Raw genomic sequence first — 230,686 nt, 5'->3', positions numbered from 1 at the left:
CGCAGCCGATGTCCAATAGCCGCAGCCCGGCAAAGGGCCTGTCCTCCTTCAGATCACGGTCGAACTCACCGGCGATCTGGCGGGTTATGTAGTCCAGACGGCAGGGGTTGAGCATGTGCAGCGGCTTGAATTTTCCGTGAGGATCCCACCATTCGGCGGCCATCGCTTCGAATTTTGCGATCTCGGACGGGTCCACCGTGTTCGGATGCGCTTGCATTCCTGTCTCCGTATGCTCTTTTACGCCTAAGGACTATATAGGCCCATAATGGACAAGTACCCGGACCAAAAGCGCGCAGTGCAATATCTCTATCCGCCGGTCGATCCCTTCGATCAGCGGATGCTCGACGTGGGCCAGGGGCACCGCATCTATGTGGAACAATGCGGCAATCCCAACGGGATACCCGTCGTGGTGCTGCATGGCGGCCCGGGCGGCGGCTGCAGCCCGGCAATGCGGCGGTACTTCGATCCGCTGGTCTACCGGGTGATTCTCTTCGATCAGCGCGGCTGTGGCCGGTCGCGGCCGCATGCCTCGGTCGAGTACAACACCACCTGGCATCTGGTCACCGATATCGAGCGCATTCGCAAGGCGCTGGATATCGAGCAATGGATCGCGTTCGGCGGCAGTTGGGGCGCCACGCTGGCGCTGGTCTATGCCCAGACCCACCCCGATCGCGTCAGCCGTCTGGTGCTGCGCGGCGTGTTCCTGATGACGCAGGCCGAGCTTGATTGGTTCTATGGCGGCGGGGCCGGAAAGTTCTGGCCCGAGTCGTGGTCGAAATTCGTCTCGCTCCTGCCCGAGGCCGAGCGGGGCGACGCCATCACCGCCTATCACAAGCGGCTGTTCTCGGGCGATGTGGCCAGCGAAACACTTTATGGCCGTGCCTGGTCGGCGTGGGAGAACGCGCTGGCGTCGATCCACAACAGCGGCTCGACCGGAGAGACCCCGGGCGATTATGCCCGCGCCTTTGCCCGGCTTGAGAATCACTATTTCCTCAATGGCGGATTCCTTGAATATGACGGGCAGATTCTGGATCAGGTGGACCGGATCGCGCATATCCCCGGCCATGTGGTACAGGGCCGGTATGACATGATCTGTCCGCCAAGCTCGGCCTGGGCGCTGTGCGAACGCTGGCCGAATGCCGAGCTGAAAATGGTGCGCCATGCGGGCCATGCCCTGTCCGAGCCCGGCATCAGCGCCGAGCTTGTGCGCATCATGGACCGGATCGCGGAGACGGTGATATGAGCCGCCTCGACCGCCGCGCACTCTTTACGTCCGGTGCCGCCGCCGCGCTGCTGGCGGCGACCGGCGTGTCGCTTGAGGCCTCGCCCAAGCCCGGCGGCGTGCTGCGTCTGGCCGTGCCCCGCGATGACAGTCTGGAACAGGTGGCCCGCGGCGCGGTGTTCGAAACCCTGACCGAGATTGCCCCCGACGGCACCCTGCGCGGCGAGTTGGCGAGCGACTGGCAAACCAATGCCGAGGCTCGGGTCTGGACCTTCGATCTGCGAGAGGGCGTAACCTTTCATGACGGCACACCGCTGAGGATCAACGACGTCAGCGCCGTGCTTTCTGAGCTAGGCCGGACCGAAGCTTTGACCGAAAACCGCCTGCTGCTGGAACTGGCGCAGGCCAATCCCGGCCTTCCCTTCCTGCTGGCCGACAGCCGGTTCGTGATCACCCGCGAGGGCGAGGGCGTGACCCCGCTGCGCGCCGCGAACGGCACTGGATGCTATCGGGTCGAGCGGGCGCAGGACGACCGGCACTTTCTTGGCCGCAAGGTGGCCGGGCATTATAGGAACGGTCAGGCGGGCTGGGTCGATGCAATCGAGATCATCGTGATTCCGGATGCCGCCGTGCGGGCCGAGGCGCTGCGCGACGGCTTTGTCGATGTGGCCGCGCTGCCCCTGCCAGACGGGCTGCGCGCGCGGGACGGATATCGCTATCATCCTTCGCAAACCGATATGGCATTGGCCGTGGCCGCACCGGTGGGCATGCCCCGCCAGATCGGGACACGCGGCGCGCTGGATGACGGGCGCATTGCCGAGCGCTGGTGGATGACCTGAGCGCTCAGCCGCTGACGGGATTTCAACCCTCCTGCACCAGATAGGCGATCAGGTTGGCGATATCGCCCTCTTTCTTCAGCCCGCGAAAGGCCATGCGGTTCTTGGGCACAACACCCTTGGGATCGGCCAGAAACTGCGCCAACGCGTCGGCGCTCCAGGTCAGATCGGCCTCCTGAAACGCGCCGGAATACTTGAACCCTTCGACCGAGGCCGAGGCCGTGCCGACAATTCCGTGCAGGCTGGGACCGGCCCCGTTCTTACCCTCTTCCAGACTGTGGCAGGCGCTGCATTTGCGGAACACCTTCTTGCCCTTGACCGGATCACCCACTGCCGTCACCTGAGTGATTTCTTCCGCGACCGGAACGGCCTGTGCCGTCTCACCATCTGTCTCAAACACCAGCCGCGCGGTGACCGGCACGGTGCGGGTGATGCCCGAGAGTTTGGCGAGCGTCTGCAGAATGTCGACGCCTTCGGTCAGCCCCGCCTCTTCGACGCCCAGAAACAGCATATCGTTGGTGCTGACCATCACCTTGCGCTCGGATAGGCGGGCCACGAACATCTCGGTTTCGACTCCAATCTCTCGGCCCAACAGGCTCAGCGTCCCCTCGACATCGGTCAGCGTGGTATCGCCCACCGGCAACTCCTCAAGCGCGGCCATGTCCACCTGCGCGGTCAGTTCCGCAAGCTCGGTCCCTTTGAACACATGCTTGATCATTCGCTCGTTGCGAATGTCGATGAAGGTTTCCACCGACGGCAACGAGATCGCCACCCGAACCGTGCCGGCGGAATCCACCGTGCCGGTCAGCGATTCAAAGCTATGCACTTCGCCCACCGTGTCCTTCTTGATCGAGCCAAAGGCCAGTTTCGAACTGCCGGCATCCAGCGACCAATCGGCCGCCGCAGTCATCTGACCGGCTGAAATCAGCGCGGCTGCGCAGGTTCCACGAAACAGTGAGTTGAGCATCGGGTGTCCTTCCTACTATCAATGTTCAGGTCGCGCGGCGCTACACCCGCGCTGAAAAGGGAACACACGAGGAGACCGGGTTATTCGCTGGTTCACCAAAACGTCAGCCGAGGATGAGATCCGCGAGGGCATAGGCACCCTCTACCCGCGGCTGTGGCGGTTTTGCCTGATGCAGACCGGGCGGCGCGACCGCGCCGACGATCTGGCACAGATGACCTGCCTGCGCGCGTTGGAGAAACATGCAGGCTATCAACCCGGAACCCATCTGGACCGCTGGCTGATCCGAATGGCGCACCGGCTGTGGCTGAACGAGCTGCGGGCGACCTCGGTACGAACCGGCGGCGGGCTGGTGGCGCTCGAGGATACCGAGCTGCCCGATCCGCGCGTTAACACGGAAACGAATATTTTCGCCCGTCAGGTGTTTTCAAGGATAGGAGAGCTGCCCGAAAGCCAGCGGGTCACGGTCTTGCTCGTCTATGTCGAGGGGTTCGCCTACAAGGAGGCGGCAGAGATTCTGAATATCCCCATCGGCACGGTGATGAGCAGACTGGCCGCCGCACGCAAGCGGATCGCAGGAGAGCTGGCCCAAACGGAGACGGGAACATGAACCGGGCACAGGCGACATTCTCGGACGAAGAGCTGACGGCCTATATGGATGGTGAGGCCGACGCTCCCCTGCGCGACCGGATCGAACTGGCATTGGCCGACGATCCGGCGCTGGCCGAGCGGCTGCAGGGGCTCGAGTTGCCGCTGGATGCCATGCGCGAGGCGCTGTCGGCGGACATGCTGGGCGCGCCTGCCATGCCCGCCGGGCTGCTGCCCGCCCCGCAGCCCCGCCGCGCACCGCTGGCTTTGGTCGCAAGTGTGGCGCTGGCCTTTGGCCTTGGCGCGCTGTCCACCTATCTGCTGCAACCCAAGGCCCAGCCCCCGGGCTGGAAAGCGGTCGTGGCCTCGTATCAGTCGCTCTATGTCACCGATACCGTCGCAGATGCCGCGCAACCGCCCGAGATGACGGCGCAGGTTCTGGCCGGGTTCGGCGCGGACCACGGCGTTGATCTGACCCCGGCGCAATCGGTACCGGGGCTGGAGTTCAAGCGAGCACAGATTCTGGGGTTCCGGGGCAAGCCGCTGCTACAGATGGCCTATCTGGGCGAGAAAGGCGTGCCGGTCGCCTTCTGCATCACCCGCAGCAAGGGCGAGGATCGCGGCCCCCAGAACGAAACGCTGGCCGGGCTGGCCGCAACCTCATGGGTCAGCAACGGGGTCGGTTATCTGGTGATCGGCGGACAGGATCAGGGTGTGACCGAGACGTTGGCCAAGGAATTGATTCAGCAGCTCGGGTAAACCTCGACATTTGGACGGCCCAATAGAGCCGCCTGGCAGCGCGGAACTCATCGGGATCGCAACCGAATCAAGACCCCTTGCAGACTCATCCATCAGCGCGTATATGCCTTTTCAACAGCGGCGCGTCGGGTCCTTGGGTCCGGGGCACCACCGGATAAGTTCAACGGGCCGCGCGCCCGTTTTTTTGTGCCCAAAGCTGGGTATAGGACAATATGACGAACGACCTGATAGCAAAGGCCGCCATCGACCGGCGGCTGGCCGAGATCATCACCCCCGTGATCGAAGACATGGGGTATGAGCTTGTGCGCATCCGCCTGATGAGCGGTAAGCAGACCACGCTGCAGATCATGGCCGACAAGCCCGAGGGCGGGATCGAAGTTGATGACTGTGCCGAGATTTCAAACGCCGTCAGCGCCACGCTGGATGTCGAGGACCCGATCCTCGACGCCTATACGCTCGAGGTCTCCAGCCCCGGCATCGACCGGCCCCTGACCCGGCTCAAGGACTTTGACATGTTCGAGGGCTACGAGGCCAAGCTGGAAACCGACGAACTGATCGACGGCCGCCGCCGCTTCAAGGGGGAACTGGCCGGGGTCGAGGGGGATGAGGTTCTGATCAACATCCCCGAAGGCACGATCGGGCTCAAGTTCGAGTGGCTGAGCGACGCAAAGCTGGTCCTGACCGATGACCTGATCAAGGAAATGCTACGCCAGCGCAAAGCCGCCGGTGATCTGAACGAAGACCAATTCGACGAGATTGAGACTGAAGGGTCCGAAGAGGAGACGAAGTAATGGCAATCACCTCTGCAAACCAGCTGGAGCTGTTGCAAACCGCCGAGGCCGTGGCCCGCGAAAAGATGATCGACCCCGCGCTGGTGGTCGAGGCGATGGAAGAATCCCTCGCCCGCGCGGCCAAGAGCCGTTACGGCGCCGAGATGGATATCCGCGTGTCCATCGACCGCAAGACCGGCAAGGCGACCTTTACCCGCGTCCGCACCGTGGTCGAGGATGAAGAGCTTGAAAACTATCAGGCCGAGTTCACCGTCGAACAGGCCAAGCAGTACATGGAAAACCCCGCTGTCGGTGACGTCTTCGTGGAAGAAGTGCCGCCGGTCGAGATGGGCCGCATCGCCGCCCAGTCGGCCAAGCAGGTGATCCTGCAAAAGGTCCGCGAGGCCGAGCGTGACCGCCAGTTCGAAGAATTCAAGGACCGCGCGGGCACCATCATCAACGGTGTCGTCAAGCGCGAGGAATATGGCAACGTCATCGTCGATGTGGGCGCGGGCGAAGCCATCCTGCGTCGCAACGAAAAGATCGGCCGCGAAAGCTATCGCCCGAACGACCGCGTGCGCTGCTACATCAAGGACGTGCGCCGCGAAGTGCGCGGGCCGCAGATTTTCCTCAGCCGCACCGCGCCGGAATTCATGGCCGAACTGTTCAAGATGGAAGTGCCGGAAATCTATGACGGCATCATCGAAGTCAAGGCCGTCGCCCGTGACCCTGGCTCGCGCGCCAAGATCGCCGTGATCTCGTATGACGGTTCGATCGACCCGGTCGGTGCCTGCGTCGGTATGCGCGGCAGCCGCGTGCAGGCCGTTGTGAACGAGCTTCAGGGCGAAAAGATCGACATCATCCCGTGGAACGAAGATCAGCCGACCTTCCTGGTGAACGCGCTGCAGCCTGCAGAGGTGTCCAAGGTGGTTTTGGATGAGGAAGCGGGCAAGATCGAGGTTGTGGTGCCTGAAGAGCAACTGAGCCTTGCCATCGGCCGTCGTGGTCAGAACGTGCGTCTGGCCAGCCAGCTGACCGGTCTGGACATCGACATCATGACCGAGGAAGAGGAATCGGCCCGCCGCCAGAAGGAATTCGAAGCACGCACCAAGCTGTTCATGGACAGCCTGGACCTGGACGAGTTCTTTGCCCAGCTGCTGGTGTCCGAAGGCTTCACCAACCTCGAAGAGGTGGCCTATGTCGAGCTTGACGAACTGCTGGTGATCGACGGCGTCGACGAAGGCACCGCCAACGAGTTGCAGGCCCGTGCCCGCGACCATCTTGAGGCACAGGCCAAGGCCGCGCTGGATGCCGCCCGAGCCCTGGGCGCCGAGGACAGCCTTATTGAATTCGAGGGCCTGACACCCCAGATGGTAGAGGCACTGGCAAAGGACGACGTCAAGACGCTCGAAGACTTTGCCACCTGCGCCGACTGGGAACTGGCCGGGGGCTGGACCACGGTGGACGGTCAGCGCGTCAAGGATGACGGCATTCTCGAACCGTTCGACGTGTCGGTGGAAGAGGCACAGAACCTGGTGATGACCGCACGGGTCATTCTGGGCTGGGTCGATCCCGCCGATCTGGAAGCCGCCGCCGAAGAGGCCGAAGGCGAGATCTCGGACGAGGAGGCCGGGGCCTGATCTCAGGCCCCGCGAGGTGTACATGGGTCGCGGCGGCGTCCATAAGGATCGTTCGGAAGGGCCCGAGCGGAAATGCATCGCCACGGGCGAGGTTCAGCCTAAATATGGCTTGATCCGCTTTGTGGCGGGCCCCGATGGCCGGGTTTGGCCGGACGTTGCGGGCAAGCTGCCGGGCCGGGGGGTCTATGTGGCCGCGGATCGCGCCGCGCTGGACAAGGCGGTCGGCAAAAAGCTGTTCGCACGCGGCTTCAAGGCTCAGGTCACGGCGCCAGAGGGGCTTGCGGACGAGGTCGAGCGGCAACTGTCGCGCCGGGTGGTCGAACTGATCAGCCTGGCGCGCAAGTCGGGCGACGCGGTCGCGGGCTATGAAAAGGTCAAGACCTGGCTCGACAGGGAAGAGGCACAGGTTCTGCTGCAGGCGGTGGACGGATCGGGCCGTGGAAAATCGAAACTGAGCACGCCGCACTTTGGCAAATATATCGGCTGGCTCACGGCGGATGAATTGGGCATGGCGTTTGGACGCCAAACAGTGATACATGCGGCGCTTGCCTCTGGTGGACTCGCCAAACGTGTTGTAGAGGAAGCGCAGCGCTTGCGCGGTGTGCGCAAATCGGATGACGGCGGCAGCGGCCGCGCGGAAGGGTAAGAAGCTTTATGAGCGATAGTGACGGCAAAAAGACATTGGGTCTGCGTGGGGGCGCTCGTCCCGGAAACGTGAAACAGAGTTTCAGCCACGGACGGACCAAGAATGTCGTGGTGGAAACCAAGCGCAAACGCGTGGTGGTTCCCAAGCCGGGAGCGGCCAAACCGGGCAGCGGCAGTCCTGCGCCCGGCGGTGATCCCTCGCGTCGTCCCGCCGGCATCTCGGATGCCGAGATGGCCCGCCGCCTGAAGGCGTTGCAGGCTGCCAAGGCGCGCGAGGCCGAAGAGGCCGCCAAGCGCGAGGCCGAGGAAAAGGCCCGCGAAGAGGAACGCACCCGCCGCCGCGCCGAGGCCGAAGCCAAGGAACGCGAACAGCGCGAAGCCGAAGAACGTGCCAAGGCCAAGGCCGAAGCCGAGGAAGCCTCACGTCGCGAAGCGGAAGAGGCGGCAAAACGCGCCGCTGCGGCCCCGGCTCCGGCCGAACCCAAGCCTGCCGCGCGCAGCCCGGCCAGCAAACCGGCGCCCGCAGCAACTCCGCGCAAGCAGGATCGTGAGCGCGAACAGCGCGGCCGTGGCAAGGGTCGTGAGGACAACCGCCGGTCCGGCAAGCTGACACTGGGTCAGGCCACCGGTGGCGAAGGCAACCGCCAGCGCTCGATGGCAGCGATGAAGCGCAAGCAGGAACGCGCGCGCCAGAAGGCGATGGGCGGCACTGTCGAGCGCGAAAAGGTGATCCGCGACGTGCAACTGCCCGAGGCAATCATGGTCTCGGAACTGGCCAACCGCATGGCCGAGCGTGTCGCCGATGTGGTCAAGTCGCTGATGCAGATGGGCATGATGGTCACACAGAACCAGACCATTGATGCCGACACCGCCGAACTGATTATTCAGGAATTCGGCCACAAGGTCACCCGTGTCTCCGATTCGGACGTCGAGGATGTCATCAAGGAAGTCGAAGACGACGAAAAGGACCTGCAGCCGCGCCCGCCGGTCATCACCATCATGGGCCATGTCGATCACGGCAAAACCTCGCTGCTGGACGCGATCCGGGATGCGCGGGTTGTCGCTGGCGAGGCCGGTGGCATCACCCAGCATATCGGCGCCTATCAGGTTCAGACCGACGATGGCGTTACGCTGAGCTTCCTCGACACCCCGGGCCACGCCGCCTTTACCTCGATGCGCTCGCGCGGTGCTCAGGTGACGGATATCGTGGTGCTTGTGGTGGCAGCCGACGATGCGGTGATGCCGCAGACCGTCGAGGCCATCAACCACGCCAAGGCGGCCCAGGTGCCAATGATCGTGGCGATCAACAAGATCGACAAGCCGGATGCCAACCCGGACAAGGTGCGCACGGATCTGCTGCAGCACGAAGTGATCGTCGAGAAGATGTCCGGTGAAGTGCAGGATGTCGAAGTGTCCGCCATCACCGGCCAGGGCCTAGGTGACCTGCTGGAAGCCATTGCATTGCAAGCCGAAATCCTGGAGCTGAAGGCCAACCCCGACCGCGCCGCCCAAGGCGCCGTGATCGAGGCGCAGCTCGATGTGGGCCGCGGCCCCGTGGCCACCGTTCTGGTTCAGAACGGGACCCTGCGCCAGGGCGATATCTTTGTCGTGGGTGAGCAGTACGGTAAGGTCCGTGCACTGATCAACGACAAAGGCGAGCGCGTCGACGAAGCCGGTCCGTCGGTTCCGGTCGAGGTACTGGGCCTCAACGGCACGCCCGAGGCCGGTGACGTTCTGAACGTGACCGAGACCGAGGCGCAGGCGCGCGAAATCGCCGCCTACCGCGAACAGGCCGCCAAGGACAAGCGCGCGGCAGCCGGTGCCGCAACCACGCTGGAACAGCTGATGCAGAAGGCCAAGGAAGACGAAAACGTCTCCGAGCTGCCGATTCTGGTCAAAGCGGATGTGCAGGGCTCGGCCGAAGCCATCGTTCAGGCGATGGAGAAGATCGGCAACGAAGAGGTGCGCGTGCGCGTGCTGCATTCGGGCGTTGGCGCGATCACCGAGACCGATATCGGCCTGGCCGAAGCGTCCGGCGCACCGGTCATGGGTTTCAACGTCCGGGCCAATGCCTCGGCGCGTAACACCGCCAACCAGAAAGGCGTGGAAATCCGCTACTACTCGGTGATCTACGATCTGGTCGATGACGTAAAAGCCGCCGCATCCGGCCTGCTGAGCGCCGAAATCCGCGAGAACTTCATCGGCTATGCCGAGATCCGCGAGGTCTTCAAGGTTACCGGCGTCGGCAAGGTTGCCGGCTGTCTGGTCACCGAAGGTGTTGCCCGCCGCTCGGCCGGTGTGCGCCTGCTGCGCGATAACGTGGTGATCCACGAAGGCACGCTGAAGACGCTCAAGCGCTTCAAGGACGAAGTGACCGAGGTTCAGTCGGGTCAGGAATGCGGTATGGCCTTCGAGAACTACGACGACATCCGCCAAGGCGACGTGATCGAGATCTTCGAGCGCGAGGAAGTGACCCGGACGCTCGACTGACCGTCAGCGAACCGGACATAAAAATGAAGAAGGGGATGGCCACGCCATCCCCTTCGTTTTTCCAATGACAAGTTGTCCCGGATGATCAGGCTGCGGCTTGTACCGGACGCCCCATGTAAATCTTGTCGCCGACGCGAACCGCGATACGGCCATCCGATAGTTTCCGGACAAATGTGCCCTGAACCGAGATGCAACTGCCCAAAGTGATTGTACGAAGCACGTCAAATCCTCCCCGACCAGAATAAGACATGCATCCATCATACATCGAATGGTTAACAAAACATAACTCAAACGCGCGCAAATAGAGAAAAACTGGACGATTCTATGACAGATGAGTCCCAAAGGGCACTCTGCCCTTGGAGTGCCGCACTCTCCTTTACGGCCGGATCAGAGCCAATCGCGCAGGATCGGGATCAGCGGGATATCCGCTGGCGGCATCGGATAGTCGCGCAAATCTGCGGCGCGCGCCCATTTCAGCGCCTGCCCTTCACGCGATTGCGGGATGCCCTCCCACTTGCGGCAGGCGAACAGAGGCATCAGCAAATGGAAATCGTCATAGCTGTGGCTGGCAAAGGTCAGCGGCGCAAGGCACGAGGCCCAGGTGTTGATGCCCAGCTCTTCCTCTAGCTCGCGGATCAGCGCCACCTCGGGGGTTTCGCCCACCTCGACCTTGCCGCCCGGAAACTCCCAAAGCCCGGCCATGGATTTGCCTTCCGGGCGCTGCGCCAGCAGCACCCGGCCATCCACGTCGATCAGGGCAACGGCAGAGACAAGGATGGTCTTCACGAGCGATAGTCCGCGTTGATCTCGATATACCCATGGGTCAGGTCGCAGGTCCAAACGGTGGACTGGCCATCCCCCAGCCCCAGATCGACAGCAATCACCAGCTCCTGCCCTTTCATGTATGCGGCGGCCTTTTCCTCGCGGTAGTCGGGGCTGACCCACCCCTTTTCGGCCACCAGAATGTCACCGAAAGAAATGCTCAGCAGGTCGCGATCCGCCGCAGCCCCGGATTTTCCAATCGCCATGACAACACGGCCCCAGTTCGGGTCTTCGCCCGCGATTGCGGTTTTCACCAGCGGCGAGTTCGCGATGGCCAGCCCGTGCACCTTCGCATCCGCATCCGATGCCGCGCCGGTCACCCGGATTTCGACGAATTTCGTCGCCCCTTCGCCGTCGCGCACCACCTGCTTGGCCAGATCCAGCATCACCGCCTCCAACGCCTCGGCAAAAGCCACATTGCCGGTGGCATCCACGCCTGAGGCGCCGGTGGCGCACAAGAGCAGGCTGTCCGAGGTCGAGGTGTCGCTATCCACCGTGATGCAATTGAAGGTCCGGTCGGTCATCGCGCCCAGCATCTGTTGCAACGCGCCCTGCTCGACCTTCGCATCGGTGAAGATATAGACCAGCATCGTCGCCATATCCGGCGCGATCATGCCCGAACCCTTGGCGATCCCCGAAACAGAGACTGTTTTGTCGTCGATCTCGACCTGAGCGCTGGCGCCTTTTGGGAAAGTGTCTGTGGTCATGATGGCCTGCGCCGCCGCCTCGATCGCGTCCGGCGCCAGCGCGCCGTTTAGCGCCTCAAGCTGTGCCACGATGCGCTCATGCGGCAGCGGCTCGCCGATCACGCCGGTGGACGATGTAAAGACGCGGGCGACCGGTACACCGGTTGCGTCCGACACCGCCTGCGTCACTTCGGCCACCGAGGTTTGACCGTAGTGGCCGGTAAACGCATTGGCATTGCCCGAATTCACCAGGATCGCCGCCGGTCCATCGCTGGCACCGCCGATCTTGTCCTGACAGTCCAGCACCGGCGCGGCACGCGTGGCCGAGCGGGTAAAGACACCAGCCACCGATGTGCCCAGATCCATTACCGCCAGCATCACGTCCGTGCGACCCTGATAGCGCACGCCCGCCGCCACGGTGGCAAAGCGCACCCCGCCGATCACCGGCAGGTCGGGAAAACCGGCAGGCGCCAGCGGCGAAACCTTGGTGATCGTCGCCATAGGGCCTTACTCCTGAACCAACTCGATCTGCCGCAACGCATCGGGGCCACCGTCCAGCGCGGGACGCTCAATCTCGGCCGCCTTGGTCAGCTCCGCCACGCGGGCCTCGATGGCGTCCTGCTGGATTTTCGAGGTCAGCTCCCCCCGCACCTCTTCCAGCTCCGGCGCTTCGGCCTTGCGCTGATCGTTCAGGATAATCACATGCCAGCCGAACTGGGTTTGAACCGGGTCGGAAACCTGGCCTTTTTCCAGACCAACGACTGCCTGTTCGAACTCGGGCACCATGGCGCCGGTGCCGAACCAACCCAACTCACCACCATTTGGGCCGGATGGGCCGGTGGATTTCTCCTTGGCGGTTTCGGCGAAGTCGGCCCCGCCATCCAGCGCCTCTTTGATCACCTTCGCCTCATCCTCGGTTTCGACCAAAATATGCGACGCGTTGTATTCGTCACCGCCGAAGCCATCGGCGTATTTCTCGTCATAAGCCGCCTGCACCGCCTCATCGGTGGTGGCGGCCTGCAGAATGCCTTCGATGGTTTCCGCCGCCAGCAACGACCGTTCCTCGTTCTCGAGCGCCAGCGTGATCTGCCTGGGCACCTCGCCCTGTTGCACCTGTCTCAGCAGGCTCTGCTGCACCAGCTGGTCGAGGATCGCGTCATAAAGCACCTGGTCCGGCAGCCCCTGATATTGCTGCGGTAACGAGGCCAGCGCGATGATCATGTGGCCCAAAGTGATCTCTTCACCATTGACGCGGGCCACAACGGTATCGGCATCGGTTTCAGTTTCGGCAGCCACCGGCAGGGCCATCGCGACGACAAGCGCCAGTGATGGCAGAAAAGTGAGGCCTTTGGGCATTGAATCATCCTATTCTCAGGCCGCGGCAGGGCGCGGCGTTGACACTCTTTGGCCCGCCGCTTACATCGCTTGAAGCCTTGGACAGGACCGCCTTTCACCCCCCGTATCTATGGGTTGCGCGCAGGGCGGGCAAGCCTGTCGCAACCACGATAAGAACAGATCCGCTGGAGTGAACATGCTGGGACTCGGAACGCTCGCCAAAAAGGTGTTCGGAACGCCGAACGACCGCAAGATCAAGGCGACCCGCCCGCTGATCGATCAGATCAACGCGCTGGAAGAAGAGTTCGAGAAACTCTCGGATGACGGCCTCAAGGAAAAGACGGCCGAACTGCGCCAGCGCGCGCAAAATGGTGAAGGCCTGGACGACCTGCTGCCCGAAGCCTTTGCCAACGTGCGTGAAGGCGCCAAACGCGCCCTTGGTCTGCGTGCCTTCGACGTGCAGTTGATGGGCGGTATTTTCCTGCATCAGGGCAATATCTCGGAAATGAAGACGGGTGAGGGCAAGACACTGGTCGCCACCCTCCCCGCCTATCTGAACGCGCTGACCGGCAAGGGCGTGCATGTGGTGACGGTGAACGAATACCTCGCCAAGCGCGACTCGGAGTGGATGGGCAAGGTATTTGAGACGGTGGGCATGACCACCGGCGTAATCTGGTCCGGCCAGCCCGAAGATCAGAAAATGGCCGCCTATCAAAGCGACATCACCTACGCCACCAACAACGAGCTGGGGTTCGACTATCTGCGCGACAACATGAAGTCGGATCTGACGCAAGTGCATCAGAAACACCACAATTTCGCAATCGTGGATGAAGTGGATTCGATCCTGATCGATGAGGCGCGAACACCCCTGATCATCTCGGGCCCCGCACAGGACCGGTCCGAGCTGTATGTTACCATCGACAAGCTGATCCCACTGCTGCAGGACGATCACTTCACGCTGGACGAAAAGACCCGCAACGTGACCTTCACCGACGAAGGCAACGAGTTTTTAGAAGAGCAGCTTATTGCCCGCGAGCTGCTGCCCGAGGGTCAGTCGCTATACGATCCGGAAAGCACCACCATCGTGCACCACGTCAACCAGGGCCTGCGCGCGCACAAGATGTTCCAGCGCGACAAGGACTACATCGTCCGCGACGGCGAGGTGGTGCTGATCGACGAATTCACCGGTCGGATGATGCCGGGCCGCCGCCTGTCGGACGGTCTTCATCAGGCCATCGAAGCCAAGGAAGGCGCTCAGATTCAGCCGGAAAACGTGACGCTCGCCTCCGTGACCTTCCAGAACTATTTCCGTCTCTACGACAAGCTCAGCGGCATGACCGGCACCGCGCTGACCGAGGCCGAGGAATTCGGTGAGATTTATGGGCTGGGCGTCGTCGAAGTGCCCACCAACCGTCCCATCACGCGCGAAGACAAGGACGATCAGGTCTATCGCACGGTTGGCGAGAAACACATCGCGATGATCGGCCAGATCAAGAAGGCCAATGAAAAGGGCCAGCCGGTTCTTGTCGGGACCACCTCGATCGAGAAATCGGAGATCCTCAGCCAGCTTCTCGACAAGGAAGGCGTCAAGCACAACGTGCTGAACGCCCGCCAGCACGAGAAAGAGGCGCAGATCGTCGCCGATGCCGGCCGTTTTGGCGCGGTGACCATCGCCACCAACATGGCCGGGCGTGGCACCGACATTCAGTTGGGCGGCAATGTCGAGATGAAGGTGCTGGAAGCCATCGCCGCCAACCCCGAGGCCGACCCCGCCGAACTGCGCGCCGCGGAAGAGGCACGCCATGCCGAGGAAAAGCAGAAGGTGCTCGACGCGGGCGGCCTGTTCGTCATGGCCTCGGAACGGCATGAAAGCCGCCGCATCGACAACCAGTTGCGCGGCCGCTCGGGCCGTCAGGGTGACCCCGGCCGCACCGTGTTCTACCTCAGCCTTGAAGACGACCTGATGCGCATCTTCGGCTCGGAACGCCTGGACAAGGTTCTTAAGACCTTGGGCATGAAAGAGGGCGAGGCGATCATTCACCCCTGGGTGAACAAATCGCTGGAACGCGCTCAGGCCAAGGTCGAGGGGCGCAACTTCGACATCCGCAAGAACATCCTCAAGTTCGACGACGTGATGAACGATCAGCGCAAGGTGATCTTCAGCCAGCGGCGCGAGATCATGTCGGCGGACGACCTGTCCGAGATTGTCTCGGACATGCGCGAGCAAGTGATCGACGATCTGATCGACCAGTATATGCCGCCGAAAACCTATGCGGACCAGTGGGATACCGATGGCCTGCATGACGCGGTGATCGAACAGCTTGGCGTGGACGCTCCAGTCAAGGACTGGGCAGATGAAGAGGGCGTCGATGACGATGAAATTCGCGAGCGTCTGATCAAGGCCGCGGATGACATGATGGCGAAAAAGGCCGTCGATTTCGGCCCTGAGAACATGCGCAACATCGAAAAGCAGGTGCTGCTGCAGACCATCGACAGCAAATGGCGCGAACATCTGCTGACGCTGGAACACCTGCGTTCGGTCGTGGGGTTCCGTGGGTATGCCCAGCGCGATCCGCTCAACGAATACAAGAACGAAAGCTTCCAGCTCTTCGAAGGGATGCTGGACGGGCTGCGCGAAACCGTGACCAAGCAACTGTCGCGCGTGCGTCCTCTGACTGAGAAAGAGCAAAAGGAAATGCTGGCCCAGATGGCCGCCCAGCAGGCGCAAATGCAGAAAGCCGCCGACCGTGCCGAGGCCATCGCCGAGGCCGAAGCCTCGGGCGATGCACGCCCGGGATTCGTCGAGGATGACCCCACCACATGGGGCAATCCCGGGCGCAATGACCCATGTCCCTGCGGCTCGGGCAAGAAATTCAAGCATTGCCACGGACGGTTGGCCTAGGCCATCCGCCCCGAACTTGACAAAATGACTCCCAAGGGCGGCCACATATTGGCCGTCTTTTTTAACGAACTTGACCTGTGCTCCTTGAGAAGGAGGGGGGTGTCATGAGTCTTGCACGCAGAATATTGATGGTTGGCGGTACCGTAAGCTGCGCTCTGGGAACAGGGTATCTGATGCAGTACGGCCTGAGCGATACGCCATCGCTAGACCAGACCACCGCGTCCGGCCAGCAGGCCGACGATGAGGTCATGCGCGAGCTTGAGGGAATCGTCCTTACCTCGGCGACACCGCAGGAGGCCGAGCAGACGCTGAAGGCCGATCTGCTGGCACAACCAGAACCCGAACCGGTCGCCCCGGAACCCGCCCGCGTCGAGGACTGCGCGATCAAGGCGACGGCGGAACCCGTGCCGATGGCCAGCGTTGCCCTGTCTGTTGCCGCACCCTGCAACGTGAATGAACGCCTGACCGTGCACCACAGCGGGCTGATGTTCACCGACATCACCGACGCGTTTGGCAGGCTGGACATTACCGTCCCGGCCCTTTCGGAAACCGCCGTGTTCATTTTGGCCTTCGAGAACAATAAAGGCACCGTGGCGAGGACCGAAGTTGCGGACCTGGACGCTTACGACCGGGTTGCTCTTCAATGGAAAGGCCCGGCGGGCTTTCAGATGCACGCGCTCGAATTCGGCGCCGCTTATGGTCAGGAGGGGCATGTTTGGGCCGGCACCGAAGCCCACGGTTTGGGTCAGGTGGCCCGGCTCGGCACCCCGGCGGCTCCCACCTCGCAGCTTGTCGAAATCTACACCTTCCCATCCGGGCAGGCGGCCCAATCCGGCACCATCGCCCTGACGATCGAGGCCGAGGTGACCGCCGACAATTGCGGCCGCGACATCAACGCCCAATCCTTCGACCTGCGCGACGGCGGGAGGCTGCGGTCGCGCGATCTGGTGCTGTCAATGCCGGATTGCGGGGCCACAGGTGATTTTCTGGTGTTGAATAATCTGGTCGAAGACCTGAAAATCGCCGCCAAGTAATCCGCAGGCAACCTCAGGTTTCATATGACTTGGCTTCGTGCGGCGGCTCTCGCCGCACTTTCCGTTCTTGCCCCCGCCACAGGGGCCCATGCGCAGGACATCACCCTGTCGTCGCGCGATGGCAAGGTCGAGATCTCGGGCACGCTCCTGGGGTTCGATGGCGAGTTCTATCGTGTCGACACCAAATTCGGAGAGCTGACCGTGGACGGCTCGGGCGTGACCTGCGACGGCCCGGCCTGCCCCAGTCTGACCGATTTCGTGGCCGAGATCACTCTGTCGGGCTCTTCCACCATGGCTGAGGTTCTGCTGCCCGCTTTGGTCGAAGGGTTCGCCCTGCGCAACGGCCTGCAAACCCACCGCGAAACACTGGACCAGGCGCATTTCGTCTACTCCCTGCATCAGACCCGCCGCGACGCACCAATGGCCCGGTTCACGTTTCACGTCACCAACACCGACGAAGGCTTTGCGGATCTTCTGGCCAACGAGGCCGATATCGTGATGGCCCTGCGCGAGATTCGTCCCGGCGAGCGTGAGCGCGCGCAAGAGGTGGGCATGGGCGATCTGACCGAGGCCAACCGCGCCCGGGTGCTGGCGCTCGATGCAATGGTGCCGGTGGTTGCCCCTGACAATCCGGTACAGCGGATCTCGACCGCCGATCTTGCCCGCGTTTTTGCTGGTGAGATTACCAACTGGTCCGATCTGGGTGGCCCCGATGCCCCGATTGCGCTGCACCTGCCCACCGCAGGTTCGGGGCTGGCTCAGGGGGTCGAGGACCGGTTGCTTGGCCCTGCAAGGGTGCCACTGGCCGAAGCAATTTCCAGACATACCCGCAGCAGCCAGTTGGCCCGTGCCGTCGCAGCCGATCCCTTTGCCATCGGCATCGCCAGCTTTGCCGAAACCGGTACCGCGCGGGCGCTGACCCTGACCGGGCCCTGCGGCTTCTCCCTCGCCGCCACCCGCTGGACCATCAAGACCGAGGATTACCCGCTCACCTCGCCGATGTTCCTGTACCTGCCCGCACGCCGCCTGCCCAAGATCGCGCGCGAGTTTCTCGCCTACACCAATAGCTCCGCCGCCCAGATCGTGATCCGCCGCGCCGGGTTCGTGGATCAGTCGGCCGAGCTGATCCGGATGGGCGCGCAAGGCGACCGCCTGGCCAACGCGATCACAACCGCCGGAGAGGAAACCCCGGTGGAAGAGCTGCAGCGCATGATCGCCACACTCAGCCCGATGGCCCGCCTGACCACCTCGTTCCGCTTCGAAACCGGCTCCTCCCGCCCCGACGCTCAATCCCGGTCGAACATCCTGAGCCTGGCGCATGCGCTGGAAACCGGTGCCTATGACGCCCGCAAGCTGGTCTTTGTCGGCTTCAGCGACGGCGAAGGCCCCGCACAAGGCAACACCCGGATCGCCCGTAAACGCGCCGAAGCTGTTCGCGACGCCGTCCTGAACGCCGTCGAGACCGCCCACCCCAAAAGCGTCGAGATCGGCATTGAAGCGTTCGGCGAAGCCCTCCCCATGGCCTGCGACGACAGCGACTGGGGCCGCAAGGTCAACCGCCGCGTCGAGGTCTGGATGCCATAAAGCACCTTGCGAAATACCTGACTCACCTAACGCTGCCTGAAATCATAGATTTCAACGCGTTACGTGATGCTTGGTGTTTCAAGTTTTTCGCAAAGTGCTGAAGCGCACGCCCAACTCTTCTTCTGTTCAAAAATATCCCGGGGGAGTCCCGGCTTGCCGGGACGGGGGCAGAGCCCCCTCTTTGTACATGCCCATCAGAGATACCCCTCCGACCGAAAACTCAATTCGGTGGACTTCCCGATGATCAGGTGATCATGCAGGGTCAGCCCCAGCGCAACGCAGGCATCGCGAATCCGGTTCGTCATGTCGATATCCGACTGCGACGGCGTCGGATCGCCCGAGGGGTGATTGTGCACCAGAATCAGCGCCGAGGCATTCAGCTCCAGCGCCCGTTTCGCCACCTCGCGCGGGTAGACCGGCACATGGTCGACCGTGCCCTTGGCCTGCTCCTCATCCGCGATCAGCACGTTCTTGCGGTCCAGATAGAACACCCGGAACTGCTCGGTCTCGCGATGCGCCATGGTGGTGTGACAGTAATCCAGCAATGCTTCCCAACTGGAAATCACCTGCCGCTGCATCACACGTGCCCGTGCCATCCGATGCGCGCAGGCCTCAAGGATCTTCAGATCGGTGATGACACTCTCACCCACGCCCTTGATGTCCTGCAACCGCTCCACCGGCGCGGTCAAAACCCGGTTGAAGTCGCCGAACGCCTCCAGCAACTGCCGCGCCAACGGTTTCACGTCCTGGCGCGGGATCGAGCGGAACAGGACCAGTTCCAGCAGCTCATAATCCGGCATCGCTCCGGCGCCGCCAGACATGAACCGCTCGCGCAAGCGCTTGCGGTGATCCCTGATGTAGGACGGCAACCGTCCCGACGGCAGCGGCGTCACCGGTGCTTCGTCGGTATCGAACAGCATTGGGGCTTCGGCAAAGGCATCCTGGCTCATACCGCAAAGCCTCGCCCCGAATCGGTTTCCGGACGGTTAATGCCCCTCGCCCGCCATCCGGGTCGTGGCCTTGCGCACGGCGATATGTAGCAGGACCGAGAACACCCCCAGCGTCAGCATCGCCGCAAACATCAGATCGGTCTTGGCTCGCCCATTGGCCAGCAGCATCAGATAGCCTAGCCCTTTGGAGGCCCCGACCCACTCGCCAATCACCGCGCCAATGGGCGCATAGACCGCCGCCAGCCGCAGGCCCGAGGCCAGCGAGGGCAGCGCTGCGGGCACCCGGATATGCCACAGCACCGCGCGCGGGCTGGCCTGCATCGTGCGGGCCAGATCCAGATAGCCGGGTGGCGTCCGCATCAGCCCGTCAAAGAACGAAGAGGTCACCGGAAAATAGATGATCAGCACTGCCATCGCGACCTTAGACCACAGCCCATAGCCCAGCCACAGTGTCAGGATCGGCGCCAGCGCAAAGACCGGTAAAGCCTGCGTGAACACCAGCATCGGCTGCACCAGCACCCGTGCCATGCGCGAGGTTGCCAGCTGGATCGCCGTCGCAATTCCCAGCGCCGCACCGCAGCCAAGCCCGATCAGCACCTCGATCGCGGTAATTAGAGTATGTTCTGCAATCACCGCGCGGTTCTGCCACCATGTCTCGGCCACCAGCAGCGGCCCGGGCAGGATGAAGCGCGGCAGGCCGGTCAAGCTGACGATCACCTGCCAGACACCGATGGCAAATACCGTGGCCGCTAGGGCGGGGACGTACCTCATGCAGCCTCCTCGCGCAGCAGGCGCAACAAAGCCCCCTGCGCGGCCAGCGTTTCCAGATCGTCCACCTTGCGCGGCGTTTCCGCAGCCGGTGGGGCACATGGGGTCAACCCGGCCTCCGACATCACCACGATGGAATGCCCCAGCCGCGCGGCCTCGCCCGGATCGTGGGTGACCAGCAACACCGTGCGCCCGCGCAGCAGTTCCACCGCCAGATCCTGCATATCCGCCCGGGTGCGCGCATCGAGCGCCGAGAACGGCTCATCCAGCAGGATGACCGGCTTGTCCTCCATCAGCGTTCGTGCCAGCGCCACGCGCTGCCGTTGGCCGCCGGACAGTTCCGCCGGTTTCTTGCCGGCATGATCGGTCAGCCGCACCCGCCCCAGCAGTCGCTCCAGCCGCGCCGTATCCGGCTTCTCTCCCCTCAGCCGCGCACCCAGAATGATGTTCTGCGTCACCGTCGCCCAGGGCAGCAGCAGGTCGTCCTGCGCCATATAGCCCACGCGCGGCACCACTTCGCCTCCATCCGACGCGCGGATGATGCCGTCGAAGTCCGCCCCCGTCCGCAACCCGGCAATCAGCCGCAACACGGTAGATTTCCCAACGCCCGAGCCGCCGAGAAGGCAGGTCCACTGCCCCGCCGCCAAAGACAGCGAGAGCGGCGCAAAAAGCTGCGCGCCGTCAATCGTGGCCTGCCCCTCGACCGTTATCCCGGGCGCTGGCGTCACGGAGTCAGGCCCATCTGCCAGAACCCGACTTCGAGCCGTGTTGCCATCTCGAAGGTCTTGCAAAGGCGCGACCAGACCGGCAATTGGTCGTAACCCTCGCCCAACCGCCGGACCAGAGCGCCGTCCAGCAGCGCCCCGACATCGCGGCAGGTCTGCTGGTATTCAGCCCCCGCATAAGTGTCGATCCAGTCGCGATAGGCGTCCGACGAGGCCTCATCCGCCAGACGCGCCCCGATCTCGCCATAGCCCATGACGCAAGGCGCAAGTGCGGCCAGCAGGCTGAGGAAATCGCCGGAATAGCCCGCTTCTAGCACAAAGCGGGTATAGGCCAGGTTCTCGGGCCGCTCTGGGGTGGCGAACAGCTCGGCCTCGGAAATGCCCGCCTCGGCGCAGATGCCGATATGCAGCTTCATCTCTTCGCTGATCAGCCCGTTCACGGTTGCCGAGGCGGCCAGCATTTCCTCATGCGTCTCACCCTTGACCACCGCCAGCGCCCAGGCACGCGAGAAGTGGACGAGGAACACATAGTCCTGACGCAGGTAATGCAGGAACGCCTCGCGCGGCAGGGTGCCATCCTTCAGCCTTTCGACAAAGGCGTGGCGGGTGTAGTCCCGCCACGTCTCGCCCGCGCCCTCGCGCATCAGGCCGAAGGCGCGGCCATAGTCCGGCGCTCCGCTCATTTCGCGGTCACGTCGATGGTGATGGCATCGACCGGGTTCACGCTGTCGATCATGCCGCTGTCCTTGAGGAACTGCTCGAACCGGGCATACCGGCCCGCATCGAAACCGGCCGGACGCAGGGCGAAGCGCGGCAAAGTATCGACCCAAGCGCGGGCGTTCAGCTCATCCTGCAATTCGGTCGAGGTGGCCGAGAACACCTCCCAGCTTGCTTCGGGGTTGTTCACGATGAACTGCGTGGCCTTTTCGGTCGCGGCGAGGAAACGCGCCACCTTGTCGGCATCCATGGTCTCGGGATTGGCGACATAGATCAGTTCGTCATAAGGCGGCACGCCCTCTTCCTCGATGTAGAAACAGGTGCCGGGCACGCCTTCGATGTCCATCTGGTTCAGCTCGAAATTCCGATAGGCGCCGATCACCGCATCCACCTGACCGGACATCAGCGAAGGCGACAGCGAGAAGTTCACGTTGATCATCTCGATCTCATCCAGCTTGACGCCGTGATGACCCAGAACAGTGCCTAACACGGCCTCTTCCACGCCCGCGACCGAGAAACCGATCTTCTTGCCCTTGAGATCTGCAGGCGACTTGATCGGCCCGTCCTTGAGCACCAACAGGCAGTTGAGCGGGGTGGCGACTAGCGTGCCGACACGTTTCAGCGGCAAGCCGTCGTGGATCTGCAGGTGCAGCTGCGGCTGGTAGGACACGGCCAGATCGGCCTGACCCGCAGCCACCAGACGCGGCGGGGCCGAGGGGTCGGCGGGCGGCACGATCTCAACCTCAAGCCCCTGTTCGGCGAAGTATCCGTTTTCCTGCGCCACGATGATCGGGCCGTGGTCGGGGTTGATGAACCAGTCCAGCAGGACGGTCATCTTGTCGGCGGCCATCGCCGGGGTCGAGGCCAGCATGGCCAGAGCGGTAAGGAGTTTCTTCATGGTTTTGCGTTTCCTTTTCATGAAGTTGCAGCCGCGACGAGGACGATCTCGCCCGGCCAATCCGGTTGAATGCGTTCCGCCGCGCGCCAGGCCCGCAGGCCGGTGGCGCAGCACAGAGCGAGGCGTTTGGTCGGTTTCGGCAAGTGCGCCGCCACCGTGTCAGGGGTGATGCGGTGAGCGGCGGGGTGGATCGGGTCGGGGGCCTCTGTGTCGTCCCGCAATTCCACGATCACGTCGTCGCCGGTGAGTTGCGTCGGGGCCACGAAACGAAATGCCATCTCAGGCTCGGGCGCGGTGTCGAAGCGAAACGTGGTGCTACGGAAAGTGCGGGCCTCGACCTGCACGATCTGGCCCAGCGGCGATGGCTCCAGGCCCAGCAGCAGCGCCAGAGCCATCTGCGCCTGCATCGCGCCAATCATACCAACGACCGGACCCAGAACACCGGCCGTTGCGCAACTCGCGCCGCTGTCCGGCGCCTCAGGAAAAACAGCGCGCAACGACGGGGCGCCACCGCAGAAGCCACCGACATATCCGCCGAGGCCTAGGACCGAGGCACTGATCAGCGGTTTGCCCTGCGCCAGACAGGTGTCGCTGAGCGTATAGCTCGCCGCGTAGCTGTCGGCGCAATCAAGCACCAGATCGGCGTTTTGTACGATTTGTACAGCGTTCTCGGGCGTGAGTTTCCGTCTTGTACATGTCACGACGATGCTGGAATTGATCTCGCGACAGCGTTCGGCAGCGATTTCCGCCTTGGGTTTTCCGCAGTCCTTGTCGGTGAACAGCGTCTGCCGGTGCAGGTTCGACAGATCGACGGTATCACCATCCATCACCGTCAGATGCCCCACACCGGCGCCAGCCAGCAGAGGCAGCGCCGGCGCCGCCAGACCGCCTGCGCCGACGACCAGCACACGGGCAGCAGACAGGCGCGCCTGCCCCTCGACGCCGACCTCCGGCAGGATCATCTGGCGGGCATAGCGGCTCATCGCGTGACCTCGATCCATTTCTGCACGCGCGTCTCGGGGTCGTCGTTCAGGGTGATGTCCGTGACGACCGAGACGATGTCTGCGCCCGCCTCGAACACGCCCGGTGCGCGCTCGACGCTCATGCCACCGATGCCGACCAGAGGAATGTCACCAACGCGGGCCTTCCATTCGGTCACACGCGGTAGACCCTGTTGATGCCACTTCATCTTTTTCAGGATCGTCGGATAGACCGGCCCGAGCGCCACATAATCGGGGTCCATGGACAAGACCCGCTCAAGCTCATCATCGTCATGGGTGGAGACCCCAAGTTTCAGACCCGCCTTGCGGATCGCCTTCAGATCGGCGTCATCCAGATCCTCCTGCCCCAGATGCACCCAATCACACCCGACCTCGATGGCGGCCTGCCAGTAGTCGTTGACCACCAACACCGCCCCGTGCGCGCGGCAAAGATCGCGTGAGACTGCGATCTGTTCGCGCACCACATCCTCGGGCTGATCCTTCACCCGCAACTGCACCAGCTTCACGCCCAGCGGCAGCATCCGGCGCAGCCAGTCGGAATGGTCGAAGATGGGATAGAACCGGTCCAGCGTCATGACAGGAACGCCTTTCCGATCACCGGGGTCGAGGGTTCGGCCATATCCCGTGCCTCGATCGGGTCGGCCTCATGCGCCAGCCGGCCGGCGTCGATTGCCAGCGCCATGGCCCGCGCCATCGCCGCCGGATCACCCGCGCGCGCCACGGCAGTGTTCAACAGCACCGCGTCATAGCCCAGCTCCATCGCGTGCGCCGCGTGGCTGGGCAGGCCGATCCCGGCATCCACCACCAGCGGCACATCCGGAAACTCGGCCCGCATCGCACGCAGGGCGTATTCATTGTTCAGCCCGCGACCCGAGCCAATCGGCGCACCCCAGGGCATCAGCACCTCACACCCGGCCCCGAGCAGCCGCTCACCCACGATCAGATCGTCGGTGGTGTAGGGAAAGACCTGAAACCCGTCCTCGGTCAGGATGCGCGCGGCCTCGACCAGTTGGAACACATCCGGTTGCAGGCTGTCGGTGTGGCCGATCAGTTCGAGCTTGATCCACGGCGTGCCGAACACCTCGCGCGCCATTTGGGCGGTGGTCACCGCCTCTTTCACCGTGTGACACCCGGCGGTGTTGGGCAGGATCAAAACGCCCAGATCGCGGATCATGGCCCAAAAAGTCTGCCCCGCGCCCCCGGCGCCCTCTCGGCGCAGGGAAACGGTGGCAACCCCGGCGCCGCTTTCGCGAAACGCCTGTTCCAGAATGGCCGGGCTCGGGTATTGCGCGGTGCCCAGCATCAGCGGGTTGGGCAGTTCGGTGCCGTAAAACGTCTTCATCCTCAGCCCCCCTGCATCGGTGCGACGACCTCGATCCGGTCGCCCTGCGCGAGACGGTGGCCGATGCGCAACGACGACGGCACGAACTGCTCGTTCACCGCCGTCGCGACCCGGCCACTGAATCCGCATTCTTCCAGCAACTCCGAGAGCGTTTCGGACTGCACCTCGCGGGCCTCGCCGTTAAGCACGATCTTCATCGACCATCTCCGAATGTTTGTTCTCAAGCGCCAGATCGGCCACACCCTGCGCCAGTGCAGGCGCCAGCAGGTAGCCGTGGCGATAGAGCCCGTTGGCATAGATTGTCCGCCCCAGCCGCCGGATGCGGGGCAGGTTGTCGGGAAAGGCGGGGCGCAGATCGACACCGATCTCCAGCACCTCGGCCTCGCCGAAGGCCGGATTCAGCGCATAGGCGGCGCTGAGCAGTTCCAGCATGGAGCGCGCGGTGATGCGGCTGCTGTCCTCGCTTTCGATCATCGTCGCGCCCAGCATGTAGACGCCGTCGCCGCGCGGCACGATGTAGAGCGGCATACGCGGATGCAGCAGGCGGACGGGGCGGGTCAGGGTCACGTCGGGGCAGCGGATCACCAGCATCTCACCCTTTACGCCGCGCAGGTCATAGAGCAGGTCGCGCGCGTGCAGGCCCCGGCAGTCGATGGCGTTTTCCAACCCGGTGGGCGCGAGTTTGCGGTGGAACTCCACCCCGTTATCTCGCAGCCCGCGATGAAGGTCTTGCAGCGCCTTGCGTGGATCAAGATGCGCCTCATCCGCAAAGAACAGCCCTTTGCCAAACCCATGCAGATCAGGCTCTAATTCGGCGATTTCGCCATTTTTTGCCTCCCGAAACCGCTCGGTGCGGCGGGCAAAACGGCGCAGGTCGGGCAGGTCGCGGGCATTGGCCACAACCAGCGTGCCACGCCGTGTGATCTCGGTCTTTTCCGCCCACCAGCCGATGGCCTGCTGTCCAAGCCGCAACACCGGTTCCTCGGCGTTTTCGTATTCGCACCACGGCGCCAGCATGCCCCCGGCCCACCAGGAACAGCCATGCGGGCCGGGCGGGCCGCCGGGATCAAAGACCTGAACCTTTGCCCTACGCGCCACCAGCTCGGTTGCAACCGCAAGCCCGGCCACCCCGGCCCCTATGACCGAGTAGACGGTCACGCGGGCCAGACCATGTGGAAGTGATGCACCGGCCCATGGCCGTGGCCAACACCCAGCGCATCCGCCTGCGCAATCGCGCCCTGCAGATAGAGATGCGCCGCCTCCACCGCGCCGGTCAGCGGCAGGCCCTTGGCGAGCCCGGCGGCAATCGACGAAGACAGGGTACAGCCAGTGCCATGCGTGTTCTTCGTCAGGCGGCGCGGGGCCGAATATTCGCCCGCAACCGCGCCATCAGCGATCAGCAGATCATGACAGATATCGCCACTGGCATGGCCGCCTTTCATCAACACGGCCTGCGCACCAAGCGCACACAGAGCATGGCCCTGCTCCACCATCTCTTCGCGCGTCTCGGCCACAAGACGATCCAGCAAGCAGGCGGCTTCGGGCAGGTTCGGGGTCAACACGGTGGCGCGGGGCAACAAAACCTCGCGCAGGGTCTGAACCGCGTCGCGGGCCAGCAGGGCATCGCCGGATTTGGCGATCATCACCGGATCCAGAACCACCGGGCCGGTGAACCCGGCGATGCCTTCGGCCACGGTTTGGATGATCTCGGGCGTGGCCAGCATGCCGATCTTGATCGCGCCGACATCGAGATCGGAGAGAACCGCGTCGATCTGCGCCGCGATCACGTCCAGAGGGATGCCATGTACCGCCGTCACCGCCTGGGTGTTCTGCGCCGTTACCGCGGTGATCACGCTGGCGCCGTAGACACCCAGCGCCGACATCGCCTTGAGGTCGGCCTGAATTCCGGCGCCGCCGCCGCTGTCGGATCCTGCGATGGTCAGGGCAATAGGTGCCATGCCGTTGCTCCATGTCTTTCGGGGCAACGGGGCTTTGAAAACGTCTGTTTGACCTAAGACCGTTCCCTCCGCCGGTATTGCCCGGATCAGGTTCGATGGGTTGACGCATCCGCGCCTCTCAGCCCCGACAAGGGCACCCCAACGGTTGCCGCGACAATCTCAGGTGGCGGGCCGGGAATCAAGACCCAGACAGGAGGGGTATGAGGTCAATCTGGACTTAAGAATAAGAAAATCCCGCCCAACAGGACTTAAGTACAACTGTTTTGTGGCACCAGTCTAAATACATCCGTTATTTTGCCGTGCGCCTCAATATGATGTGGATCAGGAGTTATCCACATCAAATCATTGACTCAACGACAGCTTCGGGGAATCATGGGTTGTCTTGAAGGTGCGCCGTCGGGGAATCGCGAAACTGCCCGACAGCGCTTTCCTTCAGGCAAATGCAACTGAGGTCGCTTTCGTCTGTTTGGACTCTGACACTAGAATCGAGTTGTCGGAAACTGTCAAGAGCGGCCTCGCTAGTCCGGTTAATCCGGGAAAGGAGGCCAAAATGGCCAAAAGAGCACCGTGGCATTCGATCAAGTCGAACGTTTATCACGACGACACCGAATGCAATACTGGCAACAACATTGAGCGTGAAAACTTGCGTTCCGGTACAGGTGGAAAACCCAAGTGCCGAGAATGCAAGAGCATCAATGGCCGGTAACTTAAGAAATGAGTAGGCGATTTTAGTCGCCTACTCAGCCCTTCATCCCGTCCCAAAAGGATTTGACGGATGAGAAAAAGCTCTTGGTCTCGGGGTTGTTGTCCTCACCCAGATCCTCGAACTCGCGCAGCAGTTCCTTTTGGCGGCTGGTCAGGTTGACGGGGGTCTCGACGGCCAGTTCGATGAACATGTCGCCGGAACCGCCGCCGCGCAGGGCGGGCATGCCCTTGCCGCGCAGACGCATCTGGCGACCGGACTGGCTGCCTGCCGGGATCTGTACGCGGCCACGGCCGCCATCGATGGTCGGCACTTCGATCGACCCGCCCAGCGCCGCCTTGGCCATGCTGACCGGGACGCGGCAATAGAGGTTCACGCTGTCGCGTTCAAACAGCTCATGCGGCGCCACCTCGACAAAGATGTAGAGATCGCCCGGAGGGCCACCACGCATCCCGGCCTCACCCTCGCCCGCTAGGCGGATGCGGGTGCCGGTTTCCACACCGGCGGGGATGTTGACGCTGAGCGCCCGGTCCTTTTCGACACGGCCGGCGCCTTTGCACGAAGTACAGGGGTTCTTGATGATCTGGCCAAGGCCCGAACAGGTCGGGCAGGTCCGCTCGACGGTAAAGAACCCTTGCTGCGCCCGCACCTTGCCCATGCCGGAACAGGTCGGGCAGGTGGTGGGCTCGACCCCGCCTTCGGCGCCGGTGCCTTCGCAGGACGAGCACGACACGGCGGTCGGCACGTTGATCGTTTTCTGCATGCCGGAATAGGCTTCTTCCAGCGTCACCCGCAGGTTATAGCGCAGGTCCGAGCCGCGCGCGGCCCGACGTCCGCCACCCTGACGGCCACCCATGAAATCGCCGAACAAATCGTCGAATACGTCCGAGAACGCGCTCGAAAAATCGCCCGAGCCAAACCCGCCGCCGGGGCGCTGCCCGCCGCCACCCATGCCGTTTTCAAACGCGGCATGGCCAAAGCGGTCATACGCGGCCTTTTTTTCGGCGTCCTTCAGAACGTCGTAGGCCTCGTTCGCCTCTTTGAACTGCGCTTCGGCATCTGGGTTGTCTTTGTTGCGGTCGGGGTGAAGTTCCTTGGCTTTCTTGCGAAAACCCTTCTTGATTTCGTCCGCAGAGGCCCCCTTGGACACGCCGAGCACATCATAGTAGTCGCGTTTTGACATCAGTTTTTCCTTCTGCCTCAACGTAATCGGGCCGGCCCGGCAACCGGACCGGCCCGAATTGGCCCGGTTACCCGTTAGTTACGCTTGTCGTCGTCCAGGTCTTCGAACTCGGCGTCGACGATGTCATCCTCGCCCGGACCGGCATCTGCCGCCGTCGGCTCATCGTCGCCTTCTTCGGCCTGCGCCTTGTAGATGGCTTCGCCCAGCTTCATGGCCGCTTCGGTCACGTTCTGGATGCCCGACTTGATCTTGTCGGCATTCTCGGATTCCAGCTCGTCCTTGAGCGCGGCAATCGCCAGCTCGATGGCTTCGATGGTGGTCGGGTCGACCTTGTCAGAATGCTCTTCCATCGACTTTTCGGTCGAATGGATGAGGCTTTCGGCCTGGTTCTTGGCCTCGACCAGCTCTTTGCGCTGCTTGTCGGCCTCGGCGTTTTCCTCGGCGTCCTTGACCATCTTTTCGATGTCCTCATCGCTGAGGCCACCCGATGCCTGGATGGTGATCTTCTGCTCTTTGCCGGTGCCCTTGTCCTTGGCCGAAACCGAGACAATGCCGTTGGCGTCGATGTCGAAGGTCACCTCGATCTGAGGCATACCGCGCGGTGCGGGCGGAATATCTTCGAGGTTGAACTGACCCAGGATCTTGTTGTCCGAAGCCATTTCCCGCTCACCCTGGAACACGCGGATGGTCACGGCATTCTGGTTGTCTTCGGCGGTCGAGAAGACCTGAGACTTCTTGGTCGGAATGGTCGTGTTGCGGTCGATCAGGCGGGTAAACACGCCACCCAGGGTTTCGATACCCAGCGACAGCGGGGTCACGTCCAGCAGAACCACGTCCTTGACGTCGCCCTGCAGAACACCGGCCTGAATGGCGGCGCCCATGGCAACCACTTCGTCCGGGTTCACACCCTTGTGCGGCTCTTTCCCGAAGAACTTGGTGACCTCTTCGATCACTTTCGGCATCCGGGTCATACCACCGACCAGAACAACCTCGTCCACATCAGCAGCCGACAGGCCGGCGTCTTTCAGAGCAGCGGCGCAAGGCTTCATCGACTTCTTGATCAGGTCCGAGACCAGCGATTCCAGCTTGGCACGGGTCAGCTTCATGACCATATGCAGCGGCTGACCGTTCGAACCCATCGAGATGAACGGCTGGTTGATTTCGGTCTGCGAGGTCGAGGACAGTTCGATCTTGGCTTTTTCAGCGGCTTCTTTCAGGCGCTGCAGGGCCATTTTGTCTTGCGACAGGTCGACACCGTGTTCCTTTTTGAACTCATCCGCCAGGTAGTTGACGATGCGCATGTCAAAGTCTTCACCACCCAGGAAGGTGTCACCATTGGTCGACTTGACCTCGAACAGGCCGTCGTCGATTTCCAGAATGGTCACGTCGAAGGTACCGCCACCAAGGTCATAAACCGCGATGGTTTGAGTTTCTTCCTTGTCCAGACCATAGGCCAGAGCAGCAGCAGTCGGTTCGTTGATGATCCGCAGCACTTCCAGACCGGCGATTTTACCAGCGTCTTTGGTGGCCTGACGCTGAGCGTCGTTGAAATAGGCCGGAACGGTGATGACGGCCTGCGTGACTTCCTCACCCAGATAGCTCTCGGCGGTTTCCTTCATCTTGCCCAGAGTGAAGGCCGAGATCTGGCTTGGGGAGTACTTTTCACCGCGGGCTTCGACCCACGCGTCGCCATTGCCGCCATTGACGATGGCATACGGCACCATTTTCTTGTCTTTTTCGACTTCCGCGTCGTCAACCCGGCGCCCGATCAGGCGCTTGACGCCAAAGATAGTGTTGTCGGGGTTGGTGACCGCCTGACGCTTGGCAGGCTGACCGACCAGACGCTCATCTTCGGTGAAGGCGACGATCGAGGGCGTGGTCCGCGCCCCTTCTGCGTTTTCGATGACCTTCGGCTGCGAGCCGTCCATGATGGCCACGCACGAGTTGGTTGTGCCGAGGTCAATCCCGATTACTTTTCCCATGTGTTCGATCCCTTTCTCTTCAAGGCGATGTCCCGAGGCCTGAACCCGTTTCGGCATCCCGGCCCCGATCAGTGGTGCGCGACAGCACTACACCATCGCGCGTCCCGGCGTATATAGGGGTCTGAAAGGGGGCCTGCAAGCATCGTGAATTGCGGGTTTTCGGGAATCTGCGACCTTTTTGACAAGGGTTTGGCAAGGAATCGGAAATGAAACGATGACTCGGCTGGTTGTGCGGGGTGTCGAGATCCGCAAAGGCTATCTGGACGGCGCGGCGCAGGCCGGGCTGATCGAGGCATTGCGCCCGATTCTGAAGGCCGCGCCCCTGTTTTCGCCCACCACCGCCAGCGGCAAGACCATGTCGGTGCGCATGACCTCGGCCGGGGCGTTCGGCTGGGTGTCGGACCGCAAGGGCTATCGCTATGAGCCGCAGCATCCCAAGGGCGTGGTCTGGCCGGGCATTCCAGAGCAAATCCTGTCGATCTGGTCGGATGTCACCGGGCTGGAGCGGGCGCCGGATTGCTGCCTGATCAATTATTACGGCGAGGACACGCGCATGGGGATGCATCAGGACCGGGACGAGGCCGATTTCTCGTGGCCGGTCCTGTCGGTGTCGCTGGGCGATGACGCGCTGTTCCGCCTCGGCAGCACCACGCGCGGCGGCAAGACGGAATCGGTCTGGCTCAATTCGGGCGATGTGCTGATGATGGGAGGACCAGCGCGGCTGATCTATCACGGTGTGGACCGGATCCGGTTCAAATCGTCGAAGCTGCTGCCCAAGGGGGGCCGCATCAACCTGACATTGCGCGTCGTGACCTGAGCCCGGTCAGCGGCGGGCAAACCAGCTGTTCGATACCTGACGGCGGGTATAGAACTCGCCCATCAGCCCGATCATCAGCAATATGATCCCGACCCACAGCGCATATTCCCAACTGCTGTTGCGCGGGAAATAGTTGCGGAACACAAAGCCCCGGCACTGGTCGATGGCGTGAAACAACGGGTTCCAGTCGAACATGGCCAGCATGGTCGGCGGCAGGGTGTTTGCAAGGAACATCTTGCCCGACGCAATCATGTTCGCGCGCTGGTAAAGCGTGCTCATGATCCCGACCGTATTGGGCGCCCAGGGTTTTATTGCCAGAAAGACCATGCCGACCGCGCAGCCAGTGAACCACGCCAGCAGCAGCATGCTGAATGCGCCAACAGGATCGGCAATCTCAATCGGTGTGAATGCGGTGTGATAGAAAAACAGGATCAGCAGCATCGTCAGAACCTGGGTGTACAACGCCCCAAGTGCGGCTGCGATGATCGCGATCACGGTGTTCATCGGCGCGTGTTTCATCATCGGGCTGGTGGGCCCCTCGGCACCGGCAACCGCGCCAACGGACCGGATGTGGCACATGAACAGGAAGATGCCGGACATGATGTAGAGCAGGAAGTCGCCGCGCACCGCCGCGCTCCGCAGCCCCATGATCAGGAACAAAAGGTAGAATATCCCGACAAAGATCAGGGCCTGCAGCACATTCTGACCAAGCGCCAGAAAGGCGTTGTTATGCCGTGACCGCACACTACGCACGATGGAGTGAAAGATAAGCTCTCCCATCGTGACGGCACCGCTCGCCAATGATCTATGCTGTCTATAGCGAAACACGTCGTGGTCTATCCTGCATCAGGGCCCGAAAACTGGCACGGAATTCTTGCCGTTCCGTTTCCGGCAAAGCATAAGTTCGCCAAAGGCACAGATCAACAAAGCACAGGATCGGAGCAATTTTTTGACCTATGACGAGCTTATTCCCGTTATCCGGCGTCTGGCGCTTGAGGCTGGTGACCGGATCATGGAGATCTACAATTCCGACGATTTCGAGGTAAAGTCCAAATCCGACGCCAGCCCGGTGACCGAAGCGGATGAGGCCGCCGATGCGCTGATCTCGGCGGGTCTGCGCGCGGCGTTTCCCGACGTTCTGCTGATCACCGAGGAACAGGCAGCCTCGCACGCGCAATCCGGCGACACCTTTCTGATCGTCGACCCGCTGGATGGTACCAAGGAATTCATCAACCGCCGCGGCGATTTCACCGTCAATATCGCGCTGGTGGAAAACGGCACGCCGACGCGTGGCGTGGTCTATGCGCCTGCCAAGGGCCGCATGTTCTATACCCGGGCCGATGGCCGCTCGGTCGAGGAATCCGGGGCGCTCGACAAGGAGGCGCCGGGCGACCTGACCCCGATCTCGGTCTCGCAGCCCGACAATGGCGCGCTGCTGGTGGTGGCCTCGAAATCGCACCGCGATCAGGCAACCGACGACTATATTGGCAAATACCAGGTGCAGGACAGCAAGAGCGCCGGATCGTCCCTGAAATTCTGCCTTGTCGCAACCGGTGAGGCCGACCTCTACCCCCGCGTGGGCCGCACCATGGAGTGGGACACCGCCGCGGGCCACGCCGTTCTGGCAGGTGCAGGCGGCGATGTCGTGCGCTTCGACAATCACCAGCCACTGACTTATGGCAAGGACGGCTACGCCAACCCGTTCTTCATCGCCTACGCCCCCGGCGTTGATCTCAAGGAGGCCTGATGTCCGTTCTGATCGCCATCCCCGCCCGCTATGCCTCGACCCGTTATCCCGGTAAGCCGCTGGTACCGCTGACCGGTGCAAGTGGCCAGTCTCAGACCCTGATCGAACGCTCGTGGCGCGCCGCCATGGCGGTTTCGGGCGTGGACCGGGTGGTGGTGGCAACCGACGATGACCGCATCCGCGACGTGGCCGAGGGCTTCGGCGCCGAGGTGGTGATGACCTCGGACACCTGCACCAACGGCACCGAGCGCTGCGCCGAAGCACATGAAGCTCTGGGCGGCGGGTACGAGATCGTGGTGAACCTGCAAGGGGACGCACCGCTGACCCCGCATTGGTTCGTCGAAGATCTGATCACCGGTCTGCGCGCCGCACCGGACGCGGGCGTCGCCACACCGGTGCTGCGCTGCGACGGCGCCGCCCTGAACGGGTTTCTGAACGACCGCAAACACGGGCGGGTGGGCGGCACCACCGCCGTGTTCGCCGCCGATCACAGCGCGCTTTATTTCTCGAAAGAGGTGATCCCCTTCACCTCGGACACCTATGCCGATGCCGACCCGACCCCGGTGTTCCACCATGTCGGCGTCTATGCCACCCGCGCCGACTCGCTGGCCGCCTATCCCACATGGCCCACCGGTCCGCTGGAAACGCTCGAAGGGCTGGAACAGCTGCGCTTCATGGAAAACGGCCGCAAGGTCCTGTGTGTCGAGGTCGAGGCAAGGGGCCGCCAGTTCTGGGAACTGAACAACCCCCACGACGTGCCCAAGATCGAGACGATGATGGCCGCGATGGGGCTCGACTAAGACGAATTTCCCCATTTCCCACAGATCGCGGGACGCGTAGACAGGGCGCAAATCCACATGAAAGCGCGGAGCGTTTGATGACGAACATTCTCGTGACCGGTGGCGCCGGTTATATCGGGTCGCATGCCTGCAAGGCGCTGGCCGCCGCCGGGTATACGCCGGTGACCTATGATAACCTGATCACCGGCTGGCAGGACGCGGTCAAGTTCGGCCCGTTCGAACAGGGCGATCTGCTGGACCGCGCCCGGCTGGACGAGGTGTTCGCCAAATACCGGCCCGCCGCCGTCATGCATTTCGCCGCCCTCAGTCAGGTGGGCGAGGCGATGTCGGAGCCGGGCAAATACTGGACCAACAACGTCACCGGATCATTGTCTTTGATCGAAGCGGCGGTGGCGGCAGGGTGTCTGAACTTCGTCTTCTCCTCGACCTGCGCCACCTATGGCGAGCATGACAACGTGGTGCTGGACGAGACCACACCGCAACAGCCGCTGAACGCCTATGGCGCCTCGAAACGCGCGATCGAGGATATCCTGCGCGATTTCGAGGCCGCGCATGGGCTGAACCACGTGATCTTTCGCTATTTCAATGTGGCGGGCGCCGACCCCGAGGGTGAAGTGGGCGAGTTCCACCGCCCCGAGACCCATCTGGTGCCGCTGATGCTGGACGCCATCGACGGCAAGCGGGACGCGCTAACCGTATTCGGCACCGATTACGACACGCCCGACGGCACCTGCATCCGCGACTATGTGCATGTCTGCGATCTGGTGGATGCCCATGTTCTGGGTCTGAACTGGCTGGAGCAAGACAAGGGCAGTCAGGTTTTCAACCTCGGCACCGGGTCCGGTTTCTCGGTCATGCAGGTGATCGAGCATTCGAAATCGGTCACCAACCGCGAGGTGCCTTATAATATCGGCCCACGCCGCGCCGGGGATTGCACCAAGCTGGTCTCGGGCTCGACCCGCGCCGGGCGCGAACTGGGCTGGAGCCCGAAACGCTCGACGCTCGAGATCATGGTCGCCGACGCCTGGCGTTGGCATCAGAACGGGAATTACGACAGGTAGGCCGGAATGATTGCCCCCTCGACCGCACAGGCGCACCAAATCGGCTGGATCGACGCCTATCGGTTGCGGTGGAAGCGGCGGCGCCTGCTCTGGCGGTCCTTCCGCAGCCGTCACCACCTGACCGCGCTGGCGGACCGCACCGCGCAGATCGAACCCGGCGACATTCTGGCCGTTACCACCCTGCGCAACGAGGCCACACGCCTGCCGTGGTATCTCAGCCACTACCGCCGCCTGGGCATCAACCGTTTCCTGATCGTGGACAACGGCAGCGATGACGGATCGGTCGAGATGCTGCGCGATCAGCCCGACGTGTCGCTCTGGCAAACCCACCACAGCTATCGCGACGCCCGGTTCGGACTGGACTGGATGACCTGGCTGCAGATGCGGTATGGCCACGGCCACTGGACGCTGATGGTCGACGCGGATGAGCTTCTGATCTACGCCCACTACCACGCCCGCGATCTCCATGAACTGACGGGCTGGCTGGGCAGCCGCGGACAAACCGCGTTTGGCGCGCATATGCTGGATCTGTACCCCAAGGGCCGATTGAGTTCGGTGGATTATGATCCAGAAACAGACCCTACTCAGGCGATTTTCTGGTTCGACAAGGGCCCTTATCGCGTGCGGCGGCAACAGCCGATGGGAAACCTTTGGGTGCAGGGCGGTGTGCGCGAACGCATGTTTTTCGCCGACGACCCTGACCGCTCACCCACGCTGAACAAGATCCCTCTGGTTCGGTGGTCGCGCCGTTACGCCTATGTGAATTCCTGCCACTCGGCCCTGCCCGGCCACCTGAACCACGAATATGATGGCCCCCTCGGGCAGGCACCATCTGGTGTCTTGCTGCACACGAAATTCCTGCCCGAGGTTGTCGGAAAATCGGCAATCGAGAAGAAACGGGCACAGCATTTCCACGATCCGGACAAGTTTGCCGCCTATTATGACGGGATATCAGCCGATCCCGATCTGTGGGTGCCGACGTCGACGCGCTATTCAAACTGGCAAGACCTGGAGCGGCTGGGGTTGATGTGTTCCGCAGGCTGGTAGGGTTCCGAGTTGAAGGTTGTGATCAAAATGTGTGTGTCTGAATCATGTTACAGTTAACGCGTTGTATACTCATTGATTTCAATAAGGAAATAATGACATAAAGCGTTACTCGTCCGGCGCCACTCTGACTTGACCTCGGTCCCGGACGTGCTCGCGTAATTTGAGGTTGGATCGCCACGTGAGCCTGTGGGACTCTTATCGTATGAGGTTGCGGCGCAAGCGCCGCATCATAAGATGTTTGCGCCGGTCCAAGGATCTGGTTTCCGTCCGCAACAACACTGCCGCTATCAAGCCCAACGACGTCCTGCTTGTCAGCACGGTGCGCAACGAAAAGATCCGGCTGCCCTACTTCCTGCGCTACTACCGCGACCTGGGCATCGACCATTTTCTGTTCATCGACAATGACAGCGATGACGGAACCCTGGAGTTCCTCGGCTCGCACCCGGACGTCTCGGTCTGGTATTCGAACAAAAGCTACAAGCGGGCCACATACGGCGTCGATTGGACGAATTACCTGTTGCGGACATATGCGCATGGCCACTGGACGCTGACCATCGACCCAGATGAGTTCCTGGTTTATCCGTTTTGCGACTCCAGACCCGTTCAGGCCCTGACCGACTGGCTGGACAATATCGGCGTGCGCAGCTTCAGCTCGATGCTGGTCGACGTTTATCCCAAGGGCCGGATCGACGAGACCCCGTATCGCGAAGGGCAGAACCCGCTGGAAATCGCCAACTGGTTCGATTCAGGCAACTATACGATCAGCAAGAACCACGCCTACGGGAACCTCTGGATCCAAGGTGGCCCCCGTTGCCGGATGTTCTTTTCGGACAACCCGAAAAAGGCGCCGGCGCTCAACAAGATCCCGTTGGTCCGGTGGGATCGCCGCTATGCCTATGTCAGCTCGACCCACGCGCTGCTGCCGCGCGGGCTGAACCAGGTCTATGACGAAACCGGCGGCGAAAAGGCCAGCGGCGTGTTGCTGCACACCAAGCTCATCGACACGTTCAGCGCCAAGGCCGAGGAGGAGCTGGCGCGCAATCAGCACTATGCCGCGTCCTCCGAGTACAAGGCTTATGCGCAGAAACTGCGTGAACAGCCGGTATTCTGGAGCAAATGGTCCGAAAAATACATCAACTGGCGTCAGCTTGAGATATTGGGGCTGATGTCCAAGGGGAACTGGGCATGAGCGCGGTGGGGGTTGTCATGCTGGTCCATACGGCGCTCGAACGGGCCGAACAGGTGGCGCGTCACTGGACCGCTTCGGGATGCCCGGTGGTCATCCACGTGGACAGGAACGTCCCCAAGATTATCAATGACGCATTTGTCCGGTCCTGCGCCAGCGATCCGCTCATTACCTTTTCGCAGCGCCATCGCTGTGAATGGGGCGGCTGGGGGATCGTGGCGGCGTCGCAATCCGCCTCGGAACAGTTGCTCGAAAACTATCCGGACGTGCGTCACGTCTATCTCGCCTCGGGCTCGTGCCTGCCGCTCAGACCCGTGCGTGAGCTGATCGACTATCTCGATGCCCGCCCTCATACCGACTTCATCGAGAGCGCGGCAACGGCAGACGTGCCCTGGACCGTTGGCGGGCTGGACCACGAGCGCTTTACCTTGCGGTTTCCGTTTTCGTGGAAACGGCAGCGAAAGCTGTTCGACGCTTATGTCCGCCTGCAACGGCGCCTGCGCGTCCGGCGCCGCATCCCCGAGGGGCTGGTTCCGCATATGGGCAGCCAATGGTGGTGCCTGACCCGGCAGACCTTGTCGGCAATCCTGCAGGACCCGCGGCGCAAGACCTATGACCGCTATTTCCGGCGGGTGTGGATCCCCGACGAAAGCTATTATCAGACCCTCGCAAGGCTCTATTCCGCGAATATCGAAAGCCGATCCCTGACCCTGTCCAAGTTCGACTATCAGGGCAAACCCCATGTTTTCTACGACGATCACCTGCAGCTGCTGCGCCGGTCCGACTGTTTTGTTGCACGCAAGATCTGGCCGCGCGCCGACCGGCTGTATCAGGCCTTTATGACCGACGAGGCGCACGCAATGAAACGGGCCGAGCCCAATCCCGGCAAGATCGACCGCGTTTTCGGCAAGGCGGTCGAACGCCGGACACGCGGCCGGCCCGGTCTGTGCATGCAGAGCCGGTTCCCGCGCAAGGGGCACGAAAACGGCCTGACGGCGCAGCCTTACTCGGTTTTTCAGGGGTTTTCCGACCTTTTCGAAGACTTTGAACGCTGGCTGAACAAGACAACCGGCGCCCGGGTGCATGGCCATCTTTTCGGCCCCGACCGGGTCGCCTTCGCGGGTGGCGACACGATGATCAACGGCGTTCTGACCGACAGCGCCGGATTGCGCGACTATGACCCGGCGGCCTTCCTCACCAATCTGATCTGGAACACAAGGGGCGAGCGGCAGTGTTTCCAGTTCGGCCCCGCCGACAACCAAAAGATCAACGATATGCTGGCCCGCGATTCCAATGCCCGCATCTCGATCATCACCGGCGCCTGGGCCGTTCCGCTGTTCCGGTCGAACCGGAGCTTTGGTGACCTCCGCAAAGAGGCCGCGCATCTGCAAAGGATCGAAAGCAAGCAGATTGATTTTCTGCGGACGGAAAAAACCAAGGCCCGGCTACAGATCTGGTCGATGGCCGAGTTCGTCGAATCCCCGATGGAACCCATTCAGGCCCTGATTGACGAGATCGGCCCGGCCAGCGCACGGCATTTGTCGGAGGCGCCGACCATGGTCGATCTGACTGGATTCGGGCAATTCCTGCAAAATCTCAAGAACCAGGGCATGCACCCTTACCTCATGGGTGATTTTCCGGTTGAAAAACAGCCGCCAGCGCAGTCCAAACCTGCCCGCAAACCTTATCTTGTGCGATAAGACCGTATGACGGCCAAATTCGACTATTTCATCATCTTTGCCGAGATGCGGACGGGGTCCAATTTTCTCGAATCCAACCTGAATGCGGTGGACGGCCTCTCCTGCTTTGGTGAGGCGTTCAATCCACATTTCATCGGGTATCCCAACCGGGACGAGATTCTGGGCCTCACCAAAGATCAGCGGGATGCTGACCCGACCTGCCTGATCGACGCGATCCGCAGCATTCCGGATGAACTGGGCGGTTTTCGGTTCTTCCACGACCACGACCCCCGGGTTCTTGAGATTGCTTTGGCCGACCCGCGCTGCGCCAAGATCATTCTGACGCGCAACCCTCTGGACAGCTATGTGTCCTGGAAAATCGCGCAGCAGACCGGCCAGTGGAAACTGACCAACGTGAAGCGCAGGAAAGAGGCCAAGGCCCAGTTCGACGGCGATGAGTTTCTGAGCCATGTCGATACGTTGCAGCGCTTTCAGATCTTTCTGCTGAACGCATTGCAGCGCAGCGGCCAGACCGCGTTTTATGTGTCCTACGAAGACCTTCAGAGCGTCGACATCATGAACGGGCTGGCAAAATGGCTGGGCAGCGACGCGCAGTTGAAATCGCTGGATCAGAGCCTGAAACGGCAAAATCCAAGCCCGACATCCGCCAAGGTTGCCAATGTCGAGGATATGAGCCAGGCGCTCAACGCGCTCGATCCGTTCAACCTGACACGCACCCCGAATTTCGAACCGCGCCGCGGGCCAGCGGTGCCCAGCTATGTGGCCGGAGCGAACACACCGCTGATGTACCTGCCGATCCGGGGCGGACCTGAGGACGAGATCGCGCAATGGTTGGCCGATCTCGACGGCGTTTCCACCGACGCCCTGACAACGGGCATGAACCAGAAACAGACGCGCCAGTGGATGCGCAAACATCCCGGGCATCGCCGTTTCACAGTGCTGCGGCACCCGCTGGCGCGTGCACATACCACGTTTTGCCGCCGCATCCTGAACACCGGGCCGGGATCGCTTCTTAAAATCCGCAACACGCTGCGCCGCCAGTTCAAGGTGAACATACCGCCCGAGGCGCCGGACAAACGATACTCCCTGTCTCGGCACCGCGAGGCGTTCACCGCTTTTCTGGAGTTTCTGCGTCTGAACCTTGCCGGTCAGACGCCGATCCGGGTGGACAGCAGCTGGTCCACGCAGGCGCAGCTCCTGTCAGGCTTTGCCGATTTCGCCCTGCCGGATCTGGTGTTCCGTGAAGACGAAGCAGCCGATGCGCTGCCCGACCTCGCCCGCAAACTGGGTCATCCCGACCCGCACCAACTGAACCTGAGCCCCGCGGACAGCCCTTTTGCGCTGAGCGACATCCATGACGCACATATCGAAGAGCTGGCCCACGACATCTACCAGCGCGACTTTCTCATGTTCGGGTTCGGCCCGTGGCGGCCGCTCTGATCATCGCGATCAGGGTCGGAGGGTGATAACGGTACCTTCCTTCACCATCGAGTAGATCTCTTCGATCTCGCTGTTCTTGACGGCGATGCAGCCCGCAGTCCAATCCGGCGTCTTCTTGGCCCGTTTCCGTTCCTTGCGCCGGTTCGGCTCGCCATGGATGAAGATATCGCCGCCGGGATCGACCCCGGCCGCCCTTGCCGCCGCGATGTCCTGCGCGTTGGGATAGGAAATTCCCACCGACAGATGGTACCGGCTGTTGGGGTTGCGGCGATCGATCAGATAGGTGCCCTCGGGCGTTCTGCCATCGCCATATTTGGTCTTGGTGCCATCCGGCGCAAAGCCCAGGTCCACCTTGTATTCCTTGAGGATCTGGTTGTGGTGCAACAGGTACATCTTGCGCGCACTCTTGTTGACGACAACCGAGGTCACCTCGGGGCCCCTATACCTCAGAAATCTTGGATCACTTGTACCGCATGCGGAAACACTCAGCGTTGCCAGCGCTCCGATGCCGAATGCTCGACGGTCCATACTCTTCACTGCCTCTTTTTCTATTATTTTTCATTATGCCAGAAAATCGTAATTCCAAAATCACTTTTTCATGTCCGAAAGCCGTCTTTCGATCAATTCCAGCCGTTCCAGGACCTCATCCCGATAGGCATCGGTCCTGACCTCGTCCTCGGCATGGTGCGCATCCTGCATCGAATTCACGATCAGACCCACCAGCAGGTTCACCACTGCGAATGTCGTGATCATGATGAAAGGCACGAAGAAAACCCAGGCGTAGGGGTAGACATCCATCACCGGGCGCACGATCCCCATCGACCAGCTTTCCAGCGTCATGATCTGGAACAGCGTATAGGCCGATCGGCCCAGATCACCGAACCAGTCGGGGAACGAGGCCGAGAACAGCTTGGTGGCGATCACCGCACCGATATAGAAGATGATCGCCATCAACAGGAACACGCTGGCCATGCCCGGCAGCGCCTCGATGAACCCTTCGACCACCCGGCGCAGGCGCGGGGCGACCGAAATGACCCGCAGCACCCGCAAGATCCTGAGCGCCCGCAGGACCGACAGGCCTTGGGCGCCCGGCACCAAAGCGATGCCGACGATGGTAAAGTCGAACAGGTTCCAGCCGCTCAGGAAAAACCGCTGCCGCTGCGCCACCAGTTTCATCGCGATCTCGATGATGAAGATGGTCAGGCAGGCGGTGTCGAGCAGCTCGATCATGTGCCCATGCCGCGCCATCACGCTGGGGGCGGTTTCCAGCCCCAGAAGCACCGCGTTGAAAATGATGACGCCGGTGATGAACCGGCCAAATCCCGGGCGCTCGATGAACGCGTTCAGACGCTGCGTGAAACTCATTTGTCTGCTCCTGCCTGCCTAGGCTTTGGTATGGTTCATGGTGAATGAGGCCGCAAGCTCCACATGCGCCGACCAACGGAACTGATCGACCACCTGCACCCAGTTCAATCGATACCCGGCCTCGGTCAGAGCTTTGGCGTCGCGGGCAAACGTGACCGGATTGCACGAGACATAGGCGATGGCCGGGCGCCGCGCCTGCGCCAGTTCGGCCACCTGCGCCTCGGCCCCGGCGCGGGGCGGGTCCAGCACCAAGGCGTCGAACTTGGCCAGTTCGTCCGGCATCAGCGGACGGCGAAACAGGTCGCGCGCTTCGGTGGTGAGTTGCTTCAAGCCCCGCGTTTTACGCCATCCCCGGTCCAGTGCTTCGGTCATCGCGGCCTCGCCTTCGACCGCGTGCATCTCGGCCCCCTGCGCCAACGGCAGCGAGAAGGTGCCGCAGCCCGCAAACAGGTCCGCGACCCGCTTTGCGCCGCCCACAACCTCTTGAACCGCCCGCAACAGGGCCCGTTCTCCGTCCTTCGTGGCCTGCAAAAACGCCCCCGGCGGCGGTACCACTTCTGCGGTGCCAAAGCGTTGAACGGGCGGTTCGCGCATGGCGATCACCTCATCCTCCCACGCCAGCCGCGCCAGCCCGTGTTTCTCGGTCGCCTGTGCCAGCGCCAGCTCCAGCGGGCCGTCCAGTGGCTTGCCACCCTTCACCGACACGTCCAACCCGGCCTCGGACAAAGTCAGCGTCACCGCCAGCACGCCCTTGCGGCTGCCGCCCAGCACGGCCAGCGCCTCGGCCACCGGGATCGCAGCGATCAGTGCCGGGTCCAGCAGGTGACAATCCGGGATCTCGGTGATCACATCCGACGCGCGGCCATGAAACCCGGCCAGCGTGCCCTTCTTGGTCCGCCTCACCGCGATGGTCGCCCGGCGGCGCGACCGTTCGGGCGAGGTGTGGATCGGACGCATCGGCGCCTCCAGCCCCTGCGCCGCCAGCGCATTGCGGACGATCCCCACCTTCCAATCCGCGACAAAATCATCCGAGGCATGCTGCAACTGGCAGCCGCCGCAGGATTTGTAGTGGCGGCAGGGCGGTTTCACCCGGTGGCCCGAGGGCGTTTCGATCCGGACATCGGTCAGCTGGCTGCCATCCAGCGTCCCGCTCACCACCTCGGCGGGCAGGGTGCGGGGGGCGTAGACCGGACCATCGGCGATGCCGTCGCCCTGATGGCCCAGCCGGGTTATGGTGAAACTCTGGCTCATGGCTGGCCTGATAGCCGGGCTTTGGCGCCGGCAAAACCCCTTATTCGGCGGCCTCGGTCTGAATGAACCCACCGGACTGCCGGTGCCAGAACTGGGCATACAGTCCGCCCTGCGCCAGCAGCACCTCATGCGTGCCGCTTTCGGCGATCCGGCCCTGATCCAGCACCACGATCCGGTCCATCTCGGACAGCGTGGACAGCCGGTGTGCAATCGCCAGCACCGTCTTGCCCTCCATCACCCGGTGCAGCGCGGCCTGAATCGAGGCCTCGACCTCGGAATCCAGCGCCGAGGTCGCCTCGTCCAGCACCAGGATCGGCGCGTCCTTGAGAATGGCGCGGGCCAGCGCGATCCGCTGCCGCTGCCCGCCCGACAGCTTGACCCCGCGCTCACCCAGATGCGCGTCATAGCCCTGACGGCCCTGGCCATCTGCGAGCCCGAGGATGAACTCATGCGCCTCGGCCTTCTCGGCGGCAGAAAGCATCTCTCCCTCAGAGGCATCGGCCCGGCCATAGAGGATGTTCTCACGCGCCGAGCGGTTGAACATTGCGGTTTCCTGCGTGACCATGCCGATCCGGCGCCGCAAACTGTCCTGCGTCACGCCCGAGATATCCTGCCCGTCGATCCGGATCGCACCGTTCTCGCCGTCATAAAGCCGCAACAGCAGCGACACGAGCGTCGATTTCCCTGCGCCCGATGCCCCCACGATGCCCAGTTTTTCGCCCGGTCTTACCGTCAGTGAAATCCCCTGCACGCCGCCCACGTCGCGGCCATAGGCAAAACCCACATCGTTAAACACGATCTCGCCGCCGGTGACCTTCAGCTCCCTTGCACCGTCGGAATCCTCAAGCCGGTTGCGCACGGCCAGCGTTTTCATCCCGTTCTCGACCTCGCCGACATTGGCATAAAGCCCCATCAGCGTGAAGCTGACCCAGCCGGTCATCTGCGAGATGCGGATCGACACCGCCCCCGCCGCCACGATGTCGCCGGCAGTCGCGCTGCCCGCCTGCCACAACAGCAGCGTTGCGCCCATCAGCAGCACCGGCAGAACCCCGGCCAGCGTCAGCAGGATCACCCGGAAACTGGCCGACAGCCAGCCGAACTCCAGCGAGCGCTCGCGCAGCTCAACCATGGCATCCCGGGCGGCGCTGTCCTCATGCGCGGCGTGCGCGAACAGCTTGACCGTCTTGATGTTGGTGATCGTGTCCACCACCTGCCCCGACACCATCGCCCGCGCCCCGGCCCGCGCCGCCGAGCGCTCGCGGATGCGTGGCAGGTACCAGCGGATCAGCGCGAAATACCCCACCAGCCACAGCGCAAAGGGCAGCATCGCCAGCGGGTGAATCGACCCTAACAAGGCCAAAGACCCCACTAGAGAGGCCAGCGCAAAGACGATGGCGCTGATGGTTTCCGACACCACCGAGGTCAGCGCGTTCGAGGTCTGCATCTGCTTCTGCGCGATCCGACCCGCGAAATCGTCGTCGAAATAGGTCACCGACTGGCCCAGCGTCCAGCGGTTCAGCTTGGCCAGCACCAGCGGCGGAATGTTGGGCATGACGATGTAGTTGTTCGACACCGAGGACAGGCCGAACAGGATGGGCCGCAGCACCACGAAGAACGCCACCGCCCCGGCAATCATCGCGAGGTTCTGAACCGAGAAGAACGCCTCGGGCCCGCTGGCCGTGGCCATGTCGATCACCTGACCGAGGATCCAGGCCGTGCCCGCCTCCATCGCGCCCGCGAACCCCGAAAACGCAGCCGCCACGAACAGCATCGGCCACGCCCCGGACAGGCACCAGCGGATGAACGCCCCCAGCGTTTGCGGTGGGGGCGTGTCCTGGGCCCGGAACGGGTCGATCAGGTCGGCAAGTTTCATTCAGCAGCCTCCGGGTTCAGGAAACCGCCGGACTGCCGCGCCCAGAACTGGGCATAAAGCCCGCCATGGGCCAGCAATTCGGCATGCGCCCCCTGCTCGACGATGCGGCCCTGATCCATGACCAGAATACGGTCCATCTGGGCAATGGTGCTGAGCCGGTGCGCGATGGCGATCACTGTCTTGCCCTGCATCATGCCGTAAAGCGTGTCCTGAATGGCGGCCTCGACCTCGGAATCTAGGGCGGATGTCGCCTCATCCAAGAGCAGGATCGGCGCGTCCTTCAGGATCACCCGCGCCAGCGTCACCCGCTGCCGCTGACCACCCGAGAGCTTCACACCGCGCTCGCCCACATGGGCGTCATAGCCACGACGGCCCTGCGGGTCTTCGAGATCCAGAATGAACTCATGCGCCTCGGCCTGTTTGGCGGCGGCGATCATCTGCGCCTCGGTGGCATCCGGACGACCATACAGGATGTTGTCGCGGACCGAGCGGTGCAGCAGCGCGCTGTCCTGCTGGACCATGCCGATATTGCTGCGCAGGCTGTCCTGCGTCACCGCGCGAATGTCTTGCCCGTCGATCAGGATTGCACCGCGTTCGGCGTCGTAGAACCGCAAAAGCAGCTTGACCAGGGTCGATTTGCCCGCACCCGAGCGCCCGATCAGACCGATCTTTTCGCCCGGGTTTATGGTCAGGCTGATGCGGTCCAGACCGCCCGCCTCGCGCCCGTAATGGTGCGACAGTTCGCGCAGCTCGATCCGGCCGTCGGTCAGTCGCAGCGGCTTTGCGGTTTTTCCATCCACCAGATCAATGGGCTGGGCAATGGTCTCCATCCCCTCGGCCACCACGCCGAGCTGGCGGAAAAAGGTGGTCAGTGCCCACATGATCCAGCCGGTCATCGCGTTCAGCCGCAGCGTCAGCGCCGTCGCCGCCGCCACCGCGCCGACCGAGGCCTGCCCCTGCATCCAGAGCGCGATGGCCCAGCCGACCACGCCCACGATCAGCACGCCGTTCAGCGTGACCAGAGCGGCATCCATGATGGTGAAGATCCGCATCTCGACCTGAAAGGTGCGCCGCGTTGCCTCGATGGCTTCCTTGGCATAGGCCAGCTCATGATCGTTATGCGCGAACATCTTGACCGAGTGGATGTTGGTGTAGCTGTCCACCACCCGCCCCGTCACGGTCGAGCGCGCATCCGATGCCGCCTGCGACGCCGGGCCCACCCGCTGGATCGTCCAGCGCACCAGAACCGCATAGAGCGCAAACCAGATCAGCAGCGGCACCAACAACCGCACATCCGCCGCCATCAGCAACACCGCCGCGCCGATCAGATAGGCCAGCGAGAAGGAAATCGCGTCGAAGACCTGAAAGATCACTTCGCCCGCCGCCGGCGGGGTCTGCATGATCCGGTTAGCAATCCGCCCGGCAAAATCGTTCTCGAACCAGCCCACCGACTGCCGCAGCACGTGCTTATGCGCCCGCCAGCGGATCAACGTGCCAAAGTTCGGCAGAATCGCGTTGTTCAGCAACAGCACGTCCACGATATGCAACATGGGCCGCAGCAGCAGGACAAAGACCGCCAGCAAGATCAACTCGGTCCCGTGATTCGACCAGACCTCGGACGGAGTACCGCCCAGCAGGTCAACCACCCGGCCCATGTAGTAGATCAGCCCGATCTCGACCGCCGCCACGATCACCGAAATCAGCGCAGCCCAGAAAAAGACGCGCATGAAGGGCCGGGAATACTCCAGCATGAACGGCCAAAGCCGTGTCGGCGGGGCGTCGACCTCAGGATAGATGACAAAGGGGTCTACAAGATTTTCGAAGTAACGAAACATGACGGATGCTCCAATTGAGCGGGTCGTTTTTTGGAAATGCGAAGAAGGCGGCGTCGGGACACCACCCGGAACGGGTCGATGATCCCAGCCTCAGCTGAACCAGATCCCGTAGTACATTCGCATCCCTCCGTACATGTTGCGTGCGCAAGGTAGCCAAAAACGGAGGGATTTGTCACCCCGGAATTTTTCAGCCCGGTTTCAGGCGCCGGATTTCAGCAAATCATCGCGCGTCAGGGTAAAGTCCGAGGCGATCCATTTCGTCTCTAACTCGGCCAGTTTGGCCCCCAGAGCCGGGCCGGTGTAGTCGGGGATCAGGTCCTGGGCCGCGATGGGGAATTCCACCTCGGCCCCATGCGCAAGCTGTTCGGAGAGGTCCGGCTGCCATGGCTGTTCAAAGAATGCACCGCGAAGAAGCAGGGCATCCAACCCGTCCTCGACCCCGTGCCGATAGCCGAGTTCGGCGGCCCCGGAGGACCCGGTCGCATCCTCGCGCATGCGCGTCAGCCGTTGCATCTGGGCCCGGCTCAGACGCAGGGTGGCAGCAGCCTCGGGATCGGTCATCGCAGCCAGGCGGCGGATCGGGTCGATCTCTGCCCCGGCCTCCGCCTCGATCGCGATCAGCGGCGCCAGCGCCCGGTCATCGGCCCCCGGCAGCAGTTGCGCCAGCACCCCGGCCGAGCGCATCGCCGCCACCGACGGCGCCGGATCCGGCGCGCCGAGGAGTTTCAGCAACTCGGCCCCCACCCGCTCGCGCGAGAGTTTTGACAGCCCGTCGAGATTTTCGGCAATGGCGGCCAAAGCGTCGGCGTCAAACCCGGCCTCTTCGTCGCCATACCACGCGTGAAACCGGAAATACCGCAGCGAACGCAGGTAATCTTCACGAATACGGTCCTGCGCTTCGCCGATGAACCGAACCCGGCGCGCCTCAAGATCCGGCAACCCGTTCAGCGGGTCCAGCACCGTACCATCGGGGCGGGCGTAAAGCGCGTTCATGGAGAAATCCCGCCGTGCCGCATCCTCTTCGAGGGTATCGGCAAAGGCCACGACGGCGCGGCGGCCATCGGTTTCCACATCGCGGCGAAAGGTGGTGACCTCATGCGGGATGCCGTCCTGCACCAGCGTGACGGTGCCGTGCTCGATGCCCGTGGGCACCGCCTTGATGCCCGCCGCCTCGGCCAGTGCCATCACTCGTTCGGGTCGGGCGTCGGTGGTGATGTCGATATCAGCGACACTGGCCCCCAGCAGCGCGTTGCGCACGCAACCACCCACGAACAGGGCCTGTGCCCCATCCGCCGTCAGCGCCGCGCAGATCTGTTGCGTTGCGGGATGGGTCACCCATCCGTCGGTAATTCGCCTCATCCCGCCATCCGTGCCGCCAGCCCCCGCAGCATTCGCGCGGTGGCTCCCCATATGTAATAGGGCCCGAACGGCACGGTGAAATAGTACCGCCGCTGCCCTCGCCAACGCCTTGACTCTACAATGTAGTTGTCGGGATTCAACACATGGCTCAGCGGAACCGAGAACACTTCTTCGACTTCGCCGGGTTCGGGCACCGGATCAAAAGCTTGGTCCAGAATGGCAACGACCGGCGTGACGGTGAACGAGGTCACCGTCTCATGCGCGGGCAGATGGCCCAGGATACGCGGCAGGTCCGGTGGAAGGCCGATCTCTTCCTGTGCCTCGCGCAGGGCGGTGGCGGTCACATCCGCATCGCCCTGATCCTGCTTGCCGCCCGGAAAGGCGATCTGGCCCGGATGATGTTTCAGCGCCGACGACCGTTTGGTGAGGATCAATCGCGGCGCGTCATCCGCCAGCGAGATCGGCACCAGCACCCCGGCGGGGCGCAGCTTGCGCCCCTCGGGCAGCACCGCGTCCGGGTTGAGGTCGAAATCGCTCGACCCGTTCCCCGGACGGCCCAGCGCCGCCGTCAGATCTGCTACCGGATCACGCACCGCCCGTCTGCTCGGCGTCGAAACCGACCGACTTGGGGTCCAGCACGTAATGGGCGCCGCAGAACTGGCAATCGGCGGTCACGGTGCCTTCGGGCGTGGTCATCTTCTCGATGTCACCCGCCGAGTAGATCGACAGGCTCTGCCGCACCCGGTCCTCGGAACAGGTACAGCCGAACTGCACCATCTGCGCGTCATAGACACGCGGCTGTTCCTCGTGAAACAGGCGCACCAGCAAGTCGGTGGGCTGCACCGACGGGCCGATCAGTTCCAGATCCTCGACCGTATCCAGCAGGATGTTGACGCGGTTCCAGTTCTCGCCCTCTTCGCCATCGACCAGATCGGCTGCGCTGAGGATCTCTCCGCCGCCGTCGCCCGAAGCAACGAACGGCGAGGCCTTGGGCATGTGCTGCAACATGATCCCGCCAGCGCGCCAATGCTCGTCCACGCCGGGCTCGGTGGACTTGCCAAAGCTCAAGGCGAACCGGGTCGGCAACTGCTCGGACTGGGCAAAATAGGCCTCGGCGCAGGCGCGCAGCGAACCGCCGTCCAGCGGCGTGATACCCTGATAGGGCTGGGTGTCCTTGCCCTGGTCGATCAGGATCGCGAAATACCCTTCGCCCACCTGATCGAACGGCGCACCATCGGTCAGACGCTCGTGGTCAAAGCTGGCGTAGGCGCGGATCTGCGCGGGCTGCCCCTCTTCCCGCGGCGCGTAGTAATCCGTCGCGATCATCCGCACCGCGCCCTTGGACTGTACCTGCAGCGACAGCTTCCAGCGCAAGGAGATGGTCTGACCGATCAGCGCCGTCAACAGAGCCATTTCGGCCACCAGCGCCTCGACCTGCGCCGGATAGTCGTGCTGTTTCAGGATGCCGTCCAGCACACCGTCCAGGCGGGCCACCCGGCCACGCATGTCGGTTGCGTCAAGCTGAAAGGGCAGGACGGTATCGTCCCACGCGATTTTCGTTCCAAGAGACATGGGGTTTCCTTACACGCCACAGGTTGGCATACCGCCACCATATAAGTCGAAGAGCTCGGGTTGAAAGGGGCCATACATGATCAGGCGTTTCGGTGAAAGCCCCGAACCGGGCCGGGCTTACACGCGGCGTCCCGGGGCCTATGTCCTGCTGCCGCGCGGGGGCTCACTGCTGCTGACCTGGTACGATGACGGGCTGAACCCCGAGCTGCAATTGCCCGGCGGTGGCATCGACCCGGGCGAATCGCCGATCACCGCTTTGCACCGCGAAGTGTATGAGGAAACCGGCTGGCGGATTGCGAATCCCCGGCGTGTTGGTACGTTCCGCCGCTTTGCCTATATGCCTGAATATGACCTCTGGGCCGAAAAGATCTGCCTGATCTACCGCGCCCACCCGGTCCGGCCCCTGGGTCCGCCGAGCGAATCGTTTCACGAGGCGCTGTGGATGGACACCGCCGTGGCGGTCGAGGCCCTGGGCAACCCCGGCGACCGGCATTTCACCCGGCTGCACGCCATGGGCCTGTAGTGCAACGTCTCAGGCCCCGTTATATTCAAAGAAGGTGGCCGATACGTCATCCTCAAGCCCGTGCTCCGGCGACATGATCTGCGTCAGGCGCCAGAACAGATCGTCCAGAAACTCCTGCCCGCCACGGCCCGCATCACAGCCGCGCACCAGATCCAGCAACCCCTCGGGCTCCAGCATCTCGCCATTGGCCAGACGGCATTCGGTGAACCCGTCGGAATAGAGCAGCAATCGATCGCCCGGCTCCAGATAGGTATCGACCCGCTGATAGGGGATATCCGGCAGCAGACCGATCGGCACCCCGCCTTCCCCCAGAAACTCGGCCCGCCCGTCACGACGCAGAACCAGCGGGTGCGGATGCCCCGCCTGCACCATCTTCAAATGGCCGTTGCGCAGATCGACGATGGCATAGACCATTGTAAAATATTCCTCGATCCCGGTATCGGCGATCAGGCGGGAATTGAGGGTCGCCGCCACCTCCTCGGGCGGCAGCAGCGCGTAGAAACGGTTGAACCGTTTTTCCATGGCGACGTTCTGATCGAAATAGGTGCTGGACAGATACCCCCCCAGCCGCGCCGTCATCATCGCCGAGGTGATGCCATGGCCCGAGACGTCGATACTGTAGAACCCAAGCCGGTTCACCCCGGGTGAGAACATGCCCACCAGGTCGCCGCCGATATGGCCGCAGGGTTTCAGAAGCAAACTGACCCGGGACGCGCCAAAGTCGCGCGTGAGTTCCGGCACCAGCGAATCCTGAATCTTGCGCGCCTGCATCAGGTCCTTGTCGATGGCGTCATGCGCCACCTTCAACTCGTCCAGCGCCTGTTCGATCAGCCGGTTCTTGTCCGACAGCTCGCGCTGCATGCCCAGAATACGTGCGCCCGCCGAGATACGCGCCCGCAGTTCATCGGCGCTGACCGGCTTGATCAGGAAATCGTCCGCCCCCGCGTCCAGCCCCTGTGCGACCTCGTTCTTTTCGCTCTTGGAGGTCAGCAGGATGAAATAGGCATAGTGGCCCGTCTCACCGGCCCGGAACGCTTTGCAGAACTCCAACCCGCTCATCCCCGGCATCACCCAGTCGCTGAGCACCAGATCGGGCGGGTTTTCGGCGCAGATCTCCATCGCGGCCTGCCCGCTATCGGCCTCGATCACATCGAATCCCCATTTCCGGAGCGAGCCCACCAGAATCCGGCGTTGCAGGCGGCTGTCATCCACGACCAGCGCCTTTCGGATGGCGCCAAATCCCTGCTCCGGCTCGGCCTCCACGCTGTTACCCTGCAACACCTTGTACTTCCCTGTTGTCCGCTCATGACTGGGCGCGGACGACGCTAGGCGTCTGCCCTTAACATCCTGTGAAATCTAAAACTCAAACCATCTTTCCGCGCCGCTTAACCCTGCGTTTACCTCCAAACCCCTACCAAAGAGTGAACGGGCGGAGTGTGTGTGAGGTGTTTCATGATCGACTGGCCAAGGGTCACACAATTGCATGACGAGGTGGGCGCCGAGGATTTCGGCGAGGTGGTCGAGATCTTTCTGGAAGAGGTCGATGAGGTGATCGCACGTGTGCGCGCCGACACCGGCCGCGCGGATCTGGAACGCAACCTGCATTTCCTCAAGGGCAGCGCGCTGAGCCTTGGGTTTCAGGAGTTTTCGAAACTGTGCCAGGACGGCGAGCGCGCGTCCGCTGCCGGCCAGGCGGAGACCGTCGATCTGGACGAAATCATCGGCAATTTCCACGCCTCCCGGTCCGAGTTTCAGGCCGGGCTGACGCAGCACATCTGAGGTTCAGATCACGAACTGTGCCAGCGTCTCATCCTCGGTGATGTCGGTATAGGTGAACCCGGCATCGTCCAGATGCGCAAAGAGCCGCACGAAATTCTCGGGCTTGCTGGTTTCGATCCCGATCAGAACCGAGCCGAAATTCCGCGCCGATTTCTTCATGTATTCGAACCGGGCAATATCGTCGTCAGGCCCCAGAATCCCCAGGAATTCCTTTAGCGCCCCGGGCCGCTGCGGCAGCCGCAGGATCAGGTATTTCTTGACCCCGGAATAGCGCTGCGCGCGTTCCTTGACCTCGGGCAGGCGTTCGAAATCGAAATTGCCGCCCGAGGTGACACACACCACCGTCTTGCCCCGGATGAAACTTTGCACATCCGCCACCGCCTCGACCGCCAGCGCGCCTGCGGGTTCCAGAACGATGCCCTCGACATTCAGCATCTCGATTATCGTGGCGCAGATCCGGTCTTCAGACAGGGTCAGCACATCCGACAGATGCCGGGTCTTGAGCAGCTCGAACGGCTTGTCCCCGATCCGACCCACCGCCGCGCCATCGACAAAGGTGTCCACATGGTCCAGCGCCACCGGATGCCCCGCCGCCAGCGCCGCGCGCAGACACGCGCCACCCGCCGGTTCCACGAACAGACAATGGGTGCGATCCCCGAACCACGTCGCCACGCCCGACGACATGCCACCGCCGCCCACCGGCAGCACCACATGATCCGGCACCCGGCCCAACTGCGCCTCGATCTCGACCGCCAGCGAGGCCTGGCCTTCGATCACATCGGCATCGTCAAACGGCGACAGAAAATGACCGCCCTGCGCGGTGCACCAGCTTTGCGCCGCCGCCAGCGTGTCGTCGAAATAGTCGCCGGTCAGGTGAATCTCGACCTGCTCGCCACCGAACATCCGGGTCTTCTGGATCTTCTGCTGCGGCGTGGTCACCGGCATGAAGATCACGCCCCTGACGCCTAGGTGCTTGCACATGAACGCCACGCCCTGCGCGTGATTGCCCGCGCTGGCGCAGACGAACAGATCCTGCTCCGGCTGCTTGCGCATGGCGTTGAACGCGCCCCGGATCTTGTAGGAGCGCACGGGGCTCAGATCCTCGCGCTTGAGCCAGATATCGGCGCCATACCGCGCGGACAGATGCGCGTTGCGCTGCAACGGCGTCACGGGAAAAACGGTGCGCATCGCCTCTTCGGCGGCGCGGGCGCGGGTCTCGAAATCGCTCATGCCGGTGTCAGTGCCGTATCACGGCCCAAGTGGCAAGGAATACATATGTCTACCGCGCCAGATCGCGTTTCTCGATGAAGACGCCGTACATAGTGGTCAGAATGCTGACATTGATCAGCGGCAGGATCAGCATCACCAGCAGAATAACCACAATCAACCCTACAATCGGGATGAACATCAGCAAACCGGCCAGAAACTGCATCAGGAACTGAAACATCAGGGACAGGATCACGAGCAACAGGATTTGACCGTTAACGCCAGCGGTCGCCTGCCAGGCCTCGGGCAGCGTCACAGGCTTTCCGATTGCCGCACCGGGAAGCATCGGCGACAGGCGATAAAACCCGATCCACAGAAACGCCACCATCACGATCCAAAACACAAATCCGATGACAACGGACGCCTGCATTACTCCGCCAGAGATAAGCGACGCGGGCAACATGACGATGATGGCCAGAATACCCAGAAGAAGAACGCGCCCGAAATAGGCGAGGATGCGATCAAACCGGAACGGCGGCAGCACGCCCGAGGGATATTCTTCCAGCAACACGAAACGGTGCCAGGACACCACGATCCAGAAGACGACGATCATCGCAACAGCCAGCACACATACAAGGAACATGGCCAGCGAACCGGACGTTACGCCCGCGGGAAACCCGGTTGTTCCACTGTCAAAATCTTCGAAAGGAATGTCGAAGAGATAGAACAGGCCAAAAACCAGCACACCGCCGAGCAGCGCCGGAACCACCGATATCTGCAGTGCCTGTTTGAGGTTCCTCAGGACCATCCTCACGGAATGCACGAAAATTTCTAATCCCAGCATCGAAACCGCCTCTCAACCAATCCTTGTGTCGTTTCAACCGTTTCAGCCCATTTCCCCCACCGCGTCAATCCGTGCAACTTGCCCCCACGTTCAAAACCCGTTAGGGGCCAACCGTCATTCGCATAATGGGGAAGTCAGATGTCCGCGCCCAAGAAAGTTGTTCTGGCCTATTCCGGTGGCCTCGATACCTCGATCATCCTGAAATGGCTGCAGACCGAGTATAGCTGCGAGGTCGTGACCTTCACCGCCGATCTGGGCCAGGGGGAAGAGCTGGAGCCCGCCCGCCAGAAGGCCGAACTGCTGGGGATCAAACCCGAGAACATCTATATCGAGGATATCCGCGAAGAATTCGTCCGCGACTTCGTCTTCCCGATGTTCCGCGCCAATGCCCAGTATGAGGGTCTGTACCTGCTGGGCACCTCGATCGCGCGTCCGCTGATCTCGAAACGCCTGATCGAAATCGCCGAGGAAACCGGCGCCGATGCCGTGGCCCACGGCGCCACCGGCAAGGGCAACGATCAGGTGCGGTTCGAACTGGCCGCCTATGCGCTGAACCCCGATATCAAGGTGATCGCCCCCTGGCGCGAATGGGATCTGACCAGCCGCACCCGCCTGCTGGAGTTTGCCGAACAGAACCAGATCCCGGTTGCCAAGGACAAGCGCGGTGAGGCGCCGTTCTCAGTCGATGCAAACCTGCTGCACACCTCGTCCGAGGGCAAGGTGCTGGAAGACCCGGCAGAGATGGCGCCCGACTACGTCTATCAGCGCACCGTTCACCCAGAAGACGCGCCGAACGAGCCCGAATTCATCGAAATCGGCTTTGAAAAAGGCGACGCGGTCAGCATCAATGGCGAGGCGATGAGCCCGGCCACCATCCTGACCAAGCTGAATGAATATGGCGGCAAACACGGCATCGGCCGTCTGGATCTGGTCGAGGGCCGTTTCGTGGGCATGAAATCGCGTGGCATCTATGAAACGCCGGGCGGCACCGTTCTGCTCGAGGCACATCGTGGCATCGAATCCATCACCATGGACCGGGGTGCAATGCACCTGAAAGACCAGCTGATGCCGCAATATGCCGAGCTGATCTATAACGGCTTTTGGTATTCGCCCGAACGCGAGATGCTGCAGGCGGCCATCGACAAGAGCCAGGACCACGTCACCGGCACCGTCCGCATCAAGCTCTACAAGGGTCTGGCCACCTGCGTGGGCCGCTGGTCGGATCACTCGCTCTACTCCGAAGAGCACGTGACCTTCGAAGAGGACGCCGGCGCCTACGACCAGAAAGACGCGGCAGGCTTCATCAAACTGAACGCCCTGCGCCTGCGCCTGCTGGCGATGCGCGACAAGCGCACCAATGGATGAGCGGACTCGACCCCGTTCTCTTCATCAAAGCTCAGGACCGGGTCTGGCCCTCGGTCCTGAAAGAGCTTGAGCAGGGCCAGAAGACGAGCCACTGGATGTGGTTCGTGTTTCCCCAGCTTTCTGCCCTTGGCCGCTCTCCCACGGCCCAGCGCTATGGCATCGCCGACCTGGATCAGGCCGCCGACTATCTGGCCAACCCGGTTCTGCGGGATCGGCTGATCGAGGTGTCCCGCCTGATGCTGTCTCATTCCGGCACATCGGCAAGCGCGATCCTCGGCCCGGTCGATGCGATGAAGCTGCGGTCCTCCATGACGCTGTTTTCGCTGACCAAAAACGCTCCACTGGAGTTCAAACAGGTTCTCGACGCGTTCTACGAGGGGCCTTGCCCGCTGACCCTTCAGTTTACATCCACGTAAAACCGGCGTCAGATCCCGTTAGGTCAGGCTTGCCCGCGCGTGATGCGCCCTCCTAAATGGCCGGAAACTGGACAGGAGACACCGATGCCCCTTCAGGACATCGCGGACGGTATTCAGACCGGCCTTGCAGGCAAAAACTTCGACGGCTCGCTGAAATTCGACTGCGGCACGGACGGCGTCATCGTGCTGGCCGACAACGCCGCATCGACCCGGGATCAGGACACCGATTGCACGATCCGCATCTCGACCGACAACCTGACCAAACTGCTGACCGGCAAGCTCAACCCGATGACCGGGGTGATGATGGGCAAGCTCAAGATCTCGGGCGACATGGGCGTTGCGATGAAGCTTGGGCAACTGCTCAAATAACCCCTTCTTCTGTTTGAAAATATCCCGGTGGGGTGAACAGGCTTCCCGGAAACTGTCCAGTGGACAGTTTCGCCTGTGAACGGGCGGAGCCCCGGGCGCGCAACGCAGGACGGGAGCAGAGCCCCCAACCCGGTCAGAGCTTTACTGCCCGCATCTTCTCATAAAACGGCAGCGCCGCCTGCAGCACCGGCTGCAAATGCTCCGGCACCTCCGGCAAGGGCCCCTCTGGACCCGCAAACCCGGTCGAGTTCCACACCGCGCCGTACCAATGCGCGGCCCAGACGCCATCGCTCTTGTGTCCGCCCTTGGGCCAGCTCAGCATATGCGGCGACCAGGGCACGCCGATCGTGTCGCACAGCTTTTCCAGCATCCCGCCCGGGTCCTCACGGATATCGTGGCTGTCGATCACCACCGGATCGCCGCCCCAGCCCTGCACCTCATCGAACAGCTCGGCCTGCTGCCAGAAGCCGATATCGTCCAGCGTCGGGTTTTCCCGCTTGGCGGCATAGCTTGCGATCACCCGCGCCGGGTGGCGGATCAGGAACACATTGCGCACCTCGCGCATCCAGTCGCGCGGCACGCCCGCAATCATGTGCTGAGTCATGTGCTTCTGATACCAGAACGGGCGCGCCACCGGGTTGGGGCCCGCCAGCTTTGCCGCCACCTCGGCCGGGTCCTGCGGCTGCGAGGCCAGAATTTCTTCGCGCAGCGGATGATCCAACCCGGTCAGCGCCAGATAGGCGGCATAGAACGGCTCATCGACAACGGCGCAATCGGTGCGGGCGCCAAAAGCGTACATCATCGCCGTCGACAGGTTGCGCGGCCCCGACCACATGGCGATCTTCATTTGGAAATCTCCTGCTGGATCAATGCTTTATATAAATCCCGAATACGCTCGGTCACCGGGCCCATCTGCCCGGCTCCGATCACCCGCCCGTCAATCTCGCTCACCGGCGTCTGCGCCCCGAACGTACCGGTCAGAAACGCCTCATCCGCGCCATAGGTATCGACCAGCGAATAGTTCCGCTCATAAACCGGAATGCCATCGGCCCGGCACAGATCGATGACCTTGGCCCTCGTGATCCCGTTCATGCAGTAATCACCGGTCGAGGTCCAAACCTCGCCCTTGCGCACGATGAAGAAGTTGCAGGCATTGGTGGTGTTCACGAACCCGTTCACATCCAGCATCAGCGCCTCATCCGCCCCCGCCTTTTCCGCAGCGATACAGGCCAGGATGCAGTTCAGCTTGGAATGCGAGTTCAGCTTGGGGTCCTGCGTCATCGGTAGCCCGCGCAGATGCGGCACCGTGGCCAGCCGGATCGGGCGTGGCAGTTTCGGCCGTGAATGCTCCATGATGATCACCATCGTGGGGCCGGATCGGCTGAGCGACGGGTGCTGGAACGGGCGCATCTTGACCCCGCGCGTCACCATCAGCCGCGCATGGGCATCGGTGGTCATGCCGTTGGCCTCCTGCGTCGCCCGCAGCGCGTCGATCACCCCCTGCCGGTCCAGCCCGATATCCAGATCGATGGCCTTGGCCGCCTCGAACAGCCGGTCGATATGTTCGTCCAGAAACGCCCAGTGGCCGTCATAGAGGCGCAACCCCTCCCACACGCCATCGCCCAGCATGAAGCCGCTGTCATAGACGCTGACCGTGGCTTGCGCCTTGGGCACGATGCGACCATCGACATAAATCAGGATGTCCTCGTTGCGGACGTCATCCTCGGCCTGATGGGTGCTCATCTTGTCGGTCATCTGCTCCTCCTCTTGGCGCGCACGCTAATCCCGGTTTGAGACGTATCCAAGGGGTAAACTCCTCTCACCAGCGCGTGACATTTTGCGTCACCATCTTGCCCGGCGCGCGACCCGAGGGCAGCTTGTCCGCAAAGGAGGATCGCCATGACCCTGACCGATACGCTCAAACCCATCGCCCTTGCCGCCGCCATGAGCCTGACCACCCTGATGCAGGCCGGGTCTGCCCAGGCTGGCAGCCCGGAAACCCTGACCGTCGCGGGAGGCTGTTTCTGGTGCGTGGAATCCGATTTCGAAGGCGTGCCGGGCGTGCTCGGCGCGGTGTCAGGCTATACCGGCGGCAAGGTGGACAACCCGACCTACAAGCAGGTCTCGCGCGGCGGCACCGGCCATTACGAGGCGGTGCAGATCACATTCGATCCCGACAAGGTCTCGCGCCAGCGGCTGTTGAACCTGTTCTTCCGTTCGGTCGATCCGACGGATGCAGGCGGCCAGTTCTGCGACCGGGGTGAGAGCTATCGGACCGCCATTTTCGTCTCTAACAAGGGCGAAAAGGCGATTGCCGAGCAGGCCAAGGCCAAAGCGCAGGGCGATCTGGGCCAGAAAATCGTCACGCCGATCCTGAGCGCGGGCAAGTTCTATCCCGCCGAGGCCTATCACCAGGATTATTACAAGGGGGACAAGCTGATCCTGACCCGCTTCGGCCCCAAGCGTCAGGCCAGCGCCTACAAGGCCTATCGCAAGGCCTGTGGCCGCGACCAACGCGTGAAACAGCTCTGGGGTGACGCCGCGCCCTTTGCGGGGAGTTAAAACCGGGCGTCCTGCACGTCTTTCAGATCGGGAATCACATCCGCCGTGCCGTGCCGCGTGACCATGATGGCCGCGGCACGTATCGCTTGCGAAATCGCCTGCGCAATCGGCATCCCCCGGTCGATCCCCGCCAGCACATAGCCAGTGAACGTGTCACCCGCGCCAGTGGTATCGACCGCCTCGACTTTGAACGCCGGAAACTCCTGCGTCTCGCCTGATGCCGTGTCGAAATACCGCGCGCCCCGCGACCCCAGCGTGACGATCACCTGCGGCACCGGAAGCTGGTCAGGTGAAAGGCCGCTGGCCTGCTGCAACTGCTCGGCCTCAACCTCGTTGAGGATCAGGAAATCCAGATGCGGCAGCACCGCCTGCACCGCCTCCGCCTCAAAAGGTGCAGCGGCATAACAGACCTTCAGCCCCAGATCGCGGCCCATCTTCGCGGCCTCGACCTGCGCATTGGTTTCGTTCTGCATCACCAGCAGATCGCCCGCCTGCGCCGAGGACAGCGCCTGCCCCAACTGATCCGCCCCAATGGAGTGGTTGGCGCCGGGAAACAGCACGATCTGGTTCTCTCCGCCGGCATCGACGGCAATGATCGCATGGCCGGTTGGCACCTCCGCCTCTGAAATATGGCGGGTATCGACGCCGTATTCGGTCAGCCGCTCCACCGCCCAGCGCCCCTCGGGACCCACCGCACCGATATGACAGACATGGGATCCCGCGCGCGCCGCCGCCACCGACATGTTGGCGCCCTTACCACCCAGAAACTGCTCCAGCTTGGAGGCGGCCAGCGTCTCCCCCGGCCCGGGCAGGTGCGGCACCGCATAGACCATATCCGCATTGATCGAGCCGAGGTTCCAGATCGCCATGGCTCACCCGATATCGCAGGAGGCCAGAATGGCCATGTTCAGGATGTCATTCGCGGTCGACACCGTCGAACAGATCTGGATCGGCTTGTCCACGCCCGACAAGATCGGCCCGATCACCGTGGCGCCGCCCATCTCCTGCATCAGCTTGGTCGAGATACTGGCCGAGTGCCGCGCCGGCACGATCAGGATATTCGCCGGGCCAGTCAGACGGCAGAACGGATAGGCCTCTTGCTGGTCCACGTTCAGAGCCACATCCACGGTCATCTCGCCTTCGTATTCGAAATTGACCCCGCGCCGGTCCAACACTTCGGGCGCCACATGCATCTTTTCGGCGCGTTCCGAGACCGGATAGCCGAAGGTCGAGAAGCTGACGAAGGCCACGCGCGGCTCGATCCCCATGTGCTGCGCCACGGCAGCGGCACGTTCGGCGATATTGGCCAGATCGTTCTCGTCGGGCCATTCATGCACCAGCGTGTCGCCGATCAGCACGATCCGTCCCTTGTGCAGCAGCGCGGTCACCCCGGCGGCACCATGGGTGGCATCGGCGTCGAACACGTGGTTGATCCGGTCCAGCACATGCGCCGATTTCCGTGTCGCGCCCGTCACCAGACCATCCGCATGCCCATGCGCCAGCATCAGCGCCGAGAACACATGCCGGTCGCGCGCCGCCAGACGGTGCACATCCTTGCCGTCGAACCCCTTGCGCTGCAGGCGGCTGTACAGGAAATCCTTGTAGGTCTGCAGATGCTGGGTATTGGCGGCATTCACCACCTCGATCTCGCGCACCGCATCGGCCAGACCGGCGGTCTCAAGCTTTTCCCGAACGTCATCCGGACGCCCCACCACCAGCGCCTTGCCAAAGCCCGAGCGCTGATACATCACCGCCGCGCGCAGCACGCGGGGATCGTCGCCCTCGGCAAAGATCATCCGGCTTTGCGCCGCCCGCGCACGGGCGTTCAGGCCACGCAGAATGGACGCGGTCGGGTCCATGCGCGATTTCAGGCTCAGCTCATAGGCATCCATGTCGATGATCGGACGCCGCGCCGCGCCGGTATCCATCCCGGCCCGCGCCACCGCGGGCGGAATGCGGTGGATCAGGCGCGGATCGAACGGGGTCGGAATGATGTAGTCGCGGCCAAAGGTCAGGGTCTTGCCATAGGCCATCGCCACCTCGTCCGGCACATCCTCACGCGCCAGACGCGCCAGCGCATGGGCACAGGCGATCTTCATCTCGTCATTGATGGCCCGGGCATGAATGTCGAGCGCACCCCGGAACAGGTAGGGAAATCCAAGGACGTTGTTGACCTGATTGGGATAATCGCTGCGCCCGGTGGCCACGATCGCATCCACCCGCACCTCATGCGCCTCTTCCGGCGTGATCTCGGGATCGGGGTTGGCCATCGCAAAAATCACCGGATTGTCGGCCATCGAGGCAACCATATCCTGCGTCACCGCACCCTTGACCGACACGCCCAGGAACACATCGGCCCCTTTCATCGCTTCATCCAGCGTGCGCAGCTCGGTCGTGATCGCGTGGGCGGATTTCCACTGGTTCATGCCCTCGGTGCGGCCCTGATAGATCACGCCCTTGGTGTCGCAGACAACGCAGTTCTCATGCCGCGCGCCCATCGCCTTGAGCAGCTCGATACAGGCGATCCCCGCCGCACCTGCCCCGTTCAGAACGATCTTCACATCCTCGATCTTCTTGCCCGAGATATGCAGCGCGTTGATCAGACCCGCCGCACAGATCACCGCCGTGCCATGCTGATCGTCGTGGAAGACCGGAATATCCATCTCTTCCTTCAGCCGCTGCTCGATGATGAAACACTCGGGCGCTTTGATGTCTTCCAAGTTGATGCCACCAAAGGTCGGCCCCATCAGACGCACCGCGCGACAAAACTCATCCGGATCTTCAGTATCCAGCTCGATATCGATCGAGTTCACGTCGGCGAACCGCTTGAACAGGACCGACTTGCCCTCCATCACCGGCTTCGAGCCCAGCGCGCCCAGATTACCCAGACCCAGAACCGCCGTCCCGTTCGAGATCACGGCGACAAGGTTGCCCTTGTTGGTATAGTCATAGGCCGTCTCGGGACTGGCCGCGATGGCTTCGCACGGAACTGCCACGCCGGGGCTATAGGCCAGCGACAGATCGCGCTGGGTGGTCATGGGGACGGTGGCCTGCACCTCCCACTTGCCGGGGCTGGGTTCCAGGTGAAAGGCCAGCGCCTCTTCGTCGGTGATTTTCGCTTTGGGCATGGGATATGTCGTTTCTTTGCAGGTGCGGGGCTTTCGCCTCTTACCGCAGGCAACCGCAGGTCTCAACGGCAATGCGTTTTCACCTTTCGCCGCAGTCGGCGGATTTGTAAGGTCGCGACCGGAACCCGCCCGGAGACGCCTACCTTGTCCACAGTCACGCCGATGATGGCGCAATATCTCGACATCAAAGACGCCCATGCCGACGCCCTGCTGTTCTATCGCATGGGCGATTTCTACGAGATGTTCTTTGAGGATGCGGTGAACGCGGCCGAGGCGCTGGACATCGCGCTGACCAAGCGCGGCAAGCACAACGGCAACGATATTCCGATGTGCGGTGTCCCGGTTCACGCCGCCGAGGGCTATCTGCTGACGCTGATCCGCAAGGGGTTTCGCGTGGCCGTGTGCGAGCAGATGGAAAGCCCGGCGGAGGCCAAGAAAAGAGGCTCTAAATCGGTCGTAAAACGCGATGTGGTGCGTCTGGTCACCCCCGGCACGCTGACTGAAGACGCGCTTTTGGAGGCGCGGCGTCACAACTTTCTGGCGGCCTATGCCGAGGTCCGGGATGAGGCCGCCCTTGCCTGGGCCGACATCTCGACCGGCGCGTTTCACGTGATGCCCGTGACCCCCGTCCGCCTTGGCCCGGAACTGGCGCGGCTCGCCCCGTCCGAGCTGATCGTGGCCGACGGCACCGAAGCGAAACTGTCTGAACTCTCCACCGACCTCGGCATCCCGATCACACCGGTTGGGCGCGCCAGTTTCGACAGCACGGCGGGTGAAAAACGCATCTGCACCCTGTTCGGCGTCGGTGCGCTGGACGCATTCGGCAGTTTCGACCGGGCCGAAGTGGCCGCCATGGGGGCGCTGATCGACTATCTGGAGATCACCCAAAAGGGCAAACTGCCGCTGCTGCAAACCCCGCAAAAAGAGTCCGAGGACCGCGCCGTCCAGATCGACGCCGCCACCCGCCGCAATCTGGAACTGACCCGGTCGCTGTCGGGCGGACGCGCGGGCTCGCTGCTGTCGGTAGTGGACCGGACCGTCACCCCCGGCGGCGCGCGGCTGCTGGAACAGCGCCTGTCCAGCCCCTCCCGCAGCCTCGACACCATCCACGCCCGCCACGACGCGGTGGAATATTGCCTGGAACAAAGCCTGATCGCCCCCGACCTGCGTGAGGCGCTGCGCAAGACCCCCGATCTGGACCGGGCCCTATCGCGCCTGTCGCTGGACCGCGGCGGCCCCCGCGATCTGGCCGCGATCCGCAACGGTCTGGCGCAAGCCGCCGCCATCGCCGGGATCTGCGAGGCCGAGGAACTGCCGCCGCTTCTAGCCGAAGCGATGCGCAATCTCTTGGGCTTTGATGACCTGCTCTCCTTGCTCGATGACGCACTGATTGCCGACCCGCCGCTGCTCGCCCGCGACGGCGGCTTCATCGCGCCCGGCTATGACGCCGAACTGGACGAGGCCCGCACGTTGCGCGACGAGGGTCGCTCGGTCATCGCCGGATTCCAGCAGAAATACTCCGCGCACACCGGCATCGCCTCGCTGAAGATCAAGCACAACAACGTGCTGGGCTATTTCATCGAAACCACCGCCACCCACGCGGCCAAGATGCTGAACCCGCCGTTCAGCGAAACCTACATCCACCGCCAGACCACCGCCAATCAGGTGCGCTTCACCACGGTGGAGCTCAGCGAGATCGAAACCCGCATCCTGAACGCCGGAAATCTGGCGCTTGAGATCGAAAAGCGGCTCTATTCCGGGCTTTCCGGCGCCGTTCTGGATCAGGCCGCCCGTCTGAACGCTGCCGCGCGCGGCCTCGCCGAACTGGACCTCACCACCGCGCTCGCCGATCTGGCACGCGGTGAGGCCTGGTGCCGCCCCACCGTCGATCAGACCCGCACATTCGCCATCGAAGGCGGCCGCCACCCGGTGGTCGAACACGCGCTGCGGCAGCAAAGCGGCGGTACCTTCATCGCCAACGACTGCGACCTGGCTGCCGAGGAGGGCGCCGCGATCTGGCTGCTCACCGGCCCCAACATGGCCGGTAAATCGACCTTCCTGCGCCAGAACGCCCTGATCGCACTCTTGGCGCAAATGGGCAGCTATGTTCCGGCGGAGCGCGCCCATATCGGTCTGGTCAGCCAGCTTTTCAGCCGCGTCGGCGCCTCGGACGATCTGGCGCGCGGGCGCTCGACCTTCATGGTGGAGATGGTCGAAACCGCTGCCATCCTCAATCAGGCCGACGACCGCGCGCTGGTCATCCTCGATGAGATCGGACGCGGTACCGCCACCTATGACGGCCTCTCCATCGCCTGGGCCACGCTGGAACACCTGCACGCCTCGAACAAATGCCGCGCCCTGTTCGCCACCCACTACCACGAGCTCACCGCCCTGGCGGGCAACCTCGAAGGCGTCGACAACGCCACCGTCGCGGTCAAGGAGTGGGAAGGCGAAGTGATCTTCCTGCACGAGGTCCGCAAAGGCGCCGCCGACCGTTCCTACGGCGTGCAGGTCGCCCAACTCGCGGGCCTGCCGCCTTCGGTGGTCGAACGCGCCCGCGTCGTGCTGGACCAGCTTGAGAAAAGCGAACGCGAAGGCGGCAAGCAAAAGACACTGATTGACGATCTGCCGCTCTTCTCCGCTGCACCTCCCCCGCCACCCCCTGCCAAAGCCTCTCCCGTGGACGACATGCTCAAGGAAATCCTGCCCGACGAGCTGACCCCCCGCGAAGCGCTCGACCTGATCTACAAACTGAAAGAGGCGGCCAACACCTGACCGCGCCTTCATCTTTTCCCAAATACTCTCGCCGAAGGCACGCGCCGCAAGGCGCGTATCAGCTCGCCGGCGTCGACGACACGCCCACCTGCGCCGGACGCAGCAGACGGTCGTGCAGCATGAACCCCTCGGCGGATACCTGAATGATGTCGCCCGCCTTGGTGCCTGGCACCGGAGCCTCGAACATCGCCTCATGCATCTGCGGATCGAACCGGTCGCCCACCTGTGGCGACACGATCTGGATACCGTGCTTCTGGAACACGTCCCGCAGCGCCCGCATGGTCAGCTCGACGCCTTCGATCAGGGCCGCCGCGACCTCTTTCTGCTCATCGGTCGCCGCCTCAAGCGCGCGTTTCATGTTGTCATAGACCGGCAGCATGTCGCGGGCCAGGCGCGAGCCGCCATATTGCTCGGCGTCCCGGCGCGCCTTCTCGCCGCGCTTGCGGGCGTTCTCGGCATCGGCCAGCGCGCGCATGAACTTGTCCTTCAGCTCATCCCGCTCGGCCCGCAGCGCGTCCAGTTCCAGCGCCTCTTCACTGATCTCGGCCAGTTCCTCGGCCAGCTCTTCCGCCTCGGCGGTGGCGATATCGTCCAGAAAATCTTCGTTCTTTGGCTCTGCCATGTCTCTACCTCTAACTCCGGTCGGAAATCAGCTTTCCGACCAGCTGCGCCGTGTAATCCACGATCGGCACGATCCGTCCGTAATTCAGGCGCGTCGGGCCGATCACTCCCACCGCGCCAATGATCTTTCGATCAGCGTTCATATATGGAGACACCACCAGAGAGGAACCCGAAAGTGAGAAAAGTTTGTTCTCGGACCCGATAAAAATGCGCACACCCTCGCCATCTTCGGTCAGTTCCAGGAATTCCGCGATGTCGCGCTTGCGTTCAAGGTCGTCAAACAGGGTCCGGATGCGCTCCAACTCCTCTTCCTGATCCGCCCCTTCCAGCAGATTCGCCCGGCCCCGCACGATCAGACGCGCCGAATCCTGCCCCTCGCCGTCCCAGATCGCCAGCCCGCTTTCCACCATCTCGCGGGCCAGCACGTCGATCTCCTGCCGCCTGGCGGCAATCTCGGCCTGGATGATCCGGCGCACTTCGCCCAGCGTGCGCCCTTCGATCAGCGCGTTCAGGAAATTCGCCGCCTCGCGCATCGAGCTTGGCGTCTGCCCCGGCGGCGGGGTGAACAGGCGGTTCTCCACATGCCCGTCCGAGAACACCAGCACCACCAATGCCCGGTCATGGCCCAGCGAGACGAACTCGATATGCTTGATCTCGGCCTCGTGCTTGGGCGTCAGCACCAGCGAGGCGCCATGCGTCACCCGGCTCAGCGCCGCGCCCACCTTGTCGAGCATTCCGCCCACATCGCCCGCATTGGCCCCCAGGGTCGCGTCCAGCTTATGCCGGTCATCCGCGTCCAGATCGCCAACCTCCAGCAACCCGTCCACGAACATCCGCAACCCGGCCTGCGACGGGATACGGCCCGCACTGACATGGGGGCTGTCCAGCAGGCCCAGAAACTCCAGATCCTGCATCACGTTGCGCACCGTGGCGGCGCTGACCTTTTCGGACAAGGTGCGGGTCAGAGTGCGGCTGCCCACCGGCTCACCACTGTCCAGATAGCTTTCCACGATAAGCCGGAACACCTCGCGCGAGCGATGATTCATTTCGTCCAGAATTTTACTCGCATCACTCATCGGTGTTCCCCGGCTGGCTCGTCATTAAATCCCAGATGCGCGAAAGGTCAATCGGGGTTGCATCGCCACGCCTGCGGACGGTATCCCCAACCCAGCAAACAAAGGATTTTTCATGCGACCCTCAGGACGTGATCTAAACGAAATGCGCCCGGTTTCAATCGAGACCGGCTTTACCAAACATGCCGAAGGTTCCTGCCTGATCAAGATGGGCGACACCCATGTGCTGTGCACCGCCACCATTGAGGACCGGGTGCCGCCCTTCATCAAAGGCTCGGGCCTGGGCTGGGTCACCGCCGAATACGGCATGCTGCCCCGCGCGACCAACACCCGGATGCGGCGCGAAGCGGCGAGCGGCAAGCAAGGCGGGCGCACCGTTGAGATTCAGCGCCTGATCGGCCGCGCCCTGCGTGCTGGCGTCGACCGCGTTGCCTTGGGCGAGCGTCAGATCACCGTGGACTGTGACGTGATCCAGGCCGATGGCGGCACCCGCTGCGCCGCGATCACCGGCGGCTGGGTCGCGCTGCGGCTGGCCGTCAACAAGCTGATGAAAACCGGCGACGTGATTTCCGACCCGCTGGTCGATCCGGTCGCCGCCGTCTCCTGCGGCATCTATGCCGGCCAGCCGGTGCTGGATCTCGACTACCCCGAGGACAGCGAGGCCGGTGTGGACGGCAATTTCATCATGACCGGCTCGAAGAAACTGATCGAGGTGCAGATGAGCGCCGAGGGCTCGGTGTTCAGCCGTGACCAGATGAACCAGCTACTGGATCTGGCCGAAAAAGGCGTTGGCGAACTGGTCGCCGCGCAGCAGGCCGCCACCGCATGACGCGCAAGTTCGACGGCGATACGCTGCTGGTGGCGACCCACAACAAGGGAAAGTTGGAGGAGATGGAGCATCTCCTCACCCCCTTTGGCGTCAAGGTCGTCGGCGCGGGTGAGATGGATCTGCCGGAACCGGAGGAAACCGAAGACACTTTCGTCGGCAACGCCAGGATCAAGGCCCATGCCGCGGCCCAAACCACCGGCCTGCCCGCGCTGTCGGACGATTCCGGCATCACCATCGACGCGCTGGACGGCGCGCCGGGTGTCTACACCGCCGATTGGGCAGAAACCGGCAATGGTCGGGATTTCCTGATGGCGATGACCCGCGCACATGATGAGCTGGAAGCAAAGAACGCCCCCCATCCCCGCACCGCCCAGTTCCGCAGCACGCTGGTGCTGGCCTGGCCCGACGGCCATGACGAGGTGTTCGAGGGCATCGCCCCTGGCCATCTGGTCTGGCCCATCCGTGGCGAAGGCGGTTTCGGCTATGACCCGATGTTTGTCCCCGACGGGTACGACATTACCTTTGCCGAGATGGACCGGTGGGAAAAAAACAAGATCAGCCATCGCGGACGCGCGGTGGCGCAATTCGTAAAGGGCTGTTTTGGCGGATGACTGGCGCAACGGGGGCTTTGGCCTGTACGTGCATTGGCCGTTTTGCGAGGCCAAATGCCCCTATTGCGACTTCAACAGCCATGTTTCCCGCAATATTAATCAAAAACAATGGGTTAAGGCGTATCTGAGCGAGCTTGAACGCTCCGCCGCCGAAACCCCGGGCCGGGTGCTGAACACCATCTTCTTCGGCGGCGGCACCCCGTCGCTGATGGAGCCCGACACCGTTGCCGCCGTGATCGACGCCACCCTAACCCTCTGGCGGCCCGCCAACGACATGGAAATCACGCTCGAGGCCAATCCCGGCTCGGTCGAGGCGGGCCGGTTCGCCGCCTATCGCGACGCCGGGGTCAATCGCGTCTCGATGGGGATACAAGCGCTCAATGACGAGGATCTGCGCCGTCTGGGCCGTATCCACACCGTCGCCGAGGCCCGCGCCGCCTTCGACATCGCCCGCAGTTGTTTTGACCGGGTCAGTTTCGACCTGATCTATGCCCGCCAGCACCAGACGCTCGACGCCTGGCGCGGGGAACTGACCGAAGCGCTGGCGATGGCCATCGACCACCTGTCGCTCTACCAACTCACCATTGAGGACGGCACCGCCTTCGGCGACCGCTACGCCCGGGGCAAGCTGCGCGGGCTGCCCGAGGATGACAATGCCGCCGACATGTATCTGGCCACGCAAGAGATCTGCGAAGCCCATGGCATGCCCGCCTACGAGGTGTCGAACCACGCGCGGCAAGACGCCGAATCCCGCCACAACCTGATCTACTGGCGCTATGGCGACTATGTGGGCATCGGCCCGGGCGCCCATGGCCGCGTGACCATCGACGGCCGGAAATACGCCACCGAGTCCCACCTCGCGCCGGGCACATGGCTGCAAGCGGCGGCCAACGGATCGGGCGAGTCCTTCCGCACCGAGGTATCTTCGCATGAACAGGCCAGCGAATACCTCATGATGTGTATCCGCATCGCTGAAGGACTAGATATAGCGCGCTTTGAGCAGCTTGCTGGCCACCCCTTGCACTCGGACAAACTCCGCTATCTAACTGATCTGGGCATGATCGAAGCCGATCAGGGCAGATTGAAAGCAACCACCGATGGCCGCGCCGTTCTGAACGCCGTCATCCGCGAATTGTTGACGGGCTGAGGGATGCAGTACATCTGGGCAGGACTGGGATTGCTCTGCATCGCGCTGGCTATGGTCGGCGTCGTGCTGCCGCTGCTGCCCACCGTGCCCTTCCTGCTTCTGGCCGCGTTCTTCTTCGCCCGCTCTTCCGAGCGCCTGCACACCTGGCTGCTAAGCCACCGTACCTTCGGCCCGCTGATCGACGACTGGCACAGCTCAGGCGCCATCCGTCCGGTCGCAAAAAAGGCGGCAACCCTGTCGATTGCCGCCGTCTTCGCGTTGTCCGTCATCTTCGCCGCGCCAACCCATGTCCTGATCATTCAGGCCATCGTGCTGGGCTGCGTCCTGATCTTTATCTGGACCCGCCCTAACGGCTGAGCTTGGCGCACAGATCGTCAAGCTGATCGAGGTTTTCGTAAGTCAGCACCACCTGCCCGGATTCAGTGCCCGGCTTGTGGTTGATCGCCACCTTCATCGCCAGAATCGCCGACAGGTCCTTTTCCAGCGCCCGGGTGTCGGCATCCTTGCCCGCACCATTGTTGCTGGAACGCGGCGCGGCCTGAATGTTGGCACCCTGCTGCTGCTTTTTAACCAGAGCCTCGGTCGCGCGCACCGACAACCCGTCGCGCACCACGATCCGCGCCAGCTCTGACGGGTTCTCCGCCGTAATCAGCGCTCGCGCATGACCCGCCGAGAGTTTCCCTTCGACCACATAAGCCTGCACATCCGTCGGCAGCGATAGCAACCGCAGTAGGTTGGCAATATGACTGCGGCTCTTGCCCAGCGCCTCGGCCAGCTTCTCCTGCGTATGCCCGAACCGCTCCATCAGCTGGCGATATCCCGCAGCCTCTTCCACCGCGTTCAGATCGGCGCGCTGGATGTTCTCGATGATCGCAACTTCCAGCACCTCGGTGTCATCGAAATCGCGCACCAGCACCGGAATCTCATGCAGCTGCGCCATCTGCGCCGCGCGCCAGCGGCGCTCACCGGCCACGATCTCATACTGATCTGCACCGTTCGCCCGCACGATCAGCGGCTGAATGATCCCCTTCTCCTTGATCGAAGCCGCCAGCTCATCCAGCTGATCCGGCGAGAACGTGCGGCGCGGCTGGTTGGGATTTGCCTTCAGCTTTTCGATGGGAATCATCATGTCCGGGCGGCGCGGACCGGGGACGACAACCCCATCCGACTCCTGCGTGACATCCGCCATCAGCGCGGACAAACCCCGGCCCAACCCTCTCGGCTTGCTTTTCCTGACGCTCACCATGCCCTCCTTTTCGCCGCTCAGGCGGCGACGTTTTTGTGCTTTTGCAACAGCTCGCGGGCCAGATGACGGTAGGCCATGGCCCCGAGGGACCCGGAATCGTACTGCAACACCGGAAGCGCATAAGACGGCGCCTCACTGACCCGCACATTTCTTGGTATCTTCGTTTTAAACACCATCTCGCCCAGATTGTCACGCGCGTCCTTCTCAACCTGACGGGACAAGTTGTTGCGGTTGTCATACATGGTCAACACAACACCTTCGATTCTCAGCTCGGGATTCGCGGTCTGCCGCACCTCGCGCACGCTGAGCATCAGCTGCGACAAACCCTCGAGCGCAAAGAACTCGCTCTGCAGCGGAATAAGCACCGAATGGGCCGCAACCATGGCATTTACGGTGAGCAGATTCAGCGATGGCGGGCAGTCGATCAGCACATAATCCAGGCGAAATTTATCTATCGCGGTCTGGCGCAGCGCATCATGCAGCAGAAAGCTGCGCTTTTCGTTCGAGATCAGCTCGATATCCGCGGAACTCAGATCGACCGTGGCCGGAACCATGAGCAAACCGTCGATTTCCGTGTCCTGAACGACCGCTTCCAGCGGCGCGTCGTCCAAAATCAGGTCATAGGTCGTCCAATCCCGATCATCGACGCCCAACCCGGTCGAGGCATTCCCCTGCGGATCGAGATCGACCACCAGAACCCGGCATCCCCCCTCGGCCAGACCGGCGGCCAGGTTGATCGCTGTCGTGGTCTTTCCTACCCCACCTTTCTGATTGGCAACCGCAATAATCCGGGGGCCGGCAGGGCGGGACAGATCAACCACGTGACACTCCTTCGATCTTCAGGATTACGGCCTGGGGTTCCGTTTCACTAGTAATCGGAGTCGCGTCAAACCGCCATTCCTTGCGCGCCTCCTCGACCTCTTTTTTCCAACTGACGCCTTTTGGAAACAGCGCCGTGCCGGTCGGGGCCAAGTGCCTGTCGCAATAGGATAAAAGCATCGGCAGATCGGCCAACGCACGGGCAGACAGAATATCCGCCGCCAACGGTTCAATCGCTTCGATCCGGCGGCTGATCACGGTGCAATTTACCTCGCACTCACGGGTGGCGCTGCGCAGAAAGGCCGATTTCCTCTGATCGCTCTCGACAAGGGTGAATTTGGTGCCCGGCCAGCATTCCCGCGCAAGAATGGCGCAGATCAAACCGGGAAACCCGCCGCCACTGCCCAGATCGGCCCAATGCGGCCGAGCCTCGACGCAGCGAAACACCTGCACCGAATCCTGAATATGCCGGCGCCACAGGTCGCTCAGGCTGTTCCGGGACACCAGATTGATGCGCGGATTCCACCGCGTCAGCAGATCGGCAAAGACTTTCAGGCGGTCGAATGTTTCACGTGAAACATCCAGGTCTGCCATGATCGCGTCCTGATCGGCGCTCATGCCTTGCGGGCCTTCAGATCACGACGGAGATGCGCAAGGATCAAGGTCAGCGCGGCAGGCGTCACGCCCTCCACCCGTCCGGCCTGAGCAATATTCCCCGGCCGCGCTTGGGAGAGCTTCTGTTTCAGCTCGTTCGACAGCCCATCCAACGCCGCATAATCGAAATCCCTTGGGATTTCATGCGCTTCATCCCGCTTCATCGCCTCCACATCCCGCTCCTGCCGGGCGATGTAGTTGGCATACAGCGCGTCGCGCTCGATCTGCTTGCGGATTTCCGGCGCGGTATCGGCCAGATCGTCCACCAATGGCAGAAGATCCTCGAACCCCACCCTCGGGAAAGCCAAAATCGCCATCCCGTCCCGGCGATTTCCGTCCTGATTGACGTCGATCCCAACGGCACGGATTTCCTTCGGCGTGTAGGTTTTTGCGGTCAGCTTCGATTTCACCGCATCCATCTGATCCATCTTGGTCAGGAACGCGGATGTGCGGTCCTCGCTGACACAACCCAGTTCCAAGGCAATCGGAGTCAGCCGCTGATCAGCATTGTCCGCCCGCAGGGACAGCCGGAATTCCGCGCGCGAGGTGAACATCCGATAGGGCTCCGCCACACCACGGGTAGTAAGATCGTCGATCATAACCCCAATATAGCTGTTCGCCCGGGTGAAATGCAGTGGCTCCTCACCCCTGACCTCCAGCGCCGCGTTCAAACCCGCAACCAACCCTTGCGCCGCCGCCTCTTCATATCCGGTCGTCCCGTTGATCTGCCCGGCCAGATACAACCCCGGCGCTTCGGGCAGCGACAGGCGTGGCGTCAGCACCCGGGGATCGACGTAATCATATTCGATGGCATAGCCCGGCTGCAGGATGTCAACCTTTTCCAACCCCTTGATCGAGCGCACATAGTCCACCTGCACCTCTTCCGGTAGCGAGGTCGAAATGCCGTTTGGATAGATCGTGTGATCGTTCACCCCCTCGGGCTCCAGAAACACCTGGTGCGAGTCCTTCTCGGCAAAGCGCACGATCTTGTCCTCGATCGACGGGCAATATCTTGGTCCAACCCCCTCGATATGCCCCCCATACATGGCCGAGCGCGACAGGTTTTTCTCAATGATCTCATGCGTTCGCGCATTCGTATGCGTGATGCCACAAGCGATCTGAGGGGCGGTTACAGCGTTGGACATAAAGGAAAACAGCACGGGTTGCTCGTCCCCGTCCTGGCGCTCCAGAACCGACCAGTCGATTGTGCGCCCATCCAGACGCGGTGGCGTGCCGGTTTTCAGGCGCGCCATGGGCAGATCAAAGCTGTCCAATCGTTCGGCCAGTTTGATCGACGGGCGGTCGCCCATGCGACCTCCGGGCCGTGAGACATCGCCTATGTGGATGATTCCGCGCAGGAATGTGCCCGAGGTCAGGATCACGGTTTTGGCCGGAATTTCCGATCCATCACCCAGAATGACCCCGCACACCCGATCACCGTTCATACGGAAATCGGTCACCTCGCCGGTGATGACGGTCAGATTCTCGCGGTTTTTCGTCTCGGCCAACATCGCTGCACGGTACAATGCACGATCCGCCTGAGCCCTCGGTCCCTGAACAGCAGGCCCTTTGCGGCGGTTCAACAGGCGAAACTGGATGCCCGCCCGATCCGCGACGCGGCCCATTACACCGTCCATGGCGTCGATCTCGCGCACCAGATGCCCCTTGCCCAACCCGCCAATCGCCGGATTGCAGGACATCACCCCGATATCCCCTTGCGACAAGGTGATCAACGCCGTCTTCACACCCATGCGGGCAGCGGCGTGGGCAGCCTCGGTTCCGGCATGACCAGCCCCGATGACGGCGACATCAAACTCCGAATGTTTCACGTGAAACACTCCTTACTTTCCGAGGCAGAAGCTGGCAAAGATCTCGTCCAGCAAGTTCTCGACATCAATTCTGCCCACCAAGGATTCCAGCGCCCGGATCGCGGTCCGCAGCTCTTCGGCTGCGATATCATACAGGTCGGGGCCCGAGTCCAGAACTCTCATTCCCTCACCCAAAGCCTCCAGCGCCTTTTTCATCGCCATCCGATGCCGTTCACGCGTGGCAATACCAGCACTGGTAGTTCTTTGCGACAACACCCCCGATATCTGGGAGATCAGACGATCAATCCCCTGCCCTGTCCGACCCGACACTCCATTTTTGGACTCGCCGCGAAGATCGGCTTTCGGCAGGACATGGATATCGTCGTTCTGGAACGGAATTCCAAGCTCGGTAAGGTCATGGGTCAGGAATACACGCAAATCCGCGGAGTCCGCGCGTTTGCGGGCCAGGGCGATGCCCAGCCCCTCCACATGATCGCTGGTATCGCGCAGTCCGGCGGTGTCCAGCAAGGTAACCGGCAGCCCGGCCAGATCCATACGCACTTCGATCACGTCGCGGGTCGTTCCGGCATATTCCGAGGTGATCGCCGCCTCGCGCCCGGCCAGCACGTTCAGCAGGGTGGATTTCCCGGCATTGGGCGGCCCGACAATGGCCACCTCGAACCCGGTGCGGATGCGTTCGGCAATCCGGACCCCGGCGACCTCACGCTCAAGATCGCCCATCACGCCAGAGACCAGCGCGCGTACCTCAGGCGTCACATCCGTCGGCACCTCTTCATCCGCAAAGTCGATCACCGCTTCCAACAGCGAGGCCGCGCGGATCAGATCCCGGCGCCAGCGCTCGGCCAACTGCCCCAGCTCTCCGGCCAGAACCGCCTGTGCCTGTTTGCGCTGCGCCTCGGTTTCCGCGTCGATCAGATCGGCCAGGCCTTCGACCTGCGCCAGATCCATCTTGCTGTTCTCCAGCGCCCGCCGGGTGAACTCTCCGGGCTCGGCCATCCGCAGCCCGCCCATCTCCGACAAGCTCTGCAGTACTGCGTTGACCGAGGCGGTGCTGCCGTGGATCTGGAACTCGACCACATCCTCGCCGGTGAAACTCGCCGGCGCCTGAAAGGTCAGAACCAGCCCTTCGTCCAGCCGACCGCCATGCACATCCCGCAGGCTGCGCATCCGCATCCCGCGCGGCGGTAGGCCGTCACCCGCCAGCCGTTCGGCGGCCATGTACGCTTGCGGGCCAGAGAGGCGGATGACCGCCACCCCGGCTTTGCCCTGCGCGCTGGCCAAGGCGAATATCGTATCCATTCGAAGGCCTCGCGTCAGTTAAGACCTGTGTCAGGTGTTCATCGAGTCGAAGAACTCACCGTTCGTCTTGGTCTGCTTCAACTTGGACAACAGGAACTCGATCGCGTCAGTGGTGCCCATCGGGTTGAGGATACGGCGCAGGACGAAGGTTTTCGCCAGATCGCCCTTGTCGACCAGAAGGTCCTCTTTCCTTGTGCCCGACTTGAGGATGTCGATGGCCGGGAACACGCGCTTGTCGGCGATCTTGCGGTCCAGCACGATCTCCGAGTTACCGGTGCCCTTGAATTCTTCAAAGATCACCTCGTCCATCCGGCTACCGGTATCGATCAGCGCGGTGGCGATGATGGTCAGCGAGCCACCCTCTTCAATATTCCGTGCCGCACCAAAGAACCGCTTGGGCCGTTGCAGGGCGTTGGCGTCCACGCCACCGGTCAGAACCTTGCCCGAAGACGGCACCACAGTGTTAAACGCCCTACCAAGTCTTGTGATAGAATCGAGAAGAATAACAACATCTCGTTTATGCTCGACCAAACGCTTGGCCTTTTCGATCACCATCTCGGACACGGCGACGTGGCGGGTGGCCGGTTCGTCGAAGGTTGAGGATACGACCTCACCCTGCACCGACCGCTGCATGTCGGTCACCTCTTCGGGACGTTCGTCGATCAGCAGAACGATCAGGTAGCACTCGGGGTGGTTCTTCTCGATCGAATGCGCGATGTTCTGCAGGATCACCGTCTTACCGGTCCGCGGCGGCGCCACGATCAGCGACCGCTGACCCTTACCGATGGGCGACACCAGGTCGATCACGCGGGCCGACTTGTCCTTGATGGTCGGATCCTCGATCTCCATCTTCAGACGCTCATCGGGATAGAGGGGCGTCAGGTTGTCGAACAGAATTTTGTGTTTAGCCTTCTCGGGCTCTTCAAAATTGATCTTGGTGACCTTGGTCAGCGCAAAATAGCGTTCGTTCTCGTCGGGGGCCTTGATATCCCCCTCGACCGTATCGCCGGTGCGCAGCGAATGCTGGCGGATCATGTCAGGCGAGACATAGATGTCGTCGGGACCCGGCAGATAGTTCGCCTCGGGCGAGCGCAGAAAGCCGAACCCGTCCTGCAGCACCTCCAGCACGCCGTCACCGCCGATGGTCCAGCCCTCATCCGCGCGTTCACGCAGGATCTGGAACATCATCTCGCCCTTGCGCATGGTCGAGGCGTTCTCGACCTCAAGCTCTTCGGCCATCGACAACAAGTCTTTGGGGCTTTTCGCCTTGAGATCGGCAAGGTTCAGGGATTCGGTAGACATGATGATACGACCCTTGGCCGCTTTCAGCGCGGCGCATATATGGATTTCAAACAGGAAAGCACGGCTGCCCGGACGGGCGCGTTGAGTTCTACATAAGAGAGCAAAGGCGCAGAGTCAAACGGCCCTCAGAACTTCAAAATCACCGCTAGCACGATCACCACCATCAGAACGGTCGGAACCTCATTCATCATGCGGTACTGGCGCCCTGTGAGCGTATTTCGCCCCTCTGCGAAATCCTTGCGCCGCGCCATCAGCCAGTGATGAAACCAGGTCATAGCGATCACCGCCGCGCCCTTGGCCCAGGGCCACGCCCATTGCCAGTCGACCACGCCGGGGGTGAACACCATGATCAGCCCGCAGACCCAGGTCACGACCATCGCCGGCCCCATGATCACCCGGAGAAGCTTTTCTTCCATTTCAAAGAAGATCTCGGGCGCGCCCTCGACACTTTGCGCCTTTTCCACGTGATAAACGAACAATCTGGGCAGATAGAACAGGCCCGCCATCCATGAAATCACCGCCATGACATGAAGCGACTTCACCCAGGGATAGATCGTATACAGAAGGTCGGTCATCCGGGGCCTCTCGGTTGGACGGGACCTCCCTAATAAAAAAGAAAGAAAAGAAAAAGGATGATGGTTTTGTAGGGTGAAGAAATTCCGTGGATTACTGTGTTGCTCAAGTCGTTTTCCCCAAGTGGACAGGTGGGTATTCCGGATTCTCACAGTTCTTTGATATCTTTTAATAGTTGTTTATTATCAACAAGTTATGTAATTTTAACGCCGTCCGATCTGGGGATAACTCGTCAGTAACTTCGGAACATCCCCGTTATCCCGTCTTGCCCACTTATCCTTGTCCCGGCGGGACAGAAAAAGTGCGACTCGCGGATCTTTCGCGCCGGTTTCCCGGGCTTGCGTGTCAACCGGAAAACCATACAAACCGTTCAAGATCACTCATCCTCTTACGCACGGGGTTTTCCACATGTCTGTCCCCCTCATCCTCGCCTCCGGTTCCGCCATCCGGGCCCAGCTGCTGCAGAACGCAGGCGTTCCCTTTGCCGTCGAGGTGCCGCGGGTCGACGAAGACACTGTCAAGCGCGCCCTGCTCGCCGAAGAGGCTCCACCCCGCGACATCGCCGACGCACTGGCCGAGCTGAAGGCGCGCAAGATCAGCGACAAGAACCCGGGCGCCATGGTGCTGGGCTGCGATCAGGTGCTGGATTTCGAAGGGCATCTGCTCTCGAAACCGACCAGCCCCGAAGCGGCCCTGGAACAGTTGCAAGAAATGCGCGGCAAGCGGCACATGCTGCTCTCGGCGGCGGTGATCTATCAGGACCGCCAGCCGGTCTGGCGCCATGTGGGTCAGGTCCGCCTGCGGATGCGCACCAGCTCGGATGCCTATCTGAACGGCTATGTCACCCGCAACTGGGACAGCATCCGCCACGCCATCGGCGGATACAAGCTCGAGGAAGAGGGCGTGCGCCTCTTCACCACCATTGACGGAGACTACTTTAACGTTTTGGGTATGCCCCTGTTGGAACTGCTCAACTTTCTGGCGCTGCGGGGGGTGATCGAACAATGACGGACAACCGGATTCCACTGGCGGGCGTGATCGGCCATCCCGTCGCGCATTCGAAATCTCCGCGCCTGCACGGGCACTGGCTCACCACATACGCGCTGCAAGGCCACTACATCCCGATGGACGTGGCCCCGGCGGATCTGGAACAGGTGCTGCGGATCCTGCCCAAGGCCGGTTTCGTCGGCGCCAACATCACCGTCCCGCACAAAGAGGCGGCATTGACGCTGGCCGACCACGTGACCGACAGGGCCACAGTGATCGGGGCGGCCAATACGCTGATCTTCCGCCCGGATGGCTCAATTCATGCCGACAATACAGATGGGTACGGCTTCATGGAGAACCTGCGCAGCGGCGCGTCCGACTGGAACCCACAGGCGGGTCCGGCGGTGGTGCTGGGCGCCGGCGGCGCCGCGCGGGCGGTGATTTCAGCCCTGTCCGAGGCAGGTGTACCCGAGATCATCCTGACCAACCGTACGCGCGCGCGGGCCGAGCATCTGCAGGACGAATTCGGTCAGCGCATCCGGGTGGCCGACTGGGTGCAGGCCGGAAACGTGATCGAAGAGGCCCGGCTGGTCGTCAACACCACCACACTGGGCATGATCGGCAAACCCAAGCTGCGCGTGCCGCTCGATGGGTTGCGCCCCGACGCGGTGGTCACCGATCTGGTCTACGCCCCGCTCAAAACCCGCCTGCTGGCCGAGGCTGAGGCGGCGGGATGCACCACCGTGGACGGGCTCGGCATGTTGCTCCACCAGGCGGTGCCGGGATTCGAACGCTGGTTCGGCCAACGGCCCGAGGTCGACGACGCCACCCGCGCCGCGGTGCTGGGATGAGTTTCAATCTGGGCCTCACCGGCTCGATCGGCATGGGCAAATCCACCACCGCCCAGATGTTCGTGGACGAAGGCTGCGCGCTGTGGGATGCCGACGCGGCGGTGCACCGGCTTTACGCGCCGGGCGGTGCGGCCGTTGAACCGATGCGCGCGGTCTTTCCTGACGCCATCGAAAACGGCGCGGTCAGCCGCCCGGCCCTCAAACGCGTGATTGCCGGAACCCCGGATGCGCTCCGCACCATCGAGCGGATCGTGCACCCGCTGGTGGCCGAGGATCGCGCGACATTCCGGGACACCGCGCGGGCGGATATTCTGGTCTTCGACATCCCGCTGCTCTTTGAGACCGGCGGCGAGGCGGCGATGGATGCGGTGGCCTGCGTCTCGGTCCCGCCCGAGATACAAGAGGCCCGCGTGATGGAACGCGGCACCATGACCGCCGCGCAATTCCACCAGATCCGCGCCAAACAGATGCCCAACGACGAAAAATGCGAACGCGCGGATTTCGTCATCATCACCGACACGCTGGACCATGCGCGCCGCCAGGTGCAGGATGTGGTCAGGCAGATACGGGCAGGGCTGGCACATGCGTGAGATTGTACTCGATACCGAAACCACCGGGTTCGACCCCGAAAGCGGCGACCGGATTGTCGAGATCGGCGCGGTCGAGCTGTGGAACCACGTGGCCACCGGCAAGACCTACCACCAGTATATCAACCCCGAACGCTCGATGCCGGCCGAGGCGTTTGGCATTCACGGTATCGGCCCCGACCTTCTGGAGCCGCCCGAGAACCCGAAACCGGGTCAGGTCACGCTGCGCGACAAGCCGGTGTTCGCCAAGATCGGCCAGGAGTTCCGCGATTTCGTGGGCGACGCCAAGCTGGTGATCCACAATGCCTCGTTCGACATGAAATTCCTCAATGCTGAGCTGCGCTGGATGGGTCTGCCGACGATGCCGATGGATCAGGCCGTCGACACGCTGGCCATGGCGCGCAAGAAATTCCCCGGCTCGCCCTCGTCGCTGGATGCGCTCTGCCGCCGGTTCAACATCGACAACTCGAACCGGGTGCTGCACGGCGCTCTGCTCGACTCCGAGATTCTGGCCGAGGTCTATCTGGAATTGATCGGCGGGCGGCAGCCGGACTTCGCGCTTTCGGCCCATTCCGGCGCGGGCATCGGCGCGGATGGCGAGGCATGGCGCCCGACGGCCCGGCCCAACCCCCTGCCCGACAGGATCACCGAGGCCGAGCGCGAAGCGCATAGGGCATTTGTCGAAAAGCTGGGGGAAGACGCGCTTTGGAACCGCGCCTGACCGGGACCAGGCGCGGTATCCGAAATCAGGCTTCGGATTTCTGCGCCTGTTCGGCCTGACGGCGCATGATCTCGTTTCGGTACAGCGAAACGAAATCGATATTGTCCAGATTGACCGGCGGATAACCACCGTCCCGGGTCACATCGCTGACGATGCGGCGCAGGAACGGGAACAGCATGCGCGGGCACTCGATCAGCAGGAACGGGTGCAGCTGCTCATCCGGTACACCTTCCACGTGGAACAGGCCGCAATAGTCGATCTCGAACAGGAACAGCAGATCGTCGAGACCCTTGGCCTTGGAGGTCACGTTCAGCTTGATCGATACCTCGAACTGATGCTCGACCTGGCGTTTCTTTGCGTCCAGATTGACCTGCACGCTGATCTCGGGCTGCACGTCGCCCGAGACGCCCTTTTGCGCCATCACGTTCTCGAACGACATGTCGCGGATGAACTGGCCCAGCACACGCATCTGAACCTGAGGGGCCTGGGCCTGGCTTGCCGCTTCGGTGGACGCGGCGGTTTCGTCGGTCATGGATCTACTCCGGAAATAAGATTTGGCACTGCTTATCAACTCGCGCCGGGTACCTCAATGCCGGTCGGGGCCCTCGACCCAACCCGAGGGTTGGCCGGGCTCGCGGCGGGGCCGGACCTCGGTATATTCGCCGTCGATGATGTCACCCCGATCGCGCGGGTCGTGACGGGCGTGAAACTGCGCCCCCATCTGAAACCGGGTGACCGAAACGCGCGCCCGCAGATACCGGAACACGGCGACCCGCACGCCCGGCACCAGCAGGGCAAAGCCCACGGCATCGGTGAAAAACCCCGGCGTCAGCAGCAGCGCGCCGGAAAACAGGATCATCGCACCATGCGCCAGCGGCTCGGTCGGATCGTCCAATTCCGAGAACGCGCGCTGCAACTGGCCCAGCGCCATGCGACCTTGTGTCCTGACCAGCCAGGTGCCAAGCACCGCCGTCAGCACCACAATTGCCAGCGTTGGCCACAGCCCGATCAGACCACCGACCTGAATGAACAGGGCAATTTCGATGATCGGCACCAGCAAAAAGGCCAGAAACAGGTACATTTAGGTGATCCTTTCTCAACAGGTGGACGGTGGACTTGCCCCCGCCTGTCCCCTACATAGTGGCCTGAGGCCCTGCTTACAAAGCCTCAAGTTCTGAGACGAGGACGATAATGAACTCACCCCTGATCCAGCTTCTGGTGCTGGCCGGCATCGCCGTTTTCCTGATCCTGCGCCTGAGAAGCGTGCTGGGCACGCGGGAAGGATTTGAAAAACCGCCGTTGCCGCAGCAGCAATCGGCCAAATCGCGCCGCGATTTCGAAGTGATCGAGGGTGGGCCCGATCAGGATATCACCGATCACGTGCCCGAGGACAGCGATCAGGCTCAGGAACTGGCCGCTATGAAACGGGTCGAGCCCGGCTTTTCGGTCACCGATTTCGTGCAGGGCGCCCGCGGTGCCTATGAGATGATCGTGATGGGCTTCGAAAAGGGCAACCTGAAAGAGATCGAGCCCTTCCTGGCCGAGGACGTGTTCGAGACCTTCGTCTCGGTCGTGGCCGCGCGCGAGGATCAGGGCCTGACCATCGAGGCCGAGTTCATCGGTGTCCGCGAAACCACGCTGGCCGACGCGCGGTTCGACAAGGACAGCAACCGGGCCGAAATCACCATGCGTTTCGTGGGTGAGCTGACGTCGGTTGTGCGTGACCGGGGCGGCGACATCATCGAGGGCAGCCCCAACACCGTCAAACGCCAGAAGGACAGCTGGACCTTTGCCCGCGTGATGGGCACCGACGATCCCAACTGGCTGCTTGTCGCCACGGACGCATGATTGCCGCGCTCCGGTCGCTTGCTCTGGCGGGGGCCGTGATGACCGCTTCCAGCGAAGCCGGGGCCGAGACGACCCACACGATCCTGCGTTTTGACGCCCTCGATGGCTGGACCGCGGACGATCACGCCGCGGCCCTTACGGTATTCCTCAACACCTGCCGTGATCTGAACGATCCCGACTGGCGCGCGCTCTGCGCCGTGGCCGCGACCCATACCGCCGAGACCGCGCGCTCGTTCTTTGAACTGTTCTTCCGCCCGGTGCTGATCGAGGATGGCGACGACGCCCTGTTCACCGGCTATTTCGAACCGGAACTCGATGGCGCCCTGTCCCCCTCGCACCGGTTCCGCTACCCCCTCTACCGGATGCCGGCCGAGGCCAAGGCGGGCGGGCAGTGGCTCAGCCGCCGCGAGATCCTGACCAGCGGCGTGATGGACGGGCGCGGGCTGGAAATCGCCTGGGTCGACGACCCGGTCGAGCTGTTCTTTCTGCAGATCCAGGGCTCGGGCCGCATCCGCCTGCCAGACGGTTCGGCCCTGCGGGTGGGGTATGGCGGGGCAAACGGGCACCCCTATCGCTCCATCGGGACCGAGCTTGTGCGCCGGGGCGTCTATGCCGCCCATCAGGTCAGCGCGCAGGTGATCCGCAACTGGGTCCGCAAGAACCCGGTCGAAGGGGCGGAACTGCTGTTTCACAACCCCTCTTACGTGTTCTTCCGCAAAATCCGCCGGGTGCCGTCGGATCGCGGCCCGCTGGGCGCCATGAACCGCTCGGTAACCGCCCTGCGCAGCATCGCCGCCGACCCGGCTTATACCCCGCTGGGCGCGCCGGTCTGGGTCGAAAAGGACGGCAAGGACCCGATGCGCCGCCTGATGATCGCGCAGGATACCGGCTCGGCCATCAAGGGGGCGCAGCGCGCGGATATCTTCTTTGGCACCGGCGACAAGGCCGGTCTGGCGGCCGGCCAGCTGCGCGACCCCGGGCGGATGGTGGTGCTGCTGCCGATCCAGCGGGCCTATGCCCTGTTGCCGGATGAATACTGATGGCCCGCCGCAGGCTGACAGCCGAAGAGATCGATCTCTGGCGCAAGGTCACCCGTCAGGCCGAGCGTCTGCACCCTGAACTGCCCGAGTCCGTGCGTCCCAAGACCCTGCCCAAACCCAAGCCGACCAAGGCCCCGCTTGCCCGGTTCGAGGCGTTCGAGCTGGGCCAGACCGCGAAGCCAAAGCCGCAAAAGAACACTCTGAAACCGGCGATGACCGAGCGTCTGGCGACGGCCCCCGTGCAGATGGACCAAAAGGCGTTTGCCCGCCTGAAACGCGGTAAACTCAAGCCCGAGGGTCGGATCGACCTGCACGGAATGCGCATGGGCACGGCGCATCCGGTGCTGGTGCGGTTCATCCTGACCGCGCAGGCACAGGGCAAGCGGCTGGTTCTGGTGATCACCGGCAAAGGCAAGGACCGGGACGAGCCCGGCCCCATCCCCACCCCGCGCGGCGTGCTGCGCAATCAGGTGCCGCAGTGGCTGTCGCTGCCGCCGCTGGCGCAGGCGGTGCTGCAGGTCACACCGGCCCATATCAGCCATGGCGGCGACGGCGCCTATTACGTCTATCTGCGCCGCGTCCGTTAGAGACTGCGCACCGCGCGCCGGATACCGATCCATGCGCAGGCGCAGGCAAGTGTAAAGATGGCCGCGATCCCGACGAACTGCGCCTCAAGCTCCAGCCCCAAATCGATCAACCCGCCGGTCAGTCCCGGCCCGAGGGCCGAGCCCAGCACCATCACCGCCGTCGCCATCGCCTTGATCGCGCCGATATGGCGGGTGCCGTAGAACTCGGCCCAGAACGCGCTGGGCAGGGTGTTGTTGGCCCCCGTGCTCAGGCCCAGAAACACTATCCCCAGCAGTGCGCCGCCGATGGACCCGATCCAAGCAAAGATCAGGAACCCAACCGCCATCGGCAGCAGATAGAACGGCATCATCCGCGCGGTGCCCCACCGGTCCAGCGCCCACCCGGCGGCGAACATGGACAGGGTCGCGACACCGGTGAACACAGGAAACAGCGCCACCAGCTCCACATGCTGCCATCCCTTGATCTCGGCCAGATGCACCTGATGAAAGAAAAAGGCGGTCACAAAGGCCGCCGGGGTCAGCAGCACCGGCACAATGAACCAGAACAGTGGATGGCGCAGCGCCTGAACCCGGGCCCAGTGCCGCCCCTCCATCCCGGCGGCGACATAGTCCTGGGCCATGCTTTGCGGCGTGCGCTCCTGCCGCAGCAGGCGGGTCAGAACCGGGATACCCAGCAAGGCAATCCCTGCCGCGACGACCCACAGAAACCGCCAGTCGATGATCGCCATGGCGGCAACAAAAAGGATCGGCAGCATTGCCTCACCCACTGCATAGCCCATGGACGCGACCGACAGCGCCCGTCCCCGCGTCGCGGTGAACCAGCGGGCCATCGCGACCATGGCGATATGGGTGCTCATCCCCTGACCGAACAGCCGCAGGGCAAAGATCACCAGCGGCAGAAGAAATACCCAGGCGTTGAACGCCATGGCCAGCGCCGCCAGCGCCAACCCGGCCAGCACCAGCGGCCCCAGAACCCGCACGCGGAACACATCCGTCAACGATCCGGCCCAGATCATCACCACCGCCGAGGCGGTTGTGCCCAGCGTATAGATCCCGCCCCAGCCGCCATGGCTCAGCCCGAACTCGGCGCGGATCTCACCGGCGAAGATCGAGATGAAAAAGGTCTGCCCGAAGCTGGACAGAAAGGTCAGCAAAACCCCGGCGGCCAGCCATGGCGCATTTTCCGTCAGATAATCGCGAAATCCGCTATGCCTCACCGGTTTTCGCCCGGCCGGGCCAGAATGATCTCTTTCGCTCGGCCGCTGACTTCCACGCCACCGGGGATCAGGAAATCAAAACTGGTTTCCTCGGGCCCAAAAGCTTCGCCCATGGCGGGCGCGGAACTGAGCAGGGTGACCAGCGCGGGCGAGGTGGCGGCCACGAAATGGCGCGATGCGGCATCGCCCGAGAACGCGGTGGTGTCGATCACATCGACCGGGTAGTCGGCGATCCTGTCGATCGAGTCGATATTGCCCAGCCGCCTGCTTTCGGCAGTGCCCCGCAAGCGGGCCGAGATGTTCAGCGCCGGGTCCTTTCTCGACACCATGACCACGAAGGGCTGCGGCACGGTGCCGATCCGGTCCATCTGCGTCCGGAACACATCGACATCCAGATCCGGCGAGATCAGCACCACGCCCTCCAGCATCCGGTCCGACCAGCCGGGCTCGCGGATCTCGGCCTGCCGCATCATCTCCATCGACAGCGCCGCACCCATGGAATGCGCCACCAGCACGATCCGTTCGGCCCCCGATGCCTTGAGCTGGCGGATGGTCTGTTCCAGCCCGTCGCGGGCAAACAGCATACTGTCCAGATCGTAGGCATAGCCAAAGGCTCGCGCCCGGCTGGGCCAGGAATAGATCATCAGCGATCCGGGAATTTCGATGTCATTAGCCAGTTGCGCGGCGCGAAACGCGGTTTCGTTCTGGGTCGCGTTATAGCCATGCACGAACAGCGTGACCTCACGTAGTGCCGAGCCATGCTCGCGCTGATCGTTCAGTAGACGCTGGCGCAGCGGTTCCGGAGAGGCAAACACCTCCTGCCCGGCCAGCACGAACTGGGTTTCCGGGTCCGGCCGCCCGTAGGAAAGGTTCAGGCTCCCCGGTGTGTGCGTCGGCGGGATCGAAACGGTCAGCTCAAGAAACTGCAGCCTGTCCGCCCGCCGATACCCATAAGACCCGTCCGCCTCACGCGCACGGGCCGAGGCGGCAAACACGGTTCGGGGTGTGCCGACGTCAACGGCGTCGGGCACCAACACAAAGGAACTTCGATCTGTGCAGGCGGCCAGCCACACGACCGCGACCAGCACTGGCAGGAACCGCAAGACACCCAACCTCCGTTTTCGTCAGCCACACGCTAGCGGATTATCCCGGCGGGTCCAGAGCAGGTCGCGTTTGATCAAAATTGTGACCCCGAAGGCATCGGCGCGGCGGCGTTGGCGAAGCACAACGCCTTCGCCCGTGTTGGAGGCCGCGATTCAACGCGACCCGCCTTAAAGAACATAGCGGCTGAGATCGGTGGACTTGGTCAACTCGCCCAGGTTTTCCTGAACGAAGCCCGCATCCACCGTAATGCCCTCGCCGGACCGGTCGGGCGCGGTAAAGGACAGCTCCTCGAACACCCGCTCCATCACCGTATAAAGCCGCCGCGCGCCGATGTTTTCGACGCTCTGGTTCACCTCTGCCGCGATATGAGCCAGGGCCGAGATACCGTCCTCGGTAAAGGTGACGGTCACGTTCTCGGTGCCCATCAGGGCGGTGTATTGCAGGGTCAGCGCGTTGTCGGTCTCGGTCAGGATGCGCACGAAATCCTCTTCGGTCAGCGCCCGCAGCTCAACCCGGATCGGCAGACGGCCCTGCAATTCCGGCAACAGGTCCGAGGGCTTGGCGATGTGGAACGCGCCGCTGGCGATGAACAGGATATGGTCGGTCTTGACCGGCCCGTGCTTGGTCGAAACCGTGGTGCCCTCGATCAGCGGCAGCAGGTCGCGCTGCACGCCCTCGCGGCTGACGTCGCCGCCGCGCGCCTCGGTGCGGGCGCAGACCTTGTCGATCTCGTCCAGAAACACGATCCCGTTCTGCTCGACCGCATCCAGCGCGGTGCGGGCCACGGTTTCGTCGTCCAGCAGCTTGTCCGCCTCTTCCCCGATCAGCACCTCATAGCTTTCGGCCACGGTCATCCGCCGCTTGACGGTGCGCCCGCCGAACGCCTTGCCGAAAATATCGCCCAGATTCATCATCCCCATCTGCCCGCCCGGCTGGCCGGGAATGTCGAACATCGGCATCGGGTTCGAGGTGTCGGCCACCTCAAGCTCGATCATCGTATCGTCCAGCTCGCCCGCCTTCAGCTTCTTGCGGAACATGTCGCGAGTGCCCTCGCGGGCATCCTCGCCGGCAATTGCGGTGATCACCCGTTCCTCGGCGGCGGTGTGCGCGTTGGCCTTCACGTCCTCGCGCATGAATTCGCGGGTCTGCAGGATGGCGGCATCGGCCAGATCGCGCACGATCTGTTCCACATCGCGGCCCACATAGCCTACCTCGGTGAACTTGGTCGCCTCGACCTTGATGAAGGGCGCGCGGGCCAGACGCGCCAACCGGCGGCTGATCTCGGTCTTGCCGACGCCGGTGGGGCCGATCATCAGGATGTTCTTGGGATAAACCTCGTCACGAATATCATCGGGCAGTTGCTTGCGCCGCCAGCGGTTGCGCAGCGCCACAGCCACGGCCCGTTTGGCATCCTTCTGGCCGATGATGAAACGGTCCAGTTCCGAGACAATCTCGCGCGGGGTCAGATCGGTCATGTGCTCTCAATCTCGTTGCTTCGCCCCGGAACCTAAGCATGGGGCGCGAAAACACAAGCCGATCACGAAACGCTCACGCCGAAACACCGCGGGAACACGCAACTTCAGGGGGTTGTGAGACCCCCTTTCCAACCACCGCGTCAGGGATACAGATGATGCAGGCAGGCAATGCCGCCTGACCTGATATCCACGGAGATACCCATCATGACCATGACCCGCCGCTCATTGTTCGTTGCCGCCGCCGCCACCGGTGCCGCGCTGACCTTTGCCGGGACCACTGCCGCGCTTGCGGGCGGCGCCAAAGGCACCTTCGAGGGTCGTTCGAACCACGTGACCACCGGTTCGGTCACAGTGGTGAAAGAGGGCGACCGCTATATCGTCGAACTGGGCGACGACTTCTCGCTGGATGGCGGCCCCGACCCGCGCGTCGCGCTGGGCAAGGACGGCACATATGATCCTGACACCAAGCTGGGCGCGCTTCTGAACCTGACCGGCAAGCAGCGCTATGCCGTGCCCGCCACCTGGGACATCTCGGCCCATAACGAGGTCTATATCTGGTGCGAGGTCGCGGGCGTTCCGCTGGGGGTCGCCAGCATCAAGTGACGCAATGACCGGAGGGTGAGCTAGGGCTCACCCTCCAATCGTTTCAACCGTCAGATTGCCGTTGGTATAAACGCAGATATCCGCCGCAATCGCCATCGCCTCGCGTGCGACCTGCTCGGCGGTCTTTTCACTGTCCATCATCGCCCGCGCCGCGGCCAGCGCAAAGTTCCCGCCCGATCCGATGGCGGCCACGTTGTGTTCGGGCTCCAGCACATCACCTGCCCCGGTGATCACGAACAGATCCTTGCCGTCGGTCACGATCAGCATCGCCTCGAGCTTTTGCAAATACTTGTCGGTGCGCCAGTCCTTGGCCAGTTCGACGCTGGCCCGGGCCAGTTGACCGGGGGTGCCCTCAAGCTTGGCCTCAAGCCGTTCCAGCAGGGTAAAGGCGTCCGCCGTCGACCCGGCAAAGCCCGCCACAATCTCGAACCCGCCGGGGCTCAGCCGCCGCACCTTGCGCGCGGTGCCCTTGATCACGGTCTGGCCCAGGCTGACCTGCCCGTCACCCGCGATCACCACATGGCCGCCCTTCTTGACGCCGATGATCGTGGTGCCGTGCCATCCGGGGAAATCGCTGTCTGCCATGAGTGCCTCCGATATGTTGCGCACACTATATGGGCCGAACCGCCTTTGGGCGCAACGGGTTAACGGCTTGCGGCAAGATATGCACAAAACGCAATTCGGGGCTGTCGAACCGTCATTTGTAGGACTCGGGGGAAAGGCCTACATGAGCCTCACAACCGACGAGGGGTCGGCTGTTTCAACTTCAAGGAATGCGCAAATGGCAACTACCGCAAACATCCATGCGCCGCTCGGAGCAGTCACCGTTCTCCATGTAGTGGACGCAATCATCTCGGCAAAAACCGCCGTCGTCAGCTGGAACGAAAACCGGAAAACCCGGAAGATTCTGGCCAAACTGACCGACGAACAGCTGGATGACATCGGCCTGAGCCGCGGCGACATCGCCAACATCTGATCCAACCCAAGGATCACCAAGGATAGAAGAGCCGCTCGAATAGCCGAGCGGCTTTTTCTTTATGTGCTCAGCACATATTGCCCTTCCATGTCCGGCACGAACGCCTCGATGGCCGCCGTGGCCACCACATGCCGGGTTCCGGCCTCGGCGTCCTCGACATCCAGACCGCCGATGACCGCACGCACCTCGGCCCGCCCGCGCGGCAGGTCACTGGCTACAAGATCGCAATCCACCGCGTCGGGCTTCTGCACGCCAATCGTGACCTTCACCTGCATCTCGGCATGATCCACGCCCAGCTTCGAAAACAGGGTGATCGAGGAATGATGCAGCGCATCCTGCACCGCGCGCCGGGCGGCCTTGGTATAGTCCTGCCCATAGAGGTCGTTACCGGTTCCCATCTCGACAATGATACGTTTCAGGCTCATGCGGCAGGCTCCATGTCGAACGAGACGATGACGGCGGCATTGGCCACGACCGTGCGGCCTTCTGTATGCGGCTTGTCGATATCCAACCCGCCTTTGGTGACGGTGATGGTGGGCTGCCCATAGGGGAAGATCTCTTTCAGCGCAGCCACATCCACCCTGCCCGGCTCCTGCACCCCGATCTCGGCGTCGATGATCATCGCCTCTTTCGGAAATCCGAACAGCTCGGCCATATTCACCGAGTTATGCCACAGCGCATCCTTCAGCGCCCGCCGCGCCGCCTCGGTATAGTCCTCGCGCCTGAGCGATGTGCCCATGCCGAACTCCACCAGAACCCGTGTCTTGGCCATGTTGCCTCCTGTCCTTGTTGCCGCAAACTTTCATGCGGGCGGGTCCGGGGAAAGGTCCAAAATCACGACCGGCATCCGGCCAGAAGTCCTTCTGTCGATGCCGTTTCTGGGGGCCGGAAAGATGTACAAGCCGGACTGCGGCCCCTCGGACCCCTGTACAAAACGTACAAAACGAAAAAGCGCCCCGATTGGGGCGCCTTTCCTGAATCCGTTGTGAACCGGGTCAGATCGACTCTTCGATCCAGCTTTGCAGCGCCGCTTTCGGTGCCGCACCCGCACGGTTCGAGATCACCTGACCGTCCTTGAAGATGAACAGCGCCGGGATACCGCGCACGCCCATGGCAGCGGCTGCGTTCGGGTTTCTGTCCACGTCGACCTTGGCGATTTTCACCTTGTCGCCATACTCGACGGCCAGCTCTTCCAGGGCCGGGCCGATCTGCTTACAGGGGCCGCACCACTCGGCCCAGAAATCCACCACAACGGGGATGTCCGAGTTCTTGACTTCGGCGTCGAAGGTTTCGTCAGTGACGGCTACGGTGGACATATTCTGTCTCCTGAATGGGAAAGGGCTTGGGAATCGAAAGTAGGTGCGCGCCTATGGGAGGTCAAGATATCTGGGTACGCGACAGCGCATCTGTCACAAGATCGTGTGGCAGGGGCATCAAGCGCGCGGTGCGGGTCCACAGGATGGCGGTGGTGATCCGGCGCTCCGGGTAGATCTGAGCGAGCGCCTGAGCATAAGCGCCCATCTGCCGCAGCAGCCCCTCGGGGCAGGCCTCGGGCGTGTCGGGAACGGTGGCATTCGATTTGAAATCAATGGCCTGCACCTCGGTCTCGGTCACGATCAGCCGGTCGATCAAGCCATGCATCCTGCGACCGTTCAACGCCGCCGTCACCGGCACCTCGGCCAGTGTTTCGGCTGAGAAGAAATGCGCAAGATGGGGCGCGTTCAGCACCGCCTCAGCCTCGGCCCTCAGCGCCTCACGGTCCGCCTGGTGCATATCCGGCAGAAGCCGGGCGCATGCCTCGCCCCGCTCACTAGGACCGATTCCCGGCAGGTGCTCCAACAGCAAATGCAGCCGCGTACCTCGCAGTTTGGCCGCCTCCTCATCCAGCCCCTGATCACCCGGCAGCGCTTTCGCCCCGCCCAAATCCGAGGGGCTGAGCGTTTCCTGCGGCGCTTCCGGTTCGGGCGCAGTGCGCAGGAACTGATCCGGCAGAGATGCCTTGGCGGCCTCCGGTTTACCTTCGCCCTCGGCAAGCGGTAACCCGTCCCAATCGCCATGCTCCAACCGGTGGATCTCCGTGCCGGGGATGGCCGTGGCCCCTGCCCGCTCCATCGCCGTCTCAACCATCCGATACCAGCTCGATCCGTCCTTGCCGACATCACCCGCCGCACCGACGATCAACCACTTTTCGGCCCGTGTTAGAGCCACATACAGCAATCGCATCCGCTCGGCCATCTGCTTTGCTTGCGCCGCCTCACGCGCCTGAGCGATGACCTTCGGCGACACATCCTTGGACATGCGCCAGAGCGGCGTGCCATCGGCCAGCATCACCTCGTCATCCGTGGGCGCCCGCCGCGCACCGGTATCCGGCAGAATCACGATCGGCGCCTCAAGCCCCTTCGCGCCATGCACCGTCATCACCCGGATCATGTCACCCACCCCGCTCATCTGACGCTTGATCTCCAGATCGTCGGTCTGCATCCAGACCAGAAAACCCGTCAGGCTGGGAATATCCGTCCGCTCATAGGCCAGCGCCTGTGACAGCAGGGCGTTGATCCCGTCTTCGGCCTCAGGTCCCAGCCTCCCCAGCAGTTGCCGTCGCCCGTCATGCCGGGTCAGGATGCGTTCGATCAGATCATAGGGTCGCAGAAAATCGGTCTGGCCGCGCAGGTCGTTCAGGATGGCCAGTGTTTCAGGGAATTCAGCCTCGCGTCTGCGCAGCGCGGCCCAGAGGTATTGCTCGTCGCGCCGATGTGCCAGATCGAAGAGCTGTTGTTCGCTCCAACCAAACAGCGGAGACTTCAGTACGGTGGCCAGCGACAGGCTGTCCTCAGGTGTGGCCAGAAAGCTGAGCAGCGCGGCAAGGTCCTTGACCGCCAGTTCCGCGCCCACTTTCAGCCGGTCTGCGCCCGCAATCGGCAGGCCGGCGGATTTGCAGGCCCGGATGATCTCGGCAAACAGATCGGATCGGCGCTGCACCAAGATCAGGAAATCTCCCGGACGCACCTTGCGGCGGACAAATTCCGCCGGTTTCTCGCGGTCCTCGGGGATGGTTTCGCCCCGCTCGATCATCGCCTTGATCGACTGCGCCACCTGCTCGGCCAGAATGACGGTATGGTGCCGCGCGCCAGGCCGGTCCACAGGATCGGTCCAGTCGCCATCCTCTTCCTCCTCGACCTTCTCCACCACCGGCCACAGGTCGACCCGCCCCGGCAAATCCGCCTTGAAGGCGCGGTGCAGCGCGTCCTTGTGGAACCCGGAATCGGCGCGGTCTTCGAACACCAGATCCACCAGCTTCAGGATTGCCGTAGATGAGCGGAATGAGAATTCAAGCGTCAAATCCTCAAGATTAGAGCCTGATTCCGTAAGTTTCCGCCCAAACTCCCGCTGCATCCGATCGAAAGCCTCGGGGTCGGCACCCTGAAAGGAATAGATCGACTGTTTCTTGTCCCCGACCACGAAAATTGTGCGCTCCACGTCTGAGCGCGCACCCTCGCCCGAGGTGAATTCCTGCGCCAGTTTTTCGACCACGTCCCATTGTTCCGGGCTCGTGTCCTGCGCTTCGTCCACAAGGATATGGTCGATGCCGCCATCGAGGCGGTAGAGCACCCAGGCCGCCACCGCCAGGTCGTTCAAAAGCCGCCGTGCCTTCAGGATCAGGTCGTCGAAATCGAGCCAGCCGCGCAACTGCTTGCGCCGCTCGTATTCTGGCAAGAAGGCGGCGGCGAACCGGTGCAGAGCCAACGACTTTTGCGCTGCAACCAACGCCAACCGCCGCTCGCGCGCATCCTCGATTCGCAGCATCAGCGCCTCAAGCCGAGGCATCTTCTCTGCCAGCGCACCCTCGCGCAGCGCCTTGGTCGGGAAACCTCCGATCTTGGCGGTGAAGGGCTCCTTGGCCGAGGCGCCGGTCAGGAAGACCCCCTCAAGAACCGACAGATTTACGAGCGTCGGCTCGACAAACGCGGCCAGCTTGACCGCTGCCTTGGCGTTGTTTCCGCCGCTTTCGGTCAGCGCTGGCAGGATCGATCGGATCAGCTCCACCTCGCCGCCCAGATATACTGCGTCCAGCAGCGCCTGCTCGTTGAACCCATCAGGAAGGCCGAACCGGTGCAGCAGGCCGTCCCAGTCGCAGGGCTCTACAAACGCGTCGCGGTTCCGGGCTACTGCCTGCGTCAGGCTGTCGAACCCGGTGTCGGTGACAAAACGCGCCACCGCATCGACCAGATATGCCTGAGGACTGTCAGCGAAATCCTCGATGATCTCTTCGCGCAGCAGCGCCGCCGCCCGATCCTCCATCTCGGAGAATTGCGGGCTGACCCCGGCCTCGAGCGGAAACCGCCGCAGCAGAGAGGCGCAGAACGAGTGGATGGTCTGGATCTTCAACCCGCCCGGCGTCTCGATGGCGCGGGCGAACAGCGTACGGGCGTGGGCCAGGCGGTCAGGGTCGATAGCCCCTTCAACGCCCAAATCGGTGAGTTGCGACAGCAGCCGGGTGTCGTCCAGCATCGCCCATTCGCCCAGCCGCTTGAACAGCCGGTTCTGCATCTCGCTGGCCGCCGCCTTGGTATAGGTCAGGCACAGGATGTGCTGCGGCTGCACGTTGTTCAGCAGCAGCCGCGCCACCCGGTCGGTCAGCACTCGCGTCTTGCCCGAGCCCGCATTTGCCGCCAGCCAGGTCGAGGCATCGGGCCGCGCCGCCTGAACCTGACGCTCGGTCGCCTCGTCGCGGGGGCTCACGTCAGATCCTCCGGGTTGGGCGTGGCGGTGCGATCCCACTCGCCGAAACGGGCAAGGTGATCGTAGTCGCCGAGATCGGTGTCCTTGTGCAGCATCCGGCGTGAGGTAAAGCCTTGATCTGGCTGGAAATATGCGTCGATCAGAGTGCGCAGATCGGCCCATGTCTTGGCAGGCGGCTCCTTGTCCAGCGGCGCCGGAACCTCTTTGTACGTTCCTCCCAAGCCGATGAACACTGCCTGTGCCACTGGCATCGGGTCCAGCCCGTCGAACCCGCCTTCCTCGGCCAGTGCGGCCTCGATCAGCAGTTGCTTGTCGAACTTGGCCTGCTGCGCCGCCGAGGGCGGCGCGCCGGTTTTGTAGTCGTAAAGCCGCAGCGATCCCCGCGCCGTTTGGTCGATTCGGTCGGCGCGGCCCGCGAGTGTGAAATCGAGCGGGTCTAGACGTTTTTTCATCTGAGCTTCGAACGCAATCGGCCCGCCATCGCTACGCCGCGCCGCTTCGGCGGCCAGAAAGGCGTCGGTGATCCGCTCCAGCCGCGCCAGCCATAGTTTGCGGGCGGTGGGCCAGGCGACATGCTCCTCAAGCAGCGCATCGGCGCGTTTGAGGAACGCCTCGCGCGTCAGAAGCGCGCCGTCGAGCACGCTGTCCTTGACGAATTTCTCAAGGATTTCATGGCTCACGATCCCCCGCAGCAGCGCGTCGGGTGCCTGCACCAGCGGGTCGAGCGGTTTCAGCCGCAGCACATGCTTGGCGTAGATCGCGTAAGGATCGCGGATCAGCCGCTTGATCTCGGTGACCGACAATTGTCGGGGCCGCGCAGGTATAGGTGGCCGGGGCGAGGGGCGAGGGGCGGCATCAAGACGCGGGGCCTCTTCCAGCGTTTCGGCCCAGTCGAGCCATTGCCGGCCACGCGCGCGCATCCCCTCCAGCACCTCGGGGCCGTGGGCATCAGGAAGGCCCTGTAACAGGTTGGTCAGGCGGTTCAGCCAACGGGACGGCACGGTTTCTGTGTCATCCGAGCGGGTGGCGCGGGTCAGCCAAACTTCGGGCGCGGCTATGGCTTGCTGAAAGTCATGCGCTGACAAGCCTATGCGGCGTTCGGGCAGCAACAGCCCGGCCTTGTCACGCATCTGCCGGTTCAGCCAGGGATCGGGGGCGGCAGTCTCGGGCCAGCTGCCTTCGTTCAGTCCGCCGAGGATCAGCAGGTCGGCGCCCTGCACCCGCGCCTCAAGCGTGCCCCAGATCATGATACTGGGGTGCGGTGCGTCGCGGTCACGCACTTCCTCGCCTGCCAGCAGAGCGCCCAGCAAATCAGCAAAATCGCGGGCGGTCATGGTGCCGCCATGGGCTGCTTCATCCTCGAGCGCGGTGATCACCGCCAGCGCCTTTTGGCCCGCGTTCTTATCCCAGAGCGTGCCGGTTTCGCCCGTACTGCCTGCCGAGATCGCCTGTGCCAGATCGCGCAAACGCCGGACCCAATCGCCGAGCGGCAGTTCGCCTGCGATCTGCTGGCCGCAGAAATGGGTGGCCAGCCAGCGCATCCAGCCGTCGGGCATTTCCTTGCGAATGGCAAAGCCGGTCAGGCTGACGCTGTCGGGGAAGGGCGGGCCGTTGCGGCGCAGGTCCAGCTCCAGATCGCGGGTATGCAGCAGATGCGCGCCGCGTTCGCCGCCATCGTGGCACAGCGGGTGTTTCAGCAGCGTCAGCAGCGCCTCTCCATCCAGCCGCTTGACGAACAGCCCGGCCACATGGCGCAGGAACCGGCCCGGCGGTGAGAGCTGCAACGGCAGACCGGCGCTGTCGTCGGGCAGGATGTTCCAGCGGTCGAGCGCGGCGTTGACCTGCCGGGTCAGCATCCGGTCCGGCGTAATCAGCGCGGCGGTCTGACCGGTTTCCGCCGCCTGCCGCAGGCGCAGGGCGATGGCCAGCGCCTCGGCGCGGGGCGATTGCGCCTCGATAAGAGTTACATCGGCCATGGCGGGGGCCAGATCGGTCAGATGCGGGCCTTCACTCATCCACGCATCGGTCACGGGGGCAGGGCGCAAAGCCAGCGAAACCAGCTTGTTACGGGCGGGCGAGGGGGGCTCGTCCCCGGTCCAAGGGGCGATCTGAGTTGGGTTGAGATCCAGCCCGCGCATCAGCTTGCGGAACCGGAATTGCGGGTGATCCTCGGACAAAAGCGCGTCGTCGAGGCCGGACCAGACGTGATCGGGCTGGTCGAAATCATATCCCGGCAGGATAAGCGCGCCTTGGGGCAGGCTGGCCACCGCCTCCATCAGCATCAGCGTGGTGCCGCGCGAACCGGTGGAGCCGGCAAGGATCACCGGGTGCTGTGGCGGGTCGGTTTGCCAGCGCTCTATCAGATTTTCGACCACCCGGCGTTGCCGCGCCTGCACATCCAGCGCGCTGTCATCGGTCGAGATGAACCTGTCCGCGATGCCGATAAAGGCCTGCGCCCGCGCCCAGTGGCCAGACAGGTCGCTGACATCCAGGTGCCGGATGGCGTCGGGCGAAACGCCCTCGCCCTGCATCTCGTCGATCAGCGCGGCGAGGCTGTCGGCCAGATCATAAAGCGAGGCGCGGGCGGCCAGATCCGGCTGCTGATCCAGCAGCTTGCCGATGAGTTGCGTCAGCTCCAGCCGCCGGCGCAGCGGCGGGACCGGTGGCGGCAGGCTTGCCAGATCGGCGTGTTCGCCCAGATCGGTGACCAGAGACAGGCGGGGCAGCAGGCAGGGGGGACCGGCATCGAACAGGTCACGGATGCGGCGCGCCATACGGCGGGTGTTGACGACCAGTTGCACCCGCGCCAGGGCCTCGGGCGGCAGATGGGCAGTTCGTGCCCGTAGCCCGTCGACTAGCTTGCGGGGAAAGTCCACGCCCGGCGGCATGGCAAAGACGCGGGGCGTGGGGCAGGGGTCAAACATCGGCCAGAAGATCCTCGGCCAGACGGATGCCGCCGGGGTGACCGACATCGCACCACCGGCTCGGATAACGCAGCGCGAACAACCGGTTGCGGGCCTGCATCCGGTCCCACAAAAGGTTGAGGGAGAACGCTTTCTTTGGGAAATCCAGCAACTCCCCGGTGCGCAGGATCTGGGCGCCGCCATAGATCAGGCCCGGTCCGCGCTGAATGCGGCCGTCGGCGTCGGCAGTGAAGTCGCCTTGACCGGTATGTCCCACGGCCTGCGCCACGGGAATGCACATCAGCAGGGCATCCATTCGCTCCGAGTCCCAGGCTTGCCGCAGCAGGTGCAGCGGGTTCGGACCGGCCCAGATGGCATCAGTGTTCAGGGTAAAAACCGGCCCCGGGCCCAGCAGGGGCAGCGCCGCGCGCAGCCCGCCACCGGTTTCCAGGATCTCGGGTTCTTCCCGCGACAGGGCCACGCCTTGCGGTTCCAGATGCGCGGCTAGTTGGTCGGGCAGATAGTGCAGATTGGCCACGATGCGCGACGGCTCAACGCTGCGCGCCAAGTCCAGCGCATGGTCGATCAGAGGCCGCCCGGCCACTTCGATCAGCGGTTTGGGCCGGTCCTTGGTCAGCGCGCCCATGCGGGTGCCAAACCCGGCGGCAAACAGCATGATGGCGTCGGGCGGCTGGGTCATGAGGTCTTGAGCCTGGCCAGATTTTCGGGGCTGGGCAGGGGCAGGGCGTCGCGCAACAGGTCGCTGATCGGCGCCAGCGCGGGGTGGTCCAGATCGCGCATCAGATGCGCCCAGACCGCCGGGATCATGTCGACATAGTGCGGCTTGCCGTATTCAGACCCGAGCCGGGCAAAGACACCGAGAATACGCAGATTGCGCTGGGCGCCCAGCACCGCATAGGCCGTCCGGAATGCGTGATCGTCCACGCCGGTCGCCTGGATGTAGCGGTTGAGCATTGTCATCTCGATCCCGGCGGGCACCGTGCGGCGGATATCCTGCAAAAGCGAGACCAGATCATAGGCCGGGTGCCCCAGAACGGCGTCCTGAAAGTCGAGCAGCCCGGCGCGCGCGACCCCTTCGCGATCCGGCAGCCACAGCAGGTTTTCCGAATGGTAATCGCGCAGCAGAACCACCTTTGGCCCCTGAACTTCGCGATGCAGAATGTCCTCGAACCGGGTTTCAAAGCTGGCTTTGGAGTTCGGGTCCGGCGTGCCGGTGATGCCTCCCGCGTATTTGGTAAAGGCCAGATCGGTCATTTCGGCCATCACCGTCGGTCCGAAGCTGTCGAGCGACAGGATCGGGGCATCGTGCAGCGTGATCAGGACATCCGTTGCAGCCTCGTAGAGCGTGCGCTCCATTTTGGGGGTCCGAAGCAGAACCCGGGAAAAGAGGTCGTCGCCAAGGTCTTCCAGCAACAGAAACCCGTTTTCCGAGTCCTCGGCATAGATCTCGGGCGCGCTCAGACCGACCGAGCGCAGATGGTCAGCTACCCGGACAAAGCGGTGAACATCCTCACCCTTGTCCGGCGGCGCGTCCATCAGAACGGCGGTGCGGCCGGTGGCGGGGTCGGTGAGCCGGTCGTAGCGGCGGTTCGAGGCATCACCCGCCAGCGGCACGTGGTCAGCCTTGGCCCATTGGGTCGGTGCGATCAGCGCCTCGGCCAGCACTGTTCGGTTCGTCATGCAAGCGTCTCCAGCGATTTCGACCATTTCGGGTCGGTCCAGGTGGCGGTCAGGTGGCGCGTCTCTTCCTGATCGGGATCGGTGGCAAAGTCCAGCATCAGCGCGTTTTCGGGCGCCAGAGGGCCCAGCCGGTCGGGCCATTCCACCAAGCAGATGGCGGTTTCGAACGCCTCGGTCAGGCCCAGCTCCTCGATCTCATCCAGTGCAGTGAGACGGTAGAGGTCGGAATGCCAGACCTCGCCTTTTTCCGTGTCATAGACCTGCACCAGGGTGAATGTGGGCGAAGGGACATCCTCGGGTATCGCCATCAGGGACTGGATCAGGTGACGAGCGAAATGGGTCTTGCCGCTGCCGATGGCGCCCCCCAGCAACACGCAATCCCCGGGCGACAACACAGCGCCCAAACTGGATGCAAAATGTGCTGTTGCCTGCGGTGAGTTGAGTGTCAGTTTCAGGGCCGTGGCTGTCATGGCGCCACAATGGCGTTGCGGCCTAGTGGCTGCAAGCAGGTTCAGGGCAGGGCGGTCTCCAGTTGTGCGTCCTGGGTGTTCGCGGCCTCAGCCGTGAAGCGCACAATGGTCGCCCCGTTTGGCATCGGACCCACGGCGCAGGTCAAAAGGGTGCCGTTCCGGGTCCGGATCTGTGCCGTCCAGTCCGCCCGGTTTTCACGCATTTCCACAAAGTCGCGGATCTCGCCCCAGACCGGCGTGGCGGTGCAGCGCTCCTGCCAGAGGCGGGTGGCATCAAGCACGTTGACCAGAGCAAAGCTCTGATCCGGGTCGACATCCCAGAGAAGATGGTAGGCGGTGTTGGAAAAGGCGAGCGTGCCGTTGGCGGAAAAAACGGCCACCGCGTCGGGAAGCTTGTCAAGGATTGCCTGCCCCAGTTCAAGCTCGGACCGGAACCGGCGGGTGAGGGTGATCTCGGCAGTGATGTCTTCGAAAAGAAACGCAACCGCACCATCCGGGTGCGGGCGCCCGCTGACCGAATAGACCGAGCCGGAAGGCATCGACCATGTTTCCTGATACCGGCCGTGCTCGGCAGCTTCGAGCAAGTCGTTCATCTGTTTGCGCCAGCCGCCGTAATTCTTGGGCTCGGGCATCATGTTCTGGTTGCGCAACCTGTCGAAGAAGCTGGAGAGCGCGGGCCGACTGCTGAGGAAATCCGCAGGCAGGGCCGTCAGATCGACCAGAGCCGGGTTGAACAGCGCCAGCTGTCGATTGCGGTCGAATATCGCCAGCCCGATCGACAGCTGGGCAAAGGTCTTGGCCAGCGTCTGCACGAACTTGCGCTGTGCCACTTCGGCATCCACCACGGCATTGATGTCGACGGCATAAAACAGCGTGCCTTCATCCCGCTCGACCAGCGACAGGTCGAACCACAGCTTGCGGTCCGGCACCTCTGACGCAATCGAAATTCTGGTCTTTTTTCCAAGAGGGGCGGAGTCGTCCGATTCGGGAAATAACGGAATGGAAAGATCGGCATTCTGCCCTCGCACACGGCGCGCCAGCGCAACATAAGCGGCGTTGCACCAACTGACCTTGTCGGCGTGATCGACCAGCCACACCGGATAGGGCGCCTTGTCCATGGCCAGCCGCATGGGGTCGGTCGAGGTCCCGTGGGAAGAGCCTGTGCAGGATCGGTTAAAAAGATCGCAGATTTGAACGCGCACCACGCCGTCGATCCATTCGGAGACCACGTTGCGATGGACGGCGCTGTCGATGGCCGGAACAACGATTTCGCCCTCCTGCTGGACGATATCCGGCGTCTTGGGGAACGCCGGGAAATCGCAATGCAGCCGGGTGCGCAGCTCATCCCAATCGGAGATATCTTCGTACTCTCTCTCGGCGCGGTCGGAGCCGCCGATCAAATCGGCACCATCAAACAGGAAAACCGGGTCACCAGCGTCCTGTTGAGTCAAAAGGCCGAAACCTGGGCGTATGCGTCGGCGCGGCGGGAGTAACAAGAAAACGGCCAGAGCCGAGGACAGCAGACAAATCCCCGTCAGTATGATCCAGTCACCCATCGTATTGTCCCGCCCTAGCTCAGCTGGTCGGACCGACTATTGTGCCGCAATGGTTAACGACGGTTTAACTCAGACCTGGAATTGCTCGTTCAAACCGGTGGGTACCGGGTTATCTCCGGTCTGGGCATCAATGAGGTTTCGGGGCCACACGACCTTGACGATGGCGCCTCTGCGTTCCGGTTTATCGGTGAGAGACTGATAGGGGTCCGAGCCGTTGGCAAAGCTCAGTTCGGCGCCGCTGCGTTCCAGCAGGGTCTTCGCAATGAACAGACCCAACCCCATTCCCTCGTATTCCGGGCGTGTTTTGAGGTGAGACTCCGCGCGCCGCCGCCGCACGAACGGGTCGCCGATCCGTCCAATCATCTGTGGCGGGTAACCGCGCCCGTCATCCATGATGCCGATGGTGATCTGGTCGGTGGTCCATTCCGCCTCGACCCACACGTTTGAACGGGCAAAATCCACTGCGTTCTGGATCAGGTTGCGCAAGCCGTGAATGACCTCGGGCTTGCGCAGGATCGAAGGTTGCTGCAGGTCGCCGCCTTCGCCCGGGCCCTCGTCGAAATGGACCTGCTTGCCCCGGTTGACATGCGGCTCGGCGGATTCGTGGATCACCGTCGTCAGGGGCGCCTGCCGCAGATGCAGATCGTCTTTCCCGGCCCGTCCCATGTCGCGCAGGATGTCGCGGCAGCGGTCTGCCTGCTCGCGGATCAGGGCGGCGTCCTCGCGCAGGTCGGCGCGGTCGTCGAGCTCTTCGATCAGCTCGGAACTGGCCAGCTTGATCGTCGCCAGCGGAGTGCCCAGCTCATGCGCGGCCGCCGCAACCACGCCGCCCAGATCCGTCAGCTTCTGTTCGCGGGCCAGCGCCATATGTGTGGCGGAAAGTGCCTCGGACATCGACTGCACCTCGGAACTGATGCGATGCGAATAGGCGCCCAGAAACACGATGGCGATGGTAATCGCAGCCCAGTTGCCGAAAACAAAGATATCCGGGATGCGCAGAATAAAGCCCAGTTCGGTTCTGAGCGGCAGATGAAACTCGGCCAGCAGTGTCACCAGAATAATTGCGGTGCCGCCGACGATCAGGGTGGACCGCAGCCCCATGACATTGGCCGAGATCGTGACCGGACCCAACAGAAGCAGCGCGAACGGGTTGTGCAAGCCGCCGGTGAGATAGAGCAGGAAGGCCAGTTGCAGCAGGTCGAACAGCACCATCAGAAAGTTCTCGAACTCCGAAAGGCGCTTGTTTTCCGGGAAGATGAAGATCGCGATCAGGTTGCCGACGACCGAAATTCCGACGGCCAGATAACACAGCCCAAGATCAAGCTGCACGTTATACATGCGCTGGGCCACGGTGATTGCGGTGATCTGTCCTATGATCGCCACCCAGCGCAACAGGATCAGGGTCCGCAGGCGAATCCAGCCACTGCGTTCCTGCCTGTGCCAGAGGTTTGTATTGGAATCCGTCATCGGTCGATTATGTCCTGTTGCAACGGCTGATTAACTTGATAGGTGTCCCAGCCGAATTCATCAACAACCCCAGTGTCAGGTGTGATCCCATGACCCGTCTATATGCCATTCTCGCCGCCGTTGTCCTTGCAATCGGGTTGGGGGCCATTTGGCTGCTGACCATGGGCGGGCGCTCGGACGATCAGTTCGCGCAATGCCGGTCGAGCCAGATTGCGGGCGGGGCGGACACCATCGGCGGGCCGTTCGAGCTGGTCAATGGCAAGGGCGAGACCGTGACTGACGCGGACGTGATCACCGAACCGGCGCTGATCTATTTCGGCTACACCTTCTGTCCTGATGTATGTCCGCTGGACACCGCACGCAATGCCGAAGCCATTGATGTTCTGGCGGGGCGGGGCCAGTCGGTCACGCCGGTCTTCATTTCGATCGACCCGGATCGCGACACGCCCGAGGTCGTGGGCGACTTTGCATTCAACCTGCATGAAAAGATGATTGGTCTGACCGGCTCGCCCGAGCAGGTCAAAGCGGCCAGCAAGGCCTACAAGACCTACTACAATGCACACGACAAGAGCGACGAATACTATCTGGTCGACCACTCGACCTTTTCCTACCTAGTTCTGCCCGAGCAGGGCTTTGTCGACTTCTTCAAGCGCGACGAGACAGCCGAGCAGGTGGCCGACAAGATCGGTTGTTTTCTGGACAAGGTGTAAGCGCCCAGAGTGCGTTTGACCTTTCCTGACACGCTGGTAATACTCGCCTTCAGCCAGAGACCCGGAAACAGCTGAAAGAATACGCATGGCCGACACCCCCCAGCTTGAAATCGGACCCGACAAGTCGCTGTTGCTGGTAGATGATGACGAGCCGTTTCTGCGGCGACTGGCCAAGGCCATGGAAAAACGCGGTTTCGAGATCGAGACGGCCTCGTCGGTCGCTGCGGGCCGGGCCATCGCCACCGCCCGCCCACCGGCCTATGCGGTGGTCGATCTGCGGCTTGAAGATGGCAATGGGCTGGATGTGGTCGAGGTGCTGCGGGACAAGCGGCCCGATTGCCGGGTTGTGGTGCTGACCGGCTATGGCGCGATTGCAACCGCCGTGGCGGCGGTCAAGATCGGTGCCACCGATTATCTGTCCAAACCGGCCGATGCGACCGACATCACCAATGCGCTGCTGGCCAAGGGGGACGAACTGCCGCCGCCGCCGGAAAATCCGATGAGCGCCGACCGGGTGCGGTGGGAGCACATCCAACGGGTCTACGAACTGTGCGACCGCAATGTCAGCGAGACCGCGCGGCGGCTGAACATGCACCGGCGCACCCTGCAGCGGATTCTGGCGAAACGCAGCCCGCGTTGAATCCTCATTCCCAGATATTTTGCTTTCAGGCTGCTCAATAATTTGTCACGCAGCTTGAAAATTTCACGTGGTATCAGCAGGTAATCACGTTTTTGCAGACGCAGAAACTATTTGGTTGATTTTATGCTGCGGCGCAGCATCATGAAGGTTACTAGCAGACCGGACAGGAAACCTCCTCCCTTCTTGAACGGTCGATCAAGAGGGCCTGTTCGCGATACCTCCTCCCATTGTGGGCGGGCTTATAGAAAGTCCAACGGGGCGTGGCTGGGCAGACGATCGCCCGGCCACGTTTTAGGGGTCATGCGCGGGTCAATTCCGGAGCCGTTCAGAATATCGGCTAAAGCTGGCTCATGAGCGTCGCGTGGCGTTTGGTATACGCGTCGCGGACTTGAACCGGAGCCCGAAGCTGAATTTGCAATCCGTCGATCAACGCGCGGTTCGGACGGCCAAAGAACTTGGTCGCCTCTTTCTGCGAAAACCCTGCAATCTGGGTGGCCTCCATCCAGGCACTGATTTTGTCTGCGCGCTTGATCTGTTTCTTGATCGTAGCAGGAATGGTGGCGGGCAGGCCGAACCGGATGTGAATGGCGGCGGCAAGGCGATCGTCCAGCTCTCCGTAATCCGGGCCGACGGCGGACTTCACCGGTGAGATCATGTCGCCGATCACATATTCCGGCGCATCGTGTAACAAGGCCGCGAGGCGCCATTTGACCGGCGCCTTGGGTGCGATGCGGCCAAACAGCTCTTCGACCAGCAGCGAATGTTCAGCCACGGAATAGGCAAAATCACCCTCGGTCTGGCCGTTCCAGCGGGCCACAAATGCAAGTCCGTGCGCGATATCTTCGATTTCGATGTCCACCGGTGTCGGATCCAGCAGGTCCAGCCGGCGGCCCGACAACATCCGCTGCCATGCTCTGGGTTGTGTTGCCATTCTGCCAAGCCCTCCGGCATCTGCCACATTTTTGCCACAATTCAAGCGCAGCCTGTTATGCATCTGATCACGTGTTGCCAACACCTTCTTGAGGGAGCGTGCTTTGAAAAGGCGCAACGTGGTTACGATATCAAGTGCTGAGGGGGGCGCGCATTCCTCCCAGCGCGCACCTCTCAGATCGAAACCTGTAAGATAAGGAGCTTGTCATGTTCAAGCGTTTGTTAGGTGTTGCACTTGCATTCGGCATGGCCGCCACCGCGCCGCCAGCCTTTGCCCAGTCCTGCGGTCAGCGAGATAATGTCATCAAGCGGCTGCAAAAACAGTATTCCGAGCAGCTTACCGTCGGCGGCCTGCAAAAGGTGCGCGGCAAGCAATCGGTCGTGGAGGTCTGGTCGTCCGATGAAACCGGTACGTTTACCGTCCTTCTGACCCACGCAAGCGGCATTAGCTGTATTGTCGCCGCTGGCACTGATTTTTTCGAAGCCACACCAAAGATCGTGGCAGAAGGCACGCCGAGCTAATTACGGATACATACTGGTCTGACGGCCCGTTCCTGAACACTGTCCATTCCGGCTGGCGCTTCCGTTTCTGGATGAGCCATCCATCAAAGTTGCCACCCCCTGCAATGAATGTTAGGGGCAACGGGAACTGATTTTCCGGAATGGAGCGACGAATGGCCGGGGACTACATTGTTAAGGATATTTCGCTGGCCGAGTTCGGCCGCAAGGAATTGGATATTGCCGAAACCGAGATGCCGGGCCTGATGGCCCTGCGCGCCGAATATGGCGACAGAAAGCCTCTGAAAGGCGCGCGTATTGCAGGTTCGCTGCACATGACCATCCAGACCGCCGTGCTGATCGAAACGCTGGTGGCGCTGGGCGCAGACGTGCGCTGGGCCTCGTGCAACATATTCTCGACCCAGGACCACGCAGCGGCGGCGATTGCCGCGGGCGGCACGCCGGTCTTCGCAATCAAGGGCGAGACGCTGGAGGAATACTGGGACTATGCCGACCGCATCTTCCTGTTCGAGGAAGGCACCTGCAACATGATCCTGGATGATGGTGGCGATGCGACCATGTACATCCTGCTGGGCGCACGGGCCGAGGCGGGGGACACCGCGTTCCTCGATACTCCGGGTTCCGAGGAGGAGGTCGCCCTGTTTGCCCAGATCCGCAAGCGGCTGGCCGCCAGCCCGGGCTGGTTCACCAAGCAGCGTGACGCCATTCAGGGCGTGTCCGAAGAGACCACGACCGGTGTGAACCGTCTCTACAAGCTGGTCGAGGCAGGCGAACTGCCCTTCCCGGCGATCAACGTGAATGACTCGGTCACCAAGTCGAAATTCGACAACAAATATGGCTGCAAGGAATCGCTGGTCGACGGCATCCGCCGCGCCACCGACACCATGATGGCGGGCAAGGTTGCCGTGGTCTGCGGCTACGGCGACGTGGGCAAAGGCTCTGCCGCTTCGTTGCGCGGTGCAGGCGCCCGTGTGAAAGTCACCGAGGTTGACCCGATCTGCGCGCTGCAGGCTGCCATGGACGGGTTTGAGGTGGTTCTGCTGGAAGACGTCATCGACAGCGCCGACATCTTCATCACCACCACCGGCAACAAGGACGTGATCCGCATCGAGCATATGCGCGAGATGAAGGACATGGCCATCGTCGGCAACATTGGTCACTTCGACAACGAGATTCAGGTGGCCAACCTGAAGAACCACAAATGGACCAACATCAAGGAACAGGTGGACATGATCGAGATGCCCTCGGGCAACCGCATCATCCTGCTGTCCGAAGGCCGCCTGCTGAACCTCGGCAACGCCACCGGCCACCCCTCGTTCGTGATGTCCGCGTCCTTCACCAACCAGGTTCTGGCGCAGATCGAGCTTTGGACCAAAGGCGACGAATATGACAACAAGGTCTATATTCTGCCGAAGCATCTGGATGAAAAGGTCGCGCGCCTGCATCTGGATCGGATCGGCGTCAGGCTGACCCAGCTAGACGGCGAGCAGGCCGCTTACATCGGCGTCAAGCCGGAAGGACCTTTCAAGCCCGAGCATTACCGCTACTAAGCGTCCCGTCGTAGCTTTTTCTTGGAACGGCGTGCTCCCGCGCGCCGTACCAGCATCAAAGATGCTGCCTCGGCCCTTGGGCCCGGCAGCGCGCCTTGACGGGCGCGCTGCGGTCACGCCGGACTGAGTTGGGGGAAATGGTCCCCGCGGCCTTTCGGTGTCAGGTCGAACAGGTTCCACAGCGACCAGAGCGGGTCGATGTGGCGCGGATGCCAAGGGCTGGGTTCGAAGAATAGCTCGGAACTCCAGAAATGATGAATGCCGTCCCCGTCGCGGGTGAAGATGTTGAGGATGGGCAGTTGATCGCCGCCTTCGCTCTCGGCCAGATAGTCGCGCTGATAGCTGGTGCCATGTGCCGAATAGAGCGGCAGGTTCTGCCAGCCCATGTCCCGTTGCAGAGCGGCGAGGCGTCCCGGCACGCTCTGCGCAACCACGGCCAGTGCAATTCGTTGGGTGATGTGTTTGACCTGTCCACTCAGCCCGTCGAGGAAGGCCGAGCACATGGGGCAGGCCGCCTTGGCATCCGGTCCGTACATCAGCGAATAGATCGCCAGCGTGTCATGGTCGCCGAACAGGCTGGATAGTTGCGCGGCGCTGCCATCGGGATGGCGGAACGCATAGTCCTGCGGTAGCGCGCCGCCGCGCGGCAATGTGCGGCGCAGGGCCGCGACCTCTTCGGCCTGGGCGCGCAGGGCGGTTTCAGCCTCAAGCAGTTTTGCGCGGGCCGCGCGGTATTCGGGGGATTCGTTTGGCAATGTCACGGGCATCGGGCGCCTCCTATAATTTAACATTAATGTTAAACAAAGAGACGCCCGATTTCAACCTGGGCATGTTGCCTTGCCTTTTCGCGCGGAAAACCCCCGCCAAAGCGGGGGCCTTTCTTGTCTCAGGCGGGTATGCGCAGCACCTGTCCGGGGTAGATCTTGTCAGGATCGGACAGCATCGGCTTGTTGGCCTCAAATATCTCTTGATAGCGGGCGCCGTTGCCCAGCGTCTTTTCCGAGATCTTCCACAGGCTGTCGCCCTTTGCGACGGTGTAGAACACCGGGTCTTGCCCGCCCAATTCTTTCTCGACCTGCGCGACACCTTCGACATTGCCCACCGCAAGGATGATCTTTTCCTTGGTCTCCTGATCCACGTCGCCGCTGACCTTGACCTTGTCGCCATTCACCTCAAAGCTCACGCTTTCGGCCGTCAGGCCAAGATCCGCCACTTCCTGCTGCAGCACGGCAGCAGTCGGTGCCGTGGTCTCGCCATCGTTCTCAAGCTTCTTTCCACCGCGGAAAAAATCGAAAAGACCCATGGTGTTCTCCTTCTCATGAAACCTTCGGCGCGATCTTGCGGATGTGGGATGCGCAAGAATAGGGGGAAAACCGGCGGAATCTTTTCCTGTTCGGACCATCGCATTTGTTACTACCTTCCGCCCAGGCCAGATGGGGCCGACACCAACACCGGGAGTTTTACTATGGGAAAACGCGACGACCTGATCGCCCAATATGCCGACGATCTGAAAAACAAATGCGGGGTGACCCCCGATATGGACCTGCTGACCAAGGTGACCATTGGCTGCGGCCCGGCGATCTATGACGCGGATGCTTCAACCGTGGCCGCCAGCCAGGAGAGCGAGCTGGAGACGGTCAAGAACAACTTCCTGATCAAGAAACTCGGCCTCAGCGACGGGCCCGAGCTGATGGACGGTATCAACAAGGCGATTGAAACCTACGGAAAATCCGAGCGCAACAAATACCGTGCCGTTGTTTACTACCTGCTGGCCACGCATTTCGGCAAAGAATCCGTCTACGGATAAGGCTGCATTGGAAAACACCTCAAACGCCCGCCAATGGCTCGGGCGTTTTGAATTTTAGGCTATTCTTCAGGGCTTTGGGTTTGCGTTCGCGGGTGCGGATCACCTATACCTGAGACATGACCAGGACGGTCAGAACCTATGAGATCAAATCGCGTGTGGTGCGTAGGGAGCACGCGGGGTGGGGAAGGTTCTGCATCGTCGGAACCTTCCCGTTTTCTTGTGTGCGAGCCTCAGAACAGGGTCAGGATCAGACCCATGATGCCGCAGGCCAGCGTGGCGTATCCGCCGTCGATCAGCGTCAGCTTGGCCGGGCGCATGCTGTAAAGGTTGTTGATCCCGATCCAGGGTGTGATGAAGAACAGCCCCACGCCCAGCCCCGCAACAAGTCCCTTGCCGATGCCGTCGATGCCGGACAGGGCGAACGTGTGCCGCATCATGCCGGCGACGACCAGTTGCAGCGCAAAGCTCATCGCGAAGATCGACGGCTTCATGCCACCTTCGGGTTTGCCATCCGGGCCGCAGCGCACGCCCGAGGCCGCGATCCACTGTTCGCTCAGCACCATGTACCAGACCGAGCCGAGCGCAAATGCGCCGATGGCGGCCACCAGAACGTTCAGAAATTCCATGCTTCCTCGCCTGTTGGTTGGTTATGGGCGAAGGATGCCCGATCAGTCCGGGTTTGTCTGCCCCATAGCACAGATCATGCGCCACTCGTCCTCGCGCACCGGCTGCACCGACAGGCGCGAGCTTTTGACCAGCACCATCTCGGACAGACGCTCATCCGCCTTGATCTGATCCAGTGTCACCGGAGTCTCGAAGGGCCGTATCGCCTTGATGTCCACGCAATCCCAGCGTTCGTCATCCGTGGTGCTGTCGTGATGCGACTCGGCGCAAACCTCGACAATGCCGACGATCGCCTTGTCTTTTTGCGAGTGGTAAAAGAACCCACGGTCGCCCAGTTTCATGTTCCGCATGTGGTTGCGGGCCTGATAGTTACGCACGCCGTCCCACTCTTCGCCCGCCTCGCCTTTGGCGACCTGCTGGTCCCAGCTCCAGGTTGAGGGTTCGGATTTGAAAAGCCAATAAGCCATTGTCAGATCACCTTTTTCCATGGGATCAGTTCGACCGACTGAAACAGCCCGGCCTTGGCGTAGGGGTCGTTGTCGGCCCAATCTCGCGCCGCGGCCGGATCTTCGACATCCAGAATGACCAGAGAACCGATCATCTGATCGCCGTCCAGCAGGGGGCCCGCCTGCGAAACCACGCCGGTCTCATCGATATAGGCCAGATGCGCGGCGCGATTGTCCAGACGGGTCTGCAGCGCGCCGTCCTTGTCGCGGGCGATCAGGGCGATCAGCATGTCATTCCTCCTTCAGTGGTCGTGCCAGCAGTTGAGCCATGGCATCGGTCAGGGTCAAGCTCTGGTTCACCAGGCCTGTGACACAATCCGTGATCGGCATGTCGAGCCCCATTCCTTTTGCCTTGGTGGCCACGGCGCGGGCGGTGGCGGCGCCCTCGACCGTGATGGTCGGGTCAAACGTCTCGCCCCGCCCGATGGACAGACCCAGCCGGTAGTTGCGCGACTGGTCCGAGGTGCAGGTCAGCGCCAGATCGCCGAACCCGCTCAGCCCCGCCAGTGTCTCGGGCCGGGCGCCGAGGGCCAGCGCCATGCGCTGCATCTCGGCATAGCCCCGTGTCATCAGCGCGGCGCGGGCGCTGTCGCCAAGGCCAGCGCCGATCACCGCACCGCAGGCGATGGCCATGACGTTCTTCAGCGCACCGCCAAACTCGGCTCCGAAGGTATCGGTGGTGCGATAGAGGCGCAGGTTTGCGGTGGTCAGCTCGGCCTGTAGTGTCGCGCTCAGATCGGCATCGGCGCAGGCCAGCGTCAGGGCGGTGGGCAGGCCGCGTGCGATGTCATGGGCAAAGCTGGGGCCGGTCAGTAGGGCAGGGCGGGCGTCGGGCAGACTCTCGGAGATCACGGCCACCGGTCCCAGCCCGGTCTTCAATTCGATGCCCTTGCAGCAGGCGACCAGCGTGCGGCCTGCCAGCGCGTCGGCATGTTCCGTCAGCGCGCCGCGCAGCTTTTGCATCGGGATGGCCAGCAGGAGGGTCTCGCTGGCTTCGGTCTCGGAAAGGTCCGCCGTCACGCGCAGCGCGTCGGGCAGGCGGACACCCGGCAAGCGCTGGGCGTTCTCGCGCCTGTCGCACATGGCCCGCGCCTGCTCCGCCGAGCGCGACCAAAGCGTAACCGGCCCGTTCCCCGCCAGCGAAATCGCGAGCGCGGTGCCGAACGCGCCCGAGCCGATCACCGCGACGCTCATGCCTTGGCCCCTTTCTTGCCGCTGCCCAGCATCGACGGGCTGCTTTGATCCAGCGGCCATCGGGGCCGGGCGGTTAGGTCAAGCCCGTCGCGTGCGCCGATGCGGAACCGTTCGAGCCCCGCATAGGCGATCATGGCGGCGTTATCGGTGCACAGCTCCAGCGGAGGCGCAATAAATCGGGCGCCCTGATTGGCACATACAGTCTCTAACGCGGTCCGAATCGCAGTATTCGCCGCCACACCTCCGGCCACGGCTACAACGGGCTCGGATGGGCTTTCGGTCATATAAAGCTGCAGCGCCCGGCGGGTTTTCTCGGTCAGTGTATCCACCACCGCCTGCTGAAACCCGGCGCACAGATCGGCGCGGTCCCGACGGGTCAGCCCGCCCTTTTCGGCAACGATCTGGTCCCGCATCCGCATCAATGCGGTCTTGAGGCCCGAGAAAGACAGATTGCAATCGGGCCGGTCCAGCAGCGGGCGGGGAAAGCGGAACCGCTTGGGGTCACCGCCCTGTGACTCCGCCTCGACTGAGGGGCCGCCGGGCTGTGGCAAGCCCAACAGGCGGGCGGTCTTGTCGAAGGCCTCGCCCGGGGCATCGTCGATGGTGCCGCCGAGACGGGTAAAGGCCTCGGGTCCGTGCGCGATCAGGTATTGGCAATGCCCGCCCGACACCAGCAGCATCAGATAGGGAAATGCGATCCCGTCAGTCAGGCGCGGGGTCAGCGCGTGACCCGCTAAGTGGTTCACGCCGATCAGGGGCAAACCGGTCGCGGCACTCAACCCCTTGGCGCACATCACGCCTGACATCACCCCACCGATCAGCCCCGGTCCGGCGGTCACGGCGATGGCGTCAAGATCCTGCAAACCCAGCCCCGCCTCGTCCAAGGCCTGCACCACGCAGAGATCCAGCTTTTCCGCATGCGCGCGCGCCGCGATCTCGGGCACCACACCGCCATAAGCGCTGTGCAGTTCGGTCTGGCCGAACACGACTGAGGACAGCACCTGCGCCTGCCTGTCGCCCGTCTGGCGCACCACCGCCGCCGCCGTGTCGTCACAGCTGCTCTCCAGCCCAAGGATCGTAAGTGTTTGCGCCATTGGCCCGAACCGTTGCATCATGGTCTGTGAGCGGGGTATCACCCTGCGCGCCTGTAAACAATCACGCAAGCAACCCCAGGGGCCGAGGCATCACCTGCATGATTTTGTTGATGACCCGCCCCCGCGCTGCCTCGGAGAGGTTCGTGGCACAGCTTTCGCCCGAGCTGCGTGACCGTCTGACCCCGATCTACTCCCCGCTTCTGGACGTCCGTCCCCGCGATGTTGCGATTGATCTGGACGGGATGCGTGGGCTGATCTTTACCTCGATCAACGGCGTCACCGTCGCCGCGCACCGGACCGGGGACCGGTCCCTGCCTGCGTATTGTGTCGGACAAGCAACCACGACGGCGGCGCAACAGGCCGGGTGGGCGGCGGAGATGGCGGGTGAAAGCGCCGAGGAGCTGATCGCCACCCTGCTACACCGGCGCCCGGAAAGCCCCCTGATGCATCTGCGGGGAGAGCACACGCGCGGCGACGTGGCCGAGCGGCTGACGCAGTCGGGGTTACGCGTGCAGGAGCAGGCGATCTACGACCAGCAACTTTTGCCGTTTACTGCGGAAGCGCAGGCCGCGCAGGCCGGAAACCGCCCTGTGATCGCGCCCCTGTTCTCTCCGCGTACCGCGCGACAATTTGCCGACTTATGGACCGGACCCGCGCCGCTGTGGTTAGTTGCGATGAGTGAGGTGGTTGCAAAACCCCTTGAAACCTTGACCTTCCAGCGCCTCAAAGTCGCAAAACGGCCCGAGGCTGACGCGATGCGGGTATCGGTTGAAAAGCTTGTGAGGCAAGCCATGCGGGTTGAGGGCGCGCAGGACGCGGATTAACCTGATCGGGTCTCGCATTTAGGCTTTTTCAGAATCAAAGGGAAAATGACGGTGGCTGACAAGAAAGACACGGATCTGGAACCAGACGCCAACCCCAAGCCGGATGCGGTGCAAGATGAGCAGGCCGAACAGGACCGGCCTGAGGGTGATGAAGCGGCCCTTGACGGTGCGGACCCGTCGGATGATCTGACTTCCGAAGCCGAAGCCGAAGCCGAAGCCGAAGCCGAAGCCGAAGCCGAAGCCGAAGCCGAAGCCGAAGCCGAAGCCGAAGCCGCCCCTGCGCCCGTGGTCGAGGAAAAAATCGTCGAGCGCACGGTCGAAAAGCGCGGCGGCTTTGCCCAGGCGCTGATCGGCGGGGTGATCGCGGCGGTGCTGGGTTTCATCGCCGGGCGCACCGAGGTGATTGATCCCATTCTGCCACCCAGCCTGAGAACCGGCGACGCCGCAGCCGTTGCCGAGCTTGAGGCCACACTGGCCCAACAGTCTGACACGCTTTCGAAACTCAGTGACACGGTCTCCGGGATTGAAGTTCCTGATGTTTCGGCCCTGAACACCCAGATGTCAGAACTCACTGGCCAGATCGCCCCTGTTGCGGATGACCTCGAAATGATCAGATCCAGCGTCAGCACGCTGGCGACGATCGTCGAACCGCTTGAAGGGCGGCTGACCGAGCTGGAAAAACGTCCGGTCACCGAAGGCGCCTCACCCGAGGCCGTGGCCGCTTATGAGCAGGAGCTGGCTCGGCTGCGCGAGTCGCTGGCAACCCAGCGGGCTGAGGTCGAGAAGATGATCGCAGATGCCCGCGAGCTTGAGGCCAAGGCCGCAGCCGATGCTCGGGCCGCTGCAAATCGGGCTACCGCCGCACGGCTGCGCGGTCAGCTCGATGCCGGCGCGCCTTATGTAGCGCTGGTGGACGAACTCAAGGCCGGTGGTGTTGAGATGCCGGACACGCTGACCGCCCCGGCGGCCGAAGGGGTGGTGACCATTGCCGCCTTGCGCGACGGTTATGCGCCCGCCGCCCGCACTGCTCTGGCCGATGCGCGCGAGGCCGACAAGGGAACCGGTCTTTTGGCCTTTGTGCAACGGCAGACCGGCGCCCGTTCGGTAACCGCGCGCGAGGGTGATGACCCCGACGCGGTTTTGTCACGTGCCGAGGCGGCCCTGACCGCTGGCGATTTGTCCAAAACCCTTGAAGAACTCGATGCGCTGCCCGAAGCGGCGCAGGCCGCGCTGGCCGACTGGGTCAGTGTTGCCCGCACCCGCCAGGCGGCCATTGCAGCCGCAGATGCGCTTGCCCAAAGCCTGAACTCGAACTGAAGGACCTGCCATGCTGTGGTCACTGCTTAAGATCCTTGTATTTGTTGCGATTATCGGCCTGCTGGCGCTGGGCGCCGGGTTCCTGATGGAGACAAGCGGCGGCGTGCAGATCACCGTCGCGGGCATCGAATACACGCTGGGGCCGCTGCAATCGGTGATCGCCTTTGTGATGCTGGTCGTTGCGGTGTGGCTGTTCTTCAAGCTGCTGACCCTGCTGATCGCGACGCTGAAATTCCTCAACGGCGACGAAACCGCGCTGTCGCGGTACTTTGACCGAGGGCGTGAGCGGCGCGGCTATCAGGCGTTGGCCGACGGGCTGATGGCGCTGGCCTCGGGCGAGGGGCGCGTGGCCATGGCCCGCGCCACCAAGGCGGAAAAGCTGCTGAACAAGCCCGAGCTGACCAACCTGCTGGTGGCGCAGGCTGCCGAGATGACCGGCGACACCGCCAAGGCCGCCGAGACCTACAAGAAACTCGTGACCGATCAGTCCACCCGTTTTGTCGGCGTGCGCGGGATCATGAAGCAGAAGCTGGCTGAAGGTGACGACGACACCGCGCGCAAGCTGGCCGAGAAGGCGCTGCAGATCAAACCGCGCCATGAAGAGACGCAAAATGTGCTGCTGAATCTGCAGACCAAGGCGCAGGACTGGGCCGGGGCACGGTCGACCCTGACCGCTAAGCTGAAATCCGGCAGTCTGCCGCGCGATGTCTATAAACGCCGCGATGCGGTTCTGGCGCTGTCTGAGGCCAAGGGTATTCTGGACGAGGACGCAAGTATCGAACAGCAGGAGCGCGCCATCGAGGCCAACCGCCTCTCCCCCGATCTGGTGCCCGCCGCCGCCATGGCCGCGCGTGCACATATCGCCAAGGGCAAGCCGCGCTACGCAACAAAGATCCTGAAAAAGGCCTGGAACGCTCAGCCGCACCCCGATCTGGCCCATGCCTTTGCCGAGATCGTGCCGGATGAAACCCCGACCGACCGGATCAAACGGTTCACGGCACTGACGCGGATACATCCCGAGAATCCCGAAACACGCCTGATCCTGGCCGAGCTCAACATCGTGGCCGAGGATTTTCCCGAAGCCCGCCGCGCGCTGGGCGATATGGTCGAGAAACAGGCTGATGCCCGCGCCTATACGCTGATGGCGGCCATCGAGCGGGGCGAGGGATCGTCAGACGCGGTTGTGCAGGGCTGGCTGGCCAAGGCGCTGAACGCGCCGCGCGGGCCGCAATGGGTGTGCGGCAATTGCCACGACATCCATGCGGAATGGGCGCCTGTCTGCCAGAACTGCAACAGTTTCGACACTTTGAGCTGGGAGACGCCGCAAACGCCCGAAATCGCATCCGCAACCGGTGTGCATATGCTGCCTCTGATCGTTGGTGCGCTTGAGGATCAGTCGGATGAGGACCCGGTGGCCGAGGATGCGGAAGAGATTGTCGAAGAGGCGGAACCCATTGCCGCCGAGATAATCGAAGCCGGAGCGGAGCCGGTCGAGGTGGACGAGCGCAAATAGCGGCTCATCCGTCCGGCGACTTGGGCATCCGCCGATGAGTTGATGTCTTAGGCGCCCTCACCGTGACGTGCCCTGCTGGTCAAGAACTCCAAGTCTGGTCATGCGCCCGCTGCGCTGCGGTCAGGCCGTTGTCGAAGAACGTGTCGTAATACTCGTTTTCGACCCGGTGGGTCTGTAGCCAGATGCCCGGCGCGTGAATGGCCTCGCAATGGGCAGGGAACCGCCCGTGGACCTTGTGGATATATGTGCAGATGTCGCGGGCGCAGTTAATCACGTCCTGCTCGTATTCGCCGGCTTCGTCCAGGTATTTGTCGCCGAAATCGCCCTTGTAGATCCGTTCGAACAGGGCCTTGTCCTTGTAGATGCCGCCCGGCCCGAATTTGCCGGCAATGACGGCATCGACCGCGTCGGACATCGTCGGATAGTAAGGCGGGCATTTGCCCTTGATCAGGTGTTCACCGAGATGGCGCAGGCCAACCGCGTGCGCGCGTAGATGTTTCGCTGCGGCAATCGGCAAGGTGTGCCATCGCAGCAGATCCATGATGCGCCACTTCGGCGTCACATAGTCAAAGCTCAGCATCGTGCCGTACCGGTCACTGAATTTGGGATCCCCCATGATTACCGGTGGCGAAATCGCTGCGTGGATCCACCCACCCAGCCCCAGCGCCTCGGTCACCAGAAACAGGTTCTGAACCAGCAAATCCGCCTCGATCTGCGTGCGCATCTGGCCCAATGCGCCAAGCGGGATCTTGATGTCGGGGTTCAGAAAGCCGCTCTTGATCCACTTCTTCACCCCGGCCGGCTGATAGAAGTTGCGGTCATCCACAATCACCGGCCGCGCCTTGTCGGGCTGGGTCAGCAGATACATCAGCGCGTTGATATATTGGTATGACAGGTCGACAACGGGAAAGAAGATGGTCGAGCCGGGCGTGTTCGACAGGAACCGGTTCGAATCCAGATAGGCCGGGAAATCGCGCATGTCGCCCGGCACGTCGATGCGCCGGTCCAGTATCCGCACCTTGGCCTGCTCGGCGCGGTCGAGCAGCACGTCGGGCGTCCAGTTCTCGGTTCCGCCCTCCATCGGATCAAGCCGGCGCAGGAAATAGGTGCCGCTGTCGTTGATCATGAAGAAATGGGTGCCCTGCGCGTTGTCCGGACTGCCCGCAGTACGTCCCTCCATTACCAGATTTGGTTTGGACATGATGGGATCGCCACTTTCGTCGTCGAACAATGGCCGGTCCGGCATGGTCATGCCCGAAGCGCCCGTGGCCGCGATCAGGATCGCCTCTTGCAACGGAGAAAGCGGCGAAGGCTCGTTTCGCGATTGCCAGCTCAGCGAGCCCGCCACTACGTTCGAGCCCCGGCTCACGCGCTTGGTGCGCCGGTTCCAGAGGGTTCGGGCCAGCGGCGCGTCCAGAAAAGAGGCCAGTCCTTTCTTTGTCATCTCTTATCCCCCCGAAACCATGGACCAGGGCGCAAAGGCGGTCGCATTCTTGGGCAAAACCGGAGCGAATTCAGGGAAGTGGCGCAACAACAGCGACTTCATGCCGTTCCGGGCAATCCAGTCCATACCCAGCTGGGTGTAGATCTCGGGCCGGAAATCCGTGGTTAGGAAGCGGTCCGATTGCAAGCGCCGCGACGCCATCAGGATAAACACCCGAAAGGCCGTGTCCGAGAACCCGAAACCGTCAGGCGGCGTCTCGCCCAGCAGACCGATCACCGTATCGACCTTGTCGATGTCGCCATAGAGTTCCTTGAGGATGCGGTTGGTTTCAGGGCTCGCGGTCAGATCCTCCCACTTCGTTACCGGCGGCATGTGCAGGCCCTTGCGGAATTCGTTGTAGCGCGGCACCCGGCGGGCGCGGGTGCGCACGATATCGACAACCGAAAGGTCGATCAGCTCGCCATCGCGTTCGAGGTTTTGCAGGGATTTCGGGAAATTGTGCAGCGTGATCGCGCCCGGATGCGCAATACCCTGCGAATAAAGGCAATCGCGCAGGCCCAGCGTCCGCAACTGTTCGTCGGTCTGGGCGCCCTGGATTTCAAGGAACCCGCGCCGCGCCTTTTCCTTGCCGGTTTTAAAGTCATAAAAGATGTAGTCGTCCGGGATCAGCGGGTGCATCCGGTAGACGGTGGCAAACTCCTCAGTCAGCGAGTAGCGCGCGGTGTGGTGGTCGGGCTGGGTTTCGGGAATGCCCTTGAGCGCGTGCGTGTCGGTCAGCCAGATGCCCAGCCGGGTCAGCCAGGATTTCGGAGGACCGTACCAGTTGGTCTTCATGCCGATATCCAGCGCTTCGGTGCCCAGTACGGCGGGCGTCCACTCAACAGTGTGAATTTTGGCGATGAGGGCGGAGACAATCAGGCGCGCGGTCTGGTACACGCGCTCCTCATCCATCGTGGGGTATTCCTTCATCAGCGCATCGCAGATCACGTTGTGCTCGCGCGCGAACAATGTGTGCAGGGTCGACAGGCCCAGCCACCAGCTTTCGTTGAAACCGGTCACTTCGAACCCATGGACGTTCTCGGGCAGGTAGTCCCCGTCCTTGAATGTATCCAATCGGAGCTTTGGCCCATCACGCAGCTCCATCGCTGCTTTGGAATTGACGCCATAAACCTGCGACCCATCCCACCAGTGCGAGTTTTCGTTGGCGAACAGGAACGGGTCGTTTGCGCCGTCTTTCGGAACGTTGCCCGCAATGCGCATTTCGCGTTCGGGGTCGCCGCCCGTTTCGTTCTGCCAGTCGGGATAACCGTCCGGGATCGACACCACGTCGTCTTTCTCGCCCAGCTTGCGCCGTTCATGGGCCACCCAATCGTGCACCTGAAACTGAATCCATGAGGCGGCCAGCACATTCAGGATCTTGGCAGGAATGAATGCCTGCCGATCCATCAACTTGCGCGCCACGACGATTGGATTCGGGCTGCCGTTGGGTTGCACCTGTGCGGGCATGTTGCGCCCGAACGTGGCGCCCACCGCACCCATTTTGGGATCGGACAGGTCATTGTAGCTGCCGTCATGGGTGCGATACATCCGCTGTTGCGGCGTGGGGTCTTCGGGAACGGCGCGCGCGGTGGGTACGGTTTCCTCGGGATCCGTATCCATCAGGCTTTTCTGCCGCAGATCATGCCGCAGCGCGTCCAGATTGAGCAGCTGGACCAGCAGGAACGGTATCTTGTGCCATGGCACCCGCCGGTTGACCGCGCGCAGGATCGCGCGTGCGCCGGTTCCGAAAATCCGGTTCTGAATCGGCGGCGGCGGGGACTTGAACCGCAGGCCCTGCCGATGCGCTGCCGATGCGTCATATGCCGCCTTGCGCGCGCGGTTCAGATTGCCCAGCGGCCGGAATTCCTCGGTCGTGTTCCACGGGTTAAAGCCCATGCGGTCGATCTCAAGCGCCTCGGCAAGCGCCTCGGGCGTGGACAGGTCCCGTTTCGGCAGAATCAGTTCCGCGACCTTGACCGGCGAGCTGACCCGTTCGTCCCACTCATGTGCGGCATCTTCGATGGGGGTCTGGCTTTCGGATACGAACCGCTGCACGAACAGGTTAAACGTCAGATCACCCGCTGCCTGCCGCGCGGCGTATTCTGCCGACAAACGGGTCGGACCGGCAAACGTGCCCTGTACCCCCGGCGTGCCGGGCGCGGGTTTGAAGGTATAGCGAACCGCCTGCGGGCCCCAGGCAATCGCACCTCGGCTCCAGTAGCTTTCCACCGCAACACTGTCGCATAGCCGCAGCGCAGTGCGGACGTTTTTGACCATGCGCAGGGTTTCGGAAAACCCAAGCAGAAAGCACAGCCGGACCAGGCCAAACACCCTGGAAATCCGCCCGCCTGCCAGCGCGTGCGCGAACACGACGAACTGGCGGGCGTTGCGGGCATGTGGAACCGGGAAATTAGTGGCCAGCAGGTCGTGACCGAGGCTCTCGTCCTCAAAGACCCGCACCGCCAGACCACGCAGGTCCTTTTCCTCATCCGATTGAGTCTGCGACGACGCGTTGGAAAACCGGACCGTCGCCGGATACCGAGCGCCGGGCTGGGCAAAACCAACCTGCAAATCCATGGGCAGATCGTCGGCGAAACGCAGTTCCGCCCCTTTGAACGCGGCAATGGATTTGGTGTGAAACGCGCGATCGACGGCGCGGGTACCCGCCGCGGCCTGCGATTTGAGCTGCGCGGCCATCATCATCTGGGCCAACTCTTTGGTTTCTTCAAGCTCGGCTGCGGGCGTGCCGCCTACGTAGACCTCATGCCACTTCGGTAGTGTTTCAGAGCTGCCGTCCATGGTGGCCTCCATTTCACAATCCAAATCGCTCACGCACACCGGACCACACCGCCGCCAGAATCCCTTCGGGGTGCGGTGAGTAGTTGGGCAGCGCCAGACGTGTAATTCGCGCGTCAATCAATGTGGGCTTTCCGCATGCGAGCGCGGTGCGGAACGCTTCTTCAAAGTCTTCCAGCCGGTCCACAGTGTGCCCCTCGGCCCCGCAGGCGCGGGCATAGGCGGCGTAATCCGGGTTGTCGAACTCGGCCAGACCGGTCTCAAAAAACGCGGACAGCTGATAGAGCTTGATCAGCTTGAATTCCCGGTCGTTGAAGATCACCCAGATGACCGGAATGTCGTATTGCACCGCCGTCATCAGCTCGAACCCGGTCATCAGATAAGAACCGTCCCCAACAGCGGCCACGACCGGCCGGTGCGGTTCGGCAAGCTTTGCCCCGATCGCGCCACAGACACCGATCCCCATGGGCCCATAGGTGCCGGGTTTGCGGAAATTCTGACCCTCTTTCAGCTCCAGATAATACCCGGTCCAGGCCGCATGCGCCCCGGCATCCGTCAGAACGATCCCGCCCGGAGGCAGCATCTGAGAGATCTTCTGCACCATCTCGCCCGGATGCAGTTTCTTTTGTGGAGAAATGATGAAGCGCTCGTCGTAATCCTTGGGGCGATAGTCACGTTCCGGCACCGGGCCGACCTGCGCGTCCATACGGTCAAGAAGACCCTGCAGGGCATGTTTCGCATCGCCCAGAATCACATGATCTGCCTTGTAGAACTTGTCGAATTCACCGGCGTCGATGTTGACGTGGATCAGTGTCTTGCCGTCGAAGAGGCCATCGTGAAAGTCAAACGTGGCATGCTGGGCAAAGGAATTGCCGACGGCGAGAACCACGTCGGCATCCGAAAACAACTCCCACGCTGCTTTGTGCCCGGAATCACAATAAAGCCCTATAGCCAAAGGGTTTTCCTCGGCCACGACCCCTTTGCCGTCCATCGTCGTGATCAGCGGGATCTGGAACCGTTCGATGAATGTCCGGGTAAGCTCGTTGGCCCCGGCCCGGATCGCGCCAAAGCCCGCCAGCATGACAATTGTCTTACCTGCTCCGATGGCCTCGGTCAGGCATTCTGCCGCCCGGTCCAGCTCTGCCGCGTCGGGCATCACACCGGTTTCGGGCAATTGCAAAGGCCGAAAGTTCGTCACCTCGATTTTCGGGTCGGTGATATCCTCGGCCACGGCCACATGGACCGGTCCGGGCCGTCCTTCGAAGGCGACGTTGATAGCCTTTTGCAGAGTATCGATCAGGTCGTCCGGGTCGGTGACCAGAAAATCGGCCGGTTCGCCGGTGGCCGGGTCCTTTTTGGTGACCGCGCGAAACATCATTCTGGAATCGGGCGTTCGGGCCAGCCCCGAGGTTTCGTTCAGCCCGCCGCGTCCCTGCCAGGCAACGGTCGAGTAGCCGCTAATTGCCAACAGAGGGTAGCTGTCGGTGAGCGCCACGCACATGCCCGAAATCAGGTTGAACGCCCCCGGCCCCGCGGTGGCAAAACACACGCCCAGCTTATTGGTAAACATGGCGTGGCCGCAGGCCATGAAGGCCGCGCCTTGTTCATTTTTTGCGATTACGGGTCTGATTTTTTCCGAGGCGTCCAGTGCCAGCATCAGCCCAGCGGCATTTTCCCCCGCTCCGCCGTAGGCAGCGTCTACACCAATAGATTCGAGCGCGGCAACGACCGATTCGTACACTCGCATTCAATGCACTCCAAAAAAATAAACTGAGCTTTAATTGGAGGAGAATAACAAAAAAAGGTGTTTCAGGGAACCGGGGGTCTTCCATACCCCCGTTTCACCTTCAAATGCCGGACGCCGGGGTCAGGCCCGCATACGCATGCCTTCGGCGTCGTAGACCGGTGCGCCTTGTACTTCGGCGTTGCACAGTTCACCCAAAATCTCGACCTGTACCTGCGCACCTGCCGTGGCGTGTTCGGCTGCAACATAGGCCATCGCCATGGACTTGCCCACGTGATGCGCGTAGCCGCCCGAGGTGATATATCCGATGGCCGCGCCGTCCTTCATCACTGCCTCGTCCAGCGTCACGTCGATCTCGGTATCGATGACTAGCGTGATCAGCTTGCGGGCTGGGCCCTCGTCCTTGGCCCGTTGCGTGGCAGCCTTGCCGGTGAATTCCTTGTTCCAGTTGATGAAGGCGTCCATGCCGGATTCCACCGCGTTGAAGTCCGGGCGGAACTCGAGACCCCACGCACCCCAGGCCTTTTCCAGCCGCAGCGACATCAGCGCGCGGTTGCCGTACCAGCGGTATCCCAGATCGGCCCCGGCCTCTTCGATCGCTTCGGAAAGGCGGATCAGGTATTGCGGGCGACAGTAGATTTCATAGCCCAGTTCGCCCGAAAAGCTGATCCGGTTCAGGATCACCGGCACGCCACCCACATAGGTCTGGCGGGTGTCGCGGAACTTGAACGCCTCTGCGCTGACATCGTCGCGGGTGATGCGCTGCAACAGCCCGCGGGAGTTCGGGCCCGCGATGCCGATGCCATGCCAATCGCCGGTCTGATTCTGGTGGCTGACACCCTGGGGCAGGGTGCGGGCAAAGAAGCGGCTGTGCGCATCCTGCATCGCGCCCGAGCCGAACAGCATGAAATGTTTCTCCCCCAGGCAGGCTACGGTCAGATCGCCATAAAGGCGGCCTTTCTCCGTCAGCATCGGCGTCAGAGTGATGCGGCCCGGTTTCGGGATGTAGCCGGCCATGGTCCGGTCCAACCACGCGCGCGCGTCGGGGCCCTTGATCTCATGCTTGGCAAAGTTGGCGAGTTCGATCCCGCCCACCGCCTCGCGCACCGCTTTGCATTCACGCGCCACGTAGCCAAACGAACGGTTGCGCTCGAATGTCGAGTCCTCCCACGCATCCGAGGGTTCATCAGCGAACCACAATACATGTTCCAGGCCGAAAGATTGCCCCATCCGCGCGCCCTTGGCGGTCAGCCGGTCATAGAGCGCGGTGGTCTGCTGCTTGCGGCCTTTGGGCAGGGTCTCGTTCGGGAAGGTCATCACGAAGCGGCGCTCGTAATTCTCGGTCGATTTCACTGTGCCCCAGTCGGGTGAGGCCCAGTTGCCGAACCGGGCTACATCCATGGCCCAGACGTCGATCGAGGGCTCACCGTCGATCATCCACTCGGCCATGGTCAGACCCACGCCGCCGCCCTGGCAGAAGCCGGCCATGACGCCCACGGCACACCAGTAATTCGTCATCCCGGGAACCGGACCGATCATCGGGTTGCCGTCGGGACCAAAGGTGAAGGGCCCGTTGATCGCATCCTTGATGCCCGCATTGGCCAGCGCGGGCACACGTTCAAAAGCCATCTCGAGCCGGTCCGCGATGTTGTCCAGATTGGGTTGCAGCAATTCATGGCCGAAATCCATCGGCGTGCCGTCCACTTTCCACGGTGTGCCGATCGGTTCATAGGTGCCCAGCAGCATCCCGTCGCGTTCCTGCCGGAAATAGATATTGGCCTCATAATCGATGCCGCAGGGCAGGCGGCGGCCCGCATTGGCGATCTCGTCAATGCGCTCGGTGATCAGATAGTGATGCTCCATCGGCTGCACGGGGATGTTCAGCCCGCCCATGTGACCGACTTCCCGCGCCCACAGGCCGCCGCAGTTCACGACGATCTCGGCATTGATCGTTCCGCGCGGGGTAGTGACATCCCAGCTACCGTCCGGACGCTGGGTGGTCGCGGTGGCCGGCGTATGGGTGAAATACTGAGCCCCGTAATGGCGTGCGGCCTTGGCAAAGGCGTAGGTGGTGCCCGACGGGTCCAGGTCGCCATCCTGATCGTCCCACAGCGCGGCATAGTAGTGTTTCGGATCGATCAGCGGGTGCCGCTCGGCCACCTCCTTGGGGCTGATCCATTCCTGATGCAGGCCCATGTAGCGCGCCTTGGAGCGTTCGCGTTTTAGATAATCGTACCATGTTTTGTTTGACGCCAGATAGAAGCCGCCAGTCATGTGCAGGCCCACGGATTGGCCGGAAAGCTCCTCGATCTCCTTGTAGAGAGAGATGGTATAGCTCTGCAGGCGGCTGATATTCGGGTCCGAGCTGATAGTGTGGATCTGCCCCGCCGCGTGCCACGAGCTACCGGATGTCAGCTCATCACGCTCGAGCAGCAGCACATCCTTCCATCCGAATTTGGCCAGATGAAACAGGATCGAACACCCGACAACGCCGCCGCCGATAACCACGACCTTCGCATGGGAAGGCAGCGCTTTGTTGCGGCTGCTGTCGTCTTTCTGAATGTTGAGCGTCGATTGCGCGAGATTGTCGGACATGCGGCCTTCCTCTTGATCTTGTTTGGACGTTCAGTACCAGGCGTCCGGAATTTCCTCTTTGCGGCGGGCCACATAGGCCGCCAACTCTTCCTTTTTGGCTGGGTCGATAGGCGGCGCCTCATAGCGTTCCAGCATCCCGTTCCAGCGCTCATACGCGCGGCGGCGCATGTCTTTGGAGCCACCCTCCTCCCAGCTTTCGACATTCTCGCTGTCGCTGAGTTCCGGCTCGTAAAATGCGGTCTGGTAGTTACGCATCGTGTGCGCGCTGCCCAGGAAATGCCCGCCGGGCGCAACCTCGGCATAGGCATCGCTGGCGAAAGCCTCGTCGCTGGTATCCAACCCCTGATCCAGAACCTTCTGGTAGGCGCCCAGCCGGTCCGCATCCATGATCAGCTTCTCGAATCCGGCGCACAGCCCTCCCTCAAGCCAGCCTGCCGATTGCAGCACGAAATTGGCCCCGGCCAGCATGGTCGAGTGCATGGAGTCGGCGCTTTCATACGCGGCCTGCGCGTCCTCGATTTTCGAGGCCGTCAGCGACCCGCCGCAGCGCAGCGGCAGGCCCACGCGGCGGGCCAGTTGCCCGACGACATAGTTCGACATCACCGGTTCCGGCATCCCGAAGGTCGGGGCGCCGGATTTCAGCGACATCGAGGACAGGAAGTTACCCAGCACAAAAGGCGCGCCGGGGCGCACGATCTGGGCAAAGGCACAGCACATCATCGCCTCGGCCATCGCCTGCGCGACCGAGGCCGCGGTCGAAACCGGCCCCATGGCGCCGCTCAGGATGAAGGGCGACACGATGATTCCCTGCCCACGCCCGCAATAGACCCGGATCGCCTCGGTCACCACCTTGTCTACCAGCAGCGGAGAGTTGGTGTTGACGTTGCCCATGATGACGCAGTTTTGCTCCATCACCTCGCGCCCGTGCAGGATCTCGGCCATATCGACGCTGTCCTGCGCTCGGCTCATCTCGGTGATGGCGCCCAGATGGGGTTTGTCGTTGAGCGTCATATGGGCAAACACCATGTCCAGATGACGCTTGGAGACCGGAATGTCGGTGGGCTCCGCAATCACCAACCCGGTGTGATGCAGGTTGGGATGCATGTAGGCCAGCTTGACCAGCTTTTCGAAGTCGTCAAAGAGCGCATAGCGGCGCCCGCCCACGAGATCGCGAACGAACGGAGCGCCATAGACCGGCGCAAAGACCTGATTGGTGCCGCCGATCACGACGGACCGATCTGGGTTGCGGGCAAGCTGGGTGAATTGCGTGGGCGCCTTGGCGCAGAGGTCGCGGATCCACTGCGCATCGGCCCGGATCAGATCGCCATTCTCGCCCCCCGGAGTGACCCCCGCCTGGCGCCAGATGCCCAGCGCCACCGGGTCATCGCGGAACGCAATGCCGACATCCTCAAGAAACCAGTCTACCTGCGCTTCGATCTTTTGCAGTTGTTCTTCGTTTAGCGGGTCAAAAAATGGCAGCGTGCGCCGGATATAGGGCGACGCGGGCACAGCCGCAGAGGCGGTTTGACGAGCGCGGGATGCTCGGGCGCGTCGGGCCATGTCTCATGCCTCCCCTTGAAACGGATACCTGAAAATAGCGCCGCGAAGCGGGCTTTTGACCTGGGAAAATATCAATCTTTTGGATAGACACAGACTATGGCACGGGCATTTGCAAAGGTACTGCAAAGACTGCTGGTCAGTCAGCGAAGCGTGTGATCATCACGTAGCTGCGGTAGCCCCACCCAACCGGTCCGGTCTGATCGAGCAACAGGGTTTGCTGCGTGAATGGTGGGTGATGAGAGACTCGAACTCCCGACATCTTCGGTGTAAACGAAGCGCTCTACCAACTGAGCTAATCACCCCTGTTGCGGGATTTAGCCAAGCCTGCGCTGCCTTGCAAGGGGGGTAGGCGAATTCCGAGTGCGAAAATGCGCCGGATCTAACCCCTGATGTTTTTGAGCACCGCCAGCAGCTGCGCCACCTCATGCTCAGTGTTGTAATGACACAGTGAGATTCGGATGCAGTCACTCAGGCCCAAAGGGTCCAGCACGTTGCCGCTGTAGTGATCCGCCTTGCGGGTATGGGTGCGGATGCCCTGTTCGTTCAGCCGGGTCACCACGTCGGCCGAGGCCATGCCGTCGACCGTGATCGAGACCAGCCCCTCGCGCGCTGGATTGTCGGCGCCGGACAGGATCGTCACATGCTCCATATCCCGCAGCCCGGGCAGGTTGCCGGTGCCGTTGATCATGGCATCGGTCAGATGTGTCTCATAGGCGTGGATGGCGCGGCCTGCGGCCTCGATCCGGGCGCGACGGTCGGTGGCTTCGGACACCTCGCCCCCCAGCCAGTCGAAATAGGCGATCACGTCGGACATGGTGGCATAGGAACCGGTGTCGCGGGTGCCGAATTCCCAGCCAGTCGCGGGTGCGTCGATCAGCATGTCATGCGGCAGCGCTGTCAGCCGGTCCGAGATCCAGGCCACCCCGTATCCGTGACGCGAGAACACCTTGTAGGGCGAGATCGCATAGCCGTCGGCGCCGTAGCTGTCGAGATCGAGCTGGCCGTGGGCGGCATGTTGGATGCCGTCGACGATGATGAAACAATTGGGCGCGACCTCGCGGATCGTCTGCGCGATGGCGGCCACGTCCATGCCCATGCCGGTCACGGGCGAGGCGTGCAGGATGGTGGCGACCGTGGTGTCCGGCGTCACATAAGCGCGGTAGTCCTCGGCGCTGACGGTGCCGGTCTCGTTGCTGTGCGGCACGTTCACGTAATCAAGCCCGGCAATCCCGGCCCAACGCCGCGCGGCGCTGCGGCTGGCGGGGTGTTCGATCGAACTGCCCACCACTTTGGTCCCCTTGGGCGCGTTCACGCAGGCGGTGCGGATCATGCGGAACAGCAGCTCGGTACCGCTTTCGCCGACAAAGAACTGCCCGGATGAGGCGTTCATGAAGGTGGCCAGATCGGACTTGGCGGTGTTGATGATATCGACCAGAGCGTGGCTGGCGGTGTTGTCGCGCCCCTGATTGTCGGGGATAGCGGCGAACTTGGCCGAAGTCTCGGCCACCGATTTCAATGTCAGCGCGCCGCCTGCGTTCTCGAAAAAGATACGCGGGCCATGGAACGGGCAGGCATCCACATGGGCAAAGCGGTCGCGGATGGCCTCGATCAGGCCGGGAGTTTCGTGCAGCATATTCTTATGGTCCTGTCAGAGCGTCCGGGCTTGGGTGGCCATGGCCATCGGTTGGCAGCATTGGCCAGCACGGCGGCACATGGCAAGATCGTTTGCGACACCAAAAGACACAGTGGCGTCAATGACAAAGGCCTACCCACCGGCCAGCTTTTGCCACCAGTCCTTGGGTTTCAACCGCTGGGCCCGGCTGCCCCGCGTATCCAACCACAGCGCCAGCTTGCGGAAGCGCGAAAGTGCCAGTTTCAGCCACCATCGGTCGCGCCAGTTCGAGAAATCGCGGTTGAACGGGCAGACCCGCATACAGATCGCGCAATCCGATTGCAGCTTGGCCCAATACCCGAAACAGGCTTGCGCGTCCGAGGTCCATTTGCGCACGCCTTTGATCGCCGAGACATCCGTGGGCTCGCTGACCTCCTTGGGGCCAAAAGGCAGTGCCTTGACCGGGCAGGCATCGGCGCATTGGGTGCAGATGTTGCAGAACTCCTCGATCCCCAGCCGCCGGGGCGCGTCGTGATCCAGCGGCAGGTTGGTGAAGATCTTGGAAAACCGCAGGCGCGGGCCGTATTCGGGCGTGATGACCATCTGATTGCGGGCATATTCCCCCAGCCCGGCCTTGACCGCATAGGGAATGACCAGACCGGTATCATTCATCGACGGCACCGCCTCGTACCCCAGATTGCGGATGTAGGCGGCGAGCTGGATGACGATAGCAGCTTCATGCGAGTATTCCCGCCCGGTCGCCGCCCCGGCCAAAGCCGAGGGGTAGGTGGCCACCAGCTCCTGATCCATCTGGTGGCCCAGCACGATGACGCTGCTCAGACCCTCGGGCAGCGTGTTTTCCGCCTCGGAATAGTCGCGTACATCGACACGCGCCGAATAGAGCCAGCGTTCGTCCATCTCGGTAATGCCCACCAGATTGGCGCCGAAGAACTTGGCCAGCCGCTTGATCTCGGCGCTCATGCGGGCGGGGTCGTCCACCTCGATATGTGCCTCGGCCACAGGGGTGTCGTATGCGATTGGTGCCTGAAACCCTTCGCGCCGCCCCTCGTCAGCGCTGCGATTGGTGATGATGTCCGAAATCAGCCAACTGGCGTTGCGCAGGGCAAAGTCCTTTTGCTTGAACCCGTCGCCCTTGCGGTATCTGGCCTGCATCCGGTAGCTGGCAAAAAACGCATCCGTCTGCTTGTTGCGTACAGATTCGTCCCAGAAGGCGCGGGTGAACATGTCGTTGCGCTGGGAAAAGGGCTCGAACTCTTCAGTCACCTCAATCCCCGCCGCGGCATCGCTGTCACCGAAGCGGTCGCGCCAGTCCTGCCGCTGCGCATCGCTGACGCCCGTGTTGGATGGCCAGGTCATTCTGCGGTGTCCTCCCGGGTTACACTGAACAGAAATGCGGAGTGTCATTCAACCAGGTTGTCCTGCCCGGTTACTGGCTATTTCCGTTCACCGGAGGACAAGGATGAAACGGAGACCCTTCAATCCCGTTGATAAAGCACCAAAAACCACCGCACTGTTCGGGATCAGAATAAAATGGCTCGGCCCAAGTGGCGACCCCGGCAGGATTCGAACCTGCAACCTGCCCCTTAGGAGGGGGCTGCTCTATCCAGTTGAGCCACGGGGCCGCGTGCGACTCTCTCTACCCACCTTTTTCCGGCTTGTCATCGGCTTTGCTCGGCAGTTGAACCAATTGCCGTGTTCGCGCTAGCATCGGGCAAATCAAAAACGGCGCAGGTACCCAGGTGACTACAGATACAAAACGGCCCCTTACCCTTCGCGACGTCTCGGAAGCGTCCGGCGTTTCGGAAATGACCGTCAGCCGGGTGCTGAGAAACCGGGGGGACGTGTCGGATGCCACCCGTACCCGGGTTCTGGCGGCAGCGAAAGAGCTGGGATACGTGCCCAACAAGATCGCCGGCGCGCTGGCGTCGAACCGGGTCAACCTGGTGGCGGTGATCATTCCGTCGCTGTCGAACATGGTGTTTCCCGAGGTGCTGACCGGCGTCAATCAGGTGCTCGAGGATACCGAGTTGCAGCCGGTGGTCGGCGTCACCGACTATCTGCCCGAGAAAGAGGAAAAGGTGCTGTACGAGATGCTCTCGTGGCGGCCTTCGGGCGTGATCATCGCGGGGCTGGAGCATACGGATGCGGCGCGGGCAATGCTGGATTCGGCCGGCATTCCGGTGGTCGAGATCATGGATACCGACGGCAAGCCGGTCGACGCGATGGTGGGCATCTCGCACCGCCGCGCCGGGCGCGAGATGGCGCAGGCGATCCTGAAAGCCGGCTATCGCCATATCGGCTTCATGGGGACCAAGATGCCGCTGGACCACCGGGCTCGGAAGCGGTTCGAGGGGTTCACCGAGGTGCTGGGCAAGAACGGGGTCGAGATCGAGGACCGGGCGTTCTATTCCGGCGGCTCGGCGCTGGCCAAGGGTCGTGAGATGACGCAAGAGATGCTGGAGCGCTCGCCCGAGCTGGATTTCCTCTACTATTCCAACGACATGATTGGGGCGGGCGGATTGTTGTACCTGCTGGATCAGGGGATCGACGTGCCCGGGCAGATCGGGCTGGCTGGGTTCAACAATGTCGAACTGTTGCAGGGTCTGCCCCGCAAGCTGGCCACGATGGATGCCTGCCGTCTGGAAATCGGGCGCAAGGCGGCCGAGATCATCGCGACGCAGCTTGAAAACCCCGAGGCCGAGATCGATACTCGCGTCACCCTCACCCCCAAGATCAGCTATGGCGAAACGCTGAAACGGCGCTAGGGGTGGCTCTCCCACGGCTCGACAACCGCGCGGCACGGGCGCTGTTTCTGGACCGGCACGGGTTGGCGGAGCAACCGGTAGGCCCGGCCAAGGGTGCGGACTTGTTGGCGTTGATCGAGCGGCTGGGCTTCGTTCAGCTCGACAGCATCAACACCGTGGCGCGCGCGCATGACATGATCCTCTATGCGCGGCGGCCCACCTATCGTGGCGGGAACCTCAAGCGGCTCTATGAACGCGACCAGGCGTTGTTCGAACACTGGACGCATGATGCCGCCGTCATTCCGATGGCCTTCTATCCTCATTGGCATCTGCGGTTTCAGCGCGATGCCGCGCTGTTGCGCGCTCGTTGGAGGAACTGGCGCCGGGATGGGTTCGAGAGGCAGTTCGAAACCGTTCTGCAGCATATCCGCGATCACGGCGCGGTTTGTTCATCGGATGTGGGCAAGGATGAGAAAAAGGGGTCGGGCGGCTGGTGGGACTGGCACCCGTCCAAGACCGCGCTGGAATACCTGTGGCGGTCGGGCGCGCTGACGGTGGTCGGGCGCGAAGGGTTTCAGAAACGCTATGACTTGACCGAGCGGGTGATCGAGGCCGGGCTGTGCCCCGGAGCGCTGCCCTGTGATGCCGAGGCCACGGTGGACTGGTTGTGCAACGCGGCGCTGGATCGGTTGGGCTTTGCCACGTCCGGAGAATTGGCGGCGTTCTGGGATACGGTCAGCCCCGCCGAGGCCAAGGCGTGGTGTGCGCAGGCCGAGGCGCGGGGAGTGATTGTGCCGGTCGAGATCGAATGCGTGGGTGGTGTCATGCGCAAGGTCTTTGCGCGGCCGGATGTCTTGGAACAGGCGGCCAGCGCGCCGCCGTCGCCGGGCCGTATCCGCGTGCTCAGCCCATTCGATCCGGCTTTGCGCGACCGCAACCGGGCCGAGCGGCTGTTCGGGTTTCACTACCGGATTGAGGTTTTTGTGCCCGAGCCCAAGCGGGTCTTTGGCTACTATGTCTTTCCGCTGCTCGAAGGGGACCGGCTGGTTGGTCGCATCGACATGAAGGCCCATCGCGACTGTGGCGAGCTGCGTATCCGCGCGCTCTGGCCTGAGCGGCGGGTGAAATGGTCGAAGGCGCGCGCGCAGCGGCTGGAGGCAGAGCTGGATCGGGTGCGCCGTTTTACGGGAATGGAGAAGGTGGTGTTTGCCCCGGATTGGCTGAGGGAGCCTAAGTAGCGCGAATTCGGGTCAAGGCCGGGAATGGCCCATGTCTACGAATCCGCGTTCCTCGACCAGCCGTTTCAGCTGCGCCAGCGAGGTTTCGACCGGCTGCCCGGACGTATCCAGTTGCGCCAACGCCTTGCCATAGAGCGCTTCTCGGCTGGTCAGGATCGACTTGAGCTGCTCCATCGCTTCGGGGTTTCCGGCCATCGGGCGTTCATCCCCCTGCGCGCGGACCCGCTCCATATGCTCGACCGGGGTGGCGCGCAGCCAGATGGTGTGGAAATGACTGAGCAGCGTGTTGTAGGTCTCTGGCTCGGCCACGATGCCGCCCGCAACCGCCAACACCATCGACTCATGCGTCGCGATCACCCGGCTTACCGCCTGCGCCTCGAGCTTGCGGTAACCCTCCTGACCATAGAGCGCCATGACCTCGCTGACGGGCATCCCGGCCTGTTCCTCGATCCAGTGGTTCAACTCGACGAAGGGCAGGCCCAGCGCACGCCCCAGCATCGCGCCAAGGGTGGATTTGCCGGCGCCACGCAGGCCCACGAGGCAGATCCGCTGCGCCCGCAACACTTCATCCGGTTCGGGGCTGAGCGCGCGCAGCACCATCTGCTGCACATCCGCATTGGCCAGACGGTACATGTCTGCCACCCGCAGTGCGTCCGAGTTCCAGGGGTCATCCTCGCCCACCAGCCATTCGATCCGGTGATCGAGCGCGATGGCGACGCGCTGCAACAAACCGATCGAGATATTCCCCTCACCCGCCTCAAGCTGCGCCAGATACCGCGGTGAGACGCCGGACATCTCGGACAGCACCCGGCGCGGGATGCCACGCCGTTGCCGCGCCTCGCGCACCCGCTCGCCCACCCGCGCGATCAGGGTCATGACCGCGGCCTCGGCCCGGTCTGAACTATCCTGCGAGGTGCTTTCGCCGCGGAAGTTGGTGATTTCGGTCATATTGCCCGTGAGATTTGTGCAAAATAATGCTCAATTCTACGACGGCAGAGCGAAGGGCGCAATGCGTTACCGGGCGTCCGGCAGTATCGTGCACCGGATCTCGGGCGGATTGATCGGTCAATAAGTTTCGACGTGGTAGCGCCCGTCCTCGCGCATCTTGTCGCGCAGTTCCGGCCAGTTCAAACCGATCCCCCGGGCAATGTCTTTGAGCGCCTCTTCGACCCCCTGCTCCATGGCTTTGAGCCCGCAGATATAGATATGGCCATTCGGGTCCTGCAGCAGGTTTTCCACGATCTCCGCCTCCTCGCGCAGCCGATCCTGCACGTATCGCTTGGGTTCGCCCTCCTGCCGGGAAAAGGCGAAATGCTTGGTCATGAAGCTGTCCGGCACTTTGCCCAGCGGCCCGAAATAGGGCAGCTCCTCGGGTCTGCGCGCGCCGAAAACCAGCGTCAACGAGTCCCTCAGCGCCGGGTTTTCGCGCTGCCGCCGCATGGTGAATGCCCGGAACGGGGCCGAGCCGGTGCCGGTGCAGATCATCAAAAGATGCGCATTAGGGTCTGATGGCAGCAGAAATGTCGCCCCAAACGGCCCGGTAAGTTGCACTGTGTCGCCGGGTTTCAGATCGCAGACATAGTTCGAGCACAGGCCCTGCGGCTCACGCTTCACTGTCAGGGACAGGTTGTTGAAGTTGGGCCGCTCACCGTCGCGGGGGCTGGAGACCGAATAGAGCCGGGGCAGGTGCGGATTGCCGTCCGCACCCGTGCCGGGCGGCAGGATGCCGACGCTCTGCCCCTCAAGCACCGGAAAAGGCAACGCGCCGAGGTCGAGGATGATGTGGCGCACATCACTGTCGCTGTCCTCGGCAGTCAGGCGGAAATTGCCGGTGACCTTCGCCTCGGCGGGTTTGCCCAGCGTGTAGAGGTTGACCGTCGGTTTTGACGCCGATGCAGGTGCCTTGGCCTTGCCGCCCGCGCCCTTGTGCGCCTCGGCCAGAAGTGCTGCGACGCTGTCATCCAGCGCTTCGAGCCCGGCATCATCCCCGGGCATATCCTCTTGCTCGGGCAGTTCCATCCACTCGTATTGCTCGCCCAGCGAATAGGGCTCGGCCACCACCCGCCAGTTGTCGATGGAGCCGGTGGGGCAAACCGGGATGCAATCCATGCAATAATTGCACTTGGACGCATCCACCACGACGTTCATGTCGTCATGCTCGATGGCCTCCTCGGGGCAGGTCATCTCGCAGGTGTAGCAACGAATGCAGATTTCCGGGTCGATCAGGTGCTGCTTGAGCGGCTGGTTCATGAACTCTCGCGTTTCTTGGTCAGGATCACGTCGGGCAGCACCAGCGTGTCGATCAGAGCTTTACACAGCCCGACACAATCTGAGCAGCCGACACAGGGGCCGTGCAATGCGGATACTTCACCGGCCAGCGCCTCAAGACGCGGCGTTTCGGCTTTGGATCTGTCGATCTGCATTGCGGGTCATCCCCTTCTGAACAAGCCGGGCGCTAGCCAACAGGACAAATCATGAGTCGGTCAATCCACTTTGCGCTCACAAAATGTTTCCGTGCCTGTTGCCCGGCCTGCGGTTTCCTCAGGCCATATGCAGCTTCACGTACTCGAAATCGCCAGGCTTATTGTCGATACCCACCTTGGGTGGCGCGATCCAACTGGCGTATTTGCCGGGCTCGAAGCAGGGCTGCATCAGCGACTGGATGAAATCCCCGTCGGCCTTGGTGGGCAGCCAGTCCTTGACCTTGGCCTCCCATTCCTCCTTCGGGAGGATATTGCCGTCCGGATCGACACTAACACTGGCAAAAACGCCGATCTTGCGATGGAACCCCTCATGCGGCAGTTCCATCCGGTAGTCGACGCCGAGCTTTTCGATGATCTTGTTCCAGCGTCCGACACCGCCTGCCGCATCCTTAACGTAGTCATCGCGCAGGCGCATGTTGATGGCGGTCAGCGCGGGCACGTCCTCGGCCACGATGCCGCCATCCTTGATGGTACGGACGACGTAACTGTCGCCCTCAAGCTTGTGATCATCCTTCAGCCGCATCTCCATGAACCGGCCCTTGATCCCGGCGTTGAAGGCGTTGGCAGCGTTGGTCGATACCTCGGAACCGAAAAGATCCAGCGACAGCGTATAGTGAAGGTTCAGCTTTTTCTGGATCGTGGGCAGGTCGATCACCCCCAGATCGCGCACCTTGTCGATGTCATAAGGGTCGTCGATCCCGGCCTTGTTCATCGCCTCGCAGGTGGCCTGAATGGTGCGGCCCACTCCGGTTTCGCCGACAAACATGTGGTGCGCCTCTTCGGTCAGCATGAAGCGGCAGGTGCGCGACAGCGGGTCGAACCCGGACTGCGCGAGGCTTTCAAGCTGCATCTTGCCATCGCGGTCGGTGAAATAGGTGAACATGAAGAAGGACAGCCAGTCCGGTGTTTCCTCGTTGAACGCGCCCAGCATGCGCGGCGCCTCCTCGGACCCGGATGAGCGCACCAGCAGTTCGTTGGCCTCTTCCCGCCCGTCGCGGCCAAAGTATTTCTGTAGCAGATAGACCATGGCCCAGAGGTGCCGCCCCTCTTCGACATTCACCTGAAACAGGTTGCGCATGTCGTAAAGCGATGGCGCGGTGAGGCCCAGGAACCGCTGCTGTTCAACCGAGCCCGGTTCGGTATCGCCCTGAATGACGATCAGCCGCTTAAGCATGTTGCGGTATTCGCCGGGCACCTCTTGCCAGGCGGGCTCGCCATAATGTTCGCCGCAGGGAATGCGCCGGTCCTCGACCTGCGGCGCCAGCAGCACGCCCCAGCGGTATTCCGGCATCTTCACATAGTCGAACTTGGCCCAGCCCTTGGGGTCCACCGAGACCGCAGTGCGCAGGTAGACCATGCTTTCCTGAAAGTTCTGCGGGATCAGGTCATTCCACCAGTTGATATAGCCCGGATGCCACTTCTCCAGCGCTTTCAAGACCTTTTTGTCCTGACTTAGACCCACATTGTTAGGGATCTGAGTGTCGTAGCTTACATTGATCAGGTCGAGCATCTCATTCCTTCCCCGCGGCTGATGGGGTGAAACCCCATCCTACCGCCTCACACACGTTCCATGTCGTATTTCCCGCGCACACCGCTGCCATAGCGTTTCAGCGCGCCGTCTTCGCCCACCGCGTTGGGGCGCTGAAAGATCCAGTTCTGCCAGGCGGTCAGGCGGCCAAAGATACGGGTTTCCATCGTCTCAGGGCCCACAAAGCGCAGGTTTGCCTCCATCCCCGTCATCGCGTCGGGCGAGAAACTGGCGCGTTCTTCGAGGAAGATGCGCACCTCATCCTTCCAGTCGATATCGTCGAACGCATAGGTGATCAGACCCAGTTCCTCGGCCTCATCCGCTTCGATTACTTCGCCAATGTGGTCCCGCAGCTTGTCGGCCTCACCCGTATCCGCCCAGAACCGGGTGGCGAGGCGGCTCAGATCGTTGCTCATCGGATAGGTTCCGAAATTGCCCTCACTCAGGGTGATGGCGGCGAGCGGGCGGTTGTCGCCCTCAAACTCCTCCAGCATCATGTAGGACCGGTCCACAGCCCACAGCAGTTCAGCCAGAACGCCCGCGTAGCACGACCCATGCTCGACCAGCGCCACAAGACTGCGCGAGGTCACGTCGATACGTTTCAGCACCCGTTTCCAGTAGTGCAGGATCTCGTTCGCCAGCCAGTGATCGCGGTTGTCGAGCAGCAGTTTCTCATGGGCCAGCACGCGCCCGGGATCGCCCTGGGTGTGGAACACGATCAGCCCTGTTTCACGCTCGTTCAGACGCAGATGCAGGATGGCGTCGTCCAGTTCCCGCGCCAGTCGCAGCATCCAGCTGTCAGCACCCTGTGCCTGCAAGGTATCCGTGTCGGCCGGGGCGTCTTCCTCGGGACCTTTGACGGTAATCGTCACGCGGCCGCCGTCGCGGTCGATCCCAACCTCTAAGGTGGAATAGGTGACCGAGCCATCCGCGCCGAAGCTGCGGGTCAGTGGCGTCAATTCGATGCCCTGCAACCCCGAAGCCTTGGCCGAGTCATCGGCAAAGGCGCGGGCGCGCTCCTGCACCACCTCATCGAATTTCGAGTTCGGCGCGATCTCGTCGACCAGCTTCCAGTCCACCGCGCGCTGACCGCGCACGCCCTCTTCGACCGAGCAGAACACATCCGCTAGATCGCGCCGCACCTTGCGTTTGTCGGTCACCCGGGTCAGCCCGCCAGTGCCGGGCAGCACGGCCAGTAAAGGCACCTCGGGCAGGGCCACCGAGGACGTGCTGTCATTGGTCAGAATGATGTGGTTGCAGGCCAGCGCCAGCTCGTATCCGCCGCCCGCGCAAGAGCCCTTGATAGCGGCGATGTATTTCTGACCGGAATCCGCCTCGGCCGCCTCATAGGTATTGCGGGTCTCGTTGGTGAATTTGCAGAAATTCACTTTATGCGCATGGCTCGCGCCGCCCAGCATCCGGATATTGGCCCCGGCGCAAAACACCCGGTCCTTGGCCGATTGCATCACCACCACCTTGACCTCGGGATGCTCGAACCGCATCCGCTGGATGACATCGGCCAGCTCGATATCGACGCCAAGGTCATAGGAGTTCAGCTTCAGCTCATAGCCCGGAAACAGCCCGCCCTTTTCGTCCACATCCATGAAGAGATTGGTGATCTCGCCATCATACTCGACCCGCCAGTGACGGTATTTCGAGGGGTCGGTCTGAAAGTCGATGCGTTGAGGCATTCCGGACTCCGCAGGTTGCGTTGAGGGGCATTTTAGTGCGCAACCACGGGGGCGGCAAGGCGGATTACGCAAAATAATGCACATGTACTTTCGCTTTCTTTCAAAGTGTTGCAAACATTAGTCAAAAATGTGCCATTCACATGGCACCGAAGTATGCATTATGATGCAACATCGGCGAGTCGCCGTTCCAGAGCGCCCAACTGTGCCAACAAATCGCTCAGCGAAACGCTCATCACCTCATCCTCTGCCCCGCACGCAGCCAGATATTCCCGCGCCAGCTCGCACAGGCGCCTCGTAGCGCGTGGGCGCTGCATCCGCTCTTTGAGCCGGGCGTTGGCAAACTGGATCACCGCCCGCACAAGATGCCGCTCTGCAGAGTTCGGCGGCAGGCTCATCCAGACCGGTTCCCACGCTTCATGCGCCTCCCAGAAAAAGCCCTGATCGAAAAACGCCCACCCGGCCTGCCAGGCATCGGACGCGGCCAGCTCAGAGGCACTCATGCCGGGCCGGGCAGTCCTGCGGAGGGCATCGAAAGCATGGTCGGGATGCCGGGGCGTTTGTCCGGGCGTGTAGGCGTGGGGAGGCAGGACAATACCCATGGCTCAGGCTGGGATGACCTCGGCGGCCTCGATCCGCTGCAGCCGGGCGCAATAGTCGGCCACCGCATCCAGCGTGGCCTCGGGCGCCTCAAGATGCGGAGCGTGCCGGCAATCAAGGATGACCGTGTCCACCGGACAATAGGTGCGGGTTTCGATCTCTTCGATCTGGGCCAGCGTGCCGTATTGATCGGCTCGCCCCTGAATGGCCAGAACCGGGACGCGTAGGTAGTCGATCACCTCGGCCACGTTCCAGTCTTTGAAAACGAGGTCGAGCCAGACGTCGCTCCAGCCGCGAAAGGCGTTCTCGGGGTTGCGGTGGTATCGGGCCAGCTTCTCGCGCATATCGGTGGCCTCGAAGGCGTCGCGCGCCCGTGCGATCTCGGCCAGACCCATCTCTTCGGTGAAGAAATGCGGTGCCATCAGGATCAGGCCGCGTACCCGGTGATCCTCAACGCTACCCGCATAGATCGCCGCAATGGTGGCGCCGTCGGAGTGGCCGAACAGGATACAGCGCTCAATCCCGGCCTGATCCAGAACATGGGGCAGCACGTCCAGCGCCTCCCGGGTCTGGAAGTCCAGCGGGCGGGGCAGGGTTGCGAGATCGGACTGGCCATAGCCCTGCCGGGAATAGACCAACACGCCCAACCCGGTGCGGGCGGACAGCTTCTCCGGAAAATCCCGCCAGAGCGCGACACAGCCCAGCCCCTCATGCAGCAGCACGATCGTTGGGGCCTGTGAGGGCGGAGGGCCATGGCAGGCATATTCCAGTGCTACCTCGTTCACGTCGAGCGGGTGCACCGGGGTCAGACTCCAGTCGATCATTGCGCCCCCTCCCGCAGCTTGAAGCGCTGGATCTTGCCGGTGGCGGTCTTGGGCAGGTCGTCGACGAAATCGATCCAGCGCGGGTATTTCCACTTGCCGACCTTGTCCTTGACGAACTCTCTCAGCTCATCCGCCAGCCCGTCCGCCTCATCCTGTTTCAGCACGATATAGGCCCGGGGTTTTTCCAGCCCGTCGCCGTCGCGATTGGCGACCACCGCCGCCTCAAGCACCGCCGGGTGTGAGACCAGCGCCTGTTCGACCTCGAAGGGCGAGACCCAGATGCCCGAGACCTTGAACATGTCGTCCGTGCGCCCGCAATAGACATAGCGACCGTCTTCGGTCTGTTCGTATTTATCGCCAGTACGGGTCCATTCACCCTCGAAGGTGGCGCGGCTCTTGTCGCGTTTGTTCCAGTAACCATCCGCTGCCGAGGCGCCGCGCACCAGCATCTCACCCAAGCTGCCGGTGTCCACATCGGCGCCGTCCTCATCGACCAGCCGCACCTCGTAACCCGGAACCGGGCGACCCGAGGTGCCATAGGCCACATCGTCAGGCGCGTTCGACAGGAAGATGTGCAGCATTTCGGTCGAGCCGACACCGTCCAGGATATCCACGCCCCACAATTTCTGCCACGACCGCCCGATCTCTTCCGGCAGCGCCTCGCCCGCCGAGATGCAGCGGCGCAGGGGCACATCCGGCACGCCCTGCTGTTCGAGTTGAGCAACGGTGGCGGCGTAGAGCGTCGGTACCCCGCAGAACACGGTAGGCTTTTCGGTGGCGATAATGTCGATAGCGGCGTCCGGGGTGGGCCGTCCGTCGAACAGGATCGTCTCGGCGCCAACCGACATGGGAAAGGTCATGGCGTTGCCGAGCCCATAGGCAAAGAACAGTTTGGCGGCAGAGAAAACCACGTCGTCGGGCTGGATCTGCAACACCTGCGCGCCGTAGGTATCGGCGGTGGCCTTGAGGCTGCCATGCACATGGCGCACGCCCTTGGGCTGCCCGGTGGAGCCCGAGGAATAGAGCCAGAACGCCACATCATCGTCCGAGGTTTCGACGGCCTCGACCGGGGTTGCTCCCTCCGTGAACTCGGCAAAGCTCTGCGTGCCGTTCGCGGCGCTGCCGATTACCACGATGCGGGTCAGATGCGGCGAGGCTAGGGCAGCGGCCTGCACCACCGGCCACAATTCCTCGGACACGAACAGGCAGGTGGCGCGGCTGTCGTTCAGGATCGCCTCATAGACCGGTGCGGCGAGCAGGGTGTTGATCGGAACCGGCACCACGCCCGCCTTGAGGCAACCCCAGAAGATCTGCGGGAACTCGATCTGGTCCAGCACCAACATGGCCGCGCGCGCCTCTCTTTGTACTCCCGCGCGGGTCAGAGCATCAGCAACGCAGGCGGAGGTTTCGGAAAGCTCGCGATAGGTCAGCACCCGTTTCTGCCCGCCAGCCTCGCGAAACGCGCGCCGGTGGCCGCGTCCCTCGCCCACATGCCGGTCCACGAAATAATGCGCGGCGTTTCCGCTCATCCTGTCACCTCCCCGCGTGATTGGCCGGGGGCAGCGCGCAGGCGGCCCGAAGGCCATCCCGCGCGCGCCTCTCCCCTGCGGCGCACATAATGCATTTCAGGCTCATTTATGCAAGATATTGCTAATCACGAAAGCATTATCATGCAACTTACTGCACAAAACGAGCCCTGAGGCGGAACCGGCGGGTCTCAGCCTGGCAGCAGGAACAGGGTGATGGCCGGAAAGGCGACAAGGATGATGACCCGGATGATGTCCGAAGCCACGAAGAACAGCACCGCCTTGTAGGTCTCGATCATACGGGTCGAGCGGTCCATGGCGTTGATGATGAACAGGTTCATGCCCACCGGCGGTGTGATCAGCCCGACCTCGACGACGATCAGCACGAGGATGCCGAACCAGATGGCGACATGTTCCGCCTCGATCCGATTGGCCATGCCGCGGGTGACGCGGATGCCCAGTTCTTTCATCTGCTCGCGGGTGAGTTCGGTGCCGGTGGCGATGGCCTCCTGGATCGAGGCCAGCATCTCGGCCCCCATCCCTTCGGGAACGCCGCTGTTCAGCACCTCCATCGCCGCCTCGGCCTGCATGGCGGTCAGCGAGATCAGGTTGAAATCCATCGCCGAGATCACCGGAAAGAAGATCGGGATGGTTAGCAGGATCATCGACAGACTGTCCATCAGGCAGCCGAAGATGAGGTAGAAACACAGGATCAGCGCCAGGACAATCCAGGGCGAAAAGCCCTGGCTGACGACATAGTTCGACAGTTCCTGCGGTACCTGGGTGAGCGCGAGGAAACCGTTGTAGAAACCGGCACCCAGTACGATGAAAAAGATCATCGCGGTTGAGCGCGCGGTGACGATGAAACTGTCGGCCAGCGTGGCGCGGGTCAGGCCGCCGTTGAAAAAGGCTATGACGCCGGTGCCGAACGCGCCCACTGCTGCGCCTTCGGTGGGGGTGAACCAGCCCAGGTAGATGCCGCCCACCACAAGGCTGAAGACCAGTAGCACCGGCCAGACCTGCAGCAGCGCGGCAAAGCGTTCGGCATAAGGGACCGGGGGCCGCGTGCCCGCGCTTTCAGGGTACAGGCGGACATAGATCGAGATCGCAATGACATAGCCCACCGCCGCCAGAATGCCGGGGATGAAGGCGGCGAGGAACAGTTTGGCGATGTTCTGCTCGGTCAGGATCGCGTAGATCACCAGCACCACCGAGGGTGGGATCAGGATGCCCAGCGTGCCGCCCGCCGCCAGTGTCGCAGTTGAGAACCCGCCTGCATATCCGTATTGCTTCAGCTCCGGCAGCGCCACGCGGCCCATGGTGGCTGCCGTCGCCAGTGATGAGCCGCAGATTGCCCCGAACCCAGCACAGGCCCCGATCGAGGCCATGGCCACGCCGCCACGTTTGTGGCCCAGCCAGCCTTCGGCGGCCTTGAACAGCGCGTTCGACATGCCGCCCAGCGTCGCGAAATGCCCCATCAGCAGGAACATCGGCACGATGGTCAGCGAATAGCTGGAAAAGGTCGTGTAGGTCTCGTTCTTGAGCCGCGCAAAGGCGACCTGCGTGCCGTCCGTCACCCATACGAGGCCCACGAGTCCGACAAGGAACATCGCCAGTCCGATGGGTACCCTCAGAAAGATCAGAGCCATCAGGGCGGGAAAGGACGCAATCCCGATCTCAAGCGCGGTCAATGGCCTGCCTCCATGCCGTCCCAGACCAGGATGCGGCCGGTAAAGAACTCATAAATCCGGACCCCGGCCATGTAGAGGCCCACAATTGCCGCCGCTAGCGAGGCAACAAAGCTCAGCGCATAGGCCCACCAGATGGGGAATTGCAGCAGAAAAGTGGTCTCGCCATATTGCCGCTTGCTGATCATGCCATCGAACAGCTTCCATGCGATCAGGATGAGGACGGCGGCAAAGACGATTTCGGTCACCATGCGCAGGAAGCGGTTCACGCCCTTGGGAAAGCTGTTGGTCAGGATGTCCACCGAGGCATGCCCGGCGGTGATCTGACACAGAGGCAGAAAGCAGAAGATGGCAAAGGCCACCCCGGCCTCGACCAGTTCAAAGTCACCGTTGACCGGCCCGACACCCATTTCGATGGCCCAGCGGGAAAAGCCGGGGGCGATGCTCTCCATGAAATCGCTGTGAAAGACCCCGTTCAGCAGGCGGCCCAGAATGGACACGCAAGTCAGCAGGATCAGGGCGCTCAGGACGATCCCGCCGATGATGGCCAGCGTTCTGGCCAACCCCATCATCAGTTTATGCATCGGTCCTCAATCCGTTCCCCGGGTTTTATTGGGGTCATGGCAGAGGCCCGCCATGACCCGGTGCAGTTATTGCGAGTATTCCTCGATCAGCGCGCGTGCCTCGTCCAGAAGGGCCTGACCGTCCTTGCCCTTGGCGTTCATGTCGGCGACCCACTCGTCATAGATCGGCTGAGCCAGCGCGCGCCATTCCTCGACACCCGCTTCGTCGATGGTGATGATGTTGTTGCCCAGATCCTCGGCCACCACGCGGGCCGGGCCATCGGCGTCGGCCTGGGTCCCACCGGCAAAGACCGAGAATTCCAGTCCGGAATTGTCGTCGACCACCTTTTTCAGGTCGTCCGGCAGGCTGTCATACTTGGCCTTGTTCATCGCCAGCACGAAGGTCAGCGTGTAAAGCGCGCGGCCTTCGAACTCGGTATGGTTCTCGACCAGTTCCGGCACTTTCAGCGCCGTTGTCACCTCCCACGGGATGGTGGTGCCGTCGATGACGCCTTTGGACAGTCCCTCGGGCACCGCGGGCACCGGCATGCCGACCGGGGTCGCGCCCAGCTTGGTCAGCAGCGCGTTGACCGAGCGCGAGCCGCCGCGGATCTTCATGCCCTGCAGGTCTTGGGGGCTTTCCACCGGGTCCGCGGTATGGATCATGCCTGGGCCGTGCACCCAGGTGCCAAGGATGTGGACGTCCTTGAACTCATCATCCTTCATGTGCTTTTCGAACATCTCCCAATAAGCGCGGCTGACCGCGCGGGCATCGGTCATCATGAAGGGCAGCTCGAACACTTCGGTGCTGGGGAAGCGTCCCGGCGTATAGCCCACCACGGTCCAGACCACATCCGCCACGCCATCGATGGCCTGGTCGATCAGTTCCGGCGGCTTGCCGCCCAGTTGCATCGAGGGGTAGCGCTCGACCTTGATCCGCCCATCCGAGTCCTTTTCCACATTGTCCGCCCAGACATCCAGCACCAGTTTCGGCACATTGGCCTGCGCCGGCAGGAACTGGTGGAGTTTCAGCGTGACCTCCTGCGCCAGCGCCGATCCGGCACTGAACCCCGTGGTCAGCGCGGCAACCGCCGCGCCGCCGATCACGCCCAGAAGCGTTCTGCGATAGGTCATGTCATCCTCCCTTTGACCCCTCATTTCGGGCAATATAATGCAAATTGCATTCAGCTTTGCAATATATTGCTCATATCTTCGTGTCAGGCGCCCACCCGGCCCTCCAACCCGGTGCTGCCGTACAGCCATTCGACCGCATCGTACCATTGCGCGGGGGTTCTGGCGCTCATGATCGCGTTTCTGAGCGCCGCATGAGCCCCGTCGGGGTGATAGATGTGGTCTCCGATCTCCCGAGACTGCAACTGAACCCGTGCGGTACGCAAGCGGCGTTTTTCCTGAAAGGTCCGAAGGATAGTCTCGATGTCGCCGCTGTCGCGGAACAAATCTGACAGGCAGACCGCATCCTCCATCGCCATGCAGGCGCCTTGGGCGAAATATTGCAGCATCGGATGGGCCGCATCCCCCAGCAGCGCCACCCGCCCATCGGTCCAACGCATGACCGGGTCGCGGTCGCAGAGCACCCAGAGCTTCCAGTCCTTGCCCTTGTCGATCACCTGCCGGGCGACGGGGCTGACATGTTCGAACCCGCGCCGCACCTCGTCATGGCCAACGGGCTGACCCGCCACCGGTTCGGGCGCGTCGTTGTGATAAGTGACCACGAGGTTGAAGCTTTTCCAGCCTGACAGTGGATAGTGCACGATGTGGCATTTCGGTCCGGCCCACAGCGTGGCGGCGTTCCAGCGCAAGTCCTCGGGCATATCCTCGACCGGGATCACCGAGCGGTAGGTGGTGTGGCCCGAGACGCGCGGCGGGTCATCGTCCAGCATCTGCCTGCGCACCCGCGACCAGAGCCCATCCGCGCCGATCAGCGCCTTGCCGTCCACGCGCGTACCGTCGTGCAGGATGGCCGTGACCAGTGCGCCGTCCTGCGCGTAGTTGTGAACCGCGCTGTTGGTGCGCAGGTCTATCAGCGGATTGTCGCGGCAGGCTTTTAGAAAGATCCCATGCAGCTCGCCCCGATGGACCACCGCATAAGGGTTGCCCATGCGCGTGCGGAAAGCGTCGCCCAGCGGAATGCGAGTTATCTCTTCACCGCTCAGCGCATCCATCAGGCGCAGGTTGTCGATATAAACCGCCATGGCCCGCGCGGCATCGCCGACGCCCAGATAGTCGAAAGCATGAAAGGCGTTGGGACCCAGTTGGATGCCTGCCCCGATCTCGCCGAACTGCGCCGCCTTCTCAAGCACCATCACCCGCTGACCCTGCCGGGCAAGGCCGATGGCGGTGGCGAGACCTCCGATCCCACCGCCCGCGGTCAGGATGCGGTCGGCGCTCATGGATTACTCGGGCGCCGTCAGGGTCAGTTGGATGGGGTCGAGGCCATCGACCCCGCCGGTGATGACATCGCCCGGCCCAACCGGACCAACCCCGGCGGGCGTGCCGGTCATGATCAGGTCTCCGGGGCGCATGTGGTAGAAGCCGGACAGGTGGCTGACGATCTCGTCGATCTTCCAGATCAGCTCCGCAAGGGTCGCGTCCTGTTTGATCTCACCATTCACCTCAAGATGAATGCGCTTGTCGTCCTCGGGCGACCAGTCCCCGGCCCTGGTCAGCGGAGCAAAGACGGCAGCGTTTTCGACGTCCTTGCCCAGGTCCCAGGGGCGCTGCTTGTTGCGCTCGCGAATCTGCAGATCGCGCCGGGTCATGTCCAGCGCGCAGCCATAAGCGTAAACGGCCCCCCACGCTTCGTCCCGGCTGGCCTTGAACACCGGTTTGCCGATGGCTAGCGCCAGTTCCATCTCATAATGGAAATTCTCCGTTCCCGGTGGATAGGGCACCTCGGCTCCGGCCAGCACCGCGTTGGCGGCGGATTTGGTGAAGTAAAATGGCGCTTCGCGATCCACCTCGTGCCCCATCTCGGCGGCGTGGGCGGCATAGTTCCGGCCGACGCAAAAGATCCGGCCGATGGGATAGGTGGCTGCCTCACCCCTGACCGGAATGCCGGGGATATGGGGGAGGGTGAACAGGCTGTCGCTCATCGCGGACGCTCCTCGTAATAGCCCAGCTTGTCCTGCAGCGGGCGGTCGTGAATGCGGATCAGAAAAGCCTCTGTGCCCGCGCTGTGAGAAATGTCGGCAAAGACCGGCGCCGTGAACGTATCCTTCGGCCCCCATTGGATCACCTTGCCGTTCACGACCGTCTCGCCTTCGCCGAGAACCACGTGGAAAGCGCAAGACGAGGAACGTAGCGGCGGTGCATGCGTCTGCTCGGAGTGTAGCATCATTGCGGTAAAGCCCAGCGCAGGCAGCACATCCTCGCCGGTTTCGGGATTGATGTAATCCAGCTCGGCAATCCCCTCGCCGTAGGTTGCCATCTGGCGCAACGCGGCCTCGGTCCCGGTCCACGGATAGCGCAGCATCGGATAGCGGCGGGGGCGCTGACCGGGCCGCCGGGTGGGCGCGAGACCCGCCGCCCGGTATTCGACTTGACTGGCATCGGGTCGGTTGCGCTGCGCCTGCAGCTCGCCTTCGATGGCGTAAGAGCCTTCGAGATACACAAACAGCGGCAGGTCCAGCGCGTCGAGCCAGATGACCGGTTCATCCCCGTCATGGCCATGATCGTGCCACTCGCCGCACGGGGTCAGAACCAGATCGCCCTCTTCCATCGGCAGCCGCTCACCATCGACCACGGTATAGCCGCCCGTCCCTTCGACAACAATCCGCACGGCAGACGGCGTATGACGATGAGCAGGCGCGCTTTCGCCCGGCAAGAGCAACTGCATCCCCAGATAGATTGTCGAGGTCGCCTGCATTGCCCCGACCCCGCGACCCGGGTCCGACAGCACCAACACCCGGCGCTCGGCCTTTTCCACTGGCGTCAGCTCACCTGCACGCAGCAGCAGCGGGCGGAGTGCGCCATAGGTCCAATGACTGGGTTGCGTCACCGGTTGCGGTGCACCGTGCGGCAGCACGTTTCGCATCATCGGCCAGAGAGGTGCCACCCCGGCGCGGTCCAATTCGTCGCGATAGTCTTGTGGCAAGTCCTCCAGCGTTCCGAGTTCTTCGCTCATGCCCCCTCCCAAACACTCCCTCCGGATATGTCATCTTAGGTGCCGAAACCGCTTAGGCAAGCGGGGGAAAGCACCGCCGGACAGCAGGTTAGAGAATCGGTTACCCGCAAGGGAAAAATTCCCTTCGGCCTTATTGTAGGCGGTACGCGCTGCTTTCCGCCGACAACCAAAGATTGTGTCGGCGCGTTTTTGCGCAGTATTCGCGGCAAATGCCCCTTTCACAATTTGATACTTGCGTTAACCGGCCTGCTGCTCGCCAAATGGCATCGGGGGCGCGTCCGCATTCACGGTATTCGGGTTGCCTCGGCATTTGATGGGGCTGCACAACGTGACACGTGGGATAATCATATCTCAGCCAGAACAACGTCGTTTTTCCGGCCGGGGCGGAAAGCGCCTCTGTGTTTTGCGTGCTGCGGCGGGCACCTCATCCAGCCCTCGGGTTGGCCCGGGGCTCAATCGCACTAGAGTAATCAACCGTGGGTGTGGGAAAAAAAGTGCTACGGATCGTCGTCAAAAGCGAACCGATGCGCCACGTTCTGACATTCGCAGGTTCCATGTCCGTGTATCCCGTGCATCGGGCGTGGGACGCGGGCAAGAAATCGTGCTTGCAAAATGTATCTTTGTGACCGAATTGAACATCGCTGATCGCAATCGTATCAGCGCAAGGACGCTTCAGGGCGCACCGATCAGAGAGCCGTCCCCCTGGTTTTCTCTGGTCTGCAATCGGGTCGAATTAACGGCCCCGCACGCACTCTGAAGTTGAGGTCGGCACGCCGGAAAGTACCCCGGCAGACCGATCACAGGCCAGGCAAAATGACTTTTTCCGGCCTGGTCATCCCGCCGGAGAGAACCCCCTCCTCTCCGGCGGGGCTAACCCTACCCAAAACTGATCACGATCACATGAAATCGTCGGTCTCGCGATCCGTTCGGGCCTGATCCAGCACCCATTCACGCACGCTGACCGCGTCTTCGGACAGCACCCGGGTCTTAGACCAGACTAGGTAGAACCCCTTGCCGGTCCGCCAGGCCCATTCCTTTCGCGCCCCTAACTGACCGTTGGCGATTAGGTTGCGCACGACGTGGTGCCAGCCGAATGAGAATCCTTCTCCATTCATTGCCGCCTGCAGCACCAGCGCATAGTCGTTCAGTTTGAGGCCGGCGGAGACTTCGGAATTGGTGATCCCGTGATGTTCGAACCACTGGCGCCAGCTGGGGCGGGCGCGAATGGGTTCCTCAAGATGGATCAGGCGTTCGTGCAGCAGATTGGGAACCGAGCGTAGATTGCGCGCGCTGTGCATGACCTGCGGGCTGGCGACGGGATAAATCACCTCATTCGCGATCAAAGCCGCGTCATAACCGGGCCAGTTGCCATCGCCCAGACGAATGGCAAGGCTGATGTTTTCTTCGTCCAGATCCGGCTCGCGATCGCTGATCTGCATGCGCAGGTCGATATCGGGGTGTTTCTGGCGCAGGTCGTGAACCCGCGGCATCATCCAGTAATAGGAAAACGCCGTTGAAGAGTTGAGCGTGACATGCCGATCCTTCGGTGTGTGCCTGATCTCGGCGGCACAGTGTTCGATATCGTTCAGCGCGCGCGAGGCCGTTGCAAACAGTCTCTGCCCCGCTTCGGTCAGGGTCACGCTGCGATGACGCCGAACGAAGAGATGCACGCCGAGCGCCGACTCAAGCTGCTTGATCGCCGCGCTGACCGAGGGTTGCTGGATGCTCAATTCTTCCGCCGCGCGCGTGAAGGATTTCGACCGGGCCGCCGCCTCGAAAATGATCAGGTTGCGCGGTGAGTGCAGCAGTTTCCAGATATCTCGCATAGGCGACATCTATCCAAACCAACGATCTGGCGGCAAGAGTGTCTGCGCGGGAATCCGGACTACACCGGGAGTGCCAAGGCAGCATGAGCCGCCTTGGCACCTTGCATCATTGGATCGGCACGAATTCGATACGGCGGTTGCGGCGTTTGCCGTCAGCGGTGTCGTTGGACGTAACGGGCCGGGTTTCGCCATAGCCGACGGTTACCAGCCGCTCGCGCGCGATGCCCTGTCCAACCAGATAGTCGTTTACCGCTTGTGCCCGACGCTCGCTGAGCGCCCGGTTCGCCGCGTCCGAGCCGTCGCTATCCGTGTGCCCGCCAATCTCGATCCGCAGGCTCGGGCAGCGCCGCACGATGTCGTGCAGATTGGTCAGCAACGGGATCGAATCCTGACTCAGCCGGGCACTGCCAGAGCGGAAATAGATATTGCCGGTGCGCGACAGAATCTCCATCCGGCCTTCGCATGCTTCGCGATCCAGATCGCCCTTGGTCTCAAGCGCTGCGGCCCCCGGGGTTGCGGCCACCAGTTCCAGCTGCGGCGGCGTACCGGGCTGGGCGCGGTCGAAGACGAGCCCAAAGCTGACGAACCCAAACGGCAGAATATCGACCGAGGCCGCCTCTTCCAGCTTGCCCCGGCCTTCTTCCAGGCCGAAGTCCGGCAAAGCGATGGCGATGGGTGCGGCGTTGGCCACGGCCACACGGTCATTGTCCACCAATGTGATCGCCACCTTGGCCGTGCGTTCCTGCGTCAGCCCATGCAGCTCCAGCCGATAGGGCAAGTCGATGATCTTGTGCCGGGACACGTGCAGATCGGTCAGCTGATCTGCGGGCAATTGCGCGGTGATGACCGCCTCGGGGAACTTGAAGGTCTCAAAAAACAGGAACCGCATCCGCACGTTGCGCAGGTCGATCTTGGTGTCCACCGAATCCATCTGAACCCGGATCTCGGCGGCGCCGTTTTCATTGATCACACCGGAAAAGGTGGCAAAACCGCTTAGCTCGGCGACCGAGTTCTTCTTGACCGATAGGAACTGCAACTCGGATGATTCGGCGTCCAGCTTCCAGCCATGCTCAAACGGGTCGGCACTCTGTGCCCAGGCACTCGCACCCAGCAACGCCATACCCATTGCGATGGCTGATCCCAAAAAAGTCGTCCTGAACATCTGCGCGGCCTCCCGTTATTTCGCTTAAATTCGGAGTATGTCAGGTCTTGGCCACAAGAAAGCCAAAAATGCGGTGTTTTCCTGATGACATGTACGTCATATACGCTGGCGCATCTGTTACCGTGATCACAGACATGCGTCTTGTGGTTTCGTACAAGGTGTCGCTACGAGATGCCGGCGTATGTGTCGGATCAAGGATCGGGGTTAAAGACAAGCAGTGAACCGTTTGCATCGAATTCTAACGGTGATGTTGGCACTGGTATGGGGCGAGATCGTCCTGGCGGAACCGCGGATCGCGTTGGTGATCGGCAATTCGGCCTATGGGTCGGTGACCGCGCTGGACAACCCTTCAAACGATGCCCGCCTGATCTCGCGCAGGCTGAACGAACTGGGCTTTGAGGTCACGGAGCTGACCGACAGCGATCAGGTCGCGATGAAACGTGCGATTGCGCAGTTTGGCCGTGATCTGAGGGCGGCGGGGTCAGAGGCGGCGGGGCTTTTCTATTATGCCGGTCATGGTGTGCAGTCATTCGGCTCAAACTACCTGCTGCCCGTGGATATCTCACTGTCCGATCCGGCGGATCTGGATCTGTTGGCGGTTGAGGCACGCTCGGTGCTGCACCAGATGGCGTCGGCCAAAAACAAGACGAATATCGTCATTCTGGACGCGTGCCGGAACAACCCGTTCGAGGATTTGGCCGACATGGATGACAATGGTCTGGCCGAGATGAAGGCGCCCACCGGCACATTTTTGGCCTATGCGACCGACCCGGGCGGTGTCGCGCTGGATGGTGAGGCTGGCAACAGCCCCTTCACGCTCAGCCTGGCTGAACACATCACCGTGCCCGGCTTGCCCATCGAACAGCTGTTCAAGAAGGTGCGGGTGGATGTTTTGAACACCACACGGGGCCAGCAAACGCCGTGGGACACATCCTCGCTGACGCGGGATTTCTCGTTTGCGCCGCAACAGACGCCGATTCAGGACTTCGAAACCGAGACCTCGGCGTGGCAGACCGTGTCCGAGGCCCGCGATGCGGTGCAGATCATGCTGTTCCTGCGGGCCTATCCCGACAGCGAGTTCGCTCCGGCGGCGCGCGATCTGCTGCAGGTGGTGATGGCCGAATCCTTTGGCAGTGCGCCGTCCGTCAGCCCCGAGTCGCAATCCGCCGAGGTCGCGCAAAAGCCAAAGATCACCGATGAGGAACGGCTGATGTTCGATCTGGCGGCCGATGATGACACGCTGCACGCCTATCAGACCTACTTGCAGGCCTATCCGCAGGGTGCATTCTCTGACCAGGCGACCGAGCGTGTGGCTGCACTGGAACAAGCCGCCAAAACCATCACCCGCAAGGCCGAGGCGCAGCCTGCCGCCCCGGGCAGCGATGAAGTCGTGACGCTGAATTCCCGCCTGACCTTCGGCAACACCCATGTGCAGGGTAAGACGATCAGCGATCTGATCAAGGGGTCGCCGCAATTCCCGCCGATCGAAGGGCTGCCCGAGGCGCTGTGGAAAGACCAACAGTGCTCAAACTGTCACCAATGGACCCCCGACACATTGTGCACGCAGGCCAATACCTATGTGGACCACCCGGCAGCGGGCAACATCGCCAAGGAGCATCCCTATGGCGGCGGGCTCAAGCTGAACCTGCGGCGCTGGGCGATGGGCGGGTGCCAGTCCTGACGGGCAGTCAGCGCGCGGCAGTCGAGACGAAGAAATAGACCCACTCGCCCTTGAAATCCGGATTGGCAGCGCGGGCCGCCGTGACCTGAGTTGTCAGGTATTCCAGATACGGCGCGGCGGGCTCGATCAGGGGCCTAAGGCCATCGTAAAGCGGTTCCGAGGCGGCAAAGGCCACCGCGATCTCCTGCCCGTAAGGTGGCCCGATGGTGATGTAGAGCCCCGGATCGCCGGGCTGTTCGGCCCCCACTTTCAGTGCTGATTTCGCGGGCGTCAGGTCCAGCGCCACGCTGTCATTGGGGCTGAGGTGGATCACCTGCCCATCGGCGTCGAAATAATCAACATAAACATAGGCGTCGTAATCCGGCGCGGTCAGGTCCAGGATCAGCTGTTGACCTCTGGTGTAGCGAAACTCGCGCGCATGCACGTCCTCGCCCAGCAGCAGCGGGTTGGTGATTTGGTCGGTGGATTGCGGCAGCCCGACACCCGCGATGCCGCTGAGCGCGCCGCATTGCGGGCGCGGCAGTACCAGCAGGTTGTCGGCCACACTGATATTCGCTCCCATCTGCGCCTGCAACGCGGCCAGCACCGGTGCGCGCAGGCCGGTTTCCGGGATGTGGCCGACCAGTTCCAGCGTGTTGTCCTCGGGCCGGAACTGCACCTGCAGGCGCGAGCAGGGGACCTGATCCAGAAGTCCTTCAATACCATCGCGCAGCTCGGCGGCGGCCTGTCCGGCATCTTTGGGCGCCATGAAGCTCTGGAACGCGGCCAACGAGACCGGGTCGATGGGGCCGTCGCCGGTGTCAAAGGCCAGCGCCGCCTTGGCGCGGGTGACCTCCGGCTCGGCGGTGGTCAGGGCAACCGGCTGCGCCTGCGCCGGGGCTATGGCATCCGCTGGCGGCGGGGCCGGGTCGATGCGGTTGGCACGCTCGGCCGCTGCGGTGGTGTCGACGGCGGCAGCAACCGGAGCCGCGACCGTCAGGCTGACGGCCGTCACTTGAGCGGCGACGGCCAGTTGCGGGCGTTGTTCCACGGCTGCCAGCCGATCCGCAGGCTGTTGCGCAGCCACCAGGGAGATGGCGGATAACGGAGCCGCGTTGGCGGGTTCCGGCCGCTGCTCCACGGCGGCCAAGACCGCGGCGGGTTGCTCGGCAGGCGCGAGATTGACTGCGTTCAACACAGCCTGCTCCGTCCGCTCTCCGGCTGGGTTGGCAGCCGCCAGTTCGGCCCCAGTCGCCGGCACGGCAGCCATCGCTTGTACCGCCGGGGACAGAGGTTGCGCCTGCGACTGCGGGATCGCGCCCTGATCCAGTCGCGCCCCGCTGGCGTCAGCGCTTTGGGCCGCCTCGCTTTGCGGCTCGGCCTCGGCGGCTTGTGAGCGTTCGACCTGGTAGGCCGACAGTTGCATCTGCGTCTCGGGCACCGGCTGTTCCGTCACCGGTTGCGGTTCGACGGCCCAGAGCAGGACCGCGGCCAACCCGGCATGCGCCGCGACAGAGCTGGCCAGTCCCGCGCCCCATATGAGTGGCGCGCGGCTCACCGCACCGGACCGGGCGGGGTGACGACCAGCACCATCTCGCGCGCGCCCAAGCCCTCGAACCGGGTGACCAGCGGCAGCACCTCGCGCAGGGTGGCCTCGCGATGGGCGTTGATCCGTACCAGCAGGTCGGGCTGCCCGGTCAGCATGTCCGCGACCCGGGCGGCGGCGTCTTCGGCGGACAGCACGATCCCGTCCAGCGCTAGTTCGCCTGTGGCGCCGACCGAGAGCGTCATGCCGCCTGCGGGCATGTCTGCGCCTGTGGCGGCGGTTGGCGGGGTCACGTCAAAGGGGGCGGTGGCGTCCATTCGGCCGATCAGCATGAAGAAGACCAGAAGAAAGAACACGACGTCGATCAGGGCGATAATGGTCTCGTGCCGGGTACGCTCGGTTGGTCGGGTGATCCTCATGGCCGCGCCTCCAGCCGCACCACGCGCATCTGCTGTACGCCCGCGCCGGTGACCAGATCCATGACGGAAACCAACGCCTGCATCTTGGCGCCGCCGGTGGGCAGGATGATCACCTGTGCGCTGGGATCACTCGCCAGCCGGTCGCGCAGGAGTGCCCGCAACGCCTCGGGCGTTTGCCCGCGTCCGCGTACCGTGGGCACGCCGTCCGCGCCCAACCGGATCAGCAGCGCTCCGCCCGACGGGGCCGAGGCCGTCTGCGCCGGGGCGGGGCGGTCGGATTGGGACACGGCAGGGATCATGTCGAGGTTCAGATAGGTCGAGGTGACCATGAAGAACACCAGCAGGATCAGCATCACGTCGATCATCGGCACCAGCGAGATCGGCGCTCGGGCCGGGCGGCGGCGGGTCAGGCTCAGGTCGCTGGCCATGAAGGTGCCTCCCTAATGCGCGCCGCGCTCCTCGATCAGCATCAGGCGGCCCACGGCGTTCTCGATCGCCTGCGCCCCGGCTTCGGCGCGGCCTGCTAGCAGCGCGGCACCGACGGCGGCGGGGATCGCGACCAGCAGACCGGCGGCGGTGGTCAGCAGCGCCTGCCAGATCCCGCCTGCCAGAACGGACGCGTTGGCCGAGCCCTGCGCCAGTTCCAGTTCCTGAAACGACTGGATCATGCCAGTGACGGTGCCCAGAAGGCCCAGCAGCGGCGAGATCATCGCGATCAGCTCCAGCACGCGGATCCAGGTGTTCATGGCGGCGAACTCTTCATTGCCGCGCCGGGTCAGCTCGGCCATCAGCGCCGGGCCTTTGAAGCCGTCGATCAGCGCCTGCATCGCATAGGCGCAGACCCGGTCCGCAGGCGCCTTGCCGTTTGCCACCGCCGCCTGCGCCGGGGCGCGCTCGCCCTCGGCCCATTGCGCCAGCGCTCCGTCGCGCAGGGCACCGCCCGAACGCGCAGGCCAAAGCTGGATGGCCTTGACCACGATCAGCGTCAGCGACAGCAGGGACAGCACGGCCAGAACCGCGATGATCGGCCCGCCGGTGCCCAGATTCTCGAACCCAGGCATGGCTTATTTGGCCAGCGCTGCGGGGGTTTTGCTGGACAGGGCCAGCACCGGGAAGCAATCCATCGGCTCGGCGTTCTGCGGTTTGCAGGCGGGCAGGTCGTGCAGCAGAATCTCCGAGATGTCGCCACAGCCGATCTCCGGGATCTCGAACAGCTTCAGCACGGTCCGCTGAACCGGCAGGGGCGCGGCGTCAATCGAAAGCAGCCGGTCGATCACCCCGTTGGTGTCCAGGATTGCCAGCGACATCTCGAACTGTTCGAAGCTGTTGTCGGTCTGGTTGCGGAACAGAAAGAAGGCGCGGCAGCCGCCCGCATCCGCGGCCTCGAACTTGTTCAACTCGATGGACAGCTTGCCATCTTCGGCCAGCGCACCGGTTGCCAGCGCTGCCGCCAGCGCTGCGCCGCTAAGAATTTTTCCGATCATCCGATCCTCCCCTGATCGCTGTCCCGTTATGCCTTGAGTGCCTCGTTGACCTGCCGCAGCGCCCTGGACACCGTCGAGCGGATGCGGGTGGGGGCAAAGCCGTTTTGGTCCACGGTCATGAAGAAATCGGAGTTCATGATTGCCATATGGTCGCGGATCTGCTTACGCGCTGCGGCGCTGAGTTTCTTGCGCTCGGCGGGGTTTTCCGTTTTGCCCAGTTGGTCCAGCAGCGTGTCGAGCTTTGTGTCGAGACGTTTCAGCGGCTGCGCCAGCCGGGCAATGCGGGCCGGAGCCTGCGCCAGTTCCGGCGTGTCCTTGGCGGCTGCACGCATCCCTTCGATCAGGGATCGCATGTCCTGCGCGGCCGTCTTGCGGGCTGCGGCCCAATCCTTGCGCACGCGGTCCAGTGAAGGCGCGGGCGTTTCCGGTTTCGGTTCCGGCGTCGGGGGCGCATCGGCCAGCGCTGCGATCTGTTGGGTAAGCGAGGTCAGCGCCTGATCGGCGGCGCCCAGGTCGCCCGACTTGACCTGCGCCGAGATCGCCTTGGCAGCGTTCGCGGCCAGCTTTTGCGCCTCGGGGCCAACCTTGGCGGCGCGCATCACCACTTCTTTCAACCGTTGCAGCGCCTGCGCCTTGGCCTCTTTGTCTGCACCCGGCGCAGGGGATTCCGGGGCGGGTGCGGTTTCGGTCTGGGGTTGCTCCTCGTCCGGATCGGCATCCTCTTCCAGAACCGAACCATCGGCGCCCACGACCTGAACCTTGGCGCTGATTGAACTGGATTTGAGGTATTTCCGGATCTGCTTGGTGAGATTGGGCAGTTCGCTCTCACAGACCAGTTTGACAACATTGCCGTCGGCGCTGAGCGTGCCGTAGGCGAGTTTCGGTGTGGTGCTCTGCTTTTTTGCGTCCTTGCCGAGGGCCGCAGGTGCCTTGCGGCGGTCGATCAGCAGGATGTCGTCCTTTTTGGCGCCGGGGCAAAAGGCGAAATTCAGGCTCTGCTTCTTTGCTAGGTTAATAAGCTGCCGTAATGCGGCGCCTTCGACCGGCTGTGTCGCCATTGCGGACCGTCCCGTGTCAAATCTGTATTATGGGTTTGACTTTGAACAGACTATAAGGCTGATTATTCGTCAAGGCAGGAGGTCACCGTTCCTGATCGGCTTGTGTACATGTGTGAAGTAAATCATACCGATCATGACGGACTTGGGGTAAGATACGGGTATTGAGACCAAGTTAGCCGACTAAAAATAACGATATTCCGTCGGGGAGAATATGGACCTATCTGACTATTTAGAGCCGCGGGAAGAGTCGCCCCCGAGTGGCGAGAACCTGGAGTACGATCCGGCGTTCACCGATCTTGAGCTGGCCGCCCAGCCCGGCGAGGAAAAGCAGATGGGCGATCAGGTCGTCGCTGCCGAGGAGCAGGACTGGGGCGATGTCCGCGACAAGGCGCTGGCGGTGATGGAACGCAGTCACGAACTTCGCGCAGCGGTGTTTCTGGCCGAGGCGGTTCTGCACTCCAAGGGTCTGCCCGAGTTTGCCGCAAGTACTGGATATGTGCGCGGTGTGCTGGAACAGCATTGGGAGACCTGCCATCCCGAGCTGGATGAGGATGACGGCGACGCCACCATGCGGATCAATGCCGTGCAGGGGCTGGCCTCGACCGACCGGGTCGTACGGGCGCTGCGGCGCACCGCGCTTTCCGACAGCCGCATGTTCGGACGGCTTACCCTGCGCCACGTGGAAGTCGCCGAAGGCCGGGCGAACATGCCTGCCGATCTTGAGGACGTGCCTGACGCAAAAGCGTTGGGTGCGGCGTTTCAGGACACCGATGACGAGGTTTTGACCGCCAATCTGGATGCGGTAAAGGCCGCATTGGACGATGTGGCGGCCATTGATGCGGTGTTTTCCGAACACACCCCTGGCGAAGGCCCGGATCTGGAACCGCTGCGCGACTCGCTGAAACAAATCCAGCGTGTCCTGGCAAAACATGCCGGGGGTGAAGCGCCGGCAGATGACGATTTGGGGGACGTGACCCCTGTGGCGGCGCCGGCAGGCGGCGGCATGGCCGCGGCTGCGCCTTCCGGTGGCGGAGCGGTGAACTCACCTGCGGACGTGACCATGATGCTGGACCGCATCATGGACTATTATGCAAGGCAGGAGCCTTCCAGCCCGGTTCCGATCCTGCTGGATCGTGCCAAACGCCTTGTGAATGCCGATTTCCTGACGATTATCGAGGATATGGCAAAGGACGGTCTGGACGAGGTACGCCGCATCGGTGGCATTCAGGCCAAGGACGAATACGAATACTGACCCGTGCCGGGTAGCCCCAGCGCACAGGTTCGACAGCAACACTGATGAATGAATCAAGGAGCATCAGATGGCCGACAGTTCACAGAAATTCATTGCCCGGAACAGGGCTCCGAGGGTTCAGATTGAATACGACGTGGAACTTTACGGTGCCGAAAAGAAAGTTCAGTTGCCGTTCGTGATGGGCGTGATGAGCGATCTGGCCGGCAAATCCGAGGTGGAACAGCCTGCGGTTGCCGACCGCAAGTTCCTGGAAATCGATGTCGACAACTTTGACGACCGGATGAAGTCGATGGCGCCGCGCGCCGCGTTCACCGTGCCCAACACCCTGACGGGCGAGGGCAATCTGGCGGTCGATATCACGTTCGAGAGCATGGACGATTTCAGCCCCGCTGCAATCGCCCGCAAGGTCGAGCCGCTGCGTGAACTTCTGGACGCGCGCACGCAGCTTGCCAACCTGATGACATACATGGACGGTAAAACCGGCGCCGAGGACCTGATCTCGAAGATCATTCAGGACCCGTCGCTGCTGAAGACACTGGCGGCACAGCCCAAACCGGGTGGTGAAGACGCCGCTGAGGAGGAGTAAAAGATGGCCGACGAAGAAGCCCAAGTAGAAGCCGCCGAAGGCGCGGAAGCATTTGGTTCATCCGAGTTCGAGGCGCTGCTGCAGAAAGAGTTCCGGCCCAAGTCGGATCAGGCCAAGACAGCCGTGGAAAGTGCGGTCAAGACGCTCGCCGAACAGGCGCTGGCGAACACCGCACTGATCTCCGACGACGCGCTGCGCTCAATCGAGAGCATTATCGCCGAGATCGACCAGAAGCTGACCGAACAGGTCAACCATATTCTGCATCACGCCGACTTCCAGCAGATGGAAAGCGCATGGCGTGGTCTGCACTATCTGGTGAACAACACCGAAACCGACGAGATGCTCAAGATTCGGGTTTTCAACTGTTCCAAAAAGGACATGCACAAGACCCTGCGCAAGTTCAAAGGCACCGCCTGGGACCAGTCGCCGATCTTCAAAAAGCTCTACGAAGAGGAATTCGGTCAGTTTGGCGGCGAGCCCTATGGAACGCTGGTGGCGGATTACCATTTCGACCACAGCCCGCAGGATATCGAGCTGCTGGGTGAGATGTCCAAGATCGCAGCCGCTGCGCATGCGCCGCTGATCACGGGCGCCAAGCCAAGCCTGTTCCAGATGGACAGCTGGGCCGAACTGGCCAACCCGCGCGATCTGACCAAGATCTTCCAGACGCCGGAATATGCCGCCTGGCGGTCGTTGCGTGAAAGCGAAGACTCCAAATATGTCGGCCTTGCAATGCCGCGCTTCCTGGGCCGTCTGCCCTATGGCGCCAAGACCGAACCGGTCGAGGAGTTCGCCTTTGAGGAGGACACCGACGGATCGGACGCCAGCAAATACGGCTGGGTCAACGCGGCATATGGCATGGCGGTGAACATCAACCGTTCGTTCAAGGAATACGGCTGGTGCTCGCGCATTCGCGGCGTGGAAAGCGGCGGCACGGTGCAGAATCTGCCCGCGCACACGTTCCCGACCGACGATGGCGGCGTGGACATGAAATGCCCGACCGAGATCGCAATCTCGGACCGGCGCGAGGCGGAACTGGCCAAGAACGGCATGATGCCTCTGATTCACCGCAAGAACAGCGACTCGGCGACCTTCATCGGCGCGCAATCGCTGCACAAACCTGCGGAATATGACGATCCGGACGCGACCGCCAACGCCAATCTGGCGGCGCGTCTACCGTATCTGTTCGCCACCTGCCGGTTCGCGCATTACCTGAAATGCATGGTCCGGGACAAAGTCGGTTCGTTCAAGAGCCGCCAAGACATGCAGATGTGGCTGCAGGATTGGATTAATCAGTATGTCGACTTCAATGCCGACATTTCAGCCGAGGCGGAAAAGGCGCGCAAACCGCTGGCCTCGGCAGAGGTGGTGGTAGAGGACGTCGAGGGTAACCCGGGTTATTATACCTCGAAGTTCTTCCTGCGCCCGCATTACCAGCTTGAGGGACTTTCCGTCTCGCTGCGGCTGGTATCGAAACTGCCATCTGAAAAAGGCGCGTAAACCGGGTTTGCGCAGCCCGGTAGGCGGCTGCGCAACATTTAACGAAGCATTGTGTCTCCGAAGCTAGAAGGAACGGAAAATGGAAAACGTATTTATCAAGATTGATCAGATCCCCGGTGAAGCACGGGAAAAGCAGCATAAGGACTGGATCGCGGTCAAGTCGATCGAATGGAACGTTGAGCGGACGCTCGACATGTCCGACCTGGGCACCACACAGCGCGGCTATGCCAACGCCAATTTTGGCAAGATCTCCTGCACCACAGAGCTCAGCAAGGCCTCGGCCAAGCTGATGACCTATGTGGCCTCGGGCAAGCCGACCAAGGAACTGATCATCCACATGTGCCGGGCCGGCGACGATGAGAAGAAGGGCATGGAGCCCTATCTGATCTGGACCCTGCGCCATGCGATCATCGACAGCTATTCGGTGTCGGGCGGTGAAGAGCAGATTCCTGAGGAAAGCTGGACCATCGCCTATCGCGGCATCGAGATCAAATACCGTATTGCCGATTTCAACACCGGCGCGCTGAGCGACTGCAACGCGTTCCTGTGGAACCTGGAAACCGGCGACGTCAGCTGATCGCTGCTACATCGCAGGCCCTGGCGGCAGGTGCCGCCGGGCCTTTTTTGTCCCCGTACCGGGGACATTCATCCTGACTGCGCGAGGGTTTCATGACGCCGGAAGAACATCTCAAATCGGGCGATCTGGCGGCGACGCTCTCGGCGTTGCAGGACAAGGTCCGCGCCAATCCCGCAGACCCGAAACTAAGAATTTTCCTGTTCCAGCTGCTCTGTGTGATGGGCGACTGGAACCGTGCCATCACGCAGCTGAAACTCAGCGCCGAGATGGACGAAGAGGCCATGATGATGGCCAAGACCTATCGTGAGGCGATCATCTGCGAGGTCTACCGCGAAAAGGTGTTCGCGGGCGACAAGACGCCGTTGATCTTCGGCGAACCGCAAGAGTGGCTGGCGCATCTGATCGAGGCGCAGAAACTGCTGGCGGGTGGCCACGCGCAAGAGGCGGCGGATCTGCGCGCCAAGGCGTTCGAGGCGGCCCCGGCGACCTCTGGCACGGTCAATGGCGAGGCGTTCGAGTGGATCGCCGACGCCGACATGCGGCTGGGTCCGGTGCTGGAGGTGATCGTGAACGGGCGCTATTTCTGGCTACCCTTCGCTCAGATTGCCCGGCTGGACATCGAAGAGCCCTCCGACCTGCGCGATGCGGTCTGGACCGCCGGAACTTTGACCGTGGCCAATGGCGGCGAGGTGGCGGCGCTGATCCCCACCCGTTATCCGGCCACCGTGGCGCAGGGCAACGATGCCGCCAAACTGGCGCGGGCGACCGAATGGGTCGATGGCGGGGCCGAGACCTATACCGGCATCGGTCAGCGCTTGCTCGCCACTGACAAGTCGGACATCGCCCTGATGGATATACGAGAGCTGGTGCTGGACGTGTCGGCCGAGGCCGATGAGACCGAAGGGGCCGGGGAAACGGCTGGAGATGGCTGAGAAGACACTCGCGGAACGGCTGCAACCCTCGCTTCTGGACCGGCTGACAGACAACGCGCCGAGCGAGCGGAAAGAGGGGCGCGATGCGCGGGTGATCGATGTCGGACGGCTGCGCGAGATCATCCAGCGCGATCTGTCGACGCTGCTGAACACTACCGACCATTCCGACCTGATCGACGACGAAATCTATCCGCATGCGGCGCTGTCGGTGCTGAACTACGGTGTGCGCGAGACCTCAGGCGCGTTCTCGACCCTGGATCAGGCGCGCAAGATCCAGCGTTCGATCGCGGCGGCGGTCGAGACGTTCGAACCGCGGCTGGTCGAAGGGTCGGTATCGGTGGATTTGCGGTCTGAGGAGCGGGCCGGCGAGATGCATGTGGAGTTTGACATTCGCGCAGTCATGTGGGCGCAGCCGATGCCACTGGAACTGTATCTGCGCAGCAAAGTGGACGTGACCACCGGCGAGGTTGAGATTGAACGGAGTTGAGGCTCAATGGCGAAACCGGTGAACGGGACGGGCAAAGCCGCTTGCAAGCGGCTTAAGCGGTTTTCAAACCGCTTCAAGGCGTTTGCAAACGCCTTGGTTCCGGTCTCGGATCATGGCGCCGGACGGTAGAGGCGTGCGATGGATACACGGCTGCTGAAACATTATGAGACCGAACTGGCCTTTCTGCGCGAGATGGGCGCCGAGTTCGCTGGCGCTTATCCCAAGATTGCCTCGCGGTTGGGCATGGAGGGGATCGAGGTTCTCGACCCCTATGTCGAGCGCCTGCTGGAGGGCAGCGCCTTTCTGGCTTCTCGCGTGCAGCTCGAGCTTGAGATGCAGTTCCCAGTCTTCACCTCGAACCTGCTGGAAATCGTCTATCCTCACTACCTGGCACCGACGCCGTCGATGATGGTGGCCTCGTTCGAGCCGGATGTGACCAACGCGGCGCTGAAAGAGGGTTACCTGATCCCACGCGGCTCGCCCCTGCGCTCGCGTCTGGTCGAGGGGGAGCAGACGCCGTGTGAATTCCGCACCGCCGCCGATGTGACCATGTGGCCTGTCGAGATAGCGGAAGCCGAGTATATCGATGGGCGCGGTGAACTGGTCGCTGCCGGTGTGGCCCGCGATACCGAGGCGCGGGCCGGTATCCGCCTGCGGTTGCGGCGCACCGACAACGAGCCGATGGCCGAGCTTGAGATGGACAGCCTGATTCTGCACATGGATGCGCAAAGCGGCAAGGCTTGGTCGCTGCACGAGCTGATCTGCACCCAGTGCGAGGGGCTGACGGGCCGCTCGACCGACCGCCGTGCGGATTGGGCCGTGCGCCTGACCGAAGGCGCGGCGCGGCCCAAGGGGTTTGAGCGCGAAGAAGCGCTGCTGCCCACGCCGCGACAGTCATTCGATGGCTACCGGCTGTTGCAGGAATACTTCGCCATGCCCGAACGCTACCTGTTCGTGGAGGTGAGCGGACTGCAACCGGCGCTGAAAAAGGCGGCGGGCACCGATGTGGACATCTATATCCTGCTGCGCGAGGGCATGCGCGACATCGGTCCGGCGGTCACTCCAACGGCCTTCACCTTGAACGCCGTACCCGCGATCAACCTGTTTCACCGACGCTGCGACCGGGTGCATGTGACCCCCAAGGATACCGAGCACCACATCGTGCCCAGCCGCACGGCGGGCCTGGATTTCGAGATTTTTGCGATCGAAAGCGTCACCGGCATTCGCGGGGACGAGGGCGGGGATATCCAGTTTCGCCCCTTCTACTGCGCCACAGACCTGACGGCGGCGGGGGACAATCATCCCGCTTATTACACCATCCACCGCCGCATGCGGCAACGGAATGAGAAAGAGCGGCTGCGCGGAGTGCGGACCTCGTATCTGGGCTCCGAAGTGTACCTTACGCTGGTCGACCGCACCCAGGCGCCCTATCCGGCAGAGCTGGACCAGTTGGCGGTTCAGGCGCTGTGTTCCAACCGCGATCTGCCGCTTTTGCTGGCGACGGGGGCGGACAACGTGTTCCACCTGCCCGAAAGCGGGCCAGTCAAGACCGTGCGCACGCCGGTCTCGCCCACGCGGCCCCATGCCAACCTGGCGCAGGGCGACGCGGCGTGGAAGCTGATCAGCCATCTGAGCCTCAACTACCTGTCCATCGCGGGCAACGGCCCCGATGGTGGCGCCAGCGCGCTGCGAGAGCTGCTGGGTATCTATGCGCCGGTGGGCAACCGGGTGACCGAAAAGCAGCTTGAAGGGCTGATCTCGGTCAGCAGCCGACCCATCGTGCGGCGGATGAGCGACGAGGTGCTGTCAACCGCAGTGCGGGGCCTTGAGATCACGCTGGGCTTTGACGAGAGCTTTTTCGAGGGCACGAGCGTCTATGTGATGGGCGCCGTGCTTGAGCGGTTCATGCGAAAATACACAACGATAAACAGTTTCACCGAAACGGTGCTGACAACGGAAAGACGGGGGGAAATTGCCAGATGGAGACCGGCGGCCGGCCTCGGCCGGATCATCTGAGCCTGCTTGCCGCGCTGGCGGCTGACCCTGAAAAACACCACGTTTTTCAGGCCTTGCGCGTGATCGAGGCGCATTATGCCGACGCGCCCCGGCTGGGCGAGTCGCGTCGTCCGCGCGAAGACAAGGTGCGCATGGGGCAGGATGTCAGCTTGGCCTTTCCGCCCAGCACGCTCACCCGGTTCGATCCGGCGACCAAGGATCGCCCGGCGCGGATGAGCAACCTGTTCTTTGGCTTTTTCGGCCCGCACGGTCCGCTGCCGCTGCATCTGACCGAGTTCGCCCGCGACCGGCTGCGCAACCACCGCGACCCGACCTTTGTGGCGTTTGCAGACATACTGACCCACCGGCTAATGAGCCTGCTTTACCGGGCATGGTCGGCCTCGCGCCCGGCGCCCAGTTTCGACCGGGGCGACGATCCATTTGCGCAGAAAGTGGCGGCCCTGGCGGGGTTCAAGGGCAAGGGGATGCGCGAGCGCGACGCCATGCCCGACATGGCGCGGCACTATTTCACCGGTCACCTGGCCTCGGGCCCCAAGACGGTTGAGGGGTTGGTGGCGATCCTGTCCTCGTTCTTCCATGTGCCGGTCGAACTGCAGCAATTCGTCGGCTCCTGGCTGGAGTTGGAGCCCGAGGATACCTGGCAGCTGGGCCGCATGGCGGGCCTTGGTCAGTCGACCAATATCGGCAGCCGGGTCTGGTCACGTTCGGCCAAGTTCCGCATCCGGATCGGGCCGCTGTCGATCGAGGATTACGAACGCCTGCTGCCCGGCGGTGCGTCGCAGCAGCGGCTTGAGGATATCGTGCGCACTTATGTAGGCGATGCGCTGGATTGGGAGGTCAATCTGGTGCTTGCTGGTGACGAGGTGCCGCGCGCCAGTCTGGGCGGGACGACGCGGCTGGGGCACACGAGCTGGGTCAAGACCCGTGACGAGCCCGAGGTGGACAGGCCGGATGCCGAGGATCTGATCCTCTATCCCGGTTTTCTCCAACAGAATTTCGAGGCCGACCAACCGGCCCATAGCGAGAGGTATTGAAGATGACGGAAATCAGTCGCGTGGCGCTGTTCGGCAAGCTGAACAAGCTGGGATATCAGGCCATCGAAGGGGCCACCGTGTTCTGCAAGATGCGCGGGAACCCCTATGTCGAGGTGCAGCACTGGCTGCATCAGATCCTGAACGGTCAGGACAGCGACATCCACCGCATCATCCAGCATTACGATCTGGACCCCGGCAAGATTGCATCCGAACTGACGCGCTCGCTGGATATGCTGCCGCGCGGGGCGTCCTCGATTTCTGATCTTTCCGATCATCTGATGGACTCAATGGAGCGGGGCTGGGTCTGGGGCTCGCTTCTCTATTCCGACAGCAAGGTGCGGACAGGGTATCTGATCTTGGGCATGCTCAAAACACCCGCCCTGCGCAACATCCTGAACTCAATGTCGCCCGAGTTGGGCACTGTCGGGGCCGATGATCTGGCCGACAAGTTTGCCGAGATCACCGATGGCTCGCCCGAGGATCGTTTGGGCGCTCAGGACGGCAGCCAAGTTGGCGGCGGCGCCGAGCCGGGTGAGGCCAGTGGCGCCATGGCTCCGGGTGCCATGGGCAAGGGCGAGGCGCTGGAACAGTTCTGCACCGACCTGACCGAACAGGCCCGCAATGGTGAGATTGACCCGATTGTTGGCCGGGACGAGGAAATCCGCCAGATCGTCGATGTGCTGATGCGGCGGCGGCAAAACAACCCGATCCTGACCGGTGAGGCCGGCGTGGGCAAAACCGCCGTGGTCGAGGGGTTCGCGCTGCGGATCGCGCGTGGCGACGTGCCTCCGGCGCTGAAGGATGTGCGCCTTTTGGTGCTGGATGTGGGTCTGTTGCAGGCTGGGGCGTCGATGAAGGGCGAGTTTGAGAACCGGCTGCGGCAAGTGATTGACGAGGTTCAAGCCAGCCCGACGCCCATCGTGATGTTCGTCGATGAGACCCACACGCTGGTGGGGGCCGGTGGGGCTGCCGGCACCGGCGATGCCGCCAACCTGCTGAAACCGGCACTGGCCCGCGGCACACTGCGCACCATCGGCGCCACCACATGGGCCGAGTACAAGAAATACATCGAGAAAGACCCCGCTCTGACCCGCCGGTTCCAGGTGGTACAGGTCGATGAGCCGGATATTCCAAAGGCGATCCTGATGATGCGCGGGATTGCCTCGATGCTGGAAAAACACCACCGGGTGCAGGTTCTGGACGAGGGGATCGAGGCGGCGGTGACGCTGTCGGCCCGCTATATCCCGGCGCGGCAGCTGCCGGATAAATCGGTGAGCCTGATGGATACTGCCTGCGCTCGGGTAGCCGTGTCGCAGCACGCGGTGCCTGCCGAGGTGGACGACAGCCAGCGCCGGATCGAGGCGCTGACCACCGAGCTTGAGATCATCGACCGTGATGAGACCGCCGGTTACGACGTGGGCGACCGCCGCGATGCGGTCAGCACCGCCAAGGCCGAGGAAGAAGAGCGCCTGAATGGCCTTAACGAGCGGTGGGAGCGGGAAAAGGCCGTCGTGGAATCCATTCTCGACCTGCGCGCCAAGCTGCGCGAGGGCGGCGCGCCGGTGGATGTTCCGCTGGCCGAGGGTGAGGACATCGAAAGCCCGCTGAGCGAAGAGGACCGCGCTAAGCTGTTCGAAGAACTCAAGGCCAAGAACGCCGAACTGGAAGAGGTTCAGGGCGACAGCCCGCTGATCCTGCCCATCGTGGATCATCAGGCGGTGGCCAGCGTTGTCGGCGATTGGACCGGTATCCCGGTGGGCCGCATGGTCAAGGACGAGATCGAGACGATCCTGAACCTTGAGGAGCGGCTGGCCAAGCGGGTGATCGGCCAGGATCACGCGATGAAGATGATCGCCAAGCGTATCCAGACCAGCCGGGCAGGGCTGGACAACCCCAGCAAACCCATCGGTGTCTTCATGCTGGCCGGTACCAGCGGCGTTGGCAAGACCGAAACCGCTCTGGCGCTGGCCGAGGTGCTCTATGGCGGCGAACAGAACGTCATCACCATCAACATGTCCGAATATCAGGAGGCACACACCGTCAGCAGCCTGAAAGGTGCGCCTCCGGGCTATGTCGGATATGGCGAGGGCGGCGTGCTGACCGAGGCGGTGCGGCGCAAGCCCTACTCGGTGGTACTGCTGGATGAGGTGGAAAAGGCGCACCCGGATGTGCACGAGATTTTCTTCCAGGTCTTCGACAAGGGCGTAATGGAGGATGGCGAGGGACGCGTGATCGACTTCAAAAACACGCTGATCCTGCTGACCTCGAATGTGGGCACCGAGATGATCATGGACCTGTGCGCCGACCCCGATCTGATGCCCGATCCCGAAGGTATCGCCAAGGCTATCCGCGAGCCGCTGCTCAAGGTGTTCCCGCCCGCGCTGCTGGGACGTCTGGTGACGATCCCCTACTACCCGCTCAGCCCGAACATGATCGCCGAGATCACCAAGCTGCAGCTGGGCCGCATCCAGAAGCGGGTGCAGGAGGCACACGGCGTGCCGTTCGAGTACACGGACGGCGTCGTGGACGAGATCGTCAACCGCTGTCAGGAGCTGGAAAGCGGTGGCCGAATGATCGACGCCATCGTCACCAACACGATGCTGCCCGATATCTCGGCCGAGTTCCTGAGGCGGATGATGGAAGGCAAAGAAATTTCCAAGGTTGTGATCGACGTTACAGACGGAGAGTTCACTTATGGGTTTGACTAGTGATGTACCCGCCGGCCTGTTGCCGGAAAGGGGGCCGGCGCATCACTGTTGCAGGTTTTTTGGTTAGTCAGTGAAGGGAATGCGCGGCCCCTACGCCGCCTGTTCCGCTGAGATTGCGTAGAGAGGGCCGGGGAACCGATCCTCTTTCATGCCGGGATGGCCGGAATATGACGCGCCGACCGCCCATTGGACGGAACGCATTGGATTTGCGGAGGAAAATCTTATGGCCAAGAAAACAGTTACCCCACACAAGTTTTATGTTGTCGACCTGATCCGGTCGAAACCCAAGCTGGAATATATCGAACTGCCGAAATATCGGGTCGATGTTCAGCTTGAGGTGACCACAACCGGAAAACTCAAAAAACCCGACCCGGTGCCCTCGACTAAGCTCAAGCGGCTCGAAGAAGCCGGTATGAGCGAGCTTGAGCGCTACGAAAAGGTCATCACCGAAGAGGCGGTGAAGCTGGATGCCAAGGTGGCCAAGCTGATGGCCACCCCCGGCGACAAGGCTCAGGCCGACGCCGAGAAGATGATCCAGGCCACCAACCAGATGATCAAGAACGCCATGGCTTCGGCCGAGGGCGCGGCGCGGAAGGCGATCGAAGAACGGCTGAAGAAAGAGGCCAAGGGCGACAAGCTGCTGACCGAAGCGCGGGTCAAGACTACGATCAAGGTCACCATGGGTGCGATCAAGATCGGCGCCTCGGTGGCCAAGCTGGTGGCGACGTCGGGCGCCGACGTGACCTCGTACAAGACCATCGTCGTGCAGGTGGTCAAGCTGGGTATGGAGATCAACCAGCAGCTCAAGAACGAGGCCAAGCTGCGCAAGGACCTTTATACCGGCATTCAGGCGTATATCACCCTGCGCGGCACCGTGCTGATGCAGGCGGCGGAACGGCAGGGCATCACCGACACCAGCGGCATTTCGGTGAAAAAGCCCATCGAGGCGATCAAGAAGCTGACCGCCAAGGCGGTTGGCATGGGTGAAGAGGTGACCAAGGGCCGTGATCCCAAGAAAATCGCCACTGACCTGCTCGACGCGACGGTCAAGGGGATTAATGCCAAGGTCAACGATGCCGAAAAGGCCCGCAAGGCCTATCGCGAACACACCACCAAGACCCGTCACAAGGTGGACAGCCTGGGCTCGGCGGCGGACAAGCTGATGAAAAAGGCCCGGGGCTCGAAAACGCTTAAGGAAGGTGTCAAGCTGGGTGCGGAATGTATGAACATCAAGCGTGCCGCATCCGATATGGCCGCCAAGCTGGAGGACCGCGAAAAGTACCTGGAGGAGATGCAGGCGCTGATGGAAGGCAATGGCATGAAGGTGGACGATTCAACCACCATCGAAAAGCTCAAGGCGCTGGACAAAAAGACCATTGCGACCGAGGGCGCGGGTCTGATCGGGATGATCAAGGGCGTGAAGACCCTGGTCGACAATATTAGCGAAGCGGTCGCATAAGGGCCGCGGAACAAAGAGGTGTCAGGCCGGACGGCGATCTGTCGGGCAGCCCGGATGAAACCAATTAACGAAGGGGAATTTAATGGCTACGCAATACAAAACGATTTTTCTGGGCGCAGGCGGTGGTGTCAGCGTGGAATCGGCGGATATCGCCAAGGTGGCCTCGGAGCTGGGAACCTACCTGAAAAAGAACGGCTGGCAGGCGCAGGGGATCAAGCTGCCGGGCCTTTCCGGCGCGGGAACGACCATCAAGAAGGCGGCGGCCGTGCTGGCCAAGTCCAAGAACAGCTCGCAGATCAAGGATCTGGGATTTACCCCTGATCTGAAAGTAGTCGCCGGGATCGACACCAGCGGTCATTTGTCCGCAACGATCACCGGGCTGCTGCCCCCGTCCAAGGAAGGTGCAGCACCGGTCAATTTCGACAAGACGATCGTGATCCGCAAGGACTGGACCAAGCTTGAGGCGGAGCTGGCCTCGGAAGAGAATGTCGTGGTCAACATGACCAAGAAGAACATGTCGATCATCGAAGATGCGCTGGCCAAGCTGGTCAAAAAGCATGACGGTGATATGAAAAAGGTCACCAAGGACAAGGTCTATGCCGCGCTTCTGGCCAAGTTCAAGGGCGGGGACGACGTCATCAACCGCGCCGCAGAAAAGCAGGCCAAGAAATTCAAGACCACCGCGGTGGATACCGATCAGGCCGATTTCGGCAACATCACCACCGGCACGGTGGTACTGGCCGCCCATGGCAGCCGGGTCAAGGAAAGCGGCATTACGCTCGGCACCAAGCTGGGCAAGAAGACGCCCGAGCAGATCGTTGCCCTGCTGACCGAGCAGACCGACAAGAAAAAGAACCTGTCCAAGGACTTCAAGGGCACTGTGCTGTTGTCTGGCTGTTTCACTGCCGCGGGCGGCATTGCGCCTCCGGGGTCGAATTACGATTATGATACGTTCGCGGGTAAGGTCTGGCGGCTGCTCAAGGCCAAGGGGATCAAGTGTAAGGTCTCCGGCATGCCGGGACAGGCGAGAACCGGCGATGACGGTAACAAGTCGTCGGTCAAGCCCACTGAGCAGGACGAATACGATGCGCTGAAGAAGGAGTTCAAAGAGCTTCAGGCCAAGCTCAAGAAGCAGGACAAGAAGCTCAAGTCCAAGGACCCAAAGACGGTCAAAGAGGCCAATGCCGCAATCAAGAAGCTGGCGCCCAAACTCAAGCAGGTGCGCGCCGACAAGGAAAGCAAGGTCATGAAGGAACTGATCATGAACTACGGGCTGGATCCGGTACGTTGACCTTTGAAGCCATGCCGGGACCCCATCACGGGGTTCCGGCGCATTAAGACTGACAAGACAGCGGGAGTGACTGGAAAACATGTCCGACACCGAGGCCGTTCTCACACTGCGCGACCGCGCCCGCGAGTTCATCGAGCGGCGCTCGGTCACCAATGCCATTCTCGGCGTGATCATCTTCAACGCCGTCACCCTGGGGCTGTCCACCTCGCAAACGGTGCAGGAGCATGTCGGCGAGGCGCTCGGGGTGCTCGACCGGGTGGTGCTTGGCATCTTCGTGGTCGAGCTGCTGATCAAGTTCTACGCCTACGGCCTGCGCTTTTTCTCGAATGCCTGGAACATCTTCGACCTGGTGGTGGTCGGGCTCGGCCTTCTGCCGGACCGCGGCGGGCTGTCGGCGCTGCGGGGGCTGCGGGTCATCCGGGCGATGCGGCTCTTGTCCGTCATCCCGCAGATGCGGGCGGTGGTGCAGGCATTGCTGGACGCGCTGCCGGGCATGGGCGCGGTGATCATCATGATCTCGATCGTGTTCTATGTCTTCGGCGTGATGGCGACGCTGATGTACGGCCCCACGTTCGACGAATGGTTCGGCACGCTGGGCCGGTCGCTTTATTCGCTGTTCCAGATCATGACGCTGGAGAGCTGGTCGATGGGCATCGTGCGCCCGGTGATGGAGGTGCATCCCTGGGCTTGGGCCTTCTTCGTGCCGTTCATCGTGATCACCGCCTTTTCGGTGCTGAACCTGTTCATCGGTCTGTTGGTGAACACCATGCAGACAGCGGTGGAGGCAGATGCCGAGGCCGAGTTCACTCAGCTGCGCGACCTGGTGCGCAGCGAGACCGACATCGTGGACGCGCATGTGCTGGAACTGCATGAGGAGTTGCGCGCCCTGCGCCGCGAACTCGCCGCCCTGAAAGGCGAAGGGAATGGCTGACAGTTCGCAGAAATTCATTGCCCGCAACCGCGCGCCGCGGGTTCAGATCGAATATGATGTCGAGCTGTACGGCGCGCAGAAGAAGGTGCAGCTGCCCTTCGTGATGGGAGTGATGAGCGATCTGTCCGGCAAGTCCACGGCCGAGTCGCCTTCGGTCGCGGACCGCAAGTTCCTCGAGATCGATGTGGACAATTTCGACGAGCGGATGAAGGCGATGGCCCCGCGGGTGGCTTTTGCCGTTCCCAACACACTGACCGGCGAGGGCAACCTGTCCGTCGACCTGACCTTCGAGAAGATGGCCGATTTCAATCCTGCCGCCATCGCTGCCAAGGTCGAGCCCCTGCGCGGATTGCTTGAGGCGCGGACCCAGCTTTCCAATCTGATGACCTACATGGATGGCAAGGCCGGGGCCGAGGCGCTGATCGAAAAGATCCTGGCCGACCCGGCGCTTCTGGGGGCGCTGTCAAGCGGTGCAGCTCAAACGGCTGACCACAGCGCCGCCCTCGATGCTCTGCGCGAAGCCGCCCCGGAGGACGCACCGGAAGACACCTCAGTTGCGGATGCGCTGTCATCCTTGCCGGAAGTGGAAGAGGTCGAGGCGGCGGACACTACCGGCGACGTCCTGTCCGGACTCGCGGATGCGGCGCCGGAAGACGCTCCTGAGGACACGTCGGTTGCGGATGCCCTGTCTTCCCTGCCGGATGCGGAAGAGGTCGAGGAAGAAGACACAGCAAGCGACGTCCTGTCCGGTCTGGCGGACGCAGCTCCGGAGGATGTTCCCGAAGATACGTCGGTCGAGGATGCGCTCTCGTCGCTGCCGGAAACCGAAGACGTTGAGCAGGCAGATGACACCGGCGACGTCCTGTCCGGTCTCGCGGATGCGGCCCCCGAAGAGACGCCCGAGGATACGTCGGTAACCGACGCTCTGTCTTCCCTCCCGGAAGCTGAGGAAGCCGAGGTAGAGAATACGACCGATGACGTTCTGACGGGTCTCGCTGACACCGCTCCTGAGGATGAACCTGGGGACACGTCTGTTGCGGACGCATTGTCTTCTCTGCCCGACGCCGAAGATGTGCCGGAGGAGGATGATACAGGGGACGTGCTGACCGACCTGGCAGAAGCCGCACCGGACGAGGCGGCGGAAGACACGGCCGTTGACGATGCGCTGTCCTCTTTGCCGGATGTCAAGGAAGAGGATGCGCCCGATACCACCGGTGATGTTCTGACCGGTCTCGCGGATGCAGCACCGGAAGAGGCCGAGGACGAGGATGCGGTTGGCGACGCCCTGTCCTCGCTGCCCGAAGCGGATGAGGCGGAAGAGGATGATACAACCGGCGACGTTCTGAGCGGCCTTGCCGACGCGGCCCCCAAGGAGGTGCAGGAAGACAGTTCGGTCAGTGATGCGTTGTCGTCCCTGCCCGAAGCCGTTGAGACCGACGAACCTGATGTCACCGATGACGTGCTGACCGGGCTTGCGGATGCCGAACCCGAAGACGTGCCCGAGGATAGCGCAGTAGATGATGCGCTTTCGTCCCTGCCGGAGGCCGAAGAGGTCGAAGCGGATGATGAGACGCCGGAGGTGCTCGACGCCCTTGCCGATACGGCGCCTGCTGAGGCGGAAGAGGACGATACGCTGGACGATCTGCTCGGCGAGTTGGCCGAGGCTGCGCCTGAAGATGAGGGAGAAGATACGGCTGCGGATGAGGCGCTGGCCTCACTGCCGGAAGTTGACGAGACCGAAGAGGAGGATCAGTCCGACGATATTCTGGGTGACCTAGCGGAGGCAGAGCCGGTTGAGGTCGAAGACGACTCCGTATCCGATGCTCTGTCCAGCTTGCCCGAGGCCGACGAAGTTGAGGCGGTTGATGAGACACCGGAGGTGTTGGATGCCCTTGCAGACGCGGCGCCTGCCGAAGCGGAAGAAGACGATGCGCTGGATGATCTGCTAGGCGAGTTGGCCGAGGCTGCGCCTGAAGATGAGGCAGAAGACACCGCTGCGGATGACGCTCTGGCGTCTTTGCCGGAAGCCGAGGACGTCGAGGAGGACGATGCATCTAACGATATTCTCGGCGATCTGGCGGATGTTGAGCTCGACGAAACCGAAGACACGACCGCAGACGCCCTTGCCTCGCTGCCTGAGGCGACAGAAGACGAAGGTGAGGATGATCTTGATGCAATGCTGGCGGATCTGGGCGAAGACGAGGCCGAGTCCGCGGGTGAAGCAGCAGATGAGCTGGATACGCTGGTTGATGATTTGGGCTCGGACGAGAGCGCAACCGAGGACGACGGGGATGATCTGGATGCCTTGCTGACGGCGGATGATGCGGACGACGATGACGGTGATCTGGATGACTTGTCAGCGGATCTCGATTCTGCGGATACCGGTGAGGATGCCGCCTCCGAGGACACAGGCGACCTGGACGACATGATGGCCGACCTTGGTGAAACGGAGGCATCGGACGAGGCTGAGGATGATCTGGACGGGTTGTTGGACGACCTCGAAAGTGCGGAGGAAACTGAGGAAGAAGACCAACCCGACGAAGGCGACCTGGACGGCCTTCTGGGTGATTTGGATACAGCCGAGGCGTCGTCGGAAAGTGACCTAGATGACCTTTTGGGTGACCTGGATACGGCGGATGAACCTGAGGATGCTGAGAGCGATCTGGACGATCTGCTCGGTGATCTGGATGCCACGAGTGATGACGACGACGTTCTGGCGGCAGAGACAGATGAACCCGAGGATGCCGGAGACGATCTCGATGCCTTGTTAGGGGATCTTGAGGACGCCCACGACGGAACTGAAGAAGAAGCCGGCGAGGATCTCGACGATCTGTTGGCTGACCTCGATACCGAGGAGGAGGCAGAAGACGAGGCTGACTCTGATAGCGATCTGGGTGACCTATTGGGTGATCTGGATACCGCTGACGACGACGCGGACACCGATCTGGACGATTTGCTTGCCGATCTGGATGGTCCTGAGGAAGAGGATGATCTGGACGCGCTGCTGGGCGATCTGGAAGGGCTGGGTGAGGAGGTCGAGAGTGCCGAGGAACCGGCGGATGATGCCGATCTTGATGCGCTGCTGGCTGATCTCGGCGAAGAGGATGATGAGGGCAGCAATGACGACCTCGATGCCTTGCTGGCCGATCTGGGCGAGGACGAGGATGAAAGCGATGCGCTGGGCGATCTCGATGATCTGCTGGCCGATCTCGATGCCGCCGATGTCGGTGATGCGGATGAGGGCGCCGAAGATGCGGGAGATGATGGCGATCTCGATGCGTTGCTCGCCGATCTCGGGGAAGAGGATGGCGATGGTGGCGATGACGATCTCGACGCGCTTCTGGCCGATCTGGAAAGCGATGAACCCGCGGATTTGGACGATCTGCTGAGCGATCTGGGAGATGAGGACGATGACGGCGGCGATCTTGATGCGCTGCTAGCCGATCTCGACGAAGAAACGGAAGCAGCCGCCCCGGCCGCGGCGGAGGGAGCCGAGATGAGCGATGAACCCTCGCTGGCCTTTGGCCAGATGAGCGCCGACCGGCCCGAGCCTGAAAGGCTGCAGCGCAAGCGATTCCGCATCGCGATCTTCGGCGATTTCTCGGGCCGCTCGGCCAAGGGACAGATCGAACCCGGCGACGCGCTGGCCGCGCGCAAGCCGATCCTTCTGGACCCGGACACGGTCGAGGATGTGATCGAGAGCTTTGCCACCACGCTGGTGCTGCCCATCGGCAAGGACGGCGCGGGGATCGAAGTCAAGCTGGGCGAGTTGGACGATCTGCATCCGGACGAGCTTTTTGAAAAGGTTGAGTTGTTCGAAGGTCTGGCAGGCCTCAAGAGCCAGTTGAGCGCCGGGGCGACTGCCGAGAACGCCTCGAAACAGCTGATTGCCTGGGGCGAGGAATTCGGGCGCGCGGTGGTGCCGCCTCGGCGCAGTTCGGGCGGCAACACGGTGCGGGCCGATCTGAAGCTGAGCGATTTCCAGAAGCTGATCGGCGATACCGGCGGTGCGCTGGCGCAGGCTTCGCAGGTGGACGATCTGCTGAAACGGGTGGTCGGGCCGCATATCAAGCAGCTGCCCAGCCCCGACGTGGCCGCGATGCAGGGTGCCGTAGACGAAGCGTTGAGCGCGGCAATGCGGCTAGTGCTGCATCACCCCGAGTTCCAGTCGGTCGAGGCGCAGTGGCGCAGCCTCGACCTGATCGCACGCAGCGTCGAAACCGACGATACGCTGGATGTGATGCTCTATGACGTGTCGGCCGAGGAGATTGCCGCCGATCTGGCCGCCGAAGAGGACCTGGCCAAGACCGGGCTGGTGCGCCTGCTGACCGAGGAACCGCTGGATGAGGAAAACGGGCGCGGCGGCTATTCGGCGCTGATCGGGCTGTATACGTTTGAGGAAACGCCACCGCATGCCGAGATCCTGGGCCGGATCGGGCGGGTTGCCGCGCATGTGGATGCGCCGTTCTTCAGCGCCATCACGCCTGCCTATCTGGAAACCAAGAAAGAGGATCGCCACCCGCTGGTGGCGCAGGCCTGGGATACGCTGCGCACGATGCCCGAGGCAGGGCATCTGGGGCTGGCCTCGCCCCGGTTCCTGCTGCGCCGACCCTACGGCGCCAAGACCGAGCCGATCTATGAGTTCGAGTTCGAGGAGTTTACCGAGACCGAGGGCCTCAAGGGCATGCTCTGGGCAAATCCGGCGGTGCTTGTGACGATCCTGCTGGCACGGTCGTTCAAGCAGAACGGCAAGGCGATGAACCTGGGCTCGGTTATGTCTTTGGGCGAGATGCCCTATCATTATGTCAACGACCGCTATGGCGACCAGGTGGCGCTGCCCTGCACCGAGCGCAACATCACCATGGACAAGCACGAGCATTCGGTTCAGCGCGGTTATATGCCGGTTCTGTCGGTCAAGGGGCGGGACGAAATCCGGCTGGGTTCGTTCAACTCGGTTGCCGGGCGCGAGATTCTGGGGCCGTGGAGCGGCGTGCCGGTGCCCGAGCCATCGCCGCCCGATGTGCCGGTTGCGGCGCCGGATGATGACGATGTGTCGGACGACGATATGGATTTCGACACCGATATGGACACCGATCTCGATTCCGAACTGGACGATCTGGCCTCAGGGTTGGATACAGATGTAGGGGACGATGACGATGTAAATCTGGATGATCTTCTTGCCGGTTTCTCGGATGATGATGACGAGGGCGAAGAAGATGACGAAGAAATGGATGAGGAACTTGCCGCGCTGCTGGCGGATCTCTGATCCCGCGGCGGGCTTGAAGTAGAAGGTGGAGAGGATACGGAATGGCTGCGGATAAAATGCACGAAAAGTCGCCGATCTGGATGACCGGCAGCTATTCGGTGAAGAAAGAGGATATGGTGATCCGGCGGGCCATCGTCAAAGAGGGGATGGGCGAGCTGACCGAGATGTCGGTCGAGTTTTTGTCGCAGAACACCAAGCTCAAGCTTGAGGATTTGCTGGGCCAAACCCTGACCGTCCACCTGAGTACTGCCGAGGATAACGAGCGTAAGTTCACCGGCACCATAATTTCCGTCGAGAAACTGGCGTTGCGCGATGGCTATGTGCATTTGCTGGCCGAACTGCGCCCCTGGATGTGGCTGCTGACCCGCACCCGCAACAGCCGCATTTTCCAGGACCTGTCTGCCGTGCAGATCATCGATAAAGTTCTCGGCGATGCCGGGTTTTCAGACTACAAGAAGCGGCTGAGCGGGACCTACGCCGCCCGCGAATACTGCGTGCAATACCGTGAGACCGATTTCGACTTCATCAGCCGCCTGATGCAGGAAGAAGGTATCTATTACTACTTCAACCACTCAGATTCCGGCCCCAAGAACGAAGAGCTGGTGATCTCGGACGGGCGCGGCAGCCACGATAAGCTGCCCGAGGAATCCAAGCTGACCTTTTACGCCGGAGACGACTCCAAGCAGAAGCTGGACGATCATGTCTCGGAGTGGGGTTCGGGTGAGTCGCTGACGTCTTCGATGATGTCATTGCGCGATTTCGACTTTGAAAAACCCACTGCTGAGACCGAGGTGCGGGAAAAGACCACGCTGAAACCCAAGCACAAGCACAAGTCTCTCGAGGTCTACGACTATCCCCGCCATTACCGGGCCGACACCGCGCTGGGCAAGAAACGCGCGCAGGTTCTTATGGAGGCCGAAGAGACCCGGTTCCAGATGCTGCGCGGCAAGGGCACCGTGCGGACGCTGCAGACCGGCGGGGTGTTCTCGCTGGAGGGTCGGGACGAATTCAAGGGGCAGGAGTATCTGATCACAAGCTGCACCTACTATCTGCAGACGACCTCGGGCTTTTCCTTTGTGAAGAAAGAGACCGATCTGGACGTGGGCGCGCTGGATTTTCCGGAGGAGAACAAGGACCTGTTCCTGGCCGAGTTCTTCGTCTGCCCGTCCAAGACGCAGTTCCGCTCCCCACTGACTACGCAGTGGCCGGAAATCTCGGGCCTGCACACTGCGATCGTGACCGGCAAATCGGGAGAGGAGATCTGGACCGACAAGCATGGCCGCATCAAGGTGCAGTTCCACTGGGACCGGGAAGGCAAGAAGGACGAGAACACAACCTGCTGGGTGCGTGTTGTTACACCCTGGTCGGGCAAGCAATGGGGTATGGTCAGCATCCCGCGCATCGGACAGGAGGTGGTGATCCAGTTCGAAGAGGGCGATCCTGACCGGCCGATCTGCACCGGCATGCTCTACAATGCCGAAACGATGCCACCCTACGAGTTGCCCGCGAACCAGACGCAGTCCGGGATCAAGACCAATTCGTCCAAGGGCGGCGGTGGCTTCAACGAGCTGATGTTCGAGGACAAGAAAGACGAGGAACTGGTCCGGTTCCAGGCGCAGAAAGACCATGAACGGTTGGTCAAGGACCGGGTGGTGGAAACCATCGGTCTGGATGCCTCCGCGGTGAAGGTCACTGCGGGGGATGAGAAAAGCTATACTCTGAACGTCAAACAGAACGTCACCGAGACGATTCAGGATGGCGATCACACATTCACCATCTCAACCGGCAGTCAGACGGTGGCCATCAAGACGGACCAGACCGAGACCATCGAGGGTAAGTCGGACCGTACCGTGACCGGCAACAACACCGAGACCATCAAACAGGGCAACCAGGTGGAATCGGTCGATACCGGCAACAAGACCACCACGGTCAAGATGGGCAACATCACCGTCAAGGCCAGCGCCGGCAAGATTACGATGGAGGCCATGCAGTCCATCGAACTCAAGGTGGGGCCGTCCTCGGTCAAGCTCGACCCGTCCGGGGTGACGATCAAGGGTCTGCAGATCAATGTTCAGGGCACCGCCATGGCAGAAGTCAAAAGCCCGCTGACCACGGTAAGCGGCGATGGGCTTCTGACGCTCAAGGGCGGCATGACGATGATCAACTGAGGGGCCTGAAGCATGAGCAAACGATTTGAGAACATGACGAAGATCCCGCAGGAGCCCGCAGCGCGGCTGTTGTCGGAAGCCAATACCAAACTGGCCACCAAGCTGGAGGCGCCCGCCAGCGCGATGCCCGACGCGGTTCTGGCCGAACTGGACGAAAAGGGTGAAATCGTCGATATGCTGCGCCTGATGTCAGTGCTGCTGCCGTCTCGGGAACGGGTGTGGTGGGCCTGTCTTGCTGCGCGCGATTTCATTGGTCCCGCACCTGAAAACAACACCGCCGCGCTGGCCGCAGCCGAGGCTTGGGTATTCAAACCTTCGGATGAAAACCGCGAAAAGGCGTCGATTGCCATCGATCAGGCGGATATGGATGACGAAACCGCAAAATGTGCCATGAGTGCGCTTTACGCCGACGGCAAGCTGGGCGTAGGTGATCTGGAACACCAGCCCGCGCCGCCCGGCGCATCAGAGGTTATGGCTTTTGCAGTGAATATTATTGCATTGGGCGAGCATGAAGGCGATTTTGAGGGCTATGCGCAGATGCTGATCGACCGCGCAGTGAATATCGCCCGGGGCGGCAATGGCAGTGCGGTGGCCGAAGCCGCCGCCGAGGGCTGAGAAGACAGGAGGAATCGCCGTCTATGACGGTCAACTTGAAATTCCAATCCACCGGCGTTGTTCCGGGCGACGGGCGCCCGGTAGCGATGCAGGGGGGCTCTCTGACTGTTGGGCGCGGCCCGGCCAACGACCTCGTACTGCCTGATCCTGACCGAACGCTCAGCAAGAACCACTTCGTGATCGAGGATCACAACGGCAATGTGGTGATCGTGGATCTGTCGACCAACGGCACTTTTCTGAACTACTCAAAAATCCCGTTGGGGCGCACGCCCACGCCGCTGAATAACGGCGACGTTCTGATCGCGGGCGGATATGAGATGGTGGTCGAGATCGGCGCCGATCTTCCCACATTCGAGGAGATGATTCCTCAGCCCGCCCAGCAGGGCGGTGTTTCGCACGGGCAGGCACAGAACGCGCCCGACCCGCTGGCGCTGTTGGACGACGCGGCGCCGGGTGGGGATTTCCTCGATGACCTGCTGGGCGGAGATGCACCCAAAGGCCCCGGTCAGATCGACATTCCGGACCCGATGGACGAGTTGTTACCGCCCATGGAAGACGACGATCCGTTCTTTGCCAAGCCCAATGACGGGCGTGAGGGCGAAGGCGCCAGCGATCCGATGCACAACCCGTCGGTGAGCGATGCCTTTGCGGCACCTTCGGGTAGCGGCGGTGCCGTGATCCCCGAGGATTGGGATGACGACCTGCTCGCACCCGGTGGCGGGGATGAGAGCGATCCGTTTGCCGAGCCGGAGCCACCTGCGGCCAAAACGGTCTCACCGCCGCCAGTCAAGCCAACGCCCGGCGGTCAGGTGGAAGCTCCGCTGCCAGAACCGACCCCAGAGCCTGAAGAGGCGCCGAAAGCCGACGCGCCGGCTCCGGCTACCGCAGGTGGCGACCAATCGGCGGCACGCGCGCTGCTGGAGGCGCTGGAGGTTGACGATCTGCGCATCGAAGATGCCGATCTGCCCGCCACGATGGGCCGGATGGGCCGGGTGCTGCGCGCCATGATCACCGGTCTGCGCGAGATCCTGATGACGCGCACCTCGATCAAGTCCGAGTTCCGTATCGACCAGACCATGATCAGTGCGGGCGGGAACAACCCGCTGAAGTTCTCGATCAGCCCGGAACAGGCCATCGAGGCGCTGGTGAAGCCCCGGGTCAAGGGGTATCTGGGGGCGGAAGAGGCCACCGAACAGGCGCTCAAGGACATCAAGGCGCACGAGGTGGCGATGGTCACCGGCATGGAAGCGGCTTTGAAAGGCGTGCTGGCAAGGCTCGACCCCGAGGTGCTGGCGGGCAAGATCGAAGGCTCTGGCAAGCTCGGTTCGCTCTTCAAGGGCAAGAAAGCGCAGTATTGGGAAGTCTACGAAAAGATGTACGCGGAAATCTCGGATCAGGCGGAAAACGATTTCCACGACCTGTTCAGCCGGGAATTCGCGCGGGCCTACAAGGAACAGCTGGAAAAGCTGAAATAAAGTCCCCGACGGGGCGCGGATAAGAAGGGAGGACAGCTATTGTCCTGGGACAGCAAGGTGCTTTGGACCGAAGGGTTGTTTCTGCAGCCCCATCACTTCCAGCAGGCCGACCGGTATTCCGAGGCGCTGGTTGCGGGGCTTGCCCGGCGGGTGACGCCCTATGCCTGGGGTGTCAGCGCGCTTGAGATCGACGATGAGGTGCTGAAGGTCGGGCAGTTCGCGCTGAAATCCTGCGCCGGGCTGACACCGGACGGGCAGGTGTTCCGGGTGCCGCAATCCGACGATCATCCACCCGCGATGGAAGTGCCCGAGACGATCAAGGACTGTGTGGTCTACCTGACGGTACCGCAGCGGCGGCAGGGAGCATCCGAGGTGGATTTGTCGGGCGCTGAACAATCGGTCAGCCGTCTGCGCCCCGCCGAGCTGGAAATCACCGATGTGATGAGCCAGCAGAAAAAGCCGGTGACGATGGGTGTCGGCAAGCTGCGCCTGCAATTCGCGCTTGAGGTGGACGATCTGGCCGACAAGCTGGCCATTCCGATCGCCCGCATCATCGAGGTACGCCCGGACAAGGAAATCATTCTGGACCGGGGCTTTATCCCTTCGGCGCTGGATGTGCGTTCTGCCCCGGCGCTGGCCGGGTTCATGAACGAGCTTGAGGGGATGCTGTCGCACCGGATGCAGGCGCTGGCCGGGCGGCTGAGTGAAGGTGGTCCCGCCAAGGGCGCGGCGGAGATTTCGGACTTCCTGCTGCTGATGGTGATCAACCGCAATCTGCCGGTGGTCCGCCACTTCGCCAATATCGAGAATGTTCATCCCGAACATGCCTACCGGGTCTGCGCCTCTCTCGCGGGCGAGCTGGCAACCTTCATGAGCACCGAGAAAGAGGCGCCGCAATTCCCTGCCTATCAACATGACGGTCTGACAACGTCATTCGCTCCCGTGATCCGCACGCTGCGGCAATACCTCAGCTCGGTTCTGGAACAGACGGCTGTCTCGATCCCGCTGGAGGCGCGCAAATACGGCATCAGCGTTGGCGTGATCGCGGATCGCAAGCTGATCGGCAATGCAGGGTTCGTCCTGGCCGTCAGCGCCGATATCCCGGCCGAGGATGTGCGGCGCCATTTCGCGGGACAGACCAAGACCGGCCCGGTTGAGGAAATCCGCCAGCTGGTGAACTCGGCCCTGCCGGGGATCACGCTGCGCCCGCTGCCCGTGGCGCCGCGGCAAATCCCCTATCACGCCGGTGTGGTCTATTTCGAACTCGACGCCGACAGTCCATATTGGGGCAAGATGACCACGTCGGGCGGGATCGCAGTGCATGTCTCGGGGCAGTATCCGGGGCTTAAGATGGAGCTTTGGGCGATCCGCAATCAGTGAGGCGCGCCCGAAAGTGATCGAAAGCTGCGTTGAAACAATTTGATAGGGCACTCCGTGTAGGTCACACTGTGACACGGATGCTCTGAAGGAACAGGTGCTTGGCCATGTCCGACAATGATCCTTTTGCCGAACCGGACGATACCGACAAGACGGTGATCCGACCCAATCCGGGCGGCCGCCGTTCTGCGGGCGCAGCACAGCAGGCGCCTGCCCCGGGCTACCCCGATCCGGCCTTTGCACCCGGCGCACCGCAACAGCAGCCCTATGCACCGCAACCGGCCCCCGGAGGTGACGCCGCCTATGGTGTGCCGTCGGCCCAACAGACTGCGCCGCAGGGGCAATCCTCGTCCGAGGATGACGCGGTGGTGATGACCGGGATGAACCGGCTGAATGCCTGCGCCACGCCACTGTTCTCGCTGATCAGCCGTATCCGAAACCGCGCCCAGCACATGGACCCCGACAAGCTGCGCCAAAGCGTGGTGGCCGAGGTGCGCGCCTTTGAAAACTCGGCCTTGCAGGCGGGCATCCCCGCGCAGACCGTCAAGGTAGCGCGTTATGCGCTGTGTGCGACGCTGGACGATGTAGTGCTGAACACGCCGTGGGGCGGACAGTCGAGCTGGTCCATGCAGTCGCTGGTCGGCACGTTCCACCGCGAGACGGTGGGCGGCGACCGCTTCTATGACCTGTTGGCGCGGCTTGAGAAGGAACCGGGCAACAATATCGAGTTGCTGGAATTCGTCTACATGTGCCTGTCGCTGGGGTTCGAGGGGCGGTTGCGTGTCGAACAGGGCGGCGCCGACAAGCATCTGCAGATCCGTCTGGGTCTGGCACGGATCATCCGGGGTCAACGCGGCGCGGTCGAGCGCGACCTGGCACCTCATTGGGAAGGGGTGGACAAACCCTATCGCGCGCTCAGCGCCTGGCGTCCGGTCTGGATTGCGCTGGGCGTCACCGCGTTGCTGGTGGTGATGGAATTCACGGGCCTCTCCTACGCGCTTTCGACCAAGACCGAGAACCTGGTGGGCCAGCTTTCCGTGATTGACGCCGGACCGGTTGCCGAATTGCAGCGCCGCGCACCGCCACCGCCGCCCCCGCCGCAGCAGCCCGAACAGGCGCAGGTGGAAAAGGTGGTGGAGTTCCTGCAGCCCGAAATCGACGAGGGGCTGGTCGAGGTGTTCCAGAAGGGCAACACGCTGATCATCCGGCTCAAGGGTTCGGGCATGTTCGGCTCGGGCTCGGACAAGTTGCAGGATAAGTTCCTGGAACCGGTGCGCCGCGTCGCCGTGGCCCTGAATGACGAACCCGGCTCGGTGATCATTGCCGGGCATTCGGATAACGTGCCGATCCGCTCGGCCCGGTTCCCGTCCAATCTGGCGCTGTCGCTGGCGCGGGCGAAATCGGTGATGAAACAGATGGCCGGGTCGATGAGCGATCCCGCACGGCTGACCGCCGAGGGCCGCGCCGACAGTGAGCCCATCGCCGATAACTCGACCCGTGAGGGCCGCGCCGCCAACCGTCGTATCGAAGTCTTGCTGGTTCAGGAGCAGAGCTGATGTTTTTACGCCGCTTCGTCTTTCCGCTCTTCCGCTCGATCTATTTCGTGCTGTTCTTCACCGCCGCGGTGCTGTCCGGTTGCCTGTTCTACTTCGGTCCGCTGATCGGGTCGGATGAATGGCGCCCTCTGGAAAGCCTGTCCTCGCGCCTGATCTGGTGTGGCGGCATCTTCACCTTCTTCCTGTTGATCATGCTGATCATCTTTATCGTTCGCCGCCGGCGCGAGAAGAAGCTGACCGAAGAGATCACTGAATCCGTCGACGACGGCGGCGACATGATCGACAGCGAGATTACCGAGCTGCGCGACAAGCTGAAAACCGCGATGGCCGCACTGCGCAAATCCAAGAACGGGCGGCGGCACCTGAATGAACTGCCGTGGTACGTGATGATCGGCCCACCCGGCGCGGGCAAGACCACCGCCATCATCAATTCCGGCCTGAACTTCCCGCTGGCCGGAGAGCTGGGCAAATCCGCCGTCGGCGGGGTGGGGGGCACCCGCAACTGTGACTGGTGGTTTACCGAAAACGCCGTCCTGATCGACACCGCCGGGCGTTACACCACACAGGAAAGCGATGCCGAGGTCGATAACGCCGCCTGGATCGGGTTTCTGAGCCTGCTCAAGAAGTACCGCAAGCGGCAGCCGATCAACGGCGCGATGATCGCCATCTCGCTCTCGGATCTGTCCTTGCAGGACGAGATCACCCAGAAAGAGCACGCCAAGGCCGTGCGCCGCCGTCTGGAAGAGCTGCGCGAGAAGCTGGGCGTGCGATTCCCGGTCTATATTCTGTTCACCAAGGCGGATCTGATCGCGGGCTTTGCCGAATTCCACGACAATCTGGGCAAAGAGGATCGCGAACAGGTCTGGGGCTTTACCCTGCCGCTGGACAAGGCCAAGGCGGAACAGTCGCCGGTGGCTTCGTTCGATGAGGAGTTCGCGCATCTGCTGGGCCGTCTGAACTCGCAATCGCTGGAACGGATGCAGACCGAGACCGACCCGCAGCGCCGGGCGCTGATTGCCGGGTTCCCGGTGCAGGTGGCATCCGTCCGCAAGGTCGCGCGTGAGTTCCTGACCGAGGTGTTTCAGGAGAGCCGGTTCCAGCACCGCCACATGCTGCGCGGGGTCTATTTCACGTCCGGCACACAAGAGGGCACGCCGATCGACCGGCTGATGCTGGGTATGGCGCGCACCTTCGGGATCGGGCGTCAGGCCATCGGCACGGGCCAGGGTTCTGGCCGGTCCTATTTCCTGACCCGTCTGTTTGAGCAGGTGATTTTCCGCGAGGCCGGTCTGGTCAGTGCCGACGACAAGGTCGAGCGGCGCTACAAGATCACCAAATGGGCCTCGATTGCCGCCACCGTCGTGGCGGCAGCAACCGTCGGTGCGCTGCTGGTGCGCAGTTTCCTGGGCAATTCCGACCTGATCGCCGAGGCGCAGGATGGCGTGTCGGCCTATCAGGCCGCCGCCGCCACCCTGCCGCCCAGCCCGGTGGGGGATACCGATCTGGTGCCGGTGGTGCAGGCGCTGAACAACCTGCGCGACTTGCCCGCCAACCCGGCGCTGAACGACCCCGAGCCTGAGCGGCGCCTGACCTATGGCCTGTATCAGGGCGAAATCATCGGCACCCAGGCCGCACAGACCTACCGCGCCGCGCTGAACCAGCGCTTCCTGCCGCGCCTGCTGTTGCGGCTGGAAGAGCAGATGAGCGCCAATATCAACAACTCGGACGTGCTCTATGAGGCGCTCAAGGTATATCTGATGCTGGGCCTGCAAGGGCCGATGAACAAGGATCTGGTCAAGGAATGGATGAATATCGACTGGACGGTGTCGTTCCAGGGCCCGTCCCGCGAACAGTTCCGCGCCGATCTGAACGACCATCTGAACGCGCTACTGGATCAGCCTATGCAAGAGGTCGCCCTGAACGGCCCGATGGTCGAGCGGATTCAGGGGATCCTGTCCGAACTGCCGCTCGCGCAGCGGGTCTATAACGGCATCATCTCCAGCCCCGCCGCAACGGCCCTGCCCGAGTGGCGCCTGACCGAGGTTGGTGGCCCGGCGGTGACCCGGGTTCTGGTACGTTCGTCCGGCAAACCTCTCAATCAGGGGATCGAAGGGATCTTCACCTATAAGGGCTTCAACGATGTCTTCCTGGGTGAGGCGGTGGGTGTCGCCAAACGGGTGCAACGCGAAAGCTGGGTGCTGGGCCCGCGCGGAGAAGCCGAGCAGACCGAGCTGGCGCTTGCCGCGCTCAGCCGCGATGTGCTGGACCTCTACTACAATGACTATATCGCCCGCTATGACTCAATGCTGGGGGATGTCGACATCATTCCGATGGAGTCGCTTAGCCATGCGGTCGAGGTGACGAATGTGCTGTCCGGGCCGACCTCGCCCATCGTCAACATTCTGACCGCAATTTCGGACGAGACCAAGCTGACCGAGGACCGGTCGCTGATCGGAGGCAATGAGGAGCTGAACCAAGGTCTGTCGACCGTGGCGGGGATCGAGTTGCAGACCAATACCTCGGTCCAGACCCGCATCCTGCTTGAAGCTCTGGCCGCGACGGCCACCGCGCAGGGCGGTCCGCCGCCCGCGCCGCCGGGCACCTATGTCGAAGAACGGTTCAGCTGGCTGCATCAGCTTGTGGACCGGCCCGAGGGCCAGCCGTCGCAGCTCGACAATCTGATGGGCTCGCTGACCGAGGTCTATCAGGAGCTGAACAAGATGTCGTTCAGCGGTGTGTCGGGGGGCGAGACCGGGCAGGCGCTGCAGCGTTTCCAGCAGGAGGCCGCACGCATCCCGGGGCCGATGGAGCGGTGGTCGACGCAAATCATTACCGGCTCGTCCGGCATCACCAGCGACAGCACCCGCGCCTCGATCAACGCGCTGTGGCAGGCCAACGTGCTGCCGTTCTGCACACAGGCGCTGGATAACCGCTATCCGTTCAACCGCCGCGCGCGGGCGGATGTGGCCATGGCCGATTTCGCGCGGCTGTTCGGGCCGACCGGGCTGATCGACACGTTCTTCAACGACCATCTGGTCAAGCATGTGGACATCCGCACAAGGCCTTGGTCGTGGAAGACCGGCGTGAACCAGACCGATCTGGGTATCAGCCCGGCGGTACTGCAGCAGTTGCAGTATGCCGCCGAGATCAAGGAGGCGTTCTTTGCCACCGGGCCGCAGCCCTCGATCCAGTTCCAGATCATGCCCGAGGCACTGGATCCCAAGGCCAAGGCCGTGAAGCTGGAAATCGACGGCCAGACGCTGGATTTCGCGCATCGGGGCGGGCTGCCCTCACCGATGGCGATCACCTGGCCCGGACAAATCGGGCTGGCGCGGGTCAGCTTCACGCCCACCAAGAAGACCATCGAGAACATCCTGTCCAAGGACGGCCCCTGGGCCTGGTTCCGCCTACTGGACGCGGCCGAGGTGCGGCGTACCAACGTGTCGGACCGCAAAAAGGTGATCTTCAACATCGGTGGGCGGATCGCAATCTTCCAGCTGCAGTCGGGTTCGGTGATCAACCCGTTCGCACTGCCGGCGCTGCAAAAGTTTTCCTGCCCGAAGTCGTTCTAATGGGGCAAGCAGGCTTTGGCGCGTTCGGCAAGATGCCTTCGGTCGGAGATTTTTTCCGGCTGGGGGTAAGCCCGGCCTTTGTCCAGCCGTGGGATGAGTGGATTCAGCGGTCCATGCTGGACGCGGCTGAGGCGCTGGGTACGGCATGGGACAGCCACTACATGTCGACGCCGATCTGGCGGTTTTGCCTGTCGCCGGGTCTGGCCGGGCCGCAAAAGATGCTGGGTGTGCTTATGCCGTCGGTCGACCGGGTTGGGCGGCGCTTTCCGCTGACGCTGGCGGCACCCCTGACCACCGAGGGGTCCGCCCTGCTGACCCATTTCCGCGAGACCGAACTCTATTCCCGGCTCGAAGATCTGGCACTGGCGTCGCTTGAGGATGACATGACTCGCGACCGGCTGACCGAAGCGCTAGGGGACTTGCCCGTCCCGCAGCATCGTCCTGCGGCGGCTGTACGCTCGAACAGTGGCACCATGGTGCTGACCCAGGGCGAGGGGATGGGCGATGTGCTGCCCGACCTTGCTGCGGGGCTGATGGCCGGGTCCTACCGTGCGCCCAGCATATGGAGTATGGAAATCGGCGGCGTGCCCCGCCTGATGGTTTGCGAAGGTTTACCGGCGGGACCAAACGTGCAAGGCTTGTTCAACCTACACGCCGCAATCTGGACCGAGGCCAGGCCCATATGAATTCAAGCCATCGGGTACGTTACAGCGCCCGCACTCATGTCGGACTGAAGCGCAAGGTCAACGAGGATGCGGTGCTTGCCCTGCCTGATGAAAGCCTGTGGCTCGTCGCGGACGGGATGGGTGGACATGCCGCTGGCGACTATGCCAGCCGTCTCGTGGCTGACATGGCGGCCTCGATCCCGCCGGGCATGGCGCCTGCCGACCGGCTGAGTGCTCTGCGCGACGCGATCCAGCGGGCACATGGGGTGATCCGTGTCGAGGCCGAAGCGCGCGGCGGCAACACCATCGGCACCACTGTGGCCTGCCTGTTGCTGGCCAACAGCCATTTCGTCGGGCTTTGGGCCGGAGACAGCCGCATCTACCTGCTACGGGATGGTGAAATCCAGATGCTGACCACCGACCATTCCTTTGTGGCCGATCTGGTCTTGGCCGGTGAGATGACGTGGGATGAGGCGGAACAGCATCCTCAATCCAACGCCATCACCCGCGCCGTCGGCGTCGGCGATGTTCTGGACCTGGACAAGATCCGGGGCGAGCTGCAGCCCGGTGACCGGTTCCTGATCTGCTCGGATGGCCTCAGCAAATACGCGACATTCGGCATGCTGCAAAAAGCGCTGTCGGAAATGCCGATCGAGACGGTCGCCGACAGGTTGATCCAGATCGCTTTGGACGGTGGCGGAGCAGACAATGTGACCGTTGTGGTCGTGGACATTCTCTGATCACGGCCCGACGCCCTGTCGCAACAGATTGGTGGGGCCACCCGGTAGGGGCGGCCACCTGCCATTTCGGCCCTACTGACCCGGGTTCACAGCATCCCAAAGCGCCTGATTGCGAAAGCTTGTTCCGGCATTGGCGCTGCCGCTGGACAGGCAGCCGCCGTTGGTGTGAATGCCGACGGCGACATCGGCGTCCGCCTCGTCAATGACCGGACTGCCCGAATTGCCGCCCTGCGTGTCCACGGCGTAGCGGAGCATGGCTAGGGATGGGCTGGCCGGACCATGCTCGGTCACGCTGCCCGCGTCGGTCTGATTGGTCTGGTTGGTTGCATCCCGGGGCGGCGGATTGCCATGCGTGGGGGCGGGGCCGTCCACGCCAAAGCCGGTGACCCGCACTTCTTGCGGATCGGATGTGTTGGACAGGGAAAAGGCTGCCCCCTGTGCGTCATGCGGTAAAAGACCGGTTTGCGTATTGGGAAACACCTGCAGCGTTGCCCAGTCGTTGCCGATCCCTGTGTTCTGAAACACAATCGACGCCTGATCTATGTTGTACTGGTCTTCTGACAGTGGTGAAACGGGCGTCCCATCCGGCAGTGACGCCGGCACCTGAAATTGCAAAAGCTGGGTGCTGCTGGCTATGCAATGCCCAGCGGTCAGAATCTGCCCGTTATCGACCAGCCAGCCCGTGCATCCGACAGGCATGAGACGGCCAACCCGGATGTCATCAGTTGCCTCGCGGTCGTCTTCGGTTCCGCAAACGGTCTCAGGCAACAGGTCGTCAGGCAAGGCCGATTGCGGCAGCTCATCGACAACCATGTAATTGCCCAATGTGCCGCCGAAATAGTCAATCAACTCTGCCGGTGCGGTCGGTCCGGCGGATTCAAGGGTCGGATCCTGCGGCGGAAGCCCCACAACGACTTTGCCGATCTGCGCTGTTGTGTCCGGATTATCGCCGGGGACAAGGGTTATGGTCAGTTGATCGCCGTTGAAGATGACGGTTAGCCCCTGGGATTGCTCCAGATGCTCCTGCGAAAAATCCTGCTGGGTCTCGTTCGATCTGACCGACAGCTTTCCCTCTTCTCCCAGATTGTACCCGGTAAACTGAAGCTGCAGCCATCTGGCACCGGGAATCGAGAACTCGGTTTCGCCCTCCTGCAACTCGGTGAACACGTCCAGCATACGTTCGGGTGCGGTTTCGGCGGGCACTTCGGCGCGTGCTGCCGGGGCGGGCTGGGCGGAAAGGTAGGCAGGGCTCGTGGCCAGCAATGCACCCAGTAAACAGACTCGGATTGGCGTAATGCGAAACATTGGAAGCTCCTTAACAATTCAAAAAATAAAACATCGCGATGATAGCACAGATCGGCCCCTGGCGCTCCTGCGCAAGGTTAGGGTCTGATTTCTGCGCTTGTGTTTGCCGGGTCGAGACCAAAGCCTTTGAAGGCGCAGCACGTGCCACGCCTTTGAAAATGCGCTTTCGACTGGTGGTATCTACTGCTTCAGGGTTGTCAGAATCCGGCTGTCCAGCGACAGGATCTGCGTGGCGGCGTTGCGGTCCTGGTCGCGTAGCGCCTCGGCATATCCGGCGGCGGATTCAGTGGTCGGCCGCATCTGAGTGAACAGAGGCTGATCGGAGTGCAGCACGATCACCTTGCTCTTGCCCAGCGTGCTTTCGTCGACCCGAAAGGCCAGCCCGCCGTGTTCACTGCTTTCGGGGATCGAATAGGCCACTCGGATCGACATAGGACCGGTGTTGCCGTTACGGATATTGGTAATGTCATTGTCGGGGCGGCTCACATTGGGCAGCAGGTGAAACACATTGCCCGACACATCCAGCACCGCCACCGAAAGGTACCCGGCCTGCACATTGTCTGGCAACTCAACATCGATCACCGGGTTCTCGCCCACCAGGAAATCACCGCTCGGGTTCGGGGCATTATCCCGATCGCCATTACGGAAAGCGATGTCGATATCGCTGGGCGGCGCGATGGGTAAAAAGTTCTCGATCAGGCATACCGCCGGGTTCAAAACCGCCACCTGATCAAGTTCGACCGGACGGGTGCCGCCGAGTGCGGTGACTGCCGCGTTGAGGCCGGTGAGGCTGTCCTGCCCGGCTACCGTGCCCTCGACCTGAATGGCAGCGCCGGGGCCGTACCCGGTGGTCGGCGGGTTGATCAGGCTCAGCGCGCCGCAATCGGCCATGCTGTCCAGGATCGTCTGCACGTCGTCCACGGCCAGGAAAAGCGGCACCAGCTCGATCTCGGCAGTGCCCTGCAATCCGCCCGGCAGTCCGGCCTCATACAGCCGACTGATCGTTTCGTGCAGGGCCTTGTCGGTCGTGCGTCCGGTCAGCCGCGCCTCGTTACCGGTGACCGACAGGCGCCATTCTTCAAGGTCGATGGCTGCGTCGACGACACTCTCAACGTCCGCGCCCCAGCTGTCGGCGATATCGCCCGAGGCAAGGGTCAGTTCCACTTCGCCCTGGTGATCGGCCACATGCGCCGCCAGCGCATCCCGCGCGGTTTCGGACGGAACATAGCCAACGATGCGAGGCGGTAGCCCTTCCCGCTTATCCGCGACAAGAGTATAGGGCTGCACGACCGGATAGGACGGACCCAGAAGCCCGTCGAATACACCGCCGACGTAACCGCCGACTCCTGCACCTGCCAGAACAACCACCAGAAGCCCGGCCATCAAACCGCCACGCGATTTGCTCTGCGCTGGCGGGTCGCTTATTGGCCGCATGGGTTGCGGTGGCGCCGATGGTTTAGGCGTGGCGGTCTCAGTCTCGGGCTCCTTCGCGCGGGGCATGATGACGGTGGCATCGTCCAGATCATCGGGCGTGTCGGCCTTGGCCGCCGCCTCACCACCGCCCAGCCGCGCAGAGGAAAGCGCCCGCAGCACTTCGCCCGCGCTCTGATAGCGGTCGTCCGGACTGGGCGCGGTCATCCTGTCGAGGACTGTTTTCAGCGGCTCGGGCACCCCTTCGGTATCGAGCGGCTTTTTCTTACTCTCGACCACTTCCAGCAGATTGGCCCCGGCCTGCGCCTTTTCACCCCTGAAATTGGCGAGTAACAACGCCCCCAGCGAGTAGATATCGGTGCGCCGGTCGGTCTTGCCAGAGAGCTGTTCTGGCGCCGCATAGGCGTATTTGCCCGCAAATTCACCACCGACGATGGTTTCGGCACCCGGATTGGTGTCCTTGGCGATGCCGAAATCGATGATGACCGCCTGCGCGGGGTCGTCGTCGCGCAGGATGATGTTGTCCGGGCTCAGGTCGCGGTGCACGATGTTGCGCGCATGCGCGGCCTCAAGCCCTTCGCTGACCCGCTTGCAAACGGTCAGCAGCTCTTCGGCCGACATCGGGCCTTCCTTGAGCTTCTGGTCGAGGCCCGGCCCATCGACATAATCCATCACCAGATAGACATGGCCGTCGGCAGTGCGGTTGTTTTCGGAATACCGCACAACGGCATCATGGCGGATGTCGCGGATTTCCTCTTCGCGGGTCAGCAGGACGAGGTAGTCGTCATTGCTCGAAAACTCGGCCTTGAGCACTTTCAGCGCCGCAAGCCGCCCCGAGATCTCGGAGCGGGCGCGATATACATCCGACGTGCCGCCGCGCCCCAGGATGGCTTCGATCCGGTAAGTGTTGTTTACCAGATCACCTGGTTGAAACAGGTCACCGGCGCGGGATTCGGTCATGCGGCCCTCAAGTGCTTGTGTGCGGCAACACCGACCGGTTAGCCGAGTGCCTGGAATTCGACCCTGCGGTTTTCATCTGCGCGCGGGTTGTCCGCGTTATAAGGCTCGCTCTCGCCCACGCCAATGGCTTCCAGCCTCTGATCTGCAATCCCGCAGTCGCTGACCAGATGCCGCTTGACCTCTTTGGCGCGCAGCAAGGACAGGTTCTGGTTGTAGTCGGCCGGGCCCGAGCTGTCGGTATGGCCAATGATCTGGAACACCGAGACGTCCACCGACTGCATCGCCTGACACAGGGCGGCCAGCTTCGGTTTCTGATCTTCACGCAGCGCGGCGGACGCAAAGTCGAACTGGACCTGGATGTTGACCTGATCTTCTTTCGCGACGGCCTGATACTCGGTCGGCGTGGCGGCCACGGTGGTCGAGCTGTCCTGGGCTGCGGTGGATTGTTGATCTGACGGAACAATCACCAGTCCGCGGGTCTTTTGTTTATTGAATGCGTCGGTGATCTCGTCCGCGCTCAACGGCGTATCCTGAGCCAAAGCCATTTGTGCTGTGCAGGCGATCGCGAAGGCCGAGGCACAGATACGCGTAAGTGTTTTCGAATTAGACATTTCCTCAAATCCTTCTTGTCTTTGGCCTATAGAGTATCCAAGCGAAATTGGTGCTACAATGAAGAATGTCACATTCAGGGTGTTCAATTTGCCGTCACCCGCGTGACATCGCGACGGACCACCCCTAGGGTGAGGCCCAAAGACTTACGGCAACATGGGTTTACCGGAATATCATGCGTCTCGTTCCTGCGATCATCCTTGCGGTGGCCATCATTGTGGCACCAGTTCTGTGGTATGTTTTTCCACTGATCGTGCCCCTCGAAGAGAACTTCGAAGGCCCCGCCATCGATTCCGGCGCCCGTATCGAGATTGAGATGCTCAGCCAGCAGATGGATGATGTGCGCACGCGTCTTGAGCAATTGTCGCTTGAGGTGTCGCGGGTGCAGTCTGGTGCCGGCGCGGTTGCGCTCCAGCCGGACGGGGATGCCGCGGATTCATTCGGTTTCGACAGCAGCAGCCCGAACGAGATCATCGACGCCTATGCGCAGGTGGTGCTGATCGCCAACCGCAAGAAGGTCAATCGTCAGTTGCGGCTGGCCAGTTCCTCCTTCCTGCGAGAGACCTTTGGCCTGCCGCGCGAAGACCTGACCGACAAGTGCCAGTCAATGACCAATGAGCGTCTGGAATCCAAATTGGTGCTGGAACAGGTGGGCCCGGTGCGCGTGCGCATGCTGCAACCTGCGGTCGATTCGCTGCGCACTGTGTTCGAGAACATTCGAAAGACCGATCCGGACCTCTACGACCGGATCAACACCGCCGGATCGCTATGTGTCCGCTTCATTCGCGGCTCGACCACATCGGCCTCGGCCCACGCCTATGGGTTGGCCGTGGACCTGAACATCGACGGCGTTCTGGATACGCTGGGTGATGGCAAGACCCAGCTCGGTCTGACCATCCTGGCCGATTTCTTCCGGGAAGAGGGCTGGGTCTGGGGTGCAGCCTGGGGGCGCGAGGACTCGATGCATTTCGAAGTCAGCCGCGACAAGGTCGAAGAATGGGTGGCCGCAGGGATACTTTAGAAATCCTGCGTTTGAAGGTTCCGGCGCCACCCGTCGAGTTTCACCTGCCAGCGGTCTGATTGGTGCTGCTCGCTGCGCAATGAGGCATGAGCCCCGAGCAAGCCAACTTGCTCTAATTGAGAATATCCACCACAGCCCCGATGAGATTCAGCACCTGATGTGTTTCGCGGCTGACCTCGTAAACGTAGTCACCCGCCCGAACGTAGTAGCCATTTCGCCTGAGCCCCCAGCGCCAAGGATCATCTATCGGGTAGTATCCGTCATAGATGTAATCTCCCACGCCATACTGCTTGACCTGACCGGGCGGGACACAGGGGAGGGCCTTTTTCGCCAGCCCGGGTGGGCAGTGAGCCTTGCCGGACCCAGCCACAGAAGGAAGCTGAACCGGCTGGGTCTTGTGGATCTTGATCTTGTTCTGGCCTCGGCCTTTTCCGTTATTTGCCCAAGCCGCTGATGCGGAGGTAAGGGACACAATCGCAACGGCAATGATGAAGGGTCTCATGTCGCAATCCGGTGAAATGCAGGTCGTCGTCGAGTTCGGGTGATAACTATAGGATTCGCGGCCACGGATGAGAAACACGTGGGCGGGAACCTGCCCAGCCGCCCAAAGACGTCTGCAGCTCCACCGCTTCGGACGGCGGTATACCTGCTGGCCGGGAAAACGCTATCCTGTTTGAACCACACCGCCGGTATCGACCCTGTCTGCTTGCCGAAATTTCTCAGCTTTTTATCAGTCCCTTATTGCCGTCTGAGCCCAAATACTCACGGGTTACGATCAGCAAGACACAGGCTCTCCGGCAAGGCTCCGCTCATCCCGGACGATTGGCTGGATTCCGCCGAACCCGAGGGTCGGCTTGACTCGAATCGGGGGCAGGGAAACAGTTAAGGCAAACGTTCTGGATTGTTTCTCAAGTTTTTTCGGCGCCTCCCCCCGCCGTCAGGACGTCACGCGAACTAAGACAAACTGAACTGATTTTCCGATCTCTCCGGTCGGGTGCTTTCTGGTCTGCACTGACTGGGGGGATGCGCTGTTTCGTGCATTCAAACCGAGGAGCATTTGGTCATGGCCGTTTCCGTTTCCTATCCCGGGGTTTACATACAAGAGGTTCCAAGCGGGGCGCGCGCGATCGCGGGGGTTCCTACCGCCATCGGCGCTTTCGTCGGTTACACCGCGCGGGGGCCGGTGGATGAGGCCCGCCAGATCTTCAGCTACGCCGATTTCGAGCGGCTGTTCGGCGGGCTCCACGTGGACAGCGACCTGTCTTATGCGGTGCAGCATTTCTTTCTGAACGGTGGCGGCACCTGCTGGATCGTGCGGGTGGCCGAGAATGCCGCCGCAGCGACAGTCTCGATGGAAACCACCGGCGGGGCGGTTACACTGACCGCCGATGCCTCCAGCGAAGGGGTCTGGGGCAATGCCCTGCTGTTGGCGGTGGATTACGACACCGCCGATCCGGTTAACAGTTTCAACCTGACGGTGGACGAGATTGGAGAGCGCAATGGTCGTCTGGTCTCGGTCCGCAGCGAAACTCACCGCAACCTGTCGATGAACGACCGCGCCGCGACCTATGCGGTGGACGCGGTGAACGCCGCCTCGGATCTGGTCGAACTGACCGATGCCGATCTTCCCGGCACGCTGGCGGGCACTTCGACCAGTTCGGTGACGCTGGCCGATGGCGATGTCGCCGCACTGACCGAGGATACGCGGCGGCTGAACGTGTCGGTGGATGGCGGCCCCTCGACCGAGATCCGCCTGTTCGACGGCGCCAACGATCTGGCCACGGTTGATGATCTGCGCCAGCGAATCGAGGATCGAGTAAATGCTATCGATGGAGTAACCGGGTTCACCTGCACCAACAATGCAGGCGTCCTGACTGGTACGTCCGGCGATCCGGGCCGCCGCTCATCCGTGGTGTTCCGCAACGCCGCCTCGCAGAACGCGGCCGCCGTGCTGGGCCTCGGCGTGGTCAATGGCGGGCGCGAGATTGCCGGCGCGCGGGAAACCCGCCCGGCGGCGTCGGGCACGACCGGGGACCGCATCCCGGATTTCTCGGCGGTCGCCATTGCGCTGAACGATCCCGTCACGGTGAATCTCGTCGCGCTGGATGCGGCAGGCGCGGTGTCCGGTGCGGTCATTGACACCCTGACCCACCAGCTGAATCCGATTCCAGCCTCAATGGGCGAGGCGCGGGCGCAGGTACAGGCGGCCCTGGCCGCCAGCCCCGAGGCGGCATTCTCGGGCGCAACGGTCGACATCGTGGACGACACATTCGTGGTGCGCCCCGGAACTTCGGTGCCCGGCCTGGCCTTTACCTTTACCGGGGCGGGCGCGGACGCGCTGGGGCTGACCGGCGGGGCGGCCGCACCCGATGACACGTTCTTTGCCAACATCGCCGCGTATCAGCCCGGCGTGGGCCAAAGCTCGGCGGCGCAGGTCGCGGGGCTCTTGGGCAGCGACGGCATTCCGCCCACCACGGGAACTTTCTATACCGGCAGCCGCGCGGCCAAGACGGGGATGTACGCGCTGGAGGATGCCGACCTCTTCAACATCTTCGCCATTCCGGGGATTCCGGATGTGGCCGTACTGGCCGAGGCCATCGTCTATTGCGAGGAACGCCGGGCGATGATCATCGTCGATATCGACCCCAACGTAGACACGCTGGATGAGGCGCGAGACTGGGTGAATGACGGCGCCAATTCCTCGCTGAAGAGCACGAACTCGGCGGCTTACTTTCCGCGTATCCGGTTGGCCGATCCGCTTCAGAACGGGCGGCTGCGGTCGTTCCCGAACTCAGGCCTTTTGGCCGGGCTCTGGGCGCGGACCGACGGTGCGCGCGGGGTGTGGAAGGCGCCCGCTGGAATCGACGCGGGCCTCAATGGCGTGCAGGCGCTGGACTATGTGCTGTCTGACCCGGAAAACGGCGTGCTGAATCCGCTGGGCCTGAACTGCCTGCGCACCTTCCCGGTCTTCGGCACGGTGAGCTGGGGTGCCCGCACCCTGGTTGGCGCGGATGCGCGGACCAGCGAGTGGAAATACATCCCCGTTCGCCGGACGGCGCTGTTCATCGAGGAAAGCCTTTATCGCGGCACCCAATTTGCGGTGTTCGAACCCAATGACGAACCGCTCTGGGCGCAGATCCGGCTGGCGGTGGGGTCGTTCATGAACAACCTGTTCCGTCAGGGCGCGTTCCAGGGGGCCAAACCCTCGGACGCCTATTTCGTGCGCTGCGATTCCACCACGACGACACAGGCTGATATCGATCTGGGCATCGTCAACATCCATGTGGGTTTTGCACCGCTGAAACCGGCGGAATTCGTCGTCATCTCGATCCAGCAGATCGCGGGCCAAAGCCCGGCATAACGAGAGGGGGGAACAGATATGGCTGAATTCAGCGTCAACACGCAACGGTTCGATCCCTACAAGAACTTCAAGTTCCGGGTTCGCTGGGACGGGCGTTTCGTTGCGGGTATCTCGAAGGTCGGGGCGCTCAAACGCACGACCGAGGTGGTCGAGCATCGGGTCGGCGGCGATCCCTCGACGGGGCGCAAGTCGCCGGGCCGGTCGAAATACGAGGCGATCATGCTGGAACGCGGCGTGACCCATGACCCGGAGTTCGAGGCCTGGGCCAACAAGGTCTGGTCCTTTGGAGCCGGGCTGGGGGCGGAAAGCTCGCTGGCCGATTTCCGCAAGGACATCATCATCGAGATGTATAACGAGGCGGGCCAGCTGGCGATTGCCTATCAGGTGTTCCGCTGCTGGGTCTCGGAATACCAGGCCCTGCCGGATCTCGACGCCAACGCCAACGCCGTCGCGATCCAGTCCATCAAGCTCGAGAACGAAGGCTGGGTGCGCGACCCGGACGTTCAGGAACCCACCGAACCGACCCTCTGACCCGGATTTTCGGGCGCAGGGCCGCGTGAGAGAGGCGTGAGATGCAGGACCGTTTGACCGCAACCGGCCTTCTGGCCGCATGGGAGGCAGGCGCCAACCGGCAGCCGCTGGACCGTGCGCTGGCGATCCTGTGGGCGGCGGGTGCTGGGGGCGATGATCCGGCCGGTCTGCCGCTGGCCGAGCGCGACCGGCGGCTCTTGTCGGTGCGGCATCACACCTTCGGGCCGATCCTGCCCGCGCGCGCGACCTGTCCCGACTGCGGCGCCGAGATGGAGACCGAGATCGACACGCGCCTGCTGGCCGAAGCGCTGCCGGAGCCCGGTGAAAGCGATCTGCGTCCGATCACCAGCCGCGATCTGGCGGCAGTTGCCGATCTGCCCGCCGATGAAATCTCTGCGGTTCTCTGTGCACGGCTTGCCCCCGGGATCGAAGCGTCCCAAGCGCTGGGCGCGCGGATCGAGGCCGAAGCCGAAGCCGCCGAGTTGCGCACCGCGATGACCTGTGCCGAATGCGGCGCGCGCTGGATTGAAACGCTGGACGTGGCCGCGCATGTCTGGGCCGGGGTCGAACACGCAGCGCTGGTGCTGCTGACCGAAGTGGCCGAGTTGGCAGCACACTATGGCTGGCCCGAGCGGGACATTCTGGCGCTCAGCCCCGCGCGGCGGCGGGCCTATCTGACACTGGCGAGGTCGGGATGAGCGGCGTGCTGCAGTCCCTCGTGCGCCGCGCCACCGGGCAGGCCACCGCCGGTCTCCGCCCGCGCTTGTCATCCCGGTTCGAGACCATGGGCGAGCCCGGTTTCGTCGAGACTCATACCGAGATCTCGGCTGCGCCCCCGGCTCCCGAACCCCAGCTGCCAGCAGCGGCGGAGACTCCGGCCGCAACAACCCCTCCGCAGGTGCGACCCGAACCCGTTCCTCCACCGGCGCTAATGCCCCGTACCGAGGAGCCGTCCCAGGTGCCCGTCGTCCCTCCTTCGCCAACAGTGGAGCCCGAGCAGGCGATGCCGCCACCCGAGCCGCCCAGGTCCAAACCCGCGCCATTCACACCGCTGCTCACGGAAACGGAGGCGGCCGAACCCGAGCGGTTGGCACCGGTCCCGCCGGTCCGACCCAACCGTCAGCCTTTGCCACAATCGCCACTGCCACCGGACGCGCCGACGGCCACCACTCAAGCCCCTCCCGAACCTCTGTTGCCACCGGCTCCTACGCATGACCTGCCGGACGGGCTGGCAAAGGTTGCCTTGCCTGACAAACCTACCGCGCCCGCTCGCGAACCCCAGCCGCCCGAGCCGGAAATCACCATCCATATCGGGCGGCTGGACGTGCGATCGCCTCAGCCGCAAACCCCGGCGCAGCCCGCACGCGCACCGGCGCGCCCGCTCCCTTCGCTCTCTGACTACCTGCGCGGAGGGCGGTCATGAGCAACGTTCTGGCCATAGCCGCCGTCACGCAGTTGCTGCGCGATCTGATCAACGACACGCTGATCAACGGCGATGTCAGCCAGGTCATCGGCTCGGATTTTGTCGTTACAGCTCTGCCGCCCGACCGGGTGGTGACGGATGAGGGCGACCAACCCACCGGCATCAACGTGTTCCTCTACGGTATCTCCCCCAACGTGGCCTATCGCAATGCCGATCTGCCCACCCGCAATGGCGCCGGAGAACTGACACAGCGCCCCACGCTGGCGCTGGATCTGCACTATATCCTGACCGTGGTCTCGGGTGAGCCGCTGCATGCCGAGATCCTGCTGGGCTATGCCGCGCAATTGTTCCACGAAAACGCCATTCTGGGGCGCGAGACCATCCGTGCCGCTCTCGAGGCGGCGGTGATCGACGACATCCTGCCGCCCGAGGAGTTCGACCCGATCCGCGCCTCGGAACTGGCCGATCAGGTCGAGCTGCTCAAGATCACCCCGCGCACGATCTCGCTGGATGACATGTCCAAGCTGTGGACGGCGTTTCAGGCGAGCTACCGTACCACCGTGGCCTATGACGTGTCGCTGGTGCTGATCCAGCGGGAACACGCCTTGCGGCCCACCCTGCCGGTTCTGTCACGCGGCGGGCTGCCTGATCCGACGACCGGACGCGATCCCGGGGTGCTGGTGCGGCCGTCGGTCCTGCCGCCGGTTCCGACCGTAACGGCGGCCTTGCCCGAGGACGGCCATCCGGTGATGCGGCTGGGCGGGCGGCTCATCCTGTCCGGATTCTCGCTGGATGGCGGCACCGGTGCCGAAATCAACGTCCGCTTTGCCGAGCCCGGAACCAGCACGGTTCTGTCCCTTGCCCCGGAGCTGCCCTCCGCGCCCGACCGGCTGACAGTGGCACTGCCCGATGGCACTCCGCTGGTTTCCGGGAATCCGGCTGCGGGCACCGCTCTGGACCCTTCGCAATGGCGCGTGGGGCCGTATTCCATCGACGTACTGGTGCGTGGGTCCGACGGGCGCGAGCAGGCCTCGAACGCACTGCCGCTGGCGCTGGCCCCGGCCAGCACACCCTCGGCGGTAGCTGCACCCCCGGATGTGGATATCACCATGACCTGCGCGCCGCCGATCCGCCCCGGTCAGAGCCTTGCCATCCTCGCCGGTACCCGGATGCAGGTGCTCGACAGCCCGACCGCGCCGGTCAGTGACGCAACGGCCACCTTCGACGGTTTGACTTCGGGCGCCGAGGTACCGGTGCGCCTGCGCGTCGACGGCATCGACAGCCCGGTGATCGACCTGGCGACTACGCCGCCCAGCCTTGAAACGGTGACGATCCCATGACCGCTGGTATGAACAGAAATGCCGATATGGCCCTGACCCTGATCCGCGAGGGGCTGGATACCACGTTGTCTCAGGTTAATGCCCGGCTGACGGCGCTGGTGGCGGATGAAGCCTTGCCCGAGTTTGATCCGCCAGAGACCTCGGCCTTTCCGGTGCTGGCGCACGTGTTCCATCTGTCAGTGCTCGAACAGGAAGTGCTCGCGCTGGCGGCGGGGCATGATCTGGATGATGGCATCGCGGCGGCGATGGCGCAGGTGAACGGCAATGGCGCCCTTACCCCGGCGCTGCTGGAACGGCTGATCGGCGCCGCGATCTGGGACATCCTGTGTCCAGAGGCGCCGTTGCGCCGGTGGCGGCTGATCGAGATGGCTGAAGCCGGACCCGTGCGCGCCCGTACCCTACGGCTGGACGAGCGTATCCTTCAGGCGCTGCTTGGCACCCATTATCTGGACGCCCGGCTGGACGGGCTTGTCCGGCTGTGTCCCGCCAGTACCACACCACCGGGGCAAGAGCCGGAACTGGCCCGCGCCATTGCCGCCATATGGCGCGATCCCACACGAATGCCGCTAATCCAGCTTGGTGGCCGCACCCGTCCGTCGCGACGGCAGGTGGTGATCTGCGCGGCGCAACGGCTGAGCGTCCAGATGTTCCGCCTGAATGCTGCCGATATTCCCACCGACTGGACCCAGCGGCAGGCGCTGGCAGTGCTGCTGGACCGGGAGCTGGCTCTGTTGGGAGCCGCCGCTTTGATCGAGGCCGAACCCGAGACCGGACCCGCCGCCGCCACATTGGCCGATCTGCTGTCAGGCCCGGTGATCCTGTCCGCAGAAGACCCGCCCGACGTGGACCGCACCCCGCGCGTGCGGCTGGAGCTTGACCCGCCGGAGTTTGCCGAACGGCAGGATATCTGGCGCCAACAGCTCGGCCCGCGCGCCGAGGCGCTGGGGCCTGCGCTGGACCGGCTGGCCGGGCAATTCGCGCTCGATCCGCCTGCCATTGAGGCTGCCGCCAGTCTCGCCACCGAGCCGGGCGCAGATCTGGCCACCACGCTGTGGCGTGCGGCGCGGGAGCAGGGGCGGCGGGCGCTGGACGGGCTGGCCGAGCGGATCGAAAGCCGGGCGACCTGGGACGATCTGGTTCTGCCCCCATCGCAGATGGCGGTGCTGCGCGATCTGGCGGGCCATCTGCGCGATGCGTGGAGGGTGAACAACCAGTGGGGTTGGGCCGCGCGCAATCCACGCGGACTGGGTGCGGCGGCGCTGTTTGCCGGGCCATCGGGCACCGGCAAGACCCTGGCCGCCGAGGTGCTCGCGGGCGCGCTGAAACTGGACCTCTACCGCATCGACCTCAGCCAAGTGGTCAGCAAATACATCGGCGAGACGGAAAAGAATCTCTCGCGCATCTTCGCCGCTGCCGAGGATGGCGGTGCGATCCTGCTGTTTGACGAAGCCGATGCCTTGTTCGGTAAGCGCAGCGAGGTCAAGGACAGTCATGATCGCTATGCCAATGTCGAGGTCAGCTACCTGCTGCAGAGGATGGAGGCCTATCGCGGCCTCGCCGTCCTGACCACAAACCAGAAATCCGCGCTCGACACCGCGTTCCTGCGACGGCTGCGCTATGTGGTCAACTTTCCCTTCCCCGATGCCGCCGCCCGCGCCGAGATTTGGGCCCGCGTGTTCCCGCCGGAAACGCCCCGCGAAGGTCTGGACTTCTCAACGCTCTCGCGGCTTGGCCTGTCGGGTGGCTCGATCCGGTCGATCGCGCTCAACGCCTCGTATCTGGCCGCCTCGGGGCCAGAGCCGGTGCAGATGCACCACATCAAACGGGCGGCGCAGCGTGAGTATTCCAAGCTGGAAAAACCGTTTTCGACCAACGAACAGGGGGTGTTCGCATGACCCGGATCAGGCTGCGCATCGACCATGTGACCAGCGATGGCCCGGTGCCGTCCCAAGCCGAATTGGAGGCGGCGCTGCATCGCGAGCTTTCGCGCCATGTGGCCTCTGACGGGGTGAGTGCGCTGAGGCAAAGCAGTCAGCGCCCGACCGTGCAGGCCGATCTGCCGACGGGTGGCTCAATGGCACGCCGGATCGCGGCGGCAACCGTAGGGACGGTGAAAAAATGATGGGGCAGAGCGTCTTGAACGGGGAAAGGAGGCCGAGACATGGCTGAACGCGCCCATACCATCGACGTGGCACCGGCAAAGTCTGCGACCGCGCCGGTCACGACCGGTCTGCTTCAGCGGGCCTGCAGCTGCGGCGGTACACCGGGACCCTCGGGCCAGTGCTCTGCTTGTGCAGCCGAAGACAAGCTCGGGGGACAGACGAGGCTGACCATCGGTCCGCCGAACGATACGTTCGAGCAAGAGGCGGATCGCGTCGCCGCCCGTGTGACCTCGGGCCAGGATGCGGGCGCGATTTCAACCCTCGGGCGCGGCGGATTGCAGCGGCAGATGGGCGGCGAAGAGGAAGAAGAGATGCAGCTTCAACGCCAGTCCGAGGAGGAGGAAGAGCTGCAACTACAACGCCAGGAAGAAGAGGAAGAGGTGCAGGCCAAACCCTTCGGATCGCGTGCCAACTCGCCCCGCGCGACCGGGTTTGCAGGACGCCTGTCAGCCGAAAGCGCGACAGGGCGGCCACTGGATGCGGCGACGCGCAGCGCGTTCGAGCCGCGGTTTGGGTTCGATCTGTCCCATGTTCGGTTGCATGACGGGGCCGGCGCGCACAGGCTAAGCCGTGACATCGGCGCGCGAGCCTTTACCCATCGCAACGACATCTATTTCGCCGCGGGGCAGTTGAGCCCCAATACCACCCGAGGCCGCCGTCTGCTGGCGCATGAGATCACTCATACGTTCCAGCAGGGTGGCGACACGGTGCGCCGCAAGGTCAGCGGAAAGTCCAAATGCCCCGCCAGTATCCACAAGGCGCCGAAGAAACCGCTGGATGCGCTGGCGACGTTGGACAAGCGCGCGGCCCATCTGGCGCAGGGAACGGCCAATGTCTTTGAGCTGCAGGCGCTGCTGCATGGGGACCCGACCCTGCGAACAGGGTCGGTGGTCAAGGCCTATGAGGAACGGTTCGGGACCGCGCCCAAAAAGGGGAAGCGCTGGAAAAGCCGGTTTCGCAAGAAGACCTTCAAGAAGGAAGTGGACGCCGTCATCCACGAAATGGCGCGGGTTTCGACGAATTACGAGCGGATCGCCAAGTGGTTCGGAGGCAACGTGCGCTATCGGTGCCCCGGGACCAAAAGCTACGCGATCCCCGGATGTGCTGCCGGGCCCTGCGGCAGTTCATATGCCGAATCCTGCCCCGGCAGCCGCCACATGGGGATTTGCCCGAACTTCTGGACCATGCCCAGCGAAGACGCGCGCGCCGCTACACTGGTTCACGAGGCTGTACATGCCCGGCTGAAATACAGCGGTCATTCGACCCGTACACTGAACCGCCGCATCCGGAATCCCGAGTGTTACGAGGCTGTGGTGTCGGACATCTACGGCCTGAATCTGACCACGTTCACCTGCCCGAAAGTATGAGGATCGCCGCCCAAAAATTCTGACCGCTAGGAGATTGCAGACCGTCATGAAAAGCACCCGAACCCATGTTCAGAACGAGCGCTCGGCAAGTATTGCTCCGAACCTCTCCGGGCGTGTGCCCGGTAGAGTGACCCTGGGTCCGGTCAACGATCTGCACGAACAGCAGGCGGATCAGGCCGCTGAGCGGATCGTTTGCGGAGGCATGGCGGCAGGCACCGCATTTGCGGCGCCACCTTCACCGAGGACGACCGTGCAGGCCAGTACCGCAAACGCGCGCAACCCGGCGCACGAGAGGGCCGCGCCAGCGGCCGCCGTAGCGGTCTCGCAGGGCGGGCGGCCGCTGAATGCGGGTGAGCGCGCCTATTTCGAGCCACGTTTCGGGCGGGACCTAAGCCATGTAAGGCTACATCAGGGTGCACGCGCCGCCCGGGCCGCCCGGGATATCGGTGCACGAGCTTTCACGCTGGGCAACCATGTCGGCTTTGCCGCCGGGCAATATGATCCGCACTCACGCCAGGGCCGTCACCTGATCGCGCATGAGCTGGCGCACACGCTGCAGCGGCCAGCGCCAGCGCGTATGATCCGTCGGGTGCCGGACGGGTTCGGACTGGATGACGAACATCCGGGCCGCCGCAACGACCCGTTCGCGTCGCCCTCGCAGCGGATGCGCGACCCGCGTGGTCCTGGCCCGCATTCCACCCTGACTTACTTGCAGTCGCGCGAGCTTAGCCGGTGTATCGAGATCATGGGCAACGATCCATGGGGCCGTGCGTCCTGCGCCAACACGGTGCTGGGCACGCCGATACCCGATTGGCTGTCGGTTCCGGGCGTGTCCTCGCCAGTACCCTCGGCGTCGCGTCCACGTGCGGGCGGTGGGGCCACGATGAACATCGGTCCGGTCACGCTGACCATCCTTCCCGATACAAATTCATCCGACCCAAGCATGCGGAACAAGGCCGAAACCACCATCACACCTGATCAGATCCCTACAGGCTCCAATCTGGTGTCCTGGGTGTCCCATGGCGGCAGCGTCACCTCGTTCACAGTGCATCCGGCAGCGTTCCGGCTGACGATCCAGACCACTTACGGGCCTGGCGTGACGGCGGCTTCAGTGTCGGGCTACGGGCGGGGGACAACGGCGCGGGATCAGGCGACGGGGTCGACCTCGCTGGGGTTCCACGAAGGCGAACATGGGCGCGACTTCATCACCTTCCTGCGCAACAATCCCTATCCCAGGTTCCGGGGCCAAAACGGACAATCCGTCGCCGTCTTCTCGGCGCGGGCCACGCAGTTCCAGAACGCGTTGCAGCGATACATAAAGCGCATGAGCCGCGCCTCGGCGCTGGCTACCGACTGCGTTGGGACCACCGTAGACCAGTTCAACGCCGCCAATGGCAGTGCCACCACCACCTGCGTGGCGCAGCCGGGCGATCCGACACCGTGAGGCGACCATGACCGGATTTCCAGGTTCACCCAAACTCATCCGCGCCGGGCTGGTGCTGATCTCGTCCGAGACGGGCGCGGTTGAGCGCATCATCACTCTGCAATACACACCAGAGACCCTGTCGCGGCAGATCGAGGCGCAGGCGATGTCTGATCAGGGCAACCGGGCGCAGCCCCTGCGCCTGCGTGCGCCTGCGGTCGAGACCATCACGATGGACGCGGTGATCGACGCCACCGATCAGCTGGAATTCCCCGACCGCAACCAGAACACGGTGGAACACGGTATCTTCCCGGCGCTGTCCGCGCTCGAGACCATGCTGCATCCCACCACTGCGCAGCTCAACCGGCAGAACACCCAGGCCGGAGCGGGCTCGTTCGAGATCGCTCCCGCCGAAACCCCGCTGGCCCTGCTGGTCTGGAGCGCCAGCCGGATCATGCCGGTGCTGCTGAAGTCGCTGCAGATCACCGAGGAGTTCTTTGACCCCAACCTCAACCCGATCCGGGCCAAGGTGTCGCTGTCGCTGCGCAGCCTTTCGGTGGACGATCTGGGGTTCAATCATCGCGGCTCAGGCCTGTTCATGGCCTACCTGCAGGCCAAGGAGCAGCTGGCCACCAAGGCCACACCCGGATCGCTTGACGCGCTGGGCGCAGGAGGTGCGCTATGACCAATCCGATACAGGCGATGCTAGAGGCCGGGATTGTCGAAGCCACGGATTTCCCCCCAGAAAGCCGCTATCACGGCATTCCGACGCGCACGTTTATCGCTCCCGATGGCCGCGCCATCCCTTATCTCGTGCGCCGGTTCGCGCCGCCACCCGAGAACTTTGCCACACTGGGGTTCCGTACTGTGGCCGAGGGCGACAGGCTGGATCGGATTGCTGCCGAAACCATCGGCAATCCGCAGGGCTTCTGGCTGCTGTGCGACGCCAACCGTGCGATCTGGCCCGAAGAGCTGGAACAGACCGGATTCCCCTTGCGCCTGACCCTGCCCGAAGGCGTGCCCGGGCCTGAGGACGAAGGATGATCCAGGGCGTCGACATATCGCTGCTCTTCGGCCCTGGCGTGCCGATCCCCGCCCCGCGTGAGGTGATCGAGGCGCTTGAGACCGTGCGGGTCGAGGAGAATTCGGGCGAGACCCAGTCGGGATTCGAGCTGATCTTTTCGGCCGACAAGGACTCGCCGCTGAACACGATCTTTCTGCTGTCCGGTGGTTCGGCCCTGCCGATCCTGCGGGTAGCGCTGGTGGCGACCATCGGCGGGCAGGCGACCTCGCTGATCAACGGAGTGGTGACCAAGACCGACCTGCAACCCGGTTCGGGCGGCGATCCGGCGCGGCTGTCGGTGAAGGGCAAGGACCTGACGGCGGCGATGGAGGTGATCGACTTCTCGGGCCTGATCCCCTATCCGGCGATGCCGCCCGAGGCGCGTGTGGCGCTGGTCCTCGCCAAATACGCCTGGCTGGGCATCATTCCACAGGTGATCCCGAGCCTCGAAGGCCCGCCGCTGCCGACCGAGGTGATCCCGCGCCATCAGGACACCGATCTGGCCTATGTCCGGGCGCTGGCCCGCGATGCGGGATACACGTTCTTCATGAAGCCCGGCCCGGCGCCTGCCACGTCCTTTGCCTACTGGGGCCCGGATATCCGCATGGGCGACGTGCAGCCCGCGCTGACGGTGGACAGCGGGTCCTCGGACAATTGCGAGAGCCTGAGTTTCAGCTTCGACAAGGAAGAGTCCGAGATCCCCATCGTCTATATCCACAACGCGCTGACCAAGGCGCCGATCCCGGTGCCGATCCCCGGGCAGGTGCCGTTCATGCCACCGCTGGGGGCGGTGCCGCCAATCCCGCCCAAGATCACCCGGCTGCGCGATACCGCACGGCTCAACCCGATCCAGGCGCTGGCCCGCGGCTTTGCCCGGGCGGCGCAGACGCAGAACGCGGTCAGCGGCTCGGGCTCGCTGGACGTGCTGCGCTATGGCCGGGTGCTGCGGGCGCGGTCTCTGGTCGGCGTGCGCGGGGCGGGGCAGCCCTTTAACGGCGTGCACTATGTCGACACGGTCAGTCATGAGCTGTCGCGCGGTCAGTACAAGCAGAGTTTTACCCTCAAAAGGAGCGGGCTGCTGCCGGCCCGTGCGTCGATACCCGCATGACGGAACGCTATCTGGGAAAATACCGCGGAACGGTGGTCAACAATGTGGACCCGATGCTGACCGGGCGCATTCAGGCCATCGTGCCGGACGTCAGCCAGGTGGCACTGACGTCGTGGTGTATGCCGTGTTTCCCGATGGCCGGGCCCGCTGCCGGGGCGATCAGCGTACCCCCCATCGGTGCCGGGGTCTGGATCGAGTTCGAACGCGGCGATCCCGACTACCCGATCTGGACCGGATGTTTCTATGGCTCGGCGGCCGAGGTTCCGGCGCTGCACCAGCTGACCCCGCCTGCGGTCAGCGCGGTCACCATCCAGACGCTTTTGCAGAACGGCATTACGGTGACCGACCTGCCGGGCCCAACCGGAGGGATCGTGCTGAAGACCGCCGCCGGCGCGTCGCTGATCGTCAACGATACCGGCATCTACATCCAGAACGGGCGCGGCGCCTCGATCATCATGACCGGCCCGACGGTGACCGTGAACAACGGCGCCCTGACAGTGATTTAGGGAGGAACGGAGATGAGTGGCCCCATCCTGCACTTAGGCGCAAGCGTCACCTGCTCGCACGGCGGGCAGGCGCTGCCGGTGTCTCCCTCGGCTCGGGTTCTGGTGGGCGGCCAGCCTGCCGTGGCGCAGACTTCGCCCTGGACCGTGGCGGGGTGCGGGTTCGTGCCGCCGGGCGGCAACGGGCCCTGCGTGACCGCCAACTATGTGGTTGCGGCGACGCGGGTGCTAATCGACGGGGCGCCTGCGGTGCTGATGTCCTCGACCTCGATCTGTTCGCCCACCGGCACGCCGCTGATCCCGGTGCAGGCGCAGACGCGGGTGGTTGGGATGTAGGCGATGCAGGTTGATTTCCCATATCACTTCGACGGGCGTGACCGGACAGCCGAGACAACCGAGGCCGACCATATCCGCGACCTGATCGAACAGATCCTGTTCACCAATCCCGGCGAGCGGGTGAACCGCCCCGAGTTCGGTGCGGGTATCTACCAGCTGCTCTTTGCGCCGGTCAGCGCTGAGCAGGTGGCGACCACCGAGTTCATGATCCGTGGCGCTCTGCAACAGCATCTGGGCCGCAGGATCGAGGTGCAGGACATCTCGGCGCAGGCCCATGACGCCACGATCACCATCACCATCGCCTACCGCATCCTGACCACCGGAGCCGAGGACACGGCCAGCTTTACGATGGGAGACGGCGCATGATCTATCACTGCTGCGACCCCCGAAGACGTGAGCGCGTGTTGCAGGCCATCGCTGACGGCATGGCGATCAACGGCATCGACTTCCTTGAGGTGCTTGACCGTGAGGCCCCCGCCGACACGCCCGCGCAGAGCACGCTGCTGCTGCGCTTCCTCGATACCGCGCCCGCGCTGACGCTGGAGAATTTCGAACTGACCGGCGGCGAGCGCATCACAAATGTCGAACTGGAATGGGTCACCCGCGCCGATGCACCTGACGCTACTCTGGCCGAGCCCGGCCTGATCGCCTGGCTGGCGGGTCTGCCCGATCCCGGTCAGGTACTGGTGCTGCGCACCTCGTCCAGCGGCGATCACGCCAAGTACCGGCTGCGGCTGGTGGCGAGCCCCGGCGATCTGTCGCCGCCTGCAAGCATCGACCGGGTGCTGTCCGAGGTCGCGTTCTCATTCAAGGTCGAATGCCCCACGGATTTCGACTGCGCGCCCAAAATCGTTTGCCCGGAAGAGCCGCCCGAGCAACCCGCACTCAGCTATCTGGCCAAGGATTACACCAGCTTCCGCCGCCTGATGCTGGGGCGGATGGCGCAGATCATGCCCGACTGGCGCGAACGCAGCCCCGCCGATCTCGGCATCACCCTGGTCGAGGCGTTGGCCTATACCGCCGACCGGCTGTCCTATGCGCAGGATGCGGTGGCGACCGAGGCCTATCTGGCCACTGCCCGCCGCCGCTCATCTGTGCGCCGCCATGTGCGGCTGGTGGATTACCGGATGCATGACGGCGCCAATGCGCGGGTCTGGGTGCATCTGGATACCGACGACGACGTGACATTGCCTGCGCGGACGAGGGTTCTGACCCGGCTGATCGGCTATGACCCGGTGATCGCGCTTGCCAGTGATGAGGAACGCGATGCGCTGAACCTGTCGCCGCTGGTGTTTGAAACGCTGCACGACAAGGACCTGTTCGCCGCACATAACGCGATGAACTTCTACGAATGGTCCGACGCCGAATGCTGCCTGCCCAAGGGCGCCACGCGCGCCACGCTGGCGGGCGATTTCCCCGATTTGGCCGTCGGCGACATCCTGATCTTCGAGGAACGGTTGGGCCCGCGCACCGGGCGCGCTGCCGATGCCGACCCCTCGGCCCGCCATGCGGTGCGTCTGACGGCGGTGCAGGCGGGGCTGACCGACGACCTCGAAGGCGCGCCGATCACCGAAATCCGCTGGGCCGAGGAGGATGCGCTGCCCTTCCCGGTCTGCATCTCCAGCGAGCTGGACGAGGCGGCGGGCGGCGGGCTGCAGCGCGAGGTCTCGCATGTGCTGGGCAATGTGGTGCTGGCCGATCACGGCATGACCATCGCGGATGAGGATCTGGGCGCCGTGCCTGCGCCGCATCTGCAACTGGTGGCCGATGCCTCGCACGATCCCTGCGACCGGCCCGAGCCGCGCAATGTGCCGCCGCGCTACCGGCCCCGGCTGGCCGAAGGCCCGGTGTCGCAGGTCGCCGCCTTCGACCCCGACGCGCCCTCGGCCTTTGCCGCCACCGATCTGCCGCCGGCGGGGCGGCGGCCTGCGGTCTGGCTGGCTTCGGGCATGCCGCCCGCAACCGAGGATTGGCAGGCGCAGCCCGATCTTCTCCAATCGCTACCCGAACAGACCCATTTCGTGGTCGAGACCGAGGCCGACGCCTCGGCTCATCTGCGCTTTGGCGACAACCAGAATGGCCGCCGTCCGGTAGCAGGCACGCCCTTTGCGGCAACCTACCGGGTCGGCAATGGGCGGGCGGGCAATGTGGGCTCGGACGCGCTAAGCCACGTGATCACCGGCGTCAGCCAGATTACCGGCGTGCGCAATCCGATCCCGGCCACTGGCGGAATGGACCGCGAGACGGTGGAAGAGGCGCGGCAGGCCGCTCCCTATGCCTATCGCCGTCAGGAACGCGCGGTGACGCCCGAGGATTACGCCGAGATGGCCCGCCGTCACCGCGACGTGCAACGCGCCGTGGCGACCTTCCGCTGGAACGGGCACGGGCATACCGTGTTCGTCACCGTGGATCGTTTCGGCAACCGCCCGATCACGCCCGAATTCGAGGCCGAACTGCGCGAAGAACTGAACGCCCTGCGCATGGCCGGTTACGATCTTGAAGTAGACGGTCCGCGTTTCGTGCCGCTTGAGATCGCCCTTTTTATCTGCGCCCATCCCGACCATTTCCGCGCGCAGGTGCGGCAGGCAGTGCTGCGGGCGCTGTCGGCGACGCGCAGCCCCGATGGCTCGACCGGGTTCTTCCACCCCGACAACTTCACCTTCGGCACGCCGGTCTACCTGTCGGCGATCTATGCGCATGTCATGGCGGTTGAGGGCGTCGCCTCGGTCAAGGCAAAGCATTTCCGGCGGCGGGGCTCGACCCGGACGCAGGCGCTGGACGATGGCGAGCTGACCTTTGGGCGGCTTGAGATCGCGCAGCTTGAGAACGATCCGAACTTCCCCGAGCGCGGCGCGCTGGAAATTGAGATGGGAGGTGGAAAATGACGGACGGACCCATCCTCGTCGGCCACCCCGACGAAGGCGCCACCGCCGATATCTGCGGCTGCTGCGAGGGCACGTCGCTGTCGACCGTGCGCGACACCGCCAACCGGCCCAACCTGTCGGCCATCGCCTTCCGCGCGGGCGACCATGCGCGGTTCAAGGCGTCGATGCTCACCGGGCTGGCCTCGGCCGCGCATCCGGCGCTGGCACGGCTGCGGACGCGGGCGGATGACGATTTCTCGATTGCGCTGATCGACGCCTGGGCTTCGGCCTGCGATGTGCTGACCTTCTATCAAGAGCGGTTGGCGAACGAGGCTTATATGGGCACCGCGACAGAGCGGCTGTCGATTGAGGAACTGGCCCGGCTGATCGGCTACCGCCTCCATCCCGGGGCGGCGGCAGAGACCGATCTGGTGATCCTGATGGAGGACCCGCCGGGCGCCGAGCCGGATGTGGCCGAGTTGGAAGTGCCGCCCGGCACTCGGGTCCAGTCCCAGCCCGGCCCGGGCGAAGAGGCGCAGGTGTTCGAAACGCTCGAACCGCTGGACACCCGCGTCGCCTGGAATGCCCTGCGTCCGCAGCGGAGCCGCAATATTCTACCCGCGAATGGTGCCACCGAGGCGTGGCTTGCGGGCACACCCAATTTGGCCGTCGGGGACGCCATCGTCTTTGTCGACCGCGAGCGTTGGGACCAGGATTTCAGCGGTTTCGATGTGGAATCCGGCCGCTGGAATCTGCGCCATGTCCTGTCGGTGGAACCGGCACAGGACGGTACGCGCACAAGGATCACCTGGGCGGGCGGGTTGAGCAACATAGCCCCCGCAAGCTCGGCCACCGATCCGGCTTTGCGGCTTTATCACCTGCGCGAGCGGGCCTCGTTCTTTGGCTTCAACGCGCCGCATCCGGTGGTGCTGACCTTAAATCAGCGTGCAGCGTTCGGGTTTGACGGTCAGAGCCCGCCCTCCAACTCGCCTTCGCCGATCAGCGGAACCGACACCGATCCGGGTGATTGGGTGTTCGAGTTCGAAGCCTCGGACCGCATTCATCTGGACAATGTCTACAAGAGCTTTGTTGAGGACAGCTGGATCGTCATCCGCCGCGCCGCGGGCGCCAACCAGATCTACCGCATCGAAACCGCGCTTGAGGATTCGCGGGCGGCTTACGCGATCAGCGGCAAGGCCTCACGCCTGCTGCTGGACACCTCGCATCGGTCGGACCTGTTCGAGGGCGACGATTATCGCGGCTGTGCGGTCTACGGCGCCAGCGAAGAGCTTGCCTTTACCGACGTGCCGCTTGAGCAGTGGGTGGCGGGCCATCAGATCGACCTGGATACCAGTGCTCAGGATCTGCCAGAGGGGCGCAGGCTGATCTTCCGCGGCAAGCGCGCGCATCTGGAGTTTCGGGGGCTGACCGGCACGCTCGAGCCCAACGAAGGCCCGGATCGCACGATCACCCGGGGGCAGGTGCTGGTGCTGCTGGACAAGCCGGTACCGCTGGGCTCAACCAGCCTGTTCCGGGTGCAGGACTTGGCTGGATTTGTTGGGACAATGACCGAGTTGCCAAGCCAGTTCCGTGTGGTTCGAGCGCCGGAAGAAGCCGAGGTGGTGGCGGTGCCCGCCGGGCTGGATAGCGTCACCGCGCTGAGCGCACGTCGGTCGCGGCTGGAACTGGCCCAGCCGCTTGGTGCGGCGTTCGACCGTCACAGCCTGATCATCCATGCCAACGTCGCCCGCGCCGCCCACGGCGAGGGGGTGACGGAAATCCTGGGCCATGGCGATCCGTCGGTGCCTTTCCAGAAATTCCTGCTGAAGCAGGCGCCGGTCACACATCGGCTGGCACCCACCGAAAGCGGGGTGGAGAGCACGCTGAGCGTGCGCATCGACGGGGTCGAGTGGGCGGAGGTATCCGATCTCTATCAGCGCGGCCCGGGCGCGCGGGTCTACAAGACCTCGCTGACCGATGCTGGCGAAACGGTGGTCGAATTCGGCGACGGCATCTCGGGCGCGCGGCCGCCTGCCGGGCGCGACAATATCGTGGCTGAACATTCGCGCGGGCTGGGAGCTGTCGGAAACCTGCGGACGGGGCAGTTGAGCCTGCCGCTCGACCGGCCTCTGGGCATGAAAGAGGTGGAAAACCCGGTTCCGGCAACCGGTGGCGCTAATGCCGAGGCTCCCGAGGACGCCCGCCGCAATGCGCCGATCCACACGCTGACCCTAGGCCGGGTGGTGTCGCTGACCGATTACCGCGATTTCGCGCTGGGCTTTCCCGGCATTGCCAAGGCCGAGGCGCGGTGGGTCTGGCAAGGGCAGGAGCGGCGCATCGTGGTGACCGTGGCTGGCGATGACGGGGCCGAGGTGCTGCCCAAGACCACCACCTATGACAACCTGCTTCTGGCCTTTCGCCGCTTGGGCGATCCGCTGGTGGGGGTCGATCTGCTGTCTTACCAACCCGCAACCTTCCGTCTAGGCCTGCGGGTTGCCGTCGATGAGGCCCATGATACCGACACCGTTCTGGCCGCGACCGAGATGCATCTGCGGCAGGCGTTTTCCTTCGAGAATCGCGATTTCGGTACGTTCCTCAGCCTGTCCGAGGTGGCTGCAGCCGCGCATGAGGTCGAAGGCGTCAATGCCGTCGATATCGACCGGCTGTCCCGTACTGTGCCACCGCAGATGGCGGCCATCGCACATGCAAGGCTGATCTCACAGACCGGGCGGTTGGGAGCCGACGGCACACTGCTGCCCGCCGAAATCCTGACGCTCGATCCCGGCCCGCTGACCAAGCTGGAGGTGATGTCATGAACCGGATCACGCCTCAGGCGCTCTATCATCTGCTGCCCGCGATCCACCGGCTGCGCGATGCGGACGAGGGCGGACCGCTCGAAGCACTGATGGCGGTGCTGGCCCGCGAGGGCGCGGTGGTCGAGGAGAACATCGAACAACTGCTCGACAACCTCTTCATCGAAACCTGCGAGGATTGGGCGGCCCCGTACATCGGCGGCACCATCGGCTATCGCGCGCTCTATCCTATTGAAGGAACGGATGTGGGCAACCGGGCCGAGGTGGCCAACACCATCGGTTATCGCCGCCGCAAGGGCACGGCTGCGGTGCTTGAGGCGCTGGCCCGCGACGTGACCGGCTGGCCGGCGCATGTGGTCGAGTATTTCCAGGCCACTGCCACCTGTCAGCACATGAACCATATCCGCCCCGCCCACCATCTGGCGCCCGACCTGCACGATCCGCTGGATCTGGAGCCCATGACCCATGCCTTCGACCGGGTCAGCCACGTGGCCGATCTGCGCGCGATCCGGCAAGGGCCAAGCGTCAAATCCATCGGCGGCAAGCACAATTTCCCGCATATCGGCCTGTTCCTCTGGCGGCTGATCGCCAAGGACCATATCCGCGTGCCGACCACACAGGTGGATGGCCGCCGCTATCTGTTTGATCCGCTGGGCGCACCGCGCCAGTTGGTCAACCTGCCCCAGCCCGAGGACACGATCAGCTCGGTCTCGCGGCCGGAACATGTGCCCGGCGATATCTCACGCCGTGCGCTGGATCGCGATCCGGCGCTCTGGTACGGGCCGGGGCGGGCGTTCGAGATCTTTGTGGATGACATCGGCGTGCCGATCACCCGGATCGAGGCCTGTGACCTGTCGGATGACGGCGCCGGATGGAACCACTCGCCGCATGACCCGATCTCTGCCGCCGATCTGGCCGAGATCGAGGCGGGCGACCCTCTGGTACCGCCCGCGAATGCGCTTGTCCGGGTTGATCCCGTTCTGGGCCGAATCGCGTTTCCCAACCCCGAGACGGGCGAGGTGCGGACCACCTTCCGTACCGGGTTCCCGGCCCGTACCGGTGGCGGGCAGTACAACCGTGCCGCCACCCTGACCCGCGATCCGGGGCAGGCGCTGATCCCAGTGCCGACCCTGACCCATCCAACGATCCAGAGCGCAATCGATGACGTGTTGCCCTTGGGCGGGATTGTCGAGATCACCACCTCGGACATCTTCGCCGAGGCGGTGGCGATTGACGCCGAACCCGATACCGAGGTCATCCTGCGCGCCGCCAACGGCCAGCGCCCGGTGCTGCGCCCGCCAGGGGCGCTAACCTTTTCTGGCGGAGAGAATGCCCGCATCACGCTGGACGGCGTGGTCGTGGACGGCCAGCCGTTCGAGATCGCGCCCAACGGGGACGGTGCCTCGCCCAAATCCGTCACCCTGCGCCATCTGACGCTGATCCCCGGCCTGTCCTTTACAGAGACAGGCCAACCAGCAAACCCGGGTGCCGTCAGCCTGAACGTGACGACAACCGGCGTCGAGTTGCTGATCGACCGCGCCATCACCGGCCCGATCCGGATGGACCAGACTACCAATGCCGAGCTGCGCGACAGCGTTGTCGATGCCGCCGCCGTGCCCGCGCGCGACAGTGCCGAAGGGTTGGCTATCGCCGGACCGGCGGGCGAGGGCGATCCGGCGGGCTCGCTGACCATCATCGCCTGCACCGTGCTGGGCCGCATTCTGGCGCGCAGCTTCCCGCTGGTGTCTGACAGCATCCTGCACGCGCGCGGCGGCACGCCGGTTCAGGCGCTGCGCCGTCAGCAGGGCTGCATGCGGTTCAGCTTTGTGCCCGATGGCTCGATCACGCCGCGCCGCTACCGTTGCCAGCCGCAACTGGCCATCGACCAGATGGTGGCGGAGGCTGAGGCCGAGGCAGGCGGGCCGATCAGCCAGGCACAGCGCAACCTGATCCGCGCCCGGATCACCCGCTGGCTGCGCCCCGGTTTTGTGGCGCAATCGGCCTCGCACCCGGCCTATGTCCAGCTACGACTGGCCAGCCCCGCCGAAATCCGCCGCGGCGCCTCGGACGAGGGCGAGATGGGCGCCTGGCACTTGCTGGCCGCCCCACAGCGCGAGGCAAACCTGCGGATCAGGCTCGAGGAATACCTCCGCTTCGGTCTGGAGGCCGGGATTTTTTATGAGACATGAATTTGAAGGAGCGACCCAATGAGCGGTGACTATAGCAGAGACAGCTTCGACACCCTGAGAAGCTTCGCAGGGGTGTTTCTTCAGCAAGGCCGGGCGGTTTTGGACAGTGACTGGAATGAATTGGTCGAGATGTTCGACCGCCGCATCCGTGCCGGAACCGTGGATACGATCGGACGCGCGGTGGTGCCGCGCGAGACCGAGCTGGCTTTTGAGATACAGCTCACCCCTACCGGGTTCGAGTTCGGGCGCGGCAGGCTCTATCTCGACGGGATGAATTGCGAATCCTTCGGGTTTGCCGATTTCGACGGAACCGATCCAACCCGCCCGGCACCGGTATTCGACCGGGCGCGGCCGGGTACGGATGGGCCAGAGGGGGTGCTGGACGAGATGATTTCGCCTCCGGCCGGCGATTTTACCGGCTATTTCTCGCAACCCTATTGGCCCGTATCCGATCCGCTGCCCGCGGACGGGCCGTATCTGGTCTATCTGGTGGCCTGGCAGCGCGAGGTGACGCCGACCGAGATGCCGGGGCTGCTCGATCCTGCGCTGGGGGGGCTCGACACCACCACCCGCTGGCAGACCGTGTGGCAGGTGCGGGTGCTGCCGAACCTGGATGATGACGCGACCTGTGCGACGCCCGACGAGGAGTTGCCGGGTTGGGTCGAGGAAATCGCGCCCTCCACCGCGCGGCTGACCAATGGCACCGTTGATGTGGACGACCCCGAAGATCCCTGTCTGGTGCCGCCGACCGAAGGCTATTCCGGTGTCGAGAATCAGTTCTATCGCGTGGAAATCCATGGACTCGCCGCCGATTTCGATCCCGACGATACACCCACACAGGGCGACTGGCGGTTCAAGTTCAGCCGTGAAAACGCTTCGGTCCGCGCTGCCGTGACCGAGATCGCGGCGGATGGGGAATCCGTCACCGTGGCGCGGATCGGACGCGACGAGGTGCTGAGCTTTGCCCCCGGCGACTGGGTGGAACTGACCGACGATCACCGCGAACTGAACCACCGCTCGGGCCAGATGCTGCGGGTGGCGGATGTGGATGCGGAAACCCGAGAGGTCGAGTTCGAAAGCGCGGTCGAGGCCGATCTGGTGCCCACCGGCGTCGATGACGACACGTTGGCGAACCGCCACACACGGCTGGTCCGCTGGGACCAGCGCGGGGTGATCCGGCTGGATGACGGCACCGAGTGGGAGGATCTGGACGATCCGGGCTCGGACGGGCTGATCCCGGTGCCCCCCGATAACCGCGCCATTCTGCTGGAAAGCGGTATCACCGTCAGTTTCGACACCGCCGCCGGGCCCGGGACCTGGCGCGAGATGGATCACTGGCGCTTTGCCGCGCGCACGGCGGGCACCCAGATCGAGATCATCACCGATGCACCGCCCGATGGTGTGCAGCGCCACTACACGCGGCTGGCCGTGGTCACACCCGCTGCGGCGGGTGTGGCGGGCCAGGTGCTGGATTGCCGGACCTTCTGGCCGCCGGAATTCGAGGCGGGCGAGGGCTGTGCCTGCACCGTCTGCGTCACCGCCGATGAACACAATTCCGGCGCCCTGACCATTCAGGACGCGATAGATCAGGTCGAACCGCTGGGCGGATCCGTCTGTCTGGATGCGGGTATCTACACCCTGACCGAACCCGTGCAGATCAACGCCCGCGTGGCGATCCGGCTGGTGGGGCAGGGGCTGGGCACCATCCTGACCTATCAGGGGCCGGGTGGGGCCATACAGGTCCAGGGCTCGGTCGATATCCGGTTGGAGCGCTTTACTGTGCTGGCCGCCCCTGCGCCCGATCCAGCGGGCAACCTGCTGCCGGTCCACGGGGTGGCAGCGGTCGATACCTCGCTGCTGGCGCTACGTCGGATTGCTGTGCTGGTGGCCTCGCCGAACCCCGAGGACAGTTTCGATTTCGGCATCGCGCTGGATGGAATGCAGATGGCCACCAAGATCGAGGAATGCGTCTCGATTGCGCCGCATGCGCTGGGCTCGCGTTCGTCATACGGGCTGGATGAGGATGGCGACCTGCAATTCGTGGCCTTTGCCGAGTTGCGGGTGCTCGACAGCATCCTGTTCGGCGGGCGGATCGCGGTGCGGTTCGACCGCTCGGCGCTCAATATCGCGGCGGCGCGGCTGGCACGGAACATGGTGCTCTCGCTTCGCAGCGGGGTACAGATCAACTGGGCCGAGATTCCGGCCGCCTCGCTTGCCATCGACGGTTCGACCCTGATCGCCGACCGCACGGCACTGATCCTGTCGGCAGGCACCATGCGGGTGCAGGATTGCGAGATTTCCGGCGGTGACGGTGTTGGCAACGGTATCGCGTTGGCGCCCAATATCCTGCCCAACACATTGACGGACGCGCAGATCGTCGGGAACACGATTTTCGATCTCGGCGGCGCGGGCATTCGCATCGCGGGTCAGCACGACACGGTGTTCATCAAGCGCAACATCATCCGCGATTGCGGCGAGGCTGGCATCACGGTCGAGCCGGATGCCTCGATCCGGCATCTGGCCATCGACAACAATTCGATCAACCGTATAGGCCAGTCCACGGGCCGGGATTTCGCGGTGGGCGTACTGGTGATCGGGGTCGAGACCGGGCAGGTCATCGGCAACTCGGTGCGCGATGTGGGCAACGAGGGCGGCTCGGGCCAGACATATGCCGGGATCGCCGCACAGGGCAGCGGCAGCCTGGACATCTCATCCAACGTGGTCGCGGAAATCGGCCGGGGTCAGCCCGAGACGACCTGTGCGGGTATTCTGGCCATGCCGCCCTTTATCGGGCTCACAATCGGGTCGAACCGGGTCTTTGGCGAGCTGTCGCGCGGCGATGATCTGACCGACTGGCGGGCGATCAGAGTGGGGCAGACCGTGCAACCCGATATCGGTGTCATCGGGCGGCTAACGCTCGGCTACCTTGCGGCTTTGCCGGGACGCGCACCTGCGGCGCATATCCATTTCCGCGTCGGTGATGAGCTTTGGGCGGCGTCGGAAAACCGGTTCCGCATCGTTGCGCCTTCGGTGCCATCGGTGATTTCCGTACGCGGCAATCAAGCCCGCGCGGCGCAGCAAACCGTGGGTTCGATTGTCTGGGTGTTCAGCAACGGCGCACGATCCATCGGGTTTTCGGACAATCAGGTCGACCTGCAAAGCGGCGGAGGGCTGAGCGAGGTAGTGCTGGTCGCCGGGCAGCGTCTGAACGTGTCCTCGAACTCGGTCAGCCACAGCACCGACGCCAACTCGATGCGGTTGTTTGCCGGTGCAAACGGCGCGGCGGCGGTGCTGGGCAACGTCACAACGTCGGGCATCGCGCTGAACAACGGGCCGATACCGGCGCCGTTCAACGCGCTCAACCTGATGAACTGAGGAAAGGAGGCTGCGATGTCGACCACACGGATCGTCAAACTGGGCCGCGAACGGACGCTGAGCACGCTGGCCCGCAAGGTTTTCGAGATCGGTACCGGGGCAGGGTCGCGGGACCTGCTGCGCCGGGCCGAGGCGGCGCTTCTGGCCGCCAACCCCCGCTTGCGCAGCGCCGACGGGTTCCGAACCGGGGCCAGCATCGTGGTCCCGGCCGTGGCCGGGTTGCGCCCGACAGGCGTGGTCATCCGCGCTGATCTGGGGGGCGATGCATTGGGCGTTGAGGCCGAGTTGCGGCTACAAGTGGCCGCCAGCCGGGTTGAGGACGCGTTCCAGACCGCTGCAGTGGATCGCAAGCAAACGCAGGAGAGGATCAGCGACAGGAATTTTGCCGCAGAAGCGCGCCGGGCCCTGCCAGAGACCCGCGATCATATCGCCAAAACGCTTGAGCGGTTCGAGCGCGATGAACAAACCGAAACGGAGGCGCGCGAGCGGATGTTGAAAAACATAGATGCAGCGACCGAGGCTCTGGCGACGCTGAACAAGATGGTGCCGCAACCTCGCCGCCGCTGATGCGGGTTAGGTCTCGGCGATGATTGCCTCAAAGGCTTGGATCAGACCCGGGGCGGATGCCAGAATGCTGCTGCCCGAGGTGACGAACTCAGCCGTCGGCGCGGCGCGCACGATGCCCCCGGCCTCGGCGATTATGACCATTGCGGCGAAGGCATCCCAGGCGTTCAGGTGCTGCTCGAAATAGCCTTCGGCCCGGCCTGTCGCCACGGCCAGCAGGCTGATCGCCGCGGACCCGTTGCGGCGATATTCCAATCCGCCTTCGAGAACTCTGCCAATGATCGCCAGATGATCGCTGAGGGGACGGCGGTTGGACCAGCCCAAAAGCAAAAGCGCCCTGTCCGGCTGGTGACAATCCGAGACGCCGATGGGCGCGCCATTCATCCACGCCCCACCGCCTTGGGCGGCCCATACGTGCATGTTCAGGTCCGGCGCACAGACCACGCCGCAGAGGATTTCGTCACCGTGGCAATAGGCGATGCACACGCCCCAATCCGGCAGACCACGCATGTAATTTGCGGTGCCGTCGATAGGATCCACAACCCAAAGCCCCTCACCCTCGCCGGTCACTCCATCTTCTTCCCCCAGCATGGCGTCTTCGGGATAGGTTTCGGCAATACGGGTGCGGATCAGTCGTTCCACGGCGCGGTCGGCGAGGGTGACGAAATCCTGCCGGCCTTTTTCAGAGATGAAATCCGCATCCCGTTCATCGCGCAGCTTTACGGCCAGCGCGGCAGCCTCTTGCGCCAGGTCCTTGGCAAACTCGAGGCGGCTCATCAAAGGATCTGTCATGGGTTTGCAGTCAACCTCGGTTTGAAAATCCAACGTCTGGACCACGTTGATGAAGAACACAAACCTGAACGGAGGTACAAGAAAAATCCACGGTTGTAAGCGTGGCACCTTGCCGTCTGGCCCCAAACCCGGCGCTCATTTGGCGGGTCTTGTTTGAATTTTTTAGGGCTTATTGACAAAGCTGCATCCGTAAATGACGTTGATGCCCGGTCAGGCAGGTTGAAATGTGTGGAGCGGTTCACCTTCAGCGTTTCTGCGCCGAAAAGTAACTCGCTGGAGGCATTGCATGGATACCGGTCTGTCGAAGAACCCAATTGATCACTTGCATCACCGGGCTGCCGCTCGTTCGGCCGAGTTCATCGAGGCGCAGGGCGCCACATCGCTTATCTTTCCGCGTAAGCAGCGGTTGTGGCCTTGGCTGGCGACGCAGATTCCGACGGAAGGGATCATGATGGAATGTGGGGTGTTCAAGGGTCGGTCGATCAACGCTATGGCCAGGTTGTTTCCGAACAGAACGCTCCACGGATTTGACAGTTTCGAGGGTCTGTCCGAGGGATGGGTTGGTGTCGATCTTGGCGCAGGCGCGTTTGATCTGAAAGGTAACCTGCCGGAAGTTGAGAGCAACGTGACGCTGACCAAAGGTTGGGTTGACGACACGCTGCCGCCCTTTTTTGAAAAGGAACAGGGCGACATTGCCTATCTGCACGTGGATACGGACACGTACTCGCCGGCAAAGACAATTCTAGGCCTCGCCAAGTCGCGCTTCAAGAAAGGCACGATCGTGCTGTTTGACGAGCTGATCGGATACCCCTTCTGGGAAGACGGCGAGTATAAGGCCCTGACCGAGGAGCTACCGCGCGAGCGTTACGAATACATCGCGTTTTCGCAGATGCAGGCGGCCATCCGTATTCTTGAGTGAATAAAGGGAACGCTGATCCTTCAGGCGTAACGTCAGGCAGCGTTTCCGGCATGAATCTCCCACGCAAATGGAATTTTCGTCAGTTCCGGCGCGGCATGCTGCAGCAGGTCCGAGTTGGCCTGGTTGGAATACCTGTAATCCAGGGGCAGGCGGGCGGACCGCGCGCACAACTCCCGGTCGTTGAAGGGCGACAGATAGAAGTTTTCCAGTTGGCCGAACAGCGACACGCCCAGATTGGGCAGGTTGTGCTCCAGAAACGCCATGTCGATGTATTTCTCCTGCGCGTCCGTCGGCAGTTGATCACACCAGACATTGAACAGCGGCAGCCACTTTCTGATGAAGTCGACGGTGAACCTGCCGCCGCCGACAAACAGGCTTCTTTTCAAACCAAATTTGCGGTTCAGCTTTCTGTGTGTGCGATCACCGGTCCGCCAATGCGCCGCCCGCAGAATTTCCATGACGTTGCCAAGCATGACGATTTCGTCCGAGCCCAGATCGCCCCAAAGGTTCTTGTTATGCGTCTGTGGCGGGGGCACCGCAAAGCCCGTGGTGAGGCTATAGTCACGGGTTCGGTCCGAGACGGCTTGCTCGCTGAAATCCTCCCCTGCCTGGTGATGCTCCAGTTTGACCCGGAACGCTTTCGCCAACCCTTGCGCTGATCGGAAATCGACCCGGCTGTTGCGGTTGTGGGTCTGGGTGAAGTAGCGGGCTATGTCCTTCAGGGCCGGTTTGGCGCAGGCCAGCAGGTTGCGCGAGTCGTTGCCTCCGCTCAGCGGAAGCGCAGCGCGGTCCGAGATTGCAATGCCCCGGATGATCTGCGTCAGGCGAGTCTGAATAGCGGCGATTTCGGCCGGGGCATCGGACATCGGTATATCCGCCAGCTCTCCTTCGCGGGGCCAGAACCGGTGTTGCTTCATGTCTGAAATGCTCAGGTAATGGTTGGCGGTCAGGCTTTTGGCAAAACGGTCCCGGGTATGCCCAAAGGGCAGCCGGTGCTCTCCGGTCAGCGCGAGCTTGTAGTCCACTTCGCCGTTTTCGACGATGTCCCGCGTCAGGCACATCAGCAGTGTCGCGCCAACCTGGCCCGTTTTCGGGTCGAACACGCAAGAATAGCTGCTGGACGCGTCACCATAGACCCGCTGCTCCTCGCCGTTTTGCAGCAGCAGAAGGTATCGGCCTGCCAAACCGATCACGAACTCTTCCATCCGAGCCCAGAAATCCGGTGCCGAGGCGGTGATGCCCGCGACCTCGCGGTCGCGCACCCGTTCGCCTTGCGCGTCGATGGCCACGCCCAGGCAATAGCCGATGATGGTGCCATCGGTATCTCTCAGTTCCGCTGCAGCCAGCTTGCGAGAGCAGGACAGGACTTTGTCACCGAAGGGCCTCGGGATCAGTCCAAATCGTCCGGGATATGCCTGCGGGCCCAGCGTGAACTGGAACGCAAACAGGCCGTCGGCCGAAATGCGTCGCTTATCACATTCCCGCAAGCCCAGCGGGAGAGGCTGGGCTTTCGCTTTGGGGTTTTCGTCTGACACCAGGATTGACCTTTTTGACTTGACGCAATCGCACCTGAGGCTCAGGCAACGTCCTGATTTTTCAGAAAGCTCTGCAGGAACCGGCGGACCGAGCGTTCGGATTTCGGATCTTCCATGATCTGCTCGCGTCCGAGAAGCCGGTTAACGGCATGATCGTTGTCCTTCGCGATCACTCGTGCAATTACGCCCGGAACCAGTCGTGCAGATACCAGTGCCTTGGCAAATCCCACTTTGATGTCTGGTCGCTCCACATCCTCGTCTTCAGGCGGAATGCACCAGGTTTTTTCAAACAGCATCATGATGTAATCCAGCACCTCTTCATACGGGTGGCGGCGATCCGGCTTGTACGGTTGGCGGAACACATCGGTGATGATTTCGTACGAGGGCCAGTAGTGCAGGTATCCTTCCTCCTGCTTTTCCCGAATGACCTCGTCGATTGCAACGCGCAGAACCCCTTTGGAAACCGAGTTCGAGGTGATGCACGAGTTGTTGCGGAACGTGGCCAGCAACGGGATCGGAGAAAGGGTGTAGATGATCTTGGCGTCGGGGCGGTGCTTGCGGATCAGATCGTAGATCGCCCGCAGGTTTTCCTTGTTTTCCTCGACGGTGCTGACCCGGAATTTGTGCCGTTTCGGATCATAGCTTTCCTTGGGAATGGTGCGCCAGAAGACGTTGCCGGTCGGTTCATCATACCAGATTTCCGACAGACCAAAGGTCAGGATGAACACATCCGTATTGTCGAAGATCTCTTTGGTGGTCGCCTGCACCTCGGAGTCATAGCCGTATTCCTCGGCCTTGTACCCGTGCCACAGGGGTTGATCGAATACCTTGTTTTCCCAGGCCCATTCGAACTGCTGCCGGATCACAAAGGAATTGACCATCCCCTCGCCGCAGCCCACGACATAGGCGCGTTTGGCATTCTTGTCCTTGTTGAGAACATTGTAGTTTCTCTGAGACAGGTAGTTCGAGATGTTGGCGGCAAAGCAGCTGCCAAAGGCGGTGATCTGTGTTTCCGGCGTGATGATGGGTGCCTCAGGCTTCCAACCATGCAGCACATATTTGTCCATCGCATCTTCGCTCAGAAGGTGCCCCAGTTGCGGGTTTCCGTTGGTGTACTCTCCGCGGAACCAGGTTCTGAACTCTGCCGAATCCTTAGTGGTCACCTGAAATTTGAGAGCCGAAGCTTTGCGATTGCTCATTGCCTGCGTTCACCTTTAATCTTGCAACTTTTGGGCACGCATTCCGCGTGTGATGCCAAGCCCGAATCGGGCCCGGACGCGCCGTTTCAGATCGTCGCGCACCCTAGCCATCCGGGCGATTGTTTTCAACAAGCCACCAAAAACAGGATTTTCGGGTTTTTGTGTGGCGTAGTGATGAGAATAGCGTGACGTTTTGGTCTTTGTTCAAGGGGTGAGGGCGCCCGCCTGCAACTCGACGAGAATCACGCTTCGGCGGCCTCCAACGCTGTACGCGCGAGCGTTTCGCTGGCCTTCAGGTCGCGGTTGCGAAAAGCGGTGTCCAGTTCGGCCAGCCGCGCCTTTGGATCGTCGCCCGAATTTGACCTCAGCTGTTTTGCAATCGCAATGCGAGCCGGGGCGACAAACCGGGAATAGAGTTGTGAGATCTTGTGTCCTGCGCGCAGTTCACCTGTCGCCTTGTCCAGCAGGTCCATCGCAGCGGCGAAATCCTTTCCCTGCGCTTTCTTGTTTGCCTCTTTCAGCATGCGCCCAGCGCGCACCGCCTCGGGTTGGGCGCATTTGTCCTGCTGGGCGCGCAGCAGCTTTTTGCGCTGATCCATCACCTGTCGCACCGTGCTGGTGTATTTGCCGCCTTCCAGCAGCTTGGTGCTGAGTTCCGCGCAAGTCCGACGGGCAGAGTTCAACTGCTGCATGGCAGCCGCTTCATCGGGCAGGGCGGCCCGAGCGGCGCGGGTCTGTTCCACGCACTCCGCCAGTTCCCGTTTGAAGCCGCGCGCGGCGGGCAGTTTCCGCAGGCCGGTGATCGTCGCAGTCACCTGCGCATAGGCTTTGTTGAAATCCTTCGGCGCCTCCTCCGGCACCAGCTTGTCCACCAGTTCCAACCCCTTGGTGCCCACCTTCAACTCGGTCCGCGCCTTGCGCAGCATCAGCGTGGCGCCGACCCAGTTGTCGCTTTTGGTGAAATTGCCGGCATCGTTCATCATCTCACGGACCTCGGCAATCACCGGTGCCGCCTTGCCACCGCCGGGCGCTTGGGATTCCAGGCGGCCGATTTCAGTCTCTATCTCGGTCTGAAGTCGGGTGAATTCGACGCCCCGGGCGGCCTCCATCATCATCGCCGTGTGCCGGTGATCCTGTGCTTCGCAGGCGGCCAGCGCCTGGCGTATATCGCCACGTGTCTCGGCGGTCTGGCGGCGTTTTTCGTCCGCCTCCATCCGTTGCAGGTACTCCTCGATCGCAATGGCGCCGCCTGTGCGGCGGTGGTGGCGGGTCTGGGACAGGCGGGTCGCGAATTTGCGCTGTTCGGTGGCGTAAAGCACCGCCGTGTCGATATCGCGGTCCAACGCGCGGGCGGCGCCCGCCTGTTGTTGCAGGGTTTTTGCGGCCGATGCCTTGTCTCCGCTGGCGGCCTGCTTTTTCGACTCGGCAACTGCGGCAGAGACCACCGAGATTGTCTTTGACAGCAGCTTGGCCACCAGAGGCGACTTGGACCGGGCGCGCGCCACCAGCTTTTCGCTTTCTTCCAGCAACTCCTCGAACCCGCTCTTGTCGTCGGGCGCAGGGGTGTCGGGCGCAACAGAGGCCAGATCGAACTTGTCCACGAATGCCTTCTGAGCCGCGTTCAACATCTGTTGTGACTCCCCCGCCACTGCTGTTTCGATATTGTCCATCTTGGCGTTGTTCCGGCCCAGAGCAAATAAAAATGTGGGACAAAACCAACACTTGTGCGTTTTGCCCCCGTACCCCCTTGCGCCGAAAGGGTGTTTTGCAGTTGGCTGGTTCTATTCTGTCTCATTGCAGGGCGGCCCATGGCACAGATCCATTCGTTTTCATTTAAGAATTTCATGCTCTTGCTCGGCTCGGCGCTGCTGGCGTGGCCCACTGCGCCGGAGGTTCAGGCGCAAACCGCGTCGAACCTGGCCCCATCCACCTTTCAGCCGCAAAGCCGCCGGGCTACCGGTCCGGTCACCGTGGCTCGAGATCCCGGTGCGCCGGTGCCGGAGGGGGCCGAGCGGTTTTTCGTCACGGTCGGTGACGTGCGGCTTGAAGGCGCGTTGCCGCAGCTCGAGGAGGCAAACGCTGCTTTTCGGGAGCGGCTGACCGGTCAGCGCGTTGCAGTTTCCGAGATCTTTGCGGCGACTGCCCAACTTGAAAACGCCTATGCAAATGCCGGTTATGTGCTGGTTCGCGTGGTGTTGCCGCAGCAGACGGTGCGCGATGGCGGCACGCTGCGGATCGTGGTGATCGACGGGTTTGTCGAGCGGGTTGATACCACCAAAGTGCCCGAGCCTGTGCGCGAGCGGGTCGCGACGATCACTCAGGGCCTGGTTGGCCGCCGAGGCGTCCGGCTGCAGGAGATCGAACGCGCACTGCTTCTGGCGGGAGATACGTTTGGGGTGCAGCTGTCGTCCACGCTGACGGCGGGTGACGAGAAGGGCGGCACGGCGCTGCTGCTCGAGGGGGAATACAAGCGGATCACCGGCTCTTACGGCTTTGACAATACTCTGTCCGACGATCTGGGCTCGGTGAACCTGAGCTTCGGGGTCGAGTTGAACGGGGCACTGGGGCTGGGCGAGACATTCTATGCCCGCGCGGGCGGCTCGCCGACGCGGTTCTTCTCGGATTCGTCGCAGTACCGCATTCTGGCGGGGGGTGCCGTGGTTCCCATCGGGTATGACGGGATGACCTTCAATGCCGAGGTCACATCGAGCCGAGCCTCACCCGATCCCGGACTGGTCACGACCAGCAGCTCTTTCGACCGGCTATCGCTGCGCCTTTATTACCCCTGGGTACGCACCCGGAAGTTCAACCTGTCATCGCAGCTGATCCTTGACCGGTCCAGCGATGAGCAGAATCTGGACATCGGCACGACGACCCTGCCGATCTACGACGACGAGCTGAGCGTTTTGCGTGCCACCGTCGATGGCAGCTGGGGGTTCGAGGACGGATCGTTCCTGCAGGCCAGTGCCATCCTGTCGCGCGGTCTGGACGCCTTTGGCGCACGTCGCACGCCGACCGGGGCCGCCACACCCCTGTCGCGACAGGGCGCGGATGCTGTTTTTACCAAACTGGTGATCGGCGGGGCCTATGAGCGGCCCTTGGATCCGAACTGGTCACTGACCCTGCGCGGGCGCTTGCAGGAGAATTTCGGCGATCCTCTGGTGACGTCCGAGCAATTCTCTATCGCCAGTGGCGGCGAGCTGTCCGCGTTTGACGCAGGCTCGCTGCGCGGCGACGACGGCTGGGTGGTGCGCAGCGAAATCGGCAGGACCAGCCAGGCCTCGATCGCCGGGTTTCCCATTGTGATAAAGCCATTTTTGTTTGGTGCTTATGGTGTGTTAGGGTTAGAACAGCCTACGATACTCGAACAGGATAAGACCAAAGCTTATTCTTATGGCCTGGGCGTTGATTTAATTACGATTGAGGATTCGGCCTATAAATCCGGGTCGATCCGTCTTGAATATGGGAGGGGAGAACGAGATGACCGTGGAGACGACGGGAATCGGTTCAGCATTGTCGCGAGCCGGAGGTTCTGAACACTCTTCCGCTAAGTACACTCTGTTGCGTTTGACGGGATCGGTTGCCGCGTGTTTGTGGGCGACCACTGCGATGACACAGGCGCTGCCGACGGGTGGAAATGTGGCAGCGGGCAATGTGACGATCACCCAGCCCAACAATACCCAATTGCAGATCAATCAAGGGTCGGATACGGCGATCGTGAACTGGAACGGGTTTTCGATCGGCAAAGGCGCGCGGGTCGATATCAACCAGCCGGGCGCACGGTCAGTCATCCTGAACCGGGTGACCGGGAACACGACGTCGGAAATCCATGGCCAGCTCAATGCCAACGGGCAGGTGCATCTGGTCAATCCCAACGGCATCTTCATTGGCGCCAACGGTGTGGTCAGCACCGGCGGGTTCGTGGCCTCGACACTGGGGATCAGCGACGACGATTTTCTGGCCGGCCGCTACCGGTATCGCGGCGACGGAAGCTCGGCCGCGGTCGAGAATGCGGGGACGATCTCGATTGCGCGTGGCGGCTATGCCGCGCTTATCGGCGGGCGGGTCAGCAACTCGGGCCTGATCCGGGTGCCGCTGGGCAAGGTGGGGCTTGGCGCGGGCGAGAAGGTGACGCTCGATGTGTCGGGCGACGGGTTTCTGCAGGTGGCGGTGCCGTCGGACAGCGACGACTCAACAATGGAGGCGCTGGTCGAGAATTCAGGCCGGATCGAAGCCAATGGCGGGCTGGTCCATCTAAAGGCCGCTGCCGCCCGGGACGCGGCGCGTCAGGTGGTGAACATGTCCGGCGTAATCGAAGCGCGCTCGGTCGGGGGCCGGTCTGGCGCAGTGGTGCTTGGCGGCAGCGGAGGTGCGGTACATGTCAGTGGCCGGATCAATGCCTCGGCCCCGGCAGTCACGCAGTCGCCCCGACCGGCGGCGCGCCCTGGCGGTGACATCACGATCACCGGGACCCGGATCACGCTGGAAGGTGCCACGCTGGATGTCAGCGGCGCCGGCGCGGGCGATGGCGGCAGCATCCGGGTTGGCGGCGACTATCAGGGCACCGGCAACCTGCAGCGGGCGCTGCAGACCTTTGTCGATGCGGGATCGACCCTGATCGCCGATGGCGGCAGCACCGGCGATGGCGGGCGGATCATTGTCTGGTCGGATGTCTACACCGAATTCCATGGCGACATTTCTGCCCGGGGCGGGGATCAGGGCGGCGACGGTGGATTCGCCGAAGTGTCGGGCAAGATCGACCTGCTCTATCGCGGGCTGGCCGACTTACGCGCACCCAAAGGCGAGACGGGAACGCTGTTGCTGGACCCGACGAACGTTACGATTGACGCCGCCGCCGCGGCTACGCTCGTGGCCAATCTGGCGACAAGTAATGTCATAGTGGATACCTCGGCGTCCGGCCCTGACGACGGTAACATCACCGTCAACGCCGATATCGACTGGAATTCTGCATTCAATCTGACCCTTAGTGCCGACAATGCGATTACCATTAATAACGCGATCAATGCGCCCAACGGCGGTCTGATTTTGGCAGCTTTTGGTGCGGTGGACGGTGTGGGCCGGATCACCACCGGGGCGGGGGGCAGCATCAATGTTGGCCTGTTCTCGCTGTCGGCAGGGTTTTGGGATCAGGTCTCAGGCACATTGCCCAGCTTCTTCGCCTCGGATTTCGATATAGATCCGGATGCGAATTTCCTCCGCGCACTTGGTGGCGACGGGAGCGCCGGCAACCCGTATCAGTTGACGGATATCTACGGGGTACAGGGTTTGAATTCGCCCGCTCTGTTCGGAGCCAGCTTCGAGCTGGCCAATAACATCGACGCTTCGATCACCAGCAGTTGGTCCGGTGGCTTCGAACCGATCGATTTCTTTGCCGGAACGCTGGATGGCCTGCGCCACGTGATCAACGGTTTGTTCATCGATCAGGGCGCAAACACGGGCGGCATGTTCCGCTTCATTGATGCCGACGGGGAAGTCTTCGAGATGCAGCTGACCAACGCGGATGTCAGGGTCGGCGGGGGAGGCATACTGGCCGCCTTCAACGATGGCAAGATCGCCGGTGTTGCCGTATCCGGCAGTATCGTGGCCGAGGACAATTCCGGCGGCGCATTTGCCGGCGGGCTGGTTGGTGCGAACGGAAGCTCTGGCTCTATCATCGACAGTTTCTCAACCGCGTCGGTTGAGGTCATTCTGCCGGTGGACGTTTCCTTTGATGATCTTACTGCTGGCGGGCTTGTCGCCGAAAATACGGGCGTCATCGAAAGGTCTCACAGCACGGGTTCGGTAACTCTGACCGATGAGACCGGCTCGGGCTTTCTGGTGGGCGGTGGTCTTGTCGGGGTCAATTTCGCCGAGATCACGGATTCCTATTCGACTTCCAGCGTGACCGCCAATGATGGCACGGTCATTCTTGGTGGCCTGGTCGGGATCAATGATACCGATCCGGACTTTGTGTCCAGCGGCGTTATCACCAACACGTTTTCGACAGGGTCGGTGTCCTATACCGGATCGGGTTCGTCGACACTTGGCGGTTTGGTCGGGTTCAACGGCACGACTGTCACGGCGTCGTTCTGGGACACGCAGACCAGCGGACAGAGCACCAGTGCCGGTGGCACTGGCCTGACCACCGCGCAGATGCAGGACACGCAAGGCTTTTATGACCGCGCACTGGCCGCCGGTTGGGATTTCAGCACCGTCTGGGCACCGGGGTCGAGCGGGTTTTATGCCGCCAACTACACCACCTCGCCGGTGGTCTTCGCCATCCCCGACAGCACGGTTGCGGTTGAGGGTCAACTCGGATCGGCCACCACAACGGGTACAGTGGCGGGTGGACCGTCGCTTTATCGTTTTGGCCCGGATCCGGACAGCCTCGATACCTCGCCCATCTTTGGTTCGCTGACCTTTGCCAGCCAGTCCCCGGGCACCACGACCTTCACGGTGGACACCAGCAACCTGACCAGTTCCGGAGGGCAGAGCTACCGCGTCGTCGCGCTGGAAGGCACAGCGGACATCCTGCCCGCGCCTGTAGTCCCGGTAACACCCCCCACGATTCCGCCAATCCCCGTTGTGAACATCACGCCGACCATCGACACCACCATCGATGACGACACCGGTGGCGGCACGGCGGTCAATCCGGTGGACGATGCCAAAAACACGTTGGGAACGGTCGAGAACCTGTCCGAGGACTTTGAACAAGAAGTGGCAAGCTGCGGCTCCGAAGGGCAGGATGTCAGCAAGTATCTTGCCTGTCTGGCGGACGCGATGGACACCTATGCCGGTGATCTCGACGCCATTGCCAGCGATCTGCCGCCGGGGCTGGAAGAGATCGGCGACATCATCCGTGACGCCAGCGCCCAAGTGCGCGCCGCAGGTGAAGAGGCGAACCGCCGTCTGGCGCTTGCCACCACCGCCGAGGAACGTGCGGCGATCCGTCAGGCGGCAGTGACCCAGGCCCGCACCTCGATCCAGACCGCGCAATCCGAGATCCGCAAGGCGATCACTTTGATACGAGCCACCGATCCCGAGCTTGTCAGCGTGCAGAGACAGCAGGTAGAAACGGTTGTGGCCGCCGTTGGCAGCGCCGAAATTGGCCTGTCACGCGCTATCGGTCTGTAACCTGCCGGAGATTTCACGCCCGTGCCCTTGATCCGTTTGTTCGCGGCCCTGTTCCTGCTGCTCACCAGCGCATGCGCGGCGCTGGCCGATCGCCGTGTTGCCTTGGTGATCGGCAATTCGAGCTATGAGAGCGTGAGCCCGCTGGACAACCCCATCAACGACGCTTCGGATCTGACCATCGCTCTGGAGGGGTTGGGTTTCCAGGTCTTCCTCGGCACCGACATGAGCCGGGATGAGATGCTGACGCTGGCCGAATCCTTTGGCGCCACTGCCGGGAATGCGGACGTGTCCCTGTTCTTCTACGCAGGGCACGGATTTCAGGTGAGCGGGCGCAACTACCTGGTGCCGGTCGATGCCGAAATCACGGCAGCCGGGGATATTCCCGCCGAAACCGTTGCGATGGACGAAATCGTCAGCCGGATGGAGCGTTCCGATGGGCTAAAGCTGGTGTTTCTGGACGCCTGTCGCGACAACCCGTTCGAAGGCACCGGTGTGAATGTCGGCGGTGACGGCCTCGCTCGGATCGGAAGTGCTGCGGATTTCCTGTTTGCCTATGCAACGCAGCCCGACAA

The 230,686-nt window shown here is 62.8% G+C and carries 201 protein-coding genes, 2 tRNA genes, 1 pseudogene and 1 riboswitch (2 of these 205 cut by a window edge); of the genes and pseudogenes, 97 read left to right on the top strand and 107 right to left on the bottom strand.

The features are described from left to right. Positions 1–217 carry the beginning of a bifunctional 2-polyprenyl-6-hydroxyphenol methylase/3-demethylubiquinol 3-O-methyltransferase UbiG gene (gene ubiG / locus GOX53_RS08530; RefSeq protein WP_171175319.1) on the bottom strand. Its footprint begins 530 nt before the window's first position, so the window shows 217 of its 747 coding nt (coding positions 1–217); the start codon lies at positions 215–217; its stop codon lies beyond the left edge, outside the window. Positions 218–265: 48 nt separating this feature from the next. Between ubiG and pip the strand changes: the two genes are divergently transcribed. Beyond that, complete coding sequence (pip, locus tag GOX53_RS08525; RefSeq protein ID WP_171175317.1) at positions 266–1,243, top strand: prolyl aminopeptidase; 978 nt, start codon at positions 266–268, stop codon at positions 1,241–1,243. Further along, positions 1,240–2,061 carry an ABC transporter substrate-binding protein gene (locus tag GOX53_RS08520; protein WP_171175315.1) on the top strand — a complete coding sequence of 274 codons (822 nt, stop codon included), beginning with the start codon at positions 1,240–1,242 and terminating at the stop codon, positions 2,059–2,061. The genes pip and GOX53_RS08520 overlap by 4 nt, the downstream gene beginning before the upstream one ends. A gap of 22 nt (positions 2,062–2,083) precedes the next feature. On the opposite strand, the gene GOX53_RS08515 is transcribed toward GOX53_RS08520, so the two are convergent. Then, positions 2,084–3,025 (bottom strand): cytochrome c family protein, encoded by a 942-nt coding sequence (locus GOX53_RS08515; RefSeq protein ID WP_171175313.1) that lies wholly within the window; start codon positions 3,023–3,025, stop codon positions 2,084–2,086. A gap of 82 nt (positions 3,026–3,107) precedes the next feature. Between GOX53_RS08515 and GOX53_RS08510 the strand changes: the two genes are divergently transcribed. The 6 genes from GOX53_RS08510 (at position 3,108) to infB (ending at position 9,914) form a co-directional block, all read left to right on the top strand. Then, positions 3,108–3,632 carry an RNA polymerase sigma factor gene (locus tag GOX53_RS08510; protein WP_367935062.1) on the top strand — a complete coding sequence of 175 codons (525 nt, stop codon included), beginning with the start codon at positions 3,108–3,110 and terminating at the stop codon, positions 3,630–3,632. After that, on the top strand, positions 3,629–4,369 hold the full coding sequence (locus GOX53_RS08505) for an anti-sigma factor (RefSeq protein ID WP_171175311.1): 741 nt from the start codon (positions 3,629–3,631) through the stop codon (positions 4,367–4,369). The genes GOX53_RS08510 and GOX53_RS08505 overlap by 4 nt, the downstream gene beginning before the upstream one ends. A 212-nt stretch (positions 4,370–4,581) precedes the next feature. Further along, positions 4,582–5,160: a ribosome maturation factor RimP gene (gene rimP, locus GOX53_RS08500; RefSeq protein ID WP_171175309.1), complete on the top strand. Its 579-nt coding sequence runs from the start codon at positions 4,582–4,584 to the stop codon at positions 5,158–5,160. Beyond that, a complete protein-coding gene (gene nusA / locus GOX53_RS08495) occupies positions 5,160–6,779 on the top strand; it encodes a transcription termination factor NusA (RefSeq protein WP_171175308.1) in 1,620 nt (539 codons plus the stop codon). Before rimP ends, nusA begins: the two co-directional genes overlap by 1 nt. Positions 6,780–6,801: 22 nt before the next feature. After that, positions 6,802–7,425 (top strand): RNA-binding protein, encoded by a 624-nt coding sequence (locus GOX53_RS08490; RefSeq protein WP_171175307.1) that lies wholly within the window; start codon positions 6,802–6,804, stop codon positions 7,423–7,425. Positions 7,426–7,433: 8 nt separating this feature from the next. Then, the gene (gene infB / locus GOX53_RS08485) at positions 7,434–9,914 is read left to right on the top strand and encodes a translation initiation factor IF-2 (RefSeq protein ID WP_171175306.1); all 2,481 of its coding nucleotides are present in this window, start codon (positions 7,434–7,436) and stop codon (positions 9,912–9,914) included. Positions 9,915–9,999: 85 nt separating this feature from the next. Here the strand turns inward: infB and GOX53_RS30105 are convergent, their stop codons facing one another. The 4 genes from GOX53_RS30105 to GOX53_RS08470 all read right to left on the bottom strand — a co-directional run bounded on the left by GOX53_RS30105 (position 10,000) and on the right by GOX53_RS08470 (position 12,778). Continuing rightward, positions 10,000–10,134 carry a hypothetical protein gene (locus GOX53_RS30105; RefSeq protein ID WP_256415862.1) on the bottom strand — a complete coding sequence of 45 codons (135 nt, stop codon included), beginning with the start codon at positions 10,132–10,134 and terminating at the stop codon, positions 10,000–10,002. A gap of 167 nt (positions 10,135–10,301) precedes the next feature. After that, positions 10,302–10,700 (bottom strand): 8-oxo-dGTP diphosphatase MutT, encoded by a 399-nt coding sequence (mutT, locus tag GOX53_RS08480; RefSeq protein WP_171175305.1) that lies wholly within the window; start codon positions 10,698–10,700, stop codon positions 10,302–10,304. Then, positions 10,697–11,923 carry a bifunctional glutamate N-acetyltransferase/amino-acid acetyltransferase ArgJ gene (gene argJ, locus GOX53_RS08475; protein ID WP_171175304.1) on the bottom strand — a complete coding sequence of 409 codons (1,227 nt, stop codon included), beginning with the start codon at positions 11,921–11,923 and terminating at the stop codon, positions 10,697–10,699. The genes mutT and argJ overlap by 4 nt, the downstream gene beginning before the upstream one ends. A gap of 6 nt (positions 11,924–11,929) precedes the next feature. Beyond that, positions 11,930–12,778: a peptidylprolyl isomerase gene (locus GOX53_RS08470; protein ID WP_171175302.1), complete on the bottom strand. Its 849-nt coding sequence runs from the start codon at positions 12,776–12,778 to the stop codon at positions 11,930–11,932. 175 nt (positions 12,779–12,953) lie between these two features. On the opposite strand from GOX53_RS08470, the gene secA reads away from it, so the two are divergent. The 3 genes from secA (at position 12,954) to GOX53_RS08455 (ending at position 18,277) form a co-directional block, all read left to right on the top strand. Next, positions 12,954–15,659, top strand: a complete 2,706-nt coding sequence (gene secA / locus GOX53_RS08465) for a preprotein translocase subunit SecA (RefSeq protein ID WP_171175300.1) — start codon at positions 12,954–12,956, stop codon at positions 15,657–15,659. 104 nt (positions 15,660–15,763) lie between these two features. Further along, a complete protein-coding gene (locus GOX53_RS08460) occupies positions 15,764–16,693 on the top strand; it encodes a hypothetical protein (RefSeq protein WP_171175297.1) in 930 nt (309 codons plus the stop codon). Between the two features lie 24 nt (positions 16,694–16,717). Beyond that, positions 16,718–18,277, top strand: coding sequence for a substrate-binding domain-containing protein (locus GOX53_RS08455; protein ID WP_171175295.1), 1,560 nt, complete (start codon positions 16,718–16,720; stop codon positions 18,275–18,277). A 194-nt stretch (positions 18,278–18,471) separates the two neighbouring features. Here the strand turns inward: GOX53_RS08455 and radC are convergent, their stop codons facing one another. The 13 genes from radC to dnaK form a co-directional block, all read right to left on the bottom strand. Then, complete coding sequence (gene radC, locus GOX53_RS08450; protein WP_171175293.1) at positions 18,472–19,227, bottom strand: DNA repair protein RadC; 756 nt, start codon at positions 19,225–19,227, stop codon at positions 18,472–18,474. Between the two features lie 36 nt (positions 19,228–19,263). After that, on the bottom strand, positions 19,264–19,998 hold the full coding sequence (locus GOX53_RS08445) for an ABC transporter permease (RefSeq protein WP_171175291.1): 735 nt from the start codon (positions 19,996–19,998) through the stop codon (positions 19,264–19,266). Then, complete coding sequence (locus GOX53_RS08440) at positions 19,995–20,723, bottom strand: ABC transporter ATP-binding protein (RefSeq protein WP_171175289.1); 729 nt, start codon at positions 20,721–20,723, stop codon at positions 19,995–19,997. Before GOX53_RS08440 ends, GOX53_RS08445 begins: the two co-directional genes overlap by 4 nt. Next, positions 20,720–21,403 (bottom strand): thiaminase II, encoded by a 684-nt coding sequence (gene tenA, locus GOX53_RS08435; RefSeq protein WP_254446508.1) that lies wholly within the window; start codon positions 21,401–21,403, stop codon positions 20,720–20,722. The genes GOX53_RS08440 and tenA overlap by 4 nt, the downstream gene beginning before the upstream one ends. Further along, positions 21,400–22,335: an ABC transporter substrate-binding protein gene (locus GOX53_RS08430; RefSeq protein WP_171175287.1), complete on the bottom strand. Its 936-nt coding sequence runs from the start codon at positions 22,333–22,335 to the stop codon at positions 21,400–21,402. The genes tenA and GOX53_RS08430 overlap by 4 nt, the downstream gene beginning before the upstream one ends. A 17-nt stretch (positions 22,336–22,352) precedes the next feature. Beyond that, complete coding sequence (locus GOX53_RS08425; protein ID WP_171175285.1) at positions 22,353–23,318, bottom strand: ThiF family adenylyltransferase; 966 nt, start codon at positions 23,316–23,318, stop codon at positions 22,353–22,355. Beyond that, on the bottom strand, positions 23,315–23,911 hold the full coding sequence (locus GOX53_RS08420) for a thiamine phosphate synthase (RefSeq protein ID WP_171175283.1): 597 nt from the start codon (positions 23,909–23,911) through the stop codon (positions 23,315–23,317). Before GOX53_RS08420 ends, GOX53_RS08425 begins: the two co-directional genes overlap by 4 nt. Further along, the gene (locus GOX53_RS08415; protein WP_171175281.1) at positions 23,908–24,678 is read right to left on the bottom strand and encodes a thiazole synthase; all 771 of its coding nucleotides are present in this window, start codon (positions 24,676–24,678) and stop codon (positions 23,908–23,910) included. Before GOX53_RS08415 ends, GOX53_RS08420 begins: the two co-directional genes overlap by 4 nt. Positions 24,679–24,680: 2 nt before the next feature. Continuing rightward, on the bottom strand, positions 24,681–24,875 hold the full coding sequence (gene thiS, locus GOX53_RS08410) for a sulfur carrier protein ThiS (protein ID WP_171175276.1): 195 nt from the start codon (positions 24,873–24,875) through the stop codon (positions 24,681–24,683). Then, the gene (locus tag GOX53_RS08405; protein WP_171175274.1) at positions 24,859–25,836 is read right to left on the bottom strand and encodes an FAD-dependent oxidoreductase; all 978 of its coding nucleotides are present in this window, start codon (positions 25,834–25,836) and stop codon (positions 24,859–24,861) included. The genes thiS and GOX53_RS08405 overlap by 17 nt, the downstream gene beginning before the upstream one ends. Then, complete coding sequence (gene thiD, locus GOX53_RS08400; RefSeq protein WP_171175273.1) at positions 25,833–26,636, bottom strand: bifunctional hydroxymethylpyrimidine kinase/phosphomethylpyrimidine kinase; 804 nt, start codon at positions 26,634–26,636, stop codon at positions 25,833–25,835. Before thiD ends, GOX53_RS08405 begins: the two co-directional genes overlap by 4 nt. A 46-nt stretch (positions 26,637–26,682) precedes the next feature. Next, a riboswitch (TPP riboswitch) is annotated at positions 26,683–26,787 on the bottom strand. 589 nt (positions 26,788–27,376) lie between these two features. Continuing rightward, on the bottom strand, positions 27,377–28,522 hold the full coding sequence (gene dnaJ, locus GOX53_RS08395) for a molecular chaperone DnaJ (RefSeq protein WP_171175271.1): 1,146 nt from the start codon (positions 28,520–28,522) through the stop codon (positions 27,377–27,379). Between the two features lie 74 nt (positions 28,523–28,596). Beyond that, positions 28,597–30,504: a molecular chaperone DnaK gene (dnaK, locus tag GOX53_RS08390; RefSeq protein ID WP_171175270.1), complete on the bottom strand. Its 1,908-nt coding sequence runs from the start codon at positions 30,502–30,504 to the stop codon at positions 28,597–28,599. 214 nt (positions 30,505–30,718) lie between these two features. Between dnaK and GOX53_RS08385 the strand changes: the two genes are divergently transcribed. Further along, entirely contained in the window at positions 30,719–31,321 is a 603-nt protein-coding gene (locus tag GOX53_RS08385; protein WP_171175269.1) for an alpha-ketoglutarate-dependent dioxygenase AlkB, read from the top strand. A 6-nt stretch (positions 31,322–31,327) separates the two neighbouring features. Here GOX53_RS08385 and GOX53_RS08380 read toward each other — a convergent pair whose 3' ends face one another. Continuing rightward, positions 31,328–32,101, bottom strand: coding sequence for an ABC transporter permease (locus GOX53_RS08380; protein ID WP_217351704.1), 774 nt, complete (start codon positions 32,099–32,101; stop codon positions 31,328–31,330). Between the two features lie 169 nt (positions 32,102–32,270). Here GOX53_RS08380 and cysQ point away from each other — a divergent pair, with 169 nt between their 5' ends. From cysQ to GOX53_RS08345, 7 genes are all read left to right on the top strand, one after another. Next, complete coding sequence (cysQ, locus tag GOX53_RS08375) at positions 32,271–33,068, top strand: 3'(2'),5'-bisphosphate nucleotidase CysQ (RefSeq protein ID WP_171175267.1); 798 nt, start codon at positions 32,271–32,273, stop codon at positions 33,066–33,068. Continuing rightward, entirely contained in the window at positions 33,068–33,868 is an 801-nt protein-coding gene (locus tag GOX53_RS08370) for a 3-deoxy-manno-octulosonate cytidylyltransferase (protein WP_171175266.1), read from the top strand. Before cysQ ends, GOX53_RS08370 begins: the two co-directional genes overlap by 1 nt. Positions 33,869–33,945: 77 nt before the next feature. Then, positions 33,946–34,929 carry a UDP-glucose 4-epimerase GalE gene (galE, locus tag GOX53_RS08365; RefSeq protein ID WP_171175264.1) on the top strand — a complete coding sequence of 328 codons (984 nt, stop codon included), beginning with the start codon at positions 33,946–33,948 and terminating at the stop codon, positions 34,927–34,929. Between the two features lie 6 nt (positions 34,930–34,935). Then, positions 34,936–35,976: a glycosyltransferase family 2 protein gene (locus GOX53_RS08360; protein ID WP_171175262.1), complete on the top strand. Its 1,041-nt coding sequence runs from the start codon at positions 34,936–34,938 to the stop codon at positions 35,974–35,976. A gap of 202 nt (positions 35,977–36,178) precedes the next feature. Next, complete coding sequence (locus GOX53_RS08355; protein WP_171175587.1) at positions 36,179–37,165, top strand: glycosyltransferase family 2 protein; 987 nt, start codon at positions 36,179–36,181, stop codon at positions 37,163–37,165. After that, entirely contained in the window at positions 37,162–38,862 is a 1,701-nt protein-coding gene (locus tag GOX53_RS08350; RefSeq protein ID WP_171175260.1) for a beta-1,6-N-acetylglucosaminyltransferase, read from the top strand. Before GOX53_RS08355 ends, GOX53_RS08350 begins: the two co-directional genes overlap by 4 nt. 6 nt (positions 38,863–38,868) lie before the next feature. Next, positions 38,869–40,302, top strand: a complete 1,434-nt coding sequence (locus GOX53_RS08345) for a sulfotransferase family 2 domain-containing protein (protein ID WP_171175258.1) — start codon at positions 38,869–38,871, stop codon at positions 40,300–40,302. A 9-nt stretch (positions 40,303–40,311) separates the two neighbouring features. Here GOX53_RS08345 and GOX53_RS08340 read toward each other — a convergent pair whose 3' ends face one another. The 8 genes from GOX53_RS08340 to GOX53_RS08305 all read right to left on the bottom strand — a co-directional run bounded on the left by GOX53_RS08340 (position 40,312) and on the right by GOX53_RS08305 (position 49,557). Next, positions 40,312–40,830, bottom strand: coding sequence for a murein L,D-transpeptidase family protein (locus GOX53_RS08340; protein WP_171175257.1), 519 nt, complete (start codon positions 40,828–40,830; stop codon positions 40,312–40,314). 60 nt (positions 40,831–40,890) lie between these two features. Further along, positions 40,891–41,667: an ion transporter gene (locus tag GOX53_RS08335; protein WP_171175255.1), complete on the bottom strand. Its 777-nt coding sequence runs from the start codon at positions 41,665–41,667 to the stop codon at positions 40,891–40,893. Between the two features lie 18 nt (positions 41,668–41,685). Beyond that, complete coding sequence (locus GOX53_RS08330) at positions 41,686–42,918, bottom strand: class I SAM-dependent RNA methyltransferase (RefSeq protein WP_171175253.1); 1,233 nt, start codon at positions 42,916–42,918, stop codon at positions 41,686–41,688. Positions 42,919–42,958: 40 nt separating this feature from the next. Further along, complete coding sequence (locus GOX53_RS08325) at positions 42,959–44,791, bottom strand: ABC transporter ATP-binding protein (protein ID WP_171175251.1); 1,833 nt, start codon at positions 44,789–44,791, stop codon at positions 42,959–42,961. Further along, a complete protein-coding gene (locus GOX53_RS08320; RefSeq protein ID WP_171175249.1) occupies positions 44,788–46,626 on the bottom strand; it encodes an ABC transporter ATP-binding protein in 1,839 nt (612 codons plus the stop codon). The genes GOX53_RS08325 and GOX53_RS08320 overlap by 4 nt, the downstream gene beginning before the upstream one ends. A 198-nt stretch (positions 46,627–46,824) precedes the next feature. Further along, a complete protein-coding gene (locus tag GOX53_RS08315) occupies positions 46,825–47,985 on the bottom strand; it encodes a CCA tRNA nucleotidyltransferase (RefSeq protein WP_171175248.1) in 1,161 nt (386 codons plus the stop codon). Next, positions 47,982–48,578, bottom strand: a complete 597-nt coding sequence (locus tag GOX53_RS08310; protein ID WP_171175246.1) for a CoA pyrophosphatase — start codon at positions 48,576–48,578, stop codon at positions 47,982–47,984. The genes GOX53_RS08315 and GOX53_RS08310 overlap by 4 nt, the downstream gene beginning before the upstream one ends. Further along, positions 48,571–49,557, bottom strand: a complete 987-nt coding sequence (locus tag GOX53_RS08305) for an Hsp33 family molecular chaperone HslO (RefSeq protein ID WP_171175244.1) — start codon at positions 49,555–49,557, stop codon at positions 48,571–48,573. The genes GOX53_RS08310 and GOX53_RS08305 overlap by 8 nt, the downstream gene beginning before the upstream one ends. A 76-nt stretch (positions 49,558–49,633) precedes the next feature. Here GOX53_RS08305 and GOX53_RS08300 point away from each other — a divergent pair, with 76 nt between their 5' ends. Then, positions 49,634–50,080: an NUDIX hydrolase gene (locus GOX53_RS08300; RefSeq protein ID WP_171175242.1), complete on the top strand. Its 447-nt coding sequence runs from the start codon at positions 49,634–49,636 to the stop codon at positions 50,078–50,080. A 9-nt stretch (positions 50,081–50,089) separates the two neighbouring features. On the opposite strand, the gene GOX53_RS08295 is transcribed toward GOX53_RS08300, so the two are convergent. After that, positions 50,090–51,361: a fused response regulator/phosphatase gene (locus GOX53_RS08295; protein WP_171175240.1), complete on the bottom strand. Its 1,272-nt coding sequence runs from the start codon at positions 51,359–51,361 to the stop codon at positions 50,090–50,092. 171 nt (positions 51,362–51,532) lie between these two features. Between GOX53_RS08295 and GOX53_RS08290 the strand changes: the two genes are divergently transcribed. Beyond that, complete coding sequence (locus GOX53_RS08290; RefSeq protein ID WP_171175238.1) at positions 51,533–51,859, top strand: Hpt domain-containing protein; 327 nt, start codon at positions 51,533–51,535, stop codon at positions 51,857–51,859. A gap of 3 nt (positions 51,860–51,862) precedes the next feature. On the opposite strand, the gene ilvA is transcribed toward GOX53_RS08290, so the two are convergent. Next, positions 51,863–53,089 (bottom strand): threonine ammonia-lyase IlvA, encoded by a 1,227-nt coding sequence (ilvA, locus tag GOX53_RS08285; RefSeq protein WP_171175236.1) that lies wholly within the window; start codon positions 53,087–53,089, stop codon positions 51,863–51,865. Positions 53,090–53,138: 49 nt separating this feature from the next. Continuing rightward, on the bottom strand, positions 53,139–53,909 hold the full coding sequence (locus GOX53_RS08280) for a hypothetical protein (protein WP_171175234.1): 771 nt from the start codon (positions 53,907–53,909) through the stop codon (positions 53,139–53,141). 138 nt (positions 53,910–54,047) lie between these two features. Here GOX53_RS08280 and GOX53_RS08275 point away from each other — a divergent pair, with 138 nt between their 5' ends. The 3 genes from GOX53_RS08275 (at position 54,048) to GOX53_RS08265 (ending at position 56,059) form a co-directional block, all read left to right on the top strand. Beyond that, complete coding sequence (locus GOX53_RS08275; RefSeq protein WP_171175232.1) at positions 54,048–55,274, top strand: argininosuccinate synthase; 1,227 nt, start codon at positions 54,048–54,050, stop codon at positions 55,272–55,274. Next, positions 55,271–55,690 carry a DUF1810 domain-containing protein gene (locus tag GOX53_RS08270; RefSeq protein ID WP_171175230.1) on the top strand — a complete coding sequence of 140 codons (420 nt, stop codon included), beginning with the start codon at positions 55,271–55,273 and terminating at the stop codon, positions 55,688–55,690. Before GOX53_RS08275 ends, GOX53_RS08270 begins: the two co-directional genes overlap by 4 nt. A gap of 84 nt (positions 55,691–55,774) precedes the next feature. Beyond that, positions 55,775–56,059, top strand: a complete 285-nt coding sequence (locus GOX53_RS08265) for an SCP2 sterol-binding domain-containing protein (RefSeq protein WP_171175228.1) — start codon at positions 55,775–55,777, stop codon at positions 56,057–56,059. 133 nt (positions 56,060–56,192) lie between these two features. Here GOX53_RS08265 and GOX53_RS08260 read toward each other — a convergent pair whose 3' ends face one another. Beyond that, a complete protein-coding gene (locus GOX53_RS08260; protein ID WP_171175226.1) occupies positions 56,193–56,906 on the bottom strand; it encodes an HAD family hydrolase in 714 nt (237 codons plus the stop codon). Next, positions 56,903–57,814, bottom strand: coding sequence for a D-amino acid aminotransferase (locus GOX53_RS08255; RefSeq protein WP_171175224.1), 912 nt, complete (start codon positions 57,812–57,814; stop codon positions 56,903–56,905). Before GOX53_RS08255 ends, GOX53_RS08260 begins: the two co-directional genes overlap by 4 nt. A 144-nt stretch (positions 57,815–57,958) precedes the next feature. Here GOX53_RS08255 and msrA point away from each other — a divergent pair, with 144 nt between their 5' ends. After that, positions 57,959–58,621 carry a peptide-methionine (S)-S-oxide reductase MsrA gene (msrA, locus tag GOX53_RS08250; protein WP_171175222.1) on the top strand — a complete coding sequence of 221 codons (663 nt, stop codon included), beginning with the start codon at positions 57,959–57,961 and terminating at the stop codon, positions 58,619–58,621. Here the strand turns inward: msrA and GOX53_RS08245 are convergent. Both GOX53_RS08245 and GOX53_RS08240 read right to left on the bottom strand, forming a co-directional pair. After that, positions 58,618–59,490 (bottom strand): ribokinase, encoded by an 873-nt coding sequence (locus tag GOX53_RS08245; protein ID WP_171175220.1) that lies wholly within the window; start codon positions 59,488–59,490, stop codon positions 58,618–58,620. The two genes, msrA and GOX53_RS08245, sit on opposite strands and share 4 nt — an antisense overlap. A 3-nt stretch (positions 59,491–59,493) precedes the next feature. After that, on the bottom strand, positions 59,494–61,749 hold the full coding sequence (locus GOX53_RS08240) for an NADP-dependent malic enzyme (protein WP_171175218.1): 2,256 nt from the start codon (positions 61,747–61,749) through the stop codon (positions 59,494–59,496). Positions 61,750–61,911: 162 nt separating this feature from the next. Here GOX53_RS08240 and mutS point away from each other — a divergent pair, with 162 nt between their 5' ends. Further along, positions 61,912–64,524, top strand: coding sequence for a DNA mismatch repair protein MutS (gene mutS / locus GOX53_RS08235; protein WP_171175585.1), 2,613 nt, complete (start codon positions 61,912–61,914; stop codon positions 64,522–64,524). A gap of 58 nt (positions 64,525–64,582) precedes the next feature. Here mutS and GOX53_RS08230 read toward each other — a convergent pair whose 3' ends face one another. Continuing rightward, complete coding sequence (locus GOX53_RS08230) at positions 64,583–65,146, bottom strand: nucleotide exchange factor GrpE (protein ID WP_171175216.1); 564 nt, start codon at positions 65,144–65,146, stop codon at positions 64,583–64,585. Between the two features lie 10 nt (positions 65,147–65,156). Then, positions 65,157–66,221 (bottom strand): heat-inducible transcriptional repressor HrcA, encoded by a 1,065-nt coding sequence (gene hrcA / locus GOX53_RS08225; RefSeq protein ID WP_171175214.1) that lies wholly within the window; start codon positions 66,219–66,221, stop codon positions 65,157–65,159. Between the two features lie 112 nt (positions 66,222–66,333). On the opposite strand from hrcA, the gene rph reads away from it, so the two are divergent. From rph to GOX53_RS08205, 4 genes are read left to right on the top strand one after another with little or no spacing between them, the layout of a single operon-like run. Then, positions 66,334–67,047, top strand: coding sequence for a ribonuclease PH (gene rph, locus GOX53_RS08220; RefSeq protein WP_171175212.1), 714 nt, complete (start codon positions 66,334–66,336; stop codon positions 67,045–67,047). Further along, complete coding sequence (gene rdgB, locus GOX53_RS08215; RefSeq protein WP_171175210.1) at positions 67,044–67,658, top strand: RdgB/HAM1 family non-canonical purine NTP pyrophosphatase; 615 nt, start codon at positions 67,044–67,046, stop codon at positions 67,656–67,658. Before rph ends, rdgB begins: the two co-directional genes overlap by 4 nt. Continuing rightward, a complete protein-coding gene (gene hemW, locus GOX53_RS08210) occupies positions 67,648–68,805 on the top strand; it encodes a radical SAM family heme chaperone HemW (protein ID WP_171175208.1) in 1,158 nt (385 codons plus the stop codon). The genes rdgB and hemW overlap by 11 nt, the downstream gene beginning before the upstream one ends. Before the next feature lie 3 nt (positions 68,806–68,808). Beyond that, positions 68,809–69,162 carry a YbaN family protein gene (locus GOX53_RS08205; RefSeq protein WP_171175205.1) on the top strand — a complete coding sequence of 118 codons (354 nt, stop codon included), beginning with the start codon at positions 68,809–68,811 and terminating at the stop codon, positions 69,160–69,162. Here GOX53_RS08205 and GOX53_RS08200 read toward each other — a convergent pair. The 7 genes from GOX53_RS08200 to hemJ all read right to left on the bottom strand — a co-directional run bounded on the left by GOX53_RS08200 (position 69,152) and on the right by hemJ (position 76,529). Continuing rightward, positions 69,152–70,048 carry a ParB/RepB/Spo0J family partition protein gene (locus tag GOX53_RS08200; protein ID WP_171175203.1) on the bottom strand — a complete coding sequence of 299 codons (897 nt, stop codon included), beginning with the start codon at positions 70,046–70,048 and terminating at the stop codon, positions 69,152–69,154. The genes GOX53_RS08205 and GOX53_RS08200 overlap by 11 nt on opposite strands. A 20-nt stretch (positions 70,049–70,068) precedes the next feature. After that, positions 70,069–70,872: an AAA family ATPase gene (locus tag GOX53_RS08195; protein ID WP_171175201.1), complete on the bottom strand. Its 804-nt coding sequence runs from the start codon at positions 70,870–70,872 to the stop codon at positions 70,069–70,071. Beyond that, a complete protein-coding gene (gene rsmG / locus GOX53_RS08190) occupies positions 70,865–71,464 on the bottom strand; it encodes a 16S rRNA (guanine(527)-N(7))-methyltransferase RsmG (protein WP_254446507.1) in 600 nt (199 codons plus the stop codon). Before rsmG ends, GOX53_RS08195 begins: the two co-directional genes overlap by 8 nt. A gap of 20 nt (positions 71,465–71,484) precedes the next feature. Continuing rightward, positions 71,485–73,353: a tRNA uridine-5-carboxymethylaminomethyl(34) synthesis enzyme MnmG gene (gene mnmG / locus GOX53_RS08185; RefSeq protein ID WP_171175197.1), complete on the bottom strand. Its 1,869-nt coding sequence runs from the start codon at positions 73,351–73,353 to the stop codon at positions 71,485–71,487. Between the two features lie 12 nt (positions 73,354–73,365). After that, the gene (gene mnmE, locus GOX53_RS08180) at positions 73,366–74,652 is read right to left on the bottom strand and encodes a tRNA uridine-5-carboxymethylaminomethyl(34) synthesis GTPase MnmE (protein WP_171175196.1); all 1,287 of its coding nucleotides are present in this window, start codon (positions 74,650–74,652) and stop codon (positions 73,366–73,368) included. A 30-nt stretch (positions 74,653–74,682) separates the two neighbouring features. After that, positions 74,683–75,954, bottom strand: coding sequence for a transcription termination factor Rho (gene rho, locus GOX53_RS08175; protein WP_171175194.1), 1,272 nt, complete (start codon positions 75,952–75,954; stop codon positions 74,683–74,685). A gap of 125 nt (positions 75,955–76,079) precedes the next feature. Then, on the bottom strand, positions 76,080–76,529 hold the full coding sequence (gene hemJ, locus GOX53_RS08170; RefSeq protein ID WP_171175192.1) for a protoporphyrinogen oxidase HemJ: 450 nt from the start codon (positions 76,527–76,529) through the stop codon (positions 76,080–76,082). Between the two features lie 406 nt (positions 76,530–76,935). Here hemJ and GOX53_RS08165 point away from each other — a divergent pair, with 406 nt between their 5' ends. The 4 genes from GOX53_RS08165 to dnaQ are packed head-to-tail and all read left to right on the top strand — an operon-like array spanning position 76,936 to position 79,673. Next, the gene (locus GOX53_RS08165; protein WP_171175190.1) at positions 76,936–77,535 is read left to right on the top strand and encodes a nucleoside triphosphate pyrophosphatase; all 600 of its coding nucleotides are present in this window, start codon (positions 76,936–76,938) and stop codon (positions 77,533–77,535) included. Next, a complete protein-coding gene (locus tag GOX53_RS08160) occupies positions 77,532–78,365 on the top strand; it encodes a shikimate dehydrogenase (RefSeq protein WP_171175188.1) in 834 nt (277 codons plus the stop codon). The genes GOX53_RS08165 and GOX53_RS08160 overlap by 4 nt, the downstream gene beginning before the upstream one ends. Continuing rightward, positions 78,362–78,955: a dephospho-CoA kinase gene (gene coaE / locus GOX53_RS08155; protein WP_171175185.1), complete on the top strand. Its 594-nt coding sequence runs from the start codon at positions 78,362–78,364 to the stop codon at positions 78,953–78,955. Before GOX53_RS08160 ends, coaE begins: the two co-directional genes overlap by 4 nt. After that, entirely contained in the window at positions 78,948–79,673 is a 726-nt protein-coding gene (gene dnaQ / locus GOX53_RS08150; protein ID WP_171175183.1) for a DNA polymerase III subunit epsilon, read from the top strand. Before coaE ends, dnaQ begins: the two co-directional genes overlap by 8 nt. A gap of 25 nt (positions 79,674–79,698) precedes the next feature. Here the strand turns inward: dnaQ and secB are convergent, their stop codons facing one another. Then, positions 79,699–80,205, bottom strand: a complete 507-nt coding sequence (gene secB, locus GOX53_RS08145) for a protein-export chaperone SecB (RefSeq protein ID WP_171175181.1) — start codon at positions 80,203–80,205, stop codon at positions 79,699–79,701. Between the two features lie 54 nt (positions 80,206–80,259). After that, the gene (locus GOX53_RS08140; protein WP_171175179.1) at positions 80,260–80,754 is read right to left on the bottom strand and encodes an FxsA family protein; all 495 of its coding nucleotides are present in this window, start codon (positions 80,752–80,754) and stop codon (positions 80,260–80,262) included. 110 nt (positions 80,755–80,864) lie between these two features. Here GOX53_RS08140 and GOX53_RS08135 point away from each other — a divergent pair, with 110 nt between their 5' ends. The 3 genes from GOX53_RS08135 to GOX53_RS08125 are packed head-to-tail and all read left to right on the top strand — an operon-like array spanning position 80,865 to position 83,148. Further along, the gene (locus GOX53_RS08135) at positions 80,865–81,521 is read left to right on the top strand and encodes a Tim44/TimA family putative adaptor protein (protein WP_171175177.1); all 657 of its coding nucleotides are present in this window, start codon (positions 80,865–80,867) and stop codon (positions 81,519–81,521) included. Next, entirely contained in the window at positions 81,518–82,561 is a 1,044-nt protein-coding gene (locus GOX53_RS08130; RefSeq protein WP_171175176.1) for a murein transglycosylase A, read from the top strand. The genes GOX53_RS08135 and GOX53_RS08130 overlap by 4 nt, the downstream gene beginning before the upstream one ends. Beyond that, positions 82,561–83,148: a Smr/MutS family protein gene (locus GOX53_RS08125; protein ID WP_171175174.1), complete on the top strand. Its 588-nt coding sequence runs from the start codon at positions 82,561–82,563 to the stop codon at positions 83,146–83,148. The genes GOX53_RS08130 and GOX53_RS08125 overlap by 1 nt, the downstream gene beginning before the upstream one ends. Here GOX53_RS08125 and GOX53_RS08120 read toward each other — a convergent pair. The 3 genes from GOX53_RS08120 to hslU form a co-directional block, all read right to left on the bottom strand. Then, positions 83,145–84,365 (bottom strand): MFS transporter, encoded by a 1,221-nt coding sequence (locus GOX53_RS08120; protein ID WP_171175172.1) that lies wholly within the window; start codon positions 84,363–84,365, stop codon positions 83,145–83,147. The two genes, GOX53_RS08125 and GOX53_RS08120, sit on opposite strands and share 4 nt — an antisense overlap. Then, positions 84,362–85,468 carry an alpha/beta hydrolase gene (locus tag GOX53_RS08115; protein WP_171175170.1) on the bottom strand — a complete coding sequence of 369 codons (1,107 nt, stop codon included), beginning with the start codon at positions 85,466–85,468 and terminating at the stop codon, positions 84,362–84,364. The genes GOX53_RS08120 and GOX53_RS08115 overlap by 4 nt, the downstream gene beginning before the upstream one ends. A 168-nt stretch (positions 85,469–85,636) precedes the next feature. Beyond that, entirely contained in the window at positions 85,637–86,944 is a 1,308-nt protein-coding gene (hslU, locus tag GOX53_RS08110) for an ATP-dependent protease ATPase subunit HslU (protein ID WP_171175168.1), read from the bottom strand. 204 nt (positions 86,945–87,148) lie between these two features. On the opposite strand from hslU, the gene GOX53_RS08105 reads away from it, so the two are divergent. Beyond that, complete coding sequence (locus GOX53_RS08105; RefSeq protein ID WP_254446506.1) at positions 87,149–87,547, top strand: DM13 domain-containing protein; 399 nt, start codon at positions 87,149–87,151, stop codon at positions 87,545–87,547. Between the two features lie 27 nt (positions 87,548–87,574). Here the strand turns inward: GOX53_RS08105 and hslV are convergent, their stop codons facing one another. Then, complete coding sequence (gene hslV, locus GOX53_RS08100; protein ID WP_171175166.1) at positions 87,575–88,132, bottom strand: ATP-dependent protease subunit HslV; 558 nt, start codon at positions 88,130–88,132, stop codon at positions 87,575–87,577. Positions 88,133–88,328: 196 nt separating this feature from the next. On the opposite strand from hslV, the gene GOX53_RS08095 reads away from it, so the two are divergent. Beyond that, positions 88,329–88,523 carry a DUF1127 domain-containing protein gene (locus GOX53_RS08095; protein ID WP_171175164.1) on the top strand — a complete coding sequence of 65 codons (195 nt, stop codon included), beginning with the start codon at positions 88,329–88,331 and terminating at the stop codon, positions 88,521–88,523. A gap of 59 nt (positions 88,524–88,582) precedes the next feature. Here the strand turns inward: GOX53_RS08095 and GOX53_RS08090 are convergent, their stop codons facing one another. From GOX53_RS08090 to regB, 10 genes are all read right to left on the bottom strand, one after another. After that, entirely contained in the window at positions 88,583–88,948 is a 366-nt protein-coding gene (locus GOX53_RS08090) for a Lin0512 family protein (RefSeq protein WP_171175162.1), read from the bottom strand. Beyond that, positions 88,945–89,295, bottom strand: coding sequence for a Lin0512 family protein (locus GOX53_RS08085; RefSeq protein WP_171175160.1), 351 nt, complete (start codon positions 89,293–89,295; stop codon positions 88,945–88,947). Before GOX53_RS08085 ends, GOX53_RS08090 begins: the two co-directional genes overlap by 4 nt. A 223-nt stretch (positions 89,296–89,518) precedes the next feature. Further along, positions 89,519–89,839 (bottom strand): thioredoxin, encoded by a 321-nt coding sequence (gene trxA / locus GOX53_RS08080; RefSeq protein ID WP_171175158.1) that lies wholly within the window; start codon positions 89,837–89,839, stop codon positions 89,519–89,521. A 61-nt stretch (positions 89,840–89,900) separates the two neighbouring features. Then, entirely contained in the window at positions 89,901–93,263 is a 3,363-nt protein-coding gene (gene addA, locus GOX53_RS08075; protein ID WP_171175156.1) for a double-strand break repair helicase AddA, read from the bottom strand. After that, positions 93,260–96,187 (bottom strand): double-strand break repair protein AddB, encoded by a 2,928-nt coding sequence (addB, locus tag GOX53_RS08070; RefSeq protein ID WP_171175154.1) that lies wholly within the window; start codon positions 96,185–96,187, stop codon positions 93,260–93,262. The genes addA and addB overlap by 4 nt, the downstream gene beginning before the upstream one ends. Then, a complete protein-coding gene (locus GOX53_RS08065) occupies positions 96,180–96,866 on the bottom strand; it encodes a nucleotidyltransferase family protein (protein ID WP_171175152.1) in 687 nt (228 codons plus the stop codon). Before GOX53_RS08065 ends, addB begins: the two co-directional genes overlap by 8 nt. After that, positions 96,863–97,867 (bottom strand): aminoglycoside phosphotransferase family protein, encoded by a 1,005-nt coding sequence (locus GOX53_RS08060; protein WP_171175150.1) that lies wholly within the window; start codon positions 97,865–97,867, stop codon positions 96,863–96,865. Before GOX53_RS08060 ends, GOX53_RS08065 begins: the two co-directional genes overlap by 4 nt. Then, the gene (tsaE, locus tag GOX53_RS08055; protein WP_171175148.1) at positions 97,864–98,337 is read right to left on the bottom strand and encodes a tRNA (adenosine(37)-N6)-threonylcarbamoyltransferase complex ATPase subunit type 1 TsaE; all 474 of its coding nucleotides are present in this window, start codon (positions 98,335–98,337) and stop codon (positions 97,864–97,866) included. The genes GOX53_RS08060 and tsaE overlap by 4 nt, the downstream gene beginning before the upstream one ends. A gap of 41 nt (positions 98,338–98,378) precedes the next feature. Beyond that, on the bottom strand, positions 98,379–99,788 hold the full coding sequence (locus GOX53_RS08050; RefSeq protein ID WP_254446505.1) for a PAS-domain containing protein: 1,410 nt from the start codon (positions 99,786–99,788) through the stop codon (positions 98,379–98,381). Positions 99,789–99,962: 174 nt separating this feature from the next. Beyond that, entirely contained in the window at positions 99,963–101,360 is a 1,398-nt protein-coding gene (regB, locus tag GOX53_RS08045) for a sensor histidine kinase RegB (RefSeq protein WP_171175144.1), read from the bottom strand. Between the two features lie 89 nt (positions 101,361–101,449). Between regB and GOX53_RS08040 the strand changes: the two genes are divergently transcribed. Then, a complete protein-coding gene (locus GOX53_RS08040; RefSeq protein ID WP_171175142.1) occupies positions 101,450–102,070 on the top strand; it encodes an SCO family protein in 621 nt (206 codons plus the stop codon). Positions 102,071–102,155: 85 nt separating this feature from the next. Continuing rightward, complete coding sequence (locus GOX53_RS08035) at positions 102,156–102,710, top strand: ActR/PrrA/RegA family redox response regulator transcription factor (protein WP_171175140.1); 555 nt, start codon at positions 102,156–102,158, stop codon at positions 102,708–102,710. Positions 102,711–103,047: 337 nt separating this feature from the next. On the opposite strand, the gene GOX53_RS08030 is transcribed toward GOX53_RS08035, so the two are convergent. Further along, positions 103,048–103,641, bottom strand: a complete 594-nt coding sequence (locus GOX53_RS08030) for an HD domain-containing protein (RefSeq protein WP_171175137.1) — start codon at positions 103,639–103,641, stop codon at positions 103,048–103,050. A 206-nt stretch (positions 103,642–103,847) separates the two neighbouring features. Here GOX53_RS08030 and GOX53_RS08025 point away from each other — a divergent pair, with 206 nt between their 5' ends. Then, on the top strand, positions 103,848–104,162 hold the full coding sequence (locus GOX53_RS08025; protein ID WP_171175135.1) for a hypothetical protein: 315 nt from the start codon (positions 103,848–103,850) through the stop codon (positions 104,160–104,162). 152 nt (positions 104,163–104,314) lie between these two features. Then, entirely contained in the window at positions 104,315–105,709 is a 1,395-nt protein-coding gene (ahcY, locus tag GOX53_RS08020; RefSeq protein ID WP_171175133.1) for an adenosylhomocysteinase, read from the top strand. 113 nt (positions 105,710–105,822) lie between these two features. Here ahcY and GOX53_RS08015 read toward each other — a convergent pair whose 3' ends face one another. Then, the gene (locus tag GOX53_RS08015; RefSeq protein ID WP_171175130.1) at positions 105,823–106,476 is read right to left on the bottom strand and encodes a DUF899 family protein; all 654 of its coding nucleotides are present in this window, start codon (positions 106,474–106,476) and stop codon (positions 105,823–105,825) included. Positions 106,477–106,595: 119 nt separating this feature from the next. After that, on the bottom strand, positions 106,596–107,012 hold the full coding sequence (gene lysM, locus GOX53_RS08010) for a peptidoglycan-binding protein LysM (RefSeq protein WP_171175128.1): 417 nt from the start codon (positions 107,010–107,012) through the stop codon (positions 106,596–106,598). 162 nt (positions 107,013–107,174) lie between these two features. On the opposite strand from lysM, the gene GOX53_RS08005 reads away from it, so the two are divergent. After that, a complete protein-coding gene (locus tag GOX53_RS08005) occupies positions 107,175–107,516 on the top strand; it encodes a DUF2853 family protein (protein ID WP_171175127.1) in 342 nt (113 codons plus the stop codon). A gap of 230 nt (positions 107,517–107,746) precedes the next feature. Here GOX53_RS08005 and GOX53_RS08000 read toward each other — a convergent pair whose 3' ends face one another. From GOX53_RS08000 to tsaD, 5 genes are read right to left on the bottom strand one after another with little or no spacing between them, the layout of a single operon-like run. After that, positions 107,747–108,142: a DUF1761 domain-containing protein gene (locus GOX53_RS08000; RefSeq protein ID WP_171175126.1), complete on the bottom strand. Its 396-nt coding sequence runs from the start codon at positions 108,140–108,142 to the stop codon at positions 107,747–107,749. Between the two features lie 42 nt (positions 108,143–108,184). Then, positions 108,185–108,607 carry an EVE domain-containing protein gene (locus GOX53_RS07995; protein WP_171175125.1) on the bottom strand — a complete coding sequence of 141 codons (423 nt, stop codon included), beginning with the start codon at positions 108,605–108,607 and terminating at the stop codon, positions 108,185–108,187. A 2-nt stretch (positions 108,608–108,609) separates the two neighbouring features. Next, positions 108,610–108,876, bottom strand: a complete 267-nt coding sequence (locus GOX53_RS07990; protein ID WP_171175124.1) for a YciI family protein — start codon at positions 108,874–108,876, stop codon at positions 108,610–108,612. 1 nt (position 108,877) lies between these two features. After that, positions 108,878–109,840 carry an NAD(P)H-dependent glycerol-3-phosphate dehydrogenase gene (locus GOX53_RS07985; RefSeq protein ID WP_254446504.1) on the bottom strand — a complete coding sequence of 321 codons (963 nt, stop codon included), beginning with the start codon at positions 109,838–109,840 and terminating at the stop codon, positions 108,878–108,880. After that, the gene (gene tsaD / locus GOX53_RS07980; RefSeq protein WP_171175122.1) at positions 109,837–110,934 is read right to left on the bottom strand and encodes a tRNA (adenosine(37)-N6)-threonylcarbamoyltransferase complex transferase subunit TsaD; all 1,098 of its coding nucleotides are present in this window, start codon (positions 110,932–110,934) and stop codon (positions 109,837–109,839) included. The genes GOX53_RS07985 and tsaD overlap by 4 nt, the downstream gene beginning before the upstream one ends. A gap of 143 nt (positions 110,935–111,077) precedes the next feature. Between tsaD and GOX53_RS07975 the strand changes: the two genes are divergently transcribed. The 3 genes from GOX53_RS07975 to GOX53_RS07965 are packed head-to-tail and all read left to right on the top strand — an operon-like array spanning position 111,078 to position 114,588. After that, on the top strand, positions 111,078–111,758 hold the full coding sequence (locus GOX53_RS07975; RefSeq protein WP_371810267.1) for a uroporphyrinogen-III synthase: 681 nt from the start codon (positions 111,078–111,080) through the stop codon (positions 111,756–111,758). 45 nt (positions 111,759–111,803) lie between these two features. Next, a complete protein-coding gene (locus GOX53_RS07970) occupies positions 111,804–113,075 on the top strand; it encodes a hypothetical protein (protein WP_217351702.1) in 1,272 nt (423 codons plus the stop codon). A gap of 10 nt (positions 113,076–113,085) precedes the next feature. Next, a complete protein-coding gene (locus GOX53_RS07965; protein ID WP_171175117.1) occupies positions 113,086–114,588 on the top strand; it encodes a heme biosynthesis protein HemY in 1,503 nt (500 codons plus the stop codon). 79 nt (positions 114,589–114,667) lie between these two features. Here the strand turns inward: GOX53_RS07965 and GOX53_RS07960 are convergent, their stop codons facing one another. From GOX53_RS07960 to GOX53_RS07920, 9 genes are all read right to left on the bottom strand, one after another. After that, positions 114,668–116,032: a hypothetical protein gene (locus GOX53_RS07960; protein ID WP_171175115.1), complete on the bottom strand. Its 1,365-nt coding sequence runs from the start codon at positions 116,030–116,032 to the stop codon at positions 114,668–114,670. Positions 116,033–116,035: 3 nt separating this feature from the next. Continuing rightward, a complete protein-coding gene (locus tag GOX53_RS07955) occupies positions 116,036–118,870 on the bottom strand; it encodes a peroxidase family protein (RefSeq protein ID WP_171175114.1) in 2,835 nt (944 codons plus the stop codon). A 13-nt stretch (positions 118,871–118,883) separates the two neighbouring features. After that, positions 118,884–120,614: a thiamine pyrophosphate-binding protein gene (locus GOX53_RS07950; protein WP_171175112.1), complete on the bottom strand. Its 1,731-nt coding sequence runs from the start codon at positions 120,612–120,614 to the stop codon at positions 118,884–118,886. 120 nt (positions 120,615–120,734) lie between these two features. Continuing rightward, positions 120,735–123,206 (bottom strand): FAD-dependent oxidoreductase, encoded by a 2,472-nt coding sequence (locus GOX53_RS07945; protein WP_171175110.1) that lies wholly within the window; start codon positions 123,204–123,206, stop codon positions 120,735–120,737. Between the two features lie 30 nt (positions 123,207–123,236). Further along, the gene (locus GOX53_RS07940) at positions 123,237–124,766 is read right to left on the bottom strand and encodes a trimethylamine methyltransferase family protein (RefSeq protein ID WP_171175109.1); all 1,530 of its coding nucleotides are present in this window, start codon (positions 124,764–124,766) and stop codon (positions 123,237–123,239) included. A gap of 226 nt (positions 124,767–124,992) precedes the next feature. Beyond that, positions 124,993–125,068 (bottom strand) — tRNA-Val (locus tag GOX53_RS07935). A 77-nt stretch (positions 125,069–125,145) separates the two neighbouring features. Beyond that, entirely contained in the window at positions 125,146–126,399 is a 1,254-nt protein-coding gene (locus GOX53_RS07930) for an aminotransferase class V-fold PLP-dependent enzyme (protein ID WP_171175108.1), read from the bottom strand. 132 nt (positions 126,400–126,531) lie between these two features. Beyond that, the gene (locus GOX53_RS07925; protein WP_171175107.1) at positions 126,532–127,755 is read right to left on the bottom strand and encodes a 4Fe-4S double cluster binding domain-containing protein; all 1,224 of its coding nucleotides are present in this window, start codon (positions 127,753–127,755) and stop codon (positions 126,532–126,534) included. A 189-nt stretch (positions 127,756–127,944) separates the two neighbouring features. Continuing rightward, a tRNA-Arg gene (locus tag GOX53_RS07920) sits at positions 127,945–128,021 on the bottom strand. Between the two features lie 117 nt (positions 128,022–128,138). On the opposite strand from GOX53_RS07920, the gene GOX53_RS07915 reads away from it, so the two are divergent. Together GOX53_RS07915 and GOX53_RS07910 are read left to right on the top strand one after the other, a co-directional pair. Beyond that, positions 128,139–129,164: a LacI family DNA-binding transcriptional regulator gene (locus GOX53_RS07915; protein ID WP_171175106.1), complete on the top strand. Its 1,026-nt coding sequence runs from the start codon at positions 128,139–128,141 to the stop codon at positions 129,162–129,164. Positions 129,165–129,166: 2 nt separating this feature from the next. Beyond that, complete coding sequence (locus GOX53_RS07910; RefSeq protein ID WP_171175105.1) at positions 129,167–130,381, top strand: DNA glycosylase AlkZ-like family protein; 1,215 nt, start codon at positions 129,167–129,169, stop codon at positions 130,379–130,381. Between the two features lie 12 nt (positions 130,382–130,393). Here the strand turns inward: GOX53_RS07910 and GOX53_RS07905 are convergent, their stop codons facing one another. The 16 genes from GOX53_RS07905 to GOX53_RS07830 all read right to left on the bottom strand — a co-directional run bounded on the left by GOX53_RS07905 (position 130,394) and on the right by GOX53_RS07830 (position 148,413). Beyond that, positions 130,394–131,329, bottom strand: a complete 936-nt coding sequence (locus GOX53_RS07905; RefSeq protein ID WP_171175104.1) for a helix-turn-helix transcriptional regulator — start codon at positions 131,327–131,329, stop codon at positions 130,394–130,396. Between the two features lie 117 nt (positions 131,330–131,446). Next, the gene (boxA, locus tag GOX53_RS07900) at positions 131,447–132,631 is read right to left on the bottom strand and encodes a benzoyl-CoA 2,3-epoxidase subunit BoxA (RefSeq protein WP_171175103.1); all 1,185 of its coding nucleotides are present in this window, start codon (positions 132,629–132,631) and stop codon (positions 131,447–131,449) included. Continuing rightward, entirely contained in the window at positions 132,628–132,804 is a 177-nt protein-coding gene (locus GOX53_RS07895; RefSeq protein ID WP_171175101.1) for a hypothetical protein, read from the bottom strand. The genes boxA and GOX53_RS07895 overlap by 4 nt, the downstream gene beginning before the upstream one ends. A gap of 118 nt (positions 132,805–132,922) precedes the next feature. After that, positions 132,923–134,374 (bottom strand): benzoyl-CoA 2,3-epoxidase subunit BoxB, encoded by a 1,452-nt coding sequence (gene boxB, locus GOX53_RS07890; RefSeq protein WP_171175099.1) that lies wholly within the window; start codon positions 134,372–134,374, stop codon positions 132,923–132,925. A 47-nt stretch (positions 134,375–134,421) separates the two neighbouring features. After that, positions 134,422–136,083, bottom strand: coding sequence for a 2,3-epoxybenzoyl-CoA dihydrolase (boxC, locus tag GOX53_RS07885; RefSeq protein WP_171175098.1), 1,662 nt, complete (start codon positions 136,081–136,083; stop codon positions 134,422–134,424). Between the two features lie 158 nt (positions 136,084–136,241). Further along, positions 136,242–136,583 carry a DUF309 domain-containing protein gene (locus GOX53_RS07880; RefSeq protein ID WP_254446502.1) on the bottom strand — a complete coding sequence of 114 codons (342 nt, stop codon included), beginning with the start codon at positions 136,581–136,583 and terminating at the stop codon, positions 136,242–136,244. A 102-nt stretch (positions 136,584–136,685) separates the two neighbouring features. Then, a complete protein-coding gene (locus GOX53_RS07875) occupies positions 136,686–137,504 on the bottom strand; it encodes an alpha/beta fold hydrolase (RefSeq protein WP_171175094.1) in 819 nt (272 codons plus the stop codon). Further along, complete coding sequence (locus GOX53_RS07870) at positions 137,501–139,033, bottom strand: benzoate-CoA ligase family protein (RefSeq protein ID WP_171175092.1); 1,533 nt, start codon at positions 139,031–139,033, stop codon at positions 137,501–137,503. Before GOX53_RS07870 ends, GOX53_RS07875 begins: the two co-directional genes overlap by 4 nt. Before the next feature lie 188 nt (positions 139,034–139,221). Continuing rightward, positions 139,222–140,721, bottom strand: coding sequence for a TRAP transporter large permease (locus GOX53_RS07865; protein ID WP_171175090.1), 1,500 nt, complete (start codon positions 140,719–140,721; stop codon positions 139,222–139,224). Next, positions 140,718–141,302: a TRAP transporter small permease gene (locus tag GOX53_RS07860; protein WP_171175088.1), complete on the bottom strand. Its 585-nt coding sequence runs from the start codon at positions 141,300–141,302 to the stop codon at positions 140,718–140,720. The genes GOX53_RS07865 and GOX53_RS07860 overlap by 4 nt, the downstream gene beginning before the upstream one ends. Before the next feature lie 66 nt (positions 141,303–141,368). Beyond that, a complete protein-coding gene (locus GOX53_RS07855) occupies positions 141,369–142,415 on the bottom strand; it encodes a TRAP transporter substrate-binding protein (RefSeq protein WP_171175086.1) in 1,047 nt (348 codons plus the stop codon). An 83-nt stretch (positions 142,416–142,498) separates the two neighbouring features. Further along, positions 142,499–143,692 carry a 3-hydroxybenzoate 6-monooxygenase gene (locus tag GOX53_RS07850; RefSeq protein WP_171175084.1) on the bottom strand — a complete coding sequence of 398 codons (1,194 nt, stop codon included), beginning with the start codon at positions 143,690–143,692 and terminating at the stop codon, positions 142,499–142,501. A gap of 3 nt (positions 143,693–143,695) precedes the next feature. After that, complete coding sequence (locus GOX53_RS07845; RefSeq protein WP_171175082.1) at positions 143,696–144,394, bottom strand: fumarylacetoacetate hydrolase family protein; 699 nt, start codon at positions 144,392–144,394, stop codon at positions 143,696–143,698. After that, positions 144,391–145,425 (bottom strand): cupin domain-containing protein, encoded by a 1,035-nt coding sequence (locus GOX53_RS07840; RefSeq protein ID WP_171175080.1) that lies wholly within the window; start codon positions 145,423–145,425, stop codon positions 144,391–144,393. The genes GOX53_RS07845 and GOX53_RS07840 overlap by 4 nt, the downstream gene beginning before the upstream one ends. An 896-nt stretch (positions 145,426–146,321) precedes the next feature. Beyond that, positions 146,322–147,251 (bottom strand): LysR substrate-binding domain-containing protein, encoded by a 930-nt coding sequence (locus tag GOX53_RS07835; protein ID WP_171175078.1) that lies wholly within the window; start codon positions 147,249–147,251, stop codon positions 146,322–146,324. 106 nt (positions 147,252–147,357) lie between these two features. Next, positions 147,358–148,413 carry an OmpA family protein gene (locus tag GOX53_RS07830; RefSeq protein ID WP_171175076.1) on the bottom strand — a complete coding sequence of 352 codons (1,056 nt, stop codon included), beginning with the start codon at positions 148,411–148,413 and terminating at the stop codon, positions 147,358–147,360. 247 nt (positions 148,414–148,660) lie between these two features. Here GOX53_RS07830 and GOX53_RS07825 point away from each other — a divergent pair, with 247 nt between their 5' ends. Further along, complete coding sequence (locus GOX53_RS07825; protein WP_171175074.1) at positions 148,661–150,094, top strand: caspase domain-containing protein; 1,434 nt, start codon at positions 148,661–148,663, stop codon at positions 150,092–150,094. A 7-nt stretch (positions 150,095–150,101) separates the two neighbouring features. Here the strand turns inward: GOX53_RS07825 and GOX53_RS30290 are convergent, their stop codons facing one another. The 6 genes from GOX53_RS30290 to GOX53_RS07795 are packed head-to-tail and all read right to left on the bottom strand — an operon-like array spanning position 150,102 to position 154,580. Beyond that, complete coding sequence (locus GOX53_RS30290) at positions 150,102–151,631, bottom strand: DUF4384 domain-containing protein (protein WP_171175072.1); 1,530 nt, start codon at positions 151,629–151,631, stop codon at positions 150,102–150,104. Continuing rightward, positions 151,628–152,038 carry a biopolymer transporter ExbD gene (locus tag GOX53_RS07815; RefSeq protein WP_171175070.1) on the bottom strand — a complete coding sequence of 137 codons (411 nt, stop codon included), beginning with the start codon at positions 152,036–152,038 and terminating at the stop codon, positions 151,628–151,630. The genes GOX53_RS30290 and GOX53_RS07815 overlap by 4 nt, the downstream gene beginning before the upstream one ends. After that, positions 152,035–152,466, bottom strand: a complete 432-nt coding sequence (locus GOX53_RS07810; RefSeq protein WP_171175068.1) for a biopolymer transporter ExbD — start codon at positions 152,464–152,466, stop codon at positions 152,035–152,037. Before GOX53_RS07810 ends, GOX53_RS07815 begins: the two co-directional genes overlap by 4 nt. 12 nt (positions 152,467–152,478) lie before the next feature. Next, positions 152,479–153,099, bottom strand: coding sequence for a MotA/TolQ/ExbB proton channel family protein (locus GOX53_RS07805; protein ID WP_171175065.1), 621 nt, complete (start codon positions 153,097–153,099; stop codon positions 152,479–152,481). Positions 153,100–153,102: 3 nt separating this feature from the next. Beyond that, the gene (locus GOX53_RS07800) at positions 153,103–153,522 is read right to left on the bottom strand and encodes a hypothetical protein (protein WP_171175063.1); all 420 of its coding nucleotides are present in this window, start codon (positions 153,520–153,522) and stop codon (positions 153,103–153,105) included. Positions 153,523–153,548: 26 nt separating this feature from the next. Then, complete coding sequence (locus GOX53_RS07795) at positions 153,549–154,580, bottom strand: hypothetical protein (RefSeq protein WP_171175061.1); 1,032 nt, start codon at positions 154,578–154,580, stop codon at positions 153,549–153,551. Between the two features lie 211 nt (positions 154,581–154,791). Here GOX53_RS07795 and tssA point away from each other — a divergent pair, with 211 nt between their 5' ends. The 22 genes and pseudogenes from tssA (at position 154,792) to GOX53_RS07675 (ending at position 186,787) form a co-directional block, all read left to right on the top strand. Beyond that, on the top strand, positions 154,792–155,832 hold the full coding sequence (tssA, locus tag GOX53_RS07790; protein WP_171175060.1) for a type VI secretion system protein TssA: 1,041 nt from the start codon (positions 154,792–154,794) through the stop codon (positions 155,830–155,832). Between the two features lie 67 nt (positions 155,833–155,899). Then, a complete protein-coding gene (gene tssB, locus GOX53_RS07785) occupies positions 155,900–156,418 on the top strand; it encodes a type VI secretion system contractile sheath small subunit (RefSeq protein WP_171175058.1) in 519 nt (172 codons plus the stop codon). A gap of 3 nt (positions 156,419–156,421) precedes the next feature. Further along, positions 156,422–157,918, top strand: a complete 1,497-nt coding sequence (gene tssC, locus GOX53_RS07780) for a type VI secretion system contractile sheath large subunit (RefSeq protein WP_171175056.1) — start codon at positions 156,422–156,424, stop codon at positions 157,916–157,918. A 79-nt stretch (positions 157,919–157,997) separates the two neighbouring features. Continuing rightward, positions 157,998–158,495, top strand: a complete 498-nt coding sequence (locus tag GOX53_RS07775) for a type VI secretion system tube protein Hcp (RefSeq protein ID WP_171175054.1) — start codon at positions 157,998–158,000, stop codon at positions 158,493–158,495. Between the two features lie 92 nt (positions 158,496–158,587). After that, on the top strand, positions 158,588–159,427 hold the full coding sequence (locus tag GOX53_RS07770; protein WP_171175052.1) for a type VI secretion system accessory protein TagJ: 840 nt from the start codon (positions 158,588–158,590) through the stop codon (positions 159,425–159,427). Further along, on the top strand, positions 159,420–159,914 hold the full coding sequence (gene tssE, locus GOX53_RS07765) for a type VI secretion system baseplate subunit TssE (protein ID WP_171175050.1): 495 nt from the start codon (positions 159,420–159,422) through the stop codon (positions 159,912–159,914). The genes GOX53_RS07770 and tssE overlap by 8 nt, the downstream gene beginning before the upstream one ends. A gap of 138 nt (positions 159,915–160,052) precedes the next feature. Next, positions 160,053–161,930, top strand: a complete 1,878-nt coding sequence (gene tssF / locus GOX53_RS07760) for a type VI secretion system baseplate subunit TssF (RefSeq protein ID WP_171175048.1) — start codon at positions 160,053–160,055, stop codon at positions 161,928–161,930. Beyond that, on the top strand, positions 161,894–162,964 hold the full coding sequence (gene tssG, locus GOX53_RS07755) for a type VI secretion system baseplate subunit TssG (RefSeq protein WP_171175046.1): 1,071 nt from the start codon (positions 161,894–161,896) through the stop codon (positions 162,962–162,964). Before tssF ends, tssG begins: the two co-directional genes overlap by 37 nt. Positions 162,965–162,966: 2 nt before the next feature. Further along, positions 162,967–165,672: a type VI secretion system ATPase TssH gene (gene tssH / locus GOX53_RS07750; RefSeq protein WP_171175044.1), complete on the top strand. Its 2,706-nt coding sequence runs from the start codon at positions 162,967–162,969 to the stop codon at positions 165,670–165,672. A gap of 223 nt (positions 165,673–165,895) precedes the next feature. Next, positions 165,896–167,131 (top strand): hypothetical protein, encoded by a 1,236-nt coding sequence (locus GOX53_RS07745; protein WP_171175042.1) that lies wholly within the window; start codon positions 165,896–165,898, stop codon positions 167,129–167,131. A gap of 82 nt (positions 167,132–167,213) precedes the next feature. Continuing rightward, the gene (locus GOX53_RS07740) at positions 167,214–168,422 is read left to right on the top strand and encodes a hypothetical protein (protein ID WP_171175040.1); all 1,209 of its coding nucleotides are present in this window, start codon (positions 167,214–167,216) and stop codon (positions 168,420–168,422) included. A 79-nt stretch (positions 168,423–168,501) separates the two neighbouring features. Next, positions 168,502–169,353, top strand: coding sequence for an ion transporter (locus GOX53_RS07735; protein ID WP_171175038.1), 852 nt, complete (start codon positions 168,502–168,504; stop codon positions 169,351–169,353). Then, positions 169,346–169,822 (top strand): annotated as a pseudogene (tssB, locus tag GOX53_RS29780) (type VI secretion system contractile sheath small subunit); the annotation flags it as partial. The gene GOX53_RS07735 and the pseudogene tssB (GOX53_RS29780), both read left to right, overlap by 8 nt. A gap of 1,707 nt (positions 169,823–171,529) precedes the next feature. Next, positions 171,530–174,619, top strand: a complete 3,090-nt coding sequence (locus tag GOX53_RS30285; RefSeq protein WP_371810271.1) for a type VI secretion system contractile sheath domain-containing protein — start codon at positions 171,530–171,532, stop codon at positions 174,617–174,619. Positions 174,620–174,660: 41 nt separating this feature from the next. Then, positions 174,661–176,787 carry a type VI secretion system Vgr family protein gene (locus GOX53_RS07710; protein ID WP_171175036.1) on the top strand — a complete coding sequence of 709 codons (2,127 nt, stop codon included), beginning with the start codon at positions 174,661–174,663 and terminating at the stop codon, positions 176,785–176,787. Positions 176,788–176,799: 12 nt separating this feature from the next. Continuing rightward, positions 176,800–177,402: a hypothetical protein gene (locus GOX53_RS07705; protein WP_171175034.1), complete on the top strand. Its 603-nt coding sequence runs from the start codon at positions 176,800–176,802 to the stop codon at positions 177,400–177,402. A gap of 23 nt (positions 177,403–177,425) precedes the next feature. After that, entirely contained in the window at positions 177,426–178,877 is a 1,452-nt protein-coding gene (gene tagH, locus GOX53_RS07700; protein WP_171175032.1) for a type VI secretion system-associated FHA domain protein TagH, read from the top strand. 39 nt (positions 178,878–178,916) lie between these two features. Next, the gene (tssK, locus tag GOX53_RS07695) at positions 178,917–180,257 is read left to right on the top strand and encodes a type VI secretion system baseplate subunit TssK (protein WP_171175030.1); all 1,341 of its coding nucleotides are present in this window, start codon (positions 178,917–178,919) and stop codon (positions 180,255–180,257) included. A gap of 104 nt (positions 180,258–180,361) precedes the next feature. Continuing rightward, positions 180,362–181,810, top strand: coding sequence for a type VI secretion system protein TssL, long form (gene tssL, locus GOX53_RS07690; protein ID WP_171175028.1), 1,449 nt, complete (start codon positions 180,362–180,364; stop codon positions 181,808–181,810). Then, positions 181,810–185,382 carry a type VI secretion system membrane subunit TssM gene (tssM, locus tag GOX53_RS07685; protein ID WP_171175026.1) on the top strand — a complete coding sequence of 1,191 codons (3,573 nt, stop codon included), beginning with the start codon at positions 181,810–181,812 and terminating at the stop codon, positions 185,380–185,382. Before tssL ends, tssM begins: the two co-directional genes overlap by 1 nt. Next, positions 185,382–186,068 (top strand): type VI secretion system-associated protein TagF, encoded by a 687-nt coding sequence (gene tagF / locus GOX53_RS07680; protein ID WP_171175024.1) that lies wholly within the window; start codon positions 185,382–185,384, stop codon positions 186,066–186,068. Before tssM ends, tagF begins: the two co-directional genes overlap by 1 nt. Continuing rightward, complete coding sequence (locus GOX53_RS07675; RefSeq protein WP_171175023.1) at positions 186,065–186,787, top strand: PP2C family serine/threonine-protein phosphatase; 723 nt, start codon at positions 186,065–186,067, stop codon at positions 186,785–186,787. The genes tagF and GOX53_RS07675 overlap by 4 nt, the downstream gene beginning before the upstream one ends. Before the next feature lie 72 nt (positions 186,788–186,859). Here the strand turns inward: GOX53_RS07675 and GOX53_RS07670 are convergent, their stop codons facing one another. From GOX53_RS07670 to GOX53_RS07660, 3 genes are all read right to left on the bottom strand, one after another. Beyond that, complete coding sequence (locus GOX53_RS07670; protein ID WP_171175021.1) at positions 186,860–188,092, bottom strand: serine protease; 1,233 nt, start codon at positions 188,090–188,092, stop codon at positions 186,860–186,862. A 180-nt stretch (positions 188,093–188,272) separates the two neighbouring features. Next, positions 188,273–190,483: a serine/threonine protein kinase gene (locus GOX53_RS07665; RefSeq protein WP_171175019.1), complete on the bottom strand. Its 2,211-nt coding sequence runs from the start codon at positions 190,481–190,483 to the stop codon at positions 188,273–188,275. 38 nt (positions 190,484–190,521) lie between these two features. Continuing rightward, positions 190,522–191,181: an OmpA family protein gene (locus GOX53_RS07660; RefSeq protein ID WP_254446501.1), complete on the bottom strand. Its 660-nt coding sequence runs from the start codon at positions 191,179–191,181 to the stop codon at positions 190,522–190,524. An 86-nt stretch (positions 191,182–191,267) separates the two neighbouring features. Between GOX53_RS07660 and GOX53_RS07655 the strand changes: the two genes are divergently transcribed. Continuing rightward, positions 191,268–192,113 carry a M15 family metallopeptidase gene (locus tag GOX53_RS07655; protein WP_171175017.1) on the top strand — a complete coding sequence of 282 codons (846 nt, stop codon included), beginning with the start codon at positions 191,268–191,270 and terminating at the stop codon, positions 192,111–192,113. A gap of 112 nt (positions 192,114–192,225) precedes the next feature. On the opposite strand, the gene GOX53_RS07650 is transcribed toward GOX53_RS07655, so the two are convergent. After that, positions 192,226–192,615: a hypothetical protein gene (locus GOX53_RS07650; RefSeq protein ID WP_171175015.1), complete on the bottom strand. Its 390-nt coding sequence runs from the start codon at positions 192,613–192,615 to the stop codon at positions 192,226–192,228. 561 nt (positions 192,616–193,176) lie between these two features. Here GOX53_RS07650 and GOX53_RS07645 point away from each other — a divergent pair. Genes GOX53_RS07645 through GOX53_RS07550 form a run of 20 tightly spaced genes read left to right on the top strand, consistent with a single transcriptional unit; the run spans position 193,177 to position 218,538 of the window. Then, positions 193,177–195,474 (top strand): phage tail sheath C-terminal domain-containing protein, encoded by a 2,298-nt coding sequence (locus GOX53_RS07645; protein ID WP_254446500.1) that lies wholly within the window; start codon positions 193,177–193,179, stop codon positions 195,472–195,474. A gap of 18 nt (positions 195,475–195,492) precedes the next feature. Next, the gene (locus GOX53_RS07640; protein ID WP_171175014.1) at positions 195,493–196,005 is read left to right on the top strand and encodes a phage tail protein; all 513 of its coding nucleotides are present in this window, start codon (positions 195,493–195,495) and stop codon (positions 196,003–196,005) included. A 41-nt stretch (positions 196,006–196,046) separates the two neighbouring features. Next, on the top strand, positions 196,047–196,703 hold the full coding sequence (locus GOX53_RS07635; protein WP_171175012.1) for a hypothetical protein: 657 nt from the start codon (positions 196,047–196,049) through the stop codon (positions 196,701–196,703). Then, positions 196,700–197,428: a hypothetical protein gene (locus GOX53_RS07630; RefSeq protein WP_171175010.1), complete on the top strand. Its 729-nt coding sequence runs from the start codon at positions 196,700–196,702 to the stop codon at positions 197,426–197,428. Before GOX53_RS07635 ends, GOX53_RS07630 begins: the two co-directional genes overlap by 4 nt. Next, the gene (locus GOX53_RS07625) at positions 197,425–198,768 is read left to right on the top strand and encodes a DUF4255 domain-containing protein (RefSeq protein ID WP_171175008.1); all 1,344 of its coding nucleotides are present in this window, start codon (positions 197,425–197,427) and stop codon (positions 198,766–198,768) included. Before GOX53_RS07630 ends, GOX53_RS07625 begins: the two co-directional genes overlap by 4 nt. Further along, a complete protein-coding gene (locus GOX53_RS07620) occupies positions 198,765–200,663 on the top strand; it encodes an ATP-binding protein (protein WP_171175007.1) in 1,899 nt (632 codons plus the stop codon). Before GOX53_RS07625 ends, GOX53_RS07620 begins: the two co-directional genes overlap by 4 nt. Next, positions 200,660–200,890 carry a hypothetical protein gene (locus tag GOX53_RS07615; RefSeq protein ID WP_171175006.1) on the top strand — a complete coding sequence of 77 codons (231 nt, stop codon included), beginning with the start codon at positions 200,660–200,662 and terminating at the stop codon, positions 200,888–200,890. Before GOX53_RS07620 ends, GOX53_RS07615 begins: the two co-directional genes overlap by 4 nt. 39 nt (positions 200,891–200,929) lie before the next feature. Further along, positions 200,930–202,297, top strand: coding sequence for a DUF4157 domain-containing protein (locus GOX53_RS07610; protein ID WP_171175005.1), 1,368 nt, complete (start codon positions 200,930–200,932; stop codon positions 202,295–202,297). Between the two features lie 46 nt (positions 202,298–202,343). Then, the gene (locus GOX53_RS07605; protein WP_171175004.1) at positions 202,344–203,741 is read left to right on the top strand and encodes a DUF4157 domain-containing protein; all 1,398 of its coding nucleotides are present in this window, start codon (positions 202,344–202,346) and stop codon (positions 203,739–203,741) included. 7 nt (positions 203,742–203,748) lie between these two features. Continuing rightward, positions 203,749–204,405 (top strand): hypothetical protein, encoded by a 657-nt coding sequence (locus GOX53_RS07600; protein WP_171175003.1) that lies wholly within the window; start codon positions 203,749–203,751, stop codon positions 204,403–204,405. Continuing rightward, entirely contained in the window at positions 204,402–204,764 is a 363-nt protein-coding gene (locus GOX53_RS07595) for a LysM domain-containing protein (protein WP_171175002.1), read from the top strand. The genes GOX53_RS07600 and GOX53_RS07595 overlap by 4 nt, the downstream gene beginning before the upstream one ends. Then, entirely contained in the window at positions 204,761–205,891 is a 1,131-nt protein-coding gene (locus GOX53_RS07590) for a hypothetical protein (RefSeq protein WP_171175000.1), read from the top strand. The genes GOX53_RS07595 and GOX53_RS07590 overlap by 4 nt, the downstream gene beginning before the upstream one ends. After that, positions 205,888–206,397 (top strand): phage baseplate assembly protein V, encoded by a 510-nt coding sequence (locus tag GOX53_RS07585; RefSeq protein WP_171174998.1) that lies wholly within the window; start codon positions 205,888–205,890, stop codon positions 206,395–206,397. The genes GOX53_RS07590 and GOX53_RS07585 overlap by 4 nt, the downstream gene beginning before the upstream one ends. Positions 206,398–206,409: 12 nt before the next feature. After that, positions 206,410–206,730, top strand: coding sequence for a hypothetical protein (locus GOX53_RS07580; RefSeq protein WP_171174996.1), 321 nt, complete (start codon positions 206,410–206,412; stop codon positions 206,728–206,730). Between the two features lie 3 nt (positions 206,731–206,733). Beyond that, positions 206,734–207,096 carry a GPW/gp25 family protein gene (locus GOX53_RS07575; RefSeq protein WP_171174994.1) on the top strand — a complete coding sequence of 121 codons (363 nt, stop codon included), beginning with the start codon at positions 206,734–206,736 and terminating at the stop codon, positions 207,094–207,096. Further along, on the top strand, positions 207,093–209,615 hold the full coding sequence (locus GOX53_RS07570) for a putative baseplate assembly protein (protein ID WP_171174992.1): 2,523 nt from the start codon (positions 207,093–207,095) through the stop codon (positions 209,613–209,615). The genes GOX53_RS07575 and GOX53_RS07570 overlap by 4 nt, the downstream gene beginning before the upstream one ends. Further along, on the top strand, positions 209,612–212,410 hold the full coding sequence (locus GOX53_RS07565) for a baseplate J/gp47 family protein (RefSeq protein ID WP_171174990.1): 2,799 nt from the start codon (positions 209,612–209,614) through the stop codon (positions 212,408–212,410). The genes GOX53_RS07570 and GOX53_RS07565 overlap by 4 nt, the downstream gene beginning before the upstream one ends. Next, entirely contained in the window at positions 212,407–214,596 is a 2,190-nt protein-coding gene (locus GOX53_RS07560; protein ID WP_171174988.1) for a hypothetical protein, read from the top strand. Before GOX53_RS07565 ends, GOX53_RS07560 begins: the two co-directional genes overlap by 4 nt. Before the next feature lie 18 nt (positions 214,597–214,614). Further along, on the top strand, positions 214,615–217,971 hold the full coding sequence (locus GOX53_RS07555; RefSeq protein ID WP_171174987.1) for a DUF6519 domain-containing protein: 3,357 nt from the start codon (positions 214,615–214,617) through the stop codon (positions 217,969–217,971). Between the two features lie 15 nt (positions 217,972–217,986). Further along, the gene (locus GOX53_RS07550) at positions 217,987–218,538 is read left to right on the top strand and encodes a hypothetical protein (protein ID WP_171174985.1); all 552 of its coding nucleotides are present in this window, start codon (positions 217,987–217,989) and stop codon (positions 218,536–218,538) included. Between the two features lie 6 nt (positions 218,539–218,544). On the opposite strand, the gene GOX53_RS07545 is transcribed toward GOX53_RS07550, so the two are convergent. Beyond that, positions 218,545–219,312 carry an inositol monophosphatase family protein gene (locus GOX53_RS07545; RefSeq protein ID WP_171174983.1) on the bottom strand — a complete coding sequence of 256 codons (768 nt, stop codon included), beginning with the start codon at positions 219,310–219,312 and terminating at the stop codon, positions 218,545–218,547. Positions 219,313–219,613: 301 nt separating this feature from the next. Between GOX53_RS07545 and GOX53_RS07540 the strand changes: the two genes are divergently transcribed. Continuing rightward, positions 219,614–220,246, top strand: a complete 633-nt coding sequence (locus GOX53_RS07540; RefSeq protein ID WP_171174981.1) for a class I SAM-dependent methyltransferase — start codon at positions 219,614–219,616, stop codon at positions 220,244–220,246. 32 nt (positions 220,247–220,278) lie between these two features. Here the strand turns inward: GOX53_RS07540 and GOX53_RS07535 are convergent, their stop codons facing one another. The 3 genes from GOX53_RS07535 to GOX53_RS07525 all read right to left on the bottom strand — a co-directional run bounded on the left by GOX53_RS07535 (position 220,279) and on the right by GOX53_RS07525 (position 224,608). Then, the gene (locus tag GOX53_RS07535) at positions 220,279–221,781 is read right to left on the bottom strand and encodes a hypothetical protein (protein WP_171174979.1); all 1,503 of its coding nucleotides are present in this window, start codon (positions 221,779–221,781) and stop codon (positions 220,279–220,281) included. 41 nt (positions 221,782–221,822) lie between these two features. Beyond that, positions 221,823–222,980, bottom strand: a complete 1,158-nt coding sequence (locus GOX53_RS07530) for a GSCFA domain-containing protein (protein ID WP_171174977.1) — start codon at positions 222,978–222,980, stop codon at positions 221,823–221,825. A 242-nt stretch (positions 222,981–223,222) separates the two neighbouring features. Then, positions 223,223–224,608, bottom strand: coding sequence for a hypothetical protein (locus tag GOX53_RS07525; RefSeq protein ID WP_171174975.1), 1,386 nt, complete (start codon positions 224,606–224,608; stop codon positions 223,223–223,225). A gap of 180 nt (positions 224,609–224,788) precedes the next feature. Here GOX53_RS07525 and GOX53_RS07520 point away from each other — a divergent pair, with 180 nt between their 5' ends. The 3 genes from GOX53_RS07520 to GOX53_RS07510 form a co-directional block, all read left to right on the top strand. Beyond that, positions 224,789–226,516 (top strand): ShlB/FhaC/HecB family hemolysin secretion/activation protein, encoded by a 1,728-nt coding sequence (locus GOX53_RS07520; RefSeq protein ID WP_171174973.1) that lies wholly within the window; start codon positions 224,789–224,791, stop codon positions 226,514–226,516. Positions 226,517–226,589: 73 nt separating this feature from the next. Continuing rightward, entirely contained in the window at positions 226,590–230,114 is a 3,525-nt protein-coding gene (locus GOX53_RS07515; protein ID WP_171174971.1) for a filamentous hemagglutinin N-terminal domain-containing protein, read from the top strand. A gap of 21 nt (positions 230,115–230,135) precedes the next feature. After that, positions 230,136–230,686: the 5' portion of a caspase family protein gene (locus tag GOX53_RS07510; protein WP_371810266.1), read on the top strand. Its footprint extends 1,381 nt past the window's final position; the window shows 551 of its 1,932 coding nt (coding positions 1–551); the start codon lies at positions 230,136–230,138; the stop codon falls past the right edge of the window.

Origin of the sequence: Ruegeria sp. HKCCD8929, assembly GCF_013031405.1 — a bacterium.
GTDB lineage: Bacteria > Pseudomonadota > Alphaproteobacteria > Rhodobacterales > Rhodobacteraceae > Ruegeria.
The sequence above is the reverse complement of the archived record's forward strand: the minus strand, read 5'-3'. Positions and strand labels throughout refer to the sequence as shown.

Coding starts and splice junctions, on each gene's coding strand:
- dnaJ (WP_171175271.1), bottom strand. CDS start 28,522: ATGTCAAAACGCGACTACTATGATGTGCTCGGCGTGTCCAAGGGGGCC.
- GOX53_RS07590 (WP_171175000.1), top strand. CDS start 204,761: ATGATCCAGGGCGTCGACATATCGCTGCTCTTCGGCCCTGGCGTGCCG.
- GOX53_RS08245 (WP_171175220.1), bottom strand. CDS start 59,490: ATGGCGATCTGGAACCTCGGCTCGATCAATGCGGATATGGTCTATGCG.
- boxC (WP_171175098.1), bottom strand. CDS start 136,083: ATGCCTCAACGCATCGACTTTCAGACCGACCCCTCGAAATACCGTCAC.
- GOX53_RS07670 (WP_171175021.1), bottom strand. CDS start 188,092: ATGTTTCGCATTACGCCAATCCGAGTCTGTTTACTGGGTGCATTGCTG.
- tsaE (WP_171175148.1), bottom strand. CDS start 98,337: ATGACAGCCACGGCCCTGAAACTGACACTCAACTCACCGCAGGCAACA.
- nusA (WP_171175308.1), top strand. CDS start 5,160: ATGGCAATCACCTCTGCAAACCAGCTGGAGCTGTTGCAAACCGCCGAG.
- GOX53_RS07945 (WP_171175110.1), bottom strand. CDS start 123,206: ATGTCCGACAATCTCGCGCAATCGACGCTCAACATTCAGAAAGACGAC.
- GOX53_RS07870 (WP_171175092.1), bottom strand. CDS start 139,033: ATGAGCGGAAACGCCGCGCATTATTTCGTGGACCGGCATGTGGGCGAG.
- GOX53_RS08345 (WP_171175258.1), top strand. CDS start 38,869: ATGACGGCCAAATTCGACTATTTCATCATCTTTGCCGAGATGCGGACG.
- GOX53_RS07960 (WP_171175115.1), bottom strand. CDS start 116,032: ATGACAAAGAAAGGACTGGCCTCTTTTCTGGACGCGCCGCTGGCCCGA.
- GOX53_RS08320 (WP_171175249.1), bottom strand. CDS start 46,626: ATGTTTCGTTACTTCGAAAATCTTGTAGACCCCTTTGTCATCTATCCT.
- GOX53_RS08130 (WP_171175176.1), top strand. CDS start 81,518: ATGATTGCCGCGCTCCGGTCGCTTGCTCTGGCGGGGGCCGTGATGACC.
- tsaD (WP_171175122.1), bottom strand. CDS start 110,934: ATGGCGCAAACACTTACGATCCTTGGGCTGGAGAGCAGCTGTGACGAC.
- GOX53_RS07600 (WP_171175003.1), top strand. CDS start 203,749: ATGACCGGATTTCCAGGTTCACCCAAACTCATCCGCGCCGGGCTGGTG.
- GOX53_RS07985 (WP_254446504.1), bottom strand. CDS start 109,840: ATGAGCGTCGCGGTGATCGGCTCGGGCGCGTTCGGCACCGCGCTCGCG.
- GOX53_RS07580 (WP_171174996.1), top strand. CDS start 206,410: ATGAGTGGCCCCATCCTGCACTTAGGCGCAAGCGTCACCTGCTCGCAC.
- GOX53_RS07965 (WP_171175117.1), top strand. CDS start 113,086: ATGCTGTGGTCACTGCTTAAGATCCTTGTATTTGTTGCGATTATCGGC.
- GOX53_RS07815 (WP_171175070.1), bottom strand. CDS start 152,038: ATGAGGATCACCCGACCAACCGAGCGTACCCGGCACGAGACCATTATC.
- GOX53_RS30285 (WP_371810271.1), top strand. CDS start 171,530: ATGCTGGCGGATCTGGGCGAAGACGAGGCCGAGTCCGCGGGTGAAGCA.
- GOX53_RS07950 (WP_171175112.1), bottom strand. CDS start 120,614: ATGCGAGTGTACGAATCGGTCGTTGCCGCGCTCGAATCTATTGGTGTA.
- GOX53_RS07605 (WP_171175004.1), top strand. CDS start 202,344: ATGAAAAGCACCCGAACCCATGTTCAGAACGAGCGCTCGGCAAGTATT.
- GOX53_RS08520 (WP_171175315.1), top strand. CDS start 1,240: ATGAGCCGCCTCGACCGCCGCGCACTCTTTACGTCCGGTGCCGCCGCC.
- GOX53_RS07860 (WP_171175088.1), bottom strand. CDS start 141,302: ATGCATAAACTGATGATGGGGTTGGCCAGAACGCTGGCCATCATCGGC.
- GOX53_RS08300 (WP_171175242.1), top strand. CDS start 49,634: ATGATCAGGCGTTTCGGTGAAAGCCCCGAACCGGGCCGGGCTTACACG.
- tssF (WP_171175048.1), top strand. CDS start 160,053: ATGGATACACGGCTGCTGAAACATTATGAGACCGAACTGGCCTTTCTG.
- GOX53_RS07825 (WP_171175074.1), top strand. CDS start 148,661: ATGTTGGCACTGGTATGGGGCGAGATCGTCCTGGCGGAACCGCGGATC.
- GOX53_RS07770 (WP_171175052.1), top strand. CDS start 158,588: ATGACGCCGGAAGAACATCTCAAATCGGGCGATCTGGCGGCGACGCTC.
- GOX53_RS07575 (WP_171174994.1), top strand. CDS start 206,734: ATGCAGGTTGATTTCCCATATCACTTCGACGGGCGTGACCGGACAGCC.
- dnaQ (WP_171175183.1), top strand. CDS start 78,948: ATGCGTGAGATTGTACTCGATACCGAAACCACCGGGTTCGACCCCGAA.
- tssB (WP_171175058.1), top strand. CDS start 155,900: ATGGCCGACAGTTCACAGAAATTCATTGCCCGGAACAGGGCTCCGAGG.
- GOX53_RS07620 (WP_171175007.1), top strand. CDS start 198,765: ATGACCGCTGGTATGAACAGAAATGCCGATATGGCCCTGACCCTGATC.
- GOX53_RS07705 (WP_171175034.1), top strand. CDS start 176,800: ATGAGCAAACGATTTGAGAACATGACGAAGATCCCGCAGGAGCCCGCA.
- GOX53_RS07880 (WP_254446502.1), bottom strand. CDS start 136,583: ATGAGTGCCTCTGAGCTGGCCGCGTCCGATGCCTGGCAGGCCGGGTGG.
- GOX53_RS08460 (WP_171175297.1), top strand. CDS start 15,764: ATGAGTCTTGCACGCAGAATATTGATGGTTGGCGGTACCGTAAGCTGC.
- boxB (WP_171175099.1), bottom strand. CDS start 134,374: ATGCTCGACCTGATCAATGTAAGCTACGACACTCAGATCCCTAACAAT.
- dnaK (WP_171175270.1), bottom strand. CDS start 30,504: ATGGGAAAAGTAATCGGGATTGACCTCGGCACAACCAACTCGTGCGTG.
- GOX53_RS07640 (WP_171175014.1), top strand. CDS start 195,493: ATGGCTGAATTCAGCGTCAACACGCAACGGTTCGATCCCTACAAGAAC.
- hslU (WP_171175168.1), bottom strand. CDS start 86,944: ATGACCGATCTGACCCCGCGCGAGATTGTCTCGGAACTGGACCGTTTC.
- GOX53_RS07855 (WP_171175086.1), bottom strand. CDS start 142,415: ATGACCTATCGCAGAACGCTTCTGGGCGTGATCGGCGGCGCGGCGGTT.
- hrcA (WP_171175214.1), bottom strand. CDS start 66,221: ATGAGTGATGCGAGTAAAATTCTGGACGAAATGAATCATCGCTCGCGC.
- GOX53_RS07955 (WP_171175114.1), bottom strand. CDS start 118,870: ATGGACGGCAGCTCTGAAACACTACCGAAGTGGCATGAGGTCTACGTA.
- GOX53_RS08315 (WP_171175248.1), bottom strand. CDS start 47,985: ATGAGGCGAATTACCGACGGATGGGTGACCCATCCCGCAACGCAACAG.
- tssA (WP_171175060.1), top strand. CDS start 154,792: ATGGACCTATCTGACTATTTAGAGCCGCGGGAAGAGTCGCCCCCGAGT.
- tagH (WP_171175032.1), top strand. CDS start 177,426: ATGACGGTCAACTTGAAATTCCAATCCACCGGCGTTGTTCCGGGCGAC.
- GOX53_RS07560 (WP_171174988.1), top strand. CDS start 212,407: ATGAACCGGATCACGCCTCAGGCGCTCTATCATCTGCTGCCCGCGATC.
- regB (WP_171175144.1), bottom strand. CDS start 101,360: ATGACGGATTCCAATACAAACCTCTGGCACAGGCAGGAACGCAGTGGC.
- GOX53_RS08455 (WP_171175295.1), top strand. CDS start 16,718: ATGACTTGGCTTCGTGCGGCGGCTCTCGCCGCACTTTCCGTTCTTGCC.
- GOX53_RS07585 (WP_171174998.1), top strand. CDS start 205,888: ATGACGGAACGCTATCTGGGAAAATACCGCGGAACGGTGGTCAACAAT.
- thiS (WP_171175276.1), bottom strand. CDS start 24,875: ATGAAGATCGTGCTTAACGGCGAGGCCCGCGAGGTGCAGTCCGAAACG.
- GOX53_RS08325 (WP_171175251.1), bottom strand. CDS start 44,791: ATGAAACTTGCCGACCTGATCGACCCGTTCCGGGCCCAGGACACGCCC.
- GOX53_RS07850 (WP_171175084.1), bottom strand. CDS start 143,692: ATGAGCGCCGACCGCATCCTGACCGCGGGCGGTGGGATCGGAGGTCTC.
- addB (WP_171175154.1), bottom strand. CDS start 96,187: ATGTTTGACCCCTGCCCCACGCCCCGCGTCTTTGCCATGCCGCCGGGC.
- GOX53_RS08030 (WP_171175137.1), bottom strand. CDS start 103,641: ATGGCAACACAACCCAGAGCATGGCAGCGGATGTTGTCGGGCCGCCGG.
- GOX53_RS07565 (WP_171174990.1), top strand. CDS start 209,612: ATGACGGACGGACCCATCCTCGTCGGCCACCCCGACGAAGGCGCCACC.
- GOX53_RS08090 (WP_171175162.1), bottom strand. CDS start 88,948: ATGAGCCTGAAACGTATCATTGTCGAGATGGGAACCGGTAACGACCTC.
- GOX53_RS08025 (WP_171175135.1), top strand. CDS start 103,848: ATGTTCAAGCGTTTGTTAGGTGTTGCACTTGCATTCGGCATGGCCGCC.
- GOX53_RS07745 (WP_171175042.1), top strand. CDS start 165,896: ATGGCCAAGAAAACAGTTACCCCACACAAGTTTTATGTTGTCGACCTG.
- GOX53_RS08420 (WP_171175283.1), bottom strand. CDS start 23,911: ATGACGCTGGACCGGTTCTATCCCATCTTCGACCATTCCGACTGGCTG.
- mutS (WP_171175585.1), top strand. CDS start 61,912: ATGATGGCGCAATATCTCGACATCAAAGACGCCCATGCCGACGCCCTG.
- tssL (WP_171175028.1), top strand. CDS start 180,362: ATGTCCGACAATGATCCTTTTGCCGAACCGGACGATACCGACAAGACG.
- msrA (WP_171175222.1), top strand. CDS start 57,959: ATGACCCTGACCGATACGCTCAAACCCATCGCCCTTGCCGCCGCCATG.
- GOX53_RS07805 (WP_171175065.1), bottom strand. CDS start 153,099: ATGCCTGGGTTCGAGAATCTGGGCACCGGCGGGCCGATCATCGCGGTT.
- GOX53_RS08350 (WP_171175260.1), top strand. CDS start 37,162: ATGAGCGCGGTGGGGGTTGTCATGCTGGTCCATACGGCGCTCGAACGG.
- GOX53_RS08105 (WP_254446506.1), top strand. CDS start 87,149: ATGACCATGACCCGCCGCTCATTGTTCGTTGCCGCCGCCGCCACCGGT.
- tssM (WP_171175026.1), top strand. CDS start 181,810: ATGTTTTTACGCCGCTTCGTCTTTCCGCTCTTCCGCTCGATCTATTTC.
- GOX53_RS08005 (WP_171175127.1), top strand. CDS start 107,175: ATGGGAAAACGCGACGACCTGATCGCCCAATATGCCGACGATCTGAAA.
- GOX53_RS08340 (WP_171175257.1), bottom strand. CDS start 40,830: ATGGACCGTCGAGCATTCGGCATCGGAGCGCTGGCAACGCTGAGTGTT.
- GOX53_RS08085 (WP_171175160.1), bottom strand. CDS start 89,295: ATGGCCAAGACACGGGTTCTGGTGGAGTTCGGCATGGGCACATCGCTC.
- GOX53_RS07795 (WP_171175061.1), bottom strand. CDS start 154,580: ATGGCGACACAGCCGGTCGAAGGCGCCGCATTACGGCAGCTTATTAAC.
- GOX53_RS08470 (WP_171175302.1), bottom strand. CDS start 12,778: ATGCCCAAAGGCCTCACTTTTCTGCCATCACTGGCGCTTGTCGTCGCG.
- GOX53_RS08125 (WP_171175174.1), top strand. CDS start 82,561: ATGGCCCGCCGCAGGCTGACAGCCGAAGAGATCGATCTCTGGCGCAAG.
- rsmG (WP_254446507.1), bottom strand. CDS start 71,464: ATGGCAGACCTGGATGTTTCACGTGAAACATTCGACCGCCTGAAAGTC.
- rimP (WP_171175309.1), top strand. CDS start 4,582: ATGACGAACGACCTGATAGCAAAGGCCGCCATCGACCGGCGGCTGGCC.
- galE (WP_171175264.1), top strand. CDS start 33,946: ATGACGAACATTCTCGTGACCGGTGGCGCCGGTTATATCGGGTCGCAT.
- GOX53_RS07645 (WP_254446500.1), top strand. CDS start 193,177: ATGGCCGTTTCCGTTTCCTATCCCGGGGTTTACATACAAGAGGTTCCA.
- secB (WP_171175181.1), bottom strand. CDS start 80,205: ATGACCGACGAAACCGCCGCGTCCACCGAAGCGGCAAGCCAGGCCCAG.
- GOX53_RS07545 (WP_171174983.1), bottom strand. CDS start 219,312: ATGAGCCGCCTCGAGTTTGCCAAGGACCTGGCGCAAGAGGCTGCCGCG.
- ilvA (WP_171175236.1), bottom strand. CDS start 53,089: ATGAGCGATTTCGAGACCCGCGCCCGCGCCGCCGAAGAGGCGATGCGC.
- GOX53_RS07655 (WP_171175017.1), top strand. CDS start 191,268: ATGCGTCTCGTTCCTGCGATCATCCTTGCGGTGGCCATCATTGTGGCA.
- pip (WP_171175317.1), top strand. CDS start 266: ATGGACAAGTACCCGGACCAAAAGCGCGCAGTGCAATATCTCTATCCG.
- GOX53_RS07635 (WP_171175012.1), top strand. CDS start 196,047: ATGCAGGACCGTTTGACCGCAACCGGCCTTCTGGCCGCATGGGAGGCA.
- GOX53_RS07895 (WP_171175101.1), bottom strand. CDS start 132,804: ATGCAGATCGACAGATCCAAAGCCGAAACGCCGCGTCTTGAGGCGCTG.
- GOX53_RS07630 (WP_171175010.1), top strand. CDS start 196,700: ATGAGCGGCGTGCTGCAGTCCCTCGTGCGCCGCGCCACCGGGCAGGCC.
- hslV (WP_171175166.1), bottom strand. CDS start 88,132: ATGGCAGACAGCGATTTCCCCGGATGGCACGGCACCACGATCATCGGC.
- GOX53_RS07830 (WP_171175076.1), bottom strand. CDS start 148,413: ATGTTCAGGACGACTTTTTTGGGATCAGCCATCGCAATGGGTATGGCG.
- GOX53_RS07570 (WP_171174992.1), top strand. CDS start 207,093: ATGATCTATCACTGCTGCGACCCCCGAAGACGTGAGCGCGTGTTGCAG.
- GOX53_RS07595 (WP_171175002.1), top strand. CDS start 204,402: ATGACCAATCCGATACAGGCGATGCTAGAGGCCGGGATTGTCGAAGCC.
- secA (WP_171175300.1), top strand. CDS start 12,954: ATGCTGGGACTCGGAACGCTCGCCAAAAAGGTGTTCGGAACGCCGAAC.
- GOX53_RS08360 (WP_171175262.1), top strand. CDS start 34,936: ATGATTGCCCCCTCGACCGCACAGGCGCACCAAATCGGCTGGATCGAC.
- hemJ (WP_171175192.1), bottom strand. CDS start 76,529: ATGACCGACCTTCTGTATACGATCTATCCCTGGGTGAAGTCGCTTCAT.
- GOX53_RS08335 (WP_171175255.1), bottom strand. CDS start 41,667: ATGAGTTTCACGCAGCGTCTGAACGCGTTCATCGAGCGCCCGGGATTT.
- GOX53_RS07845 (WP_171175082.1), bottom strand. CDS start 144,394: ATGAGCGACAGCCTGTTCACCCTCCCCCATATCCCCGGCATTCCGGTC.
- GOX53_RS07525 (WP_171174975.1), bottom strand. CDS start 224,608: ATGTTGAACGCGGCTCAGAAGGCATTCGTGGACAAGTTCGATCTGGCC.
- GOX53_RS07665 (WP_171175019.1), bottom strand. CDS start 190,483: ATGACCGAATCCCGCGCCGGTGACCTGTTTCAACCAGGTGATCTGGTA.
- GOX53_RS07530 (WP_171174977.1), bottom strand. CDS start 222,980: ATGAGCAATCGCAAAGCTTCGGCTCTCAAATTTCAGGTGACCACTAAG.
- GOX53_RS07875 (WP_171175094.1), bottom strand. CDS start 137,504: ATGATCGACTGGAGTCTGACCCCGGTGCACCCGCTCGACGTGAACGAG.
- GOX53_RS08280 (WP_171175234.1), bottom strand. CDS start 53,909: ATGCTGGGATTAGAAATTTTCGTGCATTCCGTGAGGATGGTCCTGAGG.
- GOX53_RS07625 (WP_171175008.1), top strand. CDS start 197,425: ATGAGCAACGTTCTGGCCATAGCCGCCGTCACGCAGTTGCTGCGCGAT.
- tssC (WP_171175056.1), top strand. CDS start 156,422: ATGGCCGACGAAGAAGCCCAAGTAGAAGCCGCCGAAGGCGCGGAAGCA.
- GOX53_RS07810 (WP_171175068.1), bottom strand. CDS start 152,466: ATGGCCAGCGACCTGAGCCTGACCCGCCGCCGCCCGGCCCGAGCGCCG.
- GOX53_RS08505 (WP_171175311.1), top strand. CDS start 3,629: ATGAACCGGGCACAGGCGACATTCTCGGACGAAGAGCTGACGGCCTAT.
- GOX53_RS07940 (WP_171175109.1), bottom strand. CDS start 124,766: ATGGCCCGACGCGCCCGAGCATCCCGCGCTCGTCAAACCGCCTCTGCG.
- GOX53_RS08355 (WP_171175587.1), top strand. CDS start 36,179: ATGAGGTTGCGGCGCAAGCGCCGCATCATAAGATGTTTGCGCCGGTCC.
- GOX53_RS08140 (WP_171175179.1), bottom strand. CDS start 80,754: ATGTACCTGTTTCTGGCCTTTTTGCTGGTGCCGATCATCGAAATTGCC.
- GOX53_RS07800 (WP_171175063.1), bottom strand. CDS start 153,522: ATGATCGGAAAAATTCTTAGCGGCGCAGCGCTGGCGGCAGCGCTGGCA.
- GOX53_RS08230 (WP_171175216.1), bottom strand. CDS start 65,146: ATGGCAGAGCCAAAGAACGAAGATTTTCTGGACGATATCGCCACCGCC.
- radC (WP_171175293.1), bottom strand. CDS start 19,227: ATGAGCCAGGATGCCTTTGCCGAAGCCCCAATGCTGTTCGATACCGAC.
- GOX53_RS07735 (WP_171175038.1), top strand. CDS start 168,502: ATGTCCGACACCGAGGCCGTTCTCACACTGCGCGACCGCGCCCGCGAG.
- GOX53_RS08260 (WP_171175226.1), bottom strand. CDS start 56,906: ATGAAGATCGCCATGTGGTCGGGGCCGCGCAACCTGTCGACGGCGATG.
- GOX53_RS08425 (WP_171175285.1), bottom strand. CDS start 23,318: ATGAGCCGCTATGCCCGCCAGATGATCCTGCCGGAGGTCGGCGTCGAG.
- lysM (WP_171175128.1), bottom strand. CDS start 107,012: ATGGGTCTTTTCGATTTTTTCCGCGGTGGAAAGAAGCTTGAGAACGAT.
- boxA (WP_171175103.1), bottom strand. CDS start 132,631: ATGAACCAGCCGCTCAAGCAGCACCTGATCGACCCGGAAATCTGCATT.
- GOX53_RS07610 (WP_171175005.1), top strand. CDS start 200,930: ATGGCTGAACGCGCCCATACCATCGACGTGGCACCGGCAAAGTCTGCG.
- GOX53_RS07650 (WP_171175015.1), bottom strand. CDS start 192,615: ATGAGACCCTTCATCATTGCCGTTGCGATTGTGTCCCTTACCTCCGCA.
- trxA (WP_171175158.1), bottom strand. CDS start 89,839: ATGTCCACCGTAGCCGTCACTGACGAAACCTTCGACGCCGAAGTCAAG.
- GOX53_RS07775 (WP_171175054.1), top strand. CDS start 157,998: ATGGAAAACGTATTTATCAAGATTGATCAGATCCCCGGTGAAGCACGG.
- GOX53_RS07905 (WP_171175104.1), bottom strand. CDS start 131,329: ATGACCGAAATCACCAACTTCCGCGGCGAAAGCACCTCGCAGGATAGT.
- tssE (WP_171175050.1), top strand. CDS start 159,420: ATGGCTGAGAAGACACTCGCGGAACGGCTGCAACCCTCGCTTCTGGAC.
- GOX53_RS08430 (WP_171175287.1), bottom strand. CDS start 22,335: ATGAAGAAACTCCTTACCGCTCTGGCCATGCTGGCCTCGACCCCGGCG.
- infB (WP_171175306.1), top strand. CDS start 7,434: ATGAGCGATAGTGACGGCAAAAAGACATTGGGTCTGCGTGGGGGCGCT.
- GOX53_RS08385 (WP_171175269.1), top strand. CDS start 30,719: ATGACTCGGCTGGTTGTGCGGGGTGTCGAGATCCGCAAAGGCTATCTG.
- GOX53_RS08240 (WP_171175218.1), bottom strand. CDS start 61,749: ATGCCCAAAGCGAAAATCACCGACGAAGAGGCGCTGGCCTTTCACCTG.
- rph (WP_171175212.1), top strand. CDS start 66,334: ATGCGACCCTCAGGACGTGATCTAAACGAAATGCGCCCGGTTTCAATC.
- rdgB (WP_171175210.1), top strand. CDS start 67,044: ATGACGCGCAAGTTCGACGGCGATACGCTGCTGGTGGCGACCCACAAC.
- GOX53_RS08135 (WP_171175177.1), top strand. CDS start 80,865: ATGAACTCACCCCTGATCCAGCTTCTGGTGCTGGCCGGCATCGCCGTT.
- GOX53_RS07540 (WP_171174981.1), top strand. CDS start 219,614: ATGGATACCGGTCTGTCGAAGAACCCAATTGATCACTTGCATCACCGG.
- GOX53_RS08035 (WP_171175140.1), top strand. CDS start 102,156: ATGGCCGACACCCCCCAGCTTGAAATCGGACCCGACAAGTCGCTGTTG.
- tssG (WP_171175046.1), top strand. CDS start 161,894: ATGGAGACCGGCGGCCGGCCTCGGCCGGATCATCTGAGCCTGCTTGCC.
- mnmE (WP_171175196.1), bottom strand. CDS start 74,652: ATGGATACGATATTCGCCTTGGCCAGCGCGCAGGGCAAAGCCGGGGTG.
- GOX53_RS07555 (WP_171174987.1), top strand. CDS start 214,615: ATGAGCGGTGACTATAGCAGAGACAGCTTCGACACCCTGAGAAGCTTC.
- GOX53_RS08060 (WP_171175150.1), bottom strand. CDS start 97,867: ATGACGAACCGAACAGTGCTGGCCGAGGCGCTGATCGCACCGACCCAA.
- GOX53_RS07930 (WP_171175108.1), bottom strand. CDS start 126,399: ATGCTGCACGAAACTCCCGGCCTGATCGAGGCCATCCGCGACCGCTTT.
- tagF (WP_171175024.1), top strand. CDS start 185,382: ATGGGGCAAGCAGGCTTTGGCGCGTTCGGCAAGATGCCTTCGGTCGGA.
- GOX53_RS08095 (WP_171175164.1), top strand. CDS start 88,329: ATGGCAACTACCGCAAACATCCATGCGCCGCTCGGAGCAGTCACCGTT.
- GOX53_RS08255 (WP_171175224.1), bottom strand. CDS start 57,814: ATGACCGACAAGATGAGCACCCATCAGGCCGAGGATGACGTCCGCAAC.
- GOX53_RS07840 (WP_171175080.1), bottom strand. CDS start 145,425: ATGAGCGAAGAACTCGGAACGCTGGAGGACTTGCCACAAGACTATCGC.
- tenA (WP_254446508.1), bottom strand. CDS start 21,403: ATGAGCGGAGCGCCGGACTATGGCCGCGCCTTCGGCCTGATGCGCGAG.
- GOX53_RS08065 (WP_171175152.1), bottom strand. CDS start 96,866: ATGACCCAGCCGCCCGACGCCATCATGCTGTTTGCCGCCGGGTTTGGC.
- GOX53_RS08370 (WP_171175266.1), top strand. CDS start 33,068: ATGTCCGTTCTGATCGCCATCCCCGCCCGCTATGCCTCGACCCGTTAT.
- GOX53_RS08040 (WP_171175142.1), top strand. CDS start 101,450: ATGACCCGTCTATATGCCATTCTCGCCGCCGTTGTCCTTGCAATCGGG.
- GOX53_RS08000 (WP_171175126.1), bottom strand. CDS start 108,142: ATGGAATTTCTGAACGTTCTGGTGGCCGCCATCGGCGCATTTGCGCTC.
- thiD (WP_171175273.1), bottom strand. CDS start 26,636: ATGGCACCTATTGCCCTGACCATCGCAGGATCCGACAGCGGCGGCGGC.
- GOX53_RS08515 (WP_171175313.1), bottom strand. CDS start 3,025: ATGCTCAACTCACTGTTTCGTGGAACCTGCGCAGCCGCGCTGATTTCA.
- GOX53_RS08165 (WP_171175190.1), top strand. CDS start 76,936: ATGTCTGTCCCCCTCATCCTCGCCTCCGGTTCCGCCATCCGGGCCCAG.
- GOX53_RS07710 (WP_171175036.1), top strand. CDS start 174,661: ATGGCTGCGGATAAAATGCACGAAAAGTCGCCGATCTGGATGACCGGC.
- coaE (WP_171175185.1), top strand. CDS start 78,362: ATGAGTTTCAATCTGGGCCTCACCGGCTCGATCGGCATGGGCAAATCC.
- GOX53_RS07615 (WP_171175006.1), top strand. CDS start 200,660: ATGACCCGGATCAGGCTGCGCATCGACCATGTGACCAGCGATGGCCCG.
- GOX53_RS08265 (WP_171175228.1), top strand. CDS start 55,775: ATGCCCCTTCAGGACATCGCGGACGGTATTCAGACCGGCCTTGCAGGC.
- GOX53_RS08445 (WP_171175291.1), bottom strand. CDS start 19,998: ATGAGGTACGTCCCCGCCCTAGCGGCCACGGTATTTGCCATCGGTGTC.
- tssH (WP_171175044.1), top strand. CDS start 162,967: ATGACGGAAATCAGTCGCGTGGCGCTGTTCGGCAAGCTGAACAAGCTG.
- GOX53_RS07740 (WP_171175040.1), top strand. CDS start 167,214: ATGGCTACGCAATACAAAACGATTTTTCTGGGCGCAGGCGGTGGTGTC.
- GOX53_RS07550 (WP_171174985.1), top strand. CDS start 217,987: ATGTCGACCACACGGATCGTCAAACTGGGCCGCGAACGGACGCTGAGC.
- GOX53_RS08330 (WP_171175253.1), bottom strand. CDS start 42,918: ATGAGCCAGAGTTTCACCATAACCCGGCTGGGCCATCAGGGCGACGGC.
- GOX53_RS07835 (WP_171175078.1), bottom strand. CDS start 147,251: ATGCGAGATATCTGGAAACTGCTGCACTCACCGCGCAACCTGATCATT.
- GOX53_RS08270 (WP_171175230.1), top strand. CDS start 55,271: ATGAGCGGACTCGACCCCGTTCTCTTCATCAAAGCTCAGGACCGGGTC.
- GOX53_RS07515 (WP_171174971.1), top strand. CDS start 226,590: ATGACACAGGCGCTGCCGACGGGTGGAAATGTGGCAGCGGGCAATGTG.
- ahcY (WP_171175133.1), top strand. CDS start 104,315: ATGGCCGGGGACTACATTGTTAAGGATATTTCGCTGGCCGAGTTCGGC.
- GOX53_RS08290 (WP_171175238.1), top strand. CDS start 51,533: ATGATCGACTGGCCAAGGGTCACACAATTGCATGACGAGGTGGGCGCC.
- GOX53_RS07520 (WP_171174973.1), top strand. CDS start 224,789: ATGGCACAGATCCATTCGTTTTCATTTAAGAATTTCATGCTCTTGCTC.
- GOX53_RS07970 (WP_217351702.1), top strand. CDS start 111,804: ATGACGGTGGCTGACAAGAAAGACACGGATCTGGAACCAGACGCCAAC.
- argJ (WP_171175304.1), bottom strand. CDS start 11,923: ATGGCGACGATCACCAAGGTTTCGCCGCTGGCGCCTGCCGGTTTTCCC.
- GOX53_RS08015 (WP_171175130.1), bottom strand. CDS start 106,476: ATGCCCGTGACATTGCCAAACGAATCCCCCGAATACCGCGCGGCCCGC.
- GOX53_RS08205 (WP_171175205.1), top strand. CDS start 68,809: ATGCAGTACATCTGGGCAGGACTGGGATTGCTCTGCATCGCGCTGGCT.
- GOX53_RS07995 (WP_171175125.1), bottom strand. CDS start 108,607: ATGGCTTATTGGCTTTTCAAATCCGAACCCTCAACCTGGAGCTGGGAC.
- GOX53_RS08305 (WP_171175244.1), bottom strand. CDS start 49,557: ATGTCTCTTGGAACGAAAATCGCGTGGGACGATACCGTCCTGCCCTTT.
- GOX53_RS08380 (WP_217351704.1), bottom strand. CDS start 32,101: ATGGGAGAGCTTATCTTTCACTCCATCGTGCGTAGTGTGCGGTCACGG.
- GOX53_RS07990 (WP_171175124.1), bottom strand. CDS start 108,876: ATGCTGATCGCCCTGATCGCCCGCGACAAGGACGGCGCGCTGCAGACC.
- GOX53_RS08490 (WP_171175307.1), top strand. CDS start 6,802: ATGGGTCGCGGCGGCGTCCATAAGGATCGTTCGGAAGGGCCCGAGCGG.
- GOX53_RS08275 (WP_171175232.1), top strand. CDS start 54,048: ATGTCCGCGCCCAAGAAAGTTGTTCTGGCCTATTCCGGTGGCCTCGAT.
- GOX53_RS08415 (WP_171175281.1), bottom strand. CDS start 24,678: ATGAAGACGTTTTACGGCACCGAACTGCCCAACCCGCTGATGCTGGGC.
- GOX53_RS07925 (WP_171175107.1), bottom strand. CDS start 127,755: ATGACCTGGCCATCCAACACGGGCGTCAGCGATGCGCAGCGGCAGGAC.
- GOX53_RS07675 (WP_171175023.1), top strand. CDS start 186,065: ATGAATTCAAGCCATCGGGTACGTTACAGCGCCCGCACTCATGTCGGA.
- rho (WP_171175194.1), bottom strand. CDS start 75,954: ATGTCTACCGAATCCCTGAACCTTGCCGATCTCAAGGCGAAAAGCCCC.
- GOX53_RS08160 (WP_171175188.1), top strand. CDS start 77,532: ATGACGGACAACCGGATTCCACTGGCGGGCGTGATCGGCCATCCCGTC.